This window comes from Qipengyuania algicola (assembly GCF_042492175.1).
GTDB lineage: Bacteria > Pseudomonadota > Alphaproteobacteria > Sphingomonadales > Sphingomonadaceae > CAJXSN01.
The window spans coordinates 2,325,989-2,551,213 of the sequence record NZ_CP170453.1 but is presented as its reverse complement, the minus strand read 5'-3'; the positions used below and the strand labels follow the sequence as shown (position 1 = coordinate 2,551,213).

At 61.8% G+C, this 225,225-nt stretch carries 216 protein-coding genes and 2 tRNA genes (2 of these 218 only partly in view); 80 read left to right on the top strand and 138 right to left on the bottom strand.

Going from position 1 to position 225,225, the window contains the following annotated elements:
- The 3 genes in view from ACFCW2_RS12140 to ACFCW2_RS12130 are tightly spaced (at most 5 nt apart) and all read left to right on the top strand, a layout consistent with a single transcriptional unit that may run on beyond the window.
- Positions 1-1,181, top strand: the 3' portion of a protein-coding gene (locus tag ACFCW2_RS12140; RefSeq protein WP_379546720.1) for a pilus assembly protein TadG-related protein. Its footprint begins 766 nt before the window's first position; only the last 1,181 of its 1,947 coding nucleotides appear in the window; the start codon falls outside the window, past its left edge; it ends in the stop codon at positions 1,179-1,181.
- Positions 1,182-1,186: 5 nt separating this feature from the next.
- A complete protein-coding gene (locus ACFCW2_RS12135) occupies positions 1,187-1,765 on the top strand; it encodes a TadE/TadG family type IV pilus assembly protein (RefSeq protein ID WP_379546718.1) in 579 nt (192 codons plus the stop codon).
- On the top strand, positions 1,762-2,490 hold the full coding sequence (locus ACFCW2_RS12130; RefSeq protein ID WP_379546717.1) for a TadE/TadG family type IV pilus assembly protein: 729 nt from the start codon (positions 1,762-1,764) through the stop codon (positions 2,488-2,490). The genes ACFCW2_RS12135 and ACFCW2_RS12130 overlap by 4 nt, the downstream gene beginning before the upstream one ends.
- Before the next feature lie 50 nt (positions 2,491-2,540).
- Here the strand turns inward: ACFCW2_RS12130 and ACFCW2_RS12125 are convergent, their stop codons facing one another.
- The 4 genes from ACFCW2_RS12125 to ACFCW2_RS12110 form a co-directional block, all read right to left on the bottom strand.
- The gene (locus ACFCW2_RS12125) at positions 2,541-3,938 is read right to left on the bottom strand and encodes a pyruvate dehydrogenase complex E1 component subunit beta (protein ID WP_379546716.1); all 1,398 of its coding nucleotides are present in this window, start codon (positions 3,936-3,938) and stop codon (positions 2,541-2,543) included.
- A gap of 3 nt (positions 3,939-3,941) precedes the next feature.
- Positions 3,942-5,030, bottom strand: a complete 1,089-nt coding sequence (gene pdhA / locus ACFCW2_RS12120) for a pyruvate dehydrogenase (acetyl-transferring) E1 component subunit alpha (protein ID WP_379546715.1) — start codon at positions 5,028-5,030, stop codon at positions 3,942-3,944.
- A gap of 127 nt (positions 5,031-5,157) precedes the next feature.
- Positions 5,158-5,457 (bottom strand): FtsB family cell division protein, encoded by a 300-nt coding sequence (locus ACFCW2_RS12115; RefSeq protein WP_379546713.1) that lies wholly within the window; start codon positions 5,455-5,457, stop codon positions 5,158-5,160.
- Positions 5,458-5,558: 101 nt separating this feature from the next.
- The gene (locus ACFCW2_RS12110; protein WP_379546712.1) at positions 5,559-6,719 is read right to left on the bottom strand and encodes an acyl-CoA dehydrogenase family protein; all 1,161 of its coding nucleotides are present in this window, start codon (positions 6,717-6,719) and stop codon (positions 5,559-5,561) included.
- Positions 6,720-6,878: 159 nt separating this feature from the next.
- Here ACFCW2_RS12110 and hppD point away from each other — a divergent pair, with 159 nt between their 5' ends.
- From hppD to ACFCW2_RS12090, 4 genes are all read left to right on the top strand, one after another.
- On the top strand, positions 6,879-7,985 hold the full coding sequence (hppD, locus tag ACFCW2_RS12105) for a 4-hydroxyphenylpyruvate dioxygenase (RefSeq protein ID WP_379546710.1): 1,107 nt from the start codon (positions 6,879-6,881) through the stop codon (positions 7,983-7,985).
- Between the two features lie 120 nt (positions 7,986-8,105).
- Entirely contained in the window at positions 8,106-8,675 is a 570-nt protein-coding gene (locus ACFCW2_RS12100; protein WP_379546709.1) for a VOC family protein, read from the top strand.
- Positions 8,676-8,738: 63 nt separating this feature from the next.
- Positions 8,739-9,668, top strand: a complete 930-nt coding sequence (locus ACFCW2_RS12095) for a mechanosensitive ion channel family protein (RefSeq protein ID WP_379546708.1) — start codon at positions 8,739-8,741, stop codon at positions 9,666-9,668.
- Positions 9,669-9,701: 33 nt separating this feature from the next.
- A complete protein-coding gene (locus ACFCW2_RS12090; protein ID WP_379546706.1) occupies positions 9,702-10,925 on the top strand; it encodes an MFS transporter in 1,224 nt (407 codons plus the stop codon).
- Here ACFCW2_RS12090 and ACFCW2_RS12085 read toward each other — a convergent pair.
- The 5 genes from ACFCW2_RS12085 to grxC all read right to left on the bottom strand — a co-directional run bounded on the left by ACFCW2_RS12085 (position 10,922) and on the right by grxC (position 13,403).
- Positions 10,922-11,662 carry a DUF1499 domain-containing protein gene (locus ACFCW2_RS12085; protein ID WP_379546705.1) on the bottom strand — a complete coding sequence of 247 codons (741 nt, stop codon included), beginning with the start codon at positions 11,660-11,662 and terminating at the stop codon, positions 10,922-10,924. The two genes, ACFCW2_RS12090 and ACFCW2_RS12085, sit on opposite strands and share 4 nt — an antisense overlap.
- A gap of 20 nt (positions 11,663-11,682) precedes the next feature.
- Positions 11,683-11,759 (bottom strand) — tRNA-Arg (locus tag ACFCW2_RS12080).
- A gap of 65 nt (positions 11,760-11,824) precedes the next feature.
- Positions 11,825-12,301: a DUF1178 family protein gene (locus ACFCW2_RS12075; RefSeq protein WP_379546704.1), complete on the bottom strand. Its 477-nt coding sequence runs from the start codon at positions 12,299-12,301 to the stop codon at positions 11,825-11,827.
- Complete coding sequence (locus tag ACFCW2_RS12070) at positions 12,298-13,140, bottom strand: carbon-nitrogen hydrolase family protein (protein ID WP_379546702.1); 843 nt, start codon at positions 13,138-13,140, stop codon at positions 12,298-12,300. The genes ACFCW2_RS12075 and ACFCW2_RS12070 overlap by 4 nt, the downstream gene beginning before the upstream one ends.
- On the bottom strand, positions 13,140-13,403 hold the full coding sequence (gene grxC, locus ACFCW2_RS12065) for a glutaredoxin 3 (RefSeq protein WP_379546701.1): 264 nt from the start codon (positions 13,401-13,403) through the stop codon (positions 13,140-13,142). Before grxC ends, ACFCW2_RS12070 begins: the two co-directional genes overlap by 1 nt.
- 161 nt (positions 13,404-13,564) lie before the next feature.
- Between grxC and ACFCW2_RS12060 the strand changes: the two genes are divergently transcribed.
- Positions 13,565-14,050, top strand: a complete 486-nt coding sequence (locus tag ACFCW2_RS12060) for an Hsp20 family protein (protein WP_379546699.1) — start codon at positions 13,565-13,567, stop codon at positions 14,048-14,050.
- A 337-nt stretch (positions 14,051-14,387) separates the two neighbouring features.
- On the opposite strand, the gene ACFCW2_RS12055 is transcribed toward ACFCW2_RS12060, so the two are convergent.
- From ACFCW2_RS12055 to tpiA, 3 genes are all read right to left on the bottom strand, one after another.
- Complete coding sequence (locus tag ACFCW2_RS12055; RefSeq protein ID WP_379546697.1) at positions 14,388-16,022, bottom strand: CTP synthase; 1,635 nt, start codon at positions 16,020-16,022, stop codon at positions 14,388-14,390.
- Between the two features lie 93 nt (positions 16,023-16,115).
- On the bottom strand, positions 16,116-16,508 hold the full coding sequence (gene secG / locus ACFCW2_RS12050) for a preprotein translocase subunit SecG (RefSeq protein ID WP_379546694.1): 393 nt from the start codon (positions 16,506-16,508) through the stop codon (positions 16,116-16,118).
- Positions 16,509-16,697: 189 nt separating this feature from the next.
- Positions 16,698-17,462: a triose-phosphate isomerase gene (gene tpiA / locus ACFCW2_RS12045; RefSeq protein ID WP_379546692.1), complete on the bottom strand. Its 765-nt coding sequence runs from the start codon at positions 17,460-17,462 to the stop codon at positions 16,698-16,700.
- 196 nt (positions 17,463-17,658) lie between these two features.
- Here tpiA and ACFCW2_RS12040 point away from each other — a divergent pair, with 196 nt between their 5' ends.
- The 8 genes from ACFCW2_RS12040 (at position 17,659) to lexA (ending at position 25,745) form a co-directional block, all read left to right on the top strand.
- On the top strand, positions 17,659-19,593 hold the full coding sequence (locus ACFCW2_RS12040) for a peptidylprolyl isomerase (RefSeq protein WP_379546690.1): 1,935 nt from the start codon (positions 17,659-17,661) through the stop codon (positions 19,591-19,593).
- 15 nt (positions 19,594-19,608) lie between these two features.
- Positions 19,609-21,123 (top strand): anthranilate synthase component I, encoded by a 1,515-nt coding sequence (gene trpE / locus ACFCW2_RS12035; protein WP_379546688.1) that lies wholly within the window; start codon positions 19,609-19,611, stop codon positions 21,121-21,123.
- Positions 21,120-21,980 (top strand): phosphodiester glycosidase family protein, encoded by an 861-nt coding sequence (locus tag ACFCW2_RS12030; RefSeq protein WP_379546686.1) that lies wholly within the window; start codon positions 21,120-21,122, stop codon positions 21,978-21,980. The genes trpE and ACFCW2_RS12030 overlap by 4 nt, the downstream gene beginning before the upstream one ends.
- A 13-nt stretch (positions 21,981-21,993) precedes the next feature.
- Positions 21,994-22,593, top strand: a complete 600-nt coding sequence (locus ACFCW2_RS12025) for an anthranilate synthase component II (RefSeq protein ID WP_379546684.1) — start codon at positions 21,994-21,996, stop codon at positions 22,591-22,593.
- Positions 22,590-23,582, top strand: a complete 993-nt coding sequence (gene trpD, locus ACFCW2_RS12020; protein ID WP_379546682.1) for an anthranilate phosphoribosyltransferase — start codon at positions 22,590-22,592, stop codon at positions 23,580-23,582. Before ACFCW2_RS12025 ends, trpD begins: the two co-directional genes overlap by 4 nt.
- Before the next feature lie 11 nt (positions 23,583-23,593).
- A complete protein-coding gene (trpC, locus tag ACFCW2_RS12015; RefSeq protein ID WP_379546680.1) occupies positions 23,594-24,382 on the top strand; it encodes an indole-3-glycerol phosphate synthase TrpC in 789 nt (262 codons plus the stop codon).
- Between the two features lie 42 nt (positions 24,383-24,424).
- A complete protein-coding gene (moaC, locus tag ACFCW2_RS12010) occupies positions 24,425-24,898 on the top strand; it encodes a cyclic pyranopterin monophosphate synthase MoaC (RefSeq protein WP_379546678.1) in 474 nt (157 codons plus the stop codon).
- Positions 24,899-25,052: 154 nt separating this feature from the next.
- Positions 25,053-25,745, top strand: a complete 693-nt coding sequence (gene lexA, locus ACFCW2_RS12005) for a transcriptional repressor LexA (protein ID WP_379546676.1) — start codon at positions 25,053-25,055, stop codon at positions 25,743-25,745.
- An 88-nt stretch (positions 25,746-25,833) separates the two neighbouring features.
- On the opposite strand, the gene ACFCW2_RS12000 is transcribed toward lexA, so the two are convergent.
- Positions 25,834-28,044, bottom strand: a complete 2,211-nt coding sequence (locus ACFCW2_RS12000) for a ComEC/Rec2 family competence protein (RefSeq protein WP_379546674.1) — start codon at positions 28,042-28,044, stop codon at positions 25,834-25,836.
- Between the two features lie 32 nt (positions 28,045-28,076).
- Here ACFCW2_RS12000 and gltX point away from each other — a divergent pair, with 32 nt between their 5' ends.
- The 3 genes from gltX to ACFCW2_RS11985 are packed head-to-tail and all read left to right on the top strand — an operon-like array spanning position 28,077 to position 31,055.
- The gene (gene gltX / locus ACFCW2_RS11995; RefSeq protein ID WP_379546672.1) at positions 28,077-29,507 is read left to right on the top strand and encodes a glutamate--tRNA ligase; all 1,431 of its coding nucleotides are present in this window, start codon (positions 28,077-28,079) and stop codon (positions 29,505-29,507) included.
- Between the two features lie 39 nt (positions 29,508-29,546).
- Positions 29,547-30,833 carry a citrate synthase gene (locus tag ACFCW2_RS11990; protein ID WP_379546670.1) on the top strand — a complete coding sequence of 429 codons (1,287 nt, stop codon included), beginning with the start codon at positions 29,547-29,549 and terminating at the stop codon, positions 30,831-30,833.
- A 15-nt stretch (positions 30,834-30,848) separates the two neighbouring features.
- A complete protein-coding gene (locus ACFCW2_RS11985; RefSeq protein WP_379546668.1) occupies positions 30,849-31,055 on the top strand; it encodes a hypothetical protein in 207 nt (68 codons plus the stop codon).
- Here the strand turns inward: ACFCW2_RS11985 and ACFCW2_RS11980 are convergent.
- Genes ACFCW2_RS11980 through ACFCW2_RS11965 form a run of 4 tightly spaced genes read right to left on the bottom strand, consistent with a single transcriptional unit; the run spans position 31,052 to position 35,011 of the window.
- Positions 31,052-32,437, bottom strand: a complete 1,386-nt coding sequence (locus ACFCW2_RS11980) for a sensor histidine kinase (RefSeq protein ID WP_379546667.1) — start codon at positions 32,435-32,437, stop codon at positions 31,052-31,054. The two genes, ACFCW2_RS11985 and ACFCW2_RS11980, sit on opposite strands and share 4 nt — an antisense overlap.
- A complete protein-coding gene (locus ACFCW2_RS11975) occupies positions 32,434-33,456 on the bottom strand; it encodes a hypothetical protein (RefSeq protein WP_379546665.1) in 1,023 nt (340 codons plus the stop codon). Before ACFCW2_RS11975 ends, ACFCW2_RS11980 begins: the two co-directional genes overlap by 4 nt.
- A gap of 24 nt (positions 33,457-33,480) precedes the next feature.
- Positions 33,481-34,653, bottom strand: a complete 1,173-nt coding sequence (locus tag ACFCW2_RS11970; protein WP_379546664.1) for a hypothetical protein — start codon at positions 34,651-34,653, stop codon at positions 33,481-33,483.
- A gap of 58 nt (positions 34,654-34,711) precedes the next feature.
- Entirely contained in the window at positions 34,712-35,011 is a 300-nt protein-coding gene (locus tag ACFCW2_RS11965) for an Hpt domain-containing protein (RefSeq protein WP_379546663.1), read from the bottom strand.
- A 71-nt stretch (positions 35,012-35,082) separates the two neighbouring features.
- Between ACFCW2_RS11965 and ACFCW2_RS11960 the strand changes: the two genes are divergently transcribed.
- A complete protein-coding gene (locus tag ACFCW2_RS11960) occupies positions 35,083-37,725 on the top strand; it encodes an ATPase (protein ID WP_379546661.1) in 2,643 nt (880 codons plus the stop codon).
- Here the strand turns inward: ACFCW2_RS11960 and ACFCW2_RS11955 are convergent.
- From ACFCW2_RS11955 to ACFCW2_RS11840, 24 genes are all read right to left on the bottom strand, one after another.
- The gene (locus ACFCW2_RS11955) at positions 37,722-38,021 is read right to left on the bottom strand and encodes a DUF1467 family protein (protein WP_379546660.1); all 300 of its coding nucleotides are present in this window, start codon (positions 38,019-38,021) and stop codon (positions 37,722-37,724) included. The two genes, ACFCW2_RS11960 and ACFCW2_RS11955, sit on opposite strands and share 4 nt — an antisense overlap.
- A 5-nt stretch (positions 38,022-38,026) precedes the next feature.
- A complete protein-coding gene (locus ACFCW2_RS11950; RefSeq protein WP_379546658.1) occupies positions 38,027-39,676 on the bottom strand; it encodes a ribonuclease J in 1,650 nt (549 codons plus the stop codon).
- The gene (locus ACFCW2_RS11945; RefSeq protein ID WP_379546656.1) at positions 39,673-40,449 is read right to left on the bottom strand and encodes a type III pantothenate kinase; all 777 of its coding nucleotides are present in this window, start codon (positions 40,447-40,449) and stop codon (positions 39,673-39,675) included. The genes ACFCW2_RS11950 and ACFCW2_RS11945 overlap by 4 nt, the downstream gene beginning before the upstream one ends.
- 3 nt (positions 40,450-40,452) lie before the next feature.
- Positions 40,453-41,193: a biotin--[acetyl-CoA-carboxylase] ligase gene (locus ACFCW2_RS11940; protein ID WP_379546654.1), complete on the bottom strand. Its 741-nt coding sequence runs from the start codon at positions 41,191-41,193 to the stop codon at positions 40,453-40,455.
- Complete coding sequence (nuoN, locus tag ACFCW2_RS11935; protein WP_379546652.1) at positions 41,186-42,646, bottom strand: NADH-quinone oxidoreductase subunit NuoN; 1,461 nt, start codon at positions 42,644-42,646, stop codon at positions 41,186-41,188. The genes ACFCW2_RS11940 and nuoN overlap by 8 nt, the downstream gene beginning before the upstream one ends.
- Entirely contained in the window at positions 42,646-44,193 is a 1,548-nt protein-coding gene (locus tag ACFCW2_RS11930; protein WP_379546651.1) for an NADH-quinone oxidoreductase subunit M, read from the bottom strand. The genes nuoN and ACFCW2_RS11930 overlap by 1 nt, the downstream gene beginning before the upstream one ends.
- Positions 44,193-46,199 (bottom strand): NADH-quinone oxidoreductase subunit L, encoded by a 2,007-nt coding sequence (gene nuoL, locus ACFCW2_RS11925; protein ID WP_379546650.1) that lies wholly within the window; start codon positions 46,197-46,199, stop codon positions 44,193-44,195. The genes ACFCW2_RS11930 and nuoL overlap by 1 nt, the downstream gene beginning before the upstream one ends.
- A 7-nt stretch (positions 46,200-46,206) precedes the next feature.
- Positions 46,207-46,512, bottom strand: a complete 306-nt coding sequence (gene nuoK / locus ACFCW2_RS11920) for an NADH-quinone oxidoreductase subunit NuoK (RefSeq protein WP_379546649.1) — start codon at positions 46,510-46,512, stop codon at positions 46,207-46,209.
- On the bottom strand, positions 46,509-47,129 hold the full coding sequence (locus ACFCW2_RS11915; RefSeq protein WP_379546648.1) for an NADH-quinone oxidoreductase subunit J: 621 nt from the start codon (positions 47,127-47,129) through the stop codon (positions 46,509-46,511). The genes nuoK and ACFCW2_RS11915 overlap by 4 nt, the downstream gene beginning before the upstream one ends.
- A gap of 26 nt (positions 47,130-47,155) precedes the next feature.
- The gene (nuoI, locus tag ACFCW2_RS11910; protein WP_379546647.1) at positions 47,156-47,641 is read right to left on the bottom strand and encodes an NADH-quinone oxidoreductase subunit NuoI; all 486 of its coding nucleotides are present in this window, start codon (positions 47,639-47,641) and stop codon (positions 47,156-47,158) included.
- Positions 47,638-48,156 carry a hypothetical protein gene (locus ACFCW2_RS11905; RefSeq protein ID WP_379546646.1) on the bottom strand — a complete coding sequence of 173 codons (519 nt, stop codon included), beginning with the start codon at positions 48,154-48,156 and terminating at the stop codon, positions 47,638-47,640. Before ACFCW2_RS11905 ends, nuoI begins: the two co-directional genes overlap by 4 nt.
- On the bottom strand, positions 48,153-49,202 hold the full coding sequence (gene nuoH / locus ACFCW2_RS11900) for an NADH-quinone oxidoreductase subunit NuoH (RefSeq protein WP_379546644.1): 1,050 nt from the start codon (positions 49,200-49,202) through the stop codon (positions 48,153-48,155). The genes ACFCW2_RS11905 and nuoH overlap by 4 nt, the downstream gene beginning before the upstream one ends.
- On the bottom strand, positions 49,199-51,211 hold the full coding sequence (nuoG, locus tag ACFCW2_RS11895; RefSeq protein ID WP_379546642.1) for an NADH-quinone oxidoreductase subunit NuoG: 2,013 nt from the start codon (positions 51,209-51,211) through the stop codon (positions 49,199-49,201). The genes nuoH and nuoG overlap by 4 nt, the downstream gene beginning before the upstream one ends.
- Entirely contained in the window at positions 51,204-51,452 is a 249-nt protein-coding gene (locus tag ACFCW2_RS11890) for a hypothetical protein (protein ID WP_379546641.1), read from the bottom strand. The genes nuoG and ACFCW2_RS11890 overlap by 8 nt, the downstream gene beginning before the upstream one ends.
- Before the next feature lie 17 nt (positions 51,453-51,469).
- On the bottom strand, positions 51,470-52,204 hold the full coding sequence (locus ACFCW2_RS11885) for a hypothetical protein (protein WP_379546640.1): 735 nt from the start codon (positions 52,202-52,204) through the stop codon (positions 51,470-51,472).
- A complete protein-coding gene (nuoF, locus tag ACFCW2_RS11880) occupies positions 52,201-53,496 on the bottom strand; it encodes an NADH-quinone oxidoreductase subunit NuoF (protein ID WP_379546639.1) in 1,296 nt (431 codons plus the stop codon). The genes ACFCW2_RS11885 and nuoF overlap by 4 nt, the downstream gene beginning before the upstream one ends.
- On the bottom strand, positions 53,496-53,639 hold the full coding sequence (locus ACFCW2_RS11875; RefSeq protein WP_379546638.1) for a hypothetical protein: 144 nt from the start codon (positions 53,637-53,639) through the stop codon (positions 53,496-53,498). The genes nuoF and ACFCW2_RS11875 overlap by 1 nt, the downstream gene beginning before the upstream one ends.
- The gene (gene nuoE, locus ACFCW2_RS11870) at positions 53,639-54,307 is read right to left on the bottom strand and encodes an NADH-quinone oxidoreductase subunit NuoE (RefSeq protein ID WP_379546637.1); all 669 of its coding nucleotides are present in this window, start codon (positions 54,305-54,307) and stop codon (positions 53,639-53,641) included. Before nuoE ends, ACFCW2_RS11875 begins: the two co-directional genes overlap by 1 nt.
- The gene (locus tag ACFCW2_RS11865) at positions 54,300-54,482 is read right to left on the bottom strand and encodes a hypothetical protein (protein WP_379546635.1); all 183 of its coding nucleotides are present in this window, start codon (positions 54,480-54,482) and stop codon (positions 54,300-54,302) included. The genes nuoE and ACFCW2_RS11865 overlap by 8 nt, the downstream gene beginning before the upstream one ends.
- A 262-nt stretch (positions 54,483-54,744) precedes the next feature.
- Complete coding sequence (locus ACFCW2_RS11860; RefSeq protein ID WP_379546633.1) at positions 54,745-55,956, bottom strand: NADH-quinone oxidoreductase subunit D; 1,212 nt, start codon at positions 55,954-55,956, stop codon at positions 54,745-54,747.
- Positions 55,953-56,705 (bottom strand): NADH-quinone oxidoreductase subunit C, encoded by a 753-nt coding sequence (locus tag ACFCW2_RS11855; RefSeq protein ID WP_379546632.1) that lies wholly within the window; start codon positions 56,703-56,705, stop codon positions 55,953-55,955. Before ACFCW2_RS11855 ends, ACFCW2_RS11860 begins: the two co-directional genes overlap by 4 nt.
- A 5-nt stretch (positions 56,706-56,710) precedes the next feature.
- Positions 56,711-57,289, bottom strand: coding sequence for a NuoB/complex I 20 kDa subunit family protein (locus ACFCW2_RS11850; RefSeq protein WP_379546631.1), 579 nt, complete (start codon positions 57,287-57,289; stop codon positions 56,711-56,713).
- A 17-nt stretch (positions 57,290-57,306) separates the two neighbouring features.
- A complete protein-coding gene (gene ndhC, locus ACFCW2_RS11845) occupies positions 57,307-57,681 on the bottom strand; it encodes an NADH-quinone oxidoreductase subunit A (RefSeq protein ID WP_379546629.1) in 375 nt (124 codons plus the stop codon).
- A gap of 212 nt (positions 57,682-57,893) precedes the next feature.
- Positions 57,894-59,330 (bottom strand): coniferyl aldehyde dehydrogenase, encoded by a 1,437-nt coding sequence (locus ACFCW2_RS11840; protein ID WP_379546628.1) that lies wholly within the window; start codon positions 59,328-59,330, stop codon positions 57,894-57,896.
- 97 nt (positions 59,331-59,427) lie between these two features.
- Between ACFCW2_RS11840 and ACFCW2_RS11835 the strand changes: the two genes are divergently transcribed.
- The gene (locus tag ACFCW2_RS11835; RefSeq protein WP_379546627.1) at positions 59,428-60,624 is read left to right on the top strand and encodes an acetyl-CoA C-acyltransferase; all 1,197 of its coding nucleotides are present in this window, start codon (positions 59,428-59,430) and stop codon (positions 60,622-60,624) included.
- Positions 60,625-60,652: 28 nt separating this feature from the next.
- On the opposite strand, the gene ACFCW2_RS11830 is transcribed toward ACFCW2_RS11835, so the two are convergent.
- The gene (locus ACFCW2_RS11830; protein WP_379546626.1) at positions 60,653-61,132 is read right to left on the bottom strand and encodes an SH3 domain-containing protein; all 480 of its coding nucleotides are present in this window, start codon (positions 61,130-61,132) and stop codon (positions 60,653-60,655) included.
- Between the two features lie 120 nt (positions 61,133-61,252).
- Here ACFCW2_RS11830 and ACFCW2_RS11825 point away from each other — a divergent pair, with 120 nt between their 5' ends.
- Both ACFCW2_RS11825 and ACFCW2_RS11820 read left to right on the top strand, forming a co-directional pair.
- Complete coding sequence (locus ACFCW2_RS11825) at positions 61,253-62,290, top strand: 2-hydroxyacid dehydrogenase (protein ID WP_379546624.1); 1,038 nt, start codon at positions 61,253-61,255, stop codon at positions 62,288-62,290.
- Between the two features lie 131 nt (positions 62,291-62,421).
- Positions 62,422-63,729, top strand: coding sequence for an ammonium transporter (locus tag ACFCW2_RS11820; protein WP_379546622.1), 1,308 nt, complete (start codon positions 62,422-62,424; stop codon positions 63,727-63,729).
- On the opposite strand, the gene ACFCW2_RS11815 is transcribed toward ACFCW2_RS11820, so the two are convergent.
- The 6 genes from ACFCW2_RS11815 to ACFCW2_RS11790 form a co-directional block, all read right to left on the bottom strand.
- Entirely contained in the window at positions 63,726-64,274 is a 549-nt protein-coding gene (locus ACFCW2_RS11815) for an alpha/beta hydrolase (RefSeq protein WP_379546620.1), read from the bottom strand. The two genes, ACFCW2_RS11820 and ACFCW2_RS11815, sit on opposite strands and share 4 nt — an antisense overlap.
- A gap of 155 nt (positions 64,275-64,429) precedes the next feature.
- Complete coding sequence (locus ACFCW2_RS11810; protein ID WP_379546619.1) at positions 64,430-65,836, bottom strand: NAD(P)H-dependent flavin oxidoreductase; 1,407 nt, start codon at positions 65,834-65,836, stop codon at positions 64,430-64,432.
- Positions 65,837-65,858: 22 nt separating this feature from the next.
- Entirely contained in the window at positions 65,859-66,599 is a 741-nt protein-coding gene (locus tag ACFCW2_RS11805) for a class I SAM-dependent methyltransferase (RefSeq protein WP_379548978.1), read from the bottom strand.
- Positions 66,600-66,625: 26 nt separating this feature from the next.
- Entirely contained in the window at positions 66,626-67,753 is a 1,128-nt protein-coding gene (prfB, locus tag ACFCW2_RS11800) for a peptide chain release factor 2 (RefSeq protein WP_379546618.1), read from the bottom strand.
- 92 nt (positions 67,754-67,845) lie between these two features.
- Entirely contained in the window at positions 67,846-70,368 is a 2,523-nt protein-coding gene (locus ACFCW2_RS11795; RefSeq protein ID WP_379546616.1) for a penicillin-binding protein 1A, read from the bottom strand.
- A 111-nt stretch (positions 70,369-70,479) separates the two neighbouring features.
- Positions 70,480-71,397, bottom strand: a complete 918-nt coding sequence (locus tag ACFCW2_RS11790) for an N-acetylmuramoyl-L-alanine amidase family protein (RefSeq protein WP_379546615.1) — start codon at positions 71,395-71,397, stop codon at positions 70,480-70,482.
- A gap of 433 nt (positions 71,398-71,830) precedes the next feature.
- On the opposite strand from ACFCW2_RS11790, the gene ACFCW2_RS11785 reads away from it, so the two are divergent.
- Positions 71,831-74,608 (top strand): Rne/Rng family ribonuclease, encoded by a 2,778-nt coding sequence (locus ACFCW2_RS11785; protein ID WP_379546614.1) that lies wholly within the window; start codon positions 71,831-71,833, stop codon positions 74,606-74,608.
- A gap of 91 nt (positions 74,609-74,699) precedes the next feature.
- Here the strand turns inward: ACFCW2_RS11785 and ACFCW2_RS11780 are convergent, their stop codons facing one another.
- The gene (locus ACFCW2_RS11780; protein ID WP_379546613.1) at positions 74,700-75,335 is read right to left on the bottom strand and encodes a class I SAM-dependent methyltransferase; all 636 of its coding nucleotides are present in this window, start codon (positions 75,333-75,335) and stop codon (positions 74,700-74,702) included.
- Between the two features lie 64 nt (positions 75,336-75,399).
- Here ACFCW2_RS11780 and ACFCW2_RS11775 point away from each other — a divergent pair, with 64 nt between their 5' ends.
- The 3 genes from ACFCW2_RS11775 to ACFCW2_RS11765 all read left to right on the top strand — a co-directional run bounded on the left by ACFCW2_RS11775 (position 75,400) and on the right by ACFCW2_RS11765 (position 78,198).
- On the top strand, positions 75,400-76,293 hold the full coding sequence (locus ACFCW2_RS11775) for a haloalkane dehalogenase (RefSeq protein ID WP_379546612.1): 894 nt from the start codon (positions 75,400-75,402) through the stop codon (positions 76,291-76,293).
- A 130-nt stretch (positions 76,294-76,423) separates the two neighbouring features.
- Positions 76,424-77,377: a D-alanine--D-alanine ligase family protein gene (locus tag ACFCW2_RS11770; RefSeq protein WP_379546611.1), complete on the top strand. Its 954-nt coding sequence runs from the start codon at positions 76,424-76,426 to the stop codon at positions 77,375-77,377.
- A gap of 17 nt (positions 77,378-77,394) precedes the next feature.
- Positions 77,395-78,198, top strand: coding sequence for an NTP transferase domain-containing protein (locus tag ACFCW2_RS11765; protein ID WP_379546610.1), 804 nt, complete (start codon positions 77,395-77,397; stop codon positions 78,196-78,198).
- On the opposite strand, the gene ACFCW2_RS11760 is transcribed toward ACFCW2_RS11765, so the two are convergent.
- Complete coding sequence (locus ACFCW2_RS11760; RefSeq protein WP_379546609.1) at positions 78,195-78,944, bottom strand: SDR family NAD(P)-dependent oxidoreductase; 750 nt, start codon at positions 78,942-78,944, stop codon at positions 78,195-78,197. The genes ACFCW2_RS11765 and ACFCW2_RS11760 overlap by 4 nt on opposite strands.
- Before the next feature lie 217 nt (positions 78,945-79,161).
- On the opposite strand from ACFCW2_RS11760, the gene ACFCW2_RS11755 reads away from it, so the two are divergent.
- Genes ACFCW2_RS11755 through zapE form a run of 3 tightly spaced genes read left to right on the top strand, consistent with a single transcriptional unit; the run spans position 79,162 to position 81,567 of the window.
- A complete protein-coding gene (locus ACFCW2_RS11755; RefSeq protein WP_379546608.1) occupies positions 79,162-79,944 on the top strand; it encodes a succinate dehydrogenase iron-sulfur subunit in 783 nt (260 codons plus the stop codon).
- 13 nt (positions 79,945-79,957) lie between these two features.
- Positions 79,958-80,446 (top strand): PaaI family thioesterase, encoded by a 489-nt coding sequence (locus ACFCW2_RS11750; protein WP_379546607.1) that lies wholly within the window; start codon positions 79,958-79,960, stop codon positions 80,444-80,446.
- Complete coding sequence (gene zapE, locus ACFCW2_RS11745; RefSeq protein WP_379546605.1) at positions 80,443-81,567, top strand: cell division protein ZapE; 1,125 nt, start codon at positions 80,443-80,445, stop codon at positions 81,565-81,567. Before ACFCW2_RS11750 ends, zapE begins: the two co-directional genes overlap by 4 nt.
- A gap of 4 nt (positions 81,568-81,571) precedes the next feature.
- Here zapE and ACFCW2_RS11740 read toward each other — a convergent pair whose 3' ends face one another.
- The 13 genes from ACFCW2_RS11740 to ACFCW2_RS11680 form a co-directional block, all read right to left on the bottom strand.
- Entirely contained in the window at positions 81,572-82,522 is a 951-nt protein-coding gene (locus tag ACFCW2_RS11740) for a crotonase/enoyl-CoA hydratase family protein (RefSeq protein ID WP_379546604.1), read from the bottom strand.
- Positions 82,523-82,650: 128 nt separating this feature from the next.
- On the bottom strand, positions 82,651-84,549 hold the full coding sequence (locus ACFCW2_RS11735) for an XrtA/PEP-CTERM system amidotransferase (protein WP_379546602.1): 1,899 nt from the start codon (positions 84,547-84,549) through the stop codon (positions 82,651-82,653).
- An 11-nt stretch (positions 84,550-84,560) separates the two neighbouring features.
- Complete coding sequence (gene xrtA / locus ACFCW2_RS11730; RefSeq protein ID WP_379546601.1) at positions 84,561-86,123, bottom strand: exosortase A; 1,563 nt, start codon at positions 86,121-86,123, stop codon at positions 84,561-84,563.
- Entirely contained in the window at positions 86,113-87,330 is a 1,218-nt protein-coding gene (locus tag ACFCW2_RS11725; protein WP_379546599.1) for a TIGR03087 family PEP-CTERM/XrtA system glycosyltransferase, read from the bottom strand. Before ACFCW2_RS11725 ends, xrtA begins: the two co-directional genes overlap by 11 nt.
- Positions 87,330-88,394 carry a FemAB family XrtA/PEP-CTERM system-associated protein gene (locus ACFCW2_RS11720; RefSeq protein ID WP_379546597.1) on the bottom strand — a complete coding sequence of 355 codons (1,065 nt, stop codon included), beginning with the start codon at positions 88,392-88,394 and terminating at the stop codon, positions 87,330-87,332. Before ACFCW2_RS11720 ends, ACFCW2_RS11725 begins: the two co-directional genes overlap by 1 nt.
- Positions 88,391-89,278 (bottom strand): XrtA system polysaccharide deacetylase, encoded by an 888-nt coding sequence (locus ACFCW2_RS11715; RefSeq protein WP_379546595.1) that lies wholly within the window; start codon positions 89,276-89,278, stop codon positions 88,391-88,393. Before ACFCW2_RS11715 ends, ACFCW2_RS11720 begins: the two co-directional genes overlap by 4 nt.
- A gap of 21 nt (positions 89,279-89,299) precedes the next feature.
- A complete protein-coding gene (locus tag ACFCW2_RS11710) occupies positions 89,300-90,421 on the bottom strand; it encodes an XrtA/PEP-CTERM system-associated ATPase (protein WP_379546593.1) in 1,122 nt (373 codons plus the stop codon).
- Positions 90,422-90,434: 13 nt separating this feature from the next.
- Positions 90,435-92,138: a preprotein translocase subunit YajC gene (locus tag ACFCW2_RS11705; protein ID WP_379546592.1), complete on the bottom strand. Its 1,704-nt coding sequence runs from the start codon at positions 92,136-92,138 to the stop codon at positions 90,435-90,437.
- 11 nt (positions 92,139-92,149) lie between these two features.
- The gene (locus ACFCW2_RS11700) at positions 92,150-93,265 is read right to left on the bottom strand and encodes an AAA family ATPase (RefSeq protein WP_379546590.1); all 1,116 of its coding nucleotides are present in this window, start codon (positions 93,263-93,265) and stop codon (positions 92,150-92,152) included.
- Positions 93,266-93,278: 13 nt separating this feature from the next.
- Positions 93,279-94,817 carry an XrtA system polysaccharide chain length determinant gene (locus tag ACFCW2_RS11695; protein ID WP_379546589.1) on the bottom strand — a complete coding sequence of 513 codons (1,539 nt, stop codon included), beginning with the start codon at positions 94,815-94,817 and terminating at the stop codon, positions 93,279-93,281.
- A gap of 14 nt (positions 94,818-94,831) precedes the next feature.
- Positions 94,832-95,479 (bottom strand): XrtA/PEP-CTERM system exopolysaccharide export protein, encoded by a 648-nt coding sequence (locus ACFCW2_RS11690; protein ID WP_379546587.1) that lies wholly within the window; start codon positions 95,477-95,479, stop codon positions 94,832-94,834.
- Positions 95,480-95,646: 167 nt separating this feature from the next.
- Entirely contained in the window at positions 95,647-96,885 is a 1,239-nt protein-coding gene (locus ACFCW2_RS11685) for a pyridoxal-dependent decarboxylase, exosortase A system-associated (protein ID WP_379546586.1), read from the bottom strand.
- Positions 96,882-98,408 (bottom strand): acyl-CoA ligase (AMP-forming), exosortase A system-associated, encoded by a 1,527-nt coding sequence (locus tag ACFCW2_RS11680; protein WP_379546584.1) that lies wholly within the window; start codon positions 98,406-98,408, stop codon positions 96,882-96,884. The genes ACFCW2_RS11685 and ACFCW2_RS11680 overlap by 4 nt, the downstream gene beginning before the upstream one ends.
- 20 nt (positions 98,409-98,428) lie before the next feature.
- Between ACFCW2_RS11680 and ACFCW2_RS11675 the strand changes: the two genes are divergently transcribed.
- The 4 genes from ACFCW2_RS11675 to ACFCW2_RS11660 are packed head-to-tail and all read left to right on the top strand — an operon-like array spanning position 98,429 to position 101,262.
- Entirely contained in the window at positions 98,429-99,430 is a 1,002-nt protein-coding gene (locus ACFCW2_RS11675; protein WP_379546583.1) for a GNAT family N-acetyltransferase, read from the top strand.
- 37 nt (positions 99,431-99,467) lie between these two features.
- Complete coding sequence (locus ACFCW2_RS11670; RefSeq protein WP_379546581.1) at positions 99,468-99,773, top strand: acyl carrier protein; 306 nt, start codon at positions 99,468-99,470, stop codon at positions 99,771-99,773.
- Between the two features lie 8 nt (positions 99,774-99,781).
- A complete protein-coding gene (locus ACFCW2_RS11665) occupies positions 99,782-100,474 on the top strand; it encodes a hypothetical protein (RefSeq protein WP_379546580.1) in 693 nt (230 codons plus the stop codon).
- On the top strand, positions 100,471-101,262 hold the full coding sequence (locus ACFCW2_RS11660) for a hydrolase 1, exosortase A system-associated (protein ID WP_379546578.1): 792 nt from the start codon (positions 100,471-100,473) through the stop codon (positions 101,260-101,262). The genes ACFCW2_RS11665 and ACFCW2_RS11660 overlap by 4 nt, the downstream gene beginning before the upstream one ends.
- Here ACFCW2_RS11660 and ACFCW2_RS11655 read toward each other — a convergent pair.
- From ACFCW2_RS11655 to ACFCW2_RS11625, 7 genes are all read right to left on the bottom strand, one after another.
- Positions 101,259-102,461: a class I SAM-dependent RNA methyltransferase gene (locus tag ACFCW2_RS11655; RefSeq protein WP_379546577.1), complete on the bottom strand. Its 1,203-nt coding sequence runs from the start codon at positions 102,459-102,461 to the stop codon at positions 101,259-101,261. The genes ACFCW2_RS11660 and ACFCW2_RS11655 overlap by 4 nt on opposite strands.
- A complete protein-coding gene (locus ACFCW2_RS11650) occupies positions 102,458-103,876 on the bottom strand; it encodes an NAD(P)H-hydrate epimerase (RefSeq protein WP_379546576.1) in 1,419 nt (472 codons plus the stop codon). The genes ACFCW2_RS11655 and ACFCW2_RS11650 overlap by 4 nt, the downstream gene beginning before the upstream one ends.
- Complete coding sequence (locus ACFCW2_RS11645) at positions 103,863-104,321, bottom strand: hypothetical protein (RefSeq protein ID WP_379546575.1); 459 nt, start codon at positions 104,319-104,321, stop codon at positions 103,863-103,865. Before ACFCW2_RS11645 ends, ACFCW2_RS11650 begins: the two co-directional genes overlap by 14 nt.
- Complete coding sequence (ilvD, locus tag ACFCW2_RS11640; RefSeq protein WP_379546573.1) at positions 104,308-106,029, bottom strand: dihydroxy-acid dehydratase; 1,722 nt, start codon at positions 106,027-106,029, stop codon at positions 104,308-104,310. The genes ACFCW2_RS11645 and ilvD overlap by 14 nt, the downstream gene beginning before the upstream one ends.
- A gap of 98 nt (positions 106,030-106,127) precedes the next feature.
- Complete coding sequence (locus tag ACFCW2_RS11635; RefSeq protein ID WP_379546572.1) at positions 106,128-106,856, bottom strand: N-formylglutamate amidohydrolase; 729 nt, start codon at positions 106,854-106,856, stop codon at positions 106,128-106,130.
- Positions 106,853-107,671 carry a 4-(cytidine 5'-diphospho)-2-C-methyl-D-erythritol kinase gene (locus ACFCW2_RS11630; protein ID WP_379546570.1) on the bottom strand — a complete coding sequence of 273 codons (819 nt, stop codon included), beginning with the start codon at positions 107,669-107,671 and terminating at the stop codon, positions 106,853-106,855. Before ACFCW2_RS11630 ends, ACFCW2_RS11635 begins: the two co-directional genes overlap by 4 nt.
- A gap of 49 nt (positions 107,672-107,720) precedes the next feature.
- Positions 107,721-109,367 carry an electron transfer flavoprotein-ubiquinone oxidoreductase gene (locus ACFCW2_RS11625; protein ID WP_379546569.1) on the bottom strand — a complete coding sequence of 549 codons (1,647 nt, stop codon included), beginning with the start codon at positions 109,365-109,367 and terminating at the stop codon, positions 107,721-107,723.
- Between the two features lie 125 nt (positions 109,368-109,492).
- Between ACFCW2_RS11625 and ACFCW2_RS11620 the strand changes: the two genes are divergently transcribed.
- The 5 genes from ACFCW2_RS11620 (at position 109,493) to ACFCW2_RS11600 (ending at position 115,122) form a co-directional block, all read left to right on the top strand.
- Positions 109,493-110,314, top strand: coding sequence for a hypothetical protein (locus ACFCW2_RS11620; protein WP_379546567.1), 822 nt, complete (start codon positions 109,493-109,495; stop codon positions 110,312-110,314).
- Between the two features lie 2 nt (positions 110,315-110,316).
- Entirely contained in the window at positions 110,317-112,083 is a 1,767-nt protein-coding gene (locus tag ACFCW2_RS11615; protein ID WP_379546566.1) for a lytic transglycosylase domain-containing protein, read from the top strand.
- On the top strand, positions 112,083-112,610 hold the full coding sequence (gene moaB, locus ACFCW2_RS11610; protein WP_379546565.1) for a molybdenum cofactor biosynthesis protein B: 528 nt from the start codon (positions 112,083-112,085) through the stop codon (positions 112,608-112,610). The genes ACFCW2_RS11615 and moaB overlap by 1 nt, the downstream gene beginning before the upstream one ends.
- A gap of 312 nt (positions 112,611-112,922) precedes the next feature.
- On the top strand, positions 112,923-114,020 hold the full coding sequence (locus ACFCW2_RS11605) for a PA0069 family radical SAM protein (RefSeq protein ID WP_379546564.1): 1,098 nt from the start codon (positions 112,923-112,925) through the stop codon (positions 114,018-114,020).
- Entirely contained in the window at positions 113,998-115,122 is a 1,125-nt protein-coding gene (locus ACFCW2_RS11600; RefSeq protein WP_379546562.1) for a YHYH protein, read from the top strand. Before ACFCW2_RS11605 ends, ACFCW2_RS11600 begins: the two co-directional genes overlap by 23 nt.
- Before the next feature lie 18 nt (positions 115,123-115,140).
- Here the strand turns inward: ACFCW2_RS11600 and ACFCW2_RS11595 are convergent, their stop codons facing one another.
- The 9 genes from ACFCW2_RS11595 to ACFCW2_RS11555 form a co-directional block, all read right to left on the bottom strand.
- Positions 115,141-115,575, bottom strand: a complete 435-nt coding sequence (locus ACFCW2_RS11595) for a DUF1330 domain-containing protein (RefSeq protein WP_379546561.1) — start codon at positions 115,573-115,575, stop codon at positions 115,141-115,143.
- Between the two features lie 62 nt (positions 115,576-115,637).
- A complete protein-coding gene (locus tag ACFCW2_RS11590) occupies positions 115,638-117,236 on the bottom strand; it encodes a long-chain fatty acid--CoA ligase (RefSeq protein ID WP_379546559.1) in 1,599 nt (532 codons plus the stop codon).
- 109 nt (positions 117,237-117,345) lie between these two features.
- The gene (gene dnaE / locus ACFCW2_RS11585; protein WP_379546557.1) at positions 117,346-120,837 is read right to left on the bottom strand and encodes a DNA polymerase III subunit alpha; all 3,492 of its coding nucleotides are present in this window, start codon (positions 120,835-120,837) and stop codon (positions 117,346-117,348) included.
- 87 nt (positions 120,838-120,924) lie between these two features.
- Positions 120,925-121,275 (bottom strand): hypothetical protein, encoded by a 351-nt coding sequence (locus ACFCW2_RS11580; protein ID WP_379546555.1) that lies wholly within the window; start codon positions 121,273-121,275, stop codon positions 120,925-120,927.
- Positions 121,276-121,309: 34 nt separating this feature from the next.
- The gene (locus ACFCW2_RS11575) at positions 121,310-121,789 is read right to left on the bottom strand and encodes a glutathione peroxidase (protein WP_379546554.1); all 480 of its coding nucleotides are present in this window, start codon (positions 121,787-121,789) and stop codon (positions 121,310-121,312) included.
- Positions 121,790-121,813: 24 nt separating this feature from the next.
- The gene (locus tag ACFCW2_RS11570) at positions 121,814-122,338 is read right to left on the bottom strand and encodes a hypothetical protein (protein ID WP_379546552.1); all 525 of its coding nucleotides are present in this window, start codon (positions 122,336-122,338) and stop codon (positions 121,814-121,816) included.
- Positions 122,339-122,391: 53 nt separating this feature from the next.
- Complete coding sequence (locus tag ACFCW2_RS11565; protein ID WP_379546551.1) at positions 122,392-122,673, bottom strand: hypothetical protein; 282 nt, start codon at positions 122,671-122,673, stop codon at positions 122,392-122,394.
- Between the two features lie 50 nt (positions 122,674-122,723).
- Positions 122,724-123,407: an ABC transporter ATP-binding protein gene (locus ACFCW2_RS11560; protein WP_379546550.1), complete on the bottom strand. Its 684-nt coding sequence runs from the start codon at positions 123,405-123,407 to the stop codon at positions 122,724-122,726.
- Positions 123,400-124,641 (bottom strand): lipoprotein-releasing ABC transporter permease subunit, encoded by a 1,242-nt coding sequence (locus ACFCW2_RS11555; protein ID WP_379546548.1) that lies wholly within the window; start codon positions 124,639-124,641, stop codon positions 123,400-123,402. The genes ACFCW2_RS11560 and ACFCW2_RS11555 overlap by 8 nt, the downstream gene beginning before the upstream one ends.
- 231 nt (positions 124,642-124,872) lie before the next feature.
- On the opposite strand from ACFCW2_RS11555, the gene purF reads away from it, so the two are divergent.
- The 3 genes from purF to ACFCW2_RS11540 all read left to right on the top strand — a co-directional run bounded on the left by purF (position 124,873) and on the right by ACFCW2_RS11540 (position 127,526).
- The gene (gene purF / locus ACFCW2_RS11550; RefSeq protein ID WP_379546547.1) at positions 124,873-126,345 is read left to right on the top strand and encodes an amidophosphoribosyltransferase; all 1,473 of its coding nucleotides are present in this window, start codon (positions 124,873-124,875) and stop codon (positions 126,343-126,345) included.
- Positions 126,346-127,065 carry an SDR family NAD(P)-dependent oxidoreductase gene (locus ACFCW2_RS11545; protein WP_379546545.1) on the top strand — a complete coding sequence of 240 codons (720 nt, stop codon included), beginning with the start codon at positions 126,346-126,348 and terminating at the stop codon, positions 127,063-127,065.
- Between the two features lie 116 nt (positions 127,066-127,181).
- Positions 127,182-127,526, top strand: coding sequence for a PilZ domain-containing protein (locus tag ACFCW2_RS11540; protein ID WP_379546543.1), 345 nt, complete (start codon positions 127,182-127,184; stop codon positions 127,524-127,526).
- An 18-nt stretch (positions 127,527-127,544) separates the two neighbouring features.
- Here the strand turns inward: ACFCW2_RS11540 and ACFCW2_RS11535 are convergent, their stop codons facing one another.
- From ACFCW2_RS11535 to ACFCW2_RS11510, 6 genes are all read right to left on the bottom strand, one after another.
- Positions 127,545-128,804 carry a serine hydrolase domain-containing protein gene (locus tag ACFCW2_RS11535; RefSeq protein WP_379546542.1) on the bottom strand — a complete coding sequence of 420 codons (1,260 nt, stop codon included), beginning with the start codon at positions 128,802-128,804 and terminating at the stop codon, positions 127,545-127,547.
- A gap of 19 nt (positions 128,805-128,823) precedes the next feature.
- Positions 128,824-130,080 carry a class I SAM-dependent methyltransferase gene (locus ACFCW2_RS11530; protein ID WP_379546541.1) on the bottom strand — a complete coding sequence of 419 codons (1,257 nt, stop codon included), beginning with the start codon at positions 130,078-130,080 and terminating at the stop codon, positions 128,824-128,826.
- 38 nt (positions 130,081-130,118) lie between these two features.
- Positions 130,119-131,519: a cryptochrome/photolyase family protein gene (locus tag ACFCW2_RS11525; RefSeq protein WP_379546540.1), complete on the bottom strand. Its 1,401-nt coding sequence runs from the start codon at positions 131,517-131,519 to the stop codon at positions 130,119-130,121.
- Positions 131,520-131,637: 118 nt separating this feature from the next.
- Positions 131,638-132,624, bottom strand: a complete 987-nt coding sequence (locus ACFCW2_RS11520) for a metal-dependent hydrolase (RefSeq protein ID WP_379546538.1) — start codon at positions 132,622-132,624, stop codon at positions 131,638-131,640.
- A gap of 21 nt (positions 132,625-132,645) precedes the next feature.
- On the bottom strand, positions 132,646-133,695 hold the full coding sequence (locus ACFCW2_RS11515) for a 2-oxoacid:ferredoxin oxidoreductase subunit beta (RefSeq protein ID WP_379546536.1): 1,050 nt from the start codon (positions 133,693-133,695) through the stop codon (positions 132,646-132,648).
- Positions 133,696-133,828: 133 nt separating this feature from the next.
- Positions 133,829-135,751, bottom strand: a complete 1,923-nt coding sequence (locus ACFCW2_RS11510) for a 2-oxoacid:acceptor oxidoreductase subunit alpha (RefSeq protein WP_379546535.1) — start codon at positions 135,749-135,751, stop codon at positions 133,829-133,831.
- Between the two features lie 171 nt (positions 135,752-135,922).
- Between ACFCW2_RS11510 and ACFCW2_RS11505 the strand changes: the two genes are divergently transcribed.
- Both ACFCW2_RS11505 and ACFCW2_RS11500 read left to right on the top strand, forming a co-directional pair.
- Positions 135,923-136,876, top strand: coding sequence for an alpha/beta hydrolase (locus ACFCW2_RS11505; RefSeq protein WP_379546533.1), 954 nt, complete (start codon positions 135,923-135,925; stop codon positions 136,874-136,876).
- A gap of 2 nt (positions 136,877-136,878) precedes the next feature.
- Entirely contained in the window at positions 136,879-137,358 is a 480-nt protein-coding gene (locus ACFCW2_RS11500) for an RNA pyrophosphohydrolase (protein ID WP_379546531.1), read from the top strand.
- Positions 137,359-137,364: 6 nt separating this feature from the next.
- On the opposite strand, the gene ACFCW2_RS11495 is transcribed toward ACFCW2_RS11500, so the two are convergent.
- From ACFCW2_RS11495 to ACFCW2_RS11475, 5 genes are all read right to left on the bottom strand, one after another.
- Positions 137,365-137,871: a tetratricopeptide repeat protein gene (locus tag ACFCW2_RS11495; RefSeq protein ID WP_379546530.1), complete on the bottom strand. Its 507-nt coding sequence runs from the start codon at positions 137,869-137,871 to the stop codon at positions 137,365-137,367.
- A gap of 83 nt (positions 137,872-137,954) precedes the next feature.
- The gene (locus ACFCW2_RS11490) at positions 137,955-139,136 is read right to left on the bottom strand and encodes an RsmB/NOP family class I SAM-dependent RNA methyltransferase (RefSeq protein WP_379546528.1); all 1,182 of its coding nucleotides are present in this window, start codon (positions 139,134-139,136) and stop codon (positions 137,955-137,957) included.
- A 15-nt stretch (positions 139,137-139,151) separates the two neighbouring features.
- Positions 139,152-140,615: an IMP dehydrogenase gene (guaB, locus tag ACFCW2_RS11485; protein WP_379546526.1), complete on the bottom strand. Its 1,464-nt coding sequence runs from the start codon at positions 140,613-140,615 to the stop codon at positions 139,152-139,154.
- A gap of 110 nt (positions 140,616-140,725) precedes the next feature.
- Positions 140,726-141,754: a M28 family peptidase gene (locus ACFCW2_RS11480; RefSeq protein WP_379546525.1), complete on the bottom strand. Its 1,029-nt coding sequence runs from the start codon at positions 141,752-141,754 to the stop codon at positions 140,726-140,728.
- 24 nt (positions 141,755-141,778) lie between these two features.
- Complete coding sequence (locus ACFCW2_RS11475; protein ID WP_379546524.1) at positions 141,779-142,534, bottom strand: 3-hydroxybutyrate dehydrogenase; 756 nt, start codon at positions 142,532-142,534, stop codon at positions 141,779-141,781.
- Between the two features lie 112 nt (positions 142,535-142,646).
- On the opposite strand from ACFCW2_RS11475, the gene ypfJ reads away from it, so the two are divergent.
- On the top strand, positions 142,647-143,522 hold the full coding sequence (gene ypfJ, locus ACFCW2_RS11470) for a KPN_02809 family neutral zinc metallopeptidase (RefSeq protein ID WP_379546522.1): 876 nt from the start codon (positions 142,647-142,649) through the stop codon (positions 143,520-143,522).
- Between the two features lie 75 nt (positions 143,523-143,597).
- On the opposite strand, the gene creD is transcribed toward ypfJ, so the two are convergent.
- Positions 143,598-145,019, bottom strand: coding sequence for a cell envelope integrity protein CreD (gene creD / locus ACFCW2_RS11465; protein WP_379546520.1), 1,422 nt, complete (start codon positions 145,017-145,019; stop codon positions 143,598-143,600).
- Positions 145,020-145,137: 118 nt separating this feature from the next.
- Between creD and ACFCW2_RS11460 the strand changes: the two genes are divergently transcribed.
- Entirely contained in the window at positions 145,138-145,785 is a 648-nt protein-coding gene (locus ACFCW2_RS11460) for a peptidylprolyl isomerase (RefSeq protein ID WP_379546519.1), read from the top strand.
- Between the two features lies 1 nt (position 145,786).
- Here ACFCW2_RS11460 and ACFCW2_RS11455 read toward each other — a convergent pair whose 3' ends face one another.
- From ACFCW2_RS11455 to sdhC, 5 genes are read right to left on the bottom strand one after another with little or no spacing between them, the layout of a single operon-like run.
- On the bottom strand, positions 145,787-146,233 hold the full coding sequence (locus ACFCW2_RS11455) for a thiol-disulfide oxidoreductase DCC family protein (RefSeq protein ID WP_379546518.1): 447 nt from the start codon (positions 146,231-146,233) through the stop codon (positions 145,787-145,789).
- Complete coding sequence (locus ACFCW2_RS11450; RefSeq protein WP_379546516.1) at positions 146,230-147,333, bottom strand: saccharopine dehydrogenase family protein; 1,104 nt, start codon at positions 147,331-147,333, stop codon at positions 146,230-146,232. Before ACFCW2_RS11450 ends, ACFCW2_RS11455 begins: the two co-directional genes overlap by 4 nt.
- A gap of 21 nt (positions 147,334-147,354) precedes the next feature.
- A complete protein-coding gene (gene sdhA / locus ACFCW2_RS11445; RefSeq protein WP_379546515.1) occupies positions 147,355-149,202 on the bottom strand; it encodes a succinate dehydrogenase flavoprotein subunit in 1,848 nt (615 codons plus the stop codon).
- Complete coding sequence (gene sdhD / locus ACFCW2_RS11440; RefSeq protein ID WP_379546514.1) at positions 149,202-149,588, bottom strand: succinate dehydrogenase, hydrophobic membrane anchor protein; 387 nt, start codon at positions 149,586-149,588, stop codon at positions 149,202-149,204. Before sdhD ends, sdhA begins: the two co-directional genes overlap by 1 nt.
- Positions 149,589-149,600: 12 nt before the next feature.
- Positions 149,601-149,981: a succinate dehydrogenase, cytochrome b556 subunit gene (gene sdhC / locus ACFCW2_RS11435; RefSeq protein ID WP_379546513.1), complete on the bottom strand. Its 381-nt coding sequence runs from the start codon at positions 149,979-149,981 to the stop codon at positions 149,601-149,603.
- A 174-nt stretch (positions 149,982-150,155) separates the two neighbouring features.
- Here sdhC and ACFCW2_RS11430 point away from each other — a divergent pair, with 174 nt between their 5' ends.
- Positions 150,156-150,878 carry an SDR family NAD(P)-dependent oxidoreductase gene (locus ACFCW2_RS11430; protein ID WP_379546511.1) on the top strand — a complete coding sequence of 241 codons (723 nt, stop codon included), beginning with the start codon at positions 150,156-150,158 and terminating at the stop codon, positions 150,876-150,878.
- A gap of 14 nt (positions 150,879-150,892) precedes the next feature.
- Complete coding sequence (locus ACFCW2_RS11425; protein WP_379546509.1) at positions 150,893-151,798, top strand: 50S ribosomal protein L11 methyltransferase; 906 nt, start codon at positions 150,893-150,895, stop codon at positions 151,796-151,798.
- Here ACFCW2_RS11425 and ACFCW2_RS11420 read toward each other — a convergent pair.
- Positions 151,795-152,955 (bottom strand): serine hydrolase, encoded by a 1,161-nt coding sequence (locus ACFCW2_RS11420; protein WP_379546508.1) that lies wholly within the window; start codon positions 152,953-152,955, stop codon positions 151,795-151,797. The two genes, ACFCW2_RS11425 and ACFCW2_RS11420, sit on opposite strands and share 4 nt — an antisense overlap.
- A 120-nt stretch (positions 152,956-153,075) precedes the next feature.
- Between ACFCW2_RS11420 and ACFCW2_RS11415 the strand changes: the two genes are divergently transcribed.
- Entirely contained in the window at positions 153,076-153,759 is a 684-nt protein-coding gene (locus tag ACFCW2_RS11415; RefSeq protein WP_379546507.1) for an SDR family oxidoreductase, read from the top strand.
- Positions 153,760-153,761: 2 nt separating this feature from the next.
- Here ACFCW2_RS11415 and ACFCW2_RS11410 read toward each other — a convergent pair whose 3' ends face one another.
- Both ACFCW2_RS11410 and ligA read right to left on the bottom strand, forming a co-directional pair.
- Complete coding sequence (locus ACFCW2_RS11410) at positions 153,762-154,250, bottom strand: CinA family protein (protein WP_379546505.1); 489 nt, start codon at positions 154,248-154,250, stop codon at positions 153,762-153,764.
- Complete coding sequence (gene ligA, locus ACFCW2_RS11405; protein WP_379546503.1) at positions 154,250-156,316, bottom strand: NAD-dependent DNA ligase LigA; 2,067 nt, start codon at positions 156,314-156,316, stop codon at positions 154,250-154,252. The genes ACFCW2_RS11410 and ligA overlap by 1 nt, the downstream gene beginning before the upstream one ends.
- Positions 156,317-156,393: 77 nt before the next feature.
- Between ligA and ACFCW2_RS11400 the strand changes: the two genes are divergently transcribed.
- Positions 156,394-157,392: an acyl-CoA thioester hydrolase/BAAT C-terminal domain-containing protein gene (locus ACFCW2_RS11400; protein ID WP_379546502.1), complete on the top strand. Its 999-nt coding sequence runs from the start codon at positions 156,394-156,396 to the stop codon at positions 157,390-157,392.
- Here the strand turns inward: ACFCW2_RS11400 and recN are convergent.
- The 4 genes from recN to ACFCW2_RS11380 all read right to left on the bottom strand — a co-directional run bounded on the left by recN (position 157,389) and on the right by ACFCW2_RS11380 (position 162,264).
- A complete protein-coding gene (gene recN, locus ACFCW2_RS11395) occupies positions 157,389-159,053 on the bottom strand; it encodes a DNA repair protein RecN (protein WP_379546500.1) in 1,665 nt (554 codons plus the stop codon). The genes ACFCW2_RS11400 and recN overlap by 4 nt on opposite strands.
- Before the next feature lie 81 nt (positions 159,054-159,134).
- Positions 159,135-160,370 carry a Na+/H+ antiporter NhaA gene (gene nhaA, locus ACFCW2_RS11390; protein WP_379546498.1) on the bottom strand — a complete coding sequence of 412 codons (1,236 nt, stop codon included), beginning with the start codon at positions 160,368-160,370 and terminating at the stop codon, positions 159,135-159,137.
- A gap of 321 nt (positions 160,371-160,691) precedes the next feature.
- Positions 160,692-161,486, bottom strand: a complete 795-nt coding sequence (locus tag ACFCW2_RS11385; RefSeq protein WP_379546496.1) for an outer membrane protein assembly factor BamD — start codon at positions 161,484-161,486, stop codon at positions 160,692-160,694.
- Between the two features lie 247 nt (positions 161,487-161,733).
- Positions 161,734-162,264, bottom strand: a complete 531-nt coding sequence (locus ACFCW2_RS11380; protein WP_379546494.1) for a Crp/Fnr family transcriptional regulator — start codon at positions 162,262-162,264, stop codon at positions 161,734-161,736.
- Between the two features lie 51 nt (positions 162,265-162,315).
- Here ACFCW2_RS11380 and ACFCW2_RS11375 point away from each other — a divergent pair, with 51 nt between their 5' ends.
- The 10 genes from ACFCW2_RS11375 to ACFCW2_RS11330 all read left to right on the top strand — a co-directional run bounded on the left by ACFCW2_RS11375 (position 162,316) and on the right by ACFCW2_RS11330 (position 170,269).
- Positions 162,316-163,053, top strand: a complete 738-nt coding sequence (locus ACFCW2_RS11375) for an SDR family NAD(P)-dependent oxidoreductase (RefSeq protein ID WP_379546493.1) — start codon at positions 162,316-162,318, stop codon at positions 163,051-163,053.
- On the top strand, positions 163,050-163,718 hold the full coding sequence (locus ACFCW2_RS11370; protein ID WP_379546492.1) for a TVP38/TMEM64 family protein: 669 nt from the start codon (positions 163,050-163,052) through the stop codon (positions 163,716-163,718). The genes ACFCW2_RS11375 and ACFCW2_RS11370 overlap by 4 nt, the downstream gene beginning before the upstream one ends.
- A 189-nt stretch (positions 163,719-163,907) precedes the next feature.
- Positions 163,908-164,282, top strand: coding sequence for a poly(R)-hydroxyalkanoic acid synthase subunit PhaE (locus ACFCW2_RS11365; RefSeq protein WP_379546491.1), 375 nt, complete (start codon positions 163,908-163,910; stop codon positions 164,280-164,282).
- Positions 164,279-165,370: an alpha/beta fold hydrolase gene (locus ACFCW2_RS11360; RefSeq protein ID WP_379546489.1), complete on the top strand. Its 1,092-nt coding sequence runs from the start codon at positions 164,279-164,281 to the stop codon at positions 165,368-165,370. Before ACFCW2_RS11365 ends, ACFCW2_RS11360 begins: the two co-directional genes overlap by 4 nt.
- Entirely contained in the window at positions 165,367-165,939 is a 573-nt protein-coding gene (locus ACFCW2_RS11355) for a GNAT family N-acetyltransferase (RefSeq protein WP_379546487.1), read from the top strand. The genes ACFCW2_RS11360 and ACFCW2_RS11355 overlap by 4 nt, the downstream gene beginning before the upstream one ends.
- 18 nt (positions 165,940-165,957) lie before the next feature.
- On the top strand, positions 165,958-166,785 hold the full coding sequence (locus ACFCW2_RS11350; protein WP_379546486.1) for an esterase/lipase family protein: 828 nt from the start codon (positions 165,958-165,960) through the stop codon (positions 166,783-166,785).
- Between the two features lie 326 nt (positions 166,786-167,111).
- The gene (locus tag ACFCW2_RS11345) at positions 167,112-167,564 is read left to right on the top strand and encodes a hypothetical protein (RefSeq protein WP_379546485.1); all 453 of its coding nucleotides are present in this window, start codon (positions 167,112-167,114) and stop codon (positions 167,562-167,564) included.
- A 418-nt stretch (positions 167,565-167,982) separates the two neighbouring features.
- On the top strand, positions 167,983-168,852 hold the full coding sequence (locus ACFCW2_RS11340) for a Dam family site-specific DNA-(adenine-N6)-methyltransferase (RefSeq protein WP_425589488.1): 870 nt from the start codon (positions 167,983-167,985) through the stop codon (positions 168,850-168,852).
- Positions 168,849-169,715 (top strand): DNA-methyltransferase, encoded by an 867-nt coding sequence (locus ACFCW2_RS11335; protein WP_379546484.1) that lies wholly within the window; start codon positions 168,849-168,851, stop codon positions 169,713-169,715. The genes ACFCW2_RS11340 and ACFCW2_RS11335 overlap by 4 nt, the downstream gene beginning before the upstream one ends.
- Positions 169,715-170,269, top strand: coding sequence for a hypothetical protein (locus tag ACFCW2_RS11330; RefSeq protein WP_379546482.1), 555 nt, complete (start codon positions 169,715-169,717; stop codon positions 170,267-170,269). The genes ACFCW2_RS11335 and ACFCW2_RS11330 overlap by 1 nt, the downstream gene beginning before the upstream one ends.
- Before the next feature lie 245 nt (positions 170,270-170,514).
- On the opposite strand, the gene lepA is transcribed toward ACFCW2_RS11330, so the two are convergent.
- From lepA to ACFCW2_RS11310, 4 genes are all read right to left on the bottom strand, one after another.
- Positions 170,515-172,332: a translation elongation factor 4 gene (gene lepA, locus ACFCW2_RS11325; RefSeq protein ID WP_379546480.1), complete on the bottom strand. Its 1,818-nt coding sequence runs from the start codon at positions 172,330-172,332 to the stop codon at positions 170,515-170,517.
- Between the two features lie 91 nt (positions 172,333-172,423).
- Positions 172,424-172,879 (bottom strand): DM13 domain-containing protein, encoded by a 456-nt coding sequence (locus tag ACFCW2_RS11320; protein WP_379546479.1) that lies wholly within the window; start codon positions 172,877-172,879, stop codon positions 172,424-172,426.
- Between the two features lie 104 nt (positions 172,880-172,983).
- Positions 172,984-175,191: an EAL domain-containing protein gene (locus ACFCW2_RS11315; protein ID WP_379546477.1), complete on the bottom strand. Its 2,208-nt coding sequence runs from the start codon at positions 175,189-175,191 to the stop codon at positions 172,984-172,986.
- 43 nt (positions 175,192-175,234) lie between these two features.
- The gene (locus ACFCW2_RS11310; RefSeq protein WP_379546476.1) at positions 175,235-177,772 is read right to left on the bottom strand and encodes an EAL domain-containing protein; all 2,538 of its coding nucleotides are present in this window, start codon (positions 177,770-177,772) and stop codon (positions 175,235-175,237) included.
- Between the two features lie 415 nt (positions 177,773-178,187).
- On the opposite strand from ACFCW2_RS11310, the gene ACFCW2_RS11305 reads away from it, so the two are divergent.
- From ACFCW2_RS11305 to ACFCW2_RS11295, 3 genes are all read left to right on the top strand, one after another.
- Positions 178,188-179,510, top strand: coding sequence for an FAD-dependent oxidoreductase (locus tag ACFCW2_RS11305; RefSeq protein ID WP_379546474.1), 1,323 nt, complete (start codon positions 178,188-178,190; stop codon positions 179,508-179,510).
- Positions 179,511-179,667: 157 nt separating this feature from the next.
- Positions 179,668-181,356, top strand: coding sequence for a PHA/PHB synthase family protein (locus ACFCW2_RS11300; protein ID WP_379546472.1), 1,689 nt, complete (start codon positions 179,668-179,670; stop codon positions 181,354-181,356).
- Positions 181,357-181,397: 41 nt separating this feature from the next.
- Positions 181,398-182,258: an alpha/beta fold hydrolase gene (locus tag ACFCW2_RS11295; RefSeq protein ID WP_379546470.1), complete on the top strand. Its 861-nt coding sequence runs from the start codon at positions 181,398-181,400 to the stop codon at positions 182,256-182,258.
- A 218-nt stretch (positions 182,259-182,476) separates the two neighbouring features.
- Here ACFCW2_RS11295 and ACFCW2_RS11290 read toward each other — a convergent pair whose 3' ends face one another.
- A complete protein-coding gene (locus tag ACFCW2_RS11290) occupies positions 182,477-183,385 on the bottom strand; it encodes an alpha/beta fold hydrolase (RefSeq protein WP_379546468.1) in 909 nt (302 codons plus the stop codon).
- A gap of 64 nt (positions 183,386-183,449) precedes the next feature.
- Here ACFCW2_RS11290 and ACFCW2_RS11285 point away from each other — a divergent pair, with 64 nt between their 5' ends.
- Positions 183,450-185,204, top strand: a complete 1,755-nt coding sequence (locus ACFCW2_RS11285) for an N-acyl-D-amino-acid deacylase family protein (RefSeq protein ID WP_379546467.1) — start codon at positions 183,450-183,452, stop codon at positions 185,202-185,204.
- Entirely contained in the window at positions 185,201-186,022 is an 822-nt protein-coding gene (locus tag ACFCW2_RS11280; protein ID WP_379546465.1) for an SDR family NAD(P)-dependent oxidoreductase, read from the top strand. The genes ACFCW2_RS11285 and ACFCW2_RS11280 overlap by 4 nt, the downstream gene beginning before the upstream one ends.
- A 25-nt stretch (positions 186,023-186,047) precedes the next feature.
- Here ACFCW2_RS11280 and ACFCW2_RS11275 read toward each other — a convergent pair whose 3' ends face one another.
- The 6 genes from ACFCW2_RS11275 to ACFCW2_RS11250 all read right to left on the bottom strand — a co-directional run bounded on the left by ACFCW2_RS11275 (position 186,048) and on the right by ACFCW2_RS11250 (position 191,509).
- The gene (locus ACFCW2_RS11275; RefSeq protein WP_379546463.1) at positions 186,048-187,133 is read right to left on the bottom strand and encodes a DUF2855 family protein; all 1,086 of its coding nucleotides are present in this window, start codon (positions 187,131-187,133) and stop codon (positions 186,048-186,050) included.
- Between the two features lie 60 nt (positions 187,134-187,193).
- A complete protein-coding gene (dnaN, locus tag ACFCW2_RS11270; RefSeq protein ID WP_379546462.1) occupies positions 187,194-188,333 on the bottom strand; it encodes a DNA polymerase III subunit beta in 1,140 nt (379 codons plus the stop codon).
- A gap of 169 nt (positions 188,334-188,502) precedes the next feature.
- Complete coding sequence (gene fabG / locus ACFCW2_RS11265; RefSeq protein WP_379546461.1) at positions 188,503-189,255, bottom strand: 3-oxoacyl-[acyl-carrier-protein] reductase; 753 nt, start codon at positions 189,253-189,255, stop codon at positions 188,503-188,505.
- 51 nt (positions 189,256-189,306) lie between these two features.
- Entirely contained in the window at positions 189,307-189,696 is a 390-nt protein-coding gene (locus ACFCW2_RS11260; protein ID WP_379546459.1) for a GxxExxY protein, read from the bottom strand.
- A gap of 41 nt (positions 189,697-189,737) precedes the next feature.
- Positions 189,738-190,673, bottom strand: coding sequence for an ACP S-malonyltransferase (gene fabD, locus ACFCW2_RS11255; RefSeq protein ID WP_379546457.1), 936 nt, complete (start codon positions 190,671-190,673; stop codon positions 189,738-189,740).
- On the bottom strand, positions 190,670-191,509 hold the full coding sequence (locus ACFCW2_RS11250) for an LD-carboxypeptidase (RefSeq protein WP_379546456.1): 840 nt from the start codon (positions 191,507-191,509) through the stop codon (positions 190,670-190,672). Before ACFCW2_RS11250 ends, fabD begins: the two co-directional genes overlap by 4 nt.
- Positions 191,510-191,577: 68 nt before the next feature.
- Between ACFCW2_RS11250 and ACFCW2_RS11245 the strand changes: the two genes are divergently transcribed.
- The gene (locus ACFCW2_RS11245) at positions 191,578-193,017 is read left to right on the top strand and encodes a glutamate ligase domain-containing protein (RefSeq protein ID WP_379546454.1); all 1,440 of its coding nucleotides are present in this window, start codon (positions 191,578-191,580) and stop codon (positions 193,015-193,017) included.
- Here the strand turns inward: ACFCW2_RS11245 and ACFCW2_RS11240 are convergent.
- Complete coding sequence (locus ACFCW2_RS11240) at positions 193,014-193,649, bottom strand: glutathione S-transferase family protein (protein ID WP_379546452.1); 636 nt, start codon at positions 193,647-193,649, stop codon at positions 193,014-193,016. The two genes, ACFCW2_RS11245 and ACFCW2_RS11240, sit on opposite strands and share 4 nt — an antisense overlap.
- On the bottom strand, positions 193,646-194,611 hold the full coding sequence (locus ACFCW2_RS11235; RefSeq protein ID WP_379546450.1) for a DUF808 domain-containing protein: 966 nt from the start codon (positions 194,609-194,611) through the stop codon (positions 193,646-193,648). Before ACFCW2_RS11235 ends, ACFCW2_RS11240 begins: the two co-directional genes overlap by 4 nt.
- A 161-nt stretch (positions 194,612-194,772) precedes the next feature.
- On the opposite strand from ACFCW2_RS11235, the gene ACFCW2_RS11230 reads away from it, so the two are divergent.
- The 6 genes from ACFCW2_RS11230 (at position 194,773) to ACFCW2_RS11205 (ending at position 199,927) form a co-directional block, all read left to right on the top strand.
- On the top strand, positions 194,773-195,432 hold the full coding sequence (locus ACFCW2_RS11230; RefSeq protein ID WP_379546448.1) for a LemA family protein: 660 nt from the start codon (positions 194,773-194,775) through the stop codon (positions 195,430-195,432).
- A gap of 5 nt (positions 195,433-195,437) precedes the next feature.
- The gene (locus tag ACFCW2_RS11225; protein ID WP_379546447.1) at positions 195,438-196,919 is read left to right on the top strand and encodes a M48 family metalloprotease; all 1,482 of its coding nucleotides are present in this window, start codon (positions 195,438-195,440) and stop codon (positions 196,917-196,919) included.
- Between the two features lie 162 nt (positions 196,920-197,081).
- Entirely contained in the window at positions 197,082-197,447 is a 366-nt protein-coding gene (gene rpsF, locus ACFCW2_RS11220) for a 30S ribosomal protein S6 (protein ID WP_379546445.1), read from the top strand.
- Complete coding sequence (rpsR, locus tag ACFCW2_RS11215; protein WP_379546444.1) at positions 197,447-197,671, top strand: 30S ribosomal protein S18; 225 nt, start codon at positions 197,447-197,449, stop codon at positions 197,669-197,671. Before rpsF ends, rpsR begins: the two co-directional genes overlap by 1 nt.
- Before the next feature lie 13 nt (positions 197,672-197,684).
- Positions 197,685-198,353 carry a 50S ribosomal protein L9 gene (rplI, locus tag ACFCW2_RS11210; RefSeq protein WP_379546442.1) on the top strand — a complete coding sequence of 223 codons (669 nt, stop codon included), beginning with the start codon at positions 197,685-197,687 and terminating at the stop codon, positions 198,351-198,353.
- Between the two features lie 134 nt (positions 198,354-198,487).
- Complete coding sequence (locus ACFCW2_RS11205; protein WP_379546440.1) at positions 198,488-199,927, top strand: AMP nucleosidase; 1,440 nt, start codon at positions 198,488-198,490, stop codon at positions 199,925-199,927.
- 23 nt (positions 199,928-199,950) lie between these two features.
- Here the strand turns inward: ACFCW2_RS11205 and ACFCW2_RS11200 are convergent, their stop codons facing one another.
- The 5 genes from ACFCW2_RS11200 to ACFCW2_RS11180 form a co-directional block, all read right to left on the bottom strand.
- Complete coding sequence (locus tag ACFCW2_RS11200; protein WP_379546438.1) at positions 199,951-200,766, bottom strand: hypothetical protein; 816 nt, start codon at positions 200,764-200,766, stop codon at positions 199,951-199,953.
- A 162-nt stretch (positions 200,767-200,928) separates the two neighbouring features.
- A complete protein-coding gene (locus tag ACFCW2_RS11195) occupies positions 200,929-201,753 on the bottom strand; it encodes an SDR family NAD(P)-dependent oxidoreductase (protein ID WP_379546436.1) in 825 nt (274 codons plus the stop codon).
- 3 nt (positions 201,754-201,756) lie between these two features.
- The gene (rimK, locus tag ACFCW2_RS11190; protein ID WP_379546434.1) at positions 201,757-202,662 is read right to left on the bottom strand and encodes a 30S ribosomal protein S6--L-glutamate ligase; all 906 of its coding nucleotides are present in this window, start codon (positions 202,660-202,662) and stop codon (positions 201,757-201,759) included.
- The gene (locus tag ACFCW2_RS11185; protein ID WP_379546432.1) at positions 202,659-203,126 is read right to left on the bottom strand and encodes an ATP-dependent zinc protease family protein; all 468 of its coding nucleotides are present in this window, start codon (positions 203,124-203,126) and stop codon (positions 202,659-202,661) included. Before ACFCW2_RS11185 ends, rimK begins: the two co-directional genes overlap by 4 nt.
- Positions 203,123-204,181, bottom strand: coding sequence for a YncE family protein (locus tag ACFCW2_RS11180; RefSeq protein WP_379546431.1), 1,059 nt, complete (start codon positions 204,179-204,181; stop codon positions 203,123-203,125). Before ACFCW2_RS11180 ends, ACFCW2_RS11185 begins: the two co-directional genes overlap by 4 nt.
- 275 nt (positions 204,182-204,456) lie before the next feature.
- Here ACFCW2_RS11180 and ACFCW2_RS11175 point away from each other — a divergent pair, with 275 nt between their 5' ends.
- Positions 204,457-205,029: a phosphoribosyl-AMP cyclohydrolase gene (locus ACFCW2_RS11175; RefSeq protein WP_379546430.1), complete on the top strand. Its 573-nt coding sequence runs from the start codon at positions 204,457-204,459 to the stop codon at positions 205,027-205,029.
- A 162-nt stretch (positions 205,030-205,191) separates the two neighbouring features.
- On the opposite strand, the gene ACFCW2_RS11170 is transcribed toward ACFCW2_RS11175, so the two are convergent.
- From ACFCW2_RS11170 to ACFCW2_RS11145, 6 genes are all read right to left on the bottom strand, one after another.
- Positions 205,192-207,045: a M2 family metallopeptidase gene (locus tag ACFCW2_RS11170; RefSeq protein WP_379546429.1), complete on the bottom strand. Its 1,854-nt coding sequence runs from the start codon at positions 207,043-207,045 to the stop codon at positions 205,192-205,194.
- A 70-nt stretch (positions 207,046-207,115) separates the two neighbouring features.
- Positions 207,116-207,625 (bottom strand): hypothetical protein, encoded by a 510-nt coding sequence (locus tag ACFCW2_RS11165; protein ID WP_379546428.1) that lies wholly within the window; start codon positions 207,623-207,625, stop codon positions 207,116-207,118.
- Complete coding sequence (locus ACFCW2_RS11160) at positions 207,622-208,377, bottom strand: alpha/beta fold hydrolase (protein ID WP_379546426.1); 756 nt, start codon at positions 208,375-208,377, stop codon at positions 207,622-207,624. The genes ACFCW2_RS11165 and ACFCW2_RS11160 overlap by 4 nt, the downstream gene beginning before the upstream one ends.
- Entirely contained in the window at positions 208,374-209,024 is a 651-nt protein-coding gene (locus tag ACFCW2_RS11155; RefSeq protein WP_379546424.1) for a 2-hydroxychromene-2-carboxylate isomerase, read from the bottom strand. Before ACFCW2_RS11155 ends, ACFCW2_RS11160 begins: the two co-directional genes overlap by 4 nt.
- 19 nt (positions 209,025-209,043) lie before the next feature.
- Positions 209,044-209,697 carry a hypothetical protein gene (locus tag ACFCW2_RS11150; protein WP_379546423.1) on the bottom strand — a complete coding sequence of 218 codons (654 nt, stop codon included), beginning with the start codon at positions 209,695-209,697 and terminating at the stop codon, positions 209,044-209,046.
- A 27-nt stretch (positions 209,698-209,724) separates the two neighbouring features.
- A complete protein-coding gene (locus tag ACFCW2_RS11145; RefSeq protein WP_379546421.1) occupies positions 209,725-210,750 on the bottom strand; it encodes an aspartate-semialdehyde dehydrogenase in 1,026 nt (341 codons plus the stop codon).
- A 99-nt stretch (positions 210,751-210,849) separates the two neighbouring features.
- Between ACFCW2_RS11145 and ACFCW2_RS11140 the strand changes: the two genes are divergently transcribed.
- Positions 210,850-211,719, top strand: a complete 870-nt coding sequence (locus ACFCW2_RS11140; protein ID WP_379546420.1) for an alpha/beta fold hydrolase — start codon at positions 210,850-210,852, stop codon at positions 211,717-211,719.
- Between the two features lie 111 nt (positions 211,720-211,830).
- On the opposite strand, the gene rplS is transcribed toward ACFCW2_RS11140, so the two are convergent.
- From rplS to ACFCW2_RS11090, 10 genes are all read right to left on the bottom strand, one after another.
- Positions 211,831-212,208 (bottom strand): 50S ribosomal protein L19, encoded by a 378-nt coding sequence (rplS, locus tag ACFCW2_RS11135; protein ID WP_379546419.1) that lies wholly within the window; start codon positions 212,206-212,208, stop codon positions 211,831-211,833.
- The gene (gene trmD / locus ACFCW2_RS11130) at positions 212,205-212,951 is read right to left on the bottom strand and encodes a tRNA (guanosine(37)-N1)-methyltransferase TrmD (RefSeq protein WP_379546418.1); all 747 of its coding nucleotides are present in this window, start codon (positions 212,949-212,951) and stop codon (positions 212,205-212,207) included. Before trmD ends, rplS begins: the two co-directional genes overlap by 4 nt.
- Positions 212,952-212,962: 11 nt before the next feature.
- Positions 212,963-213,235: a hypothetical protein gene (locus ACFCW2_RS11125; RefSeq protein WP_379546417.1), complete on the bottom strand. Its 273-nt coding sequence runs from the start codon at positions 213,233-213,235 to the stop codon at positions 212,963-212,965.
- A gap of 139 nt (positions 213,236-213,374) precedes the next feature.
- On the bottom strand, positions 213,375-213,728 hold the full coding sequence (locus ACFCW2_RS11120) for a hypothetical protein (RefSeq protein ID WP_379546416.1): 354 nt from the start codon (positions 213,726-213,728) through the stop codon (positions 213,375-213,377).
- A gap of 4 nt (positions 213,729-213,732) precedes the next feature.
- On the bottom strand, positions 213,733-214,692 hold the full coding sequence (locus tag ACFCW2_RS11115; RefSeq protein WP_379546414.1) for a carbon-nitrogen hydrolase family protein: 960 nt from the start codon (positions 214,690-214,692) through the stop codon (positions 213,733-213,735).
- Positions 214,689-215,192 carry a ribosome maturation factor RimM gene (gene rimM, locus ACFCW2_RS11110; protein WP_379546412.1) on the bottom strand — a complete coding sequence of 168 codons (504 nt, stop codon included), beginning with the start codon at positions 215,190-215,192 and terminating at the stop codon, positions 214,689-214,691. Before rimM ends, ACFCW2_RS11115 begins: the two co-directional genes overlap by 4 nt.
- Before the next feature lie 3 nt (positions 215,193-215,195).
- The gene (gene rpsP / locus ACFCW2_RS11105; RefSeq protein ID WP_379546411.1) at positions 215,196-215,681 is read right to left on the bottom strand and encodes a 30S ribosomal protein S16; all 486 of its coding nucleotides are present in this window, start codon (positions 215,679-215,681) and stop codon (positions 215,196-215,198) included.
- Positions 215,682-215,718: 37 nt separating this feature from the next.
- On the bottom strand, positions 215,719-217,212 hold the full coding sequence (ffh, locus tag ACFCW2_RS11100; protein WP_379546410.1) for a signal recognition particle protein: 1,494 nt from the start codon (positions 217,210-217,212) through the stop codon (positions 215,719-215,721).
- A gap of 259 nt (positions 217,213-217,471) precedes the next feature.
- Positions 217,472-217,547: transfer RNA gene (locus ACFCW2_RS11095), tRNA-Ala, on the bottom strand.
- A gap of 329 nt (positions 217,548-217,876) precedes the next feature.
- A complete protein-coding gene (locus ACFCW2_RS11090) occupies positions 217,877-218,209 on the bottom strand; it encodes a TIGR02300 family protein (RefSeq protein WP_379546408.1) in 333 nt (110 codons plus the stop codon).
- A gap of 154 nt (positions 218,210-218,363) precedes the next feature.
- On the opposite strand from ACFCW2_RS11090, the gene aroA reads away from it, so the two are divergent.
- From aroA to ACFCW2_RS11060, 6 genes are all read left to right on the top strand, one after another.
- Positions 218,364-219,710: a 3-phosphoshikimate 1-carboxyvinyltransferase gene (gene aroA, locus ACFCW2_RS11085; RefSeq protein ID WP_379548976.1), complete on the top strand. Its 1,347-nt coding sequence runs from the start codon at positions 218,364-218,366 to the stop codon at positions 219,708-219,710.
- The gene (locus ACFCW2_RS11080; protein ID WP_379546407.1) at positions 219,707-219,979 is read left to right on the top strand and encodes a CBU_0592 family membrane protein; all 273 of its coding nucleotides are present in this window, start codon (positions 219,707-219,709) and stop codon (positions 219,977-219,979) included. The genes aroA and ACFCW2_RS11080 overlap by 4 nt, the downstream gene beginning before the upstream one ends.
- Positions 219,976-220,593 (top strand): (d)CMP kinase, encoded by a 618-nt coding sequence (locus tag ACFCW2_RS11075; protein WP_379546406.1) that lies wholly within the window; start codon positions 219,976-219,978, stop codon positions 220,591-220,593. The genes ACFCW2_RS11080 and ACFCW2_RS11075 overlap by 4 nt, the downstream gene beginning before the upstream one ends.
- A 480-nt stretch (positions 220,594-221,073) precedes the next feature.
- Positions 221,074-222,777, top strand: a complete 1,704-nt coding sequence (gene rpsA, locus ACFCW2_RS11070) for a 30S ribosomal protein S1 (RefSeq protein WP_379546404.1) — start codon at positions 221,074-221,076, stop codon at positions 222,775-222,777.
- A gap of 93 nt (positions 222,778-222,870) precedes the next feature.
- Entirely contained in the window at positions 222,871-223,626 is a 756-nt protein-coding gene (gene gloB, locus ACFCW2_RS11065; protein WP_379546403.1) for a hydroxyacylglutathione hydrolase, read from the top strand.
- 132 nt (positions 223,627-223,758) lie between these two features.
- Positions 223,759-224,733, top strand: a complete 975-nt coding sequence (locus tag ACFCW2_RS11060) for an NADPH:quinone oxidoreductase family protein (protein ID WP_379546402.1) — start codon at positions 223,759-223,761, stop codon at positions 224,731-224,733.
- A gap of 159 nt (positions 224,734-224,892) precedes the next feature.
- Here the strand turns inward: ACFCW2_RS11060 and ACFCW2_RS11055 are convergent, their stop codons facing one another.
- Positions 224,893-225,225: the 3' portion of a hypothetical protein gene (locus ACFCW2_RS11055; protein WP_379546401.1), read on the bottom strand. The gene runs 201 nt beyond the window's last position; 333 of the gene's 534 nt are visible here — the last part of the coding sequence; the start codon falls outside the window, past its right edge — the gene reads right to left on this strand; it ends in the stop codon at positions 224,893-224,895.

Here is a 225,225-nt window from a genome sequence, read left to right as displayed (position 1 = left end):
CACGCAGCGACTGGACCGCCGAATCTACATACGCAGCAACTTTCTATCCAGGAACGCCGGGCACCCCCGGGACCGGCGATGAAGGCGGTAGTGGCAGCACAAGCGATTCCTACAGGTGCGAGGGATCAGAACCGGCTTATGCCGTAGACGTCACAGACACGCTTTTAGGCGAGTCATCCGAGCCCTTCGCAGGTCCTCCGGCTGGTACGCGGGAAATCGATCACATGCGACGTTGGCATAACGGCACGCGCTATCGCACCATCCGGGACGGCAGCACGTGCACTGTCGAGCGCCAGGTCGACGACAATTTTGTGCAGACCTTTGATCGCATCACCGATCCAAGCGAAAGCAACTCCACCGATTGGCGTTATGCACCGATTGCGCGGGACGTCGATGATTGGAGATCCGAGACATTCGGTTGCATGGAAGAAATCGATACCGTCCAGATTGCGGACTACGACAATGTCGATCTGGCACAAGCGCTTGATCTGAACATCGATCACGTCCCAGGTTCGTCAAACGCCGGCAAATGGCGCCCGATGTATCACGATATCATCTACGCACGGTCGCTCTACTATAGCGGCGTAGGGAGCTTCACGCCTGCTGAAGTGATCACCACGAGTACCTACGCAAAGACTGGTAATTGGTGGATGTCGAATTGTCCGGCCTCGGCGGTCAATCTGAACGAGATGGATGCGACCACCATCGCAACCTACCTTGACACTTTGACCCCCGAAGGCGCGACCTATCACGACATCGGAATGCTCTGGGGTGCGCGGCTTTTGTCCCCCGACGGTCTCTTTGCTTCCGAAAACGCGGATGAATCGGCCAACAAGCCGACGACGCGCCACCTTATCTTTCTGACTGATGGTCAGACTGAAGCATACGATGTGGCCTACGGAGCTTACGGTCTCGAACCACTCGACCGCCGGCGGTGGGATCCTGACACGAGCACGTTGACGCTCAACGAGGTTGTCGAGGCTCGCTTCTCGTTTGCTTGCAACGAGATCAAGAAAAAGAACACGACCGTGTGGGTGATCGCGTTCGGAACCGATGCCAATACCGCCATGACCGAGTGCGCTGGCGAAGGGCGCTATTTCGAAGCCAGCAATGCTTCGCAGTTGACCGAGGCCTTCGATAGCATCGCACGGTCGATGGGTGACCTGAGGGTGAGCAAATGACACAAATGTCTCAACCTGATCTTGTTGCCGACCAAAGCGGCGCGACCATTGTCGAATTCGCGCTGGTGGTGCCGGTGCTGATGACGCTGCTGCTCGGTCTGTTCGACGTGAGCTACAATATGTACGCCAATGCCATTCTGGAAGGCGCCATGCAGGAGGCCGGCCGCAATTCGACTATCGAGGATGCGGATACGGGGACAATCGACGCCCAGGTCACCCAGCAGGTGCGGCGGGCTGTCGGTAGCGCCAACGTAACCTTTGCGCGCACCTCCTATGCCGAATTCTCCGATGTCTCGCAGCCGGAAGATTATACCGACGTCAACGGCGACGGAACCTGCAATGATGGCGAGCCGTTCGAGGACGCCAATGGGAATGGTGCCTACGATCTGGATCGCGGCGCGGCCGGACAGGGCGGTGCGCGCAATGCGGTTGTCCTGACGGCCACCATGACCTTCGACCGCTTTTTCCCGATCGATGCGTTCACCAGCCTCCCGGAGAAATACACCGCATCGTCGTCCACGGTGCTGCGCAATCAACCTTACGACATCAACGAAAATCCGCCGGCGACGGAGAATTGTATATGAGCCGCATCGGCAGAAAACTTCGCACCATGCTGCGTGATACAAGCGGCGTCGCGATGACCGAGTTTGCATTGGCCGCTCCATTCATGATTGGCATCGGGCTGTTCGGCATGGAAACCGCCTACCTCACGATCGTCCATATGAAGGTAAATCAGGCCGCTATTCACGTGGCCGATAATGCCTCTCGCATCGGTGACGTGTCCTCGCTCGATAACCGGGCCATTTACGAGTCCGATTTGAACGATCTGATGGTTGGCGTCGACCTGCAGGTCGGCAATCTGGACATCTTCGAGCATGGACGGATCATCATTTCCAGCCTGGAGACAGACCCGGACGCACCGACCAAGCAATGGATCCATTGGCAGCGGTGCCAAGGGAAGCTCGGCTGGGCATCCACCTATGGCCAGGAAGGCGACAAGGGCGGTTCATTTAAAGGCATGGGACCGAAGAACCAGAAGGTTGCGGCGCAGGAAGGCGACGCGGTGATGTTTGTAGAAATCAGCTACCAGTATCAGCCCCTGTTCTCCGATTCTCTGGTCGGAGATTCGATGATCTTCGCGCATTCAGCCTTCACCGTTCGTGCAGATCGCGACCTCACGCAGATTTACCAGCGCGATCCGGCTTCCCCCGATCCGGTTGCTTCATGCGCCACCTACACAAACCTCGATGGGGAAGTAGGCGGCGGAATGATCAATGCCCCCGGCAGCCAGGACGGACCGGGCACCTAAAGGCGCGCAATGTGCTGACAGGGGTGCGGATAGACCGACCCCGCAGCAGATCAGTCCTTGTAACACACCTGCTTGGCTGCGCTGACGATGCGGGCGCTGTCCAATAGCGCCAGCTTTTCCAGATTGGCCGCATAGGGCAGCGGAACATCCTCGTTAGTTACGCGCAGTACCGGCGCATCCAGATCGTCGAAGCCCTCTTCCATGCAAATGGCGATAATCTCGCTGGCGATGGAGCAGGTCGGCCAGCCTTCCTCCGCTACGATCAAGCGGTTGGTTTTCTTCAGGCTTTCCAGAACGGTATGTTTGTCCAGCGGGCGTAATGTGCGCAGGTCGATCACCTCGGCATCGATGCCCTCGCCCGCCAGCTCCTCGGCGGCTTCCAGCGCCAGACCCACAGCGATGGAGTACGACACGATGGTAACATCGCAACCCTCGCGCATAATCCGCGCCTGACCGATCGGCAGAACGTGGTCATCGAGATCGGGGACATCAAAACTGCGCCCGTAGACCAGCTCATTTTCCAGGAACACGACCGGATCTTCAGTTCGGATGGCGGCCTTCATCAGGCCTTTCGCATCCGCCGCATCATAGGGAGCAATGACAATCAGGCCGGGCACGCTGGCGTACCATGGGCCGTAATTCTGGCTGTGCTGGGCACCCACCCGGCTAGCGGCACCATTCGGTCCGCGGAACACCACCGGACAGCGCATCTGGCCGCCTGACATATAGTTGGTCTTCGCAGCCGAGTTCACGATGTGATCGATTGCCTGCATCGCGAAGTTGAAGGTCATGAACTCCACAATCGGTCGCAAGCCGCCCATCGCCGCGCCCGTGCCGATACCGGCAAAGCCGTATTCGGTGATCGGCGTATCGATAACCCTCTTGTCGCCGAATTCGTCGAGCAGGCCCTGAGTGACCTTGTAAGCGCCCTGATATTCGGCAACTTCCTCGCCCATTACGAATACGCGGTCATCGCGGCGCATTTCCTCGGCCATCGCATCGCGCAGGGCTTCGCGCACACTGGTCGAGGTCATCGACGTGCCTTCGGGAATGGCGGGATCGGCGACCGGTGCGCGTTCCAGCTTCGCAGGCTTCGTCAATTCGGCTTCGGACGGCTCGCGGCCAACATCCTTGCCCTCGCCCGGTACGTCGTCCTTGGCCTCAGCAGCTGCCGGTTCGGTTGCGCTTGTCTCGCCAGCGTCCTCGCCATCACCCAGCAACATGGCAATGACGGCTCCGACCGCGACGTTCTCGGTGCCCTCTTCGACCAGGATCTTGCCCAGCGTGCCCTCGTCGACGGCTTCGAATTCCATCGTTGCCTTGTCGGTTTCGATCTCGGCGATAATGTCCCCGATGGCGATCTCGTCGCCTTCGGCCTTCAGCCATTTCGCGAGCGTGCCTTCCTCCATCGTCGGAGAAAGCGCGGGCATTTTCAGTTCAATCGCCATGGCTCAATACTCCTCCACCAGAACATCGGTGTAGAGTTCGGCCGGATCCGGCTCGGGCGAGTTCTCGGCGAAGTCCGCCGATTCCGAAACCCGTGCGCGGATCGCCTTGTCGATGGCTTTCAATTCGTCCTCGGTCTTGCCGTTTTCGAGCAGCACCTTCTTCAACGCTTCGATGGGATCGTGACGGTCTTTCTGGTCCTGCACTTCTTCGCGCGTGCGATATTTCGCGGGGTCGGACATGGAGTGCCCGCGATAGCGGTAGGTGTTAAGCTCCATCAGAACCGGGCCATTGCCGTCACGCACATGTTTAAACGCAACCTCGGCCGCGGCCCGTACTTCCAAGACGTCCATGCCGTTGACATCCATGCCGGGAATACGAAACGCCGTGCCACGCCGGTGGAAACGGGTTTCCGCCGAGCTGCGGGCGCTCGCCGTGCCCATGGCGTACTGGTTGTCCTCGACCACGAAGACGATTGGCAGGTTCCACAATGCCGCCATATTGAAAGTCTCGTAGACCTGACCTTGGTTGGCAGCACCATCGCCGAAATAGGCGAGGCACAGGCCGCCGTCGCCGCGATATTTGTGCGCCATGGCGAGGCCCCCGCCGAGCGACACCTGCGCGCCAACAATGCCGTGCCCGCCGTAGAACTTATGCTCCGTGCTAAACATGTGCATGGAGCCGCCCTTGCCCTTGGATATGCCGGCCTGCCGTCCGGTCAGTTCGGCCATGATAACGTTGGGATCGATGCCGTAGGCCAGCATGTGCCCGTGATCGCGGTAACCGGTAATCACGCTGTCCTTGTCCCCGTCGAGCGCGGACTGGAGACCAATGGCGACCGCTTCCTGCCCGATATAGAGGTGGCAGAACCCACCAATCAGGCCGAGGCCGTAAAGCTGCCCTGCGCGTTCCTCGAACCGGCGAATGAGCAACATCTGCTCGTAGAATTCGAGCATCTGCTCTTCGCTCGCATCGAAACGCTTCTTCTTCTCGAACGCGGCCTGCAGGCTGTGCAGGGCGAAGTCCTCGTCTTCCTGCGCGGCAGGTTTTGCAGGGGTCTTGCGGGCTTTCGATGGCTTGGCCAAGCGCGTCATTCCTCTTCCATTGCAGGCCGCGACACAGTCGCAGCGCGAGTTGGCGTCTATTGGCCCAACCCGTCAGTCTTCGCAATGTTTCCGAATAGGAATTCACCCGGCGCCGTAGCGGCCAGCAGGCGTAGCCTCAGCCCTCGGGCTCCAGCGTCAGAACGATCTCGTCCGGGTGCACGACATGCATGTTCTTGCGCAGCAATTCGCCGACCATATCGGGATCGGCGCGGTCGGGATGAAGCGCATCGACCCGGCCCTTCATCTCAAAACGCTTGGCCTCCAGAACGGCAATCTGGCTCTTGCGCTGCTCCAGCAGGCTGGCCTGCTCGCCCCACGCCAACAGACCGCTCGGCCCAAGCAAAGCAAGACCGGTCAGCACGAGCAAGGATACCAGTGCGATGCCCTGCACCGCCTGCTCCCGCCGTGAAACCAATTTGTGCCCGCTATGCGTCATACAAGTGTAAGAATCACAGTTAACGCCTGTATTCAAGCGCTAATTTTCGCTTTTTCTGCAAGCGATTCAAACCATTGGATTTAATATGAGCGAGGCAGGCCCAGAACATGCTCCGACAGGTAGCTGAGGATCAGATTGGTCGAGATCGGAGCAACCGTATACAGCCGCGCTTCGCGGAATTTCCGCTCAACGTCATATTCTTCGGCGAAGCCGAAACCGCCATAGGTTTGCACGCACATATCGGCTGCGGCCCAACTGGCTTCGGAGGCGAGCATCTTGGCCATATTGGCCTCCTCCCCCGCATTGCCGCCTTGGTCGTAAACTTCGGCCGCATGATACACCATCAGCTCCGCCGCGCGCATCTGGGCATAGCACCGCGCGATGGGGAACTGGATGCCCTGGTTCTGGCCAATCGGACGACCGAACACCTGCCGCTCCTTGGCATACTCGCTTGCCTTTTCGATGAACCACTTGGCGTCGCCGATGCACTCTGCCGCGATCAGCACGCGCTCTGCATTCATGCCGGAGAGGATATATCGGAAGCCCTTCCCTTCCTCTCCGATCAGCGCGGATTTGGGGATGCGCAGATCATCGAAGAACACTTCGCAGGAGGAGTGATTCATCATTGTACGGATCGGCTTGATGGTCATGCCGCCCGATTTCTGCGCTTCCTGCATGTCGACCAGAAACAGCGACAGGCCTTCGGTCTTCTTGGCGCTCTCGCCCTTAGGCGTGGTGCGCGCCAGCAGCATCATCAGGTCGGAATGCTCCGCCCGGCTGGTCCATATTTTCTGGCCGTTGATGACATAGTCATCGCCATCGGGCTCAGCAAAGGTGCGCAGCGACAGCGTGTCGGTACCGCTGGTTGGTTCGGACACACCGAAGGCCTGCAGACGCAGCGTGCCGTCAGCGATCTTGGGCAGATAATGGCTCTTCTGATCCTCGCTGCCATACCGCAGCAGAGTGTTCATCACATACATTTGCGCATGGGCCGCGCCGCCATTTGAACCCGATGCCTGGATTTCCTCCATGATGACCGCTGCGGCATCGAGCTTTAGTCCGCTTCCGCCATATTCCTCCGGGATCAGCGCGGCGAGAAAACCCGCCTTGGTCAGAGCATCGACAAACTCGGACGGGTAAGCCCGGTCGCGATCCTTGTCGCGCCAGTATTCGCCGGGGAACTCATCGCATAGCGCCCGCACAGCGCGGCGAATCTCGGCCAGGTCTTCACGTTCTTGCATGCTTACTCCATTGCTTCGGCGAGTGTCTTGGCGCTCGCCGCACGCTCAATCAACCAATGGAACCGCTAGGGGTCCCGTGCGCTTTACAATTGACACAATTTGCGGTTATATAGTTTCTATTGAAACCAGTTTGACGCCTCGAGCTTAGAGAGACACTCCATGACCGACCTGTTCGAAAACCCCGCCGGCCTCGATGGATTCGAGTTCGTCGAATTCTGCGCACCGGAAAAGGGCCAGCTTGAGCCGGTCTTCACAGCCATGGGCTTCTCGCAAGTCGCCTCGCACCGCAGCAAGGACGTGCATCTCTGGCGGCAGGGGAACATCAACCTCATAGCCAATTATGAACCGCGCAGCGCCGCATGGTATTTCGCCCGCGAGCACGGCCCCTCCGCCTGCGGCATGGGCTTCCGTGTGAAGGATGCAGCCAAGGCCTATGACCACCTGCTGGAAAAGGGCGCAGAACCGGTTGCCAACGAACCCGGCCCGATGGAGCTGCGCATTCCCGCCATTCGCGGGATCGGCGGCGCGATTGTCTATCTGATCGACCGCTATGCCGATGAAGGCGAAGACGGTCTGTCGATCTACGACATCGATTTCGAATATCTGCCGGGCGTAGAAAAACACCCCGAAGGCGCGGGCTTCGACATTATCGATCACCTGACCCACAACGTTTACAACGGACGGATGGCCTATTGGGCGGACTATTACGAAACGCTGTTCAATTTCCGCGAGATCCGCTTCTTCGACATCAAGGGCGAATATACCGGCCTGACATCCAAAGCGCTCACCGCTCCGGACGGCAAGATCAAGATCCCGCTCAACGAGGAAGGCGAAGGCGGCAAGGGCCAGATCGAGGAGTTCCTGAAGGAGTTCAACGGCGAAGGCATCCAGCACATCGCGCTGATCTGTGACGATCTTGTGGCTGCGTGGGACCGCCTGAAAAGTTTCGGCGTGCCCTTCATGACCGCCCCGCCCGCTACCTATTACGAGATGCTTGACGAGCGTCTGCCCGGACACGGCGAAGATGCCGAAGCGCTGAAAATGCGCGGCATCCTGATGGATGGCACCACAGAGGGCGGACAGCCCCGCCTGCTGCTGCAGATTTTTGCCGAGGCACAGGTTGGCCCGGTGTTCTTCGAGTTCATCCAGCGCAAAGGCGATGACGGCTTCGGCGAGGGTAACTTCAAGGCCCTGTTCGAGAGCATGGAACGCGACCAGATCAACCGCGGTGCGCTGAAGGTGGAAGAGGCAGAACCCGCTGAGTAATCCGTGCCTAAGTCCTGTTCGTGCTGAGCCTGTCGCAGCACTGCTCTCAATTTGAGAATGACGGACGAAGAATAAGCAGCCCTCCGACAGGCTCAGGGCGTACGGTTTGAAAGATTGACCATGAGCGAACATCCCGTGAAACTCGGCGGCGTCCATCACGCGGCCTATCGCTGCAAGGACGCCAAGGAGACCGTCGAGTGGTATTCCAAGGTCCTCGGCATGGAATACACCTCCGCGTTCTCGGAAGACCACGTGCCGTCCACCGGCGAATACGACCCGTATATGCACGTGTTCCTCGACGCGGGTAATGGCAACATCCTCGCGTTTTTCGAACTGCCCAACCAGAAGGAAATGGGCCGCGACGAGAACACGCCTGCGTGGGTCCAGCATCTGGCTTTTCGTGTCGGCAGCCTCGACGAATTGCTGGCCGCGAAGGAGCATATCGAAGGCCTCGGCATCGACGTTCTCGGCCCGACGCATCACGGCATTTTCAAATCGATCTATTTCTTCGACCCCAATGGCCACCGCGTAGAGCTGGCGGCCGATATCGGGACCGACGAGCAGTATGCCGAGCTGAAGCGCGTCGCCATGCCGATGCTCGACGAATGGAGCGAGACGAAGAAGGCCCCACAGCACGCCGCATGGCTGCACGAAATCGCTCGCGAGGAACACGCCAAGGCAGCTGATTGATCCGGAAGCGGAACTTCCCGGGCTGCTGATGCGTTTCGCGCATCAAACAGGCCAAGGATTTTCATGACTTCTTCGACGACAACCACCGCACCCGGTGAAGCTTTCGACCGCACCGTCAACACAGTCGGCACATTACAAGACACACTCGTGGGTATGGCGGAGGGCTTTATCGCCACCCTGCCCAATCTCGCAATTGGTGTGGTCGTCCTCATCATCACCTGGCTGGTGGCGAAGTTTGCCGTCCGCATTGCCGACCGGATCACTGGCAAGACCGATATCCGGCCCAGCCTGAAAAACCTGATCGACACACTCGTGAAACTGGGCATCTGGCTGGTTGGCCTGATGGCGGCGCTGGTCGTCATGATGCCCGGCTTCACCCCCGCCAGCGTCATCGCCGGCCTTGGCATTGGCGCCGTTGCGATTGGCTTCGCCTTTCAGGATATTTTCGAGAACTTCCTCGCTGGCGTGCTCATCATGCTGCGGGAGAAAATGCGCATCGGCGATGTGATCGAATGCGAGGGCATCTCCGGCAAGGTCGAACATATCACCCTGCGCGAAACCTATGTCCGCAAACTGTCGGGCGAGGTAACGCTGGTGCCCAATTCCATGCTGTTCAAGAACCCGGTCCAAATTCTGACCGACGAGACGCAGCGCCGCCACGAGATAATGGCAGGGGTGTCCTACGACACCGATCTTGACCATGCAGCGAAGGTGATCCGATCCTCGGTCGAAAGCTGCGAGGCGGTCGATACCGACAAGGGCATCGACATTTTCGCCAACGAGTTCGGCGATAGCTCGGTCAATTTCAAAGTGCGCTGGTGGAGCGGTTCGAAGCCGCGCGACATGTGGGAATCGACCGACCAGGTGGTGCGCGCGATCAAGCGCGGGCTGGACGATGCGGGCATCGAAATTCCGTTCCCCTATATCACCCACACCTTCAAGGAGCGCGTGCCGATGGGCAACGAACCGGGCGAACCGAGCACGGGCAGCTAGTATTCGGGCGCCGGTTGCGGCACTCGGCTTGGCATGTCCGTTTCCGATCAGCCCGCGCCGGAGGCCTCCCAGCCCCAGGGCCTCTCGCGCCGGAGCGAGTTTGCGCTTGCCGCAATTACCGGCGCGACGGTGGCCAACGCCTATTACATCCACCCGATCATCGCGGATATCGGCCCGGATTTCGGTGCGGGCGCGGCGCAGATAGGACTCGTTCCCGCCGCCAACCAGATAGCTTTGGCGCTGGGTATCTTCCTGCTCCTCCCGCTGGGTGACCGTTACCCTGCCCGGCAGCTCTCGCTTGTCCTCTCCGCAGCGCAGGCGGCATCGCTGTTTCTTATGGCATGGGCCGAAAGTTTCGCGCTGTTTGTGGCCGGCTCCACCCTGCTCGGCTTCTTCACCATCGTGCCCTATCTGATGCCGTCCTACGCCTCGAAGCGCGTGTCGCCCGACAAACTCGGCAGCGTCACCGCCACGCTGACGGCAGGCATTATTGTCGGCATTCTAATTGCCCGCGTGGGTGCCGGAATTATCGCCGAATATGTCGACTGGCGCGTGGTCTACTGGATTGCCGGTGCCATCATGGTCGGCGTGACATTGGCTGTTCCGCTGTTTCTGGAACCGCGCCGCGCCCAGCCCGATCCGGCCAAGCGCCAGCCCTATTGGTCGCTCGTTTTCTCAACCCTCACCCTGATGCGCGAATACCCGCTGGTAATCCGCTCGGGCATCATTCAGGCGCTCAATTTCGGGATATTCCTGTCCGTCTGGCTTGCCCTCGCCTTCCATCTCACCAGCGATGCCATGGGTTACGGCACCGATACAGTCGGCTATCTGGCGGGAATTTCGGTTGTGAGCATCTTCGCAACGCCGGCACTGGGCCGCTGGGCCGACCGAGTGGGAGCCTACAAAGCACGCTTCTGGCTCGCCGTGGCGCAGGCCGCGGGTATCGCCCTGCTCTGGCCGCTGGGCGACAGTTTGTGGCTGCTCCTGATACCCTTAAGCGTCATGAACCTTGTCGGGCCGTCGGTCGATGTCACCGGACGCATGACGTTTCTCGCGCTCGATGCGGACATCCGCACGCGGCTTATGACCGGCTACATCATCCTGATGTTCACAGGCGCAGGGATTGCCAGCTGGGCCGCACCGGTGTCCTACGAGCTGGCCGGATGGGGCGGCACGGCCTTGCTGGTTGGCGCGATGTCGCTGGGCATTGTTGCGCTCAGCTGGACCGGGATGCGCGGGACCGGCAGCGCGGATTAGCCCGCCTGCAGATCGGCGAGGAAAGCGCGGATCCGTTTCGCGTTCTCGCCCAGATCGCTCACTCCGACACGACTGACCGAGCGCATGTCTACGCGCGTGCCGCCTTGTTCCTGCGCAACAGCCTGCACAACGACAATGTCTTCGAACTTGATCCACGAAGCGTAGGAGACCGCTTCCAGCCTGCCCTCTTCCGGCGCAGCGGCGGCAATGGTCCAGCCCCTGTCGGCGGCCAGCTGCTCGGCCTTGGCAATCACGTCTGCGGGCGAAGCATCCACCACAATGCCATCGAGATCGGGGTATCCCTCGACATGCATTTCCTTCCATTTCTCGACCGTGTCGACGCCGCGCAGATTGTCCTCCGGGATTGACAGCTCGGTGAAGGCGGGCGGAGAATCGAGATCGGTGGTGATGTCATGGATGGCAGGCACCTGCGACGCCGGGCTCATCGCCAGCGTAGCCGCGCCAAACGCGCCGCCGCCGATCAGGACTGCGCCCACCGCCTTCTTCGCCGCAGGCCATCCCGTCCGCCAGTTCATAATCAGGGCAATGACGCCGACCAGAGCAGCGACACCCGCAACGGGCACCATATAAAGAAAGGACATGAAACCGGGCAACTTGCCGACCAGATCAAACCGCGCGAGGGTCATACCGATAAACGCGACCAGCACCGCGGCGATGGCCAATACAAAGGCAAAGGCACTGACCCGCCGGGTCCAAGGGTGATTGCCGTTCGTCATGATAGTCTCCTGCCCCAAACTGGTGTCCCCGAGAGGATTCGAACCTCCGGCCCCCGGATTAGGAATCCGATGCTCTATCCAACTGAGCTACGGGGACTGAAGCACCGCCATTAGGACGCAGCGCGTTTGCTGGCAATCGCGCAAGTGTGGGCCGCGGCGGTGCTAATTCGCTTCGTCCGGCGGGACCACCGGAACTAGCAACGGGGCAATACCGATGCCTTCATCGACCAGCCCTTCGACTTCCTTCTTGGTCGCGCGGCCATGGATCAGCGCCTCGTCGCGCTCGCCATAGTGCATTTCGCGCGATTGCTTGGCGAAGTCCTCGCCCACCCAGGTGCTGTCCTTGATCGTCTCGGCCTGCGCTTTGGCGAGCGCGGTCATTGCTGCCTTGATCTTCTCCGGCAGCTTACCGCCTTCGACCGGTTCTGGCGTGTTCGTTCGCGTTTCAGACCTTGCCACTTGCTGCCGATTACCTTTGGCTCCGATTGCGGGCGCCATGGGTGCCTTTGCAACGTCCTTCGACCCGCAATGCGGGCATTGGACCAGACCGCGCTCGCACTGTTCGGTGTAGTCGCTGCTGGAGCGGAACCACACTTCAAAGCAGTGCGCATTATCGCAGGCTAGGTCGTAAACAATCATGGTCTGGATGTAGCAACGGGGCGGCGGTTCGCAAGACTGGGCACTTGCGCTCGGACCTGCGCGATGCGCTCCGGATCGATCTCCGCAAAGCCGAGCGCGGGCCCTTCTCCGCCCAGATCAAGGAGCACCTCGCCCCACGGATCGACAACCAGCGAATGCCCGTATGTCTCGCGTCCATCAGCATGTTTGCCGACCTGCGCGGCCGCCACGACATAAGCGCTGGCTTCGATGGCCCGCGCACGTTGCATCACATGCCAATGCGCCTTGCCCGTCGGCACTGTGAAGGCGGCGGGTATCGCGATGATGTCGCACAGCGCCCGGCCCAGCTCCTCGAACAAAGCCGGGAAGCGAATATCGTAGCAAACTGTCAGCCCCAATGTGCCTGCCGGCGTAGACGCCACGGCAATATCGGAACCCGCCTGATAGGCATTGGATTCGCGCCAGCTTTCCCCGCTCGCCAGATCGACATCGAACATGTGCATCTTGTTATAACGCGCCGCGATCTTGCCGGCATTGTCGACCAGCAGCGAGCGGTTGACCCACAATCCGTCCTGCTCGCCTTTCAAAGCGAGCGAACCGATGGCGATCCAGATACCGTGGCGGGCCGCTGCTTCACGGGCGCTCGCTAATGTGGGATCGTCGGCTTCGGCGACGATGGATGCGGCCGCCCGTTTCCGGTCGCGGTCCAACAGGCCCGTCATCTCCGGGGTGAACAGCATAGCCGCCCCTTCGCCCGCTGCCTGCTCGACCTGACTGGTCAACTCGGCGGCATTGGCAGCTGGGTCGATACCGGTCTGCATCTGGGCAACCGCGATACGGGTCGGGGCCGACTGCTCCATTAGCCAGCCAGCAGGGCGTCGAGCTTGCCCTCGCGCTCCAGCGCGGCCAATTCGTCCGAACCGCCGACATGCGTATCACCGACAAATATCTGCGGAACGGTGCGTGCGCCCGGTGCGCGTGCTTGCATTTCATCCCGCTTGGGGCCGCCCATGGTGATGTCGAATTCCTCGTACACCACGCCCTTTTCATCCAGCAGGCGTTTCGCGCGGAAGCAGTATCCGCAGCCGAACTTGGTGTAGATATCAACCTTGGGCGTTGTCATATTCATTGCCTTTTCAATCGTTTGGCAGGTCTTGAAACCTGCGTTTGCAAACCCATATATTTGCCACCGGGCGGTGCCACAACGGGCCGCTTGTTTATCGTAACGGATGCCGCGCCTTGCGGGTCCGGTAAATCATTCGAATTGCTCACAGGAGAGTTTGTATGTCACGTTTTGATTTCACCCCCTATCGCCGCAGCACCGTCGGTTTTGACCGGCTGTTCGATGTTCTGGAAAACCAGCACCGTGCCGGCGGGGGCGACAATTACCCCCCCTTCAATATCGAGAAGCGCGGCGATGACGATTATCGCATCACGCTGGCCATTGCCGGTTTCCGCTCCGAAGATCTCGACATTACCGCCCAGCAGAACCTGCTGACCGTGATCGGCCGTAAGCGCGAAGACAATCCCGAAGGCGAAATGCTGCATGTCGGCATCGCCAATCGCGGGTTCGAGCGCCGGTTTGAACTGGCCGACTATGTTAGGGTCCAGAGCGCCGATCTGGCCGATGGCCTGCTGACGGTCGATCTGGTGCGCGAAGTGCCCGAAGCGATGAAGCCGAAGAAGATTGCCGTGAATGGCCAACCCTCGCTGTCGATTGTCGATAGCGAAGATGGCGAGAATGACGGGCGCGCGATCGACGCCGCCTGATCCGGCAACCTCTTGCTGAAATGTTTGGCCCGCCCCGCTCAGTCAGCGGTGGCGGGCCATTTTGTGTGCGCTGACCGCCAAAGAAGATTGCGCCAGATACAGTAAGGGGCAGACCCCGGGATGGGAGTCTGCCCCGCGGCGCAATGCCGCCCTATCGAATTCTGGCCATCCGGGTCGCAGAAGATGGCCAACGTCCGACAAGCTCTAATTCTGGTGAGGAAGCGTCCCTGTCATCCCTCGCTCAGCATGCGCTCTGCGAGCCCCCACTGATTGCAACGGTAACTACATGAAAGGATGTGTCGCGGTATTGTATGGACGCGACATTCTCATAAAAAAGTCAGACAAGTCGCGATTGTTTCAGCGCTGCCTCGATAAATCCGGCGAAGAGCGGGTGGGGTGCGAAGGGCTTCGATTTCAACTCCGGGTGGAACTGCACGCCGACAAACCAGGGATGATCGGGCCGCTCGACAATCTCGGGCAACAGGCCATCGGGTGACATCCCGGAGAAGGTCAATCCGTCCCCTTCCAACGCTTCGCGATAGGCACCGTTCACCTCATAGCGGTGGCGATGCCGCTCTGAAATCATTGTTTCCCCGCCATAAATCCGGCTGACAAGACTGCCCTCGGCCAATTGCGCATCATAGGCACCCAGACGCATCGTCCCGCCCAGATCACCGCCTTCTTCGCGCGTTTCGATGCCCTCTTCGCTCATCCATTCGGTGATGATGCCCACCACCGGCTCCTGCGTGGAGCCGAATTCGGTAGAGGACGCCGCTTCGTGGCCGGCCGATCGTGCGCTTTCCACGCAGGCCATCTGCATGCCGAGGCAAATGCCGAAAAACGGAACATTCCGTTCGCGCGCGAAGCGCACGCTGGCAATTTTTCCCTCGCTGCCGCGCTCTCCGAATCCGCCGGGCACCAGAATTCCATGCAGCGGCTCGAGCTCGGCCGCGAGATCGGTACCGGCGTTTTCGAACAACTCGGCGTCGATCCATTTGATGTGGACCTTCGCCCGGTTGGCCATGCCGCCGTGGACCAGCGCTTCGTTGAGCGACTTATACGCATCCTGCAGGCCGACATATTTGCCGACCACGCCAATGGTCACCTCTCCTTCAGGGTGGAAATAGCGGTCGGTCACATCATCCCATGCCGAAAGATCGGGCTCGGGCGCGTCGGTAATGCCGAAGCCGCGCAGCACTTCGCTGTCCAGTCCCTCGCCGTGATATTGCAGCGGGACGGAATAGATCGAGGGCGCATCCAGCGCCTGAATGACCGATTCGGCGCGCACATTGCAGAATTGCGCGATCTTTTTGCGCTCGCCTTCCGGAATGGGATGCTCCGCGCGGCACAGCAGAATGTCGGGTTTGATGCCCAGACTCGCCAGCTCGCGCACGGAATGCTGCGTCGGCTTGGTCTTCAGCTCGCCCGCCGCGGCAATATAGGGCACCAGCGTGACGTGAACGCTCAACGTCTGGAGCGGCTCCAGCTCGTTCCGTAGCTGCCGGATCGCCTCCATGAAGGGCAGCGATTCGATATCGCCGACGGTCCCGCCGATTTCGCACAGGATGAAATCGAGATCGCCCTGATCGGCGAGCGCGAAGTTTTTGATCGCGTCGGTCACATGCGGGATCACCTGCACGGTCGCGCCGAGATAATCGCCGCGCCGCTCGCGCGCGATGATGTCCTGATAGACCCGGCCAGACGTGATGTTGTCGCTCTGCCGAGCGGATACGCCGGTGAAGCGCTCGTAATGCCCCAGGTCCAGATCGGTCTCTGCCCCGTCATCTGTGACGTAGACTTCGCCGTGCTGATACGGGCTCATCGTGCCCGGATCGACATTCAGATAGGGATCGAATTTACGGATGCGGACCTTGTAGCCACGCGCCTGCAGCAGCGCGCCAAGGCTCGCCGCCATAAGACCTTTTCCGAGCGAGGAGACCACGCCGCCGGTAATGAAAATGAACCGCGCCATGGGAGGAAAGCCTTAAGCGCCCGCAGGGATTCGGGGCAAGCGAAATGGGGCGAGCCGCGCAGGCTCATCCACATTAATTTGGGAATGAGTGGTTTATTCGGTCGCGCCGGCCAGCGGATCGTCGGTTGCCGCCGGAGCAGCGTCTGCCGGGACAGCCGCTTCCCCATCCGCAGTGCCCGCGTCGACCGCGCCGCCCGCGGCCAGTGGATCTTCTTTCGCGGTAACGGTGCGGTCCAGCGTCGATTCGATCTCATCCCCGCCCGACAGGTCCACCGCCAAGGCGGCCAGCGCAATCGAGAGGACCACAAAAAGAATGGCCAGAATGCGCGTCGTGCGTGTCAGGAAGTCAGCTGCACCGCGTGCGCTCATCATCCCGCCCGGCGAACCGCCGATACCAAGCCCGCCCCCTTCGGAGCGCTGCATGAGGATCACCCCGACAAGGGCTGCGGCCACGATGGCCTGAACGACGGTCAGAAAGAGAAACATGAAATAGTGCACCTTTACCGGCGAATTGCCGTGCGTAGGCAGCGCATTTAGGCGCTGGGGGGCCGTAAGCCAAGGGGGCTTGGTCGAAGACGGGCCGAAGATGGATTGAAGACGGGCCGAAGATGGATTGAAGACGGGCCGAAGACAGAATTGCGGGCAGAGCGTCAGCGCCCCGCCCAACGAACCGGATTACTGCTCCTCGATCTCGCCAGCGGCCAGGGCGATGTTCATAAAGCTGTCTGCAGACAGGCTCGCCCCGCCGACCAGAGCGCCGCCAACATGCGGCACTGCGAGGATCTCGCGGGCATTCTCCGGCTTCACCGAACCGCCGTACAAAATCCGGATACCCTGAGCCGCTTCCTCGCCGAAGCGGGCTTTCAGGAACGCATAGATCGCCCCATGCATCGCCTCGATATCTTCTACCGTCGCGACCCGTCCGGTGCCGATTGCCCAGATGGGCTCGTAAGCGACAGTCAGACGCTCGCCGGCATCGTCCAGCTTTTCGGGCAAGGACGCACGCAGCTGATCGAGAACATATTTCTCCGCATCGCCGGCAACCCGCACATCTTCTGGCTCACCGCAGCAGATGATGGCATTGATCCCGGCATTCAGCGCGGCGTGCAGCTTGGCCAGCACCATCGCGCTGTCTTCGCCGTGGTTCTGCCGCCGCTCGCTGTGGCCCAGAATGACGAACTTCGCCCCGGCATCCGAAACCATAGTAGCCGAGATATCACCGGTATGGGCGCCATCTTCGCCCGGGTGACAATCCTGCGCGCCGACGCCAATTTGCTCGGCCTCCTTATGCACCGCGTGGATCAGCGTGAATGGCGGTGCAACGGCGACCTCCACCTTCATATAACGCTGGGCGGCACGGTCGATCGTGCGCGCTTCCGACAGCATCGCGCGGGTGCCGTTCATCTTCCAGTTCCCGACGATGTAGGGTCGGTTGCTCATGGGTATTTCCTGATTAGACTTTGTCTGCCGCCTCTTAGACGGTGGGGGGACCGGTCCGCTAGCCGAGCAGGCGCGATAGGTCAAAACCCTTTCCGACCTGTTGCGGCAAGGTCGCAGCCCCTATAGAGGCTGGCGCAACACACCGGTTCTGCATGCAGGGCCAGCCTCCACTGTCTATCCCCGGATTACCGCCCAGATGATCACTGCTTTCCAACGATTTTTTAAGTCCAAGATCGGTCTTGGCCTGACCATGGCGTTCCTGCTGCTGATCGGTGTAGCGTTTGCCAGCATGGATGTTTCGTCCACAGGTTCGCTTGGCGGTCTGTCTGGCGAAAGCAATGTGGCGGTTGTCGGCGATGAAAAAGTGAGCGCGCTGGATTTGAGCCAGGCGGCCACCAATGCGCTGGATCAGGTGCGGCAGAACAATCCCACCATCTCCATGCCCGCCTTCATCGCGGAAGGTGGTCTGGAAAATGTCCTCGACACGGTGCTGGACCGGACGGCGATCGCCGAATTTGGCCGCAAATACGGCCTGCGCGCCGGCGACAATCTGGTGAACAGCGAAATCCGCCGCATTCCGGCATTTCGCGGACCGGACGGGAATTTCAGTGAAGATGCCTATCGCGGTGCCTTGCAGCAGCAGGGGCTGAGCGATGTCGGCGTGCGGGACGATCTGGCGCAAGGCTTGCTCGCCCAGCAGGTGATGGTGCCCGTCGCCTTCGGGACGCAGCTGCCCGACAAGCTGACGAGCCGCTATGCCGCTCTCTTCAAAGAGCGGCGCACCGGGACGTTGGGCCTGTTGCCCAGCGCTCTGTTCGCGCCAGAAGAAGACGCTACGGACGCGCAGATGAAGGAATATTACGACGCCAATCGAAGCGACTATATCCGGCCCGAGCGGCGGGTTCTGCGCTACGCGACATTCGGACTGGATGCGCTGGGCGACCGCGCGGAGCCGACCGAGGAAGAACTGCGCGCACGCTATACCGAGAACAGCTCGGTATACGCGGCCAGCGAGGACCGGACATTCACGCAAGTTATCGTGCCCACGCAGCAGGCTGCCAATGCCATTCGCAACCGGGTCAATGCCGGCGGCACTCTGGCCGCCGCCGCCCGCGAGGCCGGGCTGGATACCGCGCAAATCGGACCGGTGTCGCGCGGTGATTTTGCCCGCCAGACCTCGCCAGCGGTGGCTCAGGCCTCGTTCGAGACTGCCAATGGCGCAATCGCCGAACCGGCGCGCAGCGGCCTTGGCTGGCATGTCGTGCAGGTCAACAACATCACCAGTGTCGGGGGGCGCAGCTTCGAGCAGGCACGCCGAGAAATTCTCGAAAGCCTGCGCACCGAAAAACGCCGCCGGGTGATCAACGAGATGGCCGCATCGTTCGAAGAGCGGCTGGCCGATGGCGAATCGCTGGGCGATGTAACCGACGAGCTGGATGTTGAAATCACGACCACGCAGCCCGTCACGGCTGCCGGTCTGGTCTATGGCACGCGCGACCAGCAGGTGGCCGAGATACTGCGCCCAGTGCTCGCAACCGCTTTCCAGATGGAAGAAGGCGAACCGCAACTGGCCGAGGCCGTGCCGGGTGAAACCTTCCTGCTGTTCGAAACAAGCACCATCACGCCATCCGCCACCGCGCCTCTCGCGGAGATCGAGAACGAGGTGAAAGCGGCCTGGAAAATGTCGCGCGGCTCTATTGCGGCAAAGGCGGCGGCCGACCGTATCCTGGAAAGGATAGGAGGCGGAACCACTCCAGCAGCCGCTTTCGCAGCCGAGGAAGTCCGCCTCCCACGCCCCGATCCGATCAACATTACCCGGGAAGAATTGCTGCAAAGCGGCCAGCGGGTCATTCCGCCTCTGGCGCTGTTCTTCTCCATGGCCGAGGGATCGACCAAGCGGCTGGAGGCAGAAAATGACGCGGGCTGGTTTATTGTCGGACTGGATGACATTGAGGCCGGTCTGATCGCCAGCGACGATCCGCTGTTCGCGCAGGCGAAGGCGCAATTTTCGCAGACACTGGGCAGCGAATACACCGCGCAGTTCATTGCGGCGGTCCGCACCGATATCGGCGTGGAGACCAATGACGAGGCTGTGGCCGCATTGCGCCGCCAGCTTCTCGGCAACAATTAGAGCGCCAACAGGGCTGTGACGCCTGCCGGCCTCTCCAACGCAGAGAATGCGCGCGCCTTGCTGGAGAGCGGCAAGGCCGCGCTGGTGTGGCGCGAACTGGTGGCGGACACCGAAACGCCGGTCGGCGCAGCGCTCAAGTTGATGGAGCCGGGACGCGGGGATTTCCTGCTGGAATCGGTCGAAGGCGGCGAAGTGCGCGGGCGCTACAGCCTGTTGGGGATCGACCCCGATCTGGTGTTCCGCTCCGATACTGACGGGGCCGCGATCAATCGCCAATGGCAGCGCGACAGGCTGGCGTTCGAGCCTGACACAAGCAAACCGACCGATGCCTTGCGCGCGCTGATCGATAGCAGCCGCATCGACGTACCAGAGGGCCTGCCGCCAGCGCTGGCCTGCGTGGTCGGTTACTTCTCCTACGAGACAATCGGGATGGTCGAGGATGTTCCGCGTGCCGGAGCACCGGGTCTCGGCCTGCCAGACATGGTCTTCACCCGCCCCACCCTGCTGCTCGTGTTCGATTCCCTGTCCGACCGGCTGTTCTGCATTGCGCCGCTCTGGCCCTCCGATGCCTCAGCCGATGTGGCGCTAGAACAGGCGGGCGAGCGGATCGACGAGGCATTGCGCAAGCTGGGTGAAGCGGTGCCATCCAGCGCCAAGCTCAGCGATTTGCCCGAAATGGAACCAGTCCATGCTATGGCTGGCGATGACTACGCGGCGATGGTTGCGCGAGCGAAGGACTACATCGTGGCCGGCGATATTTTTCAGGTCGTGCTGTCCCAGCGCTTTTCCTGCCCCTTTCCCCTGCCCCCATTGGCGCTCTACCGGGCGCTGCGCCGGGTAAATCCCTCGCCCTTCCTTTACCTGCTGGATCTGCCCGGATTTGCCGTTGTCGGCTCCAGCCCCGAAATTCTCGTCCGCTTGCGCGAAAACGAAGTCACCATCCGCCCGATTGCCGGAACCCGGCCACGCGGAGCAACGCGGATCGAGGACGACGCGAATGAACGCAGCCTGCTGGCCGACCCCAAAGAGCGTGCAGAGCATCTTATGCTGCTCGATCTGGGCCGCAACGATGTGGGCCGGGTGGCAAAGCGCGGCAGCGTGACCGTCACAGACAGCTTCACGGTCGAACGTTATAGCCATGTAATGCACATCGTCAGCAATGTGACCGGCCAGCTCGATCCCGAGCGGGACGCGCTCGATGCCCTGTTCGCAGGCTTCCCCGCAGGCACAGTCAGCGGCGCGCCGAAAGTGCGGGCATGCGAAATTATCGCCGAATTAGAGAATGATGCACGCGGGCCTTATGCGGGCGGCGTCGGTTACTTCGCACCCGATGGAAGCTTCGACAGCTGCATCGTCCTACGCACCGCCGTGGTGAAGGATGGCACGATGCATGTGCAGGCCGGTGCCGGAATTGTTGCAGACAGTGATCCCGCCTCCGAACAGCGCGAATGCGAGGCCAAGGCAGGTGCCTTGTTCGCCGCCGCTCGTGAGGCGGCGCGAGTCGCGAGCGAGCCGGGGTTTGGCCAATGAAAAAGCGCGCGACAGCAACCGTCGCTGTAGTTCTTGCGCTCGTCCTCGCGGCATGCGGCGATCAGGCCGAAGGCGAGCCTGTCACCCGCACCGAAATCGGCTCCGGCGTCAACACCGCGCAGGCAGCGAATGACGAGGTAGACGCTCCTGCAGCGCCAGAAGCAACTCCCGCTTCTGACCCCGCGTCGCCGTGCCAGCGGGTCGCCTATAAGGGCGCAACCCTGACGCATTGTATTGCCGACCCCAAGAACCACCGGGTCTCCATGACTCTGGGTCCCAAAGGCGCTTATTATCGCTCGTTCTCGGCGCTATCCTCGGCCCGGGGAGCCAGTGCGCAGCCGGTCGCCTTTGCGGTCAATGGTGGCATGTTCGACGAAGCTGGCGCTCCGGTGGGTTACTACGTCGAAAACGGCGAACGGCGGCGTGAACTCAACCGCGCGGACGGTCCCGGCAATTTCCATATGAAGCCCAACGGGGTTTTCTATGGCACCGACACTGCATGGCGCGTGCGGACGACCGAAGATTTCTACGCCAAGGTCAGCGACAGACCCCGCTTCGGCACGCAATCAGGTCCAATGCTGCTGATCGACGGGCAGATGCATCCGGAATTTCAGGAAGACGGCCCGTCAAAAATGGTGCGCAACGGCGTTGGCGTCGATCCGCAGGGCCGCGCGCATTTTGTTCAGTCCAATGGCGGCATCAGCTTCGGCCTGTTTGCGGCATTTTTCCGCGATGTCGCGCAGACGCCCAATGCGCTTTATCTCGATGGGAATGTCTCGGCCCTTTGGGTCCCGGCCGAGAACCGAATGGACGCAACCGTGCCTTTAGGCCCCTTGATCGTGGTCGAGAAACGGTAGAGTCGCGGCAAGCATGATCCTGGTCATCGACAATTACGACAGCTTCACCTTCAATCTGGTCCATTACCTGATGGAACTGGGCGCAGATGTGCGGGTGGAGCGAAACGATGCATTGTCCGCTCATGAAGCAATGGCGCTGGCCCCTAAGGGCGTCCTCATCTCCCCCGGCCCGTGCGCACCTTCAGATGCCGGCATTAGCCTGGACATGGTCGCGGCCTGCGCCGATGCGGCATTGCCCCTGCTGGGCGTTTGCTTGGGCCATCAGGCGATCGGCCAGCATTTTGGCGGGCTCGTGGTGCGCGGCGGGCTGATGCATGGGAAAACCAGCGCGGTGGACCATGACGGAACCGGCGTGTTCAGCGGTCTGCCCACCCCCTTTACCGCCACCCGCTATCATTCGCTGGTGGTGGAAGACATTCCGAGCGCGCTGCAGGTCAACGCAACTAGTGAAACGCCCGGTCTCGATGGCACCAGCGTCATGGGTTTCCGCCATCAAGACCTCCCCATTCACGGCGTGCAATTCCATCCCGAGAGCATCGCGACCGAGCACGGCCATGACCTGCTCGCCAACTTCATGAAATTGTGCGGCCTGACGCCGGAGAAACGCCCATGACATCCCTTCCCGATCCCGCGTTGCATCTGGACGAGGACGAGGCCGAGAAAGTTTTTGGCCAAATCCTCGATGGCGATGTGCCCGAGGACAATATCGAGGCCTACCTCACCGGTATGACCGAGCGCAGCGAAACCTCGGACGAGATCGCCGGCGCTGCGCGCGCCCTACGAGCCCGGCTGATTCCCATCAATGCCCCGGACAATGCGGTGGATTGCTGCGGCACGGGCGGCGATGGGCATCATACGTTGAACGTCTCGACTGCCGTCAGTCTGGTCGTCGCTGCCTGCGGCGTGCCGGTAGCAAAACACGGCAACCGCGCTGCCAGCAGCAAGGCGGGCGCAGCCGATACCCTGGAAGCGCTTGGCCTCGACATGGAAGCGGCGGGGCGCACGGCAGAAAAGACGCTTGCCGAACTGGGTATCTGCTTCCTGTTCGCCAAGAACCATCACCCCGCCATGGGCCGCATCCAGCCCATTCGCCTGCGGATCGGCAAACGGACGATCTTCAATCTGATGGGGCCGCTTTCCAATCCCGCGCGGGTCAAGCGCCAGCTGATCGGGATAGCCCGGCCGGGCTATGTGCCGATCTATGCAGGCGCCAAGGCACGGCTGGGAACAGAGCGTACGATGATTGTTTCAGGCGATGAAGGTCTGGATGAACTCAGCCTCGCAGGCGGGAACGAAATTGCCGATGTGATGGGCAACCGTTTCGATATGCGTCGGGCCGATGCTTCCTTTGTGGGCCTGCCCCACGCCCCTATCGAGGCCATCCGTGGCGGGGATGCAGAGCACAACGCGGCGGCTCTCAAAGCTCTGCTGCGCGGTACACCCGGCCCCTACCGCGATGCGGTGATTTTCAATGCGGCGGCGACATTGCTGGTTGCGGGAGTGTCGGAGGATTGGGAAGAAGCCGCAGCGATGGCCGCGCGCGCGCTCGATGAAGGGGATGCGCGCAAGCTCCTTGTCCGCTGGATCGACATGGCAGTCTAGGCGCGCACGCAATGAACAAGCTCGATGAGATTTGCGCCACCAAGCGCACCGAAGTGACTGCGCGGAAATCGGCGACCACCCTTGGGCGGCTGTCCGAGCAGGCGGGCAGGCAATCTCGGCCACGCGGGTTCGAACAGGCCTTGCGCCGCGCCTCTGCAAGCGGCTTCGGCCTTATCGCCGAGATCAAGAAAGCCTCCCCCTCCAAGGGCCTTATCCGCGCGGATTTCCGTCCCGCCGACCATGCCCGCGATTATCAGGCAGGCGGTGCTGCCTGTCTGTCTGTCCTGACCGATGCCCCTTATTTTCAAGGCCATGAAGATTATCTGGTCGCCGCCCGTTCCGCATGTGACCTGCCTGTCCTGCGGAAGGATTTCATGGTCGATCCATGGCAGTGTGCAGAGGCACGCGCTATGGGTGCGGATGCCATTCTGATTATCGTGGCGGCTCTCTCGGACGCCCAGATGGCCGAGATTGAAAGCGCCGCTCTCGAACATGATATGGACGTGCTCGTCGAGGTGCATGACGAGGCCGAGATGGAACGCGCGCACGCGCTACGCTCCCGACTGATCGGAGTGAACAACCGCGATCTGAAAACTTTCAACACCAGTCTCGAAACCACCGAGCGGCTCGCCAATCTGGCACCAGACGGCGCTTTGCTGGTCGGCGAGAGCGGCATCGCCAGCCATGCCGATTGCATCCGCCTGTCGAACTGCGGCGTGCGCACATTTCTGGTTGGCGAGAGCCTGATGCGCTCTGCCGATGTTGCGGCCGCGACCCGTGCTTTGCTGACTGGTAAATGAGACGGCTGTGCTGACCCGCCGCGATATGCCAGACACTACCCCATGACAGACCTGACCCATCTCGACGCCGCCGGAAAAGCCCGGATGGTGGATGTCGGCTCAAAGGCCGAAACGGCGCGCCGCGCGGTCGCGGAAGGGTTCATTTCCATGAGCGCCGAGGCCCTCACCGCGATCCGCGAAGGCACTATGCCCAAGGGTGATGTGCTGGCAGCCGCGCGCATCGCGGGCATCATGGCGGCCAAGAAAACCGGCGAATTGATCCCGCTGTGCCATCCGCTAGCTCTCGATGCAGTGAGCGTGGATTGTGCGGTCGAGGATACCCGCGTGCGCGTGACTGCAACCGCTTCTTTGACGGGCAAGACCGGCATCGAGATGGAAGCCCTGACCGCGACAAGCGTCGCCCTGCTAACCGTCTACGACATGGCCAAGGCGCTCGATAAGGGCATGGTCATCAGCGGGGTGCGTCTGCTGGCAAAATCCGGCGGTAAATCGGGCGACTGGCACGCCGATAACTAGCGGTCCCTGCGTGGGACGAAATCAGGAACGCCTGTTCCAGCCTATCCCCTCCAAAATGGCTGTATTGCTTGACTTTGGGAATTCTGTTCCGTAATCGTTCCGTATTCGTTCGCCGTCCGGTGCGCGAAGTCTGAATGGTAATGGAGGCTTGCCGATGCTCACGGCGAAGCAGCATGAACTGATCCAGTTTATCCAGCAGCGACTGGAAGAGACAGGGATTTCGCCCTCGTTCGAGGAAATGAAAGAAGCGCTCGATCTGAAAAGCAAATCGGGCGTGCATCGTTTGATTTCCGCTCTGGAAGAACGGGGGTTTATCCGCCGCCTGCCCAATCGCGCGCGGGCGCTGGAAGTGATCCGGCAGCCGGAAGACGCGGTGCCGGGCGCGGTCAAGAAGCCGCAAGCGGCCAATGATCTGGTAGGTGCGCGAACGTCCGCACCGGCCGCCTCGCCGCAGCCTGCCAATGATGTGATCGAGATCCCGCTGCATGGCCGGATTGCAGCAGGCGCTCCAATCGAAGCGCTGGAGGACTATCAGAGCCTGCCGGTCCCGGCGGCGCTGCTTGGCCCCGGTGATCATTACGCGCTGGAGGTTTCGGGCGATTCGATGATCGAGGCAGGCATTTTCGATGGCGATTTTGCGCTTATCCGCCGGACCAACACGGCACGCGACGGAGAGATCGTGGTGGCGCTGGTAAACAATGAAGAAGCCACGCTGAAATATCTCCACCGTGACAGCGGCAATGTCCGGCTCGATCCGGCCAATGCCGCCTACGAGGCGCAGGTCTACGCCCCTGCCCAGGTCGAGGTTCAGGGCAAGCTGGCAGGATTGCTGCGGCGCTACCATTAAGCCCATCTGGCCCCAGGCAGATAACATCCGGCCAGCGGTTCAAGGACCGCTGGCCGGATTTGTTTTCATGACAGAGAATTGTGCCAGTTTACCTTGGGTTTCCGCCCCCAAAGCCTTCGGTTCGCCCGCGCCACCAGCCATGCTGTCCTTGGGTGTCCGCCACTCGGGTGATTGTCTCGTCTGCGAGAACAATCGCCAGACCGCCGCTCTCGCTCAGAGTCCGCCGATCAGCCTTCAGCCAGCGCGGCAGACACGATCTCGGCAGATAACGATCCGCCACCACGATATCTGCGCGCTCGCAGGCAGCGGAAAGGGCGCGCTCGCTCACCAGATCGCGGCTGCGGGCCATCAATATTTGCCAAGTCCGCCCGCCCCGCTCGATCGCGATGACGCAGAAATCGCGCGAACATTCGGCCCCTTCCCAGTCAGCTAGCGGCACAACATCGCCCGAAGTGCCGGCCATCTCTTGCAGATTCTCGCGCGCATAGTCCGACCGGCTCTCCCGCAGCATCAGCAATCGCCGATCCTCGCCCGCAATGCCGACATGACGCCCGTCATCCGAAATCAAAATATCGGGAACGGGCGTGGCGATCATCATGGCCGTCCCGATAGCCGCCGGGACCAGCCCCAATGCCCGCTTGCGCCCCTTCCACAAGGCCAGCCACAAACCGCCAGTCACAAACATGGCGAAAGTAGCGTAAGACATTTGCGGCAACAGCTTTACCGCACCGGGCTGCGCCGAAGTCCAATGGGCAATGTCGAGCAGCTGATCGAGCGAGAACTCCGCCAGCCACCAGACCGGTTTGCCCAGGCCCACCAGATCAAGCAGCAGCGCCAGCGCTATCAAGGGCATCGAAACAAACGTCACCAGCGGGATCGCCACCACATTGGCAAATGCGCCGTAAACTCCCGCCCGGTGGAAGTGGAACAAGACGATGGGCATCAGGGCGAACTCGATAACCAGCCCCGTGACCAGCAGCATCGTGCCCCGCCGCGCCGTGCGGGCAAGCCAGCTCTCCTCCCGTGCGGCCAGAAACTCCTTCACCGGGTCGCAATTGTGCAAAGCGACGATCGCCAGCACCGCGGAAAAGCTCATCTGAAAACTGGGACCGGCCAGCGATTCCGGCCACAGGAACAGCACGAATGCCGCTGCCAGCGCGACCATGCGCAATGACAAGGCCTGCCGCCCGAGCGCCAGCGCGCCCAGCACCAGCAAGGCCGCTGCACAGCTTCGCACCGTGGGCACCTCCGCGCCCGTCAGCAAGGTATAGCCTATGCCCGCCAGCGCCCCGATCCCCGCCGCGACAACCGGCAGTCGGACGCGCAGGGCCAGCCATGGCCAAAGAGCCAGCAGCTTGATCGCCAAAAAATACGCGCCCGCAATCACTGCGCTCACATGGAGCCCGCTGATCGAGAGCAAATGGGTCAGCCCCGAATCGCGCATCGCCTCCTCGTCACGCTCGGCGATTGCCCCCCGGTCCCCGCTGGCAAAAGCCGCTGCGATGGTTCCTTCAGAGCCCGAAACATTGGCGCGAACATGGGCCGACAAGATGCGCTGCAACGCGCTGATCGGGTCCGAATTCGGTGGAGCGGGACTGACCAGATCGACCGGTCCGATGACCGATCCGGTCCCTGCCAACCCCATAAACCAGGCAGCACGGGCAAAATCATAGGCACCCGGAACCATTGGCGGCGCAGGGGGCATCAGACGGGCGCGCAGCCGCACCACTGCGCCTTCGACATAGGTGTCCCGCGCGTCCTCGGCATCCAGATTGACCCGGACCTTGCGCGCCTGCCCTGTCTCCGCATCGCGCATCGCCAGCACCAGCCTGATCCGATCGCGCGATGGCTGGTCTTCGCGGTCTAGGATCTGCCCGTTGAACTGGATCACGCGCGGGTATTCGAATGCCTCTGCGCCGACCACAGCCGACCGGCTCCAGATCAGGCCCACCCCCAGCGCAAATGCCAGCCCCAAGCCAATGCTCGCCATGCCGAGACGGACGCGCTCTTCTTGCGTGGTCCAGTGCCATCCGGTCAGGGCGAGCAGCAGGCCTGCGCCGATCGCCGCAGCCCATTGCCACGGCGCATCGAGCACGAACCATGCCGCGACCCCTGCGGCCAGCGCCACCGCCAGCCACGGCGCGCGCTCGAACCCGGCGTCCTCCAGCCCGTTCTCGAGCGTGTCGCCCACGCTGGACAAGCGCCAGCGCCCCTGCCAAGGCCTGTGCTGCAATGCAGCATCGCCCGGCACGGCTTCTCCGCTTCCCAGCGGAACTTCGGTTGCCCCACCCGATGCCATCAGATGTGAACTAGAAAAGGAAGCTGCCCCCGATGGCAAGCGAAAGCGACCATATGACCAGCGGCACGACAGGCGGAGTAGTCACGCGTTTTGCGCCCTCCCCCACCGGTTATCTTCATTTGGGCGGAGCGCGCACGGCCTTGTTCAACTGGCTGTTCGCCCGCCATCACGGCGGCAAGGCGCTGCTGAGAATCGAAGACACCGACGCCAAACGCTCGACCCAGGATGCCATCGACAAGATCTTGGAGGGACTCGATTGGCTCGGCCTCGATTATGACGAAGAGCCAGTGTTCCAGTCACAGCGCGCCGACCGTCACCGCGAAGTGGCGCTGGCCCTGCTGGAATCGGGCGATGCCTACAAATGCTTCGCCACTCCGGAAGAACTGGAAGCAACGCGGGCGGAGCAGCGCGCGGCCAAGCAGCCGATGCGCTATGATGGCCGCTGGCGGGACCGCGATCCCGGAGAAGCGCCCGAAGGCACGCCTTACGTGGTCCGCCTGAAGACGCCCACCGACGGCGAAACGGTGATTCAGGACGCTGTTCAGGGCGAGGTCCGCGTCGCCAATGCGGAAATCGACGATTACGTCCTTCTGCGCGCCGACGGATCGCCAACCTACATGCTCGCCGTGGTGGTGGACGACCATGACATGGGCTGCACCCACATCATCCGCGGCGACGATCACCTGAACAACGCGTTTCGCCAATTGCCGATTATCCACGCGATGGGCTGGGACGCGCCGGTCTATGCCCACGTCCCGCTGATCCACGGGGCGGACGGTGCCAAACTGTCGAAACGCCACGGCGCGGTGGGCGTAGAGGCCTACCGCGACGAGCTGGGCGTATTGCCCGAGGCGCTGTTCAACTACCTCCTCCGCCTCGGCTGGGGCCATGGGGATCAGGAAGAGTTTACCAAAGAGCAGGCGATTGCCCTGTTCGATATCGACGCGGTGGGCAAAAGTGCCTCGCGCTTCGACACGAAGAAGCTGCTCAACCTCAACGGGCACCATATCCGCGAGGCTGACAATGCCCGGCTGGCGCAGTTGGTGGCAGACGAACAGGGCGCCGATGCCGACGTCGCGCTGCTGGAACAGGCGATGGATGTGCTGAAGCCGCGGGCGAAGGATGTCCACGAGCTGAGCGATGGCGCGCGCTTTCTGTTCGCCAAGCGTCCTCTCGAGATGACCGAGAAAGCCGCCAAACTGCTCGATGAGGATGGGCGCGCAAGATTAGTACAGATTTCAGAGGCCCTAAAGGCGGAAAATAACTGGACAATCGAGGCCCTCGAAGCCACTACCAAAGCGCTTGCAGAGCGCCTCGAGCTGGGCCTCGGCAAATTGGCGCAGCCCATGCGCGCGGCGCTGACGGGGACGACCACGTCCCCCGGAATTTTCGACGTACTCGTCCTGCTCGGCAGAGAGGAGTCGCTGGCGCGGATCGACGCACAGGCGACGCCGAACGGCTGAAACAGCGGACGCAAAGAGATTTTTGAAGGAGAAACGCGGGTGGCGGACAATACGGCAACACTGGACGTTGGTGGCAATGCACACGACTATGCAGTCCTGAAGGGCAGCGTGGGGCCGGATGTCATCGATATCCGCAAACTCTACGGCCAGACTGGCGCGTTCACCTTCGATCCCGGGTACAAATCCACGGCGAGCTGCGAGAGCGCGCTGACCTATATCGACGGCAATGAAGGCGTCCTGCTGCATCGCGGCTATCCCATCGGCCAGCTGGCGGAACATTCCAGCTTCATGGAAGTCAGTCATCTGCTGCTGAACGGCGAGCTTCCCTCGCAGGAAGAGCTCGACGACTTCACCTACACCATCACCCGCCACACGATGCTGCATGACCAGCTGCGCCAGTTCTATCAGGGCTTCCGCCGCGATGCGCACCCGATGGCCATCATGTGCGGCGTGGTTGGCGCGCTTTCCGCGTTCTATCACGACAGCACCGACATTTCCGACCCGGAACATCGCAAGATCAGCAGCCACCGTCTGATCGCCAAGATGCCGACGATTGCTGCTGCCGCGTATAAATATTCCGTCGGTCAGCCCATGATGCAGCCGGATAATTCGCTGAGCTACACCGGCAATTTCCTGCGCATGACATTCGGTGTTCCGGCAGAGGAATATGAAGTCCAGCCCGCGATCGAACGTGCGATGGACCGGATCTTCATCCTGCATGCCGATCACGAGCAGAACGCGTCGACATCGACCGTGCGTCTTGCCGGTTCATCTGGCGCCAATCCGTTCGCGTGTATCGCAGCGGGCATTGCCTGCCTGTGGGGCCCGGCGCATGGCGGCGCCAACGAAGCCGCGCTTAACATGCTTCAGGAAATCGGCACGCCGGACAAGATCCCGCATTATATCGAGCGTGCGAAAGACAAGAACGATCCGTTCCGTCTGATGGGCTTCGGCCACCGCGTGTACAAGAACTACGATCCGCGGGCGACCGTCATGCAGCAAACGCTGCGTGAAGTGTTCGAAGCGCTGAACGTCACCGATCCGGTGTTCGAAGTGGCTCTGAAGCTTGAGGAAATCGCCCTGAACGACGATTACTTCAAGGAGAAGAAGCTCTTCCCGAATGTCGATTTCTATTCCGGCATCATCCTCAATGCGATCGGCTTCCCGACGACCATGTTCACCGCATTGTTCGCGCTCGCGCGGACCGTGGGCTGGGTCGCGCAGTGGAACGAGATGATCTCTGATCCCGGTCAGGTCATCGGCCGTCCGCGCCAACTCTACACCGGCCCGACGCAGCGCGACTACGTTCCGGTTGGCGAGCGCTAAGGACGTCTGAGCGACATGCGTGTGCCGCGCTTCCTCTTGCAGGTGGCCGGTGTCACGCTGTTGCTGACGGGTGTCTGGTGGGTTCTACAGGCGGCTGGGCTCGTCGGTGATCCGGCGACCAGCTTCATCGCGGGTAATCGTGGCTTTTTGGCTATAGGCGGGCTTACTGGCCTCGCGGGAATCGCCTGTCTTGCCCTGCTGAGGCGCAGCGGCAACCGCTAGGATTTGGGGTTGAGAGGCAGGGTCAGCGTGAAGCGCGCGCCCTCGCCTTCGGCGGTTTGGACAGACAAGTCGCCGCCCATGGCCTCTGCCAGTCGCCGCGAAATGTGAAGACCCAGCCCCGATCCGCCATCACCGCTCCGGCCGAGGCGTTCAAACTTGTCGAACACCCGCTTTGCTTCGTCGGGCGTCATGCCTGGCCCGCTGTCGGTGACACTGATTGTCGCAGAACCTTGCCCGGCTCCGGTCTCGATCAGAACCCTCGTCCCCGGCGGCGCGTAATTGATCGCATTGCCGATAAGGTTGAGCAGAATTTGCAGGACGCGGCGAAATTCGCCGGTGGCACGCTGCTTTGCCTCGTCAGAAGGCAGCACCAGTTCGATCTGCTTCTCGCGGGCCCGCATCCCCAAAATGCCGGTTGCCTGACGGGCAACTTCGACCAGATCGATCGCATCGGGGGCGGTGGTGAACCCTTCGGATTCGACAATCTCCAGATCGGCGAGATCATCGACCAGCGCCAGCAGATGCTGCCCCGCTGTGGCAATATCGGCAGCATAATTGCTGTATTCGTCGGCCAGCGGCCCCGCGAGGCGTGCACGAATGGTTTCGGCATTGGCGATAATGCGCGAAATCGGCTGGCGCAAAACCGGGCCCAACTCGCCCGACAAGCCATCCTTCGGTTCGGGAGTGGCTGCTGCGATATGCTGAATGTCGTCCATCGCCGGCAAAGGTTCGTCGGCGATCAGCAGCAGTTCGAACCCTTCGCTGCCGGGATCGGTGCGGCCCAGCGGGAGAAGACGCGTGGTAAAATGTCGGCCACTGCGCTCGACCCGCGCCCGCGCGCCATCCAGTAGCCGCCAATGAAGCGGTTGCTGATGCTCGACCCCTTCCAGCTCGACAAACTCGGTCCACAGGGTCCCCTGCCCATCGTTCATTGCCGCAATGACCGCTTCCAGATCGCGCGCCTCGCCAACCGCGTGGATAACCGCCTGGGATTTATCGAGCCGGACAATCGCGTCGGCAGTCGCACGGTCGCACGCATTGCGGCGCAATTCGTCCGATTCCGGATTGGTGCTGGCAGCGGCCTTGCGCCAGTTCGCCAATGAGATGAGACATCCCTGACCGCTACGATCCGGGCTGGCCTCGGCCCAAGTTCGGATATGGGTTTCGCCATCAAATGCGCGGATTTCGCGGGCGAGCCGCGCTTTAAAGCGGCGGGTTTTCGAAACCAGCTCGCGCAGTTCAGGCACGGCAATCACACCGGGCAGATCACCACCGCAGCGCGTTTGCAGGCTTGCCAAGGTCTCATCGGCAAAAACAAGCCGGTCATCGGCATCGGTCCGCCCATGGACAGAGGCCGCGCTGGTCGTCTGCGCCCCGGTCATCGGGCAGGACCGAGAAGAGCCCGCGCGCGCTCGGGTGTGATGGAGTCGAAGTGATCCGGCAGCTCGATATCGGGGTGCAGATAATGGAACTGCTCTTCGATCGATGTCACCTTCAGGGCTGCGCCACGCAGCGAGAGCGCCAGGCGTGCCATCTGCCGGTCATTGGTGAGGATGGCGGAATCCTCGCGGGAAATGCCAGCGGTTTGGGCCAAGGCCGAAAGGAAAATCGACGCCCCGGCATGCGGCAACGAAAGGCAGCTGACCGCGCCGCCGGCCGAACCGCGTCCGATCGAATCCATCAATTGCCGGATCAGGGACAGCCGCGCGCGATCCTCGTCCATAAGGCTCCTTTGCGCCGCACTTATCTGCGCCACGATGTGAGCTTCGGTGACTTGTGTCTGCGCGCGCCAGCATTGCAACGCGTGCTCGGCCAGGCTCGTGGGAAGCTCCCCAAGCGGTAGCTCCATCCGCCGTTGCTGCTGCATGAAACGGGCCTGCGCTGCCAGAGTAGCCATCGCCGCACTCGCGGTCTTGCTGTCCTTGTCGGCAACCATGGACTGCATCAGCGGGGTGAGCACAGGGTCGATATTGCTGCGCCTTTGCAACCGCTCTGCCAGCTGGAATTCGATCGCAAGCGAATGGCAGTGCTGGAGAAATGCCTGATCGCCCGCAATGGCCTGAGCGAGCATTGCAATTCTCTCGTCAGTGCCGTCCTGCGTTGCCTGCGCCGCGTCCGCATCGTCTTCGTAGTCTTGCGCCTCGGACTCTGCCGGAACCGGCAGGTGCGCCGTCTCGATATCGATGAGTTGGCGGGCAACATTGCCAAGCATCCCGCGCACGCGCGCAACCATTTCATCGCTGAACAACGAGTGATCGCTGCTGACGACCAGATGGCCAAGGATAGGCCCAACGGTACCCAGACTGGCATCGCCATAGGCCAGCTCAGCTCGCATCACGTCCTCGACAGGGGACGCGGACGCGGCATTTTCCGATCCGGAAGGTGCAAACGGTTCACTCATAGATTCCCGCATAGCCCGCTATGGTTAAGACCGCGTTATGCGCCGCAAACGCCGCAATTCCAAGGCGATGGCCCCCAAGGCTGCCGCTGTTGCCAAGCCTGTTGCCAACCACCACAGCCCGATTGCGCCAAGAGCCGCGATCCCCAGCCACAGGAACGCGCCGGATGTCAGGCCTTCCAGATCGCTCACCCGTGTGCGCCTCGAAAGCCAGCTTGCCCCCAAGGCGGTGGCAGCGCCAAAAATCGCCGGAACCGCATCGCTCTCATGGGCAAGCGCAAGACCAAGGGCACCCGCGGCTGCCGCTTCAGGCAACAAAGCGACCATTCCTGCCCATTTCGAATGGGCGCCGCCCGAAAGGCGCAGCGGATCTTCCAGCTGGCGAAGCAATTGGGCGACCGAGCAAGCCAGCATCGCGAGGGCCAGCACGGCAATCGCGATTGCAGACCGTTCAAACCAAAGGATGATCATCGCCGCCAGGACCAGCACAGAAGCTGCTGCGAGAGGAACAGTATCGGGCCAGTTTTTGCGCGCGAGAGCCTGCGCACTCGGCTGGACCACCGGGTCGCTGACTTCCTTGCCCGGCGAATTGGCGCTCGGCAAAACCCCCGTTTCAGACTGGCCCATCAGCCAGGCCCCGCTCTCTATCGCGGTTTCCGGTAGGGGCCGCTCGGCGACACCGGCACTGCGGGCAATGCGCGGCAAAGCGCTCAGCAATTCGCAGTCAGCCCCGAGGGGTTCGATCTGGGCCGCAAGGGCACCCGGCATGCGCAGCGCCCCACCCCACGCGGTGTGGAGATCGAGCCGTTCCAACCCCTTGGCCGCATCACTTTCCGCCGGGACCGTCGCCAGCCCCTGCGTGCCGAGCAAATCCTCGAGCAGCCGCGCGTCCGATGTCAGAACGCCCGGTGCAAGCAACACAAGCTCTGCGTCCTCACCGACCAGAGACGGCAATTGCTGCGGGCGCGTGAGCAGGTGAAACCGCATGCCCTGCGCCTCCGCCAGATGCTGCGCGGCCAGTGCGTCATGGTCCGAGGGAGAACGGGCGAGCAGGATCAGGCTTTTGCAACCCAGTGCCAGCGCAAGGTCAACCTGCCGCACAATCAGGGGGGTAGAAGCAAAACGCGCACGATTGACACAAGGCACAGTCCCTTGATCGTCAAGCGCCAGCAAGGCGATTACATCACGGCCCGGTTCCATGGGCTCCGCGATAATCCCGACACTGCCCGCTGCCAAGCAGCGTTGCAGCAAAACCGCCTTAGCTGTCGAAATCTTTGAGGAATGTGTCCAGTCGCCGCAAAGTCACGGGATCGCCCGGCGCGCATTCAATGGCTTCTTCGGCCAGCACCATCAGGGGTTCGGCGTGGAAGCTGGCGGCGAGGCCCTTGATACGCTGGGCCGCAATCAGCCAGTTCCCGTCACAGCGTGCGCGGCGCAGAAGATCGATCTGCTGTGCAACGCTTTCGCGGAACGCCTTGCGCAGCTCGGCGTGCAGCGCAGCGTCTTCACCAGCGGCTGCAGCCAAAGTTGCTGAAAAAGGGGCGTTTTCAAATGCCATGACCATTGCCCATAGGTTTCAATGGTTAAGACAGGGTTTCTTGGCCGACGAATTATGGTAAATGCGCGGGCATGAGCGGGGGTCAACATATCCGGGCCATTGGGTCCGAGCCGGACGATACCGAGGCGCAGGACGCCGGGGATATCGCCCTTCCAACACCTGAAGCAGACGGGGATGGCGATAGCTATCCCGCTGCCGAGGATGAGTGGGAGGAGGACAGCTATCGTCCAACGCGCTCCGGCCTGACATGGATATGGCCGACATTGGCTTTGCTAACCGTCGTCGGCTGGACCGCTTTTTTCGGCTGGACGCACCGGGCGGAAATTCTGGCAGGGGCCAGTTCGCAGCAATGGATCGACTGGATCGGCGACTGGGCGCTGCCTGTCTTGCTGGTAATCGGCCTGTGGCTCATCGTCATGCGCAGCAGCACCCGAGAGGCGAACCGCTTTGCCGATGCGGCCAATGCGCTTTCGAGTGAATCCGCTCAGCTGGAAGAGCGTCTGGTGACCGTGAACCGCGAGCTGAGCCTCGCGCGCGAGTTCCTCTCGGCCGAAACGCGGGAGCTGGAAACGCTGGGGCGCGTGGCGGGCACGCGCATCAATGAGCATGCGGATCGCCTCCAGACCCTGATTGGTGAGAACCACCAGACGGTGGAGCAAATCGGCAGTGTCAGCGAAACGGCGCTGGTCAATATGGACCGCCTGCGCGACGAACTGCCGGTGATCGCCAATTCCGCCCGCGATACCTCCAATCAGATTGGCGCAGCGGGCGAGGATGCCAGTGCCCAGCTGGAGAAGCTAATCAGCGGATTCGAACGGCTCAATGTGTTCGGGCAGGCCAGCGAACGGCAAGTCGCTTCGCTCAGCGAACGGATCGATGCAGCGCTCGCCCAGTTCGAGACGCAGGCCAGCCATATGGGTAATGTGACAGAGCAGCGCTTTGCCACATTGCGCGAAACCAGCGATGCATTCCGCAGCGAGATGGATAGCCGCGAAGTCGAAACGCTGGCGGCTATGCGCCGCCGGATGGACAGTCTTGGCGAGGAAATTGCCGCCGCCAGCGCGCAGCTGGGTGAAGCCGAAGAATCGGCACTCGATACGATGCGCGAACGTCTGGCCGGCCTCGCAGACGAGAGCCAGTCGGTTTCAGCTGGCTTGCGGGCTGCAGAGACAGAAGCCGGCGAAAGCTGGTCCCGGCAGGCGGCGGCGTTGCGCGAACGCTTGGGAGAGGCGATCGAGGAAATCCAAGCGCTGGATGCGCAGGCGCTCGAAAGCGCCTCGGCGAAACTGGCCGAATTGCATGCCGAGGCCGAGCGCGTCGATGCGGCGATGATCGACCGTGATGCGGCGTTTGCTGAGCGCCTTACGACGCGCGATGAGCATGTGGCGGCCTCGCAGGACGCCGCAATCACGGCCATGACCGACAGGCTCAATACGCTGGATGAAAACCTGAACCAGCGCCGTGCCCGGCAGGATGCCGCCGCTGCGGCTATGCGTGAAGCTGCCGAGGCAAGTATTGCACAGATCGAAGCGCTGGCTGCCCGGTCCGAAGAATTGGCGGCGCAGGCGGAGGGCGCGCACGAACGTCTGGAAGCCAGCGGCACCGCTGTCGCCGCCCGGCTCGCCAATGCGCGCGAGGATGCGGACAATCTGGCTCCGGCAATCGAGGACCTGACCGAGGGCAGCGTGCGCCTGCTCGAACTCATTCAGGCAGGATCGGAGCACAGCCGTGAAATTCTCCCGACGTCCCTTGAGGAAGCCGAACGCCGCCTTGTCGCGACGCACGAAGCGGGTGAAGCTCTGCAGGCGCTGCTCGACAGCACTGGCGAGCGGTCCCGTAGCGTTTCCGATTACGTGCTTGCCGCACGCGAGGAAACCGACAAGGTCGACGCCAATTTGACATCGCTGGACCAGAGACTGGGCGAGATGCGCGGCAACTTTACGCGCGAGCTGGAGGCCTTGCGCGAAACACTGGCCAATCTGGAGAAAGATGGCGATGCGGCGGGCGAGCGCACCGCAACTGCCCTGCGCACTGCTATCAGCGAGCTCGACACAAAGGCGCGCGACGCACTGTCGCTGGCGGACACCGAAAGCGAAAAACGCCTCGACCTTATCACCAACCGGATCGGCGAGAAAACCGCGCAGGCCATCGACACAGCGATCAGCGATCAATCAAGCCGCAGCATCGCGGCGCTGGACGAAGCCTCTGCCAAGGCTGCCGAAACAGCGCGGCAGGCGGCGATCCAACTGCGGGACCAGCTCTCCATGGTGAACGAGCTTGCCGGCAATCTGGAAAACCGCGTGGCGCTGGCGCGCGAGCGTGCGGAGGAGCAGGTCGATAATGACTTCGCGCGCCGCGTTGCACTGATTACTGAAGCGCTCAATTCGAATTCAATCGATATTGCCAAGGCCCTGTCTACCGACGTCACCGATATGGCGTGGGCATCCTATCTGCGCGGGGACCGGGGCATCTTCACCCGCCGCGCCGTCAATCTGGTGGGCAATACCGAAGCCCGTGATGTGGCCGAATTGTACGACAGCGACCCCGATTTCCAGGACCACGTCAGCCGCTACATCCACGACTTCGAGGCGATGCTGCGCACCATGCTGTCCACCCGCGACGGCAACGCGCTGGGCGTCACCCTGCTCAGTTCGGATATGGGCAAGCTCTACGTGGTGCTGGCGCAGGCGATCGAGCGGCTGCGCGAGGATTAACTCGCTGGCTCGTCCTCGAGCACCAGATGGCCCGGCCGTTCGAAGATATCGAACACTTCCACACCGACCCAGCCATTGACGTAATTGAGCACCCACAACGCTGTGAGAACGGCCGAAAGGATGGTCGCCCGCAAGACAATTTTCCCCGGGCGGAAATTGGCCGGTGCACTCTCGGCCTGCCCCGGTACATTCTCCAGCCCCAGCTCTTCGGACGTTTTCACGCCGAAGGGGAGCATGATGAAGGCGCACATCACCCAGAACAGGAAATAGATCGCCAATATCGAGGTGATCGCCATCGTGCCTATCCTGCAAGGTCGATTACACGGACCTGCGGTTTCTTGCCTGACCAGCGAGTCGCCGCGCGCCGTGCGGCAAGCCGGGCGGTCTCGAGCCGGTCGGTGGCTGGTCCGCGCTTCTTCTTGCCCGCCGAGCCGAGCGCTTTCACAACATCGGCCTCGGCCTCGGCGATGAAATCATCATGATCCTCGTCCAAAGGCAGGCCAACACTTTCGATTGTGACCTTGTTGCCCGGCCCCAGAATAACCACGACCACCCCGTTATGCGCCAGCCTGCGCCGCATGACGATGCTCTCGCCATCGGCGGGCACGATGATGTCGCCATCCAGTACCAGACGCCCCGCCTCAATCTGCGCGATCACACCCGGCTTGCCCGGCGCGAGACGCACGATGTCGCCGTTCTTCTGGAAAATCGCCTTGGGAATTCCCGCTTCGATCCCGACGCGGGACTGCTCCTGCATATGCTTGATCTCGCCATGCACGGGAACCAGTATCTCCGGCTGAAGCCACTCATACAGCGCCTCCAGCTCTGGGCGCCCCGGATGGCCGGAGACGTGGATCATGCTCTGACGGTCGGTCACCATCACGATCCCGCGTTCCGCCAACTTGTTCTGCACTTTGCCGATGCTGAGTTCGTTGCCGGGGATCTGGCGGCTGGAGAACAGCACCACGTCGCCGCTGGTCAGTTTCAGCGGATGATTGTCCTCCGCCACCCGGCTCAGAGCAGCGCGCGGTTCGCCCTGCCCGCCAGTGGCCATAATCATCACCTTGCCGCGCGGCAGGCCCATCGCGGTGTCCCAATCGACCATCTTGGGGAAGTCCGCCAGATAGCCATTGTCCTGCGCCACCTCGATCATGCGGTCCAGCGAGCGCCCAGCCACCGCGAGCTCGCGCCCGGTTGCCTTGGCCACTTCGCCCAGCGTCTGGAGGCGCGCGACATTGGAAGCGAATGTGGTGACCATCACGCGGCGGCCCTCCCACTTCTTCACTTCCTCCATCAGGCCGGCATAAACTGCCCCCTCGGACCCGCTGGGTTCGGGATTGAAGACATTGGTCGAATCGCACACAACCGCCAGCACGCCCTCATCGCCGATTTCGCGCAGCTCTTCTTCAGTGGTCGGCTCCCCGATGATCGGGTCCTCGTCCAGCTTCCAGTCGCCGGTGTGGAACACCCGTCCGTAAGGCGTGTCGATGACCAACGCGTTGCCCTCTGCAATCGAGTGGGCGAGCGGGATATAGGTGACTTCGAACGGGCCGATTTCGATATGTCCGTGATCTTCTTCGATGATCCGGACCTCGACCTCGTCCAGCAGGTTGGCCTCTTGCAGCTTGCGCCGGATCAGCTCTGCGGTGAACGGCGTGGCGTAGAGCGGCACGCCGAGATCGGCGGCGAAGTAGGGAATCGCGCCGATATGGTCTTCATGCGCATGGGTCAGCACGATGCCGAGCAGGTCCTTGGAGCGTTCCTCGATAAAATCGATATCGGCGAACAGCAGTTCGGTGCCGGGATATTCGTTTGCGCCGAAGCTCATCCCCAGATCGACCATCAGCCACTTGCCATCGCAGCCATACAGATTGACGTTCATGCCAATCTCGCCAGAGCCGCCTAGCGCGAGGAACAGCAGCTCTTTCTCAGGCTGGTAATTCTTCTTCACGATGCCACCCGGTCGGCCAGTAGCTTAAGCCCGCGAATGGTCAGATCCGCGTCCACCACATCGAATATATCGGTGTGATTATCGAACAAAACAGCCAGACCGCCGGTTGCAACAACCTTTGTCGGCCGCCCGATTTCAGAGCGCATCCGCTCTATCAAGCCTTCCATCATCGCTACGTAACCCCAGAAGATGCCAATCAGCATCTGATCCTCGGTATTACGACCGATAACGCTGCGCCCTTCGGGTGCACGGATAGCGATGCGCGGCAATTTGGCGGTTTTGCCAACCAGCGCATCGAGTGAAAGATTGATCCCGGGCGTGATAATTCCGCCCTTGTAAGTGCCGTTGTAATCCAGCGCCTCGAACTTTGTCGCGGTGCCGAAATCGACCACGACCTTGTCGCCTTCTACCAGATCATGCGCAGCAATACAGTTCAATGCGCGGTCCGCCCCCAGCGAACTGGGCTGATCGACATCGATAGCGAAGCCCCACTCGGCTGCGCCCCGTCCGGCAATCAGCGGGGTGATGCCGAAATACTTTTCCGCAAGGACTGAAAGGTTGTGGTCCGCGCGCGGGACGACGGAGCCGACAATGATCCGCTTGATCTGATCGCGTTCGATATTCTCGATCGACAGCAATTGCAGCAGCCATACGGCATATTCGTCGCCGGTGCGGCGCGGGTCCGTGGCGATGCGCCAGCGCGCGCGCACTTCGTCGCCATCGAAGACGGCAAAGACAAGATTGGTGTTCCCGACATCGACAGCGAGCAGCATGGATCAGGTCTCCTTGGCGTGCAGGACATCGCCGGCATGGATAGTGCGCACGGTGCCACCGGCCAGAGTGATTTGCAGCGCGCCCTCGGCATCGAGGCCTTTGAACGCGCCCTCACAGATCGTGCCATCCGGCTCGTGCACGCTGAGCGGGGTGCCCACCGCATGGGCCGCAGCGCACCACCGGCGCAATGTGGGTTCTAGCCCGTAACTGCGCCAGCGCTCCAGTTCCTTATCGAGCGAAATGGCGAGGTCACGGGCAAACAAATCCCGGCTCGGCGCGGGGCCAAGCGCAGACAGCGCGATCGTCTCGCGGTCCGGCACATCGGGCGCTTTTGCCAGATTGACACCGAAACCGAGCACCACTGCGTCGCCTTCACGCTCCAGCAAAATCCCCGCCAGCTTCGCGCCGCCCAAGAGCAGGTCATTGGGCCATTTGAGGGAAACCGCCGAAGGATCGGAACACATCGGCGTCACCGCTTCATAAAGCGCCAGACCGGCCAGCAGGGCCAGCGTATGTGCGGGCGGATCATTCGGGCCGGGACGCACCACCGTGCTGCCCATGAAATTGCCCGCGCCATCGAACCAGTCGCGGCCCTGCCTGCCCCGCCCCGCTGTCTGACGGTCGGTGACAAGCCATTCGCCTTCGGGAACGCGCTCACTCGATCGCAAGGCGTCCAGCAAGTCCGCATTGGTAGAGCCCGTTTCAGCCGCAATGCGGATTGATCGGACCTTGCCCTCAGCCAAGGAAGAGGGACGCCGCCGCTGTGTCGGCCTGATTGGTCAGCCAGTTGGTCAGGATATAGGCCAGCGGGCTGACGAGAATGGCGGAACCGATTAGGATCGCCCAGCTTACGCTATCGGCTTCGCCGGTCGCGCGGTCCGCAGGTTCATCGAAGAACATCACCTTGACGAACTTGATGTAGTAGAACGCCCCGATCACGCTGGCCGCGATACCGATGGCAGCGAGCAGCACCAGATCAGCCTGCACCGCCGCCTGAAACACTACGAACTTGCCATAGAAACCGAACAGCGGCGGGATGCCGGCAAGGCTGAACATCAGGATCAGCAGGCACCACGCCATCAATGGGCGCGTGGTCGAAAGGCCAGCAATATCGTCGAACGTTTCCAGTTGCTCGCCCTGCCCGTTGCGCAGCATCAGCACGGCAACGAAGCTGCCGAGCGACATGACGACGTAAATGGCCAGATAGACCATCATCGCGGAGAGGCCCTGAACCGTCGCAGCGGCCAGACCGATCAGGATAAAGCCGACATTGTTGATCGAGGAATAGGCCAGCAGTCGCTTGAGATTGTTCTGTCCGATAGCGCCTAGCGCGCCGACGACAATCGAAGCGATTGCGGCGAAAATGACGACCTGCCGCCAGGCAAAAACCTGATCGCCAAACGCATCGAGCGACACCCGCGCGAGCAGCGCGATGGCTGCAACCTTGGGCGCGGTGGCGAAGAAAGTGGTGACCGGTGTCGGCGCGCCTTCATACACATCCGGCGTCCACATGTGGAACGGCACAGCGCTAATCTTGAAAGCCAGGCCGACCAGCATGAAGATCACACCGAACAGCGCACCGGTGGACATGTCACCGGAGATCGCCGCAGCGATGCCGCCAAACGAAGTCGTCCCGGTGAAGCCGTAAATCAGGCTCATCCCGTAAAGCAGAATGCCCGATGCGAGCGCGCCAAGAATGAAATATTTCAGGCCCGCCTCTGCCGAGCGCTGGTCATCGCGCAGGAAGCTGGCGAGTACGTAGGCGGCCAGCGAATTGAGCTCCAGCCCCATATAAAGGGCGACCAGATCGGTGGCCGATACCATCAGGCCCATGCCCATTACCGCGAGCAGCACCAGAATGGCGTACTCTCCGCGCAGGGCGAAGAACCGGCTGAGGAAAGACGGCGCTACAGCGAGACAGGCAATGCCCGCCAGATAGATCAGCACCTTCGCAAAGGCGGCAAAGGCATCGGCCGAGAACTGGGTACCGAATGCGTCCGCTCCGGCCCCGGCGACGCCTGCGGTGACCGTAGGCACGACGAAGAAAAGCGCCGCGCCCAATGCGGTCGCCGCGCCAATAAACACGGCGCGCGCCGAACCCTTGCCGCCATAGGCAACAACGAGCAGCAACAGCAGGCTGGCACCGCCAATGATAAGCTCGGGCATCATCAGCCCCATGGAGCGTGCGATATCCATCAGTGCGCCCCCTCTGCCGAATGCTCGCCGGACATATGGTTCGCCTCATGCTCGCGCGGGGTGCCTGCCGTCAGATTAGCATCGCCCTGCGGCGCGGCGCGGGCCACGCGGGCCTCCAGCGCGGCAATGTCGCTGCGCATCGGGGCGAGGAAGCTTTCGGGATAAACACCCATCCACAGTACCGCTGCCGCAATCGGGGCGAGCATCGCCCACTCGCGCGCATTCATATCACGCATCGCGGCGGCATCTTCATTTACCTGCGGCCCGAAAACGACCCGGCGATAGAGGTAGAGCATGTATCCGGCACCCAGAATGATGCCGGTGGTCAGGATCAAAGTCACGTCGCTGGAAATCTCGTAAACACCGGCCAGGCTCAGGAACTCGGCCACAAAGCCGCTGGTCCCCGGCAGGCCGATACTGGCCATGGTGAACAGCAGGAAGAAACACGCATATTTCGGCATGTTGATCGCGAGGCCGCCATAACGCGCAATGTCGCGGGTATGCAGCCGGTCGTAGATAATGCCCACGCACAGGAACAGCGCGCCCGACACCAGCCCGTGGCTCAGCATCATGATCATCGCGCCTTCCAGCCCCTGCACATTGAAGGCAAACAGGCCCGCCGTCACAATCGCCATATGGGCGACCGAGGAATAGGCGATCAGTTTCTTCATGTCTTCCTGCACCAGCGCCACCAGCGAGGCGTAGACCACCGCGATGCAGGACAGGATCATCACCAGCCATACGAACTGCGCGCTGGCTTCGGGGAACATCGGCAGGCTGAACCGGATGAAGCCGTATCCGCCAAGTTTGAGCAGCACACCGGCCAGAATGACCGAGCCTGCTGTGGGCGCCTGAACGTGCGCTGCGGGCAGCCATGTGTGGAACGGGAACATCGGCATCTTCACCGCGAAACTGGCGAAGAACGCGAGCCACAGCCACGTCTGCGCGCCTACGGGGAAGTCATACTGCATCAGCGTCGGGATGTCCGATGTGCCCGCAGTGTTCACCATCCAGAACATCGCGATCAGCATCAGAACAGAACCGATCAGCGTGTAGAGGAAGAATTTGAAGCTGGCGTAGATCCGGTCCGCGCCGCCCCAGATGCCGATGATCAGATACATCGGGATCAGACCGGCTTCGAAGAAGATGTAGAACAGGAACAGATCCTGCGCCGCGAACACGCCGATCATCAGCGTTTCCATAATCAGGAAAGACGCCATGTATTCGCCGACGCGTTTGCCGATCGCGTCCCAGCTGGCCAGAATGCAGATCGGCATCAGGAACACGCTGAGCACGATCAGCATCAGCGCGATGCCATCAATGCCAAGCGCATATTGGAAGCCCGCAAACAGGTCGGCCCGTTCGGTAAACTGCCACTGCGGGCCACCAATCTCGTATCCCGCCCACAGCGCGATGCCGAGGCCGAGATTGATCAGCGTTGCCAGCAGCGCAATGATCCGCGCCTCGCTTGCTGCAAGGAAGAAACACGCCAGCGCGCCGACCAGTGGCACCAGCAACATCACGGTAAGGATCGGAAAGCCGTCCATCACATCAAAACCCAGGTAATGGCGGCGACAAGGCCGAGCAGCATGACCAGCGCGTAGCTGGTGAGATAACCGGACTGGAACCGCTTGGCCCCGGCCGAACCCTGACGCACCAGCCATGCGGCTCCGTCAGGCCCGAACCGGTCAATAGTGCCGATATCGATCAGCTTCCAGAACCAGCGTCCGACGATGAAAGACGGCTTCACAAACAGAATGTTGTAGAGCTCGTCGAAATACCATTTGTTGTAGAGGAACCGGTAGATCGGACCCAGCTGCTCAGCGGTCTTCGCCGGGATCGAGGTATCCTTGATATAGGCCAGCCATGCGATGGCGAGGCCAAGGATCATCGAGACCGTTGCGGTCAGCTTCACCCACAGCGGCACCGCGTGTAGCGCGTGGATCAGGTTCTCGTTGAAATAGATCGAGCCGCCCCAGAATGCGCCGTTCACGGCTTCGCTCGACCCGTCGACGAAGGGATATTTGAAGGCATAGCCTGCGAAGATCGCCCCGACGCTCAGCACCAACAGGGGCACCAGCATGACCCACGGGCTTTCGTGCGGAGCGTATCCGCCCGTCGTATCCTCGCCCGCTTCTTCGGGCGTCTTGTGGACACTGTGCTGGATGTGCTCGCTCTCGATCCAGCGCGGCTTGCCCCAGAAGGTCAGGAACATCAGGCGCCAGCTATAGAAGCTGGTGAGCAGTGCGGCGAAGGCTCCGGCCCAGAAGGCGAAATTGCCCACTTCCGTCCCGCGTGCAAACGCAGCCTCCAGAATGGCGTCTTTGGAATAGAAACCGGCAAAGCCGAAGAAGCCGAGCACACCCACACCGGTAATCGCCAGCGTCCCGGCCATCATCGCCCAGAAGGTGATTGGGATCTTCTTACGCAGGCCGCCATAATAGCGCATGTCCTGCTCGTGATGCATCGAATGGATCACCGAGCCTGCGCCGAGGAACAGCAGCGCCTTGAAGAAAGCGTGCGTGAACAGGTGGAACATCGCCACGCCATACGCGCCAACACCTGCGGCAAAGAACATGTAGCCCAGCTGCGAACAGGTGGAATAGGCGATGACGCGCTTGATATCCCACTGCGTCGTGCCGACCGTGGCGGCAAACAGGCAAGTCATCGCACCGATAAAGGTCACGATGGCCAGCGCAGTGGGCGCGGTCTCGAACATCGGTGACAGGCGGCAGACCATGAACACACCGGCGGTCACCATCGTCGCGGCGTGGATCAGTGCGGAGACGGGCGTTGGCCCCTCCATTGCATCGGGCAGCCAAGTGTGCAGGCCCAGCTGCGCCGATTTGCCCATCGCGCCGATGAACAGCAGGATGCACAGGATATCCATCGTGTAGAACTGGAACCCGATAAAGGTGATGCTGCTGCCGCTCATCGCAGGGGCAGCGGCCAAAATCTCCGGGATCGACGTGGTGCCGAACACCAGGAACGTGCCGAAGATACCCAGCATAAAGCCAAGGTCGCCCACGCGGTTTACCACAAAGGCCTTGATCGCGGCGGCATTGGCACTTGGCTTCTTGAACCAGAACCCGATCAGCAGATAGGACGCGAGGCCCACTCCTTCCCAACCAAAGAACATCTGGACAAGGTTATCGGCCGTCACCAGCATCAGCATGGCGAAGGTGAACAGCGACAGATAGGCGAAGAAACGCGGCTGATCCGGATCTTCGTCCATATAGCCCCAGCTATACAGGTGGACGAGCGCGGACACGCTGGTGATCACCACCAGCATCACCGCCGTCAACGCATCGACGCGCAAGGCCCAGTCGAAGCTCAGATCGCCCGATTGCACCCATTGCAGCACCGGCACGACATCGGCCTGCATCGTGCCTGCGATGAAGCCAAGAAAGATCGGCCAGCTGAGAGCCGCGGACACAAACAGCGATCCCGTAGTGATCGTTTTGACCACGGTATTGCCGAGAGCGCGATTGCCCAGCCCGCCGATAATGGCAGCCAACAGGGGCAGGAAAACAATGATCAGGATGGATGACACGCCCGGATTATCCCTTCAGCCGGTCGACATCGTCGACCGCAATGGTCCCGCGAGCGCGGAAATAGATCACCAGAATGGCCAGCCCGATGGCCGCTTCCGCAGCCGCAACGGTCAGCACGAACATGGCGAAGATCTGACCGGTCAGGTCATTCAGGAATGCACTGAAAGCCACCAGATTGAGGTTCACCCCCAACAGGATCAGCTCGATCGCCATCAGAATGACGATGATGTTCTTGCGGTTGAGGAAGATGCCCAGCACGCCCAGCACGAACAGGATCGCGCTGACGACAAGGTAATGCTCGATGCCAATCACAATTCCACCCCTTCACCGCTGGTGGGCTGCTTCATCACCACGGCCTCGTCCGGACGACGGCTGATCTGCTTGCCGATATTCTGGTGGCCGCGCACGGCCTTCTGCTCGCGGTGGGTCAGGACAATCGCCCCGACCATCGCAACCAGCAGGATCATGCCCGCAATCTGAAACAGGAAGGCGTATTCGGTGTAGAGCAGCGCGCCGAGGTTCTCGATATTGGTCTGCCCCAGCACCGGCGCGGCGCTGCCATCGGCTGTACCCAGCGCAATCGGCCCGGCGCTCAGCGCACCGACCGCGAAGAGGATTTCCATCAGCAGGACGATGGCGACCGCGATCCCCAGCGGGAAATTGCGCATGAACCCGGCCCGCATTTCCGCAAAGTCGATGTCCAGCATCATCACCACAAACAGGAACAGCACCGCGACCGCGCCGACGTAAACCACCACCAGCAGCATGGCGAGGAACTCTGCCCCCACCAGCACCATCAGGCCCGCCGCGTTGAAGAACGCGAGGATCAGCCAGAGGACGGAATGCACAGGATTGCGCGCCATGATCGTCAGCACGCCGCTGGCAATCACGATGCTCGCAAAAAGGTAAAAGGCAATGGTCTGTATCATGGGGCCCCGGTTAGCTGTGCGCGCGGTTAGCGGTAGGGCGCGTCGGCTTCAAGGTTTGCGGCAATCGCGCGCTCCCACTTGTCACCATTGGCGAGCAATTTTGCCTTGTCATACAGCAATTCCTCGCGGGTTTCGGTCGAATATTCGAAGTTCGGTCCTTCAACCACGGCATCGACCGGGCACGCTTCCTGGCAGAAGCCGCAATAGATGCACTTGGTCATGTCGATGTCATACCGAGTCGTCCGGCGGCTGCCATCGTCGCGCGGTTCGCTCTCGATAGTGATCGCCTGCGCCGGGCACACTGCCTCGCACAGCTTGCACGCGATGCATCGCTCTTCCCCGTTGGGATAGCGGCGCAGCGCATGCTCACCGCGAAAACGCGGGCTCAGCGGGTTCTTCTCGAACGGGTAATTGATCGTCACCTTGGGCTTGAAGAAATACTTCAAGGTCAGCGCATGCGCCTTGAGGAATTCCCACAGGGTGAAGGATTTGATGAGTTGGGTAACGGTCATTGCGGTTGGTCCTCAAGCCGCGTCGGTGTGCAAACACCAGCAAGCGTTTCGAGTGAGGTAGGATCGTTCGGTTTGGGCATGAAAGCAGAAATCGGGATGCCTGCCGATGTAATGTAGTGCTTCGTAAATCTGAGCAGGCCGACCGGTGTGCCATCTTTATTGCGAAAGACCAGATCGTCTTGCTCACCCACGGACGGGCTCGCTGAACGTCCACCGGGTACATAGTCGAGATCAGGGTCAAGCCATTGATCGCTGGTTTCAAGGATTCGATAAACCGGGTCGGTCATCAGCGGAGCCGGAGTTGTTTGCTCATTCGCCGCGTACTGACCGAAATAGGTTTGCCGCCCACTCTTGCGCAGCGCCAAATTTTTCAATTCGCCCACGGAGTTTGTAAGCGTGCAGTCAAAACGAACCACCGCTAGATGGTCAGTCACGAGGCGCTCGGGCCCACGCGTGATGCGAGGGGTGGCTTGCTCCGCAAGCGCTCCTGCAAACATAGCTAGAACCAGGCTCACGCGTAATGCCCCGTGGCCATCAGATAGCCCGAAATCAGAACGACGAAGACGAGGCTCATCGGCAGGAAGACCTTCCAGCCAAGGCGCATCAGTTGGTCATAGCGATAACGCGGCACGGTCGCCCAGATCCAGCTGAACAGGAAGAAGAAGAAGAACGTCTTCAGCAGGAACCAGACGATGCCGGGCACATAATACAGCGGTGCCCATTCCACCGGCGGCAACCAGCCACCCATGAACAGCAGGGTGCATAGCGAGCACATCAGCAGGATGTTGGCATATTCGCCCAGCCAGAACAGCGCGAAGCTCATGCTGGAATATTCGGTCTGATACCCAGCCACCAGCTCGCTCTCCGCCTCGGTCAGGTCGAATGGCGCGCGGGCGGTTTCAGCCAGCGCCGAGATGAAGAACACCACGAACATCGGGAACAGCAGCGGGTTGACGAAATAGCCGTTGATGAAGCCCAGCCCGTGCCCCTGCTGCGCCATCACGATGCCGCTGAGGTTGAACGTGCCCGCATACAGCACCACGCACACCAGCACGAAGCCGATGGACACTTCATATGAGATCATCTGTGCTGCGGCGCGCATGGCGGAGAAGAACGGGTATTTCGAGTTACTCGCCCACCCGGACATCACCACGCCGTAAACGCCCAGCGAACTGATCGCGAGGACATACAGCAGGCCGACATTGATATCCGCCAGCACCATGCCAGCATCGAACGGGATCACCGCCCATGCGGCCAGTGCCACGGTGAAGGTGACAATCGGCGCGAGCAGGAAAATGCCCTTGTTCGCGGCGCTGGGAATGATGGTTTCCTGCAGGAATACCTTCAGTCCATCGGCAAAGCTCTGCAGCAGGCCAAACGGCCCCACCACATTGGGCCCGCGCCGCATCATGATCGCGCCCAGCACCTTGCGGTCGACGTAAATCACCATGGCGACGGCGAACATCACGATCAGCGAGATCGCAAGAATTCCGACCATCGTGGCTGTGAACCATGCCGCTTCGTAGGACATGCCCACGGTGTTCTCGAAGAATTCGGTCATTCCGCAGCCTCCGCCAGTTCACCGCCGTGGAGCAGTTCCTCCGAGCAGCGGTGCATCACGTCGCTGGCGCGGGCGATGGGGTTGGTGAGGTAAAAATCCTTGATCGGATAGCCTGCGATGACTTTGCCTTTTGCCGCTTTCTTGGCCTTGGGCAGCTTGCCGTATTCCGCCAAGCCTTCTTCGCCCAGTGCAGGCACTTCGGCGATCATCGCGCTTTGCAATGCATCGAAGCTGTCGAAGCCGACATCGACCTTCAAAGCATCCGCGAGCGCGCGCAGGATCGTCCAGTCTTCGCGGGCATCGCCCGGCGCGAACACGGCCTTCTCGGCGAATTGCACCCGGCCTTCGGTGTTCACATAGGTGCCGTCTTTCTCGGCATAGCTGGCGGCGGGCAGGATGATATCTGCCGCATGCGCGCCCTTGTCGCCGTGATGGCCGATATAGACCTTCAGGCTGTCTTCGAACGCGCTGAAATCCATCTCGTCCGCGCCGAGCGCCAGCACCACTTTGGGGGCTGCTTTGACGATATCCTTGATCCCGCCCTTCTGCGCGTAGCCGAGCATCAGCCCGCCCATGCGTGCAGCCGAGAAGTGCATAACGTTAAAGCCATTCCAGTCGTCACGGACCAGTTTGAACTTCTCGGCAAAGGCCAGCCCGGCGTTGAGAGCACCGGCGGCGAGGCTGGCCCCGCCCATGATGATCGCGGGACGTTCCGCCGCCTTGAATGCATCGGCCACATGCTTGGGCACATCGCCGAGCACACTCGTGTCGTCGCCGAGGAACTCGGCCGGATAGGTCGGGTCCCAATGTGGGCCAACGATGAAGACCTTCGCGCCGCGTTTCACCGCCTTGCGCAGGCGGACATTGACCAGCGGAGCCTCGTCACGGATCTGGCTGCCCACGATCAGGATCGCATCAGCCGTTTCGATCCCTGCGAAGGTCGAGTTGAAATTGACCGCCGCTAGGCTCGACACGTCGTAGTCCATGCCGGTCTGGCGGCCTTCGAGCAGGGTCGAGCCGGACGCCTTGAGCAGCGCTTTGGCCGCGAACATCGTCTCGCAATCGACCATGTCACCGGCGATGGCCGCAATGCTGGAGGGATCACCCTTCAGCTGCTTGGCAATCGCCTTGAACGCATCGTCCCAGCCCGCCTCGGCCAGCTTGCCGCGCCTCTTCATGAAGACTTTGTCGAGCCGCCGCTTGCCCAGACCATCGACCTGGTAGCGCGCCTTGTCCGACAACCATTCCTCATTCACGTCATCATTGATCCGCGGCAAAGCGCGCATCACTTCGCGGCCCTTGGAATGCAGCGAGATATTCGCACCCACCGCGTCGGATACGTCGATGCTGATGGTGCGGTTCAATTCCCACGGACGCGCTTCGAACGCATAGGGACGGCTGGTGAGCGCGCCGACCGGGCACAGGTCGATCACATTGGCCGAAAGCTCGTGGCTGGCGGCCTGCTCCAGATAGGTGGTGATCTGCATGTCCTCGCCGCGATAGAGCGCGCCGATTTCGTCCACGCCCGCGATCTCTTCAGAGAAGCGCACGCAGCGGGTGCAGTGGATACAGCGGGTCATGATCGTCTTGATCAGCGGGCCCATATATTTCTCGGTCACCGCACGCTTGTTCATGTCGTAGCGCGAACCGCCACGGCCATAGGCGACGGCCTGATCCTGCAGATCGCACTCGCCGCCCTGATCGCAAATCGGGCAATCGAGCGGGTGGTTGATCAGCAGAAACTCCATCACACCTTCGCGCGCGGTCTTCACCATCTGCGTGTCGGTGCGGATTTCCTGCCCCTCGGCGGCGGGCAGCGCGCAGCTTGCCTGTGGCTTGGGCGGCCCCGGCTTCACTTCGACCAGACACATGCGGCAATTGCCCGCAATGCTCAGCCGCTCGTGATAGCAAAAGCGCGGAATTTCCTTCCCCGCTAGCTCGCACGCCTGAAGAACGGTCGCGCCATCCGGAACGTCCAGTTCCTGTCCGTCTACGGTGACCTTAGGCATCGGTGTTTCCTTGCTCGTGCGCGTTCAATGCCTTGAACAGCTTACCCATACTCATGCCTTCAACCTCGGTTGGGCAGACTTCTGCGCCTTCCTTCAGCGCCGCAATAAAGGCCTCTTCGCTCTCTGCATCGCGAATTTTCACAATCAAGCCGGGCTCCTTCTCGGCGAGGCACGAGACAAAACTCGCCTCATCGGATGTTTCCTCGGCATGCGCGCACGCTGCCAATGCGATGGCTGCCAATGGAACGAATGCAAATTTCACTCCGCCGCCTCCGATTGTTCGCCATATTTCAGACCTGCAAGCGCTTCGCGGTGCAACGCTTCGGCGAGAAATGCGAAGAGGATGGTCTTGCTCATTTGAGACGCGACCTGCTCAGTCGCACAGGGCTCAAATTGCGGAACCAGCGCCATTAACGCGTCATTCGAAGCGACGGAACCCGGCAACTCGGTCACGAAAGCGCGGGCATTCTCAAAGTCAGCTCTTACGATGCATCCGGCAAAATTCGCGTGGACAGCATGTATTTGCTCCTGCTCGCTCGGGTTGTTCGAGAGCGGTGTGAAATCGACCGACTCGGGTGCAAAAACCATCCGACGCTCTTCAAAATCCTCGATGAAAAATGCCCGGTGCACCGATGCAACAGCGGTCTGCAAAGGTAAGGTCATCAAGCCACTGCTAAAGCAGCGTCTTTGGATAAAGCTACGCTCGTCTTTCCCGCGAAAAGTCCACATCGAGACTGTCATGAGCGGCCGTACGCGATTTTCATAACGGTCGGCGATGCATTCACCGTATTCAAAAACAGTGCGAAGGGCATTGTCTTCATCGCTCAAACGCTTGTTGTCATTGTGCGAAGCGGCCTTCCTTCTATTGATCGCTTCGAGCGAGTTGCTTGGCCTTTCATGCATTTGGGCAGAGAGATCCGCCGATGCTCCGGGCACAAGAAGCATTAGGAGCGAAAACACCGAACATAGAAGGAGCGAGAAAGGACGCATCACTCCGCCGCCTCCGCGAACTGGGCGTTGTGCTCTTCGATCCGGCGTTCCAGCTCGGGGCGGAAGTGCTTGATCAGGCCTTGAATCGGCCATGCGGCCGCATCGCCGAGTGCACAGATGGTGTGGCCTTCCACCTGCTTGGTCACCTGATGCAGCATATCGATTTCCTCGATCGCGGCATCGCCGGTGCGCAGGCGCTCCATCATGCGCCACATCCAGCCCGTGCCTTCGCGGCAGGGGGTGCATTGGCCGCAGCTTTCGTGCTTGTAGAAATAGCTGATGCGGCTGATCGCGCGGACGATATCGGTGGACTTGTCCATCACGATGACCGCCGCCGTGCCGAGGCCGGAGCCGACGTCTTTCAGCCCGTCAAAATCCATCGGAGCGCTGCGGATCTGGTCGGCGGGGACCAGCGGAACGGACGAGCCGCCGGGGATCACCGCCAGCAGATTGTCCCACCCGCCAGTGATACCGCCGCAATGCCGCTCGATCAGCTCCTCGAACGGGATGCTCATCTCTTCTTCGACCACGCAGGGCTTTTCCACGTGCCCGCTGATCTGGAAAAGCTTGGTGCCCGCATTGCCCTCGCGCCCGAAGCCGGCGAACCAGCTTGCGCCGCGCCGCAGAATCGTGGGGACGACTGCGATGCTCTCGACATTGTTGACCGTAGTCGGGCAACCATAAAGCCCCGCGCCCGCCGGGAATGGCGGCTTCAGGCGCGGCTGGCCCTTCTTACCTTCAAGGCTTTCGATCATCGCGGTTTCTTCGCCGCAAATATACGCGCCCGCACCGCGGTGCATGAACACGTCGAAGTCATAGCCAGAGCCGCTGGCGTTCTTACCGATCAGCTTCGCATCATACGCCTCGTCAATCGCCGCCTGCAGCGTTTCCGCCTCGCGGATATATTCGCCGCGAATGTAGATATAGGCCGCACGCGCCCGCATCGCGAAGCCAGCGACCAGCGCGCCTTCGATCAGCTTGTGCGGATCGTGGCGGATGATCTCGCGGTCCTTGCACGAACCCGGTTCGGATTCGTCGGCATTGATGACCAGGAAAGACGGGCGACCATCCTTCGATTCCTTGGGCATGAACGACCATTTGAGGCCGGTGGGGAAGCCTGCCCCGCCCCGCCCGCGCAGGCCAGATGCCTTCATCTCGTCGATGATCGCATCGTTGCCGCGCGCAATCAGCGCCTTCGTATTGTCCCAGTCACCGCGCTTCTGCGCCGCCTTCAGGCCCCAATCCTGGAACCCGTAGACATTGGTGAAGATACGGTCTTTGTCTTGAAGAGCCATCAGCCAAGCCCTCCCTGTGTGAGGAAATAGAGCGCGCCCACGCCGATGACGGCCATGGCGCCGAATTTGATCATGCCCATCAGCACCTTCCACGCGATAAAGGCGAGGACCAGCGCGACGACGATGGTGATGAGTTCAGGCATTACCACTCACCCCGGTAATCGTGATTGGCATCGACCATTTCTTTCAGAGTGGTCGGTCCGCCGCTGGGTTCGCTGGTCTTGCGGCCCGGCTCCTGCGTGCCTTCCTTGGGTGTCTCGCCAGCGGCCAGCGCGTCCAGCACGGCGTCGAGACGGTCCACCGTCAGGTCTTCATAATTGCCGTCATTGATCTGGACCATCGGCGCGGTCGCGCAATTGCCCATGCATTCCACTTCGGTGAGGGTCCATAGGCCGTCTTCGGAGACCTTGCCCTTGGCCATTCCGCGCTTCTTGCAGGCGGCGATGATATCGTCGCTGCCGCGCAGCATACAGGGCGTGGTGCCGCACACTTGAACGTGGAATCTGCCCACTGGCTGGAGGTTGTACATGAAATAGAACGTTGCAACCTCGACCACGCGGATTACCGGCATATCGAGATATTCGGCGATGTATTCCATCACCGGCAGAGGCAGCCAGCCCTGCGTATCCGTCTCCTCGCCCACCTGACGCTGCGCCAGATCGAGCAGCGGCATTACCGCCGATTTCTGGCGGCCTTCAGGGTATTTGGCGATATGCTGGTCTGCCTTCGCCTTGTTCTCGGGCGTAAAGGCCCACGCGCTGTATTGCGCGCGCAGTTCGGGCGTATCGGGGGCAAGGCGGCGATCAGCCATGGGTCAATCTCGTTTGCAGATAGCGGCCCACATACAGGCCGATGACAGCAGCGGCGGCTGTCGAAAGGATGTCTTTCAGCGAAGACTCGCCGTGAAACGCCAGCAGATACGCCGCGACTGCCGAAGCAAACGCAGCGAATGCGGCGATGAAGATGAAGAGTTCGCGGAGGATCATGCCTTTACTGCCCTCCTCGCCAATACCCATCGCGCGAAGAAGATACCAAAGAACGACCCCGCAGCCATTACGGCGGAACCGATTTGTGGCGTCAGGATAGCCATAAGGAAAAGCGGTAATGCAGAGAGCACAGTCATTCGGAACGCCCAAACGGACGCCTGTTCTTCGGTCTTGAAAGACTCAAGCACGAGGCGAAAAACCACCGCAATGAGCGGCATCATCGCAACGCATCCGGCAAAAAGCAGAACGGGACCCACCCAACTCACCGGTCACACTCCCCGAACACCACGTCGATGGCGCCCAGAATGGCGGTCGCGTCGGGCAGCATGTGGCCTTTGCACATGAAGTCCATGGCTTGCAGGTGCGAAAACGCGGTCGGACGGATTTTGCAGCGGTAGGGTTTGTTCGACCCGTCGCTGACCAGATAAACGCCGAACTCGCCCTTAGGGCTTTCGGTGGCGACATACACTTCGCCGGCGGGGACGTGGAAGCCCTCGGTGTACAGTTTGAAGTGGTGGATCAGCGCTTCCATCGATTGCTTCATCTCGCCGCGCTTGGGCGGGGAGACTTTGCCATCGGTGCTGGCAATCGGGCCTTCGGGCATTTCAGCAAGGCACTGTTTGATGATGCGGGCCGACTGCTTGATCTCGTTCACGCGGACCATGAACCGGTCGTAGCAATCCGAATTGGTTCCGGTCGGGATGTCGAAATCCATCCGGTCATACACGTCGTAAGGCTGCGATTTGCGCAGGTCCCACGGGATACCGGCAGCGCGGATCATCGGGCCGGAGAAGCCCCAGGCCAGCGCGTCTTCCTTGCTCACGATGGCAATATCGACATTGCGCTGTTTGAAGATGCGGTTGTCGATCACCAGGCTCATCGCGTCGTCGAACAGGCCGGGCAGGCGGTGCTCCACCCACTCGCCGATATCGACCAGCAGTTTCTCCGGCACATCCTGATGGACACCGCCGGGGCGGAACCATGCAGAGTGCATCCGCGCACCGCTCGCCCGCTCGAAGAAATTCATGCAATCTTCGCGCAGATCCATGATCCACAGGTTCGGCGTAAACGCGCCGACATCCAGCACATGGGCACCCATGTTGAGGAAGTGGTTGGAAATCCGCGTCAGTTCGGCAAACAGCACCCGCAGATACTGCGCCCGCTCCGGCACTTCGATGTTCAGCAGCTTCTCGATCGCGAGGACGTAGCTGTGTTCCTGACACAGCGGCGAACAGTAATCGAGGCGGTCGAAATACGGCAGTGCCTGCAGGTAGGTCTTGTGCTCGATCAGCTTCTCGGTGCCGCGATGCAGCAGGCCGACATGCGGATCGACGCGCTCGATGATCTCGCCGTCCAGCTCCATGACCATGCGCAGCACGCCATGGGCCGCCGGGTGCTGGGGCCCGAAATTGATCGTGTAGTTGGAGATGACTTCATCGCCGGTGGTGGGCGATTCTTCGAGTTGGACGCTCATTTCGCGTCTCCTGCATCTTTCTTGGGAGCACCCTTGGCGCTCACCGTTTTCTCGGCCTTTTCCTCGGCCTTCTTGCCGGCGCCAGTGTCCTTGGGGCCGTCCGTGGTCTGGGGCTTATCGACTGGCGGAGTGTCCGCCTTCTCGTCGCCCGGCAGGACGTAATCCGCGCCTTCCCATGGCGACATGAAATCGAAGCTGCGCAGGTCCTGCGCCAGTTGCACCGGTTCGTAAACTACGCGCTTCTCGTCTTCGGAATAGCGCAGTTCGGTGTAGCCGGTCAGCGGGAAATCCTTGCGGAAGGGATGCCCTTCAAAGCCGTAATCGGTCAGGATGCGGCGCAGATCGGTGTTGCCATCAAACAGCACTCCGAACAGATCGAACACTTCGCGCTCCAGCCATCCGGCATTGGGCCAGATATGCGTGACGCTGGGCACCGGAGTCGCCTCGTCGGTCGTGGTCTTGATCATGATCCGGTGGTTCTTCGTCACCGAAAGCAGCATGTAGACGACTTCAAACCGCTCGTCCCGGCCCGGAAAATCGACCCCGGCAATTTCCATCAGCTGCTGATAGGCGTGATCATCGCGCAGCGTCTTGAGCACCTCGGCCACGCTTTCGCGCTTCACCGTCAGAATGATCTCGCCATGCTCTTCGCGCGCAGCCGTGACATGCGCGCCCAGAGCCGCAGTCAGCGTATCCTGCACACCTTCATTTGAGGCGAATTTCGGGGCGGAATGGAGAACCGTTGCCATCGCGCCTACCTCTCGATCGTCCCGGTGCGGCGGATTTTGCGCTGCAACTGCATTACGCCGTAGAGCAACGCCTCGGCAGTGGGCGGGCACCCGGGCACGTAGATATCGACCGGCACAATCCGGTCGCATCCGCGCACCACGGAATAGCTGTAATGGTAATAGCCACCGCCATTTGCGCAGCTGCCCATCGAAATCACATATTTCGGCTCCGACATCTGATCGTACACCTTGCGCAGCGCAGGGGCCATTTTGTTGCACAGGGTGCCGGCTACGATCATCAGGTCCGACTGGCGCGGTGAAGCGCGCGGGGCGGCGCCGAAACGCTCCATGTCATAGCGCGGCATGTTGGCGTGGATCATCTCCACCGCGCAGCATGCGAGGCCAAAAGTCATCCACCACAGGCTGCCCGTGCGTGCCCACTGGAACACGTCTTCGGTGCTTGTGACCAGAAAACCCTTGTCATTCACTTCGGTCTGAAGCGCGTTGAAATACTCCGCGTCGGGCTGGCGCACCTCGCCCGGCTGCGCGGTGGGCTGAAGCACGGCGTCGCGTCCGGCGGATGTCAGGATGGTTTGTTCGCTCATAATGCTATTCCCGGTCCCTATTCCCAATCCAGCGCGCCCATCTTCCACTCATAGGCAAAGCCCACGGCGAGGATGAACAGGAAGATCATCATGGATATCCATCCGGTCCATTCCGTCGCGCCCAGGCTGACTGCCCAGGGGAACAGGAAGGCTGCCTCCAGATCGAAGATGATGAACAGGATGGCGACGAGGTAAAACCGCACGTCGAACTGGCTGCGCGGTTCCTCGAAAGCGGGGAAGCCGCACTCATACTCGCTCAGCTTTTCGGCGTTGGGCGCGTGCGCCCCGGTCAGGAAGGAAACCCCCATCGGCAGAAACACGAAAGCGACCGACAAAATGGCCGCCACTGCGATGAACAACAGGATGGGCAGATATTGAGACAGATCGACCAAAACTAAGGCTCGCTTACAATCGGATTCGCCCACCGGTAAGGGTGTGACGAAGCGCCACGAAAAGATATACGCGCGCCCTAGTCCCCTGCCCCATGGGGTGCAAGGGGGCGAAGGCCCGTATCACACGCCAAACCGTGCAAAATACGCACGTGCTGTTGAGCGGGAGCGCACCAGCGGAAGCCTCCCCGGATCGCCGGAGAGGCTTGCCGGGCTTACGCCTTCTTCATTTCGCGTGCGATGGTCTTGCGCGCAGCCTCGCCATAGGGCGGACGCAGGCCAGCCAGCTTGGCGATATCGATCTTCGGCTGGGTGTAGACCGCGCGGGCATGGCTGAATTCCTTGAAGCCTTCCGGCCCGTGATACGAACCCATACCAGACGGGCCGACGCCGCCAAACGGCAGGTCCTCGACCGAGACATGGAAAATCACATCATTGATCGTGACGCCGCCGGAAATCGTGCGGGTTAGCACTTCCTCCTGCTCGCCCTTATCATTGCCGAAATAATAGAGGCCCAGCGGACGGTCGCGGCCATTGATATAGTCGATGGCATCGCCGGTCTGCTTGTAGGTTTTGACCGGCAGTACGGGGCCAAATATTTCCTCCTGCATCGCCTGCATGTCGTCCGTCACATTGCGCAGGATCGTCAGCGGCATTTTGCGAGCGTTGGTGTTCGAGAAATCCTCGTCACTGGGATTGACCTCGATCACCTCCGCACCCTTGTCGCGGGCATCTTCGACCATGGATTGCAAGCGGTCGAAATGCTTGTCGGTTACGACAGAGGCGTAATCGTCATTGTCGAGCAGTGTCGGGTACATATTGTGCACGCCCAGCTGGACAGCAGCGATGGCGCTTTCCTCGCGCTCTTCCGGCACGATCATGTAATCGGGAGCAAGGCAAATCTGCCCGGCATTCATCATCTTGCCCATGGCGATGCGCTCACCGGCCTTCTCGTAGTCAGCACTGCGGCCCATGACGACGGGGCTTTTCCCGCCCAGTTCCAGCGTGACAGGAACAAGGTTCTTGGCCGCCGCTTCCATCACGTGCCGGCCCGTCTGTGTCGAGCCGGTGAAAACAAGATGATCGAAGGGCAGCGAGGAGAATGCCTGCGCTACGTCGGGGCCGCCGGTTACGACAGCGGCTTCGCTTTCGTCGAAATACTTCTCGATCAGCTCCTTCGTCAGCTCGCTGGTCGCCTCGGTAAATTCGCTCGGCTTGATCATGCAGCGATTGCCGGCCGAGAAAATCTGCATCATCGGGGTGAGCGACAATTGCACCGGGAAATTCCACGGGCTGAGGACACCGATCACGCCCTTGGGCTCATAGCGCAGCTCTGCCTTTGCGCCGAGCAGGCCCAGCGGGAATCGCGGCGAGCGCTTCTGCGTCTTCGACCAGTGATCCATATTCTTCAGGCAATATTTGCCGAAGCCGATGGTGCTGGTGATGTCGGTGACCATGGTGGCTTCAAAACTGCGATTGCCGAAATCGGCGCTCATCGCGCGGGCCAGCGCTTCGCCGTGATCGACCAGCAGAGCGATGGCGCGTTTGATCCGGTCCTTGCGCACGTCCATCGCCTCGGGACGAGCCGCCGTGAAGGCATCGCGCTGCACCTTCAAAATCCGTTCCAGTTCGCCCTTGTTGCCGTCACCCATTGTTCTCTCCATTTGATTATCTTGCACCGCAGCATTAGCAGCTTCGGTCACACAACGCACTGCAAGACGTTCCGCTCCTGAAAGGCAAGAATTACCGATGGCCCATTTCTCCCAAAACGATCCGATTGTCATCCTCTCCTACGCCCGCACCCCGATGGGCGGGATGCAGGGCGCGCTGGCCGATGTGTCCGCAACCGATCTGGGGGCCACGGCTGTAAAGGCTGCGGTGGAGCGGTCCGGCGTGGCGGGCGACAAGTTCGATCGCGGCTATATGGGCTGCGTTTTGCCTGCTGGTCTGGGTCAGGCCCCCGCGCGTCAGGCGCTGGTCAAGGCCGGCCTGCCCAAATCGGTGCAGGCCACCACAGTCAACAAGGTCTGCGGCAGCGGCATGCAGACCGTCATCATGGGCGCAGAAGCACTGGCCAGCGGCACGGTGGACTACGTGGTCGCGGGCGGGATGGAGAGTATGACCAATGCGCCCTACCTGCTGAAAAAGCACCGCAGCGGCGCGCGGCTGGGCCATGACACCACCTATGACCATATGTTCCTAGACGGGCTTGAAGATGCCTATGAAGCTGGCCGCGCCATGGGCACGTTCGCGCAGGATACGGCCAATGACTACCAGATGACGCGCGAAGAAATGGACGACTATTCCATCGAGAGCCTGCGCCGCGCCAATGCCGCCATCGAAAGCGGCGCGTTCGAGGGCGAGGTGGTGCCGGTCACTTTCTCGACCCGCAAAGGCGAAGTGACGGTGGAGCATGACGAGCAGCCGGGCCGTGGCCGTCCGGACAAGATCCCGACGCTGCGCCCGGCCTTTGCCAAGGACGGCACGATTACCGCCGCAACCTCAAGCTCCATTTCCGATGGCGCGGCAGCGGTTGTTCTGAGCCGCGAAAGCAGCGCGAAAGTGAACGGCCAGACGCCCGTGGCCAAAATCGTCGCCATGGCTGCTCATGCTCAGGAACCGAGCGAATTCACCATCGCCCCCATCGGCGCCATCAACAAGGTTCTGGAGCGCGCCGGGTGGAGCGCTGACGAGGTGGAGCTGTGGGAAGTCAACGAAGCCTTCGCCTGCGTTGCCATGTTCGCGATGCGCGACATCGACATCCCGCATGACAAGATCAACGTGAACGGCGGCGGCACCGCTCTGGGCCATCCGATCGGCGCCAGCGGAACGCGCATTATAGTAACTCTGCTCAATGCTCTGAAGACCCAAGGGAAGACCAAGGGTGTGGCTAGCCTGTGCATCGGCGGCGGTGAAGCTACGGCAGTGGCGGTGGAGCTGGTCTAAGAGACCGGATAACGGGGGCTCGGCTAACTTAAGGCTCGCCAGCCCCCCACAGCCGGTCCTGCACGACATACCCCGAGCGCCCATTGACGGAAAATTCGCACCAGCCTGCCTCGCATTCGCCGAGCAAGCCGGTCACGCCCGGCTCTAGGTTCCAGCGCAGCGCAGCATTGTCTGCCGGGCTTTCGCGCATCGGCACCAGACCTTCGCCAATCACCAGTGCGCCCGGCCGTTTGTCGCGGATCAGCGCGGCTGACACCCAGCCCTCTTCCCCGTCCGGATCGCGCACGAAGCGCCAGCCTTCCTGCACCCGCAGAACCTTCAGCGGCAGATCCTCGCGCTCATAGACCCACTCGATCTTATAATCGCGCCCCGGCCCGACGCGCATATTCAGCTCGGTCGTGTCGATGCTCGCCCAATAGGGCGTGTCGCGGTTCTGCGCGAGCGAAGGCGCAGCGAAAAGGGAGGCGGCCGAAGCCAGGCTCAGGACAATACGGGCAGTGCGATTCATAACAGGGTTAACAATACGCGCAGGCGGGTTGGACCTTCAAGCCGGAACACGCGAACTGTCCTGTAATGGAGCCGTTCGGCGCTTGACCGCCGATGACGCATTCGCCAATCGTTACGCGATATGAACGGGTCTAATTCTTCTCCGCCCCCGGCCGGTGACGCGCCGGGGCGCCGTGTCAGTGGCACACCGCGCGTCGTCGTCACCCGGCATTTGCTGCCCAGCATCGAGGCGCGGATGAAAGAGCTGTTCGATGCGCAGCTCAATCCCGACGACCGCGCCCTGTCCCGCGAAGCCCTGCAGGCCGCGATGAATGACTGCGATGTGCTGGTGCCGACCGTCACCGACACCATAGATGCAGAGCTGATCGCAAACGCAGGCGAGCGGCTGAAACTCATCGCCAGCTTTGGCGCGGGCACGGATCATATCGATCTGGCTGCGGCAGCTAAGCGCGGGATCATGGTCACCAATACGCCCGGTGTCTTCACCGACGATACCGCCGATCTGACTATGTCGATGATCATCGGCGTGCCGCGCCGTATCCGCGAAGGAACCGCGCTTGTGCGCCGGAACCAATGGACCGGCTGGGCGCCCTCGGCGCTGCTGGGGCGGCAATTGGGCGGCAAGATTCTCGGCATTGTCGGGATGGGCCGCATCGGACAGGCCGTCGCCCACCGCGCCCGCGCCTTCGGGCTGGAAATCCACTACCACAATCGCAAGCCCCTGCCCCGCGCGGTGGAGAGCATGTTCGGCGCGACCTATGTGGAAAAACTGGACGATCTGCTGGCCGGATCGGACATCGTCACCCTGCACTGCCCTGCCTCGCCCGAAACACGCGGACTGATCGACGCGCAGCGGATATCGGCGATGAAGCCCGGATCGGCGCTGGTGAACACGGCACGCGGCGATTTGGTGGATTACGAAGCGCTGGTGACGGCGCTGCACGAGGGGCATTTGTCGGGCGCAGGGCTTGATGTGTTCCCGGAAGAACCCGCCATCGATCCCCGCCTGCTGAAGCATCCCAACGTCATCGCCCTGCCCCATATCGGCAGCGCGACAATCGAAGGGCGCGAGGCTTCGGGCGAGAAAGTGATCGCCAATATCCGGTTCTGGGCCGACGGGCACCGCCCGCCCGATCAGGTGCTCGACGCGCTGGTTTAGGCTCCGCCGGTAAAGCCGGTCTTGCACAGGGTGAAGGCTGCACCGGCTTGCTCTCGCGATACGCTTGCGCCAATTGTGCCCGCCAACAAAACCGGTGCCGGGGGCATACGGGTCGCAAGGGGGAATTTGCCGTGTCTGTTCGTACTTGGAGTGCCGCGCTGGCTGCCGGTCTGGTTGCCGGCCTGACGCCCGCAGCTGCATCGGCACAAGAAGCCGTCGCCATCGCCGATAGCGGGGACACCGCGTGGATCCTGACCGCCTCCGCGCTGGTCCTTTTGATGACGCTGCCCGGGCTTGGCCTGTTTTACGGCGGACTGGTGCGGGCAAAGAACCTGCTTTCCGTTCTGCTGCAAGTTGGCGCGGTCGCCGCCATCGCTTCGGTCCTGTGGGTGGTCGTCGGATATACGCTGGCCTTCGGTGCGGCGACCAATGGCTGGATCGGCAATGGCGCGTTCTGGATGCTTAACAATCTCGGGCAAGTGCGCGACGGCCTGACCATCCCCGAAAGCACGTTCGCCCTGTTCCAGATGACCTTCGCCGTCATCACCCCTGCCCTGATGATCGGCGCATGGGTCGATCGCGCGCGGTTTGGCTGGGTCGTGGCGTTCTGCGCACTCTGGGGCCTCGTCGTCTATGCGCCGGTGGTGCACTGGGTCTGGGGCGGCGGCTGGCTCGCCAATCTGGGCACGATGGATTTTGCAGGCGGCATTGTCGTCCACACGACCGCCGGTGTTTCCGCGCTGGTGATCGCTTTGCTGCTGGGCAAGCGCAAAGGCTGGCCCAAGACCCCCATGCTGCCCCACGCTCCCGGTTTGACTATGGCCGGTGCTGCCCTCCTGTGGGTCGGCTGGTTCGGTTTCAACGGCGGCAGCGCGCTGACCGCGACCGATGATGCCTCGGCGGCCATCATCAACACCCATGTGGCGGCGGCGGTCGCTTCGCTGGTGTGGATCCTGATCGAGAAATTCTCGCTCGGCAAACCGACCAGCGTGGGCTGGGCCACCGGTGCAATTGCCGGCCTCGCCACGATTACTCCGGCGGCGGGCTTTGTCGGCCCCGGCGCGGCAATCCTGCTGGGACTGGCGGGCGCGCTCGCCTGTTATGGCGCGCTGCAACTGGTGAAGTTCCGCTTCGAAATCGACGATTCGCTGGACGTCTTCGCGGTCCACGGCGTGGGCGGGATTACCGGCTCGCTGCTGCTGGCCGTGTTCCTGCTGCCTGCGCTGGGCGGTCTTGGCTATGCCGAGGGCGGCGGACTTGGTGTCCAGCTGATGGCTCAGGCCGTGGGCGTGGGCGCTGTGGCCTTGTGGAGTGCGGTGGCCACCGCAGTGCTGGCGCTGATGTGCAGCCTGGTCTTCCCGATGCGCGCCAGCGACGAGGAAGAGCGCGACGGTCTGGACATAGCCAGCCACGGAGAACGCAGCTGGATTGTGGACTAAGCGAGCGCTCTCCGGAGACAGTTTAGGACTTCATTGATAGCCCTGCGCGAGCTCCCCAGCTCGAAATGACGATAGAGCAGCTCAATTTGCATGTCGCATTGATCCTCCTCGCCCCGCGCGCACTCCGGTGCGACCACTCCGTCCTTTGGTGACCAGAAAGCAAGCGTCGGGACGGGCGGCTTCTTCGAGATGTCTTCTGCGAAAGGTGGGGAATCGACCTTATGATCGTTCAGCCATTCATACAGCCTCCACGCATTGTTGGCGTGCCGATCTCCTGAGAACGGTGAACCAAGCGTAGCCACCAAAGCAACGTGTTCCGGCATCCTATGCGCGAGAAGCCGGGCATATAATCCGCCCAAACTCCACCCAATCACAACGACTGGCTGGCCTGTCTTGTCGCTAATATCGACCAGTCGCTGCGCAACTCTTGCCACGGTTTCGCGAGAAACCACCGTGTTAAACTCGCTGCCCCAACCATGCGTATTGAACCCAGCTTGATCCAGAGAACCACGAAGTAGGGCAGTTGACCGGTCTCCGGACAACATTCCGGGGACCACGAGAGCGGGTCGGCCCGCTCCAAAGTCGAGCTGTGGGCTTGGTCGCCGAATAGACGCCCCCATAACCTTCGGCAACGCCGCAAATTCACTTGCCAACCGCCAAAATGGCGGCGGTTTTGAGGGTTTTGCCTTCACCGCCGGACCTAATCCCCCGTCAGAATCCGCTCGACAAGCTCCTTCACTGTCGGGGTGAAATTGTTCGAGTAGAACGGGTCCTGCTTGAACCGGTATGCCGAGTGTCCGGCGAAGGCCAGATTGTCGTCCGGATCGCCGCCATGGGCGATGTCCTGCAGGGTTTTCTGGATGCAGAAGCTGCGCGGGTCGGCCAGTCTGCCGGTAGTGTAATCGTCGTGATCTTTCCAGCTGGAAAACTGGCAGTGCGACAGGCAGCCCATACAGTCCTGCTGATCCTTGCGGATCGTGTCGCGCGATTCAGGCGTAACCCAGACAAGCGTATCATCGGGCGTTTTCAGGGCTTCGGTCTGCCCCTCCCCGAACCACGCCTTTGCGCGGGCATAATCATCGGCGGAGACAAACATCTTTTTGCCCTTCACGCCGAAATCGAGCTGCTTGGAATGCTCTTCGCTCTGCTCCTTCACGAACGGAATTTGCCGCTCGCTGCGATGCATCAGATCATACAGAAACGGCGTCTTCACCGCGCTGGAATAGAAGCCGGTGGGCGAAAACTTGTGCAGCAGCACTTCGCCTTCATCGACGGTGCGCAGCATCTCTTTCCAGACGTCGGGGATCGGGCTTTCCTGCGTCAGCAGGGGCCGCGTGCCGAACTGGAACATGATCTTCCCGATATCCGGATTGTCGATCCATTCGTCCCATTCGCGCAAAGCCCAGACGCCGCCCGCCATCACGATTGCGGTTTCCTCCGAAACACCTTCCTTGCGCATCATGTCGCGCAGGGCGACGACGCGGGGATACGGGTCTTCGGGCGAGCGCGGGTCTTCGGCATTGGACAAGCCATTGTGCCCGCCCGCCAGCCAAGGATCCTCGTAAACCACCGCCGCCATCAGGTCCGGAACCTTGGAATAGCTGCGCTTCCACAGCGCGCGGAATGCGCGGGCGGAGCTGACGATGGGCAGATACAAGACATTATGCCGCTGGGCGATTTCGGCCAGCTTGTAGGGCATACCCGCGCCGCAGGTGACACCGGCGATCATGCCGGGCGTGTTTGACAGCACGCCCTCCAGCACCTCTGCGGCGCCGCCCATTTCCCACAGTACGTTGATATTGATCGCGCCCTTGCCGCCGGACATTTCATAAGCGCGTTTGACCTGCTCGGTCGCCCCGGCAATCGCGTAGTCGATCAGCTGCTGGTGGCGTTCCTTGCGCGTAGGCGCGTCGTAAACTTGCGGGATGACATTGCCCGCTTCGTCATAGCTGTCGGCATTTACCGCGCTGACCGTGCCGATGCCGCCCGCAGCGGCCCATGCGCCGGAGCTCAGGTGATTGGTGGCAGACACACCTTTGCCGCCCTCGACCAATGGCCACACTTCGCGTCCACCGTAGGAAACCGGCTGCAAACCCTTGAATGCCATCAAATATCCGTTCTTTGAAAAATTACCCAGAACCGCTCTCTGCGGCTCTTTTCGCAGCCTTGGCGGCTGCCCCCTTGCACGGCTTCATTGCGCCGGGCTCCGGTCTCGTAGCGGCTCTGCGGAACTGTGCATAGTACCCCGCCAGTTCTGGCGCATTGCGCAAAGTGTCGAGCGTGAAGCCGACCTGCTTGAACTCGCAGGTGAGCAGGAACGGGTTGATGCCATGCTGATCGGTGGGCCGGTCCACATCGACGACGATCACCATCCCGCCTTCTTTCAGCGCGGGCCAGAGCCGCCACAGGAAGGCGTAAGGTTCCTCAACCTCGTGATACATATGCACAAGGAATATGCGGTCGAAACTGTTGTCCGGCAGGCGCGGGTCGTCGGGAGCGCCGGGCTTGATCGAAACGTTGTCGAGCCGCTCGCGTTCCACCCGCCGGGCGAGACGGCCCAGTGCATCGTCGTCAATATCCTGCGCCAGCACGCGACCTTCAGTGCCGACCCGTTCGGCCAGGCGGACGGTGTAATAGCCCTCGCCTGCCCCGATATCGGCCACGGTCATACCGGTGGTCAGCTCGGCGAAATCCATCACTTTTTGCGCTTCGCCCCGGCTGTCCCGCGCGGTTTCGGTGCTGAACTGGTTCGATCCCAATTCCGACACAGGCCGGTCCGGCCGGGGAAATTCCAGCGAGGTTTCCGGCCTATCGCTCTCGTCCGGCACCCGCTCGCAAGCCGCCGTCATCAAGGCGGCGCTGGCCATCATTGCCAGAGTGCGAAAGGCTGCGTGGATCACTCCACGTCCTCCACCTCCACAGTCTCACCCGTCACGCGCTGGGCGAGAGCGGCAGAGATATACTCGTCGATCGCCCCGTCCAGCACCGCATCGGGCGACGAAGACGTGACGCCTGTGCGCAGGTCCTTGACCATCTGGTAGGGCTGCAGGACATAGCTGCGGATCTGGTGGCCCCAACCGATATCGGTCTTCGCCTCATATTCGGTGCCGGCAGCGGCCTCGCGCTCGGCCATCTCACGCTCGAACAGGCGGGCCTTCAGCATATTCATCGCGGTGGCACGGTTCTTGTGCTGGCTGCGATCGTTCTGGCTGGCGACGACAATGCCGGTGGGCTGGTGGGTAATACGCACGGCGCTGTCGGTGGTGTTGACGTGCTGGCCGCCCGCTCCGCTCGCGCGGTAGGTGTCGATCTTGAGGTCGCTCTCATTGATCTCGACTTCGAAATCATCGTCAATCACCGGGTAGACCCAGACGCTGGAGAACGACGTGTGGCGGCGCGCGCTGCTGTCATACGGGCTGATCCGCACGAGCCGGTGGACGCCGCTTTCGGTCTTGGCATAGCCGTAGGCGTTCTCGCCCTTGATCAGCAGGGTCGCGCTTTTCACACCCGCCTGATCGCCTGCCTGATACTCCACCGTTTCGACCTTGAAGCCGCGCCGTTCGGCCCAGCGGGTGTACATGCGGAAGAGCATTTCGGCCCAGTCATTGCTTTCCGTGCCGCCCGCGCCCGCGTGGATTTCGAGATAGGTGTCGTTGCCATCCGCCTCGCCCGAAAGGAGCGCCTGCACCTTGTCGGCATCGGCGCGGTTGGCGAGCTTCTCCAAACTGGTGAGCCCTTCGGCAACAATCTCGTCGTCGCCCTCGGCCTCGCCCATATCGACGAATTCGATGGCGTCGGACATTTCAGCGGAGATTTCATTCACCGTGCCGACCGCGTTTTCGAGCAGCTTTTGCTCGCGCATGATGGTTTGCGCCTGCTTGGGATCATCCCACAGGGTCGGGTCCTCGACCCGCGCATTCAGCTCGTCCAGACGGCGCAGCGCGCGCTCCCAGTCGAGCGACTGACGCACCAGCGCCAGCGCCGCTTCGATCCGGTCGATATGGGCCTGTCCCTCGGCGCGCATCAGCTGTGTGTTCCTGCAAACATAGGTCTACAGCGCTTAGCGAAAGCGGCGCGATTGGCAACCGGTGCGAAAGCCCGGCGCAGCGGTTACGCTCAGTAAATGCCGCCCTGATCCTCGACGAAGTCCTCGGTTGGCTCTTCGCGTTCCTCCGGCTCGGCACGCCGCGTCACGGCGCGTGTCGACGAGCCGCCGCTGCGGGCCTGCCGGATCAGTGCGAGAATTTCCTCGCGCCGCGCGGCGATTTCATCGGCCGCCGTCGCCCGCGGAGGTTCGGTGTCGGGCTTGAAAGCCTCCCAGATGATCGCGGCCTTGTCATCGCCGGTGGGCCAGCCATCGAACACGCGCTTCCCAGTACGCCGGTCCACGCGGACCATCCGCACGCCCGAGGGCGCAACAGCCGGGGCGTCGCTCCACTGGTCGCGCGAATTGCGGATCAGATCCTTGATGATCGGCGCGGCAATCGTTCCGCCCTGGGCATAGCCGCCCATATTGCGCGGCTGGTCGAATCCGACATAGGCGCCCGCAATCAGGCGCTGCGTGCCGCCGATAAACCACACATCCTTCGGCCCTGTCGTAGTGCCCGTCTTGCCGAACAGCGGCAGATCGATGGAATTGAGCGTGGTGGCCGTGCCGCGCTGGACCACACCGCGCAGCATATGCATCGTCTGGAACGCGGTGCGTGCGTCCATCACCTGTTTGCCCTTGAGCCCCAGACGCGGCATCGGCTGCCCGTCCCACTCGGCCATATTGCAACGTTCGCAATCGCGATTGTCGGACCGCCAGATCACCTTGCCCCGCCGGTCCTGCACATAATCAATCACGCTGGGTGGATTGAGCCGCCCGTGATTGGCCAGCGCGCCATAGGCGGCAACCATCTTCATCACCGTCGTCTCGCCCGCGCCCAGAGCGAAGGCCGGGAACGGATCATAATCGCCGATGCCCAGTTCCGAGATCTGCTTCACGACATTGGGCATGCCCGCCGTCATGGCAACTTGCACGGTCATCACGTTCTGCGATTGCTCCAGCCCGTAGCGCAGCGGAAATTGTCCGCCCCGCCCGCCGCGGAAGCATTTCTCGCCATAGCGGCTGCCCTGATAATAGCAGTAGCGACCATTATCGATCGCGCTGGCAGGCGTCATGCCGTGATCGAGCCCGGTCGAGTAAACGAACGGTTTGATCGTGGAGCCGGGCTGCCGGTTGGCCTGTGTCGCCCGGTTGAAACTGCCGAGGCGCGAATCGAAGCCCCCCTGCATCGCGAGGATCCGGCCAAGCTGGGCATCCTGCACAACCAGACCGCCCTGCGCCTCTGGCAGAGTGCGCACAGCCCAATTGTTGCCCGACTGCGAAACGGCAATGACATCGCCCACCTTCAGCGCATTGGGCAACCCGACCAGCGGTGCGGTTTCTCCATCCGAGAATCCAATCGTCGCCTGAGAGCCGGAACGCTCCGTCACAACGCCTACGCGCCAGCCACTGTAATTGATGCTGATGGTGGAGCTGGCCAGCTGACGGGTCAGAGAGCCGTCTGCCGGATCGATTGTCGCGATCGGCCCGCGCCATCCGCGCCGACCGTGATAGCGCAGCAGGCCCTTGCGCAAAGCATCGCGCGCGGCATCCTGCATCTCGACATTCAGCGAAGTGCGCACCCAAAGACCGCCGGCATAGACGCTGTTTTCACCGTCTTCCGCAGTTTCTCCGAAACGCCCCATCAGCTGCCGCCGGACTTCCTCGATGAAATAGCCCGCATCGGCCGATTGTGCACTGCGTTGTTCGACCAGACCCAGCGGCGCGGATTTCGCCGCATCGGCATCGGAGGCCCCGACAAAATCGTTGGCAACCATTTGCGACAGGACAAAATTGCGCCGCTCCATCGCAGCTGCCTCATTGCCCTCGCGTCCGTAGCGCTCCGGCGCCTTGGGGAGGATCGCCAGAAACGCCATTTCGTTGAGATCGAGGTCGTTGACGTCCTTGTCGAAATAGGCGCGGCTCGCGGCCTGCACACCGAAACTGCGGCGGCCCAAGGGTATCTCGTTGAGATACAGCGTGAGGATTTCTTCCTTGCTCAGCACCGCTTCGATCCGGCGGGCAAGCAGCATCTCTTTCAGCTTGCGGGTGATGGAATACTCGTCGCCCAGCAGCAGGTTTTTCGCCACCTGCTGGGTGATGGTGGAGCCGCCAACAGCGCGTTCGCCCGAACCGAATTTGGTTACGTAATCGAACACGGCATTGATCGTGCCGGTCAGATCGACCCCGCCATGGCTGAAGAAGGTCTTGTCCTCTGCCGCCAGATACGCCTGCACCAGCTGCTCGGGATAATCCTCATACTGCAACTGCACCCGGCGTTCGCGGGCGTAAGAATGCACAATCTCGCCATCGATACCGCGAACAACCGATGGCAGCGGCGTCTCGTAATCGACCAGCGATTCCGCATTGGGCAGATCACGGGCAAGCAAAGCCCAAAGCGCGAGCCATAACAGGACCACGCCAATCAAAGCATAGCCGGTCCAGCGCACCCAGCGCCGCGCGGCCCAGTTGCGGCGAACAAAAGCCACCGCGCCCGACGCTTCGCGGCGGATGCGGTAGTGAAACGAGTCTGGAGAAAAACCGTCAGCCATAATTTGCTTGGTCGCTTAGCACGGGCTTCCTGTCACTTGCCATAACCAATGCGGCAAACCGCGCGATTTGATCCCCGAATTATCCGAAAAGGCAATGCAGGGGAAAACGATCTAGGGTGTGGCCCCACCGCTGCCATCGGTCACCCCGCCAGTGCCGCCGCTGCTGCCCGAACTCGCTCCGCGCTCACGAGCGAAATAAATCCGGATCGCACGGGCCATCGTGTCGGCAAATTTCTCGCGGCCTTCCTCGGAGGCGAGCAATTTCGCCTCATCCGGATTGGTAATGTAGCCCGCCTCATACAGGATCGCCGGCACGTCGGGCGCCCTGAGCACAGCGAGCTCGGCCGAACGCCGCGCCTGCGGGTGGAAGCGCAGATTGCCGCTCCCTTCCCGCACGATTAGCTGCGAAAACTCCGAGGAATTTTCCTGCACGCGGCGCTGGGACAATTGCACGAGGATCGAACTGATCGCCTCGCTTTGCCCCTCGACCGAGACGCCGTTCAGCCGGTCGGCATTGTTCTCGCGCTCGGCAAACCGCGCCGCCGCTTCACTCGAAGCCTCGCTCGACAGGGTGTAGATGCTTGCCCCGCGCACCCCGCTCACATCGCCTGCACTGTCCGCGTGGATCGACACGAAAAGGTCGGCCCCCAGCCTGCGCGCAATTTCGGGGCGTTCCTGAAGCACCAGAAATTCGTCCGATTCGCGGGTCATCGCCACCCGAATGCCGCCGCTGGCCAGCAATTCCGATTTGAGCGCTTTGGCGAGACCCAGAACAATGTCTTTTTCCCGCACGCCGCCAACCACCGCGCCGGGATCCTTGCCGCCATGCCCGGCATCGATCACCACTAGCGGGCGCGACCGGTCTTGCGGGCCGGATATCTTTGGCAGGTCGACCGGGTCGCCTGCATCGGGCAAAATCAGCCGCAACACATAATCACGGCCAAGGTGGGGGACCGGAATAGTCAGCCCAAAAACATAGAGCCCGGCGATCAGCGCCAGGGGTGCGGCAAAAATCAGCCATATCTGCATGCGCACACTCATCACACGAGCGCGTGTAGGGGTTGGCAGGGCCGCAGCGCAATATGGTTGCTGCATCGGCAAGGCCCTGCTAGCAACAGCGTCCCAAGTCGGGCCGACTTTTTCTTGAGTTTGAGAACGGTTCCGCAATCCTTACGCCTTAAGGCTGTAGGGGCATAACAACAGGTTGAAGCAACAATGCATACCCGTCCCGCCACTTTCACGATGCAGTCTGCGGACTGCGGCGTGCTTGCTGGCCTGGCGATTGCGCACGAATGGCGCAGTGCATCGTCTGCAGACACGCATTTCCGGGGTTCGGCGGCAGAGCGCCCTCCCCATTCCATAACAGCCGAAACCGCCAATTGGGCGAACGGCTTCCACACATATTTGCGCGCATCTCCACCCGGCCATGGTCGGCGGCGACGGCGTGCATGGAGACAATTCAATGGCAACGCGCATGCTAATCGATGCGCGCCACTCGGAAGAAACCCGGGTGGCGGTCCTCAAGGGAAACCGGATTGAGGAGTTTGATTTTGAATCTGCCGATCACAAGCAGATCAAGGGAAATATCTATCTAGCCAAGGTTACGCGGGTCGAACCCTCGTTGCAGGCAGCTTTTGTGGACTTTGGCGGCAACCGCCACGGGTTCCTCGCATTCAGCGAAATCCACCCGGACTATTACCAGATCCCGAAGGAAGACCGCGAGCAGCTGCTGGCTGAAGAAGCCGAAGCCGCCGAGGAAGAAGCGCGTCTGCGCAACGAGGAAGAAGATCGCGGCGAAATTCCCGGCGAAGAATACGACGCCGAAAGCGACGAGAGCGGCGAAGCTCTGGCCGAGGACCTTGCCGAAGACGGGCTCGAGGAAATCGACACCAGCGACAAAGAGAAAGTCGCCACCATCGAAGAAGGCCATGTGGAAGACGATTCCGATGGCGATGACGACGATGATGACGATGATGATGATGACAGCGACGACGATAGCGACGGGGAAAACGGCAATGGCGGCCAGCGCCGCGGTCGCCGGGGCCGTGGTCGCCGTCAGGGCAAGGGCGGCAAAGGCGGCAAGCCGCGCAGCCGCGCGAAAGAAGTGGACGATGTCCGCGCCCGCCGTCAGGCTCTGCGTCGCCGTTACAAAATCCAGGACGTAATCCAGCGCCGTCAGGTTCTGCTGGTTCAGGTTGTAAAGGAAGAGCGCGGGAACAAGGGCGCGGCCCTCACCACCTATCTCAGCCTCGCGGGCCGCTACACCGTCCTGATGCCCAATAGCAGCCATGGCGGCGGCATTTCGCGCAAGATCAATTCCGCCGGTGACCGCAAGCGGTTGAAGCAGGTGGTCAACGATCTGAGCCTGCCCAAGAGCATGGGCCTGATCGTGCGCACTGCCGGCATTGCCCGGACCAAGACCGAGATCAAACGCGACTTCGATTACCTCGCCCGGCTATGGGACGAAATCCGCGAAAACACGCTTGGCTCCAGCGCGCCCAGCCTGATCCACTCGGACAGCGACCTGATCAAACGCGCGATCCGCGACATCTATAATCGCGAGATCGAGGAAGTCGTCGTCGAAGGCGAGCAAGGCTACAAGTCGGCCAAGCAGTTCATGAAGCTGCTGATGCCCAGCCATGCGCGCCGGGTGAAGGCCTATTCCGACCCCGTACCCCTGTTCCAGCGCTACGGCGCGGAAGACCAGCTGCGCGCGATGTATGATCCGGTCGTCCAGCTGAAATCGGGCGGCTATCTGGTGATCAACCCGACCGAGGCTCTGGTCTCGATCGACATCAACTCCGGCCGCTCCACCAAGGAGCACGGGATCGAGGCGACCGCCACCGCGACCAATCTGGAAGCGGCCAAAGAAATCGCCCGCCAGCTGCGCCTGCGCGACATGGCAGGCCTGGTCGTGATCGACTTCATCGACATGGAGCGGATGGGCAATATCCGCAAAGTCGAACGGTGCATGAAAGATGCGCTGAAGACCGACCGCGCGCGCATTCAGGTGGGCCGTATTTCCGGCTTCGGCCTGATGGAAATGAGCCGCCAGCGCCTGCGCACAGGCGTGCTGGAAGCCTCCACCCGCGAATGCCCGCATTGCGACGGCACCGGTCTGGTGCGCACCGCGTCCAGCGCGGGTCTGTCGGCCTTGCGTCTGATCGAAGACGAAGCGGCCAAGGGCAAGGGATCGGTCATCACCCTGTCGGCGAGCACGGAAGCGGCGGTCTATCTGCTCAATTCCAAGCGCTCCGAATTGCAGGAAATCGAGGAACGCTATCACGTCACCGTCGAAGTCGTGCCCGAAGGGGAAGACGAAGGCGCCAAGATGACGATTGCCAGTTCCGGCCCGCGCCCGACCGAGGCACCCAGCTTCGAGCCGATCATCGACGATAGCGAAGATGATGAAGATCTGGACGTCGAGACGGACGAGGACGAAGACGATTCGGACGCAGAACGCGACGGCGACAAGCCGAAGAAGCGCCGCCGCCGCCGGGGTGGCCGGGGCCGCAACAAGAACCGCCGCGACGAGAATGACGGCGATCAGGACGATAACTCCGATGAGGGTGGTTCGGACGAGCAAAGCTCCGACGACAATGACGACGAAAAGCCCAAAAAGCGCCGCCGCCGGGGTGGCCGCCGCAGGGGCGGACGTGGCCGCAATCGCTCGGATGAGAATGGCGAGAACAGCGAAAACGCTGACAATGACGGCTCCAATGACGATCAAGCTGGTGCGGAAGCGCTGGAAGGCGTTTCCGAGCAGGTGAAGGATGACATGGCCGTGGTCGCAGGACCCGACAATGCGCCTGAAACTGCCGAGGCGATGGCCGATGAAGGGGCTGAGGAAAAGCCGAAGCCCAAGCGCACGCGCCGCAAGAAAGCGGATACCGAGGCCGAAGCGAAGGCCGACGCGGAAGCGCCTGCCGAAGAGGAAGCCGAGGAGAAGCCCAAGCCGAAGCGGACCCGCGCTCCTCGCAAGAAGGCGGAACCCAAGGCTGAAGCTGCGACGGAAGAAGCACCGTCCGATGCCGACGCAGCGCCCGAAGAAAAGCCCAAGCCCAAGCGCACCCGTGCGCCGCGCAAGAAGGCTGCTCCCGCTCCTGCTGCAACCGAGGAAGTGGCAGAAGAACCCGCCGCCGAGCCAGTGCAGGAAGAGGCCCCTGCACAGCAGGACACGCCGGCGGACACAGACGCCAAGCCCAAGCGTGGCTGGTGGCAGCGGACCTTCGGCGAATAGAGCAGCTCGAGGGCATTAATTCCCGAACACAGAAAAGGGGCGCGAACCGCATAGGTTCGCGCCCCTTTTCTCTATCACCAGATTATCACTCTCAGGCGCCGGTCTTGATCCCCACGCCCCATTCCATCCAGCCCACCGGGCGCGGGGTCTTGGGAGCATAGCGCTCGCCCAGCGGCTCGGTCTCAAACCCGCCATCACGCACCGCGGCGGTGATCGGGCGGGTCAGGTGGCAGCCGCCTGCAACCGGTTTCCAGTAAGGCTCGATCCGGTCCTGCCACCGCGCCACTGAGGCATCGGGCGCGCGGCCATGTTCCAGAAACAGCAGCCGCCCACCGGGCCGCAGGATCCGCCGCATCTCGCGCACCACCTGCGCCTGATCCTGCACCGAGCACATCGTATAGGTGCACACCACCGTATCGAAGCTCTCATCCTCGAAGGGGATCGCCTCGCCCACGCCTTCGCGAATATCGGCGGCCCAGCCCTTCTTCGCCGCTTCTGACCGGGCGTAGTCGAGCAACTTCGCCCCCGGGTCGATCCCGGCATAGCGGGTGATTGCCCCGGCTTCGTAGAACGGCTGGTTGATGCCCCCGCCGCAGCCGATCTCAAACACATCGCCGCGCGCCAATGGCACCACTTTGCCGCGCAGCTTCATGATCGCGGGCGCACCGCAAGCGAGCTTGATAACGCGCGGCACACCGTGCCTGTCCCACCATTCAGCAATGCCCATCGCTAACCTCCTGTCCCTGACGTGCGGACTATGGCACACTCCACCGCAAGAGAGGAATCCGCCCATGACCGTCATCCGCACGCCCGAGAGCCGCTTCGACAATCTGCCCGACTATCCCTTCGCGCCGCATTACCACGAATTGTCGGACCAGCTGCGCCTGCATTATGTCGATGAAGGTCCGCGCGATGGAACGCCAGTGCTGATGATGCATGGCGAGCCCAGCTGGAGCTTCCTCTATCGCCACATGATCGGGCCGGTGGCGGAGGCTGGTTACCGCGTCCTCGTGCCCGACCTCATTGGCTTTGGCAAATCGGACAAGCCGACCGAGCGCGACGTGTTTTCCTATGCCGGCCATGTGGCGTGGATGCGCGAATGGGTTGAGGCGCTCGATCTCACCGGCATTATCCTCGCCTGTCAGGATTGGGGTTCGCTGATCGGCCTGCGTCTGGTGGCGGAGATGCCCGAGCGCTTTGCCGGGGTCACGCTCTCCAATGGCGGGCTGCCAGCAGGTCAGGAGCCCCCGCCCGCATTCGCTGCGTGGCGCAAATTCTCGCAAGAAAGCCCGGTCTTCCCAATCGGCAATATCCTGCAAGGGGCCACGACCCGCGATCTGACCGATGCCGAAGTCGCCGCCTATGACGCGCCCTACCCTGATGAAGACAGCAAAGCCTGCGCGCGTGTCTTTCCCAGTCTGGTGCCGCTGGGCGACAATGTCGCAGTGCCGGACCAGCTGAAAGCATGGGAAGCGCTGGAGGCGTTCGACAAGCCCTTCGTTTGTGCCTTCAGCGATCAGGACGCCATCACTGCAGGCGGCGAGAAAGCGTTTGTCGGCCGGGTCGCTGGCACCAAGGGCCACGATCTGCACCGGACGCTGAAAGGCAATCACTTCATTCAGGAAGATGACCCCGAAGGCTTCGTGGCCGCCATTCTGGATACAGCAAAAGCGGCAGGCGTCTGATTCCGCTTCCCACCGGGGCACTGCCCGCCTAAGCGGCCCGAAAACATAATATCGGGATCACAGTCGCATGTCCGGTGTCGCACCGCTTACAATACCTCAGGAGGCGAAAGATCGCGTCCGCACGCTGTTTATGGCAAAGCACGCCCTGTGGGGCGGCGGGATGCATCCCGAAGACGGCAATCACGCGATTTATCACCACGAGGTGCGGACCACGCTGGAAACGCTGGGCCTGCAGCTGGAATTTGCCGACAATTATCAGGTTCTGTTCGAGCAGCCGGAGGCGGACTTTGTCTTCCCGCTGCTCAATCGCGGCGGGTTCGTGAATTCCGAAATGCTGATCCCCGTGCTGTGCAATATGCACCGCATCCCGTATCTGGGCGCGATGCCGTTCCTGCGCGGTCTGGGCGATGACAAGAGCGTGTCGAAGCTCGTGTGCAAAAATGCGGGTGTGCCGACCGCGCCGTGGTTCTGTTACCGCCGGGGCGCTCCGGTACTTGAGGAAAACCTGCCAGCATCCGCAGATGGCCGGTGGGTCATCAAACCCAATGCGTCCTCCGCCAGCTGGGGCATATCCGATGCGTTCGATTTTCAGGGCGTCGCCAATGCTGTCGCCGACATCCACATTCAGGGCCATGACGCCATCGTGGAGCCGTATCTGGACGGATACGATGTCCAGTGCGCCTTCATCACGCTGAACGATGTGCCCACCGCCCTCCCCATGCTGTGGTACGAGCGCGAGGACACGCAGAAACTGTGGACTTATTACGAGAAGCGCGATCTGGTTCAGAATACGGAGAAAGCCGCGCTCAAACGGTTCGACAATCCAGAGCTGGCCGCGAAGGTTCAGGACTACGCCAAGCGGGTCGCGCAGGAATTTTTGCCGTTCGATTACGGGCGGATCGAATTCCGTGTCGATCTGAACACCGGCGACATCAATTTCATCGAAATCAATTTGAACTGCAATTTGTGGTCGGAAAAGGTTATGGCAAAGGCAGCGGCCTATGCCGGCTTTAGCCATGCCGATCTGCTGGAAACCCTTCTGGCAGAGGCGTGGCGGCGAAACGGATTGTTCGCCGCGCCCTGATACGAAGAGGTTCATCGATGCCCGAAACAGCAACCGCCATAACATTCATCGTTCTTGCGGCGCAGCGCACAGGGGTGGTCAATCCGCTGGCGACGCGGGCCGGTGTCTCGCACAAATGCCTCGCCCCTATTCGCGGCAAGGCGCTGATCCGGCATGTGATGGAAACTCTGATCACCGTGCCCAATGTGGAGGCGATCCGCGTTTCGGTGGAGGCAGAGGCGCATGCCGAGCTGGAAGCGGTGCTGGCGGACTACGCACGGCCCGATCTGCCGATCACGCTGATCGAGAGCGATCCGAACATCGTCGAGAGCGTGGTGAAGGCAGCCGGCAAGAGCGGAGGGCCCTTCGTCATCACCACAGCCGACAATGTCCTGCTGACCCGCGATGCGGTGGCGCAAGTGGTGGACGCCATGCGCACTGCGGATGCGGTGATTGGCATTGCGCGCGAGAAGAACGTGAAGGCCGCGCATCCCGAAGGCCAGAAGAATTATTACGGGTTTTCCGACGGCGGAATTGCTAATTGCAACCTCTACGGCCTGTCCGGCCCCAAAGCATTCAAGGCTGCCGAGGTTTTCCGCGAGGGCGGCCAGTTCATGTCCAATCCGGGCCGCATGGTCCGCGCCTTTGGCCTGCTCAACATCATTCTGCTGAAAGCAGGCATGTTGAAACTGCACCCGGCGATGGAAGTGCTCGGCGAACGGCTGGGCGCAACGATCAGGGCCGTGGAGTTCGAGGACGGCGCACTCGCCATCGATGTCGATAACGAGCGGACTTATGCGGTGTGTGAGGAATTGCTGCCGGGTCGTCCCGCGAAGGTTTAATCCGGCACGCGCTCGCCCTTCCAGTCGAACTGGTGCCCGCTCTGCTCGGGCGTGAGACCTTCTATCACCGACAGCAGATTGCGCGCAGCCTCTTGCGCCCCGGTCAATTGGCCGTCGGGCAGATTGGACTGAAATGGCTCGGACAGGGCCGTGTCCACCGTGCCGGGATGGAGCGATGCGAGCACCGCCTGCTTGTGCGTGCGGCCAAGCTCGATGGCGAAGTTTTTCACCAGCATGTTGAGCGCGGCTTTCGATGCGCGGTAGCTGTGCCATCCGCCAATGCCGTTATCGCCAATCGATCCGACGCGGGCCGAAAGAGCCGCGAACACGCTGCGCTGCTTGCGGTCGAACAGCGGAAGCATCGCCTTGGCCACCAGCGCCGGCCCGATGGTGTTGGCCTGCAACACGCGCGCCATGGTGACGCCGTCCAATTGCTTGTAACTGCGCTCCGGCCCGGTGCCATCGGGCAAAGTCAACACGCCGGTCGCGACGATGACCAATTGCGGAGGGTGCTCGGCCATGATGTTGGCAGTGGCCTCGATTGACGCGGGATCCTCATAGTCGAAGCGGAACGGAATGATCGTTTCGCCCCCTGGCGCATTCCCGCTGCGCGATCCGGCATAGATCCTGTCGACGCCCCGGTCCGCCAGTTCCTTCACCAGAGCGTGGCCAATGCCGCCGCTTGCTCCGAAGACGGCAGCGCTGGTTACGCTCGCTCCAATTGACTGCTCTTGTGCATCGCTCATGGTGGTCAGACGGACCAGATGGCTGCAATGTTCCCCTCATTCTTTTGCTGCCGAATGTTATTGCTTTGGAGTTGCACATCGCAATTCCAGATGTTGGGCTGGGACGAGGGCAAATCCGTCATTGTCCAACACGGCGGATAGGCCGATGGACCAGCTTGTGCTTGCCCGCAGGATTGCTAGATAGACCGCAACAAACCAGCAGGAATTCGTAAGAACCATGGCAACTTTCACGCTCCCGAAGAACTCCAAGATCCGTAAAGACGGCGCAGTGCACCGCGCGGAAAGCGGCGGCCGGATCAAGAAGTTCAAGATCTATCGCTACGATCCGGACAGCGGCCAGACTCCCAGCTACGACACGTTCGAAGTGGATCTGGACGATTGCGGCCCGATGGTTCTCGACGCACTGTTCAAGATCAAGAATGACATCGACCCGACACTGACCTTCCGCCGCTCCTGCCGCGAAGGGATCTGCGGTTCGTGCGCGATGAACATGAACGGCAAGAACGGCCTCGCCTGCACCAGCGCGATCGAGGATATGGGTGGCGAAATCCGCATCACCCCCCTGCCCCATATGGAAGTGGTCAAGGATCTGGTGCCGGACTTCACCCATTTCTACGCCCAATACGCCAGCATCCGCCCGTGGCTGCAAACCGTGACCCCCACGCCGAGCGGCAAGGAACGTCTGCAATCGCCCGAACAGCGCGAGCAGCTGGACGGCCTGTACGAATGCATCCTGTGCGCCTGCTGCTCCACCGCATGCCCATCCTATTGGTGGAACAGCGACAAGTTCCTCGGTCCCGCCATCCTGCTGCAGGCCTATCGCTGGCTGGCGGACAGCCGCGACGAAATGACCGGTGAGCGCCTGAACGAGCTGGAAGACCCCTTCCGCCTCTACCGCTGCCACACCATCATGAACTGCGCGAATGTGTGCCCCAAGGGCCTCAGCCCGGCCAAGGCCATCGCCGAAACCAAAAAAATGATGGCCGAACGCACGATCTGATCGGGCGCGACGCTTGAAAAAGCCCCCATCCTTCTTCGATTGCGAGCCAATCGATGGAGCACCCGGCTGGTATAGCTGGGACCTGAAGGACGACACGCGCTTCAACGCGGTCGTCATGGGCGAATTGCGCGTGCGCCAGGAAGGCGAACGCGCGCGGCTCAGGATGATGCCGGAGCGAAAGCACACCAACCTGCAGGACATGATCCACGGCGCTGTCACGCTGTCGCTGATCGACATCGCACTGTTTAGCGGCATGCACATGCTGCGCGAAAGCGATGCTGGAATGGCAGTGACGCTGGAGCTTTCCACCCAGTTCATCGGCGCGGGCAAGGTCGATCAGCCGCTTGACGCCGTGGTCGAGGTGATGCGCGAGACAGGTCGCCTGATGTTCTTGCGCGGCGAGGTGGTTCAGGGCTCGAATGACGAGCATCTGGTCGCTGCTTTTAGCGGAATGGTTCGTAAGGCTTCAGCGCCGAAAACAAGCCCGGCAGCAGCCAAATGAGCAGCGTTCTGGCGCGCTATAATGCGCTGGTGGAAGCAGGCGAACTGCGCCCTGACGCAGAGCAGGCCGCCGTCGCCGAGCGACTGGAGGAATTGCAAACTGCGCTGGAGGCGACACCGAAGCGCGGTTCGATCATCTGGCGCGCCCTTAAGGGCAAACCCGAAGCGCCCATGGGCGTCTATATGTGGGGCGGCGTCGGTCGCGGCAAATCGATGCTCATGGACCTGTTCCACGGCGCGCTGAATATAAAGGGCAAGCGCCGCGCCCACTTCCACGCTTTCATGCAGGAAGTTCACGCCCTGCTAAGAGAAGAGCGAAAGAAGGAGAGCGGCGATCCCATCCCGCCAGTCGCCGCCCGAATCGGCAGCAATCTGCGGTGTCTCGCCTTTGACGAGATGGTGGTGAGCAACAGTGCCGATGCGATGATCATGAGCCGCCTGTTCCGCGCACTGATCGTGGATGAAGGTGTGACGATTGTCGCCACTTCCAACCGCCCGCCATCGGACCTCTACAAGGACGGGCTGAACCGCGAGCATTTCCTCCCCTTCATAGCTCTGATCGAGGACCGGCTGGATGTGCTACCCCTGAACGGCCCTACCGATTACCGGCTCGACCGGCTCGGTGATCTGGAGAACTGGCACACACCCTTGGGCGAGGCCGCAACGGCGCAAGTGCGCGAGGCGTTCTTCCGACTGACCGATTACGATCCCGACACAGGCGATGTGCCCTCGATGGAGCTGGCGATTGGCGAAAAACGGTCGATCCACGTACCCCGCGCGTTGAAGGGCGTCGCGGTATTCAGCTTCAAACGGCTTTGCAGCGAGGCGCGCGGTGCGCCCGATTATCTCGCCATCGCACAGGCATTCCACACCGTCATCATCGTCGGGATCCCGCAAATGGGCCCGGATATGCGCAACGAAGCGGCGCGCTTTGTGACCTTGATCGATGCGCTGTACGAATATCGCGTCAAGCTGTTCGCCACCGCAGATGCGGAGCCGGATGATCTGTATCTGGCAGGCGATGGCAGCTTCGAATTCGAGCGCACGGCGAGCCGCCTCATGGAAATGCGCAGCACCGAATACATGGCGCTGGGCCACGGTGCATCCGACACCTCCGGATAGCCCGTCAGACCTGCGCCACAACCTTTTCCTGAGCGCGCGTTAGCCGGGCCATCAGTTTCAGATCCTGCTCCCGCAATTCGAGTGCTGCATCGGCCCAAAGCTCGGTTATCCGGTACAATTCCGCCAGCTCCAGACCCCAGGCGACTTTCATCGCCCGGCGCCCTGCAACGAGCCCCGAATGCCTGCGAACCGACTTTTTGAGAAAAGCCCGGCAAGCCTCCTCACCCTCGCCATCCTCTGCAAGATGATGAACTAGCCCCAAATCGTACATTTCCTGAGCGGAGTAGGTATCGCTCGAGACAATCAGGCGATCCGCCTGCGCGCTGCCGAGTTTCCGGCTGAGCAAGGCATGCGCGCCCATACCGGGAAACAGGCCGAACATGATCTCGGGCAGACCGAATGTCGCGCTCTTCTCCGCGATGACATAATCGAAACTCAGCAGGGCCTCGAAGCCGCCCCCTAGAGCAGCGCCTTGCACTAGACCGACCGTCAGGATTGGCAGGCCGAGAGTTTCGATATTTCGATGGAGAATCTGGCAGCAGCGATGGCCATATTCGACGAGACCGTCACGATTGCCATCCAGAATTAGCTCGCGGAACAGCGCCAGATCCCCGCCGTAGCAGAACACGCCCGGAGCCTTGCTCCCCAAAACCAGAAACTGGAGCGGCGCTTTGCCCTCCCCGAAACCGGCAGCAACCCCGGATTGCCACGCTTCGAAATCGCCCAGCATGGGCGGGGTAAAGCTGGGCCGACCCTTGGGACGCATATACGTCCACAAAGCCTGCGTTTCCGGCTCGTAAGCCAGTTCCAATTCGTTCAGTTGAAGCAATTGCTGCGGCATTCCTGCGGGTAGTGCCGAAGCGTTCACCGTTGAGGGTCCTGTCGAAGGGTGTGCGTCATCGTCTGCATTGTCGACAATAATGCTATCTTCGAATTCCTTATCCAATCGATCCATTGCGCGCGTCCCGTCAGCTTGACAGCTGTCCCTGCCCACCGTGGTAGGCAATTTACAACTTATTACGCAAGGCTGGATTTCCGCTGGGCGGCGATGATTGTGGACAGTCCCGCCATGAAACGGAATCGTCAGCTGCTGGGCTGGATAAGCCCCAGTGACCGGTCCAGCATCATCAGCTGCCACAGCGCCCGGCTGTTGTCCGAGCGTCCACTGATGTGATCCTCCGCCAATGCGGCGATACGATCCGTGTCAAACCAACCGGTTCGCGCCAAAACACCGCTTGTGGCAATCGCCCGCGCTTCCTTCGCCAGCGGCCCCCGGAACCATTGGGCGAGCGGTGTTACAAAGCCCATTTTTGAACGATAGAGGATGTCTTTGGGAAGATACCGCTCCATCGTGTGTTTGAGCAGATATTTGCCCTGCCTGCCCTTGATCCGGGCGCTGTGCGGCAATCCAGCGGCGAATTCGATCAGGCGATGGTCGAGCAGCGGCTCGCGCGCTTCCAGACTCGTGGCCATGCTGGTGCGATCGACCTTGGTCAGAATGTCGCCCGGCATCCAAAATTTCAGATCGGCATATTGCGCCCGGTCCAGCCCGCTTTGCGCAGGGGCCTTCTGCATCATTGCGATGAACGGCTGTTCCGCGCGGTAATCCCCCAGCGAGCGCTGCATTGTGTCGGTATACAGCAGGGTGCGCTGTTCCGGAGCCATGGCGGACAGACCCCGCGCATACCCCTCCTCACCGCTCTGGGCGAGCGCCTGAAATGTCGACTTGGCACGCAGGAATTGCGGGGCCCAGTCCGCTTTGGGCCATACGCGTCCAAGCGTCCCGAACACCGGCCCGCGAAGACCTGCGGGAAGCAGAGACCGCGCTTGTTCTTCGCGTGCATGAAATACCTGCCTGCGATATCCGGCAAACGCCTCGTCCGCTCCGTCGCCGGACAATGCCACGGTGACATTCTCGCGCGCCAATTGGCACACCCGCCAAGTCGGCAGCGCTGACGCATCGGCAAAAGGCTCGTCGAACATCCCTGCCAGCGCATCCAGCGCGCCGAAATCATCGGGATCGACAATGCGTTCGCGGTGATCGGTCGCGAACAATTGCGCGACTTTTCGGGCGTGCAAAGTCTCGTCCAGCGCAGCAACGTCGAAACCGATGGAGCATGTATTCACCGGCGAATTGCTGTTTTCCGCCATTAGCGCGACCACGCTGGAGGAATCCACACCGCCCGACAAAAACGCGCCCAGCGGCACATCCGACACCATCCGAGAGGTAACGCCTTCGCGCAAATGATGGAGCAACTGAGCCGACAGATCAGCTTCGCTGCCCGTGTGACGACGGCTGAAATCGACATCCCACCACTGCACCGGCTTGGCCGCAGCTGCATCATGACGCAGCAGGCGGTAATGCCCGGCAGGCAGTTTCTCCACGCCCCGCAGGATCGAACGGTGATCGGGCACGTATCCCCATGCGAGGTAATCTTCGACCGCCAGTGGATCGATATCACGTCGCAGCAAAGGATGCGCCAGCAGACCTTTCAGTTCGCTCGCAAAGGCCAGGCTCCCATCGCTCAGTTCAGCGGTGAACAGCGGCTTCACGCCCAGCCTGTCGCGCGCCAGAAACAGCGTGTGGTCACCGTGATCGTAAAGCGCGAAAGCGAACATGCCGTTGAACCGGCGCAGGCAATCGGGGCCCCATTGCTGCCACGCGGCCAGAATGACTTCGGTGTCGCCTTGAGTCTGGAATTGGGCCCCGCGCTCCGCCAGCTCGGCGCGCAGTTCCTGAAAATTGTAGATCTCGCCATTGAAGACGATGGTCACCCGGCCATCGGCCGAATGCATCGGCTGCGGAGAGCCTTCCAGATCGATGATCGACAGTCGGCGATGCCCCAGCCCTACCCCTTGCGCGGTCCACACTCCCGAACCGTCCGGCCCGCGATGGGCCAGCGCGTCAGTCATCTGCCGTACGCGGGCGGGATCGACGGGCTTGGGCGTGCCGATATGAAAGAGACCTGCAATGCCGCACATGGGAATGCTCGCTAAGGCACTGCGAGGAACTGGTCCATCCACGCGTCCTGCGGACCTGTGGACCGGCGAAACGCGTTGATAGCATCCAGAGCGGGCATCCCGTCCCGGTCCTCCGCCGAAACAATCAGCGTCAGGGTCGGCCTCGGCGAAAGCAATAGCTTGTCGCGCATGGCTTCCAGTGTCAGCCGGGAGGCGCTCGCTGTGGTCACATCGCCGATACGCCAGCTGGTTTCGGTCAGGCGGCGGATACTGCCGAGCGCGAACAGATAATCGGCTTTTGCATCTGCGCGCGTCGGCCCGCCGCGAAGCCAGCGCCAATCGGTTTCGGGCATGAGCGCCCCCTCGCCTTGCGCGGCGGGATCACGGCCATTGCCCTGCGCAGCATAGGCAGCGGCGAAAACATCGACCCGCTGGCCTTGCGCATCGATGTAGCTGGCGAGCAGGCGCTGATCAGCTCCGCTGGCGCGCGGTTCCCATTCAAGCGCCATGTCCGGCGAGACTTGTGTCCAGCCCGCCACTGCGGGCGCTTCGAACGTCTCGGGAAGGTCGGCTTCCAATTGCGACGCCAGAGCGCTCCAGATACCAAAACCCAGCACCAGCGCCGCAAAGCCGCCCGCGATCGCCTTGGTGCCGCCCCGCCCCTTCTCGAACACATTGAACCACGGGGAACGGGCCAGCGCTTTCCCGTCCAGACCCGGCTCTTCCGGATCGCGGTCAAAAAACCGCCAGCCTGCGCCCAGGATAAGAACCAGCACGATGGCGAAGAACACCCAGCCATAAAAAATGTGGTCGAACCCGGCCGCGAATTCGATGCCTTGCGACTGGGCGATGTAAATCGTGCCCCATGCCCGCACGCCATTGGCGATTACCGGAACGATGATGCAGGCCGCGAAAAACGCAATCCGGCGCGACCAGCGGGTGAAGCAAGTTTGCGCCACCAGCACGCCCAGCGCGATCATCGCGACGAGGAATTTTACCCCGGAACAGGCCTCTGCCACTTCGAACAGGCCTGCAGGCGTATCGATAAACACTCCGTCAATCACCGCGGGAATGCCGCTGAGACGCGTAAGCCAGATCACCACATCGGCGGTGATCATTTGCAAGGTCGGCACCAGTTCGTCACCGAACGGGACGAGGAACACCATATAGGCCAGCGGGAAAAATACGCCTGTGGCCACACGGGGGCCGAGAATGGCGATCACGCTCATCTGGAGCGCACCGACTGCGCCGGCCTGGGCCACTATATTCACGCCCGCCAATTCGCCGAGCAGCCATACGAACAGCGCTCCTGCGACCAGCACCAATCCGGGGAGCCATGCTTTCGGCTGGAGGTGCGCGAGCTCTTCCCGCCGGACCCACACCAGCCACCCTACGATGACCGGCACGAACAAAATATGATTGTAGGTGGAGATGTTCCACCACTGGATCGCCATTTCGACCCATGCGCGGGCGGTCAGAAGCATGAGCGCGGCCCATGCCAAGGCTAGCTGCGCGAGAGGCATCTTCCAGGCCACAGGCAGGCGCGCGCGCCAATTGCCGCTGCGCACATTGTCGAGTGTTAGCTCAGGCGGCATCGCGCATCGCTCCACCGACAATGTCGGACAGGGGGGCAAGCATGGCGTCCCAGCCCTGCTCCTGAATGACAAATTTGCGGGCCTCAGCGCCCAGCCTTTCGGCCTCGGCAGAGTTGGCCTGCAAGCCCATTACCGCTTCCACGATGGTATCATCGTCTGGCGCAATCACGAAGTGCTCGCCATCCACCGCATCGATCCCGGTTGCAGCCTCAGGCGAAAGAATGACCGGGCGCGCCATCGCCATCGCTTCCAGCACCTTGTTCTGGATACCCCGCGCAATCGTGAGCGGGGCGATGACCATATCGGCGGATTTGAGGAACGGCTTCACATCGGGCACTTCTCCCCAGATGCGGATACCCGGCTCGCCATCGCGCGCGGTGAGCGCAGCAACCGGCGCACGGCCGACACAGTGAAATACCGCATCGGGCAGCGCTTCCCGGATGCGCGGCATCAGCCCATCGATCATCCGCAGCGCAGCGTCGATATTCGGCGCGTAATCCATCTGCCCGGTGAAGACGAGATTGGGACCGGCGGTTTTTTCCAGCTCCGGCTGAACAGCAACCTTGGCCGGGTCGAAAGTGACCGTATCGATCCCGTTTCGCAGCGCGGTGATCCGCGCACGATCCGGACGCTCCATCCGCGAGGCAAGCAAAGCCGCTTCGTTGTCGCTGATCAGGATGGTGGTGTCGGCCCGGTGGGCAAGACGCTCTTCTTCGCGGGCCAGCAATACGCCTTCGCGCCGGTCGATAAAGGCGCGTGCACCGCCCTTCTCGCCATAGGCCTCGAACTTTGCAGAATCGACATCGCACAGATCAATGACCACGCGCCCGCGATAGTCAGCGGGAACATACTGTCCCATCTGGCCCGAAAATACGAAGATAGCGTCGATCGCATGGCGGGCCAGCGTATCACGCAAAAAACCATGCAAGCGCGCGTGATCGAAGGCCGTCAGGCTGACAGGCTTACCGGAAAGCACCGCTTCGACACCTGCCAGTGGCAAAGGCTTGCTTCGCTTGATCAGGCAATGGCTTGCCGCCACGGCGGCCAACTCGCTCTCGGCAGCCATATCGGCCGCAGATTCGCCAAAGGTCGCGACATGCACCCGGTGCTCTTTCGCCAGATGGCGCAGCAGATGGTGCGAGCGGATCTTGTCTCCGCGATCAGGCGGAAACGGGATCCTGTGCGAGAGGAACAGGATATCGCCCATCAGGCGAGCCCGCGAGCGATGGGCGGTCCGATAAGATTGGCGATGGGTACAGGAAGCTTTTTCCACAGCGCGATCTTGCGCTGATAGGCTTCGCTGGTGGGATCGACGTCGCGCGCCTCCACGCCGTCGGCAGACCAGCTGGAATAACTCAGGGGCTCAGGCTCGAAGCCCCAGTTCTTCTTGAACGCATAGGGTCCGCTGCCCGTTTTGCTGCGCCCGAAGTCGAAGGCGATGCAGCCCTTGCGGCGAGCATGACACATCAGCTCGTAATACATCACTTCGTTGGCGCGCAGGGTGCGGGCATCCCAAACGCCGCCGCCCCAATAGGGCATGACATCCCCGCGATGATACAGCGACAGCACGCTGGCCACAGGACGATCCCCGTCCCACACAGTCAAAATGTCGGCATCGTCTTCGAAAGCATCCAGCACTGCATCGAACAGGCTGCGTGGGAACACCGGCGTGCCCAGATTGCGGACGCTTTCGGAATAACACGCATAATGCGCGGCGCGGTCGGACTCCGTGACGCCAGTCGTGATCCGCAGCTCGTTCTTCAGGCCCTTGCGCACTTCGGCACGCGCCTTGCGCGGAATGGCCAGCAATTGCGCCTCATCATCCTGCGCAAGCTCGCTGCGGAAACCGCAATGGCTGTCGGTCTGGACACTCCAACCTTCGGGAGCATCGCCGCCGCGCAATTCGACGGACGCACAGGACCGGCGCGCCGCCAGTTCCTGAGCCGCTCGGGCGAGGCGTCTGGCCGTGCGGGGTTCGCTTGCAACGATACCGCCATCCACAGCAAATCCGCTGGACGCGAGTGCGCTGGGAAAGAGCGGAGAATGCACTTCGGTAAGCGGCAACCACCCGGTCACTGCCCCGCCCCGTTCGGCAATCAGGCCCAAAGCTTTCTGCCCGGCCCCGCGCTCCACGGCGCACAGCCAGCGCGGCAGATGAAACGGCGACGCACCATGCGCAAAGACAAATTGCTCGATCCGCGCAGCCTCGCCCGGGTCGGACAGGTCCGCCAGCGTCACGGTTTCTTCACACAGACCAAACGGCGCATTCATGCCGCCAGCTCCTTCGCGAGCGGTGCTTCACGGTGTGCAAGCATGTCCATGCGGCCCCACTCGAATTCATGCACCAGCTCGCCCAGCTTGCCGGCCATCTTGTCCAGATTGGTATAGTGCCGCAGGCGTGATTTGACCGGCGCGTTTTCAACACGCGGTTGTTTCGGATCGATCTCCCAAGGGTGGAAATAAAAGATCGCCGGGCGTTCTTCACGCCGGTTGACCTGCCGGATGGCCCATCGGCTGAAGGCATAGGGCAGCACGCGGAAAAACCCGCCCCCGCCAGCAGCCACACGCTTTCCACCAAGAATGGCCGTGGTCACCGGAATCTCGATCAGGTCCGACCATGGCAGCGGGCGGAACGCAAATCTGGGCGCCTCACGCCAGCCATAATGGTCATGCGTAATCGGCGCGACGCTGGAGGAATAGGCATAGCCCTGCTCGGCCAGCTCCATATATGCCCATGGCGTGCGCTGATCGATGGAGAAGCTGGGCGCGCGGTAGCCGGTAATCCGCTGGCCCGACGCATCTTCCAAGATCATCCGCGCCAGCTTCAGATCGCCGGCAAATTGCTTGCGGTCGAAGGTGAACACGCGTGCGTGGTCATAGCCGTGGCTGGCCAGTTCATGACCGCGCTCGACAATGCGCCGCATCAACGGGCCGTTGCGCTTGGCCACCCAGCCAAGCGTGAAAAATGTCGCTTTCACATCGGCGGCATCGAACAGGTCCAGAATGCGCAGGACATTGTCCTCCACCCTGCTGGCAAGGCTGTCCCACTCCCCGCGTTCGATCACATTCTCGAACGCGCCGACCTGGAACCAGTCCTCGACATCGACAGACAATCCGTTGACGATGCGGGGCTTATTGACGGCAACTGCCTGCATGGAAATGTGGACCTTCCCGGACTAGGCGGCGCGGCGATCGTCGCGTTCCATCCATTCGATCAGAATGGTGAGAACGTGGCGAACCGATTGTTCCTGTTCGTCGACACGGGCCTCCAGAGCGGCAATCCGGTGCGACAGATCGGCGGGCACAGCAGGCGCATCGGCCAGCTCGACCACGGCCTGTTGCAGTTCGGCGATTTGCGCATCGCGCGATGCCAGCATGGCTTCGACCTGATCCACATCCACACGCGGGGCGTGGTTGAGCGGTGCAGGCGCAGAAACTGCGGGCTCGGGCTTGGCCATCGGTTTCGGCGCGGCTGCAGGGAACGTGCTGTCGCTGACCATTTCTTCCATCACGGAAGACAGCATGGACGCATCGATCCTGGTGCGCTGCTCCACCGCGCCCAGCAGCAACAGCCGCGTGACGATCTGGTTGACCCGGCGCGGGATCCCGCCCGTGGCCTGATACAGCTCTGCATAGACCCGTTGATCGAAAGCCGGATTGCCTTCCCACCCGACACATTTCAGGCGGTGTTCGACATAGGGCTGCAATTCGGCGGGCTCCATCGCATCCAGATGATGCGCGGCAATGACCCGCTGGCGCAGCTGCTCCAGCTCCTCATGGTTTGCCAGCGTGGCTTTGAATTCCGGCTGACCCAGCAGCAGCAATTGCAGCAGCGGATGGCTGCCCAGCTGGAAGTTGGAGAGCATCCGGAGCTCTTCCAGCGCTTCCACCGAAAGATTCTGCAATTCGTCCACCGTCAGCAGACACCGGCGACCGGCGCGCGCTTCCTCATGCAGAAATTCCTCGATCGCACCCAGCGCGCTGGCCTTGTCATGGCCGTCAATGTCGAGGCCAAAGCTCTGCGCCACAACGTGGACCAGCTCTTCCCCGTCGAGATTGCTGGTGACCACTTGGCCGACAGTCAGACGCTCCGGGTCCACCTTGTTCATCAAATGCGCGACCAGCGTGGATTTACCCGCGCCAACCTCGCCCGTGATGACGATGAAGCCTTCACCCTGAGCCATGCCATAGCCGAGATAGGACAGCGCCTTGCGGTGCGTCACGCTCTCGAAATAGAAGGCCGGGTCCGGCGTGAGCTGGAATGGTCGTGCCGTCAGGCCGTAAAAGTCATCGAACATATCTGTTCCCCGATCAGAAGTCGTAGCGCAGGCCGAACAGGGCGGAGGCGGTCGTCAGATCCTCCGCTGCCAATTCGCTGTCGAGATGATCCACAGCCACCGCAGCGCGGGCCGAGAGGCCCTGCCAGATGTTGCGGTTGTACGATGCGGCTGCGCCCAGAACTGTCGCGTCGCCGCCCAGTCCGGTGCCGTTGTCGATGTAATTGACGTAAGCGTTCGTGTTGAAACCGGCGTTCCGGCCGATCGGTCCGCTCACGAATGCCGTGGCGTAGTAGTTTTCGTCGGTCAGGCCGTCGGCAGCTGCCAGAACGGTGTTCTGCGCGGCCAGGAAGGTCCGGCGATCATAGCCAAGCCCCACCCCCGCGGTAAGCCGTCCCAGTTGCTGCGAGTAGTTCGCTGCCACGCCGCGGCTGCGATAGACCGAGCTGCGGATGGAGCCGAGCGCGCCGTTGAGGCACCCGCCGCCCTCTGCGCCCGATGTACAGCCATTGAAATCGCCTGTGAGCGGATTGCGTCCGGCGGTGAAGTTGGTCGACACCGCGGCCAGCAAATTGGTCAACTGACCACCAAAGCCGACCAGCGAATCGTAGACCGACACGCCCAGCGAACTGCGCGAGTCGGGCGCATAGGAGAAGGTGCCGTAATAGGTATCGCTGTCATAGCGGCGCCCATAGGAAGCCGTCAGCGAGGTGCGCGAAGACGGACGCCAGACCACACCGACATCCCAGATCAACCCGTCTGTTTCAAAGGCGATCTGGCGCGGTGCGTTGCCGTCGGTCACGAAACGTCCGCTGGAATCCACGATCGGATTGCCTGCCGCATCGCGGGCGACATCGCGGCTGGATACTTCGACGTCTTCATAGCCGATCCCGCCGGTAACCGCGAAGGACGGTGTCAGCGGCACGGTCACACCTGCGCGCACATTCAGATCACGCACGCGCTGGTCGAGATTGGAAATGTCTTCCTGATAGGCACCGCCGGAAACAGCGAGACCGACCGGCAACACATCAGCGGGCTTCAGCGCGACACTGGCCGTGGCCGAGTGCACCGTGCTGTCATCAAAGATATCGACCGGAGCCCCGCCCCCGTCGAGCGGAACGACATCCGGCCCTTCGACACGGTTGTAGCCGAACAGATATTGCGCAGAAACCTGCGCTGCCCCGACCTGCGTGGCGAGCGTTGGCCCGCCATAGACGGAATAGATCTCGCTTTCGGTGTCTTCGCCGATACCTTCAATCGAATTGAAGGTCGAGGAACCGCTCTGGCCGACGCTGGTCCGTGCGGCCAGGGCCCCGGCTTCCACCGTCAGAACCTGCGGCACCACCGAAGTGTAACCACGCGCGATACCGGTGATGGTGTCGCTGTCGACAGCGGCATCGCCGTATCCGATATTGCGCTCGTAGCGCACCGAGACAGAGCCGCCGTTGTTCCGGCCCTGCACCGATGCATCGACGCCAGCCGCAAGCTGCGTGTAAGTGACAGTATCGCTGCCGGGCGAAAGCTCCTGCAGGACAACCTGACTGGCCTCGATATAGGGGGTGATACGCGCGCGCTGGCGGGTGTTTTCCGGCTCGGCGCGGCCGCCGAAGGGCTCGGCAGACTGGCTCGAGCCGCCGCCACCACCGGTGACTTCGTCATTGCCATAATATTGCGCTTGCGCGGTGGCCGGAATGGCCAGAGCGACAATCGCGGCGGAAAGCATGAATTGGGCGCGCATAGTTCGTCCCCTTACTGGTAATAGGACCCGAAGCGGCGACCGCTCGGGCTGAAATTGGTGGCGTTCAAAAGCAGTTTGATGTCCTCACAGGCGGACAGCAGTTGATAGGCATCTTCCAATGCGCTGCGCCCTGTCTGGTCGGCGCGGGCGACGAGAATGCCCTGCCCGACATGCTTGGCGAGTTCTGCGGCAGCCGACGCGGCAAGCGCGGGCGGCGTGTCGAAAATGACGATCCGGTTTGGATGTCCCTGGGTCAGGCGATCGAGCACTTCGGCGGTCCGGCTGCTGGCCAGATACTCGCTGTCGGTGGTCGACTGGCTGCCGCTGGGAAGGACCCAGAGATTGCCGATATCGGTCCGCATGACGTGGTCTTCGACGTGGCAATTCTCGTCGGCCAGCGCGTCCATGAAACCAGTGCCTGCCGGTATGCCGAGCGTTTCGGGCAAGCTTGGCTTGGCGAAATCTGCATCGACGAGAAGAATCTCGAGATCCTTTTCCGCTGCCAGAGCGATTGCCAGGTTGACCGCACAATAGGTCTTGCCCTCGTCCGGATGGGGCGAGGAGATCAGAATACGGCGGGCCAGTGATGTGCCGGTTTCACGCGCAGTGCCGAGCACTTGACGCTTCACAATGCGGAATTCCTCCAGCAAAGCGCTAACTTCGCCATCGGGATCGATCAGGCCCTGATCGCGCAGAAGTTCGCGGTCAACATTGAATGGCTTGCCGCGAAACGGCGTTGCATGCCCCGGCGCATCAATGGTGGCAGGAACGTTCGATGTTTGAGTCGCTGGAACCTGCGAGGTTACCTGCGGACTGGCCGCGCCTGGCATTTCCTCGTTCATCAGCTTGGCACGCACCCGTGCAGCCAATGTTTCCAGATCGGGCATCTCCTGAGCGGGAGCCGGTGCGGGCGCAGCTTGCGCTGTTGCAGCCGGGGATGCCGTAGCATCCTTGCGCTTCACCGGGCGCGCACGTTTCATCGGCGCATCGGCCAGCTTGCCGGGCATGGGGGCCGGGCCGAATTCGCTCAGGCCAAAGGCACCGCTGGCGCGTTCGAACAGCGAGCTATCGCCGCCGCTGCTTTTTTCTGGCTCTCCGGGGAGCGGGATTTTCTTATGTTCGGTCATTGTCTGATCCCCCTCACGCTACCGTGCCAACCTGGACAAACTCGATTGCCAGCAGGATCGCGAAGACCCCGGCGAGAGCAGCGGATGCGGCGTAGAACATCTTCATTTTGCGGGCCTCGATTGCGCGCTGCCCATCAGTCATGGTGCGCGAAATGGCACCAATGACGGGCAGCTCCAGCGCCCGTTCGAGCGAAGCCGTCGTGCTGAAGGTCGATTTGATCTGGCTGAGGCCGAAGGCCGCGCCGACTCCTGCACCCAGACCCACAATCAGGACACCCAGCAGCAACAGGGGCCGATTGGGCGCTGCCGGTTTGCGCGGCAGAGCAGGCGGTACGATAACGTCGAATTTGAACGAGCTGCGCTCGCTCTCGACCTGACCACGCAGCTTCATTTCCTCGCGGTCCTGCAGCAGATCGTCATATTTGGTCTTCAGCACTTCATAGTCGCGGCTGATGCGCTGGGCCTCTGCGGCCAGAGCCGGCTCACTTGCCTGATCGGCAATCAGGCTGGACATGTCCGCCTGCAGAGAGGCCTTGCGGGCCATGAGGGCCTGAACATTGGCCTGACGCTCGGCGCGAATGGAAACCAGCGAGCTGTAGGCCGGATTAGGCGAGCTGGTGGAACGACTCGTCTGCGGACCTTCGGCAGCCGCCTGCTGACGCAGGAGGCCAACTTGCCGCTCTGCAGCGATTACATCCGGGTGGTTGCTGGTCAGACCGCGTGCACGCAAACCGGCAAGCTGGGCCTGAGCCTGCGAGAGCGCCGCTGATGCAGAACCCTGCGGCGACTGGATCGGAGGACCCTGCAGCGTCTCCGGCGTACCGGCGAGCTGGCCCTGAATGGCAGCCAATGCGCTTTGCGCCGCTGCCAGATCGGCATCCACGCCGCGCATTTCCGTGCGCAGTGCGCCGAGCTTAGTGGAAATGGCAGCCGCGCCGCCAATCAGTTCGGGATGCTCGGCCTCGAAGGCTGTACGGCGGGCTTCGGCCGCTTCCAGCTCGGTCGCGCGTTCGGCCAGCTGCTGGTCAAGAAAGACCACCGTTTCGGCCACTTCGCCGCGATTACCGGCAATGTTTTCCTCGCGGAAAATGTCGATCAGCTTCTGCACCACATCCTGCGCAAGGGCAGCGTTTTGCGCATCGGAAAGATGCCCCTTGCCGATGGTCGCGGTGATTTCGAAAAGATTGTCTTCTTCGCTCGTGATCGAGACGTCTTCGGACAGGCTGCCAATCTCGCGCTCCATCTCGCGCGGAGTGGAGACGCCCTCGCCCAGCTTCGTGGAGCGAATGACCTTCTCGAGATTCTCCGAACCCGCCAGCGTCTGTTTGACGCGCGCGATGTCGGTCTTGTCACTACCGGCAATACCGATCTGCTGGGCGAGCACGTCGTCCAGCTGAATGAAAATCTTGGATTGGGCTTCGTAGCTGTTGGGGATCATGGCCACCACCAACCAGCCGAGCAAACAGATCGCCCAGGCAACACCCAGCACCAGCCACTTGCGGGCCCATGCCGAGTATACTGCCGATCGGAGCTCGTCGAAAACTTCGTTCATGGTCAGGAGCGCCCTTAGAAATTGCTCTCGGGAATGATGATCACGTCACCCGGACGCAGCATCACATTGGCTCGGCTGTCGCCGCGCTTCAGAAGGTCGGAAAGCCGCAGACCGTATTCGGTCTGACGCCCGGCCCGCGGGTCGAAACGGATCAGCTTGGCCCGGTTGCCGGCGGCAAATTCGGACAGCCCGCCGACCGCAATCATCGCGTCCAGGACCGTCATATTTGCGCGGTACGGGATCGAAGCCGGCTGAGCGGTCGCCCCGATGACGCGGACCTGCTGGCTGAATGTGCCGGCAAATTCGGTCACGATGACCGAGACAATCGGCTGCTCGATAAACTGGGAAAGCTGAAGGCGGATATCTTCCTGCAGCATTGCCGGGGTCTTGCCCACAGCAGGCATATCGGTGACCAGCGGAATGGTGATGCGCCCGTCGGGCCGGACCTGAATGGCCTCTGCACCCAGTTCCGGGTTGCGCCACACATGGATCGACAGCTTATCCAGCGGGCCGATCACATATTCCTGGCTCGGACCTTCCTGAGCAGCCACAAATGCCGCTGGCGGCAGTTCGGGACCGCCCCCTGCGCCGGCGCAGCCCGCCAGTGCCAGAGTGGAGACGACCGACGTCGCCAGAACTTTCGAGATGCGGATGTACGACATCGAAACGCTTCCTTGGTCAAACCCGTGAGGAGCGCAGCATTCCGGCTAGTCCGGATACACTGGTCCCCGCGATTTGGAGCGTTTCTCGCCAAAAAGGGTGAACATCTCGTTAGTTTTCGGCGGTTTTCGGTGGGTTATCCCGATACGGGACATCAGACCTGTAAAGGTTAAGCGAGCGTTTCCCTTGCCGGACCCTGCCCGAGAAAGGCCGATGGGGATGCTGTGGCGCCATAAGCACCGGCGCAAAACACGGCGACCAGGTCGCCAACTTCGGCGCGCGGCAATTCGGCCCTATCCGCCAGTCTGTCGAGCGGCGTGCACAGGCAACCGACCACGCTAGCCATATCATCCACCGGCGAAGAAAATCGGTTGGCGATGGCGACAGGATAGTTGCGCCGGATCACCGTTCCGAAATTGCCCGAGGCCGCCAACTGGTGATGCAGACCGCCATCGGTGATGAGAAAAGTCTCCCCGTGGCTGTCCTTCCGGTCAACAATTCGTGTGAGATAAACTCCTGCAAGACCGACGAGATAGCGGCCAAGCTCGATACACAGATGCGCATTTTCCAGTGATTCCGGCAGCTCGGCAAAGCGCTCCGACAGGGCTGCGCCAATGGCTGAAACATCCAGTTCCTCGTCGCCGGGAAAATAGGGAATGCCAAAGCCGCCGCCCATATTGAGCTTGGTCAAGGCCTCGCCGATATCCACCGCGATCCGGTCCGCCAGAGCCAGCACATTGGCCTGCGTCTCGATGATCGCCTCGGCCGAAAGAGCCTGAGAGCCGGTATAGATATGCAGCCCGCGCCAATCGGCTCCGGCTGCTATCAATTCCCGGCCTAGCGCTGGCACACGCTCGGCATCGACACCGAATTGCTTGGCTCCGCCGCCCATCTTCATGCCCGAACCCTTCATATCGAAGTCAGGATTCACGCGGATGGCGAGCCGCGGCGTGACACCCAGCCGGTCGGCAATCGAGAGCGCCCGGCGCCCCTCGTTTTCGGATTCGAGATTGAGCGTAACGCCAGCAGCTATAGCCGCTTCCAGTTCCTCGTCCCGCTTGCCCGGCCCTGCGAAGCTCACGCGCGAAAGATCCAAACCGGCGGCGCGCAGGATTTCCAGCTCTCCGCCCGACGCAATGTCGAAACCATCGACCAGCGGAGCCATGTGCCGCAGCACCGGCTCGAAGGGATTGGCCTTAACCGCGTAATTGATGCCCAGCCTCTCCGGCATTGCATCACGCAGCATGGCCATCCGCGCGGTCAGGCGATCGCGCGAATAGACGAACAGAGGCGTCCCGCCCGCCTCCTCGACCAGCGCAGATGCCGTCTTGCCCGCAATGGCCAGTTCACCATTCACGGTTTCGTAGCCAGCAGGGATCGGACCAAGCGGTTTGGGTTTCACACTCATGTCCCGATCTCCCGCGCAAGCGCTGTCCTGTCCAGCTTCCCGTTGGGATTGAGCGGCATTTGCTCGCGCCAATGGATAACCTGCGGCTGCATGAAATTGGGCAGTTCCTTGGCGAGAGCCGCAGGCAGCTGTTCCTCGCCGTCTGCAACACCAGGTTCGGCCCGCACGACCAGGTGGACTGCATGGCCCAGCCGGTCATCCTTCACCCCCAGCGCAACCGCCTCTGCGACAAAACCAGTGGCAAGCGCCGCTTCTTCCACTTCCTGCGGGCTGATCCGGTTGCCCGCGCTTTTGATCATCGCATCACGCCGCCCGACAAAATGGAGCAGGCCCTGCGCATCGCGCCGCACACGGTCTCCCGACCATACGGCGGTCCCGCCATAGTGCGAGGCGGCGGGCGCAGGCTTGAAGCGCTCGGCAGTCCGCCCGGCGTCCTGCCAATAGCCTTGCGCGACCAGCGGCCCGCAATGCACCAGCTCCCCTTCTTCATCGGGCGCGGCCACTTCGCCGTCATCATTGATGACCAATATCTCCGCGAAAGGAATGGCGGTGCCCATCGAAGTAGGATTGCTGTCCACCAGTGCGGGATCGAGATAGGTCGAGCGAAAGGCTTCGGTCAGACCGTACATCGGAAAGAGCCGCGCATCGGGAAAGATTGTCCGGAGCTCGCCCACCAATTGCGTGGTCAGAGCTCCACCGGAATTGGTCATGCGCCGCATCGGGGCGACGGCTTCTGCGGGCCAGTCGGTTTCCGTCAGCTGGACCCAAAGCGGAGGAACAGCAGCGAGTGTTGTAACCCCGTGTTTCGCACAGGCCTTCACCACATCGCGGGCAAACAGATAATCGAGCGGGACGACACTGGCCCCGGCATACCATGCATTCAGCAGCTGGTTCTGGCCGTAATCGAAGCTGAGCGGTAGCACGCCCAAAACCACATCATCGGCGGCCATGCCAAGATAATCCGCCACGCTGACAGCGCCCAACCACATATTCGCATGGCTCAGCATCACCCCCTTGGGCCTTCCGGTGGAGCCGCTGGTATAAAGGATCGCCGCGAGGTCATCGGGATCGTGCGAGGATGGTGCCATGGTGCCGCCAAACGCTTCGGCCGCGGCCCACGCTTCCTTCTCATCCATTATCTGGCAGGATGCGGGCGCATCGCCCTCCTCCAGTGTCTTCAAACGCGCCGCCGTCCCCAACAGCATCACCGGCTCGCAATCGCCCAGAATATGCGCAACCTGAGCGCGCTTCAGCAGCGGATTGATCGGCACATGCACCAGCCCCGCCCTCGCACAGGCGAGCGGCAGAAGACATGTAAGCTCCCCCTTCGCGGCCCAGCTGGCCACGCGCGCGCCCGTATCCGGCACCTTATCGGCCAGCCACGCCGCCAGCAGGGCAACACGGCTTCTTAATGCCTGATAGGTAAGCGTGCCCGCACGCAGCGTAAGCGCAGGGTCGTTATCGGCCCCGCGCATCGCCAGATGGTCGAGCGGTTGTGCTTGGATGTCAGGCGTATGCTGCATGGATACGGAGAAACGTCCTCGTGAATGCGATTGCTGCCAGCTATCACGACAGGGTTAACGTCTTGCAAGGGACGCGTGCATTTGCCTCGTCCCCTTTCGACCGGCCAGAGTGGTTTGCGCTGCTGGCGCAGAATGCCCGCCCATTGGTTGCGATGGCAAGCGAGGGCGACGCATTGGCAGCAATGGCGCTGAGCGAAGCCAATGGCCGGATCGAGCCCCTGCGCAATTGGTATAGCTTCACTTGGCGTCAGCTTGCACCCGATGGCGCGGAGGGCGATCGGTTGCTGACCGGCATCGCGCGCCATCTGCGCAGTCGGTCGCACCGCGTCACGCTGTGGCCTGTGCCCGACGAGGACGGTTCTGCTTCTCGGCTAGAGCAAGCGTTTCGCAATGCGGGATGGAATGTCCTTCGCGAGCAATGCGACCACAATCACATACTGCCGGTTAAAGGCCGCAGCTTTGCCGAATATTGGGCCAGTCGCCCGGGCCGGATGCGCACCACGCTCAAACGCAAAGCGAAGAAGGTCGAGGTGCAATTGCTGACCCGGTTCGATGCGATGGCGTGGGATGCCTATGAGGCGATCTATGCCGAAAGCTGGAAGCCGGAGGAAGAGACCCCCGGCCTGTTGCGCGCCTTTGCTGAGCAAGAAGGAGATGCTGGCCGTATCCGGCTGGCGATTGCCCGACATGACGGTGAACCGGTCGCGGCGCAGTTCTGGACCGTGGAAGACGGCAGCGCCTATATTCACAAGCTCGCCCACCGGGAGGCGCACAAGGCCCTTTCGGCGGGCACTACGCTCAGCGCTGCCCTGTTCGAGCATGTCATAGACACGGACGGCGTGTCGCTGATCGATTTCGGAACCGGCAATGATCGCTACAAAGCCGACTGGATGGAGGAAGTTCGCCCGCGCTATCGCATCGACTGCCTCGATCCACGCCAGGCCGCCGCGTGGCCCCCGCTGGCAAAGCGCCGGATCGCCAGCATTGCGGCGCGCCTTGCGCCCAAAGCCGCAGAAAGCTAGGGAGCGGCCCACTTTCGACCGTGGGTGAATAGCCAGCATGACCGACCAGTCCGCTCTCCCAAAGAACAATTCCCTGCGCAGCCGCGCCTCTATCGACAGCGACCTGCGCAGCATTTTGTGCGACGTGCTGGGTCTCGATGTGGACGAGGTCGAGACCTTCGACGCCGATACCGGCCTGTTCGGTCATCTGCCGGAGCTCGATTCCATGGCGGTCGCCGGACTGCTGACCGAGATGGAAGACCGTCTGGGCATCATGATCGAAGATGACGATGTCGATGGCGAAATGCTGGAGACCTTCGGCGGCCTGCTGGCCTTTGCCGAAGCCAAAGTCGCGGAAAGCTAAGCACCGCCATGTTTGCGGTCTGGCCCTGCCCCCTGCCGGGTGGTGAAACCGCAGAGGAAAATGTCCGCCTGTTCGATGCGGCACGCGATCAACGCCTGCTGGTTATCCCTCCGCTGTTTGATGAACACAACAAGCTGCGCCATCAGTTGGTGGAGGTCATGCGGCGGCTGGATATGTCGGGCATCGACAGTTTTCTACCCGATCTGCCGGGATGGAACGAAAGCGCCCTTCCCCTTGCCGGGCAATCATTGGCCAGCTGGCGAAACGCCGTCGAAGCAGCAATCTCGCATTTTCGTGCGACACATGTGCTAGCGGTGCGCGGTGGCGGGTTGCTAGTGCCGGCTACAATCCCCGGCTGGTTGTATGGCCCCGTGGCAGGCAAGCAATTGCTCCGTTCCATGCTTCGCGCGCGGGTCATTTCCTCGCGGGAAGCAGGCACGGAAGAGAGCGCAGAAACACTGTCTGAAATTGCCCGCAGTGGCGGGATCACACTGGCCGGATGGAGCATCGGCCCGGACATGTTTGCCGAGCTCGAAGCGTCCGAAAAACCGGTGCCAGAGAACCTTGTAATCATCGAACAATCCTCCGTCGGCGGGTCTCCCCTATGGCTGAGGGCAGAGCCCGATTATGATGCGGCGCAGGCAGACACGCTCGCGGCGCTGATTGCTGATGGCATCTTGGACACGGGGCCAAGCGCATGAGTCGCCTTCACCTTGCCTTCGGCTGCGGAAGCTCCAAACTCGCCGGTACGCTCGATACTGCGCCCGCCAAGACCGGCCTGTTGATCGTAAGCGGGGGAAATGAACTGCGCTCCGGTGCGTTCTCGGGCCAGGCCCATATGGCTGCGCGGATGGCCAAGGCTGGCTTTCCCGTCTTCCGATTTGATCGCCGGGGTATCGGTGACAGCGAAGGCGACAATCGCGGCTTCGAGAAAAGCAAGAAGGATATCGCCGCCGCGCTGGAGGCGTTCCGTGCGATAACGCCAACAATGGAGAAGGTAGTCGGGCTGGGGAATTGCGATGCCGCGAGCGCGCTGATGCTGGCGGCCGGCGCAGGTTGCGACGCGCTGGTCCTCTCCAACCCATGGACCATCGAACAGTGGGAAGATGCTGGCGAATCGATCGATCTGCCGCCCGATGCCATCCGCGCGCGCTATCTGGCCAAGCTCAAGAACCCCCGCGCATTGTGGCGGCTTGTCAGCGGCGGAGTGGATCTGCGCAAGCTCGCCGGGGGCTTGCGCGGTTCTGTCGGGAAATCCGCCACGCCGAGCGGCTTGGCCGAGAGAATGCGGCACGGCATCGCCGACTATCAGGGGCAGGTGCATTTTCTGCTGGCCGGCAATGACCGCACAGCGCAGGCCTTCGCGGCATCATGGCCGAAAGGCGATGAAAGGGTTCATCGGTGTGAGGGCGCGAGCCACGCCTTCGTCGAGGAACACGCCCGCCAATGGTTCGACGATCAGGTTCTCGCTGCTCTGCGCTCAGCCTAGCGCACAAACAGGCTGGCCAGCTCCACATGGGTGCTCCAGCGAAATTGTCCGACCGGGCGCAATTCCTCGCACCGGAAGCCTGCTTCGATCAACGCCTTCGCATCCTTCGCCCAGCTTGCCGGGTTGCAGCTGATATAAACCACCCGCTGCACATCGCTGGCCGCAATCTGAAATACCTGCTCTCTCGCACCGGCGCGTGGCGGGTCGAGCAGGATTGCATCAAAGGCGGAGCATTCCTTCGCGTCCAGCGGATTACGGAACAGATCGCGGTGGGCGTATTCGATCGGGCGCGCTGCACGCCGTGCCGGGACATTGGCCGCCAGCACGACATCGCGGGCAGCCTCTACCGCAACGACCTGCGTCTCCCCGTTCAAGGCGAAGGCGAAGGTGCCTAGCCCCGCGAACAAGTCTGCAATCCGCGCGCAGCCGCCAAGCCACTCGTTTGCCGCTGACACCAGCGCGCTTTCTCCATCTCTGGTAGCCTGCAAAAAAGCGCCCACAGGAAATGGCACGATTGCCGTGCCCAAAGTGACGGTGGCAGGTTCCGGCTCCCACACAGTTTCGGGGCCATATCCGTGATCGACGCTCAGCCGCGCCAGACCATGGTTGCGGGCAAAATCCAGCAGGCCTTCAGTCTGTTCCAATCCTTCGGGCACCGCGCCTTTGAGACCGAGATCGACGCCCTGATCTACCAGTGTCAGCGAGACGTCGCCCGCCCGTGCTTGCGGCCAATTGGCCAGCATTGTCCGGATCGGGGCGACCAATGCGAACAGATCGGGATGCAGGACCGGGCATTCCTTCATATCGACGATCTTGTGCGATCCGCCTTTCCGGAAACCCAGCACGATCCGCTTGCCCGCGCGCTGGAAATGGAGGGTTGCGCGGCGTCGGGATTGCGGCGGCGAGAGATGCGGCGGGGCGACCGTTTCGGCAGTGATCCCCTGCCCCTCGGCTGCCAACACCACCCGGTCTCGCACGAATCCCGCAAGCGCTTCCTCATCGGCATGCTGCAATTGACACCCGCCGCATTTGGCAAAATGTCGGCAGGCGGGGGCAACATGATGCGGGCCATGCTGCAAGCTGCCATCGGGCAACAGGATATCTCCTGTCACCGCGCCCTTGGCATGGCGGCCGTCAGCGGTGATGCCGTCACCGCGCGCGGCGATGCGGATGATGGTGTCGGGCTTGGTCTCGGTCACAGGCAGGCGGCGTAAGCGTCTTGCAGCGCCGCGACCAGCCCGTCGGCCGAAAAAACCGGACCGGAGAGCCGAGCGGCCTCGCCATGAAGCCACACTGCTTCACGCGCGGCCTGACCCGAAGGAGTGCCGGTTGCAAGTCGGCTGGCGATCAGTCCAGCCAGCACATCGCCTGTTCCTGCGACCGAGAGCCACGGGGTTGCGGGACGGGCGATGGCGGTGCCGTGCCAGTCCTGTGCGATGATGGTATCGGCCCCTTTGGCAACGACGGTGGAATGCGTCGCTTGCGCAATGGCCTGAGCCTTCAGGGCCTTCTCGGGCGCGCCTTCGCTTGATTGCTGCGCGCAACCATACGCTTCAAGCAAGGCTACCAATTCCCCTTCATGCGGCGTCAGGACTAGCGGATCCGGAAGCTTGGGACCGAATTCCGGTCCAATCCAATGCAAAGCATCGGCATCCAGCACTGTCGGCACATCGCGTTTCAGGCCCAGCACATGGGTCAACCGGCCCTTCGCCTCCTCATCGCGCCCCAGCCCCGGCCCGATGACAATCGCGGCAATTCGGGCATCGCCCAGCGCTTCCTCCAGAGGGCGATTGTCGACCACGATACTGTCTGGCAGGCCCTGCGGTGCATCATCGCAAAGCAGCTTCACATATCCGGCACCCCCATGCTGCGCCGCCCGCGCACAAAGCTTTGCTGCACCGGGCATCGCACCCGCGACCACCGCCACCAGCCCGCGTGTGTATTTGTGCGCCTGCGCAGAGGGTCGCTGCAAGGACGGCTTACCGATCAGCTTCGAAGTGTCTTCGCCGATATCCAGACCGATATCGACCAGCACGCGCCGTCCCATCACCGCCGCACAAGGCATCGCCCAATGCGCCCATTTCCAAGCGCCCAGCGCCAGAGTGATGTCATACGGAGCGAGGCCATGGAACAGACGCGCATCGTCGCTTGCCAAGCCAGAGGGCAAATCCACCGCAATATGCGTGGAGTGCGTCCCGCGCAGATCTTGCACCAGCGCCCACAATTCGTCTGACAGCGCCCGATTTTGCCCGGAGCCAAACAGGCAATCGACAAACACCTCAGCAGCGCGCGCCTCGCCCTGCGGAACAATCGCGCCGGCATAGCCCGAGCGCGCCTGCTTCGCGCTGTCGGTGGCGGGCTCCATTGGAGCGACCACCGCAACATCGCAGCCCCTCTGATGGAGCCAGCTCGCAATCACATAGCCGTCGCCGCCATTGTTGCCCGGTCCGCATAGCACGGTGACACTGCGCCCGGCGGCTACGCGCCAGACCCATTGGGCGGCGGCGTTGCCCGCGCGTTGCATCAATTCAAATGGAGGCAAGCCAGCGTCGAACAGCGCCTGCTCGGCCGCCTGTACCTCGGCGACCGTCAGGACCGGATCACGACCCTGCATTGTCCGCCGGATCAGCGCCTGCCGGATCAGCGCCTGAGGGTTCTGCCTCGCCTTCCGCAGTCTCGCCGGTTTCCGGAGCCTCGTTCATCCGGCGCGCCGGGAAGCGGTAGCGGTCACTGCCCACTGTCAGCTCCAGCGTATCGCCCGCCAGACTGCGCGCAGCCTGGTCCGCCCCGTCAAAGGCGGTCAGCCCGCTGCCATCGCTGGCGAGGGTAAAGCGCCGGAAACCGCCACCGGGATGATGCACCACGAGCACGGCTTCGCCATCGACCTCGGTACGCTCGACCGGGCACTGCGCGGCATATTCGCTGCCGACACCGATCGCGCACTCGACGATTTCCGCACCGGGTTCCTCGATCGGATCGGGCGCAGGCGGCGGGGCATCACTGCCACAGGCGGCCAGCATGCCAACAGGAGCGATCAGGGCGAAACTAGATATCCGCATAGACATGACTTTCCGCCGCAGCCCCGGGATGCGTGAGTGCCCCCTTATATGCCGGCCCGACATTTTGCGCATAACGCCACAAGGCCCCTGCACCATAATCGTTGCGATGCGGTTTCCAGTCCTTGCGGCGGACCTCCAGTTCGGCTTCGTCGACCAGCAGATCGATCGTCCCTGCTTCGGCATCGATAGCGATCATATCGCCATCCTTGATCAGCCCGATGGGTCCGCCCGCAGCGGCCTCCGGCCCGACATGACCGATGCAGAACCCGCGCGTCGCGCCGGAGAAGCGGCCATCGGTGATGAGCGCCACTTTTTCGCCCATTCCCTGACCGTACAGCGCTGCAGTGGTGGAGAGCATCTCGCGCATGCCCGGGCCGCCCTTCGGCCCTTCATTGCGAATGACTACCACGCTGCCCTCGGCAATATTGCGCGCTTCGACAGCGGCAAAAGCATCTTCCTCGCATTCGAAAACCTGCGCCGGGCCGGTGAATTGCAGCCGCTCCATCCCCGCGACCTTCACAATAGCGCCTTCCGGGGCGAGCGAGCCCTTGAGCCCGACGACACCGCCGGTGGGCGTGATCGGCGTCTTCACATCGTAGAACACCTTCTGGTCGGGGTTCCACGTGATCTCATCGATATTCTCGCCCAGAGTCTTGCCGGTGACTGTCATCGGTTCGGGGTTGAGGAAGCCGCCATCGAGCAGCGTCTTCATCGCCATGTAGACGCCGCCCGCCTCGTGCATATCCTTCGCGACATATTTCCCGCCGGGTTTCAGATCGGCGATGTAGGGCGTGGATTTGAACATCTCGGCCACGTCGAACAGGTCGAAGTCGATACCCGCCTCGCTGGCCATTGCGGGCAGATGCAGCGCGGCATTGGTCGATCCGCCGGTTGCCGCCACGACCCGTGCGGCGTTCTCGAAGGCTGCGCGGGTGCAGATATCGCGCGGGCGTAGGTTTTTCTCCAGCAGCGTCATCACCTGCTTGCCCGCTGCAATCGCCACTTCCTCACGGCTGCGGTTGGGTGCGGGGGCCATATTGCTGTTCGGCAGGGACAGACCGATCGCCTCGCCGACGCAGGCCATGGTGTTGGCCGTGAACTGGCCGCCACAGGCACCGTGTCCGGGGCAAGCGACTTTCTCCAGCGCGGTCAGGTCTTTCAGCGGACAGTTTCCGGCGGCGTGCTGGCCCACCGCCTCGAAAACGTCGACGACGGTCACGTCTTCGCCGCGATAAGTGCCGGGCAGGATCGAGCCGCCGTAGACGAAAATACTGGGCACATTCAGCCGCAGCATAGCCATCATCATGCCGGGCAGGCTTTTGTCGCACCCGGCAAAGCCGACCAGCGCATCGTAGCAATGCCCGCGCACCGACACTTCGACCGAGTCCGCAATAACTTCGCGGCTGACCAGCGAGCTCTTCATGCCCTGATGGCCCATAGCGATACCGTCGGTAACGGTGATCGTGTTGAACCGGCGCGGCATCCCGCCGCCCTGCTCTACGCCTGTCCGGCAGACATCCGCCTGCGCATCCAGCGTGGTGTTGCAAGGCGCGCTGTCATTGCCCGCGCTGGCCACGGCCACGAAGGGGCGCGCGATCTCTTCCTCGCTGAGGCCCATTGCATAGTAATAGGACCGGTGCGGCGCGCGCTCCGGCCCGACCGACACATGGCGGCTGGGCAGCTTCGATTTGTCGAACTTGGCGGTCATGCAGTGCTTTCCCTCTCAAACGCTTGCGCTTTCCTTGCGCGGTGCGCATCGCCGGTCAACCGCAGGAAAGCTTGGGCCTGCCCGCCCCGCAGCTTTTCTCAGGCGCTTTTCAGCGCCAGCGCCGTGCGGTTGGCGATATCATGGATAAGCGCGGCCCAGCGGGCCTGATCGGCTTCGGTTGCCAGCAGGTCCTGACGAATTTCAATGGTCAGATAGGGCCGCCCATGCGCCTCTGCGTGCCGATCCATAGAGGCATTGAGCTGCTTGCCCGAATAGGGCTCGTTATCGCCGACATTCAGCCCTTCCTCGCCAAACAGCCGGATCGCATGGCGCGCTGCACGGTCGTCCTGATTATACAGCAGCGCGACTTCCCAGGGGCGTTCCTCGTCGCTGGTTTCCAGCGAGGGCGTGAAGCTGTGCAGCGCGACGATCAGTTCGGGCTGCGCGGCGTCGAGCCACGCAGCAAGCGCATTGTGATAGGGCCGGTGATACCGTTCCAGCCGCTTCTCCACATCGGCCCCGATATTGCCCGGAATGGTGTGGCCGTCGCTGGAAAACGGGACCACCGCATCCTCGTCCTCGCGCCGGTGGAGATCGCACACCAGACGGCTGATGCAGGCGATATGGGCGGGCATGGCATGGCGGCGGGCCAGCCGGTCGGCCACACCCTCTACGCCCAGATCGACGGCAATATGCGTATCGAGCAGATGCGCAGGCACGCCCAGCGGCACATCCTCTGGCACGAAGTTGGAGGCATGGTCGGCCACGCACACTATGCGCCCCGGAACAGGCTCGCCAACCTGGCGGTAGGGTAGGTCGTCGATCATCTGAGATTTCCTGTCAGCGTCCACCACTCCGGATGGCGCGTGTTGATTTCGCGCAGCGCATCATCGCGCGCTTCGTTTGTTTCGTACAAGGCAAAGCAAGTAGCGCCAGAGCCGGACATCCGGTGCAGGACGGGGTTCGTGTCCGACAGACTGTTCAACGCGAGAATGACCTCGAGTATCTGCAGGTCCTCGGTGACGATCTTCTGCAGATCATTTCCGCCGGACATCGCAATTTCGCGGGCCGTCTCGCCTTTCAACGGACCTCCGCCGATACCCTTCCATTCGGTAAAAACCTGCGGCGTGAAGATCATCACGCGGGGATTGACCAACAGCACCGGAGTGCCCGCCAAATCGTTCTTGATCGGGGCCAGCTCCGTGCCCGTCCCGCGCCCGATGCACGTGACACTGTCGACGCAGGCTGGAACATCCGCGCCGAGTTTGGCGGCGCGGGTGTGCCAGTCGTCGGGTAGACCATGCATATCCCGCACAACACGGAACACCGCGCCCGCATCCGCGCTGCCCCCTCCCAGCCCGGCTGCCACCGGCAGGTTTTTCTCAAGCAGAAGCTCGATCCCGCCCGGACGCGGAAGCTTGGTCAGAGCCTTCATCACCAGATTATCGAAAGGATCATCCAGCGCATCGACAAATTCGCCCCGAACTTGGAGCCTGTCTGCCTCTGCCGCACGCGCTGTTAGTGTATCGCCTGCATCCACAAAGGCGAACAGCGTTTCCAGCTCGTGATAGCCGTCATCGCGCCGACGCTGGATATGCAGCGCCAGGTTGATCTTGGCGTAGGCAGTTTCGATGACGGGCAAAGTAGCCGTTCCTGATCATTGCAAACGAAAGGGTAGCGGCGAAAGCGCGTCACATATTCGGATAGTTCGGCCCGCCGCCGCCCTCCGGCGTCGTCCATTCGATGTTCTGGTTCGGGTCCTTGATATCGCAGGTCTTGCAGTGAACACAGTTCTGGCTGTTGATCTGGAATTTGGGCTCCTGGCCCTCCTCGATCAGCCATTCATAGACGCCCGCCGGGCAGTACCGGTTGGACGGCCCGCCATAGACGCCCAGCTCGCTTTCGCGTTGCAGCTCCAGATCCTTCACCTTGAGGTGGACCGGCTGGTCCTCCGCATGGTTGGTGTAGCTGAAAGACACCGAGGTCAAACGGTCGAAAGTGATCTCGCCGTCGGGCTTGGGATAGTGGATCGGCTGGTACAGATCCGCCCGGTGCAGATGCTCGTGATCGGGCTTGTGCTTCATCGCAATCGGCAGGCCGATTTTCAGCGTGCGCATCCACATATCCGCGCCAGCTACGATGGTGCCGATATCGCCGCCGAACTTGCTCACCGCAGGTTGCGCGTTCTGGACCAGCTTCAATTCCTTGGCGATCCAGCTGTCGCGCACCGCCGTGTCGTATTCCATCAGCTCGGTATGCTCGTGCCCTGCCGCAACCGCCGCGGCGATGCTTTCTGCGGCCAGCATCCCGCTCTTCATCGCGGTGTGGCTGCCTTTGATCCGTGGGACGTTCACGAAGCCCGCTGCGCAGCCGACCAGCGCGCCGCCGGGGAAGGCAAGCTTGGGCACAGACTGCCAGCCGCCTTCATTGATCGCGCGGGCACCATACGCCACGCGCTTCCCGCCTTCGAGGATCTCGCGAACCTTGGGATGGGTCTTCCACCGCTGGAATTCCTGAAACGGCGAGACATAGGGGTTGTGATAATCCAGCGCCGTCACGAAGCCGAGCGCGACCTGACCATTCGCCTGATGGTAGATAAACCCGCCGCCCCAGCTGTGGCTTTCGGACAAGGGCCAGCCCTGCGTATGGATCACCCGGCCCGGCTTATGCTTGGCAGGGTCGATATCCCACAATTCCTTGATGCCCAGCCCGTAAACCTGCGGCTGGCAATCCGCCTCGAGATTGTAACGCGCCTTCAGCTGCTTGGTCAGATTACCGCGCACCCCCTCTGCGAACAGAGTGTATTTCGCATGGATTTCCATGCCCGGCTGGTAATCGCCCTTCTGCGAGCCATCCTCGGCAATGCCCATATCCTGCGTGATGACGCCGGTGACAGCGCCCGCATCGTTGAACATCACTTCGCTGGCAGGGAAGCCGGGGAAGACCATCACGCCCAGTCCCTCGGCCTGCTCCGCCATCCAGCGCGACAGATTGCCCAGCGAGCCGGTGTAATTGCCGGTATTGGACATGAAGGGCGGCATCATCAGATGCGGCATGTTCCACTGGCCACCCTTGCTCAGCACCCAGTGCAGATTGTCCGTCACCGGCGTCTCCGCCATCGGGCAATCCATATCGCGCCATTCGGGCAGCAGCTCGTCCAGCGCCTTGGGATCGACCACCGCGCCCGACAGGATATGCGCCCCGATTTCGGAGCCCTTTTCAAGAATTACAACTTCCAGCTCTTCATTGATCTGTTTGAGCCGGATCGCCGCTGCAAGACCCGCTACACCGCCGCCAACAATGACGACGTCGCATGGCATGGATTCCCGTTCGCTCATGACTGCATTTTTCCCTGTGTAATCTATCGTCGCGGCGCGCCGTGTTCGGGCTGTCCAAAACGGCGCGCAATCTCGCAGAAACCCTTGATTGCCGGACTGCTTGAGGTCAAGACCTGCATACGGCCATGGTTCCCACTGAAACCCCAACCCACGCACCCGATGCGAAGCGCGAAATCGAGGCTGCGCTGGACTGGTGGCGGCAGGCCGGGCTCACTGCGGATTTTCAGGACGAACACTCCGTCTGGCTTGATGCGGAAACCGCCAAGCCGGTCACCGACGTTACGGAACCCAGCGCACAGCAACCGGTCATTCGCAAGAAGACCCCGCCTCCGGTGAAACCGGTCGGCGGGGAGCGCATTACGGTTGCGAAGGCGGTTCCAATGGCGGGATCGCCCGAGGAGTGGCCGACCGAACTGGCAGCTTTTCAGGACTGGTGGGCTGGCAAAAAAGATGATGGGTCCGATGGAGAAGGCAGTGGCCCCACGCCCCACCGCATCCCTGCGCGCGGCACAGCCGGGGCGAACCACCTCTTTCTCGTTCCCCAACCCGAGGCGGAGGATCGGGAACGGCTTCTGGACGGGCCGCGCGGCGCCATGCTGGTCGCAATGCAACGCGCCATGGGTCTGGGTGAGACTGATTGCTACATTGCCTCGGCTCTGCCGACCCACGCATTGCAGCCTGATTGGGATGAACTGGTCGCATCCGGCCACGGCGCGATTGTCCGCCATCACCTCGGCCTCGCGGCCCCCGAACGCATAATTGTCTTCGGACGCCGCATTTTGCCGCTTGTCGCGCACGAACCGGCGCAAGACGCTGCGAATTTACGAAGTTTTAACCATGAAGGACGCAGCGTCCCTCTGTTGGCCGCGCCCGAGCTTGGTTCGCTTCTCAGAAGCGCCAGTCAACGGAAGCGGTTTTGGCAACAATGGCTTGAATGGACAGATTGATAATGACTTCGGCTGCCGCAATTTTACGACCCGCATTTCTGGGCTTCGCCGCCCTGTGCATGGGCACAACGGCCTTACCTGCGGCCGCCAATACCAGCGCCGAATATTTCCGCGCCAAAAGCGTCTCCAACAACGTCCCCCAGCTCCTAAGCACGTCTGACCGGCAATATTACGCCGATCTATTCCGTGCGATCGACGCTGAACGCTGGGGCGATGTCGAGAGCCTTCTGTCGCAGCGCGCCGATGGTCCGCTGCACGCCGTGGCGAAGGCCGAATATTATCTTCACGCGAACAGCCCGCGCGTCGAATTGCCGGCTATTCAGGCATGGCTCGCCGAAGGAACCTATCTTCCGCAGGCGGAGCGGATGGGTGCCCTGGGTATGAAGCGCGGAATGATGTCCGCCCCCTATCTGCCGCGTGAGCAGGGCTTTGTCCGGCAATCCTACGCCTCCAAGCGCCTGCGCCCCCGCCCCGTTGATGACGGCACCATGCCGTCCAGCATCCGCAATGCGATCAATGACCGGATCAAGAACGACGATCCCGATGGTGCGCGCCAATTGCTCGACGGGGTCGATGCCTCGCTTTCCACCGCTGCCCGTGCCGAATGGCGTCAGAAGGTCGCGTGGAGCTATTACATAGAGAACAATGATCCCGCCGCCATGGCGATGGCCCGCACGGTGGCAGAGGGCACCGGCGCGTGGGTTGCCGAGGGTGACTGGGTCCACGGCCTTGCCGCCTGGCGTCTTGGCGATTGCCAGACCGCCGCGAACGCGTTCCGCAGCGCCGCTGCCGGAGCGATCAATGTCGAGCTCGCCGCCGCTGCCCATTACTGGGCCAGCAGAGCTCTCGTCCGCTGTCGTCAACCTGAATCCGCTGCCGAACATCTGCGCGGCGCGGCGCTGATGGACGAAACCCTGTACGGTATGCTGGCTCGCGAAGCGCTGGGTCAGGCGCTGCCGGAAGGCGGCATTACCCCCGATCTGGATGCAGCCGACTGGCAGGCCCTGCGCGGCAACGCCAATGTTCGCGCCACCGTCGCTCTGGCAGAGATTGGCCGCGACGATCTGGCCGACGAAATCCTGCGCCATCAGGCGCGCATCGGCGATCCGGCCCAATATCAGGCCCTGTCACGCCTCGCCCGCGAGCTTGGCCTGCCCGGTACGCAGCTGTGGATGGCGCATAACGCCCCGTCCGGAGCACAGCGCGAGCCTGCTCTGCGCTTCCCGACCCCGCGCTGGAAGCCGATCGACGGATGGAAAGTGGACCCCGCGCTCGCCTATGCGCACACGCTACAGGAATCGAATTTCCGCGCGAAAGTCGTCAGCCCCGCCGGTGCGCGCGGCCTGATGCAGATCATGCCTGCTGCGGCCAGAGACCATGCCGGAAAGCTCGGCGTGCGCGGCACGGCCAGCGATCTGTCGGACCCCGAAATCAATCTCGCCTTTGGCCAGAGCCATCTCGAAATGCTGCGTGATAGCGGCGCGACACAGGGCAAATTGCCCAAGATCATGGCTGCCTACAATGCCGGCCTCAGCCCGATCAGCCGCTGGAACAGCGAAATCCGCGACCAGGACGATCCGTTGCTCTACATGGAATCGATCCCCTATTGGGAAACGCGTGGCTATGTCGCCATCGTGATGCGCAATTACTGGATGTATGAGCGGCAGGCTGCGACCCGCTCCCCGACCCGCACCGCGCTGGCGCAGGGCCAGTGGCCCGCCTTCCCGGCGACCGGCGTCGACTTTGCGAGCATGAGCGGCGGCAACTGATGGCGATCGATCCGGACCGCGAATTCAAGCCCATCCGGATCGCGCTGCTGACGGTATCGGATACGCGCACGGCAAAGGATGATACCTCCGGCGATATTCTGGCGGAGCGGATCGAGGGCGCAGGCCATGAACTGGCGACCCGAGAGATCAGCAAGGACAATGCCGAGGAAATCGCCGCGCATCTGCACCGCTGGATCGACGACGAAACTATCGACGCGGTTGTGACCACGGGCGGCACCGGCCTAACGGGCCGCGATGTGACCCCGGAGGCGCTGCAGCAAGTCAAGACGCGCGATATTCCCGGCTTTGGCGAGCTGTTCCGCTATCTCAGCCTGAAAACCATCGGCACCAGCACTATCCAGAGCCGCGCCTGCGCCGTGGTGGCGCGCGGCACCTATATCTTCGCATTGCCCGGTTCGAATGGTGCGGTGAAGGATGGCTGGGACGGGATCTTGGCCGAACAACTCGATAGCCGGAACCGCCCCTGCAATTTCGTCGAGCTGATGCCCCGTCTGCGGGAAACGTGACGGGCCGACGCGCTTCGAGTTCCTTATATCGCGACTGATGCAAGCGTAGTTGGGTTCGCGCAGAGATCGCGGAGGAAGAAGTGCGCAGAGATCACAGAGATGTCGTGACGCCCCGGCACGAAGTGCCCTCCAAAATAGCCGCTGCTCGAATCTTGACGGGATGATTCAAGCGTCTGCGCTGTAATCATACAGCAACGTCTCTGCGGCCCTCTGCGCCCTCTGCGCGAACCAAATTTATGCGATGCGTCCCTAAGTCCGGCACCCGCAATCAAAGCGTGTCCCAGAACCTATGTTCCTGCTATGTTCTACCCGATGCAACGCCGAATCGAACCCCCAACAACCGGACGCGGTGCCCAGAGCGGCGATGTGCCGACCCGCTTCGGCTTGGCGGCCCGCGAGGCGGATGGTGACTGGCGCGATCACATGGAGATACTGGACGGGAAACCGCCCAAACTCCGCACTCAAGTGACCGAGGAGCGGCCCAAGTCGATCCTGTCCTTCAATCAATCGCCCGACATTCCGTTCGACCGCTCGATCAACGCCTATCGCGGGTGCGAGCACGGCTGCGTCTATTGCTTTGCCCGCCCCACCCACGCCTATCACGATCTCTCCCCCGGCCTCGATTTCGAGACACAGCTTTTCGCCAAGCCCGATGCGGCGAAACTGCTGCGCGAGACGCTGGCGCGCCCCAAATACCGCCCGCGCCCGATTGCGATGGGGACAAACACCGATCCCTATCAGCCGATCGAGCGCGATTACCGCATCACTCGCGAGCTGCTTGAGGTGTGTCTGGACGCGCGACACCCGGTCACCATCACCACCAAATCGGACCGCATTCTGGCCGATCTGGACCTGCTGGAGGAGATGGCGGAGCTGCGGCTGGTGGCGGTGGCGATATCGGTGACCAGTCTGGACCCCAAGCTATCGGGCAAGCTGGAACCACGCGCAGCTTCCCCCGTCAAGCGATTGGCAGCGCTGGGAAAATTGGCCGAAGCGGGCGTGCCGACGCATTGCTCCGTCTCGCCTGTCATCCCGGCGATTACCGATGAATTCATGGAGGAAATCGTCACCCGTGCAGCAGCGCTAGGCGTACGGAGCGCTGGCTGGATCCCCCTGCGCCTCCCCCACGAAGTCGCGCCGCTGTTCCGCGAATGGCTCAGCGTCCACTACCCCGAACGCGGCGACAAGGTGATGCGCATCGTCCGCTCGATCCGGGGCGGAAAAGACAACGACCCCGATTTCCACACCCGCATGAAACCAAGTGGCGTCTGGGCCGATTTGTTCCGTGCGCGATTTAAGCTGGCCTGCAAACGTGCGGGAATAGGTGAAGGCGATGAGACGCCTAAGTTCGAGCTCGATTGCTCGCAATTCCAAAAACCAGAAGAGGATGGGCAAATGCGGCTTTTGTGATACCATCTCAACCGTTCGGGCCGCGATCGCAGACACTTGGCGCCCGATCATCACGGGAGGGAAAGACATGAGATCGAAAACTGCTGTGCAAATTGCCTTGTTGTCCGGTGCTGCCAGCTTGGTTGGCTGTACCCAAGGTGGAAAGACCGGCGAACAGTCTGGCGCGGCATCGAGCGGCGGAGAGCTCCCGGAATATATTGCATCCTTCGATCAGGAATCGGTGATCGGCTCGCCCACGATTGTCGACTGCACTCTCTCTGGCGGAGAGGAGAGCCAGTGCGTTTCCATCACAGTCGGCCCTGCCCCAGCCAATCAGAAAATTGGTCCGTTTTGCCCCAGAAATATCGCCGATGGTCCGGAGAAATCCGGCATCTGGCTCGAAAGCGCCAAGGTCTATGATGCCGATGGGCCTTTCATCGAACGGCTCGCTCAATTTTACGACGATCCCGACTTCACCCTGCACGATATTTCAACCGGCAATATCCGGGTCACCGACAGCAAAATTGCCTGCGAAGCAGCGGCGCGGCCCGATGTCGCTGAAGAATACCGCAATTACTGTGTGGAATGCGAAGTCTCCTATGTGGAGGAAGGGGCCACCCAGACCTACGTCATCCCTCTGACACCCGTGAATGCCGAGTCGGTATCTCCAAGGGTCAGCCGCTCGGGTGTTGGCCTTGCCTTCAGCGGCGCCCGGTTTGATGCACCCGCACCCACCGATGCCATTCTGGCTGCACACACGCTTGCGCCGTTCGATGATTGCGGCGGGCATGTAAACACTGCGGTCGGCTATCACCTTCACGCGGCAACCGATTGTTTGTTAACGAAAGATTTGGTCGAAGGGCACGCCCCCAAAATCGGGATTGCACTGGACGGCTATCCTTTGCTTGCCCGGCTAAACCTGGATGGGAAAGAACCGGAAGACCTAAATATGTGCCGTGGGCATGATCTTGAAGGGATCGGTTATCACTATCACGTGGACGAACCCGGATCGAACGCCATCCTGCCATGCCACACCGGGCAAACCGGATGCGCACTCAGCGATCCAGACGCCAAATGCGACGCCAGCGCCGACGCACAGCGCGGCCCGCCGCCCAGGGGTTAGAGGTTAGCGGGAGGTTCGCTACACAAACCCATCCCCGCCCTCGCCCGGCTTGAAACGGATCAGGCGGCTGTCGACCAGGGCGGCGGTGCGGTTGACCACGGCCTTCTGGTAATCCGCGTCCTTGATCATTTCGAAGAACGCGCCTGCATTGGGGTACTGCGCAACAAACCCGTCATGCCATGCGCGGTCGTCGGGGCCGGTCACCATTGTCTGGAACGTCCCGCGCCACACGATGCTGCCGCCCACGCGGCGGAAGATCGGACCGCTGGTCTTGCCGTATTCCTCGTAGGCCCGGCGGCCAGTCCAGCCATTGCCGTGGTGCTCGTGGCCCTCCGGATATTCGGCGTGGTCACGGTACAGCAGCAGGTTGAGCATGTGGATCGGCTGATCGCGCGGAAGGTCCTTGAACGCCTGAAAATTGGCGGGCGACGGGTCGATATAGGTTTCGGTCATTTTTGTGCTCCTCAGTCCCTCCCCATTTGCGACTGCGTCGAAAATAGGGAGGATCGTTTTGCTCACCCCTCCAGCTTGTAATCCGCGAAACGATCGCGCAGGTCTTTCTTGCTGATCTTGCCGGTCGCGGTGTGGGGGATATCGTCCACAAATTCGACCGCATCGGGCATCCACCATGTGGCGATCTTGCCTTCCAGATAGCCCTTCACGTCATCGGCCGAGATATCTGCACCTTCGTTCTTGACCACGAACAGCACGGGCCGCTCGTCCCATTTCGGGTGGTACATGCCGATGGCAGCCGCCTCGGCCACATCCGGATGGCCCACCGCCGCGTTTTCCAGCTCGACCGAGCTGATCCACTCGCCGCCCGACTTGATCACGTCCTTGGTCCGGTCGGTCAGTTGCAGCGTGCCGTCGGGATGCAGGATGCCGACATCGCCGGTGTCGAACCAGCCCTCGGGATCAGCCGCATCGGCCTCCGCCTTAAGATAGCGCTGGATGATCCACGGCCCACGGATCTGCAGCGCGCCGCTGGTCTCGCCATCGCGCGGCAGGACCTTGGTAGGATCGTCGAGGTCGAGCGTGCGAAGTTCCACCCCGAAAATCGGGCGGCCTTGCATCGCGGTCTTGTCGACCTTTTCCTCGAAGCTGAGCTGGTCCCAATCCCATGTCGGCCCGCCAACCGTGCCGATGGGCGACGTCTCGGTCATTCCCCAGGCGTGCTGGACGCGGGTGCCGTTCTTCATAAGCCGTTCGATCATAAAGCGCGGACAGGCAGATCCGCCAATCGTGGCCGCCTTGAGCGGGGGCAAATCGATGCCTTCCTTGTCGCAATACTGAAAATGCGCGAGCCAGACGGTCGGAACACCAGCGCTGTCGGTCACGCCCTCATCGAGCATCAGCTTGTGCAGGACGGCGGGGTCGTTGACCGCGCTGAAGACGAATTTGATGCCCGCCATCGCGCCCGCATAGGGCAGGCCCCAGCTGGCCGCGTGGAACATCGGCACAACAGGCAGCATCACGCTGGCCGAACTGAAGTTGAAAGCGGCGGGCTGAAGTCCGGCAAGCGCGTGCAAAACCGTGCTGCGGTGTTCGTATTGCACGCCTTTCGGATTACCCGTGGTGCCGCTGGTGTAGCAGATCATGCATGGGTCGGTTTCGGAGCCCTGCACCCATTCATACGCGCCGTCCTGTGCGCCGATCCAGTCCTCGAAACTTTGCGACTGATCGCCGCTATCGAAGCATATGTAGTGTTCGACCGTGGTCCACTTGTCGCGCATCTTGTCGATGATCGGCTGGAACATCGCATCGTACAGCATCACCTTATCTTCGGCGTGGTTGACGATATATTCGAGCTGATCCTCGAACAGGCGCGGGTTCACGGTGTGGAGCACCCCGCCCATCCCGGCGACGCCGTACCAGCTGACCAGATGGCGCGAATGGTTCATCGCAAGACTGGCAACCTTGTCACCCGTTTTGAGGCCCAGTGCCTCCAGCGCCTGCGCCATTTTCAGGGCATCGGTGCGAATGCCCGACCAGTCTGTGCGTGTTTCGCTGCCATCGGCCCAGCGTGTGACGATCTCGCGGGTCCCGCTTTCGCGGGCAGCATGGTCGATCACATGGGTGATCCGCATAGTCCAGTCTTGCATGGCTCCGAGCATTGCGCGGCTTCCTCTCTATTGTTTTTCGTTGCGCACAAGAGTGCGCAAACAGGCCGCCGCCCGCAAGGAAAAAGCGCGTGTCACGGTGTAACGGGGGTGCCGAAGGGGCCTAAGCCGCGCGGTGCAGGCGCGGCCCGGCCTTGGGCACCAGCTTGATGTTCGCCAGCCCGTCGATTTCCATCAGCCGGTCGGCCAGATTTCCGCCCAGCTTGAAGTCATTGCCGAGACTGACCAGCGGTGCTCCCTCGGCAGTTGTCAGTCTCGCCTGCACTTCGCCAAAGCCAGGTTGGCCCGGCACCAGGCACGTTGCCAGTTCCGACAGGGCGGCCTGATGCTGCACCTCCAGCGTCAGGAGCATCCGCTGATTGCTCACCACCCCTTCCAGCGGCCGCCCGCCGCGCACGGTGATACGCGGCGGTTCGTCGGGCGAAGGGCTGTCCAGCTCCACATTGAGCAGAATGCAGGTGCCCTCGGCGGCCCATTTGCGGAAGGATTCAACCAGTCCGTCTTCGAAGCACGCCGCGCTGAACTGGCCGGTATTGTCGGAAAAATCCGCACGGACGAAATCCTTGCCGCGCCGTGTCTTGCCGATATTCACCGCCTCCACCATCGCCGCCATCACGGCCTTGGTGCTGCCGCCAGTAGGCGCTCCGCCTTCCATCAGCGAGGCGTAGGACCGTGCGCCATTCGCACTTGCGGCCTCGCGGTAGGCGCTGACCGGGTGGGCAGAGAAATAGAAGCCGAAATTCTCGCGCTCTTTCGCCATGCGCTCGGCGCGGGTCCATTCCTCGGCATCTTTCAGGCGCAGCGTATCGGTCTGCGCCATATCGCCGCCAAACAGCGCCTCCTGCCCGCTCGACCGCTCGCGCATTGCGGCATCGGCGGTGGCGAGCAGCAGCGGGATATTCGCCGCCAGCTTTCCTCGATCGGGTTCCAGCGCGTCCAGCGCGCCGGCAGCGATCAGACCTTCCAGCTGCCGCGAATTCATCGAACCTTGCGGCAGGCGGTCGAACAGGTTGGCGAGGCTCTCGAAGGCCCCGTTTGCCTCACGCTCGGCGACAATCGCCTGCATAGCCTTCTCGCCGACATTGCGAATACCTGCGAGCGCATAGCGCACAGCATAACCCTCGTCATCGCGCTGGACGGTGAACTGGGCCTCCGAATGATTGATGTCGGGCGGTGCGACGACCACCCCGCCCTCGCGCCCCGGATAGCGCCGCGCATCGTCGACAAACACCGCTAGTTTCTCCGACTGGTGCAGGTCGAAACACATGGAGGCGGCGTAAAATTCCTCCGGATAATGCGCCTTCAGCCACGCGGTTTGATAGGCCAGTAGAGCGTAAGCGGCAGCGTGGGATTTGTTGAAGCCGTAGCCTGCGAATTTGTCGATCAAGTCGAACAGCTCGTTCGCGTCGTCCGCTTCGATCCCCGACTCGGTCTTGCACCCGTCAACAAACCGGCCGCGCTGGGCGTCCATTTCCGCCTGCACTTTCTTGCCCATGGCGCGGCGGAGCAGATCGGCATCGCCCAGCGAATATCCGGCCAGGATCTGCGCGGCCTGCATCACCTGTTCTTGGTAGACGAAGATGCCGTAGGTCTCCTCGAGTATCCCCTCCAGCTTCGGGTGCGGATATTCGATCGCGACTTCGCCTGCCTTGCGTTTGCCGAACAGCGGGATGTTGTCCATCGGACCCGGCCGGTAGAGCGAGACGAGCGCGATAATGTCTTCGAACTTGGTCGGCTTTACCGCCGTCAGCGTGCGCCGCATCCCTTCGGATTCCAGCTGGAACACGCCGACCGTGTTGCCCTGTTTGAGCAGCTGGAAAACCGCCGGATCGTCCCACGCCAGCGCATCCAGATCGACCTCGATCCCGCGCTTAGCCAGCAGGTCCACCGCCTTTTGCAGGACCGACAGCGTTTTCAGGCCGAGAAAATCAAACTTCACCAGGCCGCTGCTTTCGACGAATTTCATGTCGAACTGGGTCACCGGCATATCGGACCGGGGATCGCGGTAGAGCGGCACCAGCTTTTCCAGCGGACGGTCGCCGATCACCACACCGGCGGCGTGGGTGGAGGAATTGCGCGGCAGCCCCTCCAGCTGCATCGCCAGATCGATCAGCGCCTTGGTGTCGTTGTCGTTGTGATATTCGGCCTTGAATTCCGACGATCCGTTGAGCGCGCGCTTCAACGTCCACGGGTCGGTCGGATGGTTGGGCACCATCTTGCACAGACGGTCCGTGCGGCCATAGCCGAAGTCCAGAATACGCCCGACATCGCGCAGCACCGCGCGCGCCTTCATCTTGCCGAAAGTGATGATCTGCGCGACGTGATCGGCGCCGTATTTCGCCTGCACATAGCGGATGACCTCGCCGCGCCGCGTTTCGCAGAAATCGATATCGAAATCGGGCATGGAAACGCGTTCGGGATTCAGGAACCGCTCGAACAGCAGTCCGAGCCGGATCGGGTCAAGGCCCGTAATCGTCAGCGCCCAGGCCACCAGACTGCCCGCACCCGAACCACGCCCCGGCCCCACCGGAATGCCATTGTCCTTCGCCCACTGGATAAAGTCGGCGACGATAAGGAAGTAGCCGGGAAAGCCCATCCGGTTGATGATGCCCAGCTCGTAATCAAGGCGTTCGTAATAGACTTGCCGCTCTTCCTCCGGCAGTTCTTCATAGGCTGCAAGCCGCGCATCGAGACCGGCGCGTGACTGCTCGGCCAGCATCTGTTTTTCGCCCTCGATATCGCCCGCCAGACTGGGCAGGATCGGCGCGCGGCTGGGCGGCGCGAAGGCACAGCGCTGGGCAATGACGAGCGTGTTGGCCCGCGCTTCGGGCAAATCGGGAAACGCCTCTTCCATCATCGGCGCGGACTTCACGAAGGCTTCGCGGTCGGTTTTGGGCCTGTCTTCCTCGAATATCTTGTGACTGCTCGCGATGCACAGCATCGCGTCATGCGCTCGGTGGAAATGCGGGTCGGCAAAATTAGCCGGATTGCTGGCGACGAGCGGCAGGTCGCGGGCATAGGCCAGCTCCAGCAGCCCGTCCTCAGCAGCCATTTCGACGGCATTCCCTCGGCGAGACAATTCGACATAAAGCCGTTCGGTAAAGAGCGCCTGCAACCGGTCGGCATAAGCGCCTGCGTGGTCTGCCTGCCCGTCTGCAAGCAAGCGGGTCAAGCCGCCTTCTGCCGCACCGGTCAGCGCGATCAGGCCATCGGTGTAGCCTTCCAGATCGGCCAGGCTGACATGCGGCTCCAGCTCCAGCGGGCGCTCCAGGTGGGCGCGGCTGACCAGATGGCACAGATTGTCATAGCCCGCTTCGTCCTGCGCATAGAGCGGCAGGTAATCGATGGCCTGCTCCCCGCCGAAGCTCTCACCGCGCGCCACGCCCAGCAAGGTCCCGATGATCGGCTGGACACCCTCTTCGAAGCATGCCTTGGCAAAGGCGACGCTGCCATACAGGCCATTGCGATCGCAGATGGCGATGGCGGGAAAGCCGCGCTCCTTCGCAAGCTTTCCAAAGGCTTTCGGATCGACTGCGCCTTCCAGCATCGAATAGCTGGAAAGGACGCGCAAGGGAACGAAAGGTGCGAAGGCCATCGACACACTATGGGGCGCGAAAGCTGAGTCGGAAAGGTGCACGCCGGGACAAATTGGCCCGGCTGTGGATAGCGTTGAAGCGCCGCGCTACGCGCCGGCTTCGGCTTCGGCCTCGGCCTTCGCTGCGGCAATCTTCTTGCGCGTGTCGCGAATGCTCGACCACGCGCCATAGACGATGAGCGCAGCGAGGAAGATCCACACCCACACTGGAATATTGCGGCCTGCAATCGCGAGATAGAGATAGGCGGAAACGAAGAAGAACCCAGCACTCATGGTTGGCAAAACGGTGGAACGGCCCGCCTTCGCCCGCCGCACCAGCCAGCCGATGCTGAGGATAAAGAACGGGATCGCCCCGATATAGATCGCGCCGAAGATATACGGATTGACCCCGTATTCCGCGCCGAGCGAGAGAAACCACTGGTTGAATGTGTCTAGCATGATGCTCGGCCTTTCGCCCCCGTCGCCGATAAGGTTACAGCAGTTTCTCGATATGACGCTTCAGCGATTTAGGCGCGTCCTGCGGAGCGAAGCGGCGCACCACCTTGCCCTCCCGGTCGATCAGGAATTTGGTGAAGTTCCACTTCACGCCCTCGCTGCCCATCAGGCCCTTGGCCTCGCCCTTCATCCAGTCATACAGCGGGGATGCATCGGGCCCGTTGACGTCCACCTTGGCCATGAGGGGGAAGGACGTATCGTATGTCAGCTTGCAGAAATTGGCGATTTCCTCGGCATCTCCCGGCTCTTGCGCGCCGAACTGGTTGCAGGGGAAGGCGATGACTTCAAAACCCTGATCGACATATTCCTTTTGCAGGTCTTCCAGCCCGTCATATTGCGGGGTGAAGCCGCATTTGCTGGCCGTGTTGACCACCAGCAGGACCTTGCCCAGCTTCTCGGACAGATCGAGTGTCTCGCCGCTATTGGTCTCGACAGTGAAATCGGCAATCGTGGTCATAAAGCGGTCCTTGCTGACGCCGCCTTAATCCGCGGCGGGGCGATAGATAAAATCGAAGCTGGTGGCCCATGACAGGCCGTGATCCGTGGATGCTTCGCCGTGCTGGCGCACCGAGCCATCCTCCTGCGCGGTATAGGTCATTCTGACAAGGGCATCGACGCCGGGGCCGCCCAGATCCTCCCAATATCCCTGCAAAACCATTTTGCCTTCGGCTGGCCCGCCCACGAATTCGACGGCGCCGGGCGATTGACCAACCCATTTCTGGTGCCAGCGCCCGCTTTCGGGGTCGACATGGTTGAGGCTGGTGCCGCCCTCGCCACGGAAGGGCATCCATTGTTCGACAACGGCGCAACCCTTGTAGCGGCGCTCGATCAGGCTCTTCGCCACCTGCGTGTCCTGCCCAGCGGGATACACATCCCATTCGCCGACCCAGAAATCGAAGGCCGTATGCGCTGCGGTATCGCAAGCGGGCGCGGGCGGCGCTGCTGTCTGAGCTGTCGTGCCAGGCGTTTGAAACAGGAGGGCGAGCGGCATGGCGATGGCTATCATCAGCCGACCGTAGCCTCGCTTCGCCGAGGCGTCGCCTGTCCCTGTCGAGCGCTCTAGTCGTTTCGTGGAAAATCAGGGTGCTGGTAGAGCGCGGCTGCCTCGTCAGCCGAGTACTCCCGATCGCCCGCCTTTTCGATGACATAGGCTTCGCGATCATCACCGGGCAAAAGCATCAGATGCTCGATAATCTCGGCGAAAGAGCCTCGCTTCAATGACTTCGCTCCGTCGAGGACGCCGTCTCCATCGTCTTTGCGGTGAAGCGCCGCGCGGTCTTCCCAGTTAAGTGCGCCCGTATTGCCGGGTGTGCCTTCGAACGTGCTTGGATGATCGCTCATGAATATCTCCTTTGAGGGGAGAACGCACGAGCGCGGCTCGGTTTCCGGCTCTAGGCCAGCAATCCCTCATGCAGCCGCAGAACCCGGTCCATCTTGGCGGCCAGTCGCTCGTTATGCGTCGCTATCAGCGCTGCACTGCCCTCGCCCCGGACAAGGCCGAGGAACTGGTCCAGCACCTTGTCCGATGTATGTTCATCCAGATTGCCGGTCGGCTCGTCGGCAAGGACAAGCTTGGGCCGATTGGCAAGTCCGCGCGCGACAGCCACGCGCTGTTGCTCCCCGCCCGACAGCTGGCTCGGGCGGTGCTCCAGACGCGCCCCGAGCCCGAGGGCCACAAGCAGGTCTTCGGCGCGGCGTTCGGCATCGGCCTTGTCCACATTCGCCACCAATTGCGGAAGCACGACATTCTCCAGCGCGTTGAAGTCGGGCAGCAGGTGATGGAACTGATAGACGAAGCCCAGATGGTTGCGCCGCAGTTCGGTTCGTGCCGCGCTGTCGGATTTCTCGGCCGCCTGCCCGGCGATCACGATCTCGCCGCCAAAGCCGCCTTCAAGCAGGCCGACCGCCTGCAGCAGCGTGGATTTGCCCGAACCCGACGGCCCGAGCAGCGCGACAATCTCGCCCGGCTGAACCGCCAGATCGATCCCGCGCAGTACGTCGATTTTTACATCACCCTGCTGGAAACTGCGCTTCAATCCGCGCAGTTCCACCACTGGTTGTCCCGGCCTATTCATAACGCAGCACCTGCACAGGATCGGTACCGGAGGCCTTGAGCGCGGGATAGAGCGTCGCAAGGAAGCTGAGCACCAGAGCCAGCGTCACAATGCCGACAATTTCCATCGGATCGGTCTTGGCCGGCAGGGTTGTCAGGAAGCGGATCGAGGGATCCCACAGGTTCTGGCCCGTCACCACCTCGATCACCTTCACAATCGGCTGGCGGAAGAACAGCACAAGGAAGCCGAGGATCAGCCCCGCAACCGTGCCAATCGCCCCCACGGTAAATCCGGTTGTGACGAAGATTTTGAGCAAGCTTTTGCGCGTCGCGCCCATGGTCCGCATGATGGCTATATCGCGCGTCTTTGCCCGGACCAGCATGACCAGGCTCGACAGGATATTGAACGCGGCGACCAGCACCATGAAGCTGAGCGCAAAGAACATCGCCACCCGTTCCACCTGCAGCGCCTCGAATATGGTGGAGTTGATCGTCTTCCAGTCCGACACGATGGCGCGGCCCTGCAGGCTGGCGGTCACAGGCGCCATGATCTCGCCCACGCGGTCTGCGTCTTCGGTCGTCACTTCGATCATGCCGATGGTCTCGCCGGTCAGCAGCAGGGTCTGTGCATCGGGGATCGGCATGACGATGAAGGACTGGTCGTAATCATACAGGCCGACCTCGAAAATTGCGCCGACTTCGTAGCCGACTTGCCGGGGCACAGTGCCAAAGGGCGTCGTGCGTCCGGCCGGATTGATGATCGTCACCGTATCGCCGACCCGTGCGCCGATATTCTCGGCCATCCGAGCTCCGATGGCGACCACACTTGCCTCGGGCTGCACGCGGGCCATATCGCCCACCACAGTTTTCTCGCCCAGCTTCTCAATATCATCCTGCGTGTTACCGCGCACCAGAGCGGCTTCCACCCGCCCCTCATAGGTCACCAGCAAGGGCTGCTCGATCAGCGGGGACGCATCGACCACGCCCGGAGTTTCGCGGATTTCCTCCAGCACGTTTTCCCAGTCATCGAGCCGGCCGCCATAGGCCTGCACGATGGCATGGCCATTCAGGCCAACGATCTTGTCGAGCAACTCCGCGCGGAAGCCGTTCATGACACTCATAACGATCACCAGCATGGCGACGGACAGCATCACCACGCCCACGCTGATCCCGGCGACCAGCGCGATAAACGCCTCGCCCTTGCCGGGAAGCAGGTACCGGCGTGCAATCGTCCGTTCGAACTGGGTGAGAAACAAAGGGGGCAGACCCGCAAATAGTTTTCGGTTGATCGGTCCCATAGATAGGCGGGTCTGACTGCGCAATGAAGGGGTGATGCGCCATCCCCCGTGCTGGTCGCGTAATATGCCCGTGCCTTCAGTGCCACTTCCCGCGAATGATGCGGGCAAGCCTGTCCGCTAGGGTTGTAATCGAGCTGTAACATCGCCATTGGGTGCCCGTCCGAGCGGGGCGGCTGGCGCGGCGGTTTTATGTCGATTTCACATCCTTTCTATGACGAACATGGTGACAAACTGCGCGAAGAGTGCGGGGTATTCGGGGTCACCAGAGCCAATGATGCGGCGGCGGTAACGGCGCTGGGCCTGCATGCCTTGCAGCACCGGGGGCAGGAAGCGGTCGGCATCACCAGCTTCGACGGCACGCAATTTACCTCGCGCCGCGGCATCGGGCATGTGTCCGACAATTTCAGCACGCCCGAGGCAATCGCCGAACTGCCCGGCTTTATGGCGGCGGGCCATGTCCGTTATTCTACCACCGGATCGGGCGGATTGCGCAATGTGCAGCCGCTCTATGCGGATCTGGCCAGCGGCGGTTTTGCTATCGCGCATAATGGCAACATCTCGAACGCTTCGACCCTGCGCAGCGAACTGGTGCAGAAGGGCGCGATCTTCCAGTCGACCTCCGACACCGAAGTCATCATTCATCTGGTCGCTACAAGCCGCTACCCAACCTTGCGTGACCGGCTGGTGGACGCGCTGAGGCTGGTCGAAGGCGCCTATGCTTTGATCGTGATGACGCCGCAGGGCATGATTGCCTGCCGCGATCCGCTCGGCATTCGCCCGCTGCAAATGGGCCGAATCGGCGATGCGGTCACCTTCGCATCCGAAACAGTCGCGTTCGACGTCATCGGCGCGGAATTCGAGCGTCAAGTCGAGCCGGGCGAAATGATCGAGGTCGATCTGGAGGGCAATGTCACCAGCTTCCGCCCCTTCGGAGAAGCCCGCCCCCGCCCGTGCATTTTCGAGCATGTCTATTTCAGCCGTCCTGATTCGATTTTCGACGGACGCAGCGTCTACGAGGCGCGCAAGGCCATCGGTGCGCAGCTCGCACTGGAGAATCCGTGCAATGTCGATCTGGTCGTACCGGTGCCCGATAGCGGCGTGCCGGCGGCCATCGGATACGCGCAAGCCTCGGGCATCCCATTTGAATTGGGCATCATCCGTAGCCACTATGTCGGCCGGACTTTCATCCAGCCCTCCGATACGGCGCGCCATTCGGGCGTGAAGCGCAAGCACAATGCCAATCGCGGCCTGGTGGAAGGCAAGCGGATCGTGCTGATCGACGACAGCATCGTGCGCGGCACCACCAGCCTGAAGATCGTCGAAATGATGCGCGAGGCAGGCGCGAGCGAAGTGCATTTCCGCGTGGCCAGCCCGCCGACCGCGCATAGCTGTTACTATGGCGTCGACACGCCCGAACGCTCCAAATTGCTGGCTGCCCGCATGGATGTGGAGCCGATGCGCGAGTTTATTCAGGCCGACAGCCTCGCGTTCATCTCCATCGATGGTCTCTACCGCGCGGTGGGCGAGGAACCGCGCAATGGCGGGTGCCCGCAATTCTGCGATGCCTGCTTCACGGGCGATTATCCGACCTCGCTGACCGATCTGGCGAACAAGACAGTCGGCGATGCGCAGCTCTCCTTCCCGGTTAAAGAAGACGCGTAAATGGCTGATACCAAGGACCTGTCGGGCAAACTGGCCGTCGTCACCGGCGCATCGCGCGGCATAGGGGCAGCCACGGCCAAGGCGCTGGCCGCCAGGGGCGTGCATGTCATCTTGACCGCGCGCGATGTGAAAGCGCTGGAAGAGGTTGAAGACGCAATTCATGCAAGCGGCGGTAATTCCACCATTGCGCCTGTTGATCTCACCGAAGTGGACGGCGTTGCACGCCTCGCCACGGCCATACGCGGCCGCTGGGACACGCTCGACTATCTCGTGATTTCCGGTGCTTACCTGCCGCACCTTACGCCGGTTACGCAGATCGATGCGAAGCAGTTCGGGCAGGCGATGACGATCAATGTCATGGCCACGCAGGCGCTCCTTGCCAATTTCGATGCTCTGCTCAAACGGTCGGACGATGCGGTGGTGGTTGGCCTCACCAGCAGCGTGGGAGCCGCTCCGCGCGCCTATTGGAGCGGATATGGCGCCAGCAAGGCGGCCTTTGACAATCTCCTCAGCTCCTACGGCCAGGAGGTCGAGAAGATCGGCAACATCCGCGTCGCCATCGTCGATCCCGGCGCCACACGCACGGCAATGCGGGAAAAGGCCTATCCCGGCGAGGACCCGCAAACGGTAAAACCGCCCGAAGTCGTGGCCGACCGGATCGTGACTTTACTGGGCGAAAACTTCCCCAGCGGCCACCGCGAGAGGGTTAATTCCGCTTAGGGAATTATTATTACTACCGGGTAAGCGCCCCCCTCCAGAGTCCTCCCTGTCGCAAGGATATTCGCGCACGGGTTCACCCCGCTGCTTCATGCGCGGATTGGATAGGAGGCTTATCGGTGCTGCATTCTACCGATCGTTACGAAATCGCCGCGCAGGAAGATCGCTGCGCACCCCGTACGAAAATTGTCGTCCCGGCACAGATGCGTGCCAGTGGCGGCCGCGCATTCCAGACAGTGGTGCATGACCTGTCAATCAGCGGCTTCAGCGCATCGGCCATCAACCGGATGTATGTCGGCCAGATGTGCTTCCTGACGCTGCCCGGCCTTGAATCGCAGATGGCGGAAGTCGTCTGGTGGGAAAACTCCATCGTCGGCTGCGCGTTTCAATATCTGCTTAGCCCGATCGTTTATGACAACATCATGGCGAACCATGGCCAGCGGACGGTGTTTCGCAATATCTAGGCTGTCAGGTCAGGGGCGCTACTCAGCAGGACCGGCACCCGCCGCGATGGTGGCCATCAGGGCAAGCCGCTCCATGGATTGCGCCCGGTCGCTCGCCTTGGGCCAGTTGCTGAGCATCGCGACCACCAGGTTCTGCGACGGCACCAGCGTGATCGACTGGCCGAAGATGCCCTGCGCACCGAAATTGCCGCCGGGATAAGTCCACCACTGATAGCCATAGCCGAAGCCCGGCAGCCCCATCGCATCGCCAAAATCGACCTGCGGAGCACCGGCAGCAGAGAACCAGCCTTCGGGTACCACACCCTCCCCGCCCTCGAGCGCGAACTGTCCGATCCGCGCGTAGTCTCCCAGCGCCATCGACAGGCAGCACCCGCCGATATTGCGCATCGACAGATCGACCTGCCAGAACAGCGGCGAGGCCAGCCCAGCGGGATCGACCAGCTTGTCCTTGGCATATTGGGCCAGCGTTTTGTCGACGGCATTTTCCACCAGCACGCCGATCAGATTGGTCTCGCCGGTTTTGTAGACCCACTTCTCGCCCGCAGGCGCCTCGCGCGGGAGGGTCTTCATATATTCGACCACCTGATCTTCGCCCGCTGCAGGCTGCGTATCGAACATGCGCGCCACATCGCTGTTCGGGTCCGTGTAATCCTCGTTCCATTTCACGCCGGACGTCATGGTGGCCAGCTGCTCGACCGTCACATCGTCATAAGCGCTGCCGACAAGGCCGGGGATGTATTTGGACACCGGATCATCGAGCGAGGCGACGAAACCGTCCTTCACCGCCGCACCCAGCAGGGTGGAGGTCAGGCTTTTCGCGACCGAGAAGCTGGTCCAGCGCTGCCCTCGTCCGAAATCCATCCCGTATTGCTCATGGCGTATCTTGCCGTTTTGCAGGACCATGATCCCGGCGATATCGCCGCGCGCCATATAGGCCTCGATCGCCGCAACGGTCGCCGCAGGAAGCGCTTCACCGGCGGAAAGAACGCGCGGATTCTCCGATGGCGCGACCTCATAGCCGGGGAAAAAATCCTCCATCCGCCGGAAATTCGCCGCGCGGGTCGCATCGTCCCATGCAAGGACCGCCGCGCCCTCCAGATCGATCCCGCCTTCGGGCATGGAAAACGTGACGGGACCAGTTTCGACCTCGGCTGTGGCAGCCGTCCCGGAAGGAGCGACCGACGCTGCGGCAGCGACGGTTTCAGGTTCGCTGTAAGCAGCAGCACATCCGGACAATGCGAGGGCAGCCAGCAGGCTCGGCACAAAAGCTTTTCTCATCGTCACTCTCCCAAAAGGTCTATTGTTCTTTCACCAGCGTCACCTGATGCACGTCGATGCCGCCACCGCGAAAGCCGCCTTCGCAATACATCAGGTAATAGCGCCACAGATCGATAAAGCGCGCATCGAAGCCGGTGGGCAAGCGCCCTTCCCGCACGGCCGCATCGAAATTGTCGCGCCATGTCTCGAGCGTCCGGGCATAATCGAGCCCGAAATTGTGCTGATCCTGCCAGACCAGTCCACGTTCTTCGGCCAGCTGGCAAAATTCCGGCGTGTTGATCAGCAATCCACCGGGGAAGATATAGGCCTGGATGAAGTCGGCGCTGGCGGCGTAATCCTCGAACAGATCATCGCGGTAGGAGATATACTGGATCGCCGCGCGCCCGCCCGGTTTCAGATTGCGCGCCACGCAGTCCATGAATGTGGGCCAATATTCGCGGCCCAGAGCCTCGACCATTTCCACACTGACGATGGCATCGAATTGGCCCTCGACATCGCGGTAATCCTGCTTGCGGTACTCCGGACCGGGGTTGTGGTCTTGGGCCCATTTCAGCTGCTCTTCGGACAGGCTGATCGCAGTCACATCGCGGTCCTGCGCCTGCATGTGGCCGGCAATACCGCCCCACCCGCAGCCGATTTCCAGCACCGACCTCGCGCCCTCGATCCGGTCTTCCAGCGCCTGCCACTTGGCGATTTGCGCTGCCGTCATCGCCTGATCCGGCTCGCGGTAGAGCGCGCTGGAATAGGCCATCGTCTCTTCCAGCCACGCGGCGTAGAAATCATTGCCCAGATCGTAATGCGCGGAGATGTTTTTCTGCGCGCCCTCGGGCGTATTGCGATTGAACAGATGCGCCAGCTTCAGCGCATGGCGGAACGGCCCCTTGGCGCGCGCGGTATCGCCCAACGCTTGCGCATGCTGCACGAACAGAGCGAACAGCGGCACCGGATCTGGGCTCCACCACTCCCCCGCTTCCCATGCCTGATAGAGGCCGACCGAGCCGTTGCTGGCAATCCGCACCAAAGCATTCCAGCTGCGCAATTCGAACACGCATTCAAAGCCCGGCGCCCGCCCGCCCAATATGCGCGGCGTGCCATCGGGCAGCGTGCCGTGGATCGCCCCGCTGACCAGAGCCGCGTCGATCCGGTCGAGCATCTTGTTGAGCGCCGGCGATGCCAGACGAGCGACCAGTCCGGGCTTACGGGCAAAGCGCTGCGCGCCGTCGATCAGTCCGCCGCCACGGTTTTCGCTAAGTGTTTCTTGAGCCTGCGTCGCCATCGCAAGTGCCTATGGCGCGGTGAGCGGCATGCGGCAAGCTAGCCGTCCTTCATTTGCCGGTATGCATCCAGCGCCCGCTCGCGCGCTTCTTTGTGGCCGATGCGTTTCGCTGGATAATCCCCGCGCTTGTCGTCCTCCGGGTCGTGGATCGCGCTATCGGAAAGGTCCCTCAATTCGGGCACCCATTCGCGGATATAGCCTGCCGCATCGAACTTCTCGCTCTGGCTGAGCGGGGCCATGATGCGCGGGAACATATTGCTGTCCACGCCCGTGCCCGCGACCCACTGCCAGTTCGCGCCATTGCTGCCGTAATCGGCGTCGACCAGCGTATCCCAGAACCAGCGCTCGCCATACCGCCAGTCGATCAGCAGATGTTTGATCAAGAAACTGGCCGCGATCATGCGTACGCGGTTGTGCATCCACCCGATATGCCACAGCTGGCGCATTCCGGCATCGACAATGGGGTAGCCGGTCTGCCCCTTTTGCCACGCCTTCAGATCGGCCTTGGCCTCGTCGTCCGATTCCGGGTCGCGCCACGCCATCGCATCAAACTGGTCGCGGTAGCTTTCCTTGGCATAGGCGGGGAATTGGCAGATCACGTTCTGGGCATAGTCGCGCCAGATCAGCTCCTTCTCGTAAGTGGCCCAGCCATCGCTGCGCTTATCCTTGAAGGCGTGCCAGATGCTCACCGGGCTGATCTCGCCCCAATGCAGATGGGGGGATAGTTGCGAGGTTTTGTCGGCGCTGGGCAGATTGCGGCCATCGTCATACTCGGTGACAGTGCCATCCCACCAATCGAGCCGCTCATGCGCGGCATCCTCGCCCACGCTCCAGTGATCGGAGAAACCGCCGGACCAGTCGGGTCTGGTCGGCAGCAAGTCCCAGTCCGCCAGATCGTCGCTGGCGGGCCATGTGTCGGGGGAGGAAATGGTTTCAGGCGCGGGCAATTCATCGCGCGGCGGGAACAGCGCCTTTGTCGCTTTCATGAACGGCGTGTAGATCTTGTACGGGTCGCCGCTGCCGGTGGTCGCGGTGCCAGCGGGGAGCAGGTAATTGCCGTCATGCAGCACCAGCTCGCATTCCGTGCCATCCAACGCGTCCTTCAAATCACCCTGAGCCTTGCGCCACCACGGCTCGTAATGCCGGTTCGCATGGATCGCGCCTGCGCCCAGCTCCTTGGCGATGGCGGCCAGCTCTTCGGCGCTGTCGCCACGTCGCAAGATGATGCGGCTGTTATGGCGGCCAAAGCTCTTGGACAAATCCTCCAGCGAATGATGCAGCCACCACCGCGAGGCTCCGCCATAGGCGTGGTCGCCAGTTCGCTCGTCATCCAGCACATAGACCGGCACCACCGGCCCCGCCTGCGCGGCGCTGAAAAGCGCAGGCTGATCCCTCATGCGCAGATCGCGCCGCAGCCAGACGATTTGTGGTTTGGTCATAATTAATCCCGCTCACCCTGAGCCTGTCGAAGGGTCGCCTTTCACTCCCCGCGCGGCACCAGAAGAAAGTGCGGTCCTTCGACAGGCTCAGGACGAACGGGCTATGAGGGGAACGCGCTTACTCGGAGGGCAGTTCCACGCATTCGACATCGGGCAAGGCTACGGTGAAACGGTCCCGCGCCATCGGATCGTAAAAGCGGGCGTCGCGGAGGAGAACGGAGCCGCCAGAACCGCATTCGACAAACGGAGTGCGTGCCCAAAACAGAAACGCTGCCAGCTCTCCATCGTTGCTTGCGATTTCAAAAGCCGATTTGGGAGGCGAACCCTGCCACTCTACGAAGGTAACCATCGCAGTAGAGCGAAGGTCGTGGTTCAAGCCTTTGGCCAGTGTCCATTCTCCCCAGAGCGGACGCGCGACTTCGGGAGGGGCTTCAGGCACATGCCAGATTATTTCCCGTTCCCAGAAAGCCAAGGGAAGCGGCGATGCAATTGCGGCCACTTCGGGAATGCGTTTGCTTGCATGGTTCTCAGCGACAGCCGTAATCGCCCCATTCATCCCGATATACGCCAGCGCCGCCGCTATCGCCACACGCCCGGGCCGCTTCCACTCCCCGCCCCGCTTCTCCTTGCGGAGCGACCACCACGTGGCGAAGCCCATCAGCGCCCACAGCCACACATCGATGATGAACAGCGTGTCGCCGTAGAACCAGCGGCTGGAGAACGGCTCCAGCAGGCGGATGCCATAGACATTCAGCCAGTCGAGCGCCGGGTGGGTCAGGCAGCCGATGAAGCTGAGCGCATAGAGCCATTTGAAATTGACCGGCAGCCGTCCCTCGGGCCGCTTCCCTCGGCTGGCCTGCCATCGGTCGAAACCATACAGCAGCCCCGCCAGTATCAGCGGCAACAGGATCAGCGCGGGCGGGCCGTGGGTTATCCCGCGGCGAAAGCCCAGATGCTCCTGCCCATCAAGCCAGAAGAAACACGCCGCATCCACATCGGGCAGGTTCGCGCCAATAATCAGCGCCGGCATGGCCAGCCCCGTCTTGCGCTTCAGCCCGGCCTGCCCGAGCAGCGCCCCAACGAGGGAGTGGGTGAGATTGTCCAAGCTGAGTTCCGGCCCGACCTATCAGTCCGTCGGATGCCCTTCACTGGCGTCCACCGTCCATGTCTGGCCGGTGCCGAGCAGCTTGGCGAGGTTGGCTTCCTTGCCTGCGCTCGATTGTTCACGCTCGGCGCTGACAGCGGTTTCGAAGGTCGGTGCGGGATCGTCGTACAGCACGCCCATCGGCATCGGGAATTCGCCGAATTCCAGCTCCGACAACAAATGCGCGACCATCTTGTCCTTCACATTGTGGACCCGCACGCCAGCAGTCTGCCAATCACCATCCACCACATCGACAACCTTGAAACCCAGCGTTTCGGTGTCCAACACGAGACCCTTCACCCCGCCGGATTTCTCGCTACCGAACAGCATCGGCTCGCCGTCCTCCAGCCAGAGTTGGCGGTCTTCGGAGCCCTTGGGCGCGGCGAAATCGTTGAACACGTCCTTGTTGTAGACGATGCAGTTCTGGAAAATCTCAATGAAGGCCGCGCCCTGGTGGCCGTGAGCCGCTTTCAGCACTTCTGGCAGTTTCTTCGACACATCGAACCCGCGCGCCACGAAACGCGCGCCAGCGCCCAGTGCGAAAGCACACGGGTTGGCCGGATAATCGACGCTGCCGATGGGGCTGGACGGGCTCTTGGTGCCAATCCGGCTGGTGGGCGACGCCTGTCCCTTGGTCAGGCCATAAATCTCGTTGTTGAACAGCATGATCTGCATGTTCACATTGCGGCGCAGCACATGGAGCATGTGGTTGCCGCCAATGCTCAGCCCGTCGCCGTCACCCGTGACCAGCCAGATATCGAGATCGGGATTGGCCAGCTTCACCCCCGTCGCCAGCGCAGGCGCGCGGCCGTGGATGGTGTGGAAGCCGTAGGTTTCCATGTAATACGGGAAGCGGCTGGAGCAGCCGATGCCGGAGATGAACACCGTGTTCTTCGGATCACAGCCCAGCTGCGGCAACGTGCGCTGCACCGCCTTCAGGATCGCATAGTCGCCGCACCCGGGGCACCAGCGCACCTCTTGGTCCGTTTCCCAGTCCTTGAGCGTGGTTTCGATTTTGGTCATTTCATTCATAGCACTTACTCCCCCAACCCGTTCGGGCTGAGCTTGTCGAAGCCCTGCACTTCAATTGTGTGCAGATCTCGAAGAAAAGGGCAGCCCTTCGACAGGCTCAGGGCGAACGGATGTGGGTGAGCGCACATGGGGCTCACATCTCCGGGCTAGGCAGCTGGTCATCATTGACCGCAACCTGACCGCCTTCGTTTCCGGGAATGTTGTCGAAGAATGCCGCGATGGCGTCTTCCAGTTCGGCGATGGCGAAAGGCTGTCCGCTGGTTTTGGTCAGCGGTTTGGCGTCCACCAGATACTGATCGCGCAGCACAGTCTTGAACTGGCCGGTGTTCATTTCGGGCACCAGCACATTGTCATAGGACCGCAGCAGGTCGCCCAGATTGGCGGGCAGCGGCCAGATGTGGCGCACGTGGATATGCGCGACCTTGCACCCCTTCGCGATGGCGCGGCGCACGGCCTGATGGATCGGGCCGTAGGTGCTGCCCCAGCCGACCACGGCGAGCGTGCCGGAGGTTTCGCCAAGGCACACCTCCTGATCGGGCACGGAGACGTTCAGCACCTTGTTACGGCGCGCGTCGGTCATCGTCTGGTGGTTGTCGGGCGCGTAGTCGATATGGCCGGTGCCTTCCGCCTTCTCGATCCCGCCGATGCGGTGCATCAGATCGGGCGTGCCCGGCTTGATCCACGGGCGCGCGCCCTTCTCGTCGCGGGCATAGGGGAGAAGCTCCTCGCCGTTCTTTTCTTCCAGGAATTTCGCCGGGAACGGGGTGAATGTGGCCGGGTCGGGCACTTTCCAAGGCTCGGCGGCATTGGCGATATAGCCATCCGTCAGCAGCATCACCGGGGTCATATACTGCGTCGCAATACGGCATGCCTCGATCGCGCATTCGAACGCATCGCCGGGGCTGCTGGCGGACACGACCGGCAACGGCGCATCGCCATTGCGGCCATAGACCGCCTGATAGAGGTCGCTTTGCTCGGTTTTGGTCGGGAGGCCGGTGGACGGCCCGCCGCGCTGGCTGTTGACGATGACCAGCGGAAGCTCGGTCATGATCGCAAGGCCCATCGCCTCTGTCTTCAGCGCAATGCCGGGGCCGCTGGAGGAGGTGACCCCCAAGGAACCTGCATAGCTCGCCCCGATGGAAGCGCAGATCGCTGCAATCTCGTCCTCGGCCTGAAACGTCGTGACGTCGAATTCTTTGAGCCGCGCCAGATGGTGCAGGATCGCAGAAGCGGGCGTGATCGGATAGCCGCCGAAGAACATCGGAAGCTCGGCCAGTTGCGCGCCGGCCACCAGACCCAGCGATACGGCTTCTGCGCCCGTAATGGTGCGATAAAGGCCGGGGCTGCTCTCGACCGGCGGCATGGCGAGTTGTTTAAGCGGGCCGGAGAGCTCCGCCGTCTCGCCATAAGCATGGCCCGCATCCAGAGCCGCGATATTGGCGTCGGCAATCTCTGGCTTGCGCTTGAACTTGTCCTTCAGCCACGCATGGATCGGGTCGCGCGGACGGTCGAACATCCATAGCGCGAGGCCCAGCGTCCACATGTTCTTGGAGCGCAGCGCATCCTTGTTGCCAAGGCCAAACGGCTTCACCGCCTCGATTGTGCGCTCCGAGATATCAAACGCCAGCAAGTCGAACTTCGCCAAGCTCCCGTCTTCCAGCGGATTGGTTTCGTATTTCGCCTTGTCCAAATTGCGCTTCGTAAACGCGCCCGTATCGGCAATGATCAGCCCGCCCGGTTTCAGCGAGGCGATGTTCACCTTCAGCGCGGCGGGGTTCATCGCCACCAACACATCAGGCGCATCGCCAGCTGTGTTGATCTCTCTGGAGCCGAAATTGATCTGGAACGCTGACACACCAAACAGCGTGCCCTGCGGCGCGCGGATCTCTGCCGGAAAGTCCGGGAAGGTCGCCAGATCATTCCCCGCAAGCGCGGTGGAGAGCGTGAACTGCCCGCCCGTCAGCTGCATCCCGTCACCGCTATCGCCCGCAAAGCGGACCACCACGGCTTCGGGTGCTTCGGTAATCTCTTCGCGGGGAGCCGCTTGGGTAGCCATAAATATTCCTGTCCATCCGCATCCACGCGGTGTGTGTTGGGCTGGCGACCTAGGTGCGCGCCGGCGGCTGGGCAATCAAGTTTTTCTGTGCCTAGTGTCCACAGCGGTTGAATTGCATGGCACACGCCCTCTATCGCAACTGGCAAAGCAACCAGTATTGGGAGAAATCAGATGGCCGACACCGAACATTTCGTGCGCGAGGACGTGCGCGGTTTCCTCGATATGCTGGAGCAAATCGGCGGAAAGGGCGTGGAGGAAGTCGGCGCCGTGATGGGCCGCGAACAGATGCGCGCCATGGGCGCGATTGCCGAAGCTCCTGCGCGGGAAATGGCCGTGCAGAAAGACCTCACCTGCCCCGGCCCCGCTGGCGACATTCCTCTGCGGTTCTACGATGTGAAGGAGAGCCGCGAACCATCTCCCGTGGTCATGTTCTTCCACGGCGGCGGCTTCGTGATCGGCGATCTGGAGGTGTACAACAATCTGTGCACCGAGATTTCGCATGTTCTCGATCTGCCGGTGGTATCGGTCGATTATCGTCTGGCGCCCGAACACCCCTTCCCCGCAGCGCCCGATGATTGCGAAGCGGCGAGCCGGTGGGTTGCCACCTCCCCCGCAGAGCTGGGCCGCGATGTCACAGGACTGGTGCTGACCGGCGACAGCGCGGGCGGTAATCTGACCATTGTCACGACCAACCAGCTGAGCGCCAAGCCTGCCGATGTGCCGGTGGTGGTGCAGGCCCCGATCTATCCGGTGGCGAGCGATGTCTCGAACCATGAAAGCTTCGCCAGTTTCTCCGACGGATTCTTGCTGACAGGCGCAGCAATGGCGTGGTTCACCCAGCAATATGCGGCCGACGATACCGACCCGCGCAATGTCCCGATCCTGGGCGATTGCAGCAACACCCCGCCCACCGTGCTGTGCACAGCGGGCCTCGATCCCTTGCGCGATTCAGGGCGGGAATATGCCGCACACCTGATCCAGCAGGGTACCGAGGTAAGCTATTTCGAATTCCCTGGCATCATTCACGGCTTCACGACCCTGCGCAAAGCGATGCCCAGCGGGCAGGCCGACGTTGAGGCGTTTCTGGGCGCGATCAAAGTCAAGCTGGACCGGATGGCCGCCTGAATATGACCGCTACGATTACAGCGTATCGCCTGTGCGCGGGCGTGATGCTGGCCAACCGGGACGGCAAAGTCTTTGTCGCCCAGCGGATCGACAGCCGCGGCTATGATGCGTGGCAAATGCCGCAAGGCGGCGTGGACAAGGACGAGGACCTTGAAGCGGCGGCCTTGCGTGAGCTGGCGGAGGAAACCGGCGTCTCGGGCGACAAGGTGGAGATCATCGGACGGATGGACGATCCGGTGCGATATGATCTGCCCGACGAGCTGATCGGCAAATTGTGGCGGGGCAAATATCGCGGACAGGAACAGCACTGGTTCCTCGCGCGGTTCATGGGCGAAGACAGCGATATCGATCTGGAAGCGCACGATCCGCCGGAATTTTCCACTTGGAAATGGGCCGATCCGGAGGAACTGCCGGATCTGATCGTGCCGTTCAAACGCGATGTGTATCGCGCAGTGGTAAAGGCATTTCGCGAGCTGGTTTAGCGCTCGTCAGTTCGACTGCGTGACCTGAGCGTCGGGCAGCACGGCCTCGGCGGTCAGAACACGCGGCTGCGGCCCTTGTGAAATGGTCGCCGCCAACTGCCGGGTCTCGGCGCAATTCGTGCCGCACAGCGATTGCAGGCGCGAGAGGTTGTTGCGCGCTTTCTCGACCGCGCCTTTCTCGACCAGCGCCTGACCCTCGCCGGCAATAGCAGCGAAATTGTTCGGGTCGCGGTCCAGCGCCTCGCGGTAATAGGCGATGGCCTTGCCCTGCAGCCCTTCGCGCCGCGCCGCCTTTGCCAGATCGAGATAAATCGGCGTGTAGGCGGGATCTACTGCGAGCGCCGCCTCGAATGCGTCAATGGCCTTTTGCGGCTGACCGGCGGCCAATGCCGCGCGCCCTTCCGCCACCAGCACCGCTGCGCGCGGAGCCGGATCGCGTTCCGCGCCATAGCCCACACTCGCCTGAACGGCGATTACCAGCGACAGGGCGGCGGCAGCAGGAGCGAAACGCATGCACAATTCCTTCAGCGAAGTGCGGGCCCTGGTCTCCGAAACGGGGCCATCGATAGGGTCGGCTTGGACCATAGATCAGCAGGCTAGCACGGCAAGGCTACACGGGCGATGAAAAATCCGTCGGTCCCGTCATGGAACGGTGTCAGGCGCATTCCTTGCCCGCGCGATTGTCCGGCAGGCAGCGGTGCGGGATCGGCCTGCCACCCCGGCGTGCGCTTCAGGAACGCATCGATCCTGTCGGCCCCTTCCTCTTCCAGCAGCGAGCAGGTGACGAATACGATCCGCCCGCCCGGCTTCACCAGTTCCGAAGCGATATCCAGCAATTTGTCCTGCACCCCGGCATAGCGGGCCAGCGCGCGGCTATCGATCCGCCACTTGGCCTCAGGCTTGCGCCGCAGGGTGCCGGTGCCCGAGCATGGCGCATCAACAAACACACAGTCAGCCATCCGGCGATACTGCGCCAGCGCGTCCAGCTCTTTGCCCGCATCCAGCAGGACCGTTTCGATCATGCCCGCCCCTGCCCGCTCGGCGCGCGGCGGCAATTTGGACAGGCGTCCCCGGTCGGTATCGCTGGCAATCAGCGTGCCTGAATTTTCCATGGCGGCCGCGAGCCCCAGTGTCTTACCGCCTGCGCCTGCGCACAGATCGATCACCGTCTGTCCCGGCTTCACTTCTGCGGCAAGACAGGCGATCTGGCTGCCGAGGTCCTGCACCTCTATCTGGCCTTCACGGTAGGCCGGCCATTGTTCCACCTGCGTGCCCGAAGGCAGGCGCAGCGCCTGCGCGATGGGCAGCGGCTCGGCTGCGACTGGTAGATCAATCGTCTCGCTGCTGGCCTTGAGCGTGTTGATCCGAATATCGAGCGGCGCGCGGTCCAGCAGAGCCGACTGCTCCTCCTCGCCCAGACCCGATGCGGCAAAGCGCTCCCCCAGCCAAGCGGGCACAATGCCGCCGTCCGCCGCCTTCTCGCGGCTGCCAATGGCGGGCGGGCCGTAATTGGAGCCGTCGAACAAGGGCGCGATGGCCGGATCGACTTCCGCCAGTCGGAGCATAGCCACACGGCCCGTTTTGGGCACGGGGCCACAAGCACGGATTGCCGCATAAACCAGCTCGCGCACGGCGCGCCGGTCCTTGCTCCCCGCATAACGGTTGGATTTCGCCCAATTGGCAATAATCCGGTCAGCGGGGGCGCCGTTCGACTTTGCCCCCTCGATCACTCCATCAAGAATTTCGATAGCCGCCTGAACGCGGGCTGCGGGGGTCATGCCCCCACCTTCTGGTCAGCGCGTGGGGTAATTGGGAGCCTCCCGAGTGATCGCCACATCGTGGACATGGCTCTCGGTCAGGCCCGCGCCGGTAATCCGCACGAACTGTGCGCGGGTGCGCAGGTCGGCGATTGTCTTGCTGCCGGTGTAGCCCATCGCTGCCTTGATCCCGCCGACCAGCTGGTGGACGGTATCGGCGGCTGCGCCCTTGAATGGCACCTGCCCCTCGATCCCCTCGGGCACCAGTTTCTGCTGGCTGATATCCTGCTGGAAATAGCGGTCGGCACTGCCGCGCGCCATCGCGCCGACGCTGCCCATGCCGCGATAGCTTTTGTAGCTGCGGCCCTGATAGATGAAAGTTTCGCCCGGCGCCTCTGCAGTCCCTGCCAGCATCGATCCGATCATCACGCTGGAGCCGCCCGCTGCCAGCGCCTTGGCCGCATCGCCGCTGGTGCGTAGGCCGCCATCGGCGATGACGGGAACATCGCTCTTTGCCGCTTCTTCGGCGCTGTCCATGATCGCGGTGAGCTGTGGCACGCCCACACCGGCGACCACGCGGGTGGTGCAGATGGAGCCCGGCCCGATGCCGACTTTCACAGCATCCGCGCCAGCACCGATAAGAGCCCTGGTCGCCTCTGCCGTCGCAACATTTCCCGCGATAACCTGCACCGCATTGGAGAGCTTCTTGACCCGCTCCACCGCGCGGCCGACATCGGAATTGTGCCCGTGCGCTGTGTCGATCACGATCACATCGACTTCCGCATCAATCAGCGCTTCCGTACGCTCGAACCCCTTGTCACCCACCGTGGTAGCCGCCGCCACCCGCAGGCGGCCGCTCTCGTCCTTGGTCGCATGGGGGTAAGCAACCGCTTTCTCGATATCCTTGACGGTAATCAGACCGACACATTTGCCGGCATCGTCCACCACCAGCAGTTTCTCGATCCGGCGCTGGTGCAGCAGGCGGCGCGCTTCCTCCTGCCCCGTCCCCAGCGGTACGGTGGCGAGGTTTTCGGTCGTCATCAGCTCGCGCACGGGCTGCTTCGGATTCTCCGCAAAGCGCACATCGCGGTTGGTGACGATACCCACCAGCTTGCCGCCGCGATCCGTCACGGGAATGCCGCTGATCCGGTGCTGCGTCATCAGCGCCTGCGCATCGCCCAGCGTTGCATCGGGATCGATGGTAATAGGATTCACCACCATTCCGCTCTCATAACGTTTGACTGCACGCACCGCAGCGCATTGCTCTTCGATTTCCAGATTGCGGTGCAGCACGCCGATGCCGCCCATCTGGGCCATGGCAATCGCCATATCGGCCTCTGTCACCGTGTCCATCGCGCTGGAGACCACCGGAATATTCAGCCGGATCGCCCTGGTCAGGGACGTGCTGGTATCGGCCATGGATGGCAGAACGTCGCTTTCCGCCGGGCGCAGAAGAACGTCGTCAAAAGTAAGGCCGAGGGGAATTTCGCTGCGTGACACGATGCGCCTTTCGCCCGAAGCGGGCTTGCATATAGGGGGAGAGAATCGTGCGCCGCCCTCTAACCCGTGCGCGCTCCGCCCGCTAGTGCCTGCGCACTACCATCTGTGCACTATTCGTCGCCAACCGGATAAAGCACGGTGCTGCCGAAATACCGCAGCAGGGCTACATGAAGCAGCATATCCTGCGCCGCCCCGCCCAGTTCTATGTCCTCGCCCCATTCATCCGTGGCGCGGTGGTAATCGGTATCGACAAACTGCCCCAGCCGCTTTTCATCGGCAAAGGCGCTGGAGACCAGCACGGCGGGCACATCGCGTTTGAGCAGGGCAAAGGCATCCTGACGCGGCACCCAGCGGTCCTGCTCCTTGCGAACAGACAGCCGCCTTCCTTCGGCCCGGATCACTTCAGCAATCCCGCTATCGAGCGGCGTACGTCCCCAGCCGATTACCGCGACCGGAGCACCGCGCGGCGCGATGGCGACGCTATCGAGATTGAAGGCCGCGACCATGGTCGGCAGCGGCGCGGGCGGATCGTCGGCGAAGGCTTCGGCCCCGACCAGCCCCGCCTCCTCGCCGGTGGTGGCGACGATATACAGATCGCGCTCGAGCGGCCCCTGCGCGGCGATGCGGCGGGCGACTTCCAGCGTGACGGCCACGCCGCTGGCATTATCGACCGCACCATTGCACAGCCGGTCGGGCGCAGCGGGCGGCCCGCACATTCCCAGATGATCCCAATGCGAGAGGAGCACCACCGCGCCGCTATCCGGCACAGATCCGGGCAGAATGCCGACAATGTTCGCGCTGAGCAGACCGGTCACGCCTTCGCTCACATCCACGTGCATGTCGCGGTAACGCTGGGCCGGAACGGTGAGCGGCTGCTTCCAATTGCCGCGCATTCCGGGCTGAAAGCCGTAGGACTCCAGAGCCGCGATGATATATTGCTGGGTTGCCACGCCGCCAGCGCTGCCCGGCATGCGTCCGGCATAGTCCGATGAGGAAAGCTCGGCGATATGCGCGCCCAGAGCGGCCTCGATCGCGGTCAGATCCTCACTGGAGTGCCCCACCGTCGTGCATCCGGCCAGCGCAAAAGCCAGCAGGCCGCCAATGAGGCGCTTTCTCCGCGAAGTCGTAATCGCCCCCAAGACCGTGCTTCCCCAAAAACGAGCCTATTCGGCGGTCCACCCGCCGTCGATGCTCCAGTTAGCACCCGTCACATTACCCGCTTCCGAACGGCACAGGAAAACCGCTAGCGCGCCGATCTCTTCCGGCTGGACGAATTTCTTGGTCGGCTGCTTGGCCAGCAGGACATCGTTGATCACTTCTTCCCGGCTCAGGCCCCGCGCCTTCATCGTATCGGGGATCTGCCCCTCGATCAGCGGCGTCCAGACATAGCCCGGGCTGATGCAATTGGCCGTCACGCCGGTCTGCGCCAACTCCAGCGCGATGGTTTTGGTAAACCCTGCAATGCCGTGCTTGCTGGCGTTATACGCGCTCTTGAAAGGCGAGGCGGTGAGCGAATGCGCGCTGGCGGTGTTGATGATCCGGCCCCAGCCCGCTTGCTTCATCGCCGGAACCGCATGCCGCGTGGTATGAAATGCCGCCGTCAGATTGAGCGCGATGATCCTGTCCCACTGATCGGGCGGAAAATCCTCCACCGGCGCGACATGCTGCATCCCGGCATTGTTGACCAGAATATCGACCGGTCCTGCCTCTGCCATCATCGCCGCGATGGCATCGGCATCAGTCAGGTCCGCACCCGAATGGCTGGCCGAAAGCTCTTCCTTCAGCGCCGCGATCGTATCCGCCTCGCCAAACCCGTTGAGGGTGATCTCGGCCCCCTCGGCATGCAGCGCGCGCGCCACGGCCAGACCAATGCCCGATGTCGAGCCTGTAACAAGTGCGCGTTTGCCGGACAGGAACATAGGTGGCCTCTTAGGGGTTTGAATTGCGAACGAATTGTGGGACCTGTCTTGCGTTCAACACGTCCGCTGTCCAGTCCCGGCGGAAACAGAAATAGTTTGTAGGGGAAATGCCGTGCGGCTCAATCCGTTTAACACTGGCAATATCAATGTCCGTTCGAGCGGCGGAGGCGGCGGCGGATTTCCCGGCGGTGGCGGCGGCAAGGTCGGTTGCGGCACGCTGGTCATCGCGGCCATCGGCGCGCTGGTTTTCGGGATCAATCCCATGCAGACCATCGGCGTGGTCGAAAGCGTCCAGCAAACCACCGGCGGTCTCGGCGGTGGAACCTCCAGCACGAACGAGCAGGAAATCTGCACCCGCGGCCCATACGCGACGGAGGCCTGCAATACGCTCCAGTCACTCAACCAGACGTGGGCACCGGAATTCCAGCGCGCTGGTATCGCGTTCCAACAGCCCGTGCTGGACCTTTACACCGGCGGCGGCGTGCGGTCGGGCTGCGGCAACGCCCCCGCGGCGGCCGGGCCGTTCTACTGCCCCGCCGATATGGGCATCTATATCAACACCACCTTCTACGATCAGATGGCGCAGCAAATGGGCGCAGGCGGCGATTTCGCGCGGCGGTATGTCTTGGCCCATGAATATGGTCACCACATCCAGAACCTGACCGGTCTGGCCGGGCAAGTGCGCAGCGTGCAGGCGCAGAACCCGCGCCGCTCCAACGAGCTTCAAGTTCGCATGGAATTGCAGGCCGATTGCTATGCGGGCGTCTGGGCGGGCAAGAACCGCAGCCTGATCGAGCCCGGCGACATGCAGGAAGGCCTGCGCGCCGCCAGCGCCATCGGTGACGATACGCTGCAGCGCAATGCCGGCCAGCGGGTCAATCCGGAAAGCTTCACCCACGGCACCAGCCAGCAACGGATGCAGGCCCTGCGTGATGGTCTGGAAAGCGCCGACGACACGGTGTGCGACCGGTATTTCCAGAACCTCTGACGCTGGTTGGCCAGCGGGCATAAGAAAGGGGCGCAGCACGCATCGGTGCCGCGCCCCTTTTGTGTTTGATGCGAATCAGGCGGCCGGTTCTTCCGCCTCCTCATCCTTGCGCCCGCCCACACTCGACCAGTCGATATTGCGGGTGGCGTACATCACACCGGCCAGCGCCACGAACAGCATCACCGATCCGATCAGCAGCGAGAGTGCCTCTAGGCTGAGCAGGACGTAGAGCGAAGCATAGAGGCCCAGAAGGATGGCCCCGACCGTCATCGCGCGCTTCTTCGTGCCGAGCACCGCCATGCTGTAGGCCGTCAGCAGGCCGACAATCGCCAGAGTGGCTCCGGCAAAAGCAGCGGTGAACCCGATCACTTCGGCAAAGGCGAGCAGCAGGACGAAGAACAGCACCAGCCCTGCGCCGGTCAGCAGATACTCCGCCGCAGCGACCCGGGCGCCGGCCACCAGATCGAACATCAGGAAGGTCAGGAAGGTGAACCCGATCACGAGAAATCCGTATTTCACGCTGCGATCGACCTGGCTGTACAGGTCGACCGGCTCGATGAGCCGGACTTCGGCAATCTGTCCGCCCGATGCGCCCTCGGCATAGGCCGATACCCGAACGGGCGGCGGAGGGGGTGTTGCCATGCCGCCTGCATTTTCCACCACACCTGTGTCAGCGGTCGACGCGATGGACCGGCCCAGCGCGAGGTTGGCAATCGACCATTCGGCAGAGAACCCGTCATCCCCTACCTCACGCGCATCGGGCAGGAAGCCGCCGGTAAAGCTGGGATGCGCCCAAGTGGAATTGACTGCCCAGTCGGTCTGCCCGCCGCGCGGAACCAGCGACAGCGAACGGCTACCCCGCAGGCTATAACTGTAATCGACCGCAAGCGTGCCCTCGCCGTCCCATTCCAGATAGCCGTGAAAGCCAGAACCGCCGCTCTCCATTGGGCCCTTGCCCGGTTTCAGCGACAGCGCCTCGCCCGCGATGGTCGCCGCCGCATCGCCCTGCAGGCCGCGCGGATCGGAGACGCCAAAACGCAGCTCGCTCTCGGCAAGACGCAGAGAGGCCGGATCGACATCGAGCCGTTCCAAATCATCGGGCAAGGCGAACTGCGCCTCGCCTTTGGTCGTCGCCAGATAGGTGACCGTTTCGTAGATCGATTTCTTGCGCACTTCGGGTTGCAGCGTGGTCGCCACATCATGCGATTGCGGGGAAAGATACAGCTCCCGCCGCGCGGTAATGCGGCGGGAGATATTTTGTCCGTTGCGGGTCTCGGTCTGGGTGGTTTCCTCGGTATAGGGAATGACCAGCACCGGCCCGCCGAGCGTTTGCGGCCCGCCCCAGCCCGCCGTGATGCTGTCCTGCGCGACGCGCGCCTGATGCTGCCGGTCACTGACCAGCGCATAGACCATCAGCAGCGGGACCAGCAGGACAAAACCCACCAGCCCCACAAACAGCAGTTTCACTCCGGGCGATCGTTCGGTTCGCATCATCATCTCCATTGCGCATCATAGCGACGAAACGTGCACTGTGAGCGATGAACTGAATGCCTGTTGAACCGCCGTGGAGGGGCAAACACTTGCACTGCGAGCGAGAGGCCGTCAGCTTCCTTGCATGACATTCCACTCCCTCTTCGCCGCCGCTCTCGCTTTCATCCTGCCTGCGTCCCTTGCCGCACAAACACCGGAAGCACCACCCGAGGAGCCGACATTCGAGACGGTGAGCGTGGTTCTGGAAACCACCATGGGCGACATAACTATCGCGCTAGAAACCGAGCGCGCGCCGATCACCGCCGGGAATTTCCTGCGCTATGTCGACGAAAGGCGGTTTGACGGAACGGTGTTCTACCGCGCGATGAGCCTCGATTGGGGCGAGCAGCCCAATGGCCTGATTCAGGGCGGCACGCAAAACGATCCCGACCGGATACTAGACCCCATCCCGCACGAACCGACCACCGTAACCGGCCTGACCCACGCGCGCGGCGCGATCTCCATGGCGATGGGCGAACCGGGCAGCGCGAACGGCGACTTCTCGATCATGCTGCAAGACCAGCCCGGCATGGACGCCAACCCCGAAGCAACCGACTCCGTCTGGCAGAACGGCTACGCCACCTTCGGCACAGTGGTGGACGGGATGGAGGTAGTCAAAGCCATCCACACCGCCCCGATCGACCCGTCCAAGGGCCAAGGCTGGATGGTCGGCCAGATGCTGGCGGAGCCAGTGGTGATCGTGAAAGCGCGGCGGGTGGCTGAGCAAGAGTAGACTAAACGAGCCGGGATCGCTGCTCTTCGGTCAGCAATTCACAGGCCGTTTTCGTCTTCCCAAACCACCGGTATCTGTTGCGCGCCACCAGTCGGTACGCGGCATCGGCCAGCCCGCGCGGCACGATACTCCCGATCAACGCAAGCCGCCACCATCCCCCAAGTTTTTCCGCAAGCTTGAAATAGCCAGCGCTCTCCGACCATGCCTCCCCGTCCGTGATCAGAAGATAGGTTGCGTCCATGTCGATATCGTAATGGCGATAGAGCGCCTGACCCAAAGCATCTTGCGCGCTTGTATAGCTGATCCGCCCACCGGGATCGTGCTTCATCAAAAAGCGCACACCGCTTGAGCACAGCACGCACACATTATCGAAGACGAAGAGCGGACGAGAATCGTCGAAATTTGGCACATCCGGATCGGCGCGGAAGCTGTAGGAAGGATGGTTCATTCGTCGATACAGGTGACATCGAGATGCGCGAACCCTTGCCGGTATTCATCAAGCGAGATCACATCGAGGCATGGACGCGCGCCGGGCTCCAACCTCTCGCCCGAAGCCAGTTTTCGGGCGAGAAGTATCACAGGGATAACGGGAATATTGGGGCCATCGCCGCTGCGCGCGATTATCCAATGGCGACGGCGCATCGGCGCTCCATCGGCATACTCACCATCAATGACCATGTGAAAGCCGCTGCGCCCCTTCCCCAGAATATTGAATGGTTGGGATAGTTTCACCAGCACACCCGCAAACCGGTCGAGACGCGGCACAATCCGCCAGCGGCGCAGCAACCCCATTGCCCATAGGCCAAAATGCAGCAGGGAGATTTCATGCCCTGCCAGAAACCGGTGTTCCTGCAGGCCTTCATAACGTTCGGGAAAAATCCCGAGGTCAGGCACATTGCCGGAGGAAAACCACCGACGACCAAGCTCCGGATAGTCAACCGATTCAAGCCCGCTCCAGCCGGTCTCAGGGATCATTGTACCCTTGGCCAAACGGGTGAAGGTCTCACCCACATACGCCAGCACGGCCGCCACGGTGCCCGCACCACGATTGGCCTGTTCTGCTCCGCTAATGCCGTACTCGACCCGGCGCAGCGCAGCCATCGACGTCAACGCATCGTCGCAATAGGCTGCGGTCAGTGCAGGTACCGAACTTGCCCCGGCCAGCACCGCTACCCCGCTCGCCCTTGCGTCCCGGTCAAGCTCGCCAATACCGCACACAAATTCGCGGGCATCGGCGATATCGCAATAATGCGCCCCAATAGCGATGGCAGCGCGCGCCACGCCGTACCCCTGGCCGTTATACGGACCGACCATATTGATGACGAGATCGGCTTCGACCCCCGCCAACATGGTACTGGCCGAATTCGCTATATCCACGGCTTTGCCGTTGGCCTCATTGGCCGCAGCCAGATCGCGGGCGAACGTTTCCGCACGGGCGCCATCGCGCCCGCAAATGGTCAACGCAATTTGCGGATCTCCGGCGAGCGCGCGCGCGACGTAACCGCCGAAATTGCCATAGCCACCGATGATCGCGACCCGCAGGGGCATAGAATTACTGCCCCCGCAGGATCAATACACCCGCTTCTTCGGCTTGATGTACTCCGCATCGTCGGTCAGCGTGTATTCGTGGACCGGGCGGTAGTCGATTTTCATATCGCCCTTGCCGCTGCCGCCGGCGCCGCCGCCCCAGCCGTCGAACCACGCGATGGTGTGCTTCATCCACTGCTTGTCGTCGCGGTCGGGATAGTCCTCGTGCGCGTGGGCGCCGCGGCTTTCCTTGCGGTTGTCGGCGCTGGCCATGGTCACGCTGGCCTGCGCCATCAGATTGTCGAGCTCCAGCGTCTCGATCAGATCGCTGTTCCAGATCATCGAGCGGTCGGACACCTTGATGTCCTCCATCCGCGCGTTGACCCCGGCCAGATGCTTCTTGCCTGCCGCCAGCGTTTCGGTGTCGCGGAACACAGCGCAGTGTTTCTGCATCGTCTTCTGCATATCTTCGCGGATGCGCGCGGTTGGCGTTCCGCCATCGGCGTGGCGGAAGTGATCCAGACGCGCCAGTGCCAGATCGCTGCTGTCTTTCGGCAGAGCGTCTTGCGAGGCGTGCGGAGTGACATTGTCTTTCAAGTGAAGGCCGGTGGCACGGCCAAACACAACGAGATCAATCAGCGAGTTGGAGCCGAGTCGGTTCGCGCCGTGCACCGACACGCAGGCCGCTTCGCCAACAGCGTAAAGGCCCGGCACAACCTTGTCCGGATCGCCCGCTTCGCCGGCCACAACCTGCCCGTGATAGTTACACGGAATGCCGCCCATATTGTAATGCACCGTCGGGGTGACAGGCAGCGGCTGGCGGGTCAGATCGACACCGGCAAAGATCTTGCCGCTCTCGGTGATGCCCGGCAGACGCTCGGCCAGCACGTTGGGGTCGATATGGTCGAGGTGCAGGTGGATGTGGTCCCCTTCCGCCCCGTGACCGCGCCCTTCGCGCATTTCCAGCGCCATCGAGCGGGAGACGACATCGCGCGATGCCAGATCCTTCGCCGACGGAGCATAGCGTTCCATGAACCGCTCGCCTTCGGAGTTGGTCAGGTACCCGCCCTCGCCCCGCGCGCCCTCGGTAATCAGCACGCCCGCGCCGTAAATACCGGTGGGGTGGAACTGGACGAACTCCATGTCCTGCAAAGGCAGACCAGCGCGCAGCACCATGCCGCCGCCATCGCCGGTGCAGGTGTGAGCGCTGGTCGCGGTGTAATAGCAACGGCCATATCCGCCGGTTGCCAGCACCACGGACTGCGCTTTGAACCGGTGCAGCGTGCCATCGTCGAGGCACATGGCGATCACGCCGCGGCAAATCTTGCCGTCGGCAGTATCTTCCATGATCAGGTCGAGCGCGAAATATTCGATGAAGAAGTCCGCGTCATACTTCAGGCTCTGCTGATACAGCGCGTGGAGCATGGCGTGGCCAGTCCGGTCGGCTGCGGCGCAGGTGCGCTGCACCGGGGGGCCTTCGCCCATGTTCTGCATGTGGCCGCCAAACGGACGCTGATAAATCGTGCCGTCTTCATTGCGCGAGAACGGCACGCCGGCGTGCTCCAGCTCGTACACAGCCTGCGGAGCTTCGCGGGCGAGATATTCGATCGCGTCCTGGTCGCCGAGCCAGTCGGCCCCCTTCACCGTGTCATACATATGCCATGACCAGTGATCGGGCGTGTTGTTGCCCAGCGACGCCGCAATGCCGCCCTGCGCCGCCACGGTGTGGCTGCGCGTGGGGAAAACCTTGGAGATATTGGCCGTTTTCAGGCCCGCTTCGGCCGCGCCCATCGTGGCGCGCAGGCCGGAACCGCCTGCGCCAACGACGACCACGTCGAACTGGTGCTCGATAATCGGATAGGCGGTGTTGGAATTCGTTTCGGTCGCCATCAGGCGGCTCCTCCAAGGGCAAGGCGTGCGACACAGAAGATGCCGAAAACGCTGCCCGCAATTGCAGTGAGATTGAGTGCCGCGAGGGCGGCGAATTTTGTGCCTGCTTCGTGGACATAATCCTCGATCAGGACTTGCAGGCCGAGCCGGGCGTGCCAGAAAATGCTGATGATCAGCAGGACCATCGCCGCCGCCGGAATCGGCGCAGACAGCCATTCGCTGACCGTGGCGTAGCTCATATCCGGCAGCAGGATGAAGCTGGCGAGCAGCCAGACCATCAGGACCAGATTGCCGATCGCGGTGAAGCGCTGGACCAGCCAGTGATGCGCGCCCTCATGCGCGCTGCCCAAACCGCGAACGCGGCCAATCGATGTACCGTTACCCATGGATCGGTGCCCTTACTTGACGAAGATCAACGCCCAGAAAGCGATGGTGAGAAGGATGGCGATGATCGGGCTGGCGATGGACCAGAATTTGTTCGTGTCCAGCTCGTACCCCGCACCGATATCCAGCACGAAGTGGCGCAGCCCGCTCATCATATGGGTGAAGAAGGCCCAGGTGAGGCCGATCAGCACGATATAGCCGACAGGCGAGGTCATCACGGCCTGAAACAGGCCGTAGGCGTCGGGTCCGCTGGCGAGAGCGCCAAGCCACCACAGGAAAACACCCAGACCGACCAGCGCCATACCGTCACCGGTCACACGGTGGAGGATGGAGACCAGCATGTGCGGGCCCCATTTCCAGATCTGCAAATGCGGGGAAAGCGGACGGTTTGCCATAGGCTTCAATTCTTCCAGTGGGGCGCGGAAACCCCGCGCAAAATGCATGTGTTGGATGTGCACTTAGCGAACCATACGCGCCATGCAAGCGGGGCCTAGGACCGTGGGCGGATGAAGGCAGGCTTTGACGATGGTTCTCGACAGGTTTTGCCAGCGCTCTATGCTTGCGCGAGTATGACCACGATACTTCTGACAGGATCGAGCCGGGGTATCGGCGCAGCGGCATTCTCTGCGCTGGAATCGCGCGGCTGCACCGTTATCGGGCATTCGACCGAAGGCGGCGAAGGGCGGCTTGCGGCTGATTTTACGGAGCCTTCCGCACCGCAAATGCTGTGGGAAGAAGCGCTGGAGCGCGGCGGTGGGCGGATCGACGTGCTGGTCAACAATGCCGGATTGTTCGCGGCCAATCCCACCAACAGCGCGGATATCAGCTGGCTGGATGCGTGGGAGGATACGCTGCGGATCAATCTGACCGCCGCCGCACAACTCAGCCGGTTTGCCGTGCAGCACTGGCTGGATCGTAAGGCAGGCGAGAACGGGCATCGGGGCCGGCTTGTCCATGTCGCCAGCCGTGCGGGGCACCGGGGCGATTCGCCAGCGCACTGGCATTATGCGGCGGCGAAGGGCGGAATGCTGGCAATGCACAAGACCATCGCCCGCGCCCATGCCGCCGATGGCATCCTGTCCTACGCCATCGCGCCGGGCTTTACCGACACCGCGATGGCGGGCGATTATCTCTCCAGTCGCGGCGGGCCGGAGCTGCTGAAGGATATTCCGCTGGGCGCCGTGGCCGAGCCGGAAGAGATCGCCAAGCTGATAGAATTTTGCGCGCTGGACGCCCCTGCCAGCCTGACCGGCGCAACGCTGGACGCCAATGGCGCCAGCTATGTGCGCTAGACTGTGAGCCGCTGATGCCCTCCTGGAAAATCACCATCCACGCGCCCAAACCGGTGGTCGCCGCCGCGCTTGATGCGCAGGACCAGTCGGTCGACTGGGATTACAACGTCGTCGTCTCGGGCCACGAGATTGCCGAGGATCGGCCTGAGGATTGGGTGTTCGAGGCGTGGTATTCGGGCAAGCCTTCTAAAGCAGAGAAGGCAGACATTGCCGCGCTCTTCTCCGGCAAGACCCCGGCCATGGCGTTGGAGAAACTGCCCGATCAGGACTGGCTCACGCTCAGCCAGCAGGGGGTCGATCCCATCCGTGCCGGCCCCTTCTATGTCCGCACGCCGGACCACCCCGCCCCGACCGAAGAGCTGCTCGATCTGGTCATCCCCGCCAGTCAGGCCTTCGGCACCGGCCAGCACGAGACGACTGCGGGATGCCTTGCGATGCTCGCCAATATCCGGGTGAGCGGGGTCAATGCGCGCAATATCGCCGATATCGGCACTGGCACCGGCCTGCTTGCGTTCGGCGCGTTGGCGCTTTGGCCACGGGCGCTGTGCACGGCATCTGATATCGACCCGGTGTGCGAGGGCGTGGTGCTGGAGAACGCCGTTACCAACACCGTGCCGATGGGCGGCGATGCGGGCGAGCTGCTGATGCTGACCTCTGACGGGATGGACGATCCGCAGCTGCAGGCGCGCGGACCTTTCGATTTGCTGATTGCCAATATCCTCGCCGCGCCGCTGATCGAACTGGCGGCGCATTTTGCCATGAGCGTGCAGCCCGGCGGCCATCTGGTGCTTGCCGGCCTGTTGGAAACGCAGGAGGCTGCGGTACGCTCTGCCTATAGAAGCGCGGGCTTCCGCATGGCGGGCCGGATTGTCAATGGCGACTGGTCGATCCTGTGGCTGCGGCGCAGGCGGATCGTTTAGCTTCCGGCAGTAGCTACGCCCCCGCTCACCCGCTGGTGATAGCCCGCAATCGCGCCCACCACCTTGTGCATCAGGTCCATGCGTTCCGGCACAGGCCGAGCAGTGCGCCCGATCATCACGGCTACGGCATAACGCTTTCCATTGGGCGCAGTCAGGATGCCGATATCGTTATAGCCCGCCTGTTCCCCGATGACGCCGGGCGGGACGATATCGAGCACCTGGCCCGTCCCCGTCTTGTGGCCAAGGCTCCATCCGGCGGGCAGACCGCCCTTTAACCGGTTCGGCCCGCTCTTCACCTCGTCCAGTAATGTCAGCAGAGCCTGCGTGTTGCCCGCTGACAGCAATTCGCCCCTCGCCAGACGCGCCAGAGCCGCGGCGATTGCATTGGCCCGCGCGCCGTCTACCGGATCGCTGACATAGCCATCGAAATTGGTCCGGCGGATGCCATGCGGCACCGCCTTGCGCACTTCGAAAAACGTCTTGCCCACGGCATAGCGCTGATCCCATTCCAAGCCCGCAATCGCCGCCTGCATCGCCCGCTCGCCGGGACCGAAGCGGATATCGCCCAGCCCCTTCTCCGCCAGAACGCTGCGCACCGCATCCGGCCCGCCTACGCGCTTCAGCACCATATCATTGGCGGTGTTGTCGCTTTCGGTCAGCGCGCGGCGGATATAGTCGCGGTAATCGCTCGTGAAGCTGCCTTGTGCCTTGACGATCTTGCGGATCGGCTGATGAAAGACAGTCAGATCGGAGAACGTCACAGTATCCCGCTCGGCCAGATCGAGTGTGCCCTTGTCGGCCTGATCGAACGCCGTGAGCGCCACCCACAATTTGCTGACGCTTTGCTGGGGCATGGTCTCGCCGCCATTGAAATGCACCAGCGCGCCCGTCTGCACATCGACCATCGCGATGCCCAGATAGCCGTCGAAAGTGCTGCCGATGCCGTAGAACCGATCGTCCAGCCAGCGCTCTTCTGCCGGGCGTTCCTCGACAATCTCCTCGGCAACTTCCTCCACGCGCTCGGCGAAGGACGGCGCGACCGTCCCCGCGCTTTCGCCCGCCGCGCCTATCGTCACGCCGGACATATTGCAGGTCGCCAAAGCAGCCAGCGCCGCAAAAGCGCCGATCACGCCGATGCTGTTCGATGCCGCTGCCATGACCTGCCTTCGAAGCCCTTTTCCTATTGCGCCAATCACGAGGCGCGCGGAACCCGCCCGCGCTCTCCCGCATTGCTGCGGTAATCCCCATACACAAATCGAATTAACGGAGCTCCCACAATGCCTGACAAAAACGCGCGCACTCTGATGATCACCGGCGCATCCTCAGGGATAGGCGCCGCCACTGCCCGCGCTGCGGCAGCCAAGGGCTGGAACGTCGCCCTCCTGGCCCGCCGCAAGGACCGTCTGGAGGAACTCGCCAGCGAGATCGGCGAGAGCGCGCTAGCGGTGGAATGCGATGTGACTGACCGCGATGCGCTGAGCGCCGCCGTCGCCAAGACGGTCGAGACTTTCGGCAGCCTCGATGCGGTCTACGCCAATGCCGGCAAGGGCGCGGACAGCCCCGGCATGGAAAACGGCGACCCTCAGGAATGGCACGATATGATCCACCTCAACATCCTCGCCGTGCTCTACACCGCCCATGCCACTCTGCCCGAATTGAAGAAGACCAAGGGCATGTTCATCGTCACCGGATCGAAGGCGGGCCGCGAACATTTCAAGGGCTCCGTCTACAGCGCGACCAAGTGGTTCGTGCAGGGCTTTGCAGGCAATCTCGCCGAGGAAATGCGCGACTGGGGTGGCCGCTGCACCGTCATCACGCCGGGCATGGTCAACACCGAATTCTTTGACGAAGCGAAGCCGACAAAATTGCAGCCCGAAGACATTGCCGATGCGGTGGTCTTTGCCCTGGAGCAGCGGGAGACCTCCGCGGTGCGCGAAATCCACCTGATGCCGGCGGATTGACCCTAGGCCGAGAGCACGCTTTCGAGGTGATCGAGAGCGGCTCTCGTAAAGGCCTCCATATTCGCGATCCGGTCATCGCTGCCGGTTTGGGTCAATTTCGTCCACTCGCCTTCTGGCCCCACCAGCGCCGCGCAGCTTTGCCCGGCGGGTGCGCCGCTGGGGTGGGTGGAGCCGCCGACCGAGCCGCTTTCGGCCAGCCCCCACTGGCTGTGAAAATTGTCGCGGATGGAGCGGGCCTGCAGCAGCGCATACTCCTCGCTTGCGCCGCGCATGCCGCGATAGGCCTCGCGCGGCTGTGCGAACAGCACGTCGCGGGCTCGCAGCGAATAGACCACCCCGCCCCCGACAAAGAAATCGAGCGCGCCCGGAACAGTCAGCAGCGAGGCGGCCAGCATCCCGCCTGTCGCTCCGTCAGCCACGGCGATTGTCTCGCCACGTTCGCGCAATAACCCGGCAATGCGCAAGGCCTGCGGGTGAAGCTCTGCCAGCATCAGCCCGCCTGCGCCACAATCGCGGCCCAGCCCGCCTCGTCCAGCACCTCGATGCCCAGCTCGGCGGCCTTTTTCAGCTTGCTGCCCGCGCCCGGCCCGGCGACCAGAATATCGGTCTTCGCGCTGACCGATCCGCTGGCCTTTGCGCCCAAACGCTCGGCCTGCGCTTTGGCCTCGTCGCGGCTCATGGTTTCCAGCTTGCCTGTGAAGACCACGGTTTTGCCAGCAACGGGTGAGTCCAGCGTCTCGACTTCATAACGCGGCGGCGAGACTTCGCTCAGCAGATCGTCCCACACTTCGCGGTTGTGGTCTTCGTGGAAAAAATCACCCAGCGCCTCGACCACGGCGGTGCCAATACCGTCGATATCGGTGAGTTCGGATGTCGCATCGTCATCGCCTGCCCGCGCCTTCTCGGCCAATGACCGAAGCGCCTCAAGCTCATGAAAATGCTTCATCAGATCGCGCGCCGTGACCGCGCCTACGTGCCGTATGCCAAGCCCGAACAGCAGCCGCGCCGCGTCGGGTTCGCGCCGGTTTTCCACCGATGCCAACAAATTATCGACAGACTTTTCCTTCCGGCCTTCCAGCGCCAGAATCTCCTCGCGCCGTTTGCGCAGGCGGAAGATATCGGCGGGGCTTTCCAGCCAGCCCAGCGCAAAAAACTGGTCGATGGTTTTCTCGCCCAGCCCGTCAATATCGAGCGCGCCGCGGCTGACGAAATGCTTGAGGCGTTCTGTGCGCTGCGCAGGACAGATCAGTCCGCCAGTGCAACGCACATCAACCTCGCCTTCAGCGGCCACCGCTTCGCTGCCGCATTCGGGGCAGGTATCGGGGAAGGTGAAAGGCTCGCGCTCCACCTCAGGCGTCAGATTGGCGACCACTTGCGGGATCACATCGCCCGCGCGCTGAACCTGGACACGGTCTCCGGGACGCACGCCAAGCCGCTGAATTTCATCGCGATTGTGCAGTGTGACATTGGTGACCGTCACCCCGCCCACCAGCACCGGAGCAAGCCTGCCCACCGGCGTCAGCTTGCCGGTGCGCCCGACCTGAATGTCGATCGCTTCCAGCGTCGTCTCGGCCTGCTCGGCGGGGAATTTGCGCGCGATGGCCCAGCGGGGGGCCTTGGCGACAAAGCCCAGCCGCTGCTGGTAATCGAGCCGGTCCACCTTGTAGACCACGCCGTCGATTTCATACGGCAAATCAGGGCGCTGCGCGTTGATGCTCTCATAATGGGCGAGCATCTCATCCAGCGTTTCGCACCGCGTGAACAGCGGCGATACCGGCACGCCCCACGCCTCCAGCGCGCGCACCACGTCGACTTGCGTCTCGCCCGGCACAGCGGAAGCCGCACCCCAACCATGCGCCCAGAATTTGAGCGGACGCTTGGCGGTCACGCTCGCATCCTTCTGCCGCAGCGATCCGGCAGCGGCATTGCGAGGATTGGCAAACAGCTTCTCCCCCGCTTCCTCCTGTCGCGCATTCAAGGCAAGGAAGTCGGCAGTGGACATATAGACCTCGCCGCGAATCTCGAAGATGTCGGGCGCATCGCCTGTAAGCTGCTGCGGAATATCGGCAATATGCGCCACATTGGGCGTCACATCCTCGCCCACCTGCCCGTCCCCGCGTGTCGCAGCGCGGACCAGATCGCCGTTTTCGTAACGCAGTGAACAGGACAGCCCGTCGATCTTGTCCTCCGCCGTGAAGGCCAGCGGCGCGTCGTCGGCGAGCGACAGAAACCGCCGCACACGGGCCACAAACTCCGCCACCTCCTCGTCGGCAAAGGCATTGTCGAGGCTCATCATGCGAACCTCATGCGTCACCTTGCTCAAAGGCGAGGCAGCGACGGCATGGCCCACCTTTTTCGAAGGGCTGTCATCGCGCACTAAATGCGGAAACGCCGCCTCCAGTTCCGCATTGCGGCGCACCAGCGCGTCATATTCCTGATCGGTTATCTCGGGCGTATCCTGCGCATGATACAACCGGTCATGCTTTGCGATCTGCCGCGCCAGCCGCATCAGCTCATTGGCGGCGTCGGCTTCTGTAGTTTGCCCATCGCTGTTCATCGAAGAATCGCCGTGCCCTTCTTGCTCTCGGGATCAATCCATTACACATCCCGAAACGTCGGAATAGGGGAAGGACCATGAGAACGCGCAGCAAAATCGGTATCGGATGCCTTGGTATCATCTTGGCGCTCGCTGGCGTTGTTGCATGGTATGTATTCAACCGCGAACCGCGTCCCATCGTGGTCGCCGAACCAGGCGCGCTGGGCGAGCGGATCGTGATGGGCGATGTCCCGGCCAATTTCTATCCCGGTGCAGGAGGCGGTCCGCGCCCCGGCATTTTGCTGCTCGGCGGATCGGAAGGCGGCTTGAAAGAATCGCGCAACGTTCTTGCCCGTCAATTGGCAGAACAAGGCTACAGCGTTTTGTACCCCGGCTATTACGCCACTTCGGAAACAAACCGCAGTTTTCACAAGGTGCCGCTGGAAACCTTCGACCGTTCGCTGGATTGGCTTTCCACCCGGGAAAATATCGATAGCGCGCGGTTGGGCGTCATCGGCCATTCCAAGGGCGGCGAGGCCGCTCTTCTGGTCGCCAGCCGACATCCGGAACTGCGTGCGGTGATCGCAGCCATGCCCAGCGATGTCGTCTGGCAGGGCTTCGATTTCGATGCATTCGACATGAGCCAGTTCGGCTCCTCGTGGACCGCCAATAGCGAGGAATTGCCCTATGTGGCCTATGTCGATTTGCCGTGGAGCGACTGGATGAGTGAAGGCGCTGGCGCGCTAACCAAGATGTATGAGGAAAGCTGGAAGGCGCGCGCGCTTCATCCCGGATCGTCCATCCCGGTGGAGGAGATTGCCGCGCCAACCCTGCTCATCTGCGGCGGGCAGGACACGATCTGGCCATCCTGCACCATGGCGCGAGCGGCGGAAGATCGAGCGCAAAATGCCACACTGTTGGCGTACCCAGACGCCGGACATTGGGGCTTTGGCCCTGCCAGTGAACTTGATGAAAACGATGCAAGTTCGCTTGGACGAATGGGCGGCACTGCCGAGACAGACCGTGCCGCGCGCGAGGACCAGTGGCCTCAAATCCTAGAATTCTTGGATGCCCAATTGGACGGCGGGGAGAATTAAACCCCCTCCAGCAGCCGATCCGCCTGCGCTCTTGCCTCAGGCGTAACTTCCGCCCCGGACAACATCCGCGCGATTTCTTCCTGGCGCCCCGCATCGTCGAGCAGCGCGACGCTGGTCCTGGTCACCGTGTCTTCCGAAGACTTGGCGATAATGTAGTGCGTGCCGCCCCGCGCGGCCACTTGAGGGCTGTGGGTGACGGCCAGCAGCTGGCCGTCCTTTGCCAGCCGCGCCAGACGTTCGCCGATGGCGCTGGCCACCGCGCCGCCCACACCCCGGTCGATCTCGTCGAAGATCACCGTCGCCGCCCCGCCCTGTTCCGCGAGCGCGACTTTCAGCGCGAGGATGAAGCGCGAGAGTTCGCCGCCGCTGGCAATCTTGCCGAGCGGAGCAAACGGCGCGCCGGGATTGGTGGCGATGAGGTACTCCACCGCGTCCATGCCGGTGGGGCCCCATTTGTCCTCCGGCAGCACCTCGATTGCGGTCTGGAACCGCGCCGCATCCAGTTTCAGCGGCGCAAGTTCGGCGGCCACGGCCTTATCCAGCTTCTTGGCGCCCTTCACCCGCACATCGTGCAGTTTTTCCGCAGCGCTGCGATAGGCGGCGGCGGCTTCTTTCTCGGCCAGTTGCAGGGCATCGAGCTCCGCCTCCCCGCCCTCGATTGCATCGAGCGCAGCGCGGAAGGCGCGCATCTTGCCGGGCAGCTCGTCCACTTCGCAGCGATGTTTGCGGGCCAGTGCGCGCAATTCGAACAGCCGCGTTTCAGCAGCATCCAGAGCCTGCGGATCATGCACCAGCGCCTCGGCGGCGGCGGCGAGCTTGTCTTCCGCCTCGCCCGCCTCGATCACCGCGCGGTCCAATGCCTCCAGCGCTTCCTTCAGCAGCGGATGCTCCCCGCCGATCCGGTCGAGCCGCCGCGCGGCGCTGCGCAATTCGGCGAGCGGCGAATCCGAACCTTCCCAAATATGCCGCAGTTCCTCCAGATCGCCCGCCAGCTTCTCGCCCTTCTGCATGGTGGAGCGGGTTTCCGCGAGCCGCGCTTCCTCGCCCGCCTGCGGTTCCAGAGTGGTGAGTTCGGCCAGATGCGCGATCAGCAGATCCTGCTCCGCCTTCGCGTCTTCGATAGCGGTGCGCGCCGTTTCCAGCGCATCGCGCGCATGGCTCCATGCCGCCCACGCCTTGGCCACACGGGCGGTGTCCGCCCCGGCATAACGGTCGAGCAAAAGCCGGTGCCCGCGCGGATTGACCAGACCGCGATCATCATGCTGCCCGTGCAGTTCCACCAGCGAGGCCGCCAATGTGCGCAGCAGCGCCACGCCGACCGGCTGATCATTGACGAACGCCTTGGACCCGCCATCCGCCTTCACCTGACGGCGGATAACCAGCGCCTCGCCCGACTCTATCTCGATATCCGCATCGTCCAACGCTTCGGCCAAGGCCTCCGGCAGCTGCGCAAACTCGAAGCTCGCGGTCGCGCTTGCCTTCGCCTCGCCGCTGCGCACCAGACCGCTGTCCGCCCGGTTGCCCAGCACCAACCCCAGCGCATCGAGGAGGATCGACTTGCCCGCGCCCGTCTCCCCCGTCAGCACGCCCAGCCCGCGCCCGAAATCGAGATCGAGCGCTTCGATCAAAACGATGTTGCGGATGGAGAGACGCGTGAGCATTGCGGGCGTCTATACCGCACCAAAACGGGCGCGTCACCGGATGGTGCGCGCCCGCTGGTCTTTTATCCAGAATAGAGCGGTCTAATAGGCGACCGCGCCCTTCTCCGGACTGTCATCGGCATCCGCCGCAGCGGCCCCTTCTTTCGGCCCTTCCTTCGGCAGAGTGGCTTTCAGCAGGAAATATCCCGCCACCGCTGCAATGGTCGAACCGGCCAGCACGCCTAGCTTCACGGCATCCACCTGCTCCGCACTGGCGAAGGCGAGGTTGCCGATAAACAGGCTCATGGTGAAGCCGATCGCAGCAAACAGCGAGACAGCATGCACCTGCCGCCAGCTGACATTCTCCGGCAGGCTGGCAATGCCCGCCTTCACCGCCAGCCAGCCAAAGCCGAACACGCCCAGCTGCTTGCCGATCAGCAGACCCAGAGCAATGCCCAGCGGCAGCGGCTCCAGCAGGTCCGCCGGGTCCAGCCCGATCAGGCCCACACCGGCATTGGCGAAGCCGAAAATCGGGATGACGAGGAACGCCACCCACGGGTGCAGCGCGTGCTCCATCCGCTCCAGCGGGCGTTCTCCGTTGTTCGCCACCATCGGCACGGTCGCCGCGGCGGCAACACCGGCCAGCGTCGCATGGACGCCCGATTTCAGAACGAACACCCACATCACGATGGCGAGCAGCACATAGGGGATGGAGGACGCGACCTTCATCCGCCCGAACACCATCATGATGGCCAGAACCACGCCGCCTGCCCCCAGCATGGTCATGTCGATCGTGCCGGAGTAAAACAGGGCGATGATGGTGATCGCGCCGATATCGTCGATAATCGCGATGGCCAGCAGCAGAGCTTTCAGCGCTACCGGCACACGCGGGCCAAGCAGCGCGAGGATACCCAGCGCAAAAGCGATATCGGTCGCCGCTGGAATGGCCCAGCCCGCCTGATTGGCAGGCTCCCCGCTATTGATGATAAGGAACACCAGCGCAGGCAGCGCCATACCGCCAATCGCGGCGGACAAAGGCAGCGAGGCCTTGCTCCAGCTGGACAGTTGCCCGCCCAGAATCTCGCGCTTCACTTCCAGTCCGACGAGGAAGAAAAACACCGCCATCAGCCCGTCATTGATCCACAGCAGCAACGGCTTGTCGATCACGGCGGATCCGATCCCGGCAATCACTTGCGTATCCAGAGCGGCGGTATACGCTCCGGCAAGCGGGCTGTTCGCCACGACGAGCGCCAGCAAGGCGGCGCAGATCAGGACGATGCCGCCCGCGCTTTCTTTCTTGAGAAAATCCTGCAGCGCAGGGACAATCGCCTTAATCATCGCTCGCCTCCCGCGCGCAGTTCGAGGGCGGCAAGGGCGGAATTGGCCGGGGGATGGGCCGGGTAAAACTGTCTGGTCGCCACAATCACGGCAGGCTCCTTCATCGAAATTCATCGATCGGATTGCCCGGTTTCAAGTGATGCGGCGGGTTCGGGATTGGCGAGCCAGTCGCGCCCCGTATTCAGCCATCGCACCGGCAATCCGATGCGGTCCGACATCACAGACGCGCGCAGCGCTTCTGCCAGAGGGGCCCGGTCCCGCACCCCTCCAATGCCACAAAGCGAATTGGGTTCCCGCCGTCGCGCGGGAAATTAGCTCCGACTAGCTGACCGTCACACCGGCGGCGTGGCGATTGATCAGGTCATACGCCTTGTCATACCATTCGGAGCCCGGATAGTTCGCGCCCAGCACAGCGGCGTATTTCTTCGCCTCGACAGGCACACCCAGCGCAAGGCTGGTCTCGGTCAGGCGATACAGAGCCTCTGCCGCGTGGCTGGTGGTCTGGTAGTTCTCAAGCACGTTCTGGAACCGGATCTGGGCTGCCAGCCACTTCCCGGTCTTCTGGTAGAACCGGCCGATTTCCATTTCCTTGCCGCCCAGATGGTCGTTCACCAGATCGATCTTCAGGCGCGCATCGGCAGCATACTGCGTGGTGGGATAGCGACGCTGCACATCGTTGAGCGCGGCCAGCGCCTGCTCGGTCGTCTTCTGGTCACGGTGCACATCACTGATCTGCTCGTAATAGCTCAGCGCGATCAGGTAATAGGCGTAGGGCGCATCCTTGTTGCCCGGATGGATCGTCAGGAAACGCTGCGCGCTCTGGATCGCTTTGGTGTAGTTCTGGCCGACATAATAGCTGAACGCGCTCATCAGCTGCGCGCGGCGGGCCCACGGGCTGTAGGGATGCTGGCGCTCCACCTCGTCAAACAGCGGAGCGGCCACGCGCGCATTGCCCGCATCCAGCCGCATCTTCGCATTGGCGTAGAGCGTTTCCACATCGCGCGCGATATAGGCCGTATCGCGGGCATCCCCGCCCCCGCCCAGCGAGGCACAGGCGGTGAGAGAAAGAGCCAGAACACTGGCACCAAGGGCGTTACGGATCTGTTTTGTCGACATGGCCCCAGCCTATAGCCAGCGCCCGCGTGAACGCCAAGTGAAAGGAAAGGGGTTTTGCGGCGGGCTGGGGATTGGAGCAGGTTTGCGTCTGATTGGGCCCAACCCGCAGAAGTTGCGGTTCATCGTTTCCGGATTTTTGTCGCTGAACCGCGACTTGTGGCGACAGGTCCGCTCTGCACCCACATGTTTGAAAACTGGCCAGTGGGATTGAAGCTCATAGTCGAACCCAAGGCAGCAGCTCTATCGCTTATCGAGACAAACGCCGTTTGATCCTGCTGAGTGCCTGCGGGGTGATGCCGATATAGGCCGCCAGATCGGCTTGGCTAATCCTCCCAGCGATTTCAGGCATGTCTCGCATCATAAGCTCGTAGCGGTCTTCAGCTGAAAGGCTAAGCAATTGATACTCGCGCTGTTCCTTGCGCTTTCCATAGACGGACAGGAAACCGACCAGCGCATTCGCCAGCGAAATGTCAGTTTGAGCCGCGTTCGCCAAAACCTCGTACGGCAGTGCTATCACCAGAGTGGGTTCGCTAGCGACCAGGCTAAACGTACACGGATCGCCATCAACAAGGGCAACCATGCTGCCGATAATTGAACCCTCAGCGAGGAAGGACTTAATGTGCTCCTTGCCATCGGCGCGAATGTAGTACGCTTTTAGCAGACCAGATTTGACGAAGTAGACATTCGAATCGTGGTCCCCCTGCATGAAAGCATGGTCACCAACTCCAAGCGCAATTTCCCGTCCATTACTGACAACAAGCTGCTGAAATTGCGACAAATGAACCTCGGTTAATTACGGCGCGCGACGCTTCGGCAATACCCTAGCGCCATGAAACTCGAAAACAAAACCATCGTCCTAACGGGGGGCAGCTCTGGAGTGGGGCTCGACCTGTTGCGCGCGCTTGGCGCATCCAACGCTATCATCAACCTTTCGCGCCGAGCTCCCCCGGAAGATGCGGTGCAATTATCGCCTCGATCTACCCATATTGCGACCGATTTGGCCGATGCGGAAAGCGTGCATAGGGCTATCGAGGCGATCACCCACTCTTGTCCGGATGGGGTTGATGGGCTGATCAATTGCGCGGCTGTGCAATTCTTGCCCAAATTCACAGACACTGAATTTGATCCCTCCAGCATCGCGACAGAAATTGCGATCAATCTCACCAGTCCAGCTCAGCTGATCCACGGTTTGATAGGTCACCTGCGCATGCCGCCTGAGAGTTTCATCCTCAACGTCAATTCCGGCCTCGGTCTCGTGCCAAAAGCCGAATCAGCGGTTTATTGCGCCACCAAAGGCGGGCTCGACAATCTGTCTCGTGGTTTGCGAGCGCAACTGAACGACACCAATATACGGGTTCAGCAGGCCTTCCTGCCCCTGGTGGACACGCCGATGACCACTGGACGCGGAAGCGGCAAGCTCTCGCCGCAAGAAGTCGCGCGTCAGATCATTCGCGGTATCGAACGCGGTACGCCTGACAATGATATTGGCAAAGCCAGATTGCTTCGCGTCATCAACCGCCTCTCTCCCTCAATTGCCAACGCAATCATGCAAATAGGTGACTCATGAAAACCCTGCTCAAAGTCATGTTGACCATCGCTGCGATCTTCGCTTCCACCTTCATTCTGGGCCGCGTGCTTGGAATCCTGACTGAGGACAATGTCCGAGAATGGCTGGAGATTGCGAGCACTCTTTCTGCGCTTACGGTGATCGCCGTGGTTGTAGGCCTTCTCGCCATCGACCTTTTCGTCGCAGTGCCGACACTTACCATTGTCATACTGGGGAGCTATTTCCTCGGTTTTGAGATGGGTTTCGCGGCAGCCATTACAGGCTCGGCCATTGCGGCATTTGGCGGCTATTCTATTTGCAAACGCTGGGGCGAGACCGCGCTTGCCAAAGTGATCCGAGATGAAAACCAACGCGCAGAAATGCGCGACGCATTCACGTCCCATGGACCCGGCATGATTATGCTTTCCCGCGCGGCTCCAATCCTGCCTGAAGTAACTGCCTGTATGGCCGGGATGACTCGGATGCCTTTGCTGCGCTTTGCCATATTCTGGCTAGTGGGAACATTGCCCTATATGGGGATCGCAGCCTACGCAGGCTCCGTCAGCACTTTGGACGATCCGCGCCCGGCCATCTTTGCCGCCTTGGGGCTCTATTCAGTGATGTGGACTGGCTGGTTCATCTATCGCAAATTCTCGATAAAGGGCGGAACGCAGCTGCTTGTTTGAGCCGGTCCATAATGGCGCGTCCGCCACACAATAATTTTTCCAACACTTCCAGAACGAAAACACCCCTCTGCCCTTGAAAAACCGCCAACAATCCGCCCATCACTGGTAGTAGTGGCAGTTCCGCGGACAGCTCCCTAAAGACTAGGCCCTTATTCTCGCATCACAACTCTCAGCAAAGGGCGCGCGCTTATGGCAGACAAATCGGAAACCGGCCCGATCATCGATCCCGCAGCCCAGTTCAACACCATGCTGGCCGAGTGGGAGAAGATGACCAACTCGATCAGCGAGAGCATCACGGGCACGAAGGAATTCAGCCAGGCAGTCAATCAGTCCAACGCCATGCAGATGCAGATGCGGGCGCAAATCCAGAAGGCGATGGGCAAGGCGCTGGAAGTGGCGAACCTGCCGAGCCGCGAGGATATCATCACGCTGGGCGAGCGGGTAGGTGCGATCGAGGGGCAGCTCGCGCGGATCGAGGCGGCGATCGGCACCGATCTGAAACCCGCAGACACCGCCAGAAAACCAAAGCCCAAACGCACGCGCAAACCGCCTGAAACCGCATGAGCGCTCAGGAAACACCGGCTTTCCCGCTCGGCCCCGAGGCTCTGGCCGAGGCGACCAAGTCATTCGAGAGGATGATGCAGCGCAATGTGAAGGGGCTGGAATATATCCGCTCGCCCGCGCCCGTCGTTGGCATCTCCGAAAGCGAGACGCTGATCGACCGGGGCACGCTGCAATTGCTGCATTACACGCCGCTGGTGGAGGAAGTGTACCGCGTGCCGGTGGTGCTGGTGATGGCGACCACCAATCGCGGCTACATCTTCGATCTGCGGAAAGGGCAAAGCTATGTCGAATATCTGCTGAAGGCGGGCTTCGACGTGTTCGTGATCGACTGGGAACCGCCCCGCGATGACGAACGCGGCCTCGGCATGGCGGACTATGTGCTCGACTTCATCCCCAGCTGTATCGAGCGGATCTGCCGCGAGACGGGCGAGGACGAGGTTTCGGTCATCGGATATTGCATGGGCGGCGTGCTGTCGCTGATCTATGCCGCGCTGCATCTGGACGGCCCGGCGAAGAGCCTGATGGTGTTCACCACCCCGCTCGACATGACCAAGATGACCGGCTTTCACAATTGGTCGGACAAGCGGTTTTTCGACGTTGACCGCATCCTGAAGACCTACGGCAATTGCCCGCCGGAGCTGATCTACGGGGCGTTCGACCTGCTCTCGCCGGCCGACAAGACGGCGGGCAATCTGCGGCTGTGGGACAATATGTGGAACGATGAATTCGTCGAATCTTACCGCCTGTTCGATCGCTGGGCGAACGACATCCTGCCACTGGCGGGCGAGTATTTCGCCGATACGACACGCGGGCTGATGTGGGAAAACGGCCTGTACGAAGGCACGCTGCAGGTCGCTGGCCGGACGGCGGATATCTCCAAGATCAAGATACCGTTCTTCATGGCCACGGCCGTGCATGACAGCATCGTGCCCTCTGAATCCTCCGCTCCGCTGATCGACAAGATTGGATCGGCAGACAAGGAACACCTCGAATTGAAAGGCGGCCATGTCAGCGTGATCGCCGGACCCAACGCGGTCAAACGGCTGTGGCCGGCGACCGAAAAATGGCTTGGAAAACGATCAGTATGACAAAGCACAGCTCCTCATTCGAATGCGGCGGACATATGGTGGAGCTGTCGCAGCTCAGCCGCGATGACGCGCAGAAGGCGATGGATTTCGCCGCCGCCCTGCCCTTGCACGATATGCTGTTCCTCTCCCGCGATATCCGCCACCCGAAGGTCGTCTCCGCGTGGATCGATGCGGTGGAAGATGGCAGCATCACCAGCCTGGTCGCGCATTCGGGTGGCCAGATCCACGGCATCACCGCGCTGGTAACCGACAAGCTGGGCTGGTCGCACCATGTCGCCGATCTGCGCATGGTCATCAGCACGGCGATGCGGGGCCACGGGCTGGGTCGTAAAATGCTGCTTGAATCGCTCAAAGCCGGAGAGGCCAGCGGCGCGGAGAAATTCATCGCCCGCATGACGCCCGACCAGCGCGGTGCCATTGCCCTGTTCGAAAGCGCCGGTTTCCGGGCCGAGGCGCTGCTGCGCGATCATGTGAAGGACCCCGATGGCGAGGTCTATGATCTGGTTGTCATGTCGCTCCACCTGCGCGAATACCGCCGGATGCAAGCCGCCTTTGGCGAGCGGGAGTAGCGCTGGATGGCCAAGCAAATGAATATCGTCGAAGAAACGGTCGCCGCTGCCAGCAAGCAGATGGAGACGCTCGCCAAAGCCGCGCCGATTACCCCGCCCAGCGCGCTGCTGATGGGCACCGATATCTTCCGCGCCGGGCTGGAGTTCATGGCTAACCCCATGTTCGCCGCGGCCTATGCCGCCTCTCCGCGCGGGGACGGGCATCCGGTGCTGGTCCTGCCCGGCTATGCGACGTCCGATGCCTCCACCCTGCTGCTGCGGCGCTATCTCAAGAACCTCGGCTATGACGTGCGCGCGTGGAAACTGGGGCGCAATATGGGGCATTCCACTATCGGCCCCGAACGGCAGCGGCTGCATGACCGGATTGCCAAGATCGCGGACGATACCGGGCGCTCTGTCACGCTGGTCGGGTGGAGCCTTGGCGGAGTGATGGCCCGCCTGATCGCTGGCACCACAGACCAACCCATTCGACAGATCGTGACCATCGGCTCGCCCTTCACCGGCAGCCCCTATGCCACCAATCTGTGGCGGATGTACGAGCGCACTTCGGGCAAGAGCTTCGACCACCCCGAAATGGTCAAGGAACTGGCCGACAGCGCCGCCGTCCCGCTGGTCCCCTCCACCGCGATTTATTCCAAGCTGGACGGGATCACCGCGTGGGAGAACTGCCTCGACCCCGAGGGCGAGAACACCGAAAGCGTCCAGATCGTCGGCAGCCATATGGGCCTGTGCGTCAATCCGTCGGTCCTGCTGCTGCTGGCCGAGCGACTGGCGCAGGCGGAGGGCGAATGGAGCCACTTCGACCGCTCCAAGATGATGTACCCTTGGCTCTACCCGGCGGGATAAAGGGGAAACCTTTTTTGTCCGCACGCCATCCGGCGCGCGGAATCCTCGCTCATGCGACCTGAAGGTCGGGTGGCCTTCGGCCATCTACGCTTTGCTACGATTCCGCTGCGGACGCCCGGTCGGGCTTGCGGCGCTAGCGCGCCGTGCTGCGCGGCACAGTAGCTAGTCAGCACCAAGTCTCACGGACCATGCCGTGCAGTCTGCGCGCAAGTCCGGTCCGCGACCAGCGGACCGCAAGGCCGACTGGCCGCCCGAGCTTATGCGAGGAAGCAAGGGGCGCGGATGCGCCCCGCCCGCAGGGTCCAGAACGAATATTCGATCTGGGGATGCAGCGGGTGGAGGACGTCGCGATGGACCGCGCGCTCAACGGGGTGGAGGTGCCGGTCTATTCGTATGGCGAGCTGGTCGGCAAACGCACGGTCTATAATGATCGCCTGCTGATGTTCATGCTGAGAAATCGCGCGCCGGAGCGGTTTACAGAAGGGCGGGCAAAAGCGCTGAACGCCGTCGGCAAGATGAAGATGGAGCGGCTGAAGAAGCAGTGGCGCAAGGAATGGGAGGATGAACGCGGCGATGTCTCCCCCGCCGAGGTCCGCGCCAGCATAGAGCGCAAGGTGGAAGCCCTGCGCCAGCAAATTCGCGCCCGCCAGTCCGCCGAATGGGAGTGTTTGTCGGAAGAAACCCGCGCCGCCATCGCCCACGCCGAGAAGCTGAAAGCGCGCAATCTGGCCAAGGCCGGTTTGGGCGGAGAGGAAGTCAAGGCGCTGGCTGAGGGGTGAGAGGATTGAGAGGAAGGAATTTTTTGGTCCGCGTTTTTCTGTCCGCACGCCATCCGGCGCGCGAAATGTCCTCTCTTGGGTCGTTCAGCTTCGCTTCCCTCGCGCCTACAACGCTGCGGGCGGGCGCCCCCGATCTTCGGCGCCCTTGCGGCGCTTCCGCGCCGTGCTCCGCGACACGATAGCTTGTTGGCTCCAAATCTCTAGGACTGTGTCGAGCCTATGGAGCGAAAATCCGGTCCGTGACCAGCGGACCACAAGACACTCCGTTCATCCTGAGCCTATGTAAGAGACTATCACCCTAATCCGTGTTCTGCCCCGACTGGGCAACAATCCAACTGGAGCGAGGCCATGGCATTATAACCAACGATGCGCACTTAAGGCTGTGGACGACACCAGATTAGGAGGGTAGCTTCCGACTATGTCAAAGCTAGATCAGGCACTTCTCGGATTAGAATCGGCACCGCATGCGGCTCTACGAGAATTCAAAAACCGTCCATACCTCAAGTGGGCAGGCGGCAAGTTCCGTGTACTAAATGAACTAGAAAAACGCATACCGCTTGGCGAACGGTTAATCGAACCGTTTGCTGGTACCGCAGTTGTAAGTATGAACTCGCGCGCTGCGAGCGGTGTTGCGGCAGATTTAAATCATGACTTGATTTCGACTCATTTGAACGTTCGCGACAGGCTATTTGAATTACTGAGTTATTGTGAAGACCTTTTCACTCCACAAAATAATAACCGAAATTCGTTTGAATATTTACGCGATGAGTTTAATTCAATTCAGCCCAGTATTCGTAAATCTGCTATTTTTATATATCTCAATAGACATTGCTTTAATGGCCTATGCCGATATAATCGCAAAGGAAAGTTTAACGTTCCCTTTGGTCGATACAAATCGCCGACCCTGCCTTCCGAAGGGATGGTGCGATTTTCTGAAAATACCAAAAATGTAGAATTCATTTGTTCAGATTTTAGGGATGTGTTCAAATTAGCGGAGGAAGGAGATGTCATTTACTGTGATCCTCCATATGCACCGATCGAACAAACCTCAAATTTTACCTCCTACTCCTCCAGTGCTTTTGGACAGTCAGAACAAATTGAACTGCAAAAGCTAGCACAAAACGCAGCGGAGCGTGGGATACCTGTTGTGATATCAAATCACGATACGCCTTTTACCCGCGAATTGTACCAAGATGCGGAGCAGCATTTTTTCGGCGTGAAGCGAGCGATCTCTCGCAATGCTAGCAATCGCGGTGCAGCTGCCGAAATGATCGCGGTATTTCAATGATTTCAGATTTCGACTTCAATAAAGTCTCAGACTCTCGAGCCGAATATCTTGGCCCGGATGGAGAGAAGAACCACACCGCGGTGGCTCTGACTGACAAGGCAAAAAATGTCCATCTTTTGAAAGGTGAATGCTTAGACGTCATGTCAAAAATTGCTGAGAAATATCCGAATGGATGTTTCGATATGATTTTCGCTGACCCTCCTTATAATTTGTCGAATGGCGGCTTCACTTGCAGATCTGGAAAGATGGCGTCTGTAAACAAAGGCCAATGGGACAAATCCAAAGGCATAGAACTTGATTACCAATTCACATTGGATTGGTTGGAATTGTGCCAGAGATTACTAAAGGTCAACGGCACCATCTGGGTTTCTGGTACGCATCACGTTATTTTTTTAGTCGGCCATGCCATGCAAACACATGGCTTTAAGATACTCAATCAAATTACTTGGGAAAAACCAAATCCGCCGCCCAACCTGTCCTGCCGGTTTTTCACCCACTCTACCGAGACGCTAATCTGGGCTGCGAAAAGCAAGAAGTCTAAACACGTTTTCAATTATGAAGATATGAAAGCTGAAGCGGGCGGGAAGCAGATGAAATCCGTTTGGCAATTTACCGCCCCGACCAAATCTGAAAAGACATTTGGCAAACACCCCACGCAAAAGCCTCTCCAGTTGCTCGAAAGATGCATACGAGCATCCACCAACGAGGGCGATTTCGTCCTCGATCCTTTTGCTGGCAGTTCGACGACGGGCGTTAGTGCGGTCACGCGTGGTCGCGGGTATTGCGGCATTGAGGCAGATGAACACTTTATCCAAATCTCTAAGCAAAGACTTGTTTCGGCCATTCAAAAGGAAGCCAACTAATGATTGAGGGAGGAGTAGGCGGTGCAAACACTGGAACAGGCCTGCAGTTTGAAGCCCGCTGCGATTTTTTGACATTGCTACAAGATATTCCTGGATATGAAGTAAGACCGATGGTCGGAAGAGCCGGATCAGGAGTATATTTTGAAACCAAACTTCTCGCGAGGACATTTCAAAAACATCAATTTTACAATTATCTTGAGGAAGAGGGTATTGATTGGAAAGTAATGGTGAGCAAAAAGCTTCTGCCAGATGATGCTATTTTGGTCATCACCAGAAAGACTCTCAATATTGTTGAGGTCAAATTTCAGAAAGTCGCAGGTTCCGTTGATGAAAAACTCCAGACCTGTGATTTTAAGCGCAAACAATATATGAAGTTGGTTGGCGGGCTAGGACTTTCTGTAGCATACATTTACGTTCTCAATCGGGATTGGTTTGATAAGCCAGCCTATAAAGATGTTTTGGAATATATTCGTTCGGTTAATTGCGATTACTGTTTTGATTTTCTACCGCTGGCATGGTTGGGACTGCCAAACCCTGATGGACAAAAAGAATGAGAGTTTTAACATGGAGCGTGAACAATCGAGCTGACGCCATAACGAAAGAAAGCGCTTGATCTCTATGAAGCTCAGCTGAGGTAACACGGCTTTCCTCTTGACGGATACCGTTTGCTTTGGCTTGTTCTCACCACTCCCCCATCCGCAGCGCAGCGATAAACGCCTCCTGCGGAATGCTCACGTTCCTCCCGGCCTATGCGGGGACAGGCCGCCCTACGGGCGCTCCCGCATCTTGAGAATGAGAGCTATTCTTCCCCCATACGTAGTGCGGCGATGAAGGCTTCCTGAGGGATAGAGACGTTTCCGTATTCTCTCATTCTCGCCTTGCCCTTCTTCTGCTTCTCCAGCAGCTTCTTCTTGCGCGAGATATCGCCGCCGTAGCATTTGGCGGTCACGTCCTTGCGCATGGCTGCGATCGTCTCGCGGGCGATGATCTTGCCGCCGATGGCGGCCTGGATGGGCACTTTGAACAGGTGGCGCGGGATCAGGTCTTTCAGGCGTTCGCACATGCCCCTGCCCCGCTCCTCTGCCACGCTGCGGTGGGTGATGAGGGACAGGGCATCGACTGGCTCGTTGTTCACCAGAATGTTCATCTTCACCAGATCGCCTTCGCGCAGGCCGATCTGTTCGTAATCGAAGCTGGCATAGCCGCGGCTGATCGATTTCAGGCGGTCGTAGAAGTCGAACACCACCTCGTTCAAAGGTAGCTCATACGTTACCTGCGCGCGGCCGCCCACATATGTCAGATTGGTCTGGATGCCGCGCCGGTCCTGACACAGTTTCAGGATGCTGCCGAGATAGTCGTCGGGGGTGTAGATCGTGGCCTTGATCCACGGTTCCTCGATCACTTCGATCCGGCTGGGATCGGGGTAATCGCTGGGGTTATGCAGCTCGATCGTCTTCGCTTCCTCGTTCTTCGATTTGCCGAGCTGGATGCGGTAGACGACGCTGGGCGCGGTGGTGATGAGGTCGAGGTCGTATTCTCTGGAGAGGCGCTCCTGAATGATCTCCAGATGCAGCAGGCCGAGGAACCCGCAGCGAAAGCCAAAGCCCAGCGCCGCGCTGCTTTCCATTTCGAAGCTGAAGGAGGCGTCGTTGAGGCGCAGCTTGCCGATGCTCTCGCGCAGTTTCTCGAAATCCGCCGCGTCCACCGGGAACATGCCGCAGAACACCACCGGCTGCACTTCCTTGTAGCCGGGCAGCGCGGTCTGCGCCCCGCCCTTCACCGTGGTGATGGTGTCGCCGACGCGGGCCTGCTCCACCTCCTTGATCTGGGCGGTGATGAAGCCGATTTCGCCCGGGCCGATCTCGGCCAGGTCGGTGCGTTTCGGGGTGAAGCATCCGACCCGGTCGACCAGATGCTGCGTGCCGCCCTGCATGAATTTGACGTTCAGCCCCTTGGTGATGACGCCGTCGATCACACGCACAAGGATGACGACGCCGAGATAGGGATCGTACCATGAATCGACGAGGGAGGCGGTGAGCGGCTTGTCACGGTCGCCCTGTGGCGGGGGGATTTTCGCGACGACGGCTTCGAGAACGTCCTCGATGCCGAGACCGGATTTGGCGGAGGTAAGGACAGCTTCGGAGGCGTCGAGGCCGATGACTTCCTCGATCTCCATCCGCACCTGCTCGGGCTCGGCAGCGGGCAGGTCGACCTTGTTGATGACGGGGACGATTTCGTGGTCGTGCTCGATCGACTGGTAGACGTTCGCCAGCGTCTGCGCCTCTACCCCTTGCGCCGCATCCACCACCAGCAGCGCGCCTTCGCACGCGGCGAGGCTCCGGGAGACCTCGTAAGCGAAGTCCACATGGCCGGGCGTGTCCATGAGGTTGAGCTCGTAGGTCTCGCCATCCTTCGCGGTGTAATTGAGGCGCACGGTCTGCGCCTTGATGGTGATCCCGCGCTCCTTCTCGATGTCCATGTTATCAAGAACTTGCTCGGACATTTCGCGCTGCGTCAGCCCGCCGCAATGCTGGATCATACGGTCAGCCAGCGTGGACTTCCCATGATCGATGTGGGCGATAATCGAAAAGTTGCGGATTTTGGAAAGGTCAGTCATCGCCAGCGCAAATAGCGATGCGATCACCCGATGTCAGTAGAGGACTGAGGTCAGGGGGTGTTTATCCGCCCTTCCCTCAGAGCCCAGTGCCTCAAGAGAGCGCAGCGCTGGCGAAGAACACCCCGAATGCGCGGCACCAGATGACCACCGATTGTGCCTCTGCCAGGCTGGTGCCAGCGGGCAGACGGTAGATCTGTTCGCCGCTGCTGGATTTGAGACGTCCGAGGTCGACATGATCCGCAGCGCGAACGGCGCGGCCGCTGCGCGGGTTCTTGGCTTCGCTCAGCCATACCCGCAGATCGGGGCCACCGCGTGTCTTGAAATTGCTTTCGAGCTTGATGCCAAAGCCGCCGCCTTTGAGCCGGATAACCCGCGCGCCGCCCGATGCCGGGTGCGAACTGTCGGCCCCGCGGAACTGGCCCGATGCGCTGGTCGTCGCTGCAACTGCCGCACTGGGGAAAATCGCCGAGGCGACGCCCAGCGTTGCCGTTGTTGCGGTCACAGCGAGAACGGCCGATGCCACCACCGAATTGAATGCATTCTTCATGTCGAAATCCTTTGCTCAATCTGACGATTGGCAAATGTTTCGAGTAGGCACGCCGTTAGGTTACAGATAGATCCGAACTGGCGACCGGAAGCCCGCGAAAACCGCTAGGCTGATAGGTCCACCTGCATAAATTTTGGACGCGATCCTGGCCCGTGCGGTGATTGTATTCCGGGAATACCCGCTTCGGACGACAGTGAAGTCAAAGGCATCCCGGCTGCAGCGAGAGCGTAGGGCGACACGCGGTGCCGGGTGCATAATCCGTCCGCTCCGTCGCTGATAAGGTGGGTCTCGAATTCGAGCCCCTGCTCGGCCTCTTCCGAACGCACAACCTTGGAAACGACCAGCTGCCCATTCCCCAGATCGAGAACCAGATCTGTATCCAAAGGAACGTTGAGCATTCCTTCGATTCGGGCGCCGGTACGCGACAGGTTGCGCATCACAACTTCGTAGCGATGATCCTCGTGGATAACGCCCACTTTGCGATAGACCGCCATCCGCTCGGCACGCGCTTTTGCAGGGCCTTGCGGCTCGTATTTCAAGACACCTGACGCCAGCCGTTCCACCACTTCGAATTGAGGCAGCGCCTTACTGAATATCCAGCCCTGGATATGGTCTGCGCCCAGTTCGCAAACCAGATCCAGCTCGTCATGCGCCTCTACACCTTCGGCGACGGTCACCATGTCCAGCGCGCGGGCAAGACTGACGATAGCTTGAATAATCGCGGCGTTGTTGTTGCCCCCCTCACACGCGCCACGCACAAAACTCTGATCGATCTTGATCTTGTCGAATGGCGCATTGCGCAAATAGCCAAGCGAGGAGTAGCCGGTGCCGAAATCATCCAGCGCCAAACGCACGCCCAGCTTTTTCAGCTCGCGGAACATTTCCTGGGTGGCTTGCGGATCTCCGATGAAGACGCTTTCGGTCAGTTCCAGTTCGAGCCGCGATGCCGGGAGCCCGGCCGATAGCATGGCGTCATGGACGATCGACGGGAGGTCGGGATTGGCGAATTGCACCGCCGACACATTGACGGCCACCGACAGTTCGTGGGGCCACGAGGCAGCATCGCTGCAAACCCGCCGCATGACCCATTCTCCAAGCGCAAGGATCTGGTTCGACTCCTCCGCAACCGGAATGAACTCCGCCGGGCTGATTGGTCCGCGCTCCGGATGGTTCCAACGGACGAGCGCTTCGAAAGATTTCACCAGATGGGTCTGCGCGTCGATCAGTGGCTGGTAGTGCATTTCCAGAGCGTCCGTCGCCAACGCATCGCGCAAATCTTCTTCGATCTGTCGGCGCCACCGCGCATCATCTTTCAGATCGCTGGAATAGAACCGGTATTGGCCGCGCCCACCGCCTTTTGCGGCATACAAAGCGAGGTCGCCGCTGCCGGTCAGTTCTTCGCTTTCAATCCCGTCATAAGGGGCAATGGCAATACCGACTGACGTACCGATAATCGCTCTGGCACCATTGATCGAATAGGGCTGCGAGATCATCTGGATCAGCCGCTGGGCCAGATCACCCAGTCGCCCCCGGTCCTCGATATCCGGCAGGATAATCTGGAATTCGTCGCCGCCCAGCCGGCCCGCCTCACCCTGCTCGCCCACGATGCGTTCAAGGCGCTGCGCGACTTGCTTCAGCAGCTCGTCACCCGCCTGGTGCCCAAGAGTATCGTTGACCTGCTTGAACCGGTCCAGATCGAGCATCATTATCGCGCATGAGCGTTTGGCCGCCTTGTACGCGGTCAAGGTGCTCGTCAGCCGCTTTTCCATCCGGTTGCGATTGGCCAGCCCTGTAAGGGCATCATATTGCGCCATCCGGCTGACATCGCGCTGCCCTTCACGCAACGTCGTGATGTCTTTTGCGCTGCCGCGAAACCCGACAAATTCGCCTTCGGCATCGAATTGCGGTTTGCCCGTAATTTCCCACCATGTTTCGGTATCACAATGGGCGACCCGCACCGGTATGCGGTGAATGGTGTTTCGCGCGCGCAACAAGAAGGGCAGTGGCCGCTGCGTCGCTGCCTCATCGCTATCGTCGCTGTCTTGTCCGGCAAGGAATAGCTGGGACAGCGGACTGCCCTTTACGTCTTCCCCGTCGATGCTCAGCTTGGCGATGGCCGAGTCAGAAAGGTATTCGACCTTGCCGTCAGCATCGGTCGCCCAGAACCAGCCCAGCTCCGACTGTTCGATCTCGTTGAGGATGGTCAACCGTTTCGGATCGTCGAAAACCTGCGCGCGCGATCCGTCTTGGGGCACGCTGGGAGCGGCCTTGCTGGCAGGCGCGGAACGGGAGAAAAGTTTCCCTATTGCCATGGGGTAACTCCCGAAAGCGAACAGGCCGGAACGAGAGACGCGCTCATGCTACCGCTCCTTCCGTCTTGCGAATGCTGCGTTTGACCGAAAACTGGCTGTCATTGCTGAGCCCCTCGATCGCCCCCTTGTCGTCCAGCTTGAGCGGCTGGGCAAACTCGATGCCCATCCGGTCCTTCTTGCTCCAGCGACTGGTGCCCGTGACAATAAGTGTCTCGCTAAGCGCAAGTCGGAACAATGTGCCAACGGGGACATTCCACAGGCCCTCGACCAGGGCACCGGTGGCCGAAATGTTGCGGACCGTGCCGTTGTAATACTGCCCGCCATATTCGAGCACGATCTTGCGAAGCATGGTTTGCCGCGCAGCACGGGAGGATTTCGGCCCACGGGCGATCGCGGTGAGTCCTGCGGCCAGTTTCTTGGTCGCATCGGTGAACGACAACGGCTTGTCGTAGATATAGCCCTGAATGTGACTGCAACCGTGCAGCCGGACCAGATCGAGCTCGTCCAGCGTTTCGACGCCTTCCGCTGTGGTATCCATGCCGAGTGCAAGCGCGAGGCTGGTAATAGAGGCAATGATTGCGCCGTTGCGGCTGCCCGGCTGGGTGGCGCCTCTAACGAAGCTCTGATCGATCTTGATTTTGTCAAACGGTGCCGATTTCAGATAGCCGAGCGACGAGTAGCCCGTGCCAAAATCATCGAGCGCCAACCGAACGCCGATCTTCTTCAGCTCAGCGAACATCGCATCGGTGCCCGCGTCATCGCTCAGGAAGACGCTTTCCGTGATCTCGAGCTCGAGCCGCGACGGTGCAATTCCGGCTTCCTCTAGGGCCGATGAAATAATCTTCGGCAGCTCCTTATTGGAAAACTGGATGGGCGAGACATTGACAGCGCAGCGGATATGCTCCGGCCACGTCGCCAGATCGCGGCATGCCCGCCGCAGGGCCCACGCCCCGACTTCCTGAATGAGGCCCGTGTCCTCGGCAATAGGAACGAATTTCTCCGGGCTGACCCAGCCATGCTCGGGATGGAACCACCGGATCAGGGCCTCGAACCCGCTGATCGTTTCACTCGCCGCTTCGACCACAGGCTGATAATGGAGGTCGAGCGTTTCCTGATCGATCGCATCGCGCAGATCCTGCTCCATCTCGCTGCGCTCTTTTGCGGCGGAATGAAGGTCCTTTGCGTAAAAATGGAAGCGCCCCCGCCCACCATCTTTGGCCGCGTAGAGTGCAAGGTCAGCATTGCGGATCAGCAAGTCGAGATCGGTTGCATCATCGGGGCATCGCGCGATGCCGACAGATGCGCCGATGACCACCCGCTGCCCCTCGATCGAATAGGGCTGCGAAAGCGACCGGATAACATCGCCTGCAAGCTGGCCCAGCACCTCTGTGGAATTGCGCCCGTGCAGAACGACCTGGAACTCGTCACCGCCCAATCGGCCGACGCGGCCCATATCGCCCACGCTGACTTCCAGCCGCTGCGCCACCTGTTTGAGCAGAGCATCGCCCGCCGGGTGGCCGAGCGTATCGTTGACGTGCTTGAACCGGTCGAGGTCGAGCAGGAAGACGGAGCATTCGCGGTTGCCCTCCTGCGGCGACGCCAGAATGCGCTCGAGCGTCTGGGACATCTGGAAGCGGTTGGCGAGACCGGTCAGGGAATCGAAGTGAGCGAGGCGCGAGGCGTGCTCCTCGCTGCGTTTTTTCTCGGTCAGATCGGTGCCCGAGCCGCGGAAGCCGCAAAAGTTCTGGAAGCTGTCAAACACCGGGCGACCGCTGATCGACCACCAGCGCTCGCCTTCACCGCCAGCTGCGCGGACAGCAAGTTCCTGAAAGCCCGACCGCGCATTGAGATGGAAATTGATCGAACGCTCGCCCTCGCGGTTGTCGTTCCCCATTTCGAACAGGTCGAGGATCGGGCGACCCAGAAGCTCTTTCGCTTCCGTACCCAGCAGATTGGCAATCGGTTCCGACAGATAGGTCAGCAGACCCCGGCGGTCGGTTTCCCAGAACCACCCCTGCTTCGTGCTTTCGTAATCCTGAAGAATATCGATGGCACGGTTGTGAACCCGCGCATCGGCCAGATTGCGCTCGGCACGCTCCCGGTCGAGGCGCATCTGATAGCGAACCACGAAATAGCAAAGGACCGCGAAAGCCGCCAGAACGGCATAGGCAGTCGGGCTGCCCGACAAGAGGACGAAGGGTGTCCAGACAGCGATTTTCCAGCCGAACAGGGCGACCGCCCGGCCCGAGAGTAAGACGGCCGATATGGCGGAAATGGCTATGACGCCGCCTGCCCCGAGAAGGGGGTCCATCCTCAGATTGAAGACGCCATAGGCAATGGCGAACCCGAACAGCACTGCGGGTATGACGACCGAAAGGACCGCTGCAGCAATTGCCTGATTGCGGCCGCGAACGGATGCCCGTTCCCATTTCGCGATCTGCCAGCCAGCCGCCGACAAGAGGACGGATCCCGCATAAGCGGACATTGCAACGGTAGACGGAACGGCGGCATTCAGAGCCAGAATAAGAATGGCAACGCCAAGATAGCCCGGTGCCATCATCCCCCAATTCAGCGGGAGCATATAGGATTGGGCGGTCCGCTTTTGCGGGGTGCCAAGACGCGTATTGTTGCGGTCCCTGCGGTCCACAGAGGCACGCTTACTGCCTTGGGCTGGTTTGCGGCCTTTGGGGCGATTCTTCTGGGGTGCACCCTTTCGGGACGTGGGCGGGCCGCCCTTCTTCGCAGGACGCGCCTTTCGGGCATGGGCAGGCGCATCGGCACGCCTGCGCGGCGCACCTGTCGGTCGCTTAGCCGAAATGCCCTCGTCCTTCATGGGCGGCCTTATGCGCAGGGAGCCGTTTAAAAACCTTAAACCGCAGCCTTGCCAAAGAGAGTTAATCCGCGATTGGCCAAGTTTGCACGGTCTAGGGCGCTCAGGGTCTTGTTTCCGACCCGCAAGCTGGCCATGGTTCGCCTAGGTATCGGGGGGACGCTGTATGCGGCACATCGCCATCGTGGGGTCAGGCCCGGCAGGGTATTACACTGCCGAGGCAGCGCTGAAACACTGGGGCGAGGAGGTGCAGATCGATGTCTTTGACGCGCTGCCAGTTCCTTACGGCCTGATCCGCACCGGAGTGGCTCCGGACCACCAGTCGATCAAAGGCGTAGCCCGGCGGTTCGAGAAGACCGCGCTCAACGAGAATGTACGATTTGTCGGCAATGTCAAAGTCGGCGAAGATATTAACATCGCGGACCTTCAGAGGCTGTATCACGCAGTTGTGCTCGCGACCGGAGCGCCGCGCGACAAGGCATTGGACATACCGGGAAAAGAGCTGTCCAATATCTTTGGCAGCGCGGCATTTGTTGGCTGGTATAACGGCCATCCCGAATTTGCCGGTCTCGCGCCAGATCTCTCGGGCAAGAACGCGGTGGTGATCGGAATGGGCAATGTCGCGCTCGACGTCGCCCGTATTCTGGCCAAGACACGCGGGGAATTTGCCGGCGCGGATATCGTCGAACACGCGCTGGATGCGCTGGATGCATCGCATATCACGGCCATCACCATTGTCGGCCGACGTGGCCCTCATCAGATCATGATGACGCCCAAGGAGCTGGGCGAGCTCATGCATCTGGAGCGGGCCAGCCCGAGAGTCGATCCGGCGGATTTGCCCGAGGAAAGCGCGGATGCGCTTCTCGAACCGGGCTTGCGCAAATCTGTCACGCATCTGCGCAGTTTCGCCGCCATTCCCGAAAACATTCGCGGCGAGGCCGCGATCGATATCGATTTCGACATGTTCGCCAGTCCGGTCGCGTTTCATGGCGATGGCGGGAATGTAAGGGAAATCGAGCTTGAGGAAACGCGGGTAGAAGCGGGCCGCGCGGTCGGGACCGGGAGGACCTACCGCGTTCCTGCCGATCTGGTGATCACCTGTATTGGCTATCGAACATCGCCGATACCGGACGTGCCCTTCGATGACCGTGCAGGCCGGTTCGCCAATGACGAGGGACGCATTCTGCCGGGCTTATATTGTGTTGGTTGGGCCCGGCGCGGACCAAGCGGGACCATCGGCACCAACCGGCCAGACGGCTACGCAATTGCCGATCTTATCGCTGCAGATCTTGCATCCAAGGCCATCGACACCGGCTCGAAACAAGGCGCGGCTGGCTTCGATCGCTTCGCCGAAGAACACGGCATCACGCCCGTACGCTTCAGCGATTGGCAGAAGATCGATGCAGCGGAAGTCGCCGCCGCACGGGACGGGGCACCGCGCGAGAAATTTGTCGACGTCGAGGCGATGATTGCCGCCGGAGAGAGCTAGGCGAGGCTGCCGGGAATACGTACCCGAATGGCACCTGACCCATACGGCATCTTGCGCGCGGAACAGGCTGCCTGCATGAACCGTATTGCTACAAGTGAGAATAACTCCGCACCGTGCCGCCAAGAGCACGGCAGAAAAACAGAGGACCCGACGTTCCATGACCACCCAGCTCGAAGACGAAGCCGCCCAGTCCACCACGGCGCTCGGCCCCCTGATCGGCCTCACGCGTGAGGACATTATCGGCGCGGTGGCCGTGCTGCTGCGCGAAACGGCTTCCGATCCGCAGCGCCTGATGCGCCACAGTCAGGAAATGGGCATGGACATGATCAAGATCATGACCGGCAAGAGCGAGCTGGCCCCTCACCCCAAAGACAAGCGGTTCATGGACCCGGCGTGGCGCTACAACCCGTTCATGCGGGCCGGCGCGCAGTACTATCTCGCGGTGCAGAAAGGAATGGCCAACTGGCTGGAGGAGCTGGATCTGGATGCGCTGGAGAAAGACCGTGCGCGGTTCATCTCCAATATCATCATCGATTCTCTTGCCCCGACCAATACGCTCATGGGCAACCCGACCGCGCAGAAGCGCCTGATCGACAGCGGAGGTCTCTCGCTCATCAAGGGCCTGAAAAACGCCTATACCGACCTGACCGAGAACAAGGGTATGGTCAGCCAGGTCGACAAACGTCCTTTCAAGCTGGGCGAGAATGTCGCCACGTCGAAAGGCAGCGTGGTCCTGCGCACCGAGATTATGGAGCTGATCCATTATGCGCCAACAACCGACGAGGTGTACGAGACGCCGCAGCTGACCATCCCGCCGCAGATCAACAAGATGTATATCAACGATCTGACGCCGGATAAGTCGATCGTGAAGATGCAGGTTGATAACGGCGTCCAGACTTTCGTGATTTCGTGGCGCAACCCGTCGAAGGAGCAAGGCCATTGGGACATGGCCGATTATGTCGCGGCCTGCCGTCAGGCGATGGAGGCGGTGGCCGACATTACCGGATCTAAGAAGGTCAATGTCTCGGCCGGCTGCTCCGGCGGACAGACGGCTGCGACACTGGCGAGCAAACTCGCATCCGACGGCAGCGATCTGCTCGGCACGCTGACGCTGATGGTCTGCGTGCTGCACCCCAAGCAGAACGACATCGAGGCCGGCTCACTGATCAGCGAAAACGGTCTGGCGCTGGCCCGCAAGCGCGCCGCGAAGAAGGGCGTGATCGAAGGCGACAGTCTGGCACGCGGTTTCGCATGGCTGCGGCCCAATGATCTGATCTGGAACTACGTCATCAACAATTATCTGCTGGGCGAAGACCCGCCAGCGTTCGATGTCCTGTTCTGGAATGCCGATGCGACCAATCTGTCGGCCAGCCTGATGGGCGATTTCCTCACCCTGTTCGAAACCCTCGCCTTCACCAAGAAGGGCGAAGTCGAAATGGCCGATCACATGGTCGATCTGAGCAAGGTGACGAGCGACCTGTTCATCCTTGGCGGAGTGACCGATCACATCACGCCGTGGAAAGCGACCTATCGCTCGACGCAGCTGTTTGGCTCGAAAGACATCACCTATGTCCTCAGCCAGTCCGGCCATATGCAGGCCATTCTGAACCCTCCCGGCAATCCCAAGGCGAAGTATTTCGTCCAGAAGAAGAAGGGCAAATTGCCCGAAACCGCCGATGAGTGGCTGCAAGGCACGGAAGAAGTCGCCGGCAGCTGGTGGCCTTTCTGGATCGACTGGATTCACGCCCGCTCCGGCAAGAAAGTCGCGGCACCGTCCAAATTGGGGAATGCCAAACATAAACCACTGGACCCGGCCCCCGGTCTGTACGTAGTGGAAGAGGTCTGACCGCGGAGGGGCGGTCCCAATTACTGAAGGGGTCGCACCGCATGACAGCATCCAAAGACGAACCGATGACCTGCGAGATCGGAATCGAGCAGGTCGGCGGCCGCGCATTGCGGGTGGCCCGCTGGCGTCTGGATGAACCCAGCGACCACCCACCGATCCTGTTCTTCAACGGCATTGGCGCGAATATCGAAGCGGTCGCTCCGCTGGCCGAGGCGATGACCGATCGCGGATTCATCATGTTCGACATGCCTGGCACTGGCGAGAGCCCAGACCCGCTGCTGCCCTACAACCCCTTCACTATGAGCTGGACCGCAGCGCAGCTTCTGAAGCGATTTGGCGTCGATGAATGCGATGTCATGGGCGTCAGCTGGGGCGGCGCGATGGCGCAACACTTTACCCTGCAGCATCCCGGCCTTGTGCGCCGTCTGGTGCTGGCCGCAACTACCGCTGGAATGCTGATGGTACCGGGCAATCCGGCGGCCTTCACCAAGATGGCCAATCCGCGCCGCTACATCGATGCCGACTATATGAACGAGCACTTTGCCACGCTGTATGGCGGCCTGGACAAGGATGGCGCTGCCCACCAGAAGGACAGCCATATCGGCCGCCTGAAACCGCCCAGCCCGCGCGGCTATGTATACCAGCTGCTCTGCATGCTCGGCTGGACCAGCGCGCCTGCCCTGCCGTTTCTCACCAAGGACACGCTGATCATGATGGGCGATGACGACCAGATCGTTCTGCCGATCAACGGCAAGATGCTGCGCAGCCTGATCCCCAACAGCGAGCTGCATATGGTCGAAGGCGGCGGGCATCTGTTCCTGCTGACCCACGCAGACGAGAGCATCGCCAAGCTGCGCGCCTTCCTTGATGCGCCAGAGGGTGAGGCCCTGAAGGCGGCTTAGCAGGGTTTCGCGCCGAGACGCTGAGGTGCGGAGACTGTTCTCTAGTTTAATTTAGCGCTCACAGAGGCACGGAGGCACAGAGATGTGCGCGCGCGTTGCGCCCCAAGCGCTATTGCTTCAGCGGCTCAGCCAGACGGGTTATTGCGGCTTCGCCGCGAGGAAGCAGCCCTGAAGAAGACCTCTGTGCCTTTGTGCCTCTGTGAGCGCCCAATACCCTCTCATGCCCCCGGTAACCACTCCCGCAAAATCGCGTTCACCTCATCCGGAGCATCCTGCTGCACCCAATGGGATACGCCCGGCAGACGTTTGACAGTCAGGTCCGGCACCCAGTTCTCCGTGCCGTCGAGGCAATGGATGTCGATGGCCACGTCATCCTCGCCCCACACCACCAGTGTCGGCAAATCAACCTTGAGATCGCCTGCATCGACAGCGTCGCGGTGGCGCAGCAAAGCGCGGTAATAATTGACCATGGCGCCGCGCGCTCCGGGCCGTGCTGCCGCCGCATTATAGACCGCGCGTACTTCCGGCCCGAAATTCTCCGGCTTGCTCGAGGTCTTGACGAACAGCCGCCCGATGGACTTGCCATCGCCCCTCCCCAGCAGCTTCTCCGGCAGCCCCGGCAACTGGAAAAAGAAGATGTACCAGCTCTTCTTGAATTGCCGCCATTTCTTCAGCTCGCGCCGCGCAGGGCCGGGATGCGGCACATTCATGATGACGAGCCGCTCCAGCGGGCGCAGTTTCAGAATGGCGAACATCCACGCGACGATCGCGCCCCAGTCATGCGCAATCAGCGTAACCTTCTTCGCCCCGCTGGCATCGATCAGCGCCGCAACATCCTGCGTCAGATGGTCGAGCGCATAGTCCCGGACTTCCGTGGGGCGATCCGTCCCGCCATAGCCGCGCATATTGGGCGCCCAGACGCGGTAGCCCTTCGCGACCAGCTCGGGGATCTGGTTGCGCCACGAATAATGCAATTCAGGAAAGCCGTGCAGGCATAGCGCGAGATGCTCGCCGCCGTTCTCCTCGGCTCCCGCCTCCGCCACCTCAAAGGTCAGGCCGTTTGCCTCCACCCATCGGATTGCAATGCCGCTGTCGGCGGGCGGGTTCCAGCTTGGTGATCTATCCATTGTGATGGCTTAGCATCGCGGGCCTGCTTGTGGTATTGGCACGGCAAAAGAAACGGAGAGAAACATGCCAGCCTACGACCTCATCATTCGCGGCGGAACCATCGTCGATGGAACCGGCCAGCCCCGCTTCACGGGCGATGTGGCAGTGAAGGACGGCCTGATCGCGCAAGTCGGCACAGTGTCCGGCGACGCGGCGGAGGAAATCGACGCGGGCGGACACATCGTCTCCCCCGGCTTTGTCGACATTCACACCCATTATGACGGACAGGCGACGTGGGATCAGGAAATGGCCCCGTCCAGCTGGCACGGCGTCACCACCGTAGTGATGGGCAATTGCGGCGTCGGCTTTGCGCCTGCTCGCAAAGACCGCCACGAATGGCTGATCAGCCTGATGGAGGGCGTGGAGGATATTCCCGGCACCGCCTTGGCCGAGGGAATCACCTGGGACTGGGAAACCTTCCCCGAATATCTCGATGCGCTGGAGAAACTGCCGCGCACCGTCGATGTCGGCACCCATGTGCCGCACGGCGCGGTGCGCGCCTATGTACTGGAAGACCGGGAGGAACCGGGCGCTGTGCCGACAGACGATGACATCGCCGCGATGTCCCAGATCGTGCAGGACGGGGTGGCCGCAGGCGCGCTCGGCTTCTCAACCAGCCGCACGGTTCTGCATAAATCCGTGGATGGCGAATTGGTGCCCGGCACCACCGCCACGCCGGAAGAACTGGTCGCCATCGGACGCGCCATGGGCCGCGCAGGCCACGGCGTATTTGAAATGGCCAGCGATTTGATGCGGGATTGGAACGAGTTCGAGTGGATGGGCAATCTCAGCCGCGAGACCGGCCTGCCCGTCACCTTCGCCGCGCTGCAATCCATCGCCAAGGAGCTGCCGCTGGACGAGCAGATTGCTACCATGCGGGCAGAGAACGACAACGGCGCCAATATCGTCGCCCAGATCGCCCTGCGCGGCAATGGCATCATCATGGCGTGGCAGGGGACGGTGAACCCCTTCGCCTTCCGCCCCAGCTGGCAGACGATCAAGGACCTGCCCTGGGCCGAGCAGAAGGCAAAGCTGCTCGATCCGGCGTTCAAGGCGCAAATGCTGTCGGAGGCAAACGACTACAGCGAGGCCCCGCAGGATATTCTGCCGGTGATCGCCGTCATCACCCAGGGCTGGGCATTGCAATACGAAATGGACCCGGATTTCGACTACGAACCGGAAGCCAGCGCCAGCGTCAACGCCCGCGCTCAGGCGGCCGGCGTGGACCCGCAGGAATACGCCTATGACATGCTGTGCCGTGAGGATGCGACCGGCTTCATCTACCTGCCGATCCTGAACTATGCCGACGGCAATCTCGATTTCCTCCACCCGCTGCAACACGCCGACGACACGGTCAATTCCCTGTCCGATGGCGGCGCGCATTGCGGCACGATCTGCGACGCGGCCAGCCCGACCTTCATGCTCGAACACTGGGTGAAGAACCGCAAACGCGGCGACCGGATCACGCTCGAAAACGCGATAAAGCGGCAATGCTGGGACACTGCCAAGCTCTATGGGCTGGAAGATCGCGGCATCGTTGCACCCGGCTATCTGGCCGATCTGAACATTATCGACATGGACGCCCTAAAACTGGGCAAGCCATGGCTCGCCTTCGATCTGCCAGCCGGCGGCAAGCGCTTGCTGCAAAAGGCCGATGGCTACGTCGCGACAATCAAGGGCGGCAAGGTTACCTTCCGCAACGGCCAATGGACCGGCGAAACCCCCGGCGGCCTGATCCGTGGCCCGCAACGCGCTGAGCTTGCGGAAGCGGCCGAGTGAACGCTTTCGCGGCGCGCTCCGGCGACTGGGCACTCGTCACCGGAGCGGGCCGAGGGATTGGGCGGTTTCTATGCCGCCACTTTGCCGCAAAGGGGATGCGGATCGCGGCAGTAGATATTGACGAAGCCGCCGCCCGCGAGACGATCGACCTTTGCCCGACAGAGGGCCGCGCCCTCCCCTGCGACGTGTCCGATCATGATAGCGTGCTCGCCGCAGCGACGGAGCTGAGCGATGCGAATATCGCGCCATCGCTGGTTTGGCTCAACGCAGGCGTCGGCTCGGCGACGACCGTGCTCGACGCGAAGCCCCATGCGCTTGACTGGCTGCTCGGAGTAAATGTCTACGGTCCCATCCGGACGGCACAGGCCTTTGTTCCGCTGATGCCTGAAAGCGGCCCGCGCCATGTCGGGATAACTGCATCATCTGCTTCGGTGACGCCAGTCAGCGGGCCTTACACGCTCTACGCCACCACCAAGCAGATGACCGCCGCGATTGGCGAAGCGCTGATGGCCGAGCTTGCGCCCAAGGGCGTGGGCGTCACCATCCTGTGCCCCGGCATACTAGACACAGACATTTGGAATGCGGCGCAGGCGCGGCCCGAACGCTTCGGCGGCGCGCGCCAGACGCCCGGCGAGGTCGGCGATCATTGGCGCGCACAGCCCGGCCCCGATGTGCTGGCGCGCGGACTAGACGAGGCGCTGGCAGCGGGTGGCGGCTGGTGCATCGTTCCGACCGAGACCGATACGGAGGGCAAGATGGCCGACCGGCACGACGCTCAGTCCGCAGGCCTCAAGCGCTATGCAGTGAAGCAGCCCTGAGCGAGCCGCTGAGACGCGGGCTTATTCAGGGCTCGATCACGATCCCCACGGACGGATCGATTGTTCCACCAGCCATCGTGGCGAACTGGTCGCGGGCTGCGGCAAGGCCGTGATGGCGTTCGATCGTCACTGTGTTGCCGACATCGGCGAGGAATCCGTGCCACGCTTTGGCAAGTCGCTTGCCCGCCTCTTCCGGGCCCAGTTCCTTGAACAGCGCAACCGCGTGATCGGGGGCGAAGAACAGGACCGGCTTGGGCCCGGCCATGCCTTCCGGCCCGCCCATGCCGCCCGCGCCGCGCTCCTCGATATGGGTCGCGCCCACGAGGCAGGAATATTTCAGATTGTCGCCCAGATGCGCATGGATGGCAGCGAGCAGTTTGGCATTCCCGGCGAAATCGACCGAGACACTCGCCGTCTGCTCCAGCGTGTCGACTGCGTCATAAGCCACAACCTGATCGTACAGGCCGGTCTGGGTAACGAAATCGACATTGCCCGCCGAGGTCAGGCCGATGCGCTTCACGCCCGGCGATAGCTGCTTGGCCACACTGGCCAGACCCATCGCGGTTTTGGAGGACGCGCTGGTCAGGATGACCGTCTCTGCTCCGAACCAGCCCTCGCTGCGCATGAAATATTCGATCAGGAAGCCGGTCTTGAACAGCGGCCCGAAGATCATCCGTTCGCCTTCGCGCTCGGGGTCATGCTCCGGGTCGGCAGCGAGGCGCGAATACTGGTTGTAAATCGGGCTCATCGGCTGGCGATGCTCGGCGGTGTCGACAAAGCCGCTGGCGCTCACCTTGCCCGGAATGATGTCCAGATGCGAGGCCATGGGCAGATAGCCATAGACCCGCTCGCCTACGGTCAACCCGCTGCCGTTGTCTTCCACCACCGTGGCGTGGCCCCACATCGGAACGATGCCCTTGCCGTCCGGTGCCGGAAAGAAATTCCAGTAACCGAACCCGTCGCCCACCACCGCATAGGTGACATTGTTGGCGGTGACGGAGAAGCTCTCGATCCGCAGGCGCGCGCCGCCCTCGGGCAGCGGGCCGTTGGTGCCCTCCACTAGCGTAGCATTGGTGATGTCGGCTTTCTCAACGTGGACGGCGTGGCTCATAGCGATTCTCCCTTTGGAGAACTGCTAGCCGCCGCCGTCCGGCTTGGCGAGTGCCTTAGATCACACCCGCATCGGCATCAGGACATACAGCGCGGGACTGTTCTCGTCCTTGCGGATGAGCGTCGGCGCTCCTGCATCGGCAAGGTGCAGCTCGACGATGTCGCTGTCGATCTGGCTGAGGATGTCCTTCAGATAATTGGCGTTGAAGCCGATCTCGATACCGTCGGCCTTGTATTCGCCCGCCAGCTCTTCCGACGCGGTGCCGTTGTCGGGAGAGGTGACGGACAGGGTAACCTTGTCGGTATCCAGCCCCATTTTCACCGCACGCGTTTTTTCGGTGGCGATGGTCGCCACACGGTCAACGCCCTGGAAGAAGCTCTTGGGATCGACTTTCAGCAGCTTGTCGTTGCCGGTTGGAATGACGCGGCTGTAGTCGGGGAACGTCCCGTCGATCAGCTTCGAGGTGAGGACCATGCCCCCCTCCCCGCCCAGCGTGAAGCGGATCTTGCTGGCCGAGAGGTCGATCTGGACATTTCCGTCCATCGCCTCGTCCAGCAGCTTGCGCAGTTCGCCCACGGCTTTGCGCGGTACGATCACGTCAGGCATGCCTTCTGCGCCATCGGGCCGGTCGAGCGTGAAGCGGGCGAGGCGGTGGCCGTCTGTTGCGGCGGCTTTCAGAACCGGCCCGCCACTCGCCGCATCGTCATCCGCAACGTGCAGGAAAATGCCGTTGAGATAATACCGGGTTTCCTCGGTGCTGATCGCAAACCGCGTGCGGTCGATCATTTCAGCCAGGGTCTTGGCCGGCAGTTCGAAACGGGTCGGCAGATCGCCTTCCACGATGACGGGGAAATCGTCCTTCGGCAGGGTCGGCAGCTGGAACCGGCTGCGCCCGGCCTTCACCGTCATGCGGTTGTCAGCCGTTTCCAGACTGACCTGACTGCCGTCGGGCAATTTGCGGGCGATATCGAACAACAGGTGGGCCGAGACTGTGATCGCGCCGGGGCTTTCCACGCCGGCGGCGGCCATGGTTTCTTCCACCTGCAGATCGAGGTCCGTCGCCATGACTTTCACCGACCCGCCATCGCCGGCATCGATCAGCACGTTCGACAGGATCGGGATCGTGTTGCGGCGCTCGACGACCGACTGCACGTGAGAAAGGCTGCGCAGCAAAGTCGCGCGTTCGATGGTGGCCTTCATCGCTTCAAATTCCCCTTGCGCGGCGCGTTCAGCTATTCCGGGGACCGGAATCGCATGCAGCGCCGGAAATGTCCTGCACTACCCTTACCGTGCGCGGCACCACGGGCAAGCGGATAGGCGGCCCAAGCTGGTCGCTATTGGGGATAAAGCAGGGCGAAACGCGTCGCTGTCAGCTCACCATAGCCATCCCGCCATTCACATGCAGCGTTTGCCCCGTGACATAGCCCGCCTCGCGGCTGGCCAGATACGCCACCGCAGCCCCGATATCCTCGCCCTCGCCCATCTTGGCCATCGGGATGCGCGCGTTGATCGTGTCCTTCTGCGCGTCGGTCAGTTCCTCGGTCATCGCGGTGCGGATGAAACCGGGTGCGACGCAATTGACCGTGATGCCGCGGCTGGCGAGCTCCTGCGCCAGCGACTTGGACATGCCGGTCAGGCCCGCTTTGGCTGCGACGTAGTTCATCTGGCCCGGATTGCCGGTGGCGCCCACCACGCTGGTGATCGAAATCATCCGGCCAAACTTGGCCTTCATCATCGGCCGTGCGGCGGCGCGCATCAGGCGGAAGGACGATTCCAGGTTGATCTGCATGACCTGATCCCATTCCTCGTCCTTCATCCGCATCGCCAGATTGTCACGCGTGATGCCGGCATTGTTGACCAGAATATCCAGTTGGCCCAGCGTATCGATGGCTGCGGGGACCAGTTCCTCCACCTGCGTGCGGTCGCTCAGATTGCAGGTGATCTCGACATGGTCGTGGCCGAATTCGTCATTCAGCTCTTCACGAAAGGCGCGCAGCTTGTCGCCATTGGAGCCGGACAGCGCGAGCCGCGCCCCTTGCCGGGCAAGCGAACGGGCGATTGATGAACCGATACCCCCGCTGGCCCCGGTCACCAGTGCGGTCATTCCTTCGAGTGAAAACATAGCGCAGTCTTCCTTTTCAATTTCGCGCAGAGACGCAGAGAACGCAGAGGATCAGGCGTCCGGCCTATAATCATTCACCAGACGGCGAATGCCGTCCTTCATCGTAGCTTCGTTAAAATTGAGCAGCAGCCCTACGGGCTGGTTGGTCAAACGCAAATAGGTCAGCAATTGCTTGGCATGGGCCTTCGAAAGAATCTCGACCGCCTTGATTTCCAGAATGAGTGTCTCCTCGACAAGGATGTCGATTCGGAAGGCCTGATCGAAAACAAGGCCATCATACTCGATGTCGATGGGCACCTGACGCTGTGCCGTCAGCCCCCGACGATGGAGCGCTCCGGCCAACACAGTTTCGTAGACGCTCTCCATCAGCCCCGGCCCGAGCGACCGGTGAATTGCGATAGCTTCCGCAATTACCTGCGAGGTGACCTCATCGATGTCCATTTCTCTCTGCGTTCTCTGCGTCTCTGCGCGAACCAGCCCCCTTATAACTCTTTTGCCAGAGCCTCGATATCATCCATCGTCACGACGCTGGTGGCGGTGCAGTCGGGGGCGATTTTGCGGACCATCGGGCCCAGCACCTTGCCGCCCACTTCCACGAATCGCGTCACGCCTGCCGCCTGCATGGCCAGCACGCTTTCGCGCCAGCGGACGCGGCCTGTGACCTGCTCGACCAGCAGGCGCTGCTCCTCTGCCGGATCGGTGACAGCGGCGGCGGTGACATTGGCGTAGATCGGCACGGTGAAGGCCTGCGGCGGGCAATCGGCCAGCGCCGCAGCCATTGCATCGGCGGCGGGCTGCATCAGGGAGCAATGGAACGGCGCCGACACGGGCAGCAGAATGCCGCGCTTGATTCCGTGATCCTTCACCATCCCCGCCGCACGCTCAATCGCGCCCTTGTGGCCGGAGATGACGACCTGCCCCGGGTCGTTGTCGTTGGCGACCTGACAAACCTCGCCCTCTGCCGCTGCATCGCACAGCGCCTGCGCTTTCTCCAGATCGGCACCCAGCAGAGCCGCCATCGCGCCCTCGCCCACCGGAACCGCCGCCTGCATCGCTTGCCCGCGCAGTTTCAGCAGCCGCGCCGTGTCGGCCAACGAAAACGCGCCCGCAGCGCACAGGGCGGTATACTCGCCCAGCGAATGGCCCGCGACGAACGCGCCCTTGTCGGCCAGCGTCACACCGCCCTCTTTCTCCAGCACGCGCAGGGTAGCGATGGCATTCGCCATGATTGCGGGCTGCGCATTCTCCGTCAGGGTCAGCTGGTCTTCCGGCCCCTCTGCCATGATCTTCGACAGGTTCTGCCCCAGAGCATCGTCGACTTCCTGAAAAACCTCGCGCGCATGGCTGCTGGCAGCGGCCAGATCAGTGCCCATGCCGACTTTCTGGCTGCCCTGACCGGGGAAGATAAATGCGATCATTGTGTCTCTTTCGAATAGGATGGACTGGCGAGGCCGAACGGGACAATCCGGTTGGCGGACGTGTGGCCGATTTCGGCGCGGCCCAGATAGGGGATGCCTGCGCGATTGCACCAGAACTGGGCGATTTCTTCCGCCGTCTGGCCGAAGTCGCGGTCGTTTTCCGGTACATTGGTGACCGAACCGAGCCGCAGACCGGCAATGCGCGGCAGGGTATTGGCGAGGCTGAAGAACAGGCGGTCGATGGCGTAAAGATGCTCGCTCACTTCCTCCACCATCACCACATGGCCCGACAGATCCGGCAGCAGCGGCGTATCGACCAGCATCGCCAGCGTGATCAGATTGAACGCGACCACCGGCTGCTTGCCATCGAGCGAAGGCTCCAGCCCGCTATTGTCCCCGCCCAGCCAGCGCAGCACCCGGCGCACCGCCTCGCGCCCGCGTTCGCTGCGCGCGCTCACCGGCATGGAGCCGTGGACCGGTTGGCCGATCCCGTGGCGATAGAGCGCCGCAAGCAGATAGCCCATGTCGGAAAAACCCACATAGGTCTTGGCCCGCGCGTGCTCGTTCATCCGCGCGATGGCGGCCTCTGCGATGCGGTTGGAGCCGTAGCCCCCCTTGGCAAACCAAACGACGTCGTAGTCAGGATTGTTGGCGCATTCGACCAGCGCCTGCATCCGCTGCAAATCGGTGCCCGCATAATGCGCGTGCCGCTCGAAACACTGGTCGTGAAACCACACTTCGTGCTGCGGAAATTCGTCTGCCACCAGCGCGCGCATCGCCTCTGCATGGGCGGGCGTAATGGCAGTCGCGGGCGCGCAAATAGCGATACGTGTCATGCTCACATCCATGGCCTTAGTCCGTTCATGGTTGCAAGGGTAGCTATTGGCGCTAGTCAGCTTTTCCCATGAACAATGCGACCGATTTGCCCGATCCGACATCTGACCTGACCGCCCGCCCGTGGTTCTTCTGCGGCATTGGCGGCTCCGGAATGCAGCCGCTGGCCGCGATCCTGAAAGGGCGCGGAGCCGAGGTCGCCGGCAGCGACCGCAGTTTCGACCAGGGCCGCACGCCTGAAAAGTTCGCCGCGCTGGAACGGCAGGGCTTCACGCTGTTTCCGCAGGACGGCAGCGGCATAACCAGCGAAGCGCAAGTGCTGGTCGCCAGTGCGGCGGTGGAAGACACCGTGCCGGAAATGAAGCGGGCCAAGGAACTGGGCCTCCCCCGCCTGACCCGCGCCGACCTGAATGCGGCTTTGTTCAACGCGAGCGAGACCGGTGTTGCGATCGCCGGAACCAGCGGAAAATCCACCGTCACCGGCATGCTGGGCTGGATTCTGGAAGACGTCGGCCGCGCGCCCACCATCATGAACGGCGCGGTGATGAAGAACTTCGTCAGCGAAGACCGGCCCTTCGCCAGCGCCGTTGTCGGCAGCCCCGATCTCTATGTCTCGGAAGTCGATGAAAGCGACGGTTCGATTGCGCAGTACCGGCCCGAAGTCGGCGTGCTGCTTAATGTCAGCCTCGATCACAAGAGCATGGAAGAGCTGCGCGTGCTGTTCGCCGATTATCTGGAGGCCTCCCACATCGCGGTGATCAATGCCGATGATGACGAGGCGCTGGAACTGCTGGAGCATGCAGACGAAGCCATCACTTTCGGCATCGGCGACAGGGGCGCGACCATTGGCGTCCGGCCCGGCAGCCGCGCCGATGGTCCGATGCGGCAGGCCGCCCTTGTGGTGGATCGCCGCGACGATAGCGAGCATTCGCTGGTCCTGAATATGCCCGGCAGGCACAACCTGTCCAACGCACTGGCGGCCATCGCCGGGGCCAATGCATGCGGTGTGTCGGTGGCGGACGCGGTGGCCGCTCTGGCCCGCTTCAAGGGGTTAGCGCGCCGGTTCGATATTGTCGGCACATCAGCCAGCGGCGTGACCGTGATCGACGATTTCGGACACAATCCGGAGAAATGCGCAGCGACCCTGCGCACGCTCAGGTCCAGCCCCGGCCGGGTGCTCGCCTTCTTCCAGCCGCATGGCTACGGCCCCTTGCGCCAGATGGGCGCGGAACTGGCCGAAACTTTTGCGCGCGAGCTGGGCGAAGATGACATCACCCTGCTCTGCGACCCCGTCTATTTCGGCGGCACGGTAGACCGCAGCGAGGGCAGCGAGCGGATCGTCGATCTGATCGCCAAGGCGGGCGGAAAAGCCATCCACATCAACACCCGAGAAGGCTGCGGAGACTGGCTCGTCGCCAACGCACAAAGTGGCGACCGGATTGTCATCATGGGCGCGCGCGACGACACGCTAAGCGTTTTTGCGGCGGATATTCTGCGGAAGCTGGCTTAAAGCCCCTCCGCGCCTGCCTTCTCGCGCGCGGTCGCCCGTTTGTAAGCATCGCGCGCGGTTAGCCGGTCGCGATAGGCTTTCAGGCTATCGGGCACGCCCTCGTCCAAACCCACGCTCTTGGCCAGCACCAGCGCGTAGCCGACGCAGATATCGGCCGCAGTAAACCTGTCGGCGCACAGGAATTCGCGGCTTTCCAGTCGCTGCTCCACCTTGACCAGTCGCTTGTGGAACCAGCGGGCATAGGCATGGCCTGCCTCCTCCAGCCCGCGATCCTTCTCGAACAGGGCAAAGCGCATGAACACGGTTTGCGGGAAGGTGATGGTGGCATCTGCGTGATAGGTGAAATCGAGGAACCCCGCATAGTCGGCCTGCCCGCGCGCAACCAGCAGATCACCCTTCCCCCCCAGCCCCGCCAGATAAACGGAAATCGCGCAGCTTTCGGTCATCTGCGCGCCGTCATGCTCCAGCAAAGGAATGGTCCCCAGCGGGTTCAGCTCCAGAAACTCCGGCGCTTTCTTGCGCGGCGGGAATGGCAGCATCCGCAGGTCGATATCGGTGCCCGCTTCCTCTGCCGCCCAGGTGGCGCGCAGCCCGCGAGAGCCGCGGCAAGTGTGGAGTACCGGAACGCTCAATGCGCTGCTCCTTCCGCGCCGGGCTTGTGCCCCAGCCCCAGCACCTTGTGCAGGATGAAGACGATGATCCAGCCCACGATCAGCGCGACCATGGCAGAGATCGCCGCATAAGTCAGCCAGCCGAAAAAGCCGCCCGCCGGCCCCAGACCGTCAGCCACCGCCGATTCCAGACCGTGCGCGGCATCATACAGGCCATGGAAGCCCAGCTCATGCGTGCCATGCAGAAGGATGCCGCCGCCGACCCAAAGCATTGCCACGGTGCCGATCAAAGATAGCGCGATAAGCAGCTTGGGCATGGCCGCAACCAGCCCCCGCCCGAATGCCTGCGCCAGTTCGCTGGAACGCTGCGTGAGCGACAGTCCGAAATCGTCCATCTTCACAATCAGCGCAACCGCGCCATAGACGGCCACGGTAACCGCAATGGCCACCAGAGCGAGGGCGATGCCCCGCTCCCACCAGATGGTCAGCTCGGTCAGTTCGTTCAGCGTGATCGCCATGATCTCGGCAGACAGGATGAAATCGGTCCGGATGGCCCCGGAAATCCGCTCCTTCTCGAATTGCGCTGGGTCTTCGATGACATCGTCCACTGTCTTGCCGTGCTTCTCGCCGCCCAGCTTCTCCAGCACCTTTTCCGCGCCCTCGTAAGACAGGAACAGACCGCCCGCCATCAGCAGGAAGATGATGGCAGCGGGCAGAAATTCGCTCAGCAGGATCGCGCCGGGCAGCAGGAACAGCAGCTTGTTCTTGAAACTGCCCTTGGCGATTGCCCAAATGATCGGCAGCTCGCGCGCGGGCGAAAGGCCGGTGACATAGCTCGGCGTGACAGCCGCATCGTCGATCACCACGCCTGCTGTTTTCGAGCCCGCCCGCCCGGCGGCGGCGGCAATATCATCGACCGAAGCCGCAGCCGTGCGGGCGATGATGGATACGTCGTCGAGCAAGGCGGCCAGTCCGCTAGGCATAAAAGTACTCCCGTGTCGGTCGTTTGACCCGTGTCCTTTGCACAAGCTGGCCGGATGTGGCCAGCGCACGCTTTGTCGTGGTCCACGGCGCAGCGCGATTTACCGCTTTTTAAAACACTTACCGCCATAAACTTAGTGAGGCTTTTCGGGGGTTTTGACCAATGATGATCCATATTCTTGCAGCAGCGCAAACGGGCGGTTTCGCCGAAGACACGCGCATTTACGAGCGGTCGGTCGACTCGACCAATCTTCTGCTCGACTATTGGTGGGTCGGCGCGCTTGGCGTGGCCGCCGTCGCCGTTTTCGTGTCGCTTTCGGGCAAGCGCCGCAATGTCGGTGAGTTGGAGGCCCGGTGCACCGCAGCCTTTGGCGATGTCGACGCCATTCTTGCCGAGCGCCACGCCCTCATTCCCAATCTGGTCGAAGTGACCAAAGCGCATGCGGGCCAGGAAATACAGGTGCTCGACCGCCTGATCGAGGCCCAGCAGGCCGCGCTGGAAACGATGGGCTACAACCGCATGACTGCGGAGACAGAGGTGGGCAATGCCCTGAACCAGCTGATTAACGTCGCCAGCTCCATGCCCAAGCTGACCAGCAACAGCGAATTTCCCCGTCTGCGCGAAGAGCTTACGCGGATCGAGGAAAAGGTGACCGCAGCGCGCCGGTATTACAACACCACCGTCGCCGAGTATGATGCGGCCCGCAGTGCCTTTGTGCCCGGCCTGATCGCCAAGGTAAGCAAGATGCCCCGCCATATGCGTTTCGATCTTGGCGATAAGCGCGAGGAAGTGAGCCAACCGCAGACCGTTGCCTTCGGCTAAGCGCCATGAAGGTCACCGGCTTTGCCTCGCATGTTGCCCACAACCGGCAGCGTGCGCTGGCTTCGATTGCGCTCTATTGCCTCGCCTTCATTCCCATCGGGTTGCTGGCGCTCGGCGTCGTCCCCATTCTGGTCGGCCAGTCCGAATATTCGCTGCTGCGCAATCCGCTGCTTTATGCCGCGATTTTTCTCCCCGTAGTTGTCGCGCTGTCGCTCGGCATTCTGGCCCTGAACTATTTCCGGATGCGGCGGGAGATCGAAGAAAGCCTCAATATCCAGCCCGTAACCGAGCAGCAGGAACCGCGCCTCGCCCGCATCGGCGGGGAGCAGGCAACCTTGCAGGGGCTGCGTCATCCCTCTTTCGGTGTGATAGAGAGCCCTGCCCGCAATGCGATTTCGCTGGGCGTGACTCCCGGCCAGCGGATGATTGCCGTCACCCGCGGCCTGCTCAATGACCTCGATGACGAAGAAGTCGCGGCCGTGATCGCGCACGAGCTGGCGCATTTCCGGCTAGGCGATGCGCGGCTGCTGTCGCTCAATCAGGCGATGATGCGCACCGCGACAGCGCTGCAGGTCTACAACCCGCTCAAGGTCGAGCTCAACATGCACACGAAGATGCAGTGGCATTTCGTGATTGCCATGATCCTGCCGATTTTCCTCGTGGCGCAGGCGGTCGGCGGATTGGTGACAATGGCTGCATGGCGTGCGGCTCGCCATGCCAATGGCGCGGTGCGCGGTGCACGCGATTTCATTGCCGATGCCGAAGCTCTCAGGATCACGCATTTTCCCGAAGCGCTGCTGACCGCGACTGCCAAATGCGAAGGCAATGGCTATTTCCCGGGCGCGGAGAAGTTCGAGGCAATGCTGTTCACCGGCAATCCGGAAAGCCAGGGCGGCACCCATCCGCAGCCCGAAAAGCGTAAGGCCGCAATCCAGCGCGTCGCGGCACAAATGGCGATGCCCGGCCGCCAGCGCCGCGATACCCGCGCAGCCGGCGTCCGGCCCGCTCTTACTCCCTCCGGCGGCGGCTTTGGCCGCAAGGGCGGCGGAATGCCGGCCTTTGCACCCGCTCTGGCTGTGGCCGGAGGCGGCAGCTTTCAGCAGGCGAGCGCACGCACACAGGAATTGCCGCGCGAGCCGGGCGCATGGCTCCTCTATGCGTGGATTTTCGACCGCAAGACCTACCGCGCATGGCAGCGCGGCATGTTCGACCAGATGGCATGGCGCGCCGATGACAAGCGCAATATGCTAGGCGCAACGCCGCTCGCCACTGTCTGGCTGGTGGGCGCACTGATCGTCTCAAGCGCGTTCTTTTATGCCGTAGCGGACAGCCCGGCGGATATGATCGACCGCATGTCGGGCCGCGCCTATCTCGAAGCCTCCGACGAAGCCGCAGGATCGCTGTTCTGCGCACCCTCGGACACCCAGTGTCAGGCCGCGCGCACTTTCGAGCACACATCAGACCATCCAGTCAGCAGCCCGAACTGACGGGCTGACGGGGGCAGCACCCGCGCTCATCGCGCTTGCAATTCGCGCCCACACCGCTATGTGCCGCGCTTCCTGTGAAAACAGGGAACCCAAGAAAGCCGGAGGGGCCCCGTCATCCGGACGGATCAGCCAGCGATCGGCAGCAATTGAAAGGAAGAATGCATGGCTCATTACGAGCACGTGTTTCTTGCGCGTCAGGATCTGAGCCAGGCTCAGGTCGATGCATTGGCAGCGCAAGCCACCGAAATCGTCGAGAAGAACGACGGCAAGGTCACCAAGACGGAGACCTGGGGCCTCAAATCCCTCGCCTACAAGATCGACCGCAACCGCAAGGCGCACTTCGTCCTGCTCAACATCGACGGACCCGGTTCCGTTGTCGAAGAGCTGGAGCGGCAGACCCGCATCAACGAAGACGTCATTCGCTACATGACCATCCGCATGGACGAGCCGGAAGAAGGCCCCAGCGTGATGATGCGCAAGAATGACCGCGACAACAAGAAGCGCCGCGACCGTGAGGAGCGTAACTGATGGCCCGTCCGTTTTTCCGCCGCCGCAAGTCCTGCCCGTTCTCGGGTGAGGATGCACCGAAGATCGATTACAAAGACGTCCGTCTGCTGCAGGGCTTTATGTCCGAGCGTGGCAAGATCGTGCCGTCCCGTATCACCGCAGTTTCGGCCAAGAAGCAGCGCGAACTCGCCAAGGCGATCAAGCGTGCGCGTCACATCGGCCTGCTGCCCTACCTCGTGAAGTAAGGGAGAAGACACGATGGATATCATTCTCCTCGAGAGGATCGGCAATCTCGGCACGATCGGTGACGTTGTCACCGTGAAGGACGGCTATGCCCGCAACTTCCTGTTGCCGCAGAAGAAGGCGCTCCGCGCCAACGAAGCCAACAAGAAGGTGTTCGAAGCCAACCGCGAGCGTCTTGAAAAAGAAAACGCCGAGCGCCGCGTCGAAGCCGAAGCCAACGGCAAGGAGCTTGACGGCACCGAAGTCGTGCTGCTGCGCGCTTCGTCCAACGCCGGCCAGCTCTATGGTTCGGTCAACGTCCGCGACATCGTCGCCGGTCTGGCCGAGAAAGGCCACGAGGTCGACAAGAAGCGCGTCATTCTCGGCAGCCCGATCAAGATGATCGGCATGCACGATGTGACCGTGGCCCTGCACCCCGAAGTCCACGTGACGGTGAAGGCAAATGTCGCCCGTTCCGAAGACGAAGCGGAACTGCAGAGCCAGGGCGTCGACGTTCTCGCCCAGCTGTTCGAAGAAGAGCAGAAGGAAATCGAGGACGCCGCCGCAGCACAGCAGCGCGATCCGACTCTGGAGCCGGGCGAGATTCCCGCCGACATGCTGGAAGACGGTGTCAGCACCGAAGAAGGTACCACCGAGACCGAAGCTCTGGTGGAAGAAACCAAGCCGGAAACAGACGAAGGTTAACCCCGGGTTCTTGTACCTGATCCAACAGGCTCGATTATAAAGGGGCGCGGTGCGAATGAGCACCGCGCCCTTTTTTGTAAGAGCAACCCGGATGGGGTGCGGAATACCAAACTAGCGGCTAAGGCGTGCAGGCAATGACTGACATCCCCTCGATCATCGAAGAACTCGCCCAGATCTATGACGCGGCGGTCGCCCGTCTGCGCAGCGATATTCTCGCCTATGCCCGCAGCGGCGATCTGCCTTCGAAAGAGCGGCGCAGCGATGGCTCCTACGCCTATCCGGAGCTGGTGCTGACCTATCGCGGGGAGGAGCCCCGCTCCGAACGCAGCCGCGCCTTTGGCCGGTTCAATATCGCCGGCACCTACGCCACCACCATCACGCGCCCGAAAATGTTCGCCGATTACCTGACCGAGCAGCTGACCCTGATTGTCGAGGATTACGATGTCGACGTGAAGGTTCGGTCATCGCGGCAGGAAATTCCCTTCCCCTATGTGCTCGACGGCGATGCGGGCAAGGAACTAGCGGGCATATCGCCCCAGCTGATCGCGCGGCATTTTCCGCACACCGATCTCGCTGATATCGGCGACGAACTGGCCGACGGCATCGAGCTGGACGAACCGGATCAGACCATCCCGCTGTCGCTGTTTGACGGCCTGCGGACCGATTTCAGCCTCGCGCGTCTGGCGCATTACACCGGCACCTCCACCGACCACTTCCAGCGCTTCATCCTGTTCACGAACTATCACCGCTATGTCGATGAATTCGTGGACTGGGCGGGCGCGCAACTGGGGCAAAACGGCTACACGGCGCTGGCCGGGGCCGGCGGATTGTATCTCGATCAGCCAACCAGCAATGCCCGTGCGCAATTGTCCGACACGGCGTGGCGCAAGCACCAGATGCCAGCCTATCACCTGGTCGGCGAAGGACGCGGCGGAATCACACTGGTGAATATCGGCGTCGGACCGAGCAATGCGAAGACGATCTGCGACCATCTGGCGGTTCTGCGCCCCGAAGCATGGCTGATGATCGGCCATTGCGGCGGATTGCGCGGCAGCCAGCGGATCGGCGATTACGTGCTCGCCCACGCCTATTTGCGCGACGACCACGTGCTCGACCCGGTCCTACCGCCCGAAATCCCCCTCCCCGCCATTGCCGAGGTGCAGCAGGCCCTCGTCGGCGCAGCGAGTGCAGTGTCGGGCGAAGGCGAGGCGAACCTGAAGCAACGCATGCGCACCGGCACCGTGGTGACCACCGACGATCGCAACTGGGAACTGCGCTATTCCGACAGCGCACGCCGCCTCTCGCTCAGCCGCGCGGTCGGCATCGACATGGAAAGCGCCACCATCGCCGCGCAAGGCTACCGCTTCCGCGTCCCCTACGGCACGCTCCTATGCGTAAGCGACAAGCCGCTCCACGGCGAGATCAAACTGCCGGGACAAGCGAACACCTTCTACGAACAGGCCATCGCCGCGCACCTGCAGATCGGCGTGACCGCCTGCGGCCTGCTCAAGGAAGAGGGGCAGCGGCTGCACTCGCGCAAGCTGCGTGCGTTTAACGAACCGCCGTTTAGGTAAGGGCAGAGTTCACCCGAAGCACCTCATTCACCTAGAGGCTGTTTTGGCCGACGCGTTATCCAAAGACCGATTATGCCAAGCGCGGGCAAAGGCAGACCAAAAGTAAGCATCCATGGAGCAAATGGCCCAGCGCTTACCGCTCCCGCACCCAAGAGCTGAATATTAGCTGGGCTAAATGCCCAGTCGCCCGCTGCCCAATTCAATTCAAACTTGCCTACAGCCAGCAAAGCGACAATCGTCCATATGGGCCTGTAGCGGAACCTTTCACCCCGCCAAACGAGCACAGCCGCCACAAGGCAAACGGTCATAGAAAGCCCCATCATCAGCAGCCAGAAGTAGCCGGTTAGCCCCCTGCCCCCGGCCTTGAAATGGTTGCTCGTCTTAGGATTTTCGTCAAATTTTTCGACGTAGACCCCCAAGAGGGTCATCTTCTCACCTTCAATCGCGAAATTGATTTCTGCGATCGCCCAGCGATCATCAATGCCGCCAAACGCGATAAATTGCTTTTGTGTCGGCCCTTGGGTGGAGGCGAACGAAGAAACATTCTCAATTGAGAATTGGCCCTTCACACCCAACAAGTAATCTTCGATTTGCGGGGCTAGCACCGGAAGTTGCTCTGCGAACTCTGGATGAGAAATTTCGGCAAGCTCAGCTGCGGAGCCGCTTCGAAACATCTCGGTCACCTCGATCGCCTTGTCTTGCTCTTCTTTTGACGACAACTTGTCGATCATCTGTTGCTGCGAACAAGCGCTCAGGAGTAAAAATGCTATGATTGAGAATAATCGAATTAGCATGAGCCCGTCCCAGCTAAGCATGCAGCAATAGTCAAGTTTGATCACGAGGTTTTCTAAGACAAATCGTCATTGCGAGAGGGGTAGCGAGGGAGCAATCCACGGGTCCGACGTTCGTCACGAAAACTGGAAGCTCTGCCGAGGCAGCATCAGGTTTCATGGATTGCCGCGCCCCAGTGGGGCTCGCAATGACGAATATGGGTCTGAGACCTAATACTTCACATGCGTTGTATACCCACCATCAACCGTCAAATTCTCGCCCATGATCCAGCTGGCGCGGTCGCTTGCCAGAAACACGATGGCGTTGGCGATTTCCTCCGGGCGGCCGAAGCGGCCCGCCGGGTGGCGCGCCAGATTGTGGGCATAATAGTCAGGCATTGCGTCCTTCAGGAAGCCCCAGCTGCCATCCGCGATCTCGGTCGGGCCGGGGCACACGGTGTTCGCGCGGATGCCTTCGGCCATGTATTTGTGCGCCAGTTGGTGGACGTAGTTGATGAGCGCGGCCTTCATCGCGGAGTAGCTGAAGGAATCGCCGAACGGGTGGTCCTCCAGCGCCGAGACGCTGCCGGTCTGCACGAAAGCCCCGCCGCCCGCCTTGCGGAAGAAAGGCAGCGCCGCCTCGAACATCGCCACAGAGGACATCAAGTCGACGTTGTAATTGACGTCCCAGCCCTCACGCGTCGCGGGTTTGCCGCCCAGCGCGCTGGCATTGGAGACGGCAATGTCGATCCCGCCCATCCGCTCGCCCGCCGCCGCGACCCAGTCGCGCACCGCCTGTTCGTCGCCGCAATCTACCGTGTCGCCATGCACTTCACCGAATTGCGAGAGATACTCGACCGCCTCGGCCACGCCCTCCTGCGCCAGCGGCTGGCCCGGGCCCTGCTCGCCGCCATCGAACTGCGCCCCGCCGCCTGCGCGGCGGCCGCATAACGAGACGATCGCGCCTTCCTCCAGAAACGTGCGCGCCGCCACTCGTCCGATACCGCGCGTGGCGGCGCTGATAATGACCTTTTTGCCCGCAAGCCCCAGATCCATGGCTTAGCCCTTCCCCTTCGTCTTCGTCTTCCCGGCCTTTGCATTGCCTTCGATAAACTCGATGATCTGCCCGGCGATGTCCTTGCCGGTCGCGTTTTCGATGCCTTCAAGGCCCGGTGAGCTGTTCACTTCCATGATTACCGGCCCGTGATTGGAGCGCAGCAGGTCCACGCCGCAGACATTCAGCCCCATCGCCTTTGCCGCGCGGACGGCGGTGGAGCGTTCTTCGGGGGTGATCTTGATCAGCTCTGCCGTGCCGCCGCGGTGGAGGTTGCTGCGGAATTCGCCCTCTGCGCCCTGCCGCTTCATCGCGGCGACTACCTTGCCGCCCACTACCAGGCAGCGGATGTCGCTGCCGCCCGCTTCCTTGATAAACTCCTGAACCATGATTGCGATGTTCGCGCCGCGGAATGCTTCGATGATGGAGGCGCCGCCTTTGAGCGTTTCGGCCAGCACCACGCCGATGCCCTGCGTTCCCTCCAGCAGCTTGATTACGACCGGCGGGCCATTCACCGCCTTGATGATCTCCTCGGCCTGCTTGGGATCATTGGCGTAAGCGGTCAGCGGCAGGCCGAGGCCGTATTTCGCCATGATCTGGGTGCTGCGCAATTTGTCGCGGCTGCGGCCGATCGCCACGCTTTCGTTCAGCGGCCAGACTCCGCCCATTTCGAACTGGCGCAGGACCGCCAGACCGTATGCTGTAATCGAGGCCCCGATGCGCGGAATAATCGCCTCGTAGCCGGTCAGCGTCTCGCCCTTATACGTCACCGTGGGGCGATGACTGGCGATGTTCACTGTGCACCGCGTGGTGTTGAGGATGTCGAGTGTGTGCCCGCGCACTTCCGCCGCCTCGACCAGCCGCTTGTGCGAGTAGAGGTTCGGATTGCGGGCGAGCATGGCCATTTTCATGGGTGTTTACCTTTCATCGGGTCCTGCCCGGGATCTTTCTGAAGCCACGAATGGCCGGAATCGACGACGAAGCGGCGGCGCAGAGAGGACCTGCCCACCAGTATGGGAAACTGCATGTCGGACCTGTCCGCCAGGCTAATCTCGGCCCGGAACGACAAGGTGCCGATCTTGAGCGGCGTTTTGATGACGTAGCGGTTTTGCGTCTCGCCATTGGAGCTGGTGATGCCGCGCACGTCAACGTGGATCGCCTCGCATTGCTGCCGCACCCCGCCCCAGTCCACCGCAAACCGGACAAACCGCTCTCCATCCCGCTCGAAATCCTCGATGACTTCGGCATGGAGAGAGGATGTGCGCGCACCGGTGTCGATCTTGGCCGGGATGCCGGCAAGCCCCAGCTCCGGCAAATCCACCAGCTCGCGCCAGCCGACCGTCCGCATCTTTTTCGGCTTCTTGGCGCTGCTCATTCAGAGTTGCCGGAAAGGATCGCCATGCCATCGCCGCCTTCGCCCGTGGCCAGACGGCGCAGGACCTCGCCGGTGCGATAATCCACCTCGGCCACCGTGTTCGTGCCGGTTTCCGCGACATAGATGCGCTCCCCGTCGGCCGACCAAAGGATCGTGACCTGAGCGCGCTTTGTGGCATTCGCCCGGTCGTCGACAGCAATCGAGCGCACGGCCTGCGCGCTCGCCAGATCAATCACCGTCAGCGAAGTATCGCCCAGATCGGAGGTGACCGCCACATCACCTTGCGGCCTGATCGCGAGCCTCAGCGGGAAGACGCCGGTCTCCACTTCGCTACGGATTTCCAGTGTCATCGGATCGAGCGCGAAGGCCTTGTCGCTCCTCCGAGCGCTGACCCACAAAGTCTTGCCATCGGGCGTCAGCGCAATGCCTTCCGGCTCGATCCCGACCTCTACCGAGCGCGGAGCACGGCGCGTTTTCAGGTCCACCAGCGTGACTGTCTTCGAGCCCAGGTCCGTGGTCCAGGCGTGATTGCCATCTGGCGATACTGTCAGCATGTGGCTACCTTCCTGGCCGGTAGCATACTCCAATTGCTTGGGCGCAACCGATAGCGGATCCTTGATCCAGTAAATCGATTTGCGTCCCTCGGCGGTGACATACAAATCGCCATTCGGATGCCACACGATGCCATGGGGCTGCGCATTTTCTCCGAGCAGAAGCCGCTGGGCGACAAGGCTGCGCGACGTCTCGAAAATAATAATCTGAGTGCCACCATAACAGGCCAGCGCCACATGCCCGCCATCCGGCGACACCGCCAACTCGTGCGGGTTCTTGCACGCAGAGACGCGGAATTGCTCCTCCCCCGTCGCAAGGTCGATCTGGGACAGACTGTCGCCGCGTTTGTTTGCCACAAAAAGAGTACCGGTCACCGGACTGACCCCGGAAGCGGACTGTGTGCTGCTCTCGGCCGGCGCACAGGAGGCGAGCGCAAGCGCCGGGGCGGTGATCGCCAGCAAACGGGCGGGAAGGCGAACGGTGGCTGGTGCGGCGAATTTCATAGCAACATCATAAACAAGCGATGCCCTGCATCATAGCCAAACCTGCAAAGTGAAATTTTTCTGTTGGCTGCGGGAACCGATCTGGCGAGGTGATGTTATGTCATTGCGGGACCGGGCCCCTCTGGCGCGCACCATCAGGTGCACGTGATGTCGGACCGCATCGACTGTGTTTCAGAGGCGGCCATTCACCCAGCGTGAAACCCCTCGGCAAAACCAGACGATCCGTATTCACACTTGGATCGCCGCGAGACAGCGGCGGCCACGGAGGTTTTGAAATGAAAAAGGTATTTATGGTTCCCGCTCTCGGTGCAGTCGCGCTGACTCTGGCCGCTTGCGGTGAAACCGGTGCGACCGATGATGCCATGGCATCCACCGAAGGCGCGATCACCGCTGCCGAAGTAGAGGCCGCACAGCAGGCCTGGGGCGAAGGCATTGTCGCAATCGGCCAGGTCTTCACCGAAGAAGGCGATTACAGCGCGCGCGCAACCGAGCACATCAACACGCACTATGCCTATGGCGACGATCAGACGATCCTGTTCAAGCCCACGCTGGCAGCCGAAGACCAGTTCCGCGAAAGCTTCGATGAAGCGCTGAGCTATTTCGTCGGCACCGAAGGCACCGAAGATGGCGGCTTTGCCATCGCGCCTTACACCGCTGTGCGCTGGGAAAATAACGGCACAATTATCGATGAAGATGGCGACATGGCGATGGCCATGGGCAACTACTACTTCACCGGCACGGACGGCGCGGAGACGAAGGTGGAATACACCTTTGGCTATGAAAAAGACGACGCAGGCGATCTGAAGATCGTGCTGCACCACAGCTCGCTGCCGTACAGCGCCAACTAAGCCTGGCCTGACGGACAGCCTACGGGCCGCAGGGGGCCCTCAAACCTCCCCCTCCCCCCTTGATCCCTCTGCGGCCAAATGGAGCCCCCGTTGCAAGACAAGCTTGCAGCGGGGGTTCTTATTTCGGGCAATGGGCGGAGACAAAGGGTCAGAGCCGGCGTGTCACCACCCGGCTTCGAGGCCTTCGTTCTGCTCGTCCAGCCATGCCTTGAGCGGTGCGAAATATTCGACCAGTGCGGTGCCGCTCATTTCGCGGGTGCCGGTGAAGGCTTCCAGCGCATCGGGCCAAGGCTTGCTCGCACCCATTTCCAGCATCGCGTTCAGGTTCTTGCCCACTTCCTCGTTGCCGTAGAAGCTGCAGCGGTGGAGCGGCCCTTCCCACCCGGCCTGATCGCAAGCGGCCTTGTAGAACTGGAACTGCAGGATCCGCGCGAGGAAATAGCGCGTGTACGGCGTGTTGCCCGGGATGTGGTATTTCGCGCCAGGATCGAAGCTGTCTGCGGGGCGCTCGGTCGACGGGGTGATGCCCTGATATTCGCGCTTCAGATCATGCCACGCGCTGTTGTAGGTGTCCGGCGTGATCGAGCCATCGAACACACCCCAGCGCCATTTGTCGACCAGCAGGCCGAACGGCAGGAAGGCGATCTTGTCCATCGCCTGACGCAGCAGCAGGCCGATATCCTTGTCCGCCCCCGGCACGTCTTCACGGTCCAGCATATCGATCTGTACGAGATATTCCGGCGTAATGCTCAGCGCGATCATGTCGCCGATGGCCTCGTGGAAGCCGTCATTCGCGCCGTTCAGGTGCAGATAGTCCTGCTGGTTATAGGCGCGCTGGTAGTAATTGTGGCCCAGCTCGTGATGGATCGTGATGAAATCATCCGCATTGCGCTTGATGCACATCTTGATGCGGATGTCGTCGACATTGTCGATGTTCCACGCGCTGGCATGGCACACCACTTCGCGGTCGGCGGGCTTGGTGAACTGGCTGCGGGTGTAGAATGTTTCGGGCAACGGCTCGAAACCCAGCGAGCTGAAGAATTGCTCGCCCACCTTGACCATATCGATTTCCGACAGGCCTTTCTGTTCGATCAGATCGGTCAGATCATAACCGATATCGCCAGCCCCTTCGGGCGCGACCAGCGGGTAGATATTGCCCCATTCCTGCGCCCACATATTGCCCAGCAGATCGGCGCGGATCGGGCCGGTAGCGGGCTGGATCGCATCGCCATGCTTCTCGTTCAGTTTGGCACGCACATAGGTGTGCAGCGACTGATAGAGCGGGGCGACTTCCTGCCACATCCGCTCCAGCTCGGCGGAGAATTCTTCGGGCGGCATATCATAACCGGAACGCCACATCGTGCCGACATCGCTGAAGCCCAGTTCGCTTGCGCCTTCATTGGCGATTTCGACCATGCGGGCGTAATCATCCTTCATTGGAGCGCCGACCTGCGTGTGCCAGCTTGACCACATTTCAGCGAGCTCCGCTGGCGTGCGCTCCAGATTGCCCATCTGCGCTTCGATGTCGGACCCGTTGATGGCCTCGCCATTCAGCGTGCCCTTGCCCTTGCCGTACTGGCTGTTCAGCCGGGTCGCGATCTCGTTCAGCTCGACCGCCGCGCCGTCCGTCGTCGGGGCAGGCAGGACAATGCCGTTGCGCAGCATATCGAGCTTGCGCGACACCTCTGCATCCAGACCCGGAATGGCCGCATATTTCGCCGCCTCGAGCGCGTATTGCACGCTCATCTCGGTGCCTTCCGCGCCGACCGCTGCGGCCAGCGCATCGGTGTCCTCGTTCAGATAGGTGGAGTTGACCCAGTAGACGCGCCCCGCACGCACGGTGAAATCGAAGCCTTCCTTCTCCACCATATCGACCCAGTCGGCCGCGCCCTGCGGGGTCATCGGGAATTTGCTGGCCGCTTCCATGGTGCCCGAGTGGTCGCCATGCCCATCGGCCCATGCGGGCGAAGCCAGCGAGAAAGCGAGCGCGCCAAGCGCGACGGATGCGAATTTCATGAGCGGCGATCCTCTTGTGATTGTATGCAAGTTTCAGCTGTTACCAGAATGAACTTGGCCCGCCGCTTAATCAAGCAGAACGGCGCTCCATAACGAGGCCGATGATCGGCAACAGGAGGCACGCGATGAAGCTGCTCACTTTGGGCCAGTACATGGCAGCGGCAATCGCGGCCTTGGCATCATCGCCTCGTCCGTCCGTCAATTGCTCCAGCTGAAGCCATGTCTCGGTGGCGTCCACTGCGCCGAACACGAGCGCCGAAAACACCAGCAGAGCGCCCACGGTCCGCACGCTGCCTTCGCCCGTTTTCAGGAAATACAGACCGCCCAGCAGGCTGCCGAGCGTATAGATCGCGATGAAGGCAAGGTCGCTGACCATGGCGGTGAAGGCATTGCGATACACGCCCGCATCGCTCCATGCGGTCTGGACGTCATTGATCCGCTCTGCGGTGCCTGCCCGCTGATGCGCGGTGATGCCGTCGGGTACAGCGTCTATCGTCAGAGGCAGATGGAGCCAGATTGCCACAGCGAAAGCCAGCAATCCGCCGATCCATACAATGAGAAACCGACGGCGCGAAATCATTGGATTTCTTCCAGCCAATCCGCAATGGCGCGGCCCAGATCGGGCTTGGTCACGCTCGACATGTGCGTGCCGGGCACCTCGCGGTATTCGGCATCGGGCAGCATCTCGGCCAGTTCCTGCGCGCTGCCATTGTCGCGGTCTTCATCGCCGCACACGACCAGCGTGGGCATGGTGACATTGGCTAGCGCGGCCAGCTCCATGTCGGGCAGTGTCTGCAACAGCAGGCGCGCCGCCACCCGGTCCACGCCCTGGCTTTTGAGAAACTGCATGGAGAAATAGGCCGGATCGCCGCGCGGGATGTTCTCGAACTCGTCGATCACCCGCATGAAATGGGCGCTGCGCTTGGACCACTCGCCCAGCCCCGCCGTGCCCATGCCGCCGACAACCAGCCGCTGGGGATCGAGCATACCCTGCGCCACAGCGTGCAACGATGTGCGCGCACCCAGCGAAAAACCACCCAGCACATAGTTATCAAGCGCCAGATGATCGACCAGCGCCACAACATCGCGCACCAGCACATTCTGCGGATACTTCGCCGGATCATGCGGAGCCTCGCTGTCCCCATGCACCCGGAAATCGAGCATCAGAACTTCATAACCAGCAGCAGCAATCGCGGCGGCATGGCCCCACTTGATCCAGTTCATCTCCGCGCTGGAGAACAGCCCGTGGAGCAGCACAAATGGTGTGCCTTCGCCCACCCGGTGCAGGGCAAGTCTCGTGCTGTCGAAGGAGACGAGGTGTTCGGTCTTCAACGCTTCGCCAAACCCTTCTGCTTCATCCGCCAGAGCGCCATATCCACGCGGTCTTGCCCGAAGAAAGGTTCGCCTTCGAACAGCAATGTCGGCACGCCCCAATGCCCCGCGGCATCGAGCGCATCCTGATTGGCTGCAATCTCTGCATCGAGCGCGGCGGCATCGGAAATCCGCTCGGCTTCCAGCTCCGCATAATCCAGCCCGGCGCGCTGCGCAGCCTCGGCCAGATGTTCGCCCTCATGCCACTCGTCGACTGTGCCCGACCAGATGATGCCAGCAACCTCATAGGCGAAATCAATGCCCTTGCCGCGCCGCGTGGCCGCCTGCCCCATTCGGCACAGACGTTCGATGCGCGGCTGTTCGGGCGCGATTTCTCGGGTCATCAAATTCTGGTCGACCGGATCAGGGCGCGGCCAGCGATAGGGGATACCCTGCATCTCGGCGGAGCGGGCAGCGTCCATAAAGATATAGCGCCCGGCATTCGGGTTGCCGGTAAACAGAATATCGGGATCACGCACCGCAATCGGCCAGACCGTGCGCATGGTAATGTCGAGATCGTATTCGGCCTGCATCGCCCGATACCGGCCAATCGCCAGATAGGAATAGGGCGAGCGAAAGCTGAAAAAGAGATCGGCTTTGAGAGTCATGAGCCTGTCCCTCCTTGCATCAACGGAAGGTGCAGACAGCGCCGGTCCACAGATCGGTGACGCGCCCATTGTCTCCGAACATGCCGACGACCATCGCCTCTTCCGATGTCACGATGTTAAACTCGTCGCCAAGCGTGCTGTCCTCAAAGGGCTCATAACCCGCGATCTCACTGACCGCTGCCTTGCGCGCACCGATTTTCAGGCCGTTGCGGGCCGAGATGAGAACGTCGTCCCCGTCGCCGGTTGCGCCCCACCCGGCAAACTCGCCATTCTGGAAATTGAGCTGGAGGTCATCGAACGTGGCAAACTGGATCGGACCAGCGCCGCATTCCTCGTTCGATCCCATTTCGGGTGAGCCCAGCAAGGCGCGCACCGCAGTGACCACGGCATCCTGCCGCTGGCCGAAAGTCAGCGTTGCCTCGTTCGCGCCGTCGATCCGGATGCCTGTCGGAAGCAAGGTTATGGTCGACGGCTCTTCGACCACTTCCGGCTCAGTTGTTGCTTCAGGCTCGGGTGTTTCTTCCTCGGCAGGTTCTTCGGCTTCGGCTGGCGCAGCTTCGGTTGTGTCTTCAGCCTCAGCCGGTCCGGTATTGTCAGCAGCATCCCCGCAAGCAGCCAGAGCCAGCGCCATCGCGCCGCCCATGACAGTCGTCCCAACGATGTTCCAGCGCATAGAAATCCTCCCCCCTCTGTGCCGCGATCACCCCTTCTTCAGGTGCCGCCGGCCCAGCAATTCCGCGATCTGCACGGCATTAAGCGCCGCGCCTTTGCGAAGGTTGTCGGAGACGCACCACAGGGTCAAGCCATTCTCCACCGTCGGGTCTTCGCGCACGCGGCTGATATAGGTCGCGCCGTCGCCTGCGCTTTCCACCGGCGTGACATAGCCGCCATCCTCACGCTTATCGATCAGCATAATGCCCGGTGCCTCGCGCAGGATATCCATCGCGGCATCGGCGGTCAGCTCGTTCTCGAATTCGATATTCACCGCTTCGGAATGGCCGACAAATACCGGTACCCGCACGCAGGTGGCATTCAGTTTGATCTTGGGGTCGAGAATCTTCTTCGTCTCGACCACCATCTTCCACTCTTCCTTGGTGGAGCCATCATCCATGAACACATCGATGTGGGGGATGACATTAAAGGCGATCTGCTTGGTGAATTTCTCCGGCTCCACCGGATCGCCCACAAAGATGGCGCGGCTCTGCTGGAACAGTTCGTCCATGCCCGCTTTGCCTGCGCCTGAGACCGACTGGTAGGTGCTCACCACCACCCGCTTGATCGTCGCGGCATCGTGCAGCGGCTTGAGCGCCACGACCAGTTGCGCGGTGGAGCAGTTGGGATTGGCGATGATATTGCGCTTCTTGTAATCGTCGATCGCGTCCGGATTCACTTCCGGCACGATCAGCGGCACGTCAGGATCCATCCGGTAAAGCGAGCTGTTGTCGATCACCACGCATCCGGCAGCTGCCGCCTTGGGCGCGTATTCTTTCGCCGGTCCGCTGCCTGCGGCGAACAAGGCGATGTCCCATCCGGCCCAGTCGAAATGCTCGATATTGCGGCATTTGAGCATCTTGCCGCTATCGCCATATTCCACCTCGGTTCCGTGGCTACGGCTGGAGGCGACGGCGGCGATTTCGTCAGCCGGAAACTCGCGCTCGGCCAAGATCTGCATCATCTCGCGCCCGACATTTCCGGTCGCGCCAACGATTGCTACACGGTAACCCAAAGAACTTCTCCGCTATCCAGTCTTGATGACACATGGCAGGTAGGCGCGCTGCGGGGGCATGGGAAGCCCCGGCGATGCTATTGGCGGGAGAGAATAGCTATGAATGCCCCAACCCTGACTGAATGGCGAGGACGGGCGCGATATTTCGATTTCGACGGGAAGCGCATCGCGTACTGGCAGGGAGGCACGGGGAAGCCGCTGCTGCTGGTCCACGGCTATCCCACTGCGGCATGGGACTGGCATCTGGTCTGGGAAACATTGGGGCACAGCCACGCGCTGATTGCGCCGGACATGATCGGCTTTGGCCTGTCGGACAAACCACGCTCCGGCTACTCGATCCACCGCCAAGCGGACATGCACGAAGCGCTGCTCGAACATCTTGGCATCGGCGATCATGACGCGCTGGTGCATGATTACGGCGTGTCGGTGGGGCAGGAACTGCTCGCCCGCCGGGCCGAGGGATCGGGTGCGGCTGGCCTAGGCAAAATAGTCTTCCTCAATGGCGGGATATTTCCCGACCAGCACCGCGCCCGACCGATCCAGAAACTGGGCGTTTCCCCGCTCGGATTTCTGGTCGGGCTGCTCACAACCCGCGACAAATTCGGCGAAAGCTTCTCCGAAGTGTTCGGCCCCGATACCCAGCCCAGCGCGCAGGAGCTCGATGAATTCTGGGAGCTGATCAGTCACAATCGCGGCAACCGGATCATGCACAAACTGCTGCATTACATCTCCGACCGGCGCACCCATGCGGACAGGTGGTTCGATGCGCTGAAGCAAGCGCAAGGCGACATCGGCCTGATCAATGGCGCGCTGGACCCGGTATCGGGCCGCCATGCCTATCAGGCATGGCGCGAGCGGCTACCGGGTGCGAGGCATCATCTGATCGAAAGTGTGGGCCATTACCCGCAAGTCGAGGCCCCCGAAGAAGTTGCCCGCATCGCGCTGGAATGGCTGAACAATCCCGCCTGAATCCCCAAACCAGAAAGCCAATAAGAAAAGGGCGTCCCGGCCTAAACCGGAACGCCCCCTCTCTTGGTGTCTTTTCAGACTGCAACGCCCGTAGGCGCGTGCTCGTAAATCTTATTTCGCGTCCTTGGCAGGACGCGTGTCGCGGCGCTCGGCAATACGGGCGCTCTTACCAGTACGACCACGCAGATAATACAATTTGGCGCGGCGCACAACACCGCGGCGAACCACGGTCAGGCTGTCGACGATGGGCGAGTACAGCGGGAACACACGTTCCACGCCTTCGCCAAAGCTCATTTTGCGAACCGTGAAGTTGCTGCCCATGCCGCGGTTCGACCGCGCAATGCACACGCCTTCGAAGTTCTGCACACGCTCGCGCGTGCCTTCGACGACCTTCACGCCCACACGCACGGTATCACCGGCGCGGAAATCTGGTATGTCCTTGCCGAGGTTCTCAATTGCCTCGGCTTCGAGTGTCTGGATCAGATTCACTGGTCCGTGTCCTTCTTTTCATGCCGCGCGCCAGAGGCAGACTGGACCCGAGCACCCCGATGGCGCTCCCATAAGTCCGGCCTGCGTAACCGTGTGTCGGTTTCCGATGCAGCTTTCCGCCACGCCGCAACCTTCGCATGATCCCCCGATCGCAGCACTTCAGGGATCGTGCGCCCTTCCCATTCTTGAGGTCGGGTATATTGCGGATACTCGAGCAGGCCTTCCTCGAAAGATTCCTCGGTTCCACTAGAAGCCGCGCCCATTACGCCGGGCAGCAGCCGAATGCAAGCGTCGAGTATGGCCAGAGCAGCAGGTTCTCCGCCTGACAGGACGATATCGGCCAGGCTGACCTCTTCGATGTCGCGCGCTTCGAAAACGCGCTCGTCGAAGCCCTCGAACCTGCCGCACAAAATGGTGACGCCCGGCCCGGCGGAAAGCTCGCGAATACGCGCCTGCGTGATCGGTTTCCCGCGCGGCGTCATCGCCAGCACCGGTGCACCCGGATGCCGTTCCTGCGCATGATCGATCGCCGCGCCCAGCACATTGGCCTTCAGCACCATGCCCGCCCCGCCGCCGGCTGGCGTATCGTCCACCGTGCGGTGCTTGTCGGTGGCGAACTGGCGGATCTGGACGGTTTCCATGGTCCAGTCACCCCGTTCCAGAGCGCGCCCGGCAAGGCTCACTCCCAGCGGGCCGGGAAACATTTCAGGGTAAAGAGTCAGGACTGTCGCGGCGAAGGTCATAGACCCCGCGCTTAAGAGCGCTGGCGGAAATAAAGCAAGGCAGCGGTGAAACAGGTGATGGCGAGGCCAGCCAGATACCACATGGCGTAATCGCCCCAGCTCAGCCCGCTGACGCCCAGCAGGTAGGCGATCAGAAACGGCACCAGCGGAATCGTGAGTGCAGCCAGCAGCATCTTGCCGCCGCTGCGCCAATTGTCGCGAAACATAACCAGCGTCAGCCCGATACAGGGCAGCGCGATCATCAGCGCGACGATGATTTGGGTCCAGTGAAATCCAACGATCATGGGAGAGTCCTTAGCGCGCGCCTGCTGTCGGGCAAGCTGCGGACAATCAGCCGTCCCGTTACGGCACTTGCGCGCCGAGCATTCCGAGTAAGTGTGGGTGTCTCACAGACCTGGAACAGCTTACTAGGGAAATGGCTGGTCAATACTCGGAGAACGTTTCCGAATCGCGCTCCGCATTCACTCGCAATCCGTCAGCAAAAGACAGGCCGCAAGCAACAATTGTTGAGGGAATAATCAATTCCCAAGGAAACATGGTCAGGAGGACCCAAAATACTGGTGAGAATACCGCAACGACCAGAAGACGCAGAGAGATAGGGTGATAAGCCAGAAGCCGGTTAGCCACAACGCCCGCAAAAAATCCTGGAATGGCGAGAATCAACGACATCCATAAGAAGGCTAACAGCGCCTCGTAATTGAAACCGGCTTCAGGATCCGGGCAATCGAAGCAAAACTCATTTGCTGCCCCCGCCGCCACAGCAAAAACGATCAGCATACGCTCACTGCTCCGCTTTCCAATTCACCCCATCTTTCGCACGCGTATCCACGCTTAGCTCGAAAACATCGGGGCGGGAATAATGGCCATCGGTGTCGAGGGAAGCGAGGCCTTCGTCGCGTTCACTGAGGTCTAGAACAGCGTGAAGAATTTCTTCGCCCTCACTAGCCTGCGCCACGATCCGCGCATCGGGAGCGGCGATGAAGCTGCCGCCTTTGTTCAGCACATCGGCCTCGATGCTCTCGACCAGTTCGCGCGCCTCGGTCGAGCCGCCTGCCCGCTCCAGCCCGTCGAACACCTGTGCCTTCGTCTGCACCAGCCCTGCGGCCAGCACGAAGCACCGGCCCTCCATGGCATAGTGACGGCTGGCGATGGCATATTGCTCGCGCACGGTGGGCCATGCGGCCACATGCACGCTCTCACCCAGATTGTGCATCGCGGCGCGGGCCAGCGGCATCCAGTGTTCCCAGCAGATCAGGCTGCCGATGCTGCCCCACTCCGCCTGATGCACGCCCAGCGTAGAGCCATCGCCGCGCATCCATACCAGACGCTCGCCATGGGTCGGCACCAGCTTGCGATGGTCTAGCACCGGCAGGCCCGGGCGGAAGGTCATCTGGTTGTTGTAGAGGCTCTGCCGCACCCGCTCATGCGCGCCGATGGAAATTACCGCGCCAGTGGTATCGCACAGCTCCTGCAAGGGCAGCAGCCGCTCGTCACCCGCTACCACCGCCTGTTCCAGCAGGATACGGTGCATGGCGCGCGTTCCGGGATGATCCCAAAGCGCAGCACCGGGCGCCTCGTCCAGCCACAGGGGGTAACCGCCGAGGAAAGTCTCACCGAATGCGACCAGCTTGGCCCCACCCTCGATGGCCTCCGAGGCGAGCTTGACCGCCTGTTCAATCCCGTCACCAATGGCGAGCGGGATCGGCGCGGCTTGCACGACGGCGACTGGGAGTTCGGTCACTCGCAGAAATCCGCCGAAATGGTCATGCGTTCGGTGTCCCACTCGATCACCGCCTGTTTGGTCATCGGGACCATGAAGGTTCTCATGCCCTTTTCGGGCGCAGGGTCTTTCTCGATCTCGACCACATCGGTCGCGCCGTAATTCTGGACGTCGATCACTTTGCCCACGGGTGAGCCAGCATCATTCACCACCGCCAGACCGATCAGATCGGCGTGGTAATACTCGCCCTCCTCCAGCGGAGGGAGCGTTTCGCGGGTGACGTTGAGCTGGGTGCCACGCAGCTTTTCGGCTGCGGTGCGGTCGGCGATTTCGGCGAAGCGGCCAATCGCCCCGCCCTTATTGTCGCTGCGCAATTTGGTCAGCGTCAGCGCGCCGTCATTGAAGCTCTTGTGCGCCTTCAAGGCATCGAAGCCATCGCCGAGCAGTTTCAGACGGACTTCGCCCGCCACCCCGTGCGCGCCGGTAATGGCGGCCAGGGTGACGGGCGCTTCCTTGGACAAGGCTTACTCGCTCTTGGCTTCTTCTTCAGCCGCTGCTTCCTCGGCAGGCGCTTCGGTAGCAGCGTCTTCAGCCGGTGCTTCTGCAGCTGCTTCTTCCTCAGCCGGAGCGTTCTTGGCTTCTTCTTCAGCGGCCTTCAGCGCTTCAGCAGCGTCGGCTTCTTTCTGAGCCTTCTCTTCGGCGCGCTCGGTCGCTTTCTCGCCCGGCTTGGCTTTGTTCGGGTTATTGCGGGCTTCACGCTCACGGATGCCGGCGGCGTCGAGGAAGCGGGCGACACGGTCGCTGGGCTGTGCGCCCACGCCGAGCCAGTATTTCGCGCGATCTTCGTCCAGCTTCACGCGGGCCGGATCGTCCTTGGCCAGCAGCGGGTTGTAGACGCCGATCTGCTCCAGATACTTACCATCACGCGGCTTGCGGCTGTCGGCAGCCACGATGCGGTAATAGGGACGCTTTTTCGCGCCGCCACGGGAGAGACGAAGTGCAATTGCCATGATTTTTTCCTTTGGTAATCTGAATGATTTGAATTGGTTACTTCTTCTTGTTCAGTAAATTCGCAAGGTCCGGCGGGATGTTCCCAGGCGTGCCGCCACCCATTCCGGACAGGCTGGGCATACCGCCACCGGGGCCACCGCCCATTCCGCCACCCATGCCTCCGGGAGGAGCCCCGCCCCCACCGCCAAACATGGCAGCGAGACCCTTGAGGCCGCCCATCTTCTTGATCTGCTTCATCGCGCGGGACATTTCCTGATGCATTTTCATCAGCTTGTTCACGTCCTGCACGGTGGTTCCGCTGCCGGCGGCGACGCGCTTCTTGCGCTTGGCGTTCATCAGCGCGGGATTGCCGCGTTCCTTGGCCGTCATCGAGCCGATGATCGCGTCCAGACGGTTCAGATAGCCATCGTCCACGCCGCTATCGGCCATCGCGGCCTTGGCCTTTTTCATGCCCGGCATCATGCCCGCCAGCGCGCCCAGCCCGCCCATATTCTGCATCTGCTGCAGCTGCATGCGCAGATCGTTGAGGTCGAACTGACCCTTCGCCATCCGCTTGGCGAGCTTCTCGGCGTCTTCTTCCTTGATCGTTGCGGCGGCCTTTTCCACCAGGCTGACGACATCGCCCATGCCCAGGATACGGTCGGCAACAGAGCGCGGGCGGAAGGGCTCCAGCGCGTCCAGCTTCTCGCCCGTCCCGGCAAACTTGATCGGCTTGCCGGTGACAGCCCGCATCGACAGCGCAGCACCGCCGCGCGCATCGCCGTCCATCCGGGTGAGAACCACACCGGTCAGCGGCACTTCGTCGGAGAAATTCTGCGCAACGTTGACCGCATCCTGCCCCGTCAGGCTGTCGACCACCAGCAACACTTCGGTCGGTGCGGAAACGCCCGCGACCGCCTTCATCTCCGCCATCAGCGCTTCGTCGACATGCAGGCGGCCTGCGGTGTCGAGCATCAGGACATCGAAGTTCTGCAGCCGCGCACTGTCCATCGCGCGGCGGGCGATGTCGACCGGCTGCTGCCCTTCGACAATCGGTAAGGTCGCAATATCGATTTGCGTGCCCAGCACCGCCAGCTGCTCCTGCGCGGCGGGGCGATTGACGTCGAGCGAGGCCATCATGGCCTTCTTCCCGTGTTTTTCGCGGATATGTTTGGCGAGTTTCGCGGTGGTGGTGGTTTTGCCCGAGCCCTGCAGGCCGACCATCATCACGACGACCGGCGGCTTCGCCTCCAGATTGAGCGGGACATGGCCATCTTCGCCGTCCTCGCCGCCAAGCATCGCAATCAGTTCGTCATTGACGATCTTGACGACTTGCTGGCCCGGCGTGACCGATTTGAGAACGCTTTCGCCGACAGCCTTCTCGGTCACCCGGTCGATGAAGTCGCGTGCCACAGGCAGAGCGACATCCGCCTCCAGCAAGGCAACCCGCACTTCCCGCATCGCATCGCGCACATCCTGTTCGCGCAAGGCACCTCGGCCGCGCAGGCGGTCGAATGTACTTCCAAGGCGATCAGACAGCGCTTCAAACATAGGCGGGCCTCAACTCATAAATTCGGGACAATCCCCGAAACGCGAAAAACGCCGGCGAACGAAACCTCGTTGGCCAGCGCGCGAGGCAAAAAATGCCCCGACTTGTTTCTCTAAAATCCATTTGCCTGGATTTTGGTTCTGATTGGAAGCGAAAATGGTGGAGTGTGAGAACCGGAGCGCAGCGGACTAAAAGTCCGTGAGCACCGGAAGCGCAACAAACCGCCATTTGCAGCCCAATCAGGGCCGAAAGACAGGTAAATGGTGGAGCCTAGCGGGATCGAACCGCTGACCTCAACACTGCCAGTGTTGCGCTCTCCCAGCTGAGCTAAGGCCCCAATCATTTAACGCCGAAGCCAACGCGGCTCCGACAGGCAGCGCCCAATATAAAGCGCGGTAAGCATTGGCAAGGAGTTTGTTCGAAGAACCCTTGTTTTAGGCACGCCCATCCGGGCGCGCATCCTCGGTGCTATTTCGACGTTTTGCGTCGAGCACCTGCGGGGCGGGCGCGTGCCCTTTCGGTCCGCTGGTCGCGGACCGCCCCCTTCAGGCCAAACGGCTTGGAATCATACGAGGCTTCCAGGCCTCACAAGGCCGACCGGCCGCCCGAGCTAATGCGAGGAAGCAAGGGGCGCGGATGCGCCCCGCCCGCAGGGTCCAAAGAAAACTAAGTCTCCGGACCTTCGTCGTCGCCCTTGCCTTTGGACACGCCGAGATCGTCGTCGCCGCCCAGATCGACCTCATTGTCCGGCGAATCGTCATCTTCGTCGACGTCGATATCCAGATCGTCATCGGCCAGATCGCTGTCTGCCGCGGCGTCCTTCTTCTTTTTCTTCTCGTCTTCTTCGAAGGTGATCGGCTGCTTCGCCTTCAGGACAGGCTCGGGCGTCCATTCTTCACCGCACTCGATGCAGGTGGCCGGATCTTCCTTGCCCAGATCGTAAAAACGGGTTCCGCATTTGGGGCAGCTACGCTTGGTGCCCCATTCAGGCTTCGCCATGACTTTGTGTTCCTTGTGGTCGGGCCTGCTGGGCGAGAATGCCGCTGGCCGCGCAATAATTCGTTTGCTGTTGATGGGCATCATTCATGCCCGAATCAAGAGTGCGGCGCGCCTTGCCATGCAGGCCTGCCACTGTCAAAGCCGCGCCGCTATCATGACGACACCGACCGCCCCACATGCCGCTGCTCCCAACCCTCACCGGTTCATGCCTTCCGGCCCGCTGAAAGGCCGCATCCGCGTGCCAGGCGACAAGTCGATCAGCCACCGCAGCATCATGCTGGGCGCGCTGGCGGTGGGCGAGACGCGGGTGACCGGCCTGCTGGAAGGCGAGGATGTCCTCGCCACTGCTGCTGCGATGCGGGCCATGGGCGCTCAGGTCCGCAAGTCAGGCGAGGAATGGCTGGTTCACGGCGTCGGGGTCGGCGGATTGCTGCAACCGCAGTCGGCACTCGACATGGGCAATTCGGGCACCTCCACCCGCCTGCTTATGGGCCTGATCGCCAGCCACGGGATCACCGCGACCTTTACCGGCGATGCCAGCCTGTCGCAGCGCCCGATGGGCCGGGTGATCGAGCCGCTTTCCCAAATGGGCGCACAGTTTCACGGGTCGGCTGACGGCACCCTCCCGCTGGTGATGGAGGGGATATGCCCCGCCGTGCCGATTGAATACCGCCTGCCGGTGGCCAGCGCTCAGGTAAAAAGCGCGGTTCTGCTGGCCGGACTCAACACGCCGGGCATCACCACAGTCATCGAGCCGGTGCCCACCCGCGACCATTCCGAGCGTATGCTGCGCGGATTTGGCGCGGAGTTGGATGTCGAGGAAGCGGGCGAGGACCGCATCATCACCGTGCGCGGCGATGCCGAGTTGCAGCCACAAACCATCGAAGTCCCCGGCGACCCTTCCTCGGCTGCGTTCTTTGTGGTGGCGGCCCTGCTGGTCGAAGGCAGCGACCTTGTCATAGAGAATGTCGGCCTGAACCCGACCCGTGCCGGGCTGTTCGAAGTGCTGCGCGCCATGGGCGGACACATCGAGGAATTGGACCGCCGCGATGTCGGCGGGGAGCCGGTGGCTGATCTGCGGGTCAGGCACTCTGCGCTGACCGGCATCGCGATAGACCCCGCCCTCGCCCCAAGCATGATCGATGAATTTCCGGTGCTGTTCGTCGCCGCCTCCATGGCCAGCGGCACAACCACCACCAGCGGCCTCGACGAATTGCGCGTGAAGGAAAGCGACCGCTTGGCCGTGATGGCTGCCGCGCTATCCGGAGCAGGCGCAAACATCACCGAGCGCGAGGACGGGCTGGTGATCGAAGGCACCGGCGGCGCGCTCTTGCGCGGCACTGCCAACAGCCGCACCAAAACGCATCTCGACCACCGGATCGCAATGAGCATGGCAGTGGCAGGGCTGGCTTCGTCAGACGGCGTGGAAGTGGACGACACGCGCCCCATCGCGACGAGCTTCCCGAACTTTATGGCGTTGCTAGACGGTGCGGCTTCGTGACTGTCCCGCTGGACATATACTCCCTGATCGGCTTCGTCGGCACCGCCTGCATCATAGGCGCTTACGCCTATCTGACGCTCAGCGAGAGCGTGAACCCCTACATCCTGCACGGCACCAATCTCGCCGGAGCGGCGTTGCTGACAATCTCCCTCATCGTGCACACCAATTGGCCCAGCCTCGTGCTCGAAGGTTTCTGGGCCGCCATCGCCATCACCGGTCTGACGAAGGCCGCTATGTCCCGCAGAAAAACGCGAAAGACCCAGCAATGATCATCGCCGTCGACGGACCCACCGCTTCTGGCAAGGGCACCATTTCCAAGGCTCTCGCAGCCCATTTCGGACTGCCACATCTCGATACCGGTCTGCTGTACCGGGCTGTCGGGCGGCAGACATTTCTTGATGGCGGCGATCCGGACAATGCGGAGGATGCGCTGGCGGCTTGCGGGTTTCCCGACAAGCTGCTCGCCGATGCTTCGCTGCGCAGCGAAGTCATCGGCGGCATGGCAAGCAAGGTTTCGGTCCACCCGAAAGTGCGCCAGACCCTGTTCGAGCGCCAGCGCGCCTTTGCCGAGCAGGAGGGCGGCGCGGTGCTGGACGGGCGCGATATCGGCACTGTCATCGCGCCAGATGCCGACGTGAAGCTGTTCGTTACCGCCAGCGTGGAAGCTCGCGCGGCCCGCCGCTATGCCGAGATGAAGGAACGCGGAGAGGACGTATTGCTGGAAGTCATCGCCGAGGATCTGCGCCAGCGCGACGAGCGCGACCGGACCCGCGCCGAGGCCCCGCTGGTGGCCGCGAGCGATGCCTATGTGCTCGATACGTCCACGCTAGGCCGCGACGAGGCGATTGCGGCCGCTATCGAGGCTGTTGAGCAGGCGGTTTAGGGTTTCTTTAGACGCTCACAGAGGCACAGGGGGCACAGAGAGCTTTTGCCGCATGCTGCGAAGCAGCTCTCAATCCGGAAATTTCCGCTTTTCACGACATAGCAGTTAAGGGCGTCTTCGACGCAGAGCTCCCCAAACCCCTCTTATTCTTTCTTCTCTGTGCCTCCGCGCCTCTGTGAGTGCCCACCCTGCATTCGCCCCGCAGCACCGCGTTTCACTTGCGTTTCGCGCCTTCGTGCCGTAACGGCGCTCCCGTCTGACGGACACCCTCCGCAAAAGGCCGGAACATAGGCGTGCAACGCGCGCTTCCTCCGCCTTTTGCGACAGTGCGCCCCGAGGACACCCGCGACGGCATTCGGCCCCGCGGGCAGTATCGGCCCTCTTGCCCCGCCAGCCTGCGCAATGGTGCGCTGGAAGCGGTGAAAGACCCCGGGAAAACCGGTGGCCGGAAGCAAATGTGAATTAGGAACCTAAAGCCCTATGGCTACTCAGGAAATGCCCACGCGCGACGATTTCGAAGCGCTTCTCAACGAACAACTCGGCAATGCAGATGATGGCGGCTTCGAAGGCCGCGTCGTCAAAGGCACCGTGACCGCAATCGAAGCCGGAATGGCGATTGTGGATGTCGGCCTCAAAAGCGAAGGCCGCATCGATCTCAAAGAATTCATGCGCGGCGAAGAAGACCACGGCCTGACCGTCGGCTCCGAAGTCGAAGTCTATGTCGACCGCGTCGAAAACAGCGACGGCGAAGCAATGCTCAGCCGTGACCGCGCCCGCCGCGAAGCCGCGTGGGACAAGCTGGAAGCCGAGTTCGGCGAAGAAAAGCGCGTCGAAGGCCGCATCTTCGGCCGGGTCAAGGGCGGCTTTACGGTCGACCTCGACGGTGCCGTGGCCTTCCTGCCCGGCAGCCAGGTCGATATCCGCCCCGTGCGCGATGTCACCCCGCTGATGGAACAGCCCCAGCCCTTCCAGATCCTGAAAATGGACCGTCGCCGCGGCAACATCGTTGTCAGCCGCCGCGCTGTGCTGGAAGAAACGCGCGCCGAACAGCGCAGCGAACTGATCGACAAGCTGGCCGAAGGTCAGGTGATCGACGGTGTGGTCAAGAACATTACCGATTACGGTGCGTTCGTGGATCTGGGCGGCATCGACGGCCTGCTCCACGTGACCGACATGAGCTACAAGCGCGTCAACCACCCCAGCGAGATGATCGAAATCGGTCAGACCGTCACGGTGCAGATCGTCCGCATCAATGCCGAAACGCAGCGTATCTCGCTCGGCATGAAGCAGCTGGAAAGCGATCCGTGGGATGGCGTCTCGGCCAAATATCCGGTCGGCATCAAGATGAACGGCACCGTCACCAACATCACCGAATACGGTGCATTTGTTGAACTGGAAGCCGGCATCGAAGGTCTGGTCCACGTCTCCGAAATGAGCTGGACGAAGAAGAACGTGCACCCCGGCAAGATCGTCAGCACTTCGCAGGAAGTCGAAGTTGTCGTTCTGGAAGTGGACAGCGACAAGCGCCGCATTTCGCTCGGCCTCAAGCAGGCGCAGGGCAACCCGTGGGACGATTTCGCCGAACAGTACCCGGTCGGCACGAAGGTCACCGGCGAAGTCAAGAACGCGACCGAGTTCGGTCTGTTCATCGGCCTGCCCGGCGACGTGGACGGCATGGTCCACATGTCCGACATCGCCTGGGGCATCTCCGGCGAAGACGCGCTAGCACTGCACCGCAAGGGTGAAGAAGTTGAAGCCATCGTTCTGGACGTCGACATCGAGAAAGAACGCATCAGCCTCGGCATGAAGCAGCTCGAAAAGGGCGCGCCGAGTGCAGAAGCCGCTGGCGGAGACGATCTGCGCCGCGGTCAGGTTGTGACCGTGACTGTCCTCGAAGTCCGCGATGGCGGCCTCGAAGTGCAGGTTGGCGAAGACGGTGCGACCGGCTTCATCAAGCGTTCGGATCTCGGCCGTGACCGTGACGAGCAGCGTCCCGACCGCTTCCAGACCGGCAGCAAGGTGGACGCACAGGTCACCGGGTTCGACCGTTCGAAGAAGCCGACCTTCTCCATCAAGGCGCGTCAGATCGCCGAGGAAAAGGAAGCAGTGCAGCAGTTCGGTTCGTCCGACAGCGGTGCGTCGCTGGGCGACATCCTGGGCGAAGCGCTCAAGAAGAACGACTAAGCACAGCGCCTTCAATGGCGAGCGAAAGGCCCGTCTGCGCATTCGCGCAGGCGGGCCTTTTCTAGTTGGCGAGAACCGCCTAGCATCCCGCCCATGCTGCAAGTTCACCAATTCCCGTGCCTGTCCGACAATTACGGATTCCTGCTCCACGATCCTGACAGCGGCGAAACCGCTGCAATCGATACGCCCGATGGCAAGGAGTATCTGCGTCAGGCCGAGGCCAAGGGCTGGACCATCACCCACATCTGGAACACGCATTGGCATCCCGATCATGCCGGTGGGAACCCGGATATCGTGGAAGCGACCGGAGCGACAATCGTTGCACCGAAGGAAGTCGAGAAATTGTCCGCCATCGATCAGCTGGTGGCGCATGGCGACACAGTGACGCTGGGGAGGCACAGCGCCCACATCATCGACGTGTCGGGCCACACCAACGGCCACATCGCCTACCACCTGACCGATGCGGACATGGCGTTTGTCGGCGATGCCGTCTTCGCGCTGGGCTGCGGGCGGATGTTCGAAGGCGAGCCCAAACAGTTCTGGGACAGTCTGGAGCGGATCAAGGCCCTGCCCCCCTCCACCACGCTCTATTGCGCGCATGAATACACTGCAGCGAATGCGAAATTCGCCCTCCACGCGGATCCCGAAAACACGGCGCTGCAGTCTTATGTCGAAGAAATCACCGCCAAGCGGGCGAAGGAGCAGCCCACTGTTCCGACGCAGCTGGGCCGGGAGCTCGCAACCAACCCGTTCCTGCGGGCCGATGACCCTGCGCTGATGGCCAAGTGGGGCGGCACTGCTCCGCACGAGACATTCGCCGCGCTCCGGGCTGCCAAGGACGCGTTCTGAGGTGGTAGTAGGTGCCAGCGTCCTCCCCTCCTTTTCAAAGGAGGGGATCGAGGGGTGGTTGCGGCGCGCAAGTGTCGTCCTGCTCCATTCACTACCCCCACCCCCCTCCTCTGAAGAAGAGGGGGCATTACTGTGAAAGCGCTGCAGGTCCAGCGCTTGTCCGATGATTTGTCGGGCGTCGAGTTGGTGAAAATGCCCCGTCCTAAGCGGGCAACAAGCGAAGTGCTCGTCAGCGTAAAGGCGGCATCGCTCAATTATCCCGACCTGCTGATGACGCGCGGCGCATACCAGTTCAAACCGGAGCCGCCTTTCGTCTCCGGCATGGAACTTGCCGGCGAAGTGATAGAAGCGGACGCGGACGCTGTGTTTCAGGTCGGCGACCGGGTAACCGGCGGCGCGAAAACCGGCGGCTTTGCAGAAATCGCCAGCGTCCCTGTCACCAGCCTGCGGGCCATTCCTGAGGGCGTTTCTTACGCGCAAGCCGCAGCCATGGGCGCCGCCTACTCCACCGCCTATACCGCGCTTGTCGAACTCGGCGGGTTGAAGGCCGGACAGACGGTGCTGGTCCACGGTGCCAGCGGCGGTGTCGGGCTGGCGGCCTGCGATCTGGCGCGGGCATTGGGAGCAACGGTCATCGCCGCGACCCACCGCGAGGACAAGCTGGAGCCGCTAGGCGCGGCCTCTCGCGCCAATCATACCATCCTCAACTCCGGGCGGTTTCGCGAGCGGGTGAGCGATCTGACCGATGGCCGCTTGTGCGATCTCGTCTTCGATCCGGTCGGCGGCGATGTGTTCGACGAAAGCACACGCTGCGTGACGTTTGGCGGCAAGCTGCTTGTGGTCGGCTTCGTCGCGGGCCGGATCCCGGAAATCGCGGTCAATATTCCGCTGATCAAGGGTTTCTCGGTCGTCGGTGTGCGGGCCGGTGAGTACGCCCGCCGCTTCCCGGAACGCGGCGCGGCGATCCGCGATGCAGTCGATGCCCTGCTCACCGAAGGGCGCCTGATGCCGCATATCGACCGCACACTGCCACTGGACCAATGGCGCGAGGCTTTTGATGCGATGGAGGCCGGCGAGATTATCGGGAAGATCGTGCTGGAGCCGTAACTTCGCGCCCCACCCTTTCTCCCGTTCGTGCTGAGCCTGTCGAAGCACGCGCGCGCCCTTCGACAAGCTCAGGGCGAACGGAATTGGGGTTAATCGCTCAAAATGAAAAGGGCGGCCCGTCTGGACCGCCCTTTCAAGATGGTTCGGCATTTGCGCGAATTACAGCGCAGCAATAACCTCGTCGGCCAGTTTGCTGTCAGCGTCCGCATCATGCTTCTCTGCAATCAGCTTGCGGCTGGCGGCAGCGGCGGCCATTGCAGCGCGGCTGCGCACGTCGTTCACCGCTTCGCGCTCGGCTGCGGCAATCGTGTCCTGCGCCATCCGCTTGCGGCGCTCGATCAGAGCTTTGCTGTCAGCCTCGGCCTTTTCGAGCAGTGCATCCGCTTCACGGCGCGCATTGTCCATCATGGCTTCGGCGTCCTTCTCGGCGCCCGCAATCTTGCGCGAATATTCATCGCGCAGCGCTTCGGCTTCGGCCCGCAAGGTCTTGGC

Excerpts from the sequence above, each read along its gene's own strand:
- ACFCW2_RS11090 (WP_379546408.1), bottom strand. The coding sequence starts at position 218,209 with ATGGCGAAGCCTGAATGGGGCACCAAGCGTAGCTGCCCCAAATGCGGA.
- ACFCW2_RS11575 (WP_379546554.1), bottom strand. The coding sequence starts at position 121,789 with ATGACCACGATTGCCGATTTCACTGTCGAGACCAATAGCGGCGAGACA.
- ACFCW2_RS11460 (WP_379546519.1), top strand. The coding sequence starts at position 145,138 with ATGACATTCCACTCCCTCTTCGCCGCCGCTCTCGCTTTCATCCTGCCT.
- ACFCW2_RS11755 (WP_379546608.1), top strand. The coding sequence starts at position 79,162 with ATGGCAACTTTCACGCTCCCGAAGAACTCCAAGATCCGTAAAGACGGC.
- rpsF (WP_379546445.1), top strand. The coding sequence starts at position 197,082 with ATGGCTCATTACGAGCACGTGTTTCTTGCGCGTCAGGATCTGAGCCAG.
- ACFCW2_RS11295 (WP_379546470.1), top strand. The coding sequence starts at position 181,398 with ATGACAGCATCCAAAGACGAACCGATGACCTGCGAGATCGGAATCGAG.
- aroA (WP_379548976.1), top strand. The coding sequence starts at position 218,364 with ATGACGACACCGACCGCCCCACATGCCGCTGCTCCCAACCCTCACCGG.
- nhaA (WP_379546498.1), bottom strand. The coding sequence starts at position 160,370 with ATGATTAAGGCGATTGTCCCTGCGCTGCAGGATTTTCTCAAGAAAGAA.
- ACFCW2_RS11595 (WP_379546561.1), bottom strand. The coding sequence starts at position 115,575 with ATGACCGAAACCTATATCGACCCGTCGCCCGCCAATTTTCAGGCGTTC.
- ACFCW2_RS11230 (WP_379546448.1), top strand. The coding sequence starts at position 194,773 with ATGATGATCCATATTCTTGCAGCAGCGCAAACGGGCGGTTTCGCCGAA.
- ACFCW2_RS11425 (WP_379546509.1), top strand. The coding sequence starts at position 150,893 with ATGCCCTCCTGGAAAATCACCATCCACGCGCCCAAACCGGTGGTCGCC.
- ACFCW2_RS11355 (WP_379546487.1), top strand. The coding sequence starts at position 165,367 with ATGACAAAGCACAGCTCCTCATTCGAATGCGGCGGACATATGGTGGAG.
- ACFCW2_RS11715 (WP_379546595.1), bottom strand. The coding sequence starts at position 89,278 with ATGCAGGCAGTTGCCGTCAATAAGCCCCGCATCGTCAACGGATTGTCT.
- sdhD (WP_379546514.1), bottom strand. The coding sequence starts at position 149,588 with ATGGGTAACGGTACATCGATTGGCCGCGTTCGCGGTTTGGGCAGCGCG.
- ACFCW2_RS11260 (WP_379546459.1), bottom strand. The coding sequence starts at position 189,696 with ATGGACATCGATGAGGTCACCTCGCAGGTAATTGCGGAAGCTATCGCA.
- moaB (WP_379546565.1), top strand. The coding sequence starts at position 112,083 with ATGGCGATCGATCCGGACCGCGAATTCAAGCCCATCCGGATCGCGCTG.
- ACFCW2_RS11790 (WP_379546615.1), bottom strand. The coding sequence starts at position 71,397 with ATGCAGATATGGCTGATTTTTGCCGCACCCCTGGCGCTGATCGCCGGG.
- ACFCW2_RS11195 (WP_379546436.1), bottom strand. The coding sequence starts at position 201,753 with ATGGATCTGGGGCTTGCGGGCAAAAAGGTCATTATCAGCGCCGCCACG.
- ACFCW2_RS11700 (WP_379546590.1), bottom strand. The coding sequence starts at position 93,265 with ATGACCGAACATAAGAAAATCCCGCTCCCCGGAGAGCCAGAAAAAAGC.
- prfB (WP_379546618.1), bottom strand. The coding sequence starts at position 67,753 with ATGCGCGCCGAGGGACAGGCCCATATCGACCGGATCGAAGCGGCGCTG.
- moaC (WP_379546678.1), top strand. The coding sequence starts at position 24,425 with ATGACAGACCTGACCCATCTCGACGCCGCCGGAAAAGCCCGGATGGTG.
- nuoI (WP_379546647.1), bottom strand. The coding sequence starts at position 47,641 with ATGACCGTTACCCAACTCATCAAATCCTTCACCCTGTGGGAATTCCTC.
- ACFCW2_RS11930 (WP_379546651.1), bottom strand. The coding sequence starts at position 44,193 with ATGGACGGCTTTCCGATCCTTACCGTGATGTTGCTGGTGCCACTGGTC.
- ACFCW2_RS12095 (WP_379546708.1), top strand. The coding sequence starts at position 8,739 with ATGACTTCTTCGACGACAACCACCGCACCCGGTGAAGCTTTCGACCGC.
- ACFCW2_RS11510 (WP_379546535.1), bottom strand. The coding sequence starts at position 135,751 with ATGGCTACCCAAGCGGCTCCCCGCGAAGAGATTACCGAAGCACCCGAA.
- fabD (WP_379546457.1), bottom strand. The coding sequence starts at position 190,673 with ATGATCGCATTTATCTTCCCCGGTCAGGGCAGCCAGAAAGTCGGCATG.
- rimK (WP_379546434.1), bottom strand. The coding sequence starts at position 202,662 with ATGAAAATGGCCATGCTCGCCCGCAATCCGAACCTCTACTCGCACAAG.
- ACFCW2_RS11565 (WP_379546551.1), bottom strand. The coding sequence starts at position 122,673 with ATGAGCGATCATCCAAGCACGTTCGAAGGCACACCCGGCAATACGGGC.
- ACFCW2_RS11780 (WP_379546613.1), bottom strand. The coding sequence starts at position 75,335 with ATGGGCATTGCTGAATGGTGGGACAGGCACGGTGTGCCGCGCGTTATC.
- ACFCW2_RS11840 (WP_379546628.1), bottom strand. The coding sequence starts at position 59,330 with ATGGGTGACGGCAACAAGGGCGAACTGGAACGGATTTTGAAGGTGCAG.
- ACFCW2_RS11350 (WP_379546486.1), top strand. The coding sequence starts at position 165,958 with ATGAATATCGTCGAAGAAACGGTCGCCGCTGCCAGCAAGCAGATGGAG.
- ACFCW2_RS11245 (WP_379546454.1), top strand. The coding sequence starts at position 191,578 with ATGAACAATGCGACCGATTTGCCCGATCCGACATCTGACCTGACCGCC.
- fabG (WP_379546461.1), bottom strand. The coding sequence starts at position 189,255 with ATGTTTTCACTCGAAGGAATGACCGCACTGGTGACCGGGGCCAGCGGG.
- ACFCW2_RS11660 (WP_379546578.1), top strand. The coding sequence starts at position 100,471 with ATGAGTCGCCTTCACCTTGCCTTCGGCTGCGGAAGCTCCAAACTCGCC.
- ACFCW2_RS11075 (WP_379546406.1), top strand. The coding sequence starts at position 219,976 with ATGATCATCGCCGTCGACGGACCCACCGCTTCTGGCAAGGGCACCATT.
- ACFCW2_RS11500 (WP_379546531.1), top strand. The coding sequence starts at position 136,879 with ATGACCGCTACGATTACAGCGTATCGCCTGTGCGCGGGCGTGATGCTG.
- ACFCW2_RS11645 (WP_379546575.1), bottom strand. The coding sequence starts at position 104,321 with ATGCGGATATCTAGTTTCGCCCTGATCGCTCCTGTTGGCATGCTGGCC.
- ACFCW2_RS11760 (WP_379546609.1), bottom strand. The coding sequence starts at position 78,944 with ATGAGCGATGCACAAGAGCAGTCAATTGGAGCGAGCGTAACCAGCGCT.
- ACFCW2_RS11165 (WP_379546428.1), bottom strand. The coding sequence starts at position 207,625 with ATGATTTCGCGCCGTCGGTTTCTCATTGTATGGATCGGCGGATTGCTG.
- sdhC (WP_379546513.1), bottom strand. The coding sequence starts at position 149,981 with ATGGCAAACCGTCCGCTTTCCCCGCATTTGCAGATCTGGAAATGGGGC.
- ACFCW2_RS12060 (WP_379546699.1), top strand. The coding sequence starts at position 13,565 with ATGTCACGTTTTGATTTCACCCCCTATCGCCGCAGCACCGTCGGTTTT.
- ACFCW2_RS11430 (WP_379546511.1), top strand. The coding sequence starts at position 150,156 with ATGACCACGATACTTCTGACAGGATCGAGCCGGGGTATCGGCGCAGCG.
- ACFCW2_RS11320 (WP_379546479.1), bottom strand. The coding sequence starts at position 172,879 with ATGAAGAATGCATTCAATTCGGTGGTGGCATCGGCCGTTCTCGCTGTG.
- ligA (WP_379546503.1), bottom strand. The coding sequence starts at position 156,316 with ATGAACAGCGATGGGCAAACTACAGAAGCCGACGCCGCCAATGAGCTG.
- recN (WP_379546500.1), bottom strand. The coding sequence starts at position 159,053 with ATGCTCACGCGTCTCTCCATCCGCAACATCGTTTTGATCGAAGCGCTC.
- ACFCW2_RS11775 (WP_379546612.1), top strand. The coding sequence starts at position 75,400 with ATGACCGTCATCCGCACGCCCGAGAGCCGCTTCGACAATCTGCCCGAC.
- ACFCW2_RS11535 (WP_379546542.1), bottom strand. The coding sequence starts at position 128,804 with ATGAGAAAAGCTTTTGTGCCGAGCCTGCTGGCTGCCCTCGCATTGTCC.
- ilvD (WP_379546573.1), bottom strand. The coding sequence starts at position 106,029 with ATGACCGCCAAGTTCGACAAATCGAAGCTGCCCAGCCGCCATGTGTCG.
- ACFCW2_RS11785 (WP_379546614.1), top strand. The coding sequence starts at position 71,831 with ATGGCAACGCGCATGCTAATCGATGCGCGCCACTCGGAAGAAACCCGG.
- ACFCW2_RS11450 (WP_379546516.1), bottom strand. The coding sequence starts at position 147,333 with ATGCCCCTGCGGGTCGCGATCATCGGTGGCTATGGCAATTTCGGCGGT.
- ACFCW2_RS11340 (WP_425589488.1), top strand. The coding sequence starts at position 167,983 with ATGTCAAAGCTAGATCAGGCACTTCTCGGATTAGAATCGGCACCGCAT.
- trpD (WP_379546682.1), top strand. The coding sequence starts at position 22,590 with ATGACATCCCTTCCCGATCCCGCGTTGCATCTGGACGAGGACGAGGCC.
- ACFCW2_RS11235 (WP_379546450.1), bottom strand. The coding sequence starts at position 194,611 with ATGCCTAGCGGACTGGCCGCCTTGCTCGACGACGTATCCATCATCGCC.
- ACFCW2_RS11650 (WP_379546576.1), bottom strand. The coding sequence starts at position 103,876 with ATGCAGGGTCGTGATCCGGTCCTGACGGTCGCCGAGGTACAGGCGGCC.
- ACFCW2_RS11150 (WP_379546423.1), bottom strand. The coding sequence starts at position 209,697 with ATGCGCTGGAACATCGTTGGGACGACTGTCATGGGCGGCGCGATGGCG.
- ACFCW2_RS11385 (WP_379546496.1), bottom strand. The coding sequence starts at position 161,486 with ATGTCGACAAAACAGATCCGTAACGCCCTTGGTGCCAGTGTTCTGGCT.
- ACFCW2_RS11275 (WP_379546463.1), bottom strand. The coding sequence starts at position 187,133 with ATGAGCCACGCCGTCCACGTTGAGAAAGCCGACATCACCAATGCTACG.
- ACFCW2_RS11810 (WP_379546619.1), bottom strand. The coding sequence starts at position 65,836 with ATGGCATTCAAGGGTTTGCAGCCGGTTTCCTACGGTGGACGCGAAGTG.
- lepA (WP_379546480.1), bottom strand. The coding sequence starts at position 172,332 with ATGACTGACCTTTCCAAAATCCGCAACTTTTCGATTATCGCCCACATC.
- ACFCW2_RS11725 (WP_379546599.1), bottom strand. The coding sequence starts at position 87,330 with ATGGGCGATATCCTGTTCCTCTCGCACAGGATCCCGTTTCCGCCTGAT.
- gltX (WP_379546672.1), top strand. The coding sequence starts at position 28,077 with ATGGCAAGCGAAAGCGACCATATGACCAGCGGCACGACAGGCGGAGTA.
- ACFCW2_RS11860 (WP_379546633.1), bottom strand. The coding sequence starts at position 55,956 with ATGAGCGTCCAACTCGAAGAATCGCCCACCACCGGCGATGAAGTCATC.
- ACFCW2_RS12130 (WP_379546717.1), top strand. The coding sequence starts at position 1,762 with ATGAGCCGCATCGGCAGAAAACTTCGCACCATGCTGCGTGATACAAGC.
- ACFCW2_RS11490 (WP_379546528.1), bottom strand. The coding sequence starts at position 139,136 with ATGACCCCCGCAGCCCGCGTTCAGGCGGCTATCGAAATTCTTGATGGA.
- ACFCW2_RS11345 (WP_379546485.1), top strand. The coding sequence starts at position 167,112 with ATGCAGCGGGTGGAGGACGTCGCGATGGACCGCGCGCTCAACGGGGTG.
- ACFCW2_RS11180 (WP_379546431.1), bottom strand. The coding sequence starts at position 204,181 with ATGAAATTCGCCGCACCAGCCACCGTTCGCCTTCCCGCCCGTTTGCTG.
- ACFCW2_RS11175 (WP_379546430.1), top strand. The coding sequence starts at position 204,457 with ATGAAAAAGGTATTTATGGTTCCCGCTCTCGGTGCAGTCGCGCTGACT.
- ACFCW2_RS11720 (WP_379546597.1), bottom strand. The coding sequence starts at position 88,394 with ATGAATGCGCCGTTTGGTCTGTGTGAAGAAACCGTGACGCTGGCGGAC.
- ACFCW2_RS11305 (WP_379546474.1), top strand. The coding sequence starts at position 178,188 with ATGCGGCACATCGCCATCGTGGGGTCAGGCCCGGCAGGGTATTACACT.
- rplI (WP_379546442.1), top strand. The coding sequence starts at position 197,685 with ATGGATATCATTCTCCTCGAGAGGATCGGCAATCTCGGCACGATCGGT.
- xrtA (WP_379546601.1), bottom strand. The coding sequence starts at position 86,123 with ATGCCGCCTGAGCTAACACTCGACAATGTGCGCAGCGGCAATTGGCGC.
- zapE (WP_379546605.1), top strand. The coding sequence starts at position 80,443 with ATGAGCAGCGTTCTGGCGCGCTATAATGCGCTGGTGGAAGCAGGCGAA.
- ACFCW2_RS12040 (WP_379546690.1), top strand. The coding sequence starts at position 17,659 with ATGATCACTGCTTTCCAACGATTTTTTAAGTCCAAGATCGGTCTTGGC.
- ACFCW2_RS11515 (WP_379546536.1), bottom strand. The coding sequence starts at position 133,695 with ATGAATGAAATGACCAAAATCGAAACCACGCTCAAGGACTGGGAAACG.
- ACFCW2_RS11360 (WP_379546489.1), top strand. The coding sequence starts at position 164,279 with ATGAGCGCTCAGGAAACACCGGCTTTCCCGCTCGGCCCCGAGGCTCTG.
- ACFCW2_RS11185 (WP_379546432.1), bottom strand. The coding sequence starts at position 203,126 with ATGAGCAGCGCCAAGAAGCCGAAAAAGATGCGGACGGTCGGCTGGCGC.
- ACFCW2_RS11570 (WP_379546552.1), bottom strand. The coding sequence starts at position 122,338 with ATGATAGCCATCGCCATGCCGCTCGCCCTCCTGTTTCAAACGCCTGGC.
- ACFCW2_RS11670 (WP_379546581.1), top strand. The coding sequence starts at position 99,468 with ATGACCGACCAGTCCGCTCTCCCAAAGAACAATTCCCTGCGCAGCCGC.
- ACFCW2_RS11735 (WP_379546602.1), bottom strand. The coding sequence starts at position 84,549 with ATGTGCGGCATTGCAGGTCTCTTTCATATCGGCACGCCCAAGCCCGTC.
- ACFCW2_RS11530 (WP_379546541.1), bottom strand. The coding sequence starts at position 130,080 with ATGGCGACGCAGGCTCAAGAAACACTTAGCGAAAACCGTGGCGGCGGA.
- trmD (WP_379546418.1), bottom strand. The coding sequence starts at position 212,951 with ATGACCTTCGCCGCGACAGTCCTGACTCTTTACCCTGAAATGTTTCCC.
- ACFCW2_RS12100 (WP_379546709.1), top strand. The coding sequence starts at position 8,106 with ATGAGCGAACATCCCGTGAAACTCGGCGGCGTCCATCACGCGGCCTAT.
- ACFCW2_RS11830 (WP_379546626.1), bottom strand. The coding sequence starts at position 61,132 with ATGAATCGCACTGCCCGTATTGTCCTGAGCCTGGCTTCGGCCGCCTCC.
- ACFCW2_RS11665 (WP_379546580.1), top strand. The coding sequence starts at position 99,782 with ATGTTTGCGGTCTGGCCCTGCCCCCTGCCGGGTGGTGAAACCGCAGAG.
- ACFCW2_RS11685 (WP_379546586.1), bottom strand. The coding sequence starts at position 96,885 with ATGAGTGTGAAACCCAAACCGCTTGGTCCGATCCCTGCTGGCTACGAA.
- ACFCW2_RS11770 (WP_379546611.1), top strand. The coding sequence starts at position 76,424 with ATGGCAAAGCACGCCCTGTGGGGCGGCGGGATGCATCCCGAAGACGGC.
- ACFCW2_RS11300 (WP_379546472.1), top strand. The coding sequence starts at position 179,668 with ATGACCACCCAGCTCGAAGACGAAGCCGCCCAGTCCACCACGGCGCTC.
- creD (WP_379546520.1), bottom strand. The coding sequence starts at position 145,019 with ATGATGATGCGAACCGAACGATCGCCCGGAGTGAAACTGCTGTTTGTG.
- hppD (WP_379546710.1), top strand. The coding sequence starts at position 6,879 with ATGACCGACCTGTTCGAAAACCCCGCCGGCCTCGATGGATTCGAGTTC.
- ACFCW2_RS11980 (WP_379546667.1), bottom strand. The coding sequence starts at position 32,437 with ATGACCGGGGCGCAGACGACCAGCGCGGCCTCTGTCCATGGGCGGACC.
- ACFCW2_RS11975 (WP_379546665.1), bottom strand. The coding sequence starts at position 33,456 with ATGAGTGAACCGTTTGCACCTTCCGGATCGGAAAATGCCGCGTCCGCG.
- ACFCW2_RS11635 (WP_379546572.1), bottom strand. The coding sequence starts at position 106,856 with ATGATCGACGACCTACCCTACCGCCAGGTTGGCGAGCCTGTTCCGGGG.
- ACFCW2_RS11250 (WP_379546456.1), bottom strand. The coding sequence starts at position 191,509 with ATGACACGTATCGCTATTTGCGCGCCCGCGACTGCCATTACGCCCGCC.
- ACFCW2_RS11315 (WP_379546477.1), bottom strand. The coding sequence starts at position 175,191 with ATGGCAATAGGGAAACTTTTCTCCCGTTCCGCGCCTGCCAGCAAGGCC.
- trpC (WP_379546680.1), top strand. The coding sequence starts at position 23,594 with ATGAACAAGCTCGATGAGATTTGCGCCACCAAGCGCACCGAAGTGACT.
- purF (WP_379546547.1), top strand. The coding sequence starts at position 124,873 with ATGTCGATTTCACATCCTTTCTATGACGAACATGGTGACAAACTGCGC.
- ACFCW2_RS11590 (WP_379546559.1), bottom strand. The coding sequence starts at position 117,236 with ATGCTCGGAGCCATGCAAGACTGGACTATGCGGATCACCCATGTGATC.
- sdhA (WP_379546515.1), bottom strand. The coding sequence starts at position 149,202 with ATGGCGACCGAAACGAATTCCAACACCGCCTATCCGATTATCGAGCAC.
- nuoN (WP_379546652.1), bottom strand. The coding sequence starts at position 42,646 with ATGGATATCGCACGCTCCATGGGGCTGATGATGCCCGAGCTTATCATT.
- ACFCW2_RS12030 (WP_379546686.1), top strand. The coding sequence starts at position 21,120 with ATGAAAAAGCGCGCGACAGCAACCGTCGCTGTAGTTCTTGCGCTCGTC.
- tpiA (WP_379546692.1), bottom strand. The coding sequence starts at position 17,462 with ATGAGCAACCGACCCTACATCGTCGGGAACTGGAAGATGAACGGCACC.
- nuoH (WP_379546644.1), bottom strand. The coding sequence starts at position 49,202 with ATGACCGAATTCTTCGAGAACACCGTGGGCATGTCCTACGAAGCGGCA.
- ACFCW2_RS11505 (WP_379546533.1), top strand. The coding sequence starts at position 135,923 with ATGGCCGACACCGAACATTTCGTGCGCGAGGACGTGCGCGGTTTCCTC.
- rpsA (WP_379546404.1), top strand. The coding sequence starts at position 221,074 with ATGGCTACTCAGGAAATGCCCACGCGCGACGATTTCGAAGCGCTTCTC.
- ACFCW2_RS11375 (WP_379546493.1), top strand. The coding sequence starts at position 162,316 with ATGAAACTCGAAAACAAAACCATCGTCCTAACGGGGGGCAGCTCTGGA.
- ACFCW2_RS11415 (WP_379546507.1), top strand. The coding sequence starts at position 153,076 with ATGCCTGACAAAAACGCGCGCACTCTGATGATCACCGGCGCATCCTCA.
- ACFCW2_RS11400 (WP_379546502.1), top strand. The coding sequence starts at position 156,394 with ATGAGAACGCGCAGCAAAATCGGTATCGGATGCCTTGGTATCATCTTG.
- ACFCW2_RS11545 (WP_379546545.1), top strand. The coding sequence starts at position 126,346 with ATGGCTGATACCAAGGACCTGTCGGGCAAACTGGCCGTCGTCACCGGC.
- ACFCW2_RS11155 (WP_379546424.1), bottom strand. The coding sequence starts at position 209,024 with ATGACTCTCAAAGCCGATCTCTTTTTCAGCTTTCGCTCGCCCTATTCC.
- ACFCW2_RS11945 (WP_379546656.1), bottom strand. The coding sequence starts at position 40,449 with ATGCTGCTCGCTGTCGATGTCGGGAACACCAATCTTGTCTTTGCCGTC.
- ACFCW2_RS11285 (WP_379546467.1), top strand. The coding sequence starts at position 183,450 with ATGCCAGCCTACGACCTCATCATTCGCGGCGGAACCATCGTCGATGGA.
- ACFCW2_RS11695 (WP_379546589.1), bottom strand. The coding sequence starts at position 94,817 with ATGAACGAAGTTTTCGACGAGCTCCGATCGGCAGTATACTCGGCATGG.
- dnaN (WP_379546462.1), bottom strand. The coding sequence starts at position 188,333 with ATGAAGGCCACCATCGAACGCGCGACTTTGCTGCGCAGCCTTTCTCAC.
- ACFCW2_RS11850 (WP_379546631.1), bottom strand. The coding sequence starts at position 57,289 with ATGAGCGAACAAACCATCCTGACATCCGCCGGACGCGACGCCGTGCTT.
- ffh (WP_379546410.1), bottom strand. The coding sequence starts at position 217,212 with ATGTTTGAAGCGCTGTCTGATCGCCTTGGAAGTACATTCGACCGCCTG.
- ACFCW2_RS11495 (WP_379546530.1), bottom strand. The coding sequence starts at position 137,871 with ATGCGTTTCGCTCCTGCTGCCGCCGCCCTGTCGCTGGTAATCGCCGTT.
- rpsP (WP_379546411.1), bottom strand. The coding sequence starts at position 215,681 with ATGGCAATTGCACTTCGTCTCTCCCGTGGCGGCGCGAAAAAGCGTCCC.
- ACFCW2_RS11965 (WP_379546663.1), bottom strand. The coding sequence starts at position 35,011 with ATGGCATTTGAAAACGCCCCTTTTTCAGCAACTTTGGCTGCAGCCGCT.
- ACFCW2_RS11710 (WP_379546593.1), bottom strand. The coding sequence starts at position 90,421 with ATGTTCGATGACTTTTACGGCCTGACGGCACGACCATTCCAGCTCACG.
- nuoF (WP_379546639.1), bottom strand. The coding sequence starts at position 53,496 with ATGGCTCTTCAAGACAAAGACCGTATCTTCACCAATGTCTACGGGTTC.
- pdhA (WP_379546715.1), bottom strand. The coding sequence starts at position 5,030 with ATGACGCGCTTGGCCAAGCCATCGAAAGCCCGCAAGACCCCTGCAAAA.
- ACFCW2_RS11765 (WP_379546610.1), top strand. The coding sequence starts at position 77,395 with ATGCCCGAAACAGCAACCGCCATAACATTCATCGTTCTTGCGGCGCAG.
- ACFCW2_RS11855 (WP_379546632.1), bottom strand. The coding sequence starts at position 56,705 with ATGGCAACGGTTCTCCATTCCGCCCCGAAATTCGCCTCAAATGAAGGT.
- ACFCW2_RS11970 (WP_379546664.1), bottom strand. The coding sequence starts at position 34,653 with ATGGAACCGGGCCGTGATGTAATCGCCTTGCTGGCGCTTGACGATCAA.
- ACFCW2_RS11365 (WP_379546491.1), top strand. The coding sequence starts at position 163,908 with ATGGCAGACAAATCGGAAACCGGCCCGATCATCGATCCCGCAGCCCAG.
- ACFCW2_RS11690 (WP_379546587.1), bottom strand. The coding sequence starts at position 95,479 with ATGTCGTACATCCGCATCTCGAAAGTTCTGGCGACGTCGGTCGTCTCC.
- ACFCW2_RS12090 (WP_379546706.1), top strand. The coding sequence starts at position 9,702 with ATGTCCGTTTCCGATCAGCCCGCGCCGGAGGCCTCCCAGCCCCAGGGC.
- ACFCW2_RS11225 (WP_379546447.1), top strand. The coding sequence starts at position 195,438 with ATGAAGGTCACCGGCTTTGCCTCGCATGTTGCCCACAACCGGCAGCGT.
- ACFCW2_RS11310 (WP_379546476.1), bottom strand. The coding sequence starts at position 177,772 with ATGCTCCCGCTGAATTGGGGGATGATGGCACCGGGCTATCTTGGCGTT.
- ACFCW2_RS11600 (WP_379546562.1), top strand. The coding sequence starts at position 113,998 with ATGGGCAAATGCGGCTTTTGTGATACCATCTCAACCGTTCGGGCCGCG.
- nuoG (WP_379546642.1), bottom strand. The coding sequence starts at position 51,211 with ATGCCTAAGGTCACCGTAGACGGACAGGAACTGGACGTTCCGGATGGC.
- ACFCW2_RS11335 (WP_379546484.1), top strand. The coding sequence starts at position 168,849 with ATGATTTCAGATTTCGACTTCAATAAAGTCTCAGACTCTCGAGCCGAA.
- ACFCW2_RS11795 (WP_379546616.1), bottom strand. The coding sequence starts at position 70,368 with ATGGCTGACGGTTTTTCTCCAGACTCGTTTCACTACCGCATCCGCCGC.
- ACFCW2_RS11615 (WP_379546566.1), top strand. The coding sequence starts at position 110,317 with ATGACTTCGGCTGCCGCAATTTTACGACCCGCATTTCTGGGCTTCGCC.
- ACFCW2_RS12055 (WP_379546697.1), bottom strand. The coding sequence starts at position 16,022 with ATGGCGCGGTTCATTTTCATTACCGGCGGCGTGGTCTCCTCGCTCGGA.
- ACFCW2_RS11580 (WP_379546555.1), bottom strand. The coding sequence starts at position 121,275 with ATGCTAGACACATTCAACCAGTGGTTTCTCTCGCTCGGCGCGGAATAC.
- ACFCW2_RS11420 (WP_379546508.1), bottom strand. The coding sequence starts at position 152,955 with ATGGCAGCGGCATCGAACAGCATCGGCGTGATCGGCGCTTTTGCGGCG.
- ACFCW2_RS11140 (WP_379546420.1), top strand. The coding sequence starts at position 210,850 with ATGAATGCCCCAACCCTGACTGAATGGCGAGGACGGGCGCGATATTTC.
- gloB (WP_379546403.1), top strand. The coding sequence starts at position 222,871 with ATGCTGCAAGTTCACCAATTCCCGTGCCTGTCCGACAATTACGGATTC.
- ACFCW2_RS11985 (WP_379546668.1), top strand. The coding sequence starts at position 30,849 with ATGCGTGTGCCGCGCTTCCTCTTGCAGGTGGCCGGTGTCACGCTGTTG.
- ACFCW2_RS12025 (WP_379546684.1), top strand. The coding sequence starts at position 21,994 with ATGATCCTGGTCATCGACAATTACGACAGCTTCACCTTCAATCTGGTC.
- ACFCW2_RS11605 (WP_379546564.1), top strand. The coding sequence starts at position 112,923 with ATGCAACGCCGAATCGAACCCCCAACAACCGGACGCGGTGCCCAGAGC.
- ACFCW2_RS11740 (WP_379546604.1), bottom strand. The coding sequence starts at position 82,522 with ATGGATCGATTGGATAAGGAATTCGAAGATAGCATTATTGTCGACAAT.
- dnaE (WP_379546557.1), bottom strand. The coding sequence starts at position 120,837 with ATGGCCTTCGCACCTTTCGTTCCCTTGCGCGTCCTTTCCAGCTATTCG.
- ACFCW2_RS11455 (WP_379546518.1), bottom strand. The coding sequence starts at position 146,233 with ATGAACCATCCTTCCTACAGCTTCCGCGCCGATCCGGATGTGCCAAAT.
- ACFCW2_RS11560 (WP_379546550.1), bottom strand. The coding sequence starts at position 123,407 with ATGAATAGGCCGGGACAACCAGTGGTGGAACTGCGCGGATTGAAGCGC.
- ACFCW2_RS11960 (WP_379546661.1), top strand. The coding sequence starts at position 35,083 with ATGAGCGGGGGTCAACATATCCGGGCCATTGGGTCCGAGCCGGACGAT.
- ACFCW2_RS11680 (WP_379546584.1), bottom strand. The coding sequence starts at position 98,408 with ATGCAGCATACGCCTGACATCCAAGCACAACCGCTCGACCATCTGGCG.
- ACFCW2_RS11915 (WP_379546648.1), bottom strand. The coding sequence starts at position 47,129 with ATGATACAGACCATTGCCTTTTACCTTTTTGCGAGCATCGTGATTGCC.
- ACFCW2_RS11805 (WP_379548978.1), bottom strand. The coding sequence starts at position 66,599 with ATGATGGCCAGCGCCGCCTTGATGACGGCGGCTTGCGAGCGGGTGCCG.
- grxC (WP_379546701.1), bottom strand. The coding sequence starts at position 13,403 with ATGACAACGCCCAAGGTTGATATCTACACCAAGTTCGGCTGCGGATAC.
- ACFCW2_RS11475 (WP_379546524.1), bottom strand. The coding sequence starts at position 142,534 with ATGTTCCTGTCCGGCAAACGCGCACTTGTTACAGGCTCGACATCGGGC.
- ACFCW2_RS12110 (WP_379546712.1), bottom strand. The coding sequence starts at position 6,719 with ATGCAAGAACGTGAAGACCTGGCCGAGATTCGCCGCGCTGTGCGGGCG.
- ACFCW2_RS11410 (WP_379546505.1), bottom strand. The coding sequence starts at position 154,250 with ATGCTGGCAGAGCTTCACCCGCAGGCCTTGCGCATTGCCGGGTTATTG.
- ACFCW2_RS11330 (WP_379546482.1), top strand. The coding sequence starts at position 169,715 with ATGATTGAGGGAGGAGTAGGCGGTGCAAACACTGGAACAGGCCTGCAG.
- ACFCW2_RS11125 (WP_379546417.1), bottom strand. The coding sequence starts at position 213,235 with ATGATCGTTGGATTTCACTGGACCCAAATCATCGTCGCGCTGATGATC.
- ACFCW2_RS11620 (WP_379546567.1), top strand. The coding sequence starts at position 109,493 with ATGGTTCCCACTGAAACCCCAACCCACGCACCCGATGCGAAGCGCGAA.
- ACFCW2_RS11825 (WP_379546624.1), top strand. The coding sequence starts at position 61,253 with ATGAACGGGTCTAATTCTTCTCCGCCCCCGGCCGGTGACGCGCCGGGG.
- ACFCW2_RS11120 (WP_379546416.1), bottom strand. The coding sequence starts at position 213,728 with ATGCTGATCGTTTTTGCTGTGGCGGCGGGGGCAGCAAATGAGTTTTGC.
- ACFCW2_RS12000 (WP_379546674.1), bottom strand. The coding sequence starts at position 28,044 with ATGGCATCGGGTGGGGCAACCGAAGTTCCGCTGGGAAGCGGAGAAGCC.
- nuoE (WP_379546637.1), bottom strand. The coding sequence starts at position 54,307 with ATGGCTGATCGCCGCCTTGCCCCCGATACGCCCGAACTGCGCGCGCAA.
- ACFCW2_RS11865 (WP_379546635.1), bottom strand. The coding sequence starts at position 54,482 with ATGATCCTCCGCGAACTCTTCATCTTCATCGCCGCATTCGCTGCGTTT.
- ACFCW2_RS11170 (WP_379546429.1), bottom strand. The coding sequence starts at position 207,045 with ATGAAATTCGCATCCGTCGCGCTTGGCGCGCTCGCTTTCTCGCTGGCT.
- ACFCW2_RS12135 (WP_379546718.1), top strand. The coding sequence starts at position 1,187 with ATGTCTCAACCTGATCTTGTTGCCGACCAAAGCGGCGCGACCATTGTC.
- secG (WP_379546694.1), bottom strand. The coding sequence starts at position 16,508 with ATGTTTCTCTTTCTGACCGTCGTTCAGGCCATCGTGGCCGCAGCCCTT.
- ACFCW2_RS11705 (WP_379546592.1), bottom strand. The coding sequence starts at position 92,138 with ATGCGCGCCCAATTCATGCTTTCCGCCGCGATTGTCGCTCTGGCCATT.
- ACFCW2_RS11525 (WP_379546540.1), bottom strand. The coding sequence starts at position 131,519 with ATGACCAAACCACAAATCGTCTGGCTGCGGCGCGATCTGCGCATGAGG.
- ACFCW2_RS11625 (WP_379546569.1), bottom strand. The coding sequence starts at position 109,367 with ATGAGCGAACGGGAATCCATGCCATGCGACGTCGTCATTGTTGGCGGC.
- ACFCW2_RS11955 (WP_379546660.1), bottom strand. The coding sequence starts at position 38,021 with ATGGCGATCACCTCGATATTGGCGATCTATTTCCTGTTCTGGGTGATG.
- ACFCW2_RS12085 (WP_379546705.1), bottom strand. The coding sequence starts at position 11,662 with ATGACGAACGGCAATCACCCTTGGACCCGGCGGGTCAGTGCCTTTGCC.
- ACFCW2_RS11815 (WP_379546620.1), bottom strand. The coding sequence starts at position 64,274 with ATGTTGTCCGGAGACCGGTCAACTGCCCTACTTCGTGGTTCTCTGGAT.
- ACFCW2_RS11370 (WP_379546492.1), top strand. The coding sequence starts at position 163,050 with ATGAAAACCCTGCTCAAAGTCATGTTGACCATCGCTGCGATCTTCGCT.
- ACFCW2_RS12125 (WP_379546716.1), bottom strand. The coding sequence starts at position 3,938 with ATGGCGATTGAACTGAAAATGCCCGCGCTTTCTCCGACGATGGAGGAA.
- ACFCW2_RS11205 (WP_379546440.1), top strand. The coding sequence starts at position 198,488 with ATGACTGACATCCCCTCGATCATCGAAGAACTCGCCCAGATCTATGAC.
- ACFCW2_RS11835 (WP_379546627.1), top strand. The coding sequence starts at position 59,428 with ATGGCCCATTTCTCCCAAAACGATCCGATTGTCATCCTCTCCTACGCC.
- ACFCW2_RS12070 (WP_379546702.1), bottom strand. The coding sequence starts at position 13,140 with ATGGAGCAGTCGGCCCCGACCCGTATCGCGGTTGCCCAGATGCAGACC.
- ACFCW2_RS11290 (WP_379546468.1), bottom strand. The coding sequence starts at position 183,385 with ATGGATAGATCACCAAGCTGGAACCCGCCCGCCGACAGCGGCATTGCA.
- lexA (WP_379546676.1), top strand. The coding sequence starts at position 25,053 with ATGCTCACGGCGAAGCAGCATGAACTGATCCAGTTTATCCAGCAGCGA.
- ACFCW2_RS11875 (WP_379546638.1), bottom strand. The coding sequence starts at position 53,639 with ATGCCTGAACTCATCACCATCGTCGTCGCGCTGGTCCTCGCCTTTATC.
- ACFCW2_RS12075 (WP_379546704.1), bottom strand. The coding sequence starts at position 12,301 with ATGATTGTTTACGACCTAGCCTGCGATAATGCGCACTGCTTTGAAGTG.
- rpsR (WP_379546444.1), top strand. The coding sequence starts at position 197,447 with ATGGCCCGTCCGTTTTTCCGCCGCCGCAAGTCCTGCCCGTTCTCGGGT.